At 69.0% G+C, this 226586-nt stretch carries 207 protein-coding genes, 1 tRNA gene and 2 riboswitches (2 of these 210 running past the window's edge); of the genes, 139 read left to right on the top strand and 69 right to left on the bottom strand.

Features of this window, described 5'->3' with window-relative positions; translation table 11 throughout:
• The 5 genes from AC3ENX_RS04610 to AC3ENX_RS04590 form a co-directional block, all read right to left on the bottom strand.
• Positions 1–929 carry the 5' portion of a sulfate adenylyltransferase subunit 1 gene (locus AC3ENX_RS04610; protein WP_434810683.1) on the bottom strand. The gene continues 424 nt to the left of window position 1, outside the view, so the window shows 929 of its 1353 coding nt (coding positions 1–929); the start codon lies at positions 927–929; the stop codon falls past the left edge of the window.
• Positions 929–1855: a sulfate adenylyltransferase subunit CysD gene (gene cysD, locus AC3ENX_RS04605; RefSeq protein ID WP_434810682.1), complete on the bottom strand. Its 927-nt coding sequence runs from the start codon at positions 1853–1855 to the stop codon at positions 929–931. The genes AC3ENX_RS04610 and cysD overlap by 1 nt, the downstream gene beginning before the upstream one ends.
• Complete coding sequence (locus AC3ENX_RS04600; RefSeq protein ID WP_434810681.1) at positions 1852–2595, bottom strand: phosphoadenylyl-sulfate reductase; 744 nt, start codon at positions 2593–2595, stop codon at positions 1852–1854. The genes cysD and AC3ENX_RS04600 overlap by 4 nt, the downstream gene beginning before the upstream one ends.
• Positions 2592–4307 carry a nitrite/sulfite reductase gene (locus AC3ENX_RS04595; protein ID WP_434810680.1) on the bottom strand — a complete coding sequence of 572 codons (1716 nt, stop codon included), beginning with the start codon at positions 4305–4307 and terminating at the stop codon, positions 2592–2594. The genes AC3ENX_RS04600 and AC3ENX_RS04595 overlap by 4 nt, the downstream gene beginning before the upstream one ends.
• Positions 4308–4524: 217 nt before the next feature.
• Entirely contained in the window at positions 4525–5220 is a 696-nt protein-coding gene (locus tag AC3ENX_RS04590; RefSeq protein ID WP_434810679.1) for a sirohydrochlorin chelatase, read from the bottom strand.
• Positions 5221–5352: 132 nt separating this feature from the next.
• Here AC3ENX_RS04590 and AC3ENX_RS04585 point away from each other — a divergent pair, with 132 nt between their 5' ends.
• Both AC3ENX_RS04585 and AC3ENX_RS04580 read left to right on the top strand, forming a co-directional pair.
• On the top strand, positions 5353–6114 hold the full coding sequence (locus AC3ENX_RS04585; protein ID WP_434810678.1) for an ABC transporter ATP-binding protein: 762 nt from the start codon (positions 5353–5355) through the stop codon (positions 6112–6114).
• Positions 6111–7562, top strand: coding sequence for an ABC transporter permease (locus tag AC3ENX_RS04580; RefSeq protein WP_434810677.1), 1452 nt, complete (start codon positions 6111–6113; stop codon positions 7560–7562). Before AC3ENX_RS04585 ends, AC3ENX_RS04580 begins: the two co-directional genes overlap by 4 nt.
• 23 nt (positions 7563–7585) lie before the next feature.
• Here AC3ENX_RS04580 and AC3ENX_RS04575 read toward each other — a convergent pair whose 3' ends face one another.
• Together AC3ENX_RS04575 and AC3ENX_RS04570 are read right to left on the bottom strand one after the other, a co-directional pair.
• On the bottom strand, positions 7586–8074 hold the full coding sequence (locus AC3ENX_RS04575) for a GNAT family N-acetyltransferase (RefSeq protein WP_434810676.1): 489 nt from the start codon (positions 8072–8074) through the stop codon (positions 7586–7588).
• Positions 8071–8568, bottom strand: coding sequence for a hypothetical protein (locus AC3ENX_RS04570; protein ID WP_434810675.1), 498 nt, complete (start codon positions 8566–8568; stop codon positions 8071–8073). The genes AC3ENX_RS04575 and AC3ENX_RS04570 overlap by 4 nt, the downstream gene beginning before the upstream one ends.
• A gap of 55 nt (positions 8569–8623) precedes the next feature.
• Between AC3ENX_RS04570 and AC3ENX_RS04565 the strand changes: the two genes are divergently transcribed.
• A complete protein-coding gene (locus tag AC3ENX_RS04565; protein WP_434810674.1) occupies positions 8624–9259 on the top strand; it encodes a 2-phosphosulfolactate phosphatase in 636 nt (211 codons plus the stop codon).
• 106 nt (positions 9260–9365) lie between these two features.
• Here AC3ENX_RS04565 and AC3ENX_RS04560 read toward each other — a convergent pair whose 3' ends face one another.
• From AC3ENX_RS04560 to AC3ENX_RS04550, 3 genes are all read right to left on the bottom strand, one after another.
• Entirely contained in the window at positions 9366–9854 is a 489-nt protein-coding gene (locus AC3ENX_RS04560; protein WP_434810673.1) for a SprT-like domain-containing protein, read from the bottom strand.
• Positions 9855–9883: 29 nt separating this feature from the next.
• Positions 9884–10411 (bottom strand): hypothetical protein, encoded by a 528-nt coding sequence (locus AC3ENX_RS04555; protein WP_434810672.1) that lies wholly within the window; start codon positions 10409–10411, stop codon positions 9884–9886.
• An 88-nt stretch (positions 10412–10499) separates the two neighbouring features.
• Positions 10500–11363 carry a spermidine synthase gene (locus tag AC3ENX_RS04550; RefSeq protein ID WP_434810671.1) on the bottom strand — a complete coding sequence of 288 codons (864 nt, stop codon included), beginning with the start codon at positions 11361–11363 and terminating at the stop codon, positions 10500–10502.
• Positions 11364–11514: 151 nt separating this feature from the next.
• On the opposite strand from AC3ENX_RS04550, the gene AC3ENX_RS04545 reads away from it, so the two are divergent.
• The 3 genes from AC3ENX_RS04545 (at position 11515) to AC3ENX_RS04535 (ending at position 15233) form a co-directional block, all read left to right on the top strand.
• Positions 11515–13188, top strand: coding sequence for an ABC transporter substrate-binding protein (locus AC3ENX_RS04545; RefSeq protein ID WP_434810670.1), 1674 nt, complete (start codon positions 11515–11517; stop codon positions 13186–13188).
• Between the two features lie 84 nt (positions 13189–13272).
• Positions 13273–14277 (top strand): ABC transporter permease, encoded by a 1005-nt coding sequence (locus AC3ENX_RS04540; protein ID WP_434810813.1) that lies wholly within the window; start codon positions 13273–13275, stop codon positions 14275–14277.
• Positions 14274–15233: an ABC transporter permease gene (locus tag AC3ENX_RS04535; RefSeq protein WP_434810669.1), complete on the top strand. Its 960-nt coding sequence runs from the start codon at positions 14274–14276 to the stop codon at positions 15231–15233. Before AC3ENX_RS04540 ends, AC3ENX_RS04535 begins: the two co-directional genes overlap by 4 nt.
• A gap of 15 nt (positions 15234–15248) precedes the next feature.
• Here the strand turns inward: AC3ENX_RS04535 and AC3ENX_RS04530 are convergent, their stop codons facing one another.
• Entirely contained in the window at positions 15249–16913 is a 1665-nt protein-coding gene (locus AC3ENX_RS04530; protein ID WP_434810668.1) for an ABC transporter ATP-binding protein, read from the bottom strand.
• Positions 16914–17007: 94 nt separating this feature from the next.
• Here AC3ENX_RS04530 and AC3ENX_RS04525 point away from each other — a divergent pair, with 94 nt between their 5' ends.
• The 5 genes from AC3ENX_RS04525 (at position 17008) to AC3ENX_RS04505 (ending at position 27811) form a co-directional block, all read left to right on the top strand.
• Complete coding sequence (locus AC3ENX_RS04525; protein WP_434810667.1) at positions 17008–17763, top strand: LamB/YcsF family protein; 756 nt, start codon at positions 17008–17010, stop codon at positions 17761–17763.
• Positions 17757–19382, top strand: coding sequence for a 5-oxoprolinase subunit B/C family protein (locus AC3ENX_RS04520; protein ID WP_434810666.1), 1626 nt, complete (start codon positions 17757–17759; stop codon positions 19380–19382). The genes AC3ENX_RS04525 and AC3ENX_RS04520 overlap by 7 nt, the downstream gene beginning before the upstream one ends.
• Before the next feature lie 255 nt (positions 19383–19637).
• Entirely contained in the window at positions 19638–23138 is a 3501-nt protein-coding gene (gene rpoB / locus AC3ENX_RS04515) for a DNA-directed RNA polymerase subunit beta (protein WP_434810665.1), read from the top strand.
• A 48-nt stretch (positions 23139–23186) separates the two neighbouring features.
• Entirely contained in the window at positions 23187–27062 is a 3876-nt protein-coding gene (gene rpoC, locus AC3ENX_RS04510) for a DNA-directed RNA polymerase subunit beta' (RefSeq protein ID WP_434810664.1), read from the top strand.
• A 116-nt stretch (positions 27063–27178) separates the two neighbouring features.
• Positions 27179–27811 (top strand): hypothetical protein, encoded by a 633-nt coding sequence (locus AC3ENX_RS04505; protein WP_434810663.1) that lies wholly within the window; start codon positions 27179–27181, stop codon positions 27809–27811.
• Between the two features lie 3 nt (positions 27812–27814).
• Here AC3ENX_RS04505 and AC3ENX_RS04500 read toward each other — a convergent pair whose 3' ends face one another.
• Entirely contained in the window at positions 27815–28417 is a 603-nt protein-coding gene (locus AC3ENX_RS04500) for a hypothetical protein (protein ID WP_434810662.1), read from the bottom strand.
• A gap of 135 nt (positions 28418–28552) precedes the next feature.
• Here AC3ENX_RS04500 and AC3ENX_RS04495 point away from each other — a divergent pair, with 135 nt between their 5' ends.
• From AC3ENX_RS04495 to AC3ENX_RS04425, 15 genes are all read left to right on the top strand, one after another.
• On the top strand, positions 28553–29623 hold the full coding sequence (locus AC3ENX_RS04495) for an ABC transporter (protein WP_434810661.1): 1071 nt from the start codon (positions 28553–28555) through the stop codon (positions 29621–29623).
• Positions 29623–30102, top strand: a complete 480-nt coding sequence (locus AC3ENX_RS04490) for a DUF6121 family protein (protein ID WP_434810660.1) — start codon at positions 29623–29625, stop codon at positions 30100–30102. Before AC3ENX_RS04495 ends, AC3ENX_RS04490 begins: the two co-directional genes overlap by 1 nt.
• A 47-nt stretch (positions 30103–30149) precedes the next feature.
• Positions 30150–30815, top strand: a complete 666-nt coding sequence (locus tag AC3ENX_RS04485; RefSeq protein WP_434810659.1) for a spermidine/putrescine ABC transporter substrate-binding protein — start codon at positions 30150–30152, stop codon at positions 30813–30815.
• Positions 30816–30927: 112 nt separating this feature from the next.
• The gene (locus AC3ENX_RS04480) at positions 30928–32058 is read left to right on the top strand and encodes a serine/threonine-protein kinase (RefSeq protein WP_434810658.1); all 1131 of its coding nucleotides are present in this window, start codon (positions 30928–30930) and stop codon (positions 32056–32058) included.
• Positions 32058–37997, top strand: a complete 5940-nt coding sequence (locus AC3ENX_RS04475) for an Ig-like domain-containing protein (protein ID WP_434810657.1) — start codon at positions 32058–32060, stop codon at positions 37995–37997. The genes AC3ENX_RS04480 and AC3ENX_RS04475 overlap by 1 nt, the downstream gene beginning before the upstream one ends.
• Positions 37998–38015: 18 nt before the next feature.
• Complete coding sequence (locus AC3ENX_RS04470) at positions 38016–38981, top strand: AAA family ATPase (protein WP_434810656.1); 966 nt, start codon at positions 38016–38018, stop codon at positions 38979–38981.
• Between the two features lie 17 nt (positions 38982–38998).
• On the top strand, positions 38999–40330 hold the full coding sequence (locus AC3ENX_RS04465) for a DUF58 domain-containing protein (RefSeq protein WP_434810655.1): 1332 nt from the start codon (positions 38999–39001) through the stop codon (positions 40328–40330).
• On the top strand, positions 40327–42756 hold the full coding sequence (locus AC3ENX_RS04460) for a transglutaminase domain-containing protein (protein WP_434810654.1): 2430 nt from the start codon (positions 40327–40329) through the stop codon (positions 42754–42756). Before AC3ENX_RS04465 ends, AC3ENX_RS04460 begins: the two co-directional genes overlap by 4 nt.
• A gap of 1 nt (position 42757) precedes the next feature.
• Positions 42758–44215 carry a DUF5684 domain-containing protein gene (locus AC3ENX_RS04455; protein WP_434810653.1) on the top strand — a complete coding sequence of 486 codons (1458 nt, stop codon included), beginning with the start codon at positions 42758–42760 and terminating at the stop codon, positions 44213–44215.
• A gap of 281 nt (positions 44216–44496) precedes the next feature.
• Entirely contained in the window at positions 44497–44865 is a 369-nt protein-coding gene (rpsL, locus tag AC3ENX_RS04450; RefSeq protein ID WP_018171438.1) for a 30S ribosomal protein S12, read from the top strand.
• Positions 44866–44870: 5 nt separating this feature from the next.
• Complete coding sequence (gene rpsG, locus AC3ENX_RS04445) at positions 44871–45341, top strand: 30S ribosomal protein S7 (RefSeq protein WP_434810652.1); 471 nt, start codon at positions 44871–44873, stop codon at positions 45339–45341.
• Positions 45342–45416: 75 nt separating this feature from the next.
• A complete protein-coding gene (fusA, locus tag AC3ENX_RS04440) occupies positions 45417–47531 on the top strand; it encodes an elongation factor G (RefSeq protein WP_434810651.1) in 2115 nt (704 codons plus the stop codon).
• 150 nt (positions 47532–47681) lie between these two features.
• Positions 47682–48872, top strand: coding sequence for an elongation factor Tu (gene tuf / locus AC3ENX_RS04435; RefSeq protein ID WP_434810650.1), 1191 nt, complete (start codon positions 47682–47684; stop codon positions 48870–48872).
• Positions 48873–49063: 191 nt separating this feature from the next.
• A complete protein-coding gene (locus tag AC3ENX_RS04430; RefSeq protein ID WP_434810812.1) occupies positions 49064–51277 on the top strand; it encodes a glycosyltransferase family 2 protein in 2214 nt (737 codons plus the stop codon).
• 11 nt (positions 51278–51288) lie between these two features.
• The gene (locus AC3ENX_RS04425; RefSeq protein ID WP_434810649.1) at positions 51289–52851 is read left to right on the top strand and encodes a chitinase; all 1563 of its coding nucleotides are present in this window, start codon (positions 51289–51291) and stop codon (positions 52849–52851) included.
• Positions 52852–52866: 15 nt separating this feature from the next.
• Here AC3ENX_RS04425 and AC3ENX_RS04420 read toward each other — a convergent pair whose 3' ends face one another.
• A complete protein-coding gene (locus tag AC3ENX_RS04420) occupies positions 52867–55239 on the bottom strand; it encodes a putative bifunctional diguanylate cyclase/phosphodiesterase (protein ID WP_434810648.1) in 2373 nt (790 codons plus the stop codon).
• A 108-nt stretch (positions 55240–55347) separates the two neighbouring features.
• Here AC3ENX_RS04420 and AC3ENX_RS04415 point away from each other — a divergent pair, with 108 nt between their 5' ends.
• The 27 genes from AC3ENX_RS04415 to AC3ENX_RS04285 all read left to right on the top strand — a co-directional run bounded on the left by AC3ENX_RS04415 (position 55348) and on the right by AC3ENX_RS04285 (position 70854).
• Positions 55348–55842 carry a VanZ family protein gene (locus AC3ENX_RS04415; RefSeq protein WP_434810647.1) on the top strand — a complete coding sequence of 165 codons (495 nt, stop codon included), beginning with the start codon at positions 55348–55350 and terminating at the stop codon, positions 55840–55842.
• Positions 55843–55923: 81 nt separating this feature from the next.
• The gene (locus AC3ENX_RS04410; protein WP_434810646.1) at positions 55924–56139 is read left to right on the top strand and encodes an Rv0909 family putative TA system antitoxin; all 216 of its coding nucleotides are present in this window, start codon (positions 55924–55926) and stop codon (positions 56137–56139) included.
• A 311-nt stretch (positions 56140–56450) separates the two neighbouring features.
• Positions 56451–57401 carry a hypothetical protein gene (locus AC3ENX_RS04405; protein ID WP_434810645.1) on the top strand — a complete coding sequence of 317 codons (951 nt, stop codon included), beginning with the start codon at positions 56451–56453 and terminating at the stop codon, positions 57399–57401.
• A 421-nt stretch (positions 57402–57822) separates the two neighbouring features.
• Complete coding sequence (gene rpsJ, locus AC3ENX_RS04400) at positions 57823–58131, top strand: 30S ribosomal protein S10 (protein WP_030147986.1); 309 nt, start codon at positions 57823–57825, stop codon at positions 58129–58131.
• An 11-nt stretch (positions 58132–58142) separates the two neighbouring features.
• Positions 58143–58802 carry a 50S ribosomal protein L3 gene (gene rplC / locus AC3ENX_RS04395; RefSeq protein WP_434810644.1) on the top strand — a complete coding sequence of 220 codons (660 nt, stop codon included), beginning with the start codon at positions 58143–58145 and terminating at the stop codon, positions 58800–58802.
• A 2-nt stretch (positions 58803–58804) separates the two neighbouring features.
• The gene (gene rplD, locus AC3ENX_RS04390) at positions 58805–59467 is read left to right on the top strand and encodes a 50S ribosomal protein L4 (RefSeq protein WP_434810643.1); all 663 of its coding nucleotides are present in this window, start codon (positions 58805–58807) and stop codon (positions 59465–59467) included.
• Positions 59464–59763, top strand: coding sequence for a 50S ribosomal protein L23 (gene rplW, locus AC3ENX_RS04385; RefSeq protein ID WP_434810642.1), 300 nt, complete (start codon positions 59464–59466; stop codon positions 59761–59763). Before rplD ends, rplW begins: the two co-directional genes overlap by 4 nt.
• A gap of 25 nt (positions 59764–59788) precedes the next feature.
• The gene (gene rplB, locus AC3ENX_RS04380) at positions 59789–60628 is read left to right on the top strand and encodes a 50S ribosomal protein L2 (RefSeq protein ID WP_434810641.1); all 840 of its coding nucleotides are present in this window, start codon (positions 59789–59791) and stop codon (positions 60626–60628) included.
• Between the two features lie 12 nt (positions 60629–60640).
• Entirely contained in the window at positions 60641–60922 is a 282-nt protein-coding gene (gene rpsS / locus AC3ENX_RS04375) for a 30S ribosomal protein S19 (RefSeq protein WP_434810640.1), read from the top strand.
• 37 nt (positions 60923–60959) lie between these two features.
• A complete protein-coding gene (rplV, locus tag AC3ENX_RS04370; RefSeq protein ID WP_434810639.1) occupies positions 60960–61358 on the top strand; it encodes a 50S ribosomal protein L22 in 399 nt (132 codons plus the stop codon).
• Entirely contained in the window at positions 61358–62113 is a 756-nt protein-coding gene (gene rpsC / locus AC3ENX_RS04365) for a 30S ribosomal protein S3 (protein ID WP_434810638.1), read from the top strand. Before rplV ends, rpsC begins: the two co-directional genes overlap by 1 nt.
• The gene (gene rplP / locus AC3ENX_RS04360; RefSeq protein ID WP_067354305.1) at positions 62113–62532 is read left to right on the top strand and encodes a 50S ribosomal protein L16; all 420 of its coding nucleotides are present in this window, start codon (positions 62113–62115) and stop codon (positions 62530–62532) included. Before rpsC ends, rplP begins: the two co-directional genes overlap by 1 nt.
• Entirely contained in the window at positions 62532–62846 is a 315-nt protein-coding gene (rpmC, locus tag AC3ENX_RS04355; RefSeq protein WP_434810637.1) for a 50S ribosomal protein L29, read from the top strand. The genes rplP and rpmC overlap by 1 nt, the downstream gene beginning before the upstream one ends.
• Positions 62846–63193: a 30S ribosomal protein S17 gene (gene rpsQ / locus AC3ENX_RS04350; protein WP_434810636.1), complete on the top strand. Its 348-nt coding sequence runs from the start codon at positions 62846–62848 to the stop codon at positions 63191–63193. Before rpmC ends, rpsQ begins: the two co-directional genes overlap by 1 nt.
• A 36-nt stretch (positions 63194–63229) precedes the next feature.
• Positions 63230–63598, top strand: a complete 369-nt coding sequence (gene rplN / locus AC3ENX_RS04345) for a 50S ribosomal protein L14 (protein WP_191172194.1) — start codon at positions 63230–63232, stop codon at positions 63596–63598.
• Between the two features lie 2 nt (positions 63599–63600).
• Positions 63601–63960: a 50S ribosomal protein L24 gene (rplX, locus tag AC3ENX_RS04340; RefSeq protein WP_434810635.1), complete on the top strand. Its 360-nt coding sequence runs from the start codon at positions 63601–63603 to the stop codon at positions 63958–63960.
• A gap of 2 nt (positions 63961–63962) precedes the next feature.
• Positions 63963–64547 (top strand): 50S ribosomal protein L5, encoded by a 585-nt coding sequence (gene rplE, locus AC3ENX_RS04335; RefSeq protein WP_434810634.1) that lies wholly within the window; start codon positions 63963–63965, stop codon positions 64545–64547.
• Between the two features lie 73 nt (positions 64548–64620).
• Complete coding sequence (gene rpsH, locus AC3ENX_RS04330; RefSeq protein ID WP_434810633.1) at positions 64621–65019, top strand: 30S ribosomal protein S8; 399 nt, start codon at positions 64621–64623, stop codon at positions 65017–65019.
• A 6-nt stretch (positions 65020–65025) separates the two neighbouring features.
• Positions 65026–65562 (top strand): 50S ribosomal protein L6, encoded by a 537-nt coding sequence (gene rplF, locus AC3ENX_RS04325; RefSeq protein WP_434810632.1) that lies wholly within the window; start codon positions 65026–65028, stop codon positions 65560–65562.
• 2 nt (positions 65563–65564) lie between these two features.
• Positions 65565–65924: a 50S ribosomal protein L18 gene (gene rplR / locus AC3ENX_RS04320; RefSeq protein WP_434810631.1), complete on the top strand. Its 360-nt coding sequence runs from the start codon at positions 65565–65567 to the stop codon at positions 65922–65924.
• Positions 65921–66625 carry a 30S ribosomal protein S5 gene (gene rpsE, locus AC3ENX_RS04315; RefSeq protein WP_434810630.1) on the top strand — a complete coding sequence of 235 codons (705 nt, stop codon included), beginning with the start codon at positions 65921–65923 and terminating at the stop codon, positions 66623–66625. Before rplR ends, rpsE begins: the two co-directional genes overlap by 4 nt.
• Positions 66625–66810, top strand: a complete 186-nt coding sequence (rpmD, locus tag AC3ENX_RS04310; protein WP_144807117.1) for a 50S ribosomal protein L30 — start codon at positions 66625–66627, stop codon at positions 66808–66810. The genes rpsE and rpmD overlap by 1 nt, the downstream gene beginning before the upstream one ends.
• Positions 66810–67310: a 50S ribosomal protein L15 gene (rplO, locus tag AC3ENX_RS04305; RefSeq protein ID WP_434810629.1), complete on the top strand. Its 501-nt coding sequence runs from the start codon at positions 66810–66812 to the stop codon at positions 67308–67310. The genes rpmD and rplO overlap by 1 nt, the downstream gene beginning before the upstream one ends.
• A gap of 100 nt (positions 67311–67410) precedes the next feature.
• Positions 67411–68736: a preprotein translocase subunit SecY gene (secY, locus tag AC3ENX_RS04300; RefSeq protein WP_434810628.1), complete on the top strand. Its 1326-nt coding sequence runs from the start codon at positions 67411–67413 to the stop codon at positions 68734–68736.
• Positions 68736–69323 carry an adenylate kinase gene (locus AC3ENX_RS04295; protein WP_434810627.1) on the top strand — a complete coding sequence of 196 codons (588 nt, stop codon included), beginning with the start codon at positions 68736–68738 and terminating at the stop codon, positions 69321–69323. Before secY ends, AC3ENX_RS04295 begins: the two co-directional genes overlap by 1 nt.
• 1 nt (position 69324) lies before the next feature.
• On the top strand, positions 69325–70158 hold the full coding sequence (gene map / locus AC3ENX_RS04290) for a type I methionyl aminopeptidase (RefSeq protein ID WP_434810626.1): 834 nt from the start codon (positions 69325–69327) through the stop codon (positions 70156–70158).
• Positions 70159–70170: 12 nt separating this feature from the next.
• Positions 70171–70854: a DsbA family protein gene (locus tag AC3ENX_RS04285; protein WP_434810625.1), complete on the top strand. Its 684-nt coding sequence runs from the start codon at positions 70171–70173 to the stop codon at positions 70852–70854.
• An 84-nt stretch (positions 70855–70938) separates the two neighbouring features.
• Here the strand turns inward: AC3ENX_RS04285 and AC3ENX_RS04280 are convergent, their stop codons facing one another.
• Positions 70939–71886, bottom strand: a complete 948-nt coding sequence (locus tag AC3ENX_RS04280) for a hypothetical protein (RefSeq protein ID WP_434810624.1) — start codon at positions 71884–71886, stop codon at positions 70939–70941.
• A gap of 330 nt (positions 71887–72216) precedes the next feature.
• On the opposite strand from AC3ENX_RS04280, the gene infA reads away from it, so the two are divergent.
• The 13 genes from infA to glmM all read left to right on the top strand — a co-directional run bounded on the left by infA (position 72217) and on the right by glmM (position 81412).
• Positions 72217–72438 (top strand): translation initiation factor IF-1, encoded by a 222-nt coding sequence (gene infA / locus AC3ENX_RS04275; RefSeq protein ID WP_005050493.1) that lies wholly within the window; start codon positions 72217–72219, stop codon positions 72436–72438.
• A gap of 68 nt (positions 72439–72506) precedes the next feature.
• Complete coding sequence (rpmJ, locus tag AC3ENX_RS04270; protein ID WP_005050492.1) at positions 72507–72623, top strand: 50S ribosomal protein L36; 117 nt, start codon at positions 72507–72509, stop codon at positions 72621–72623.
• A gap of 147 nt (positions 72624–72770) precedes the next feature.
• Positions 72771–73145, top strand: coding sequence for a 30S ribosomal protein S13 (gene rpsM, locus AC3ENX_RS04265; RefSeq protein ID WP_179432956.1), 375 nt, complete (start codon positions 72771–72773; stop codon positions 73143–73145).
• 31 nt (positions 73146–73176) lie between these two features.
• Entirely contained in the window at positions 73177–73575 is a 399-nt protein-coding gene (gene rpsK, locus AC3ENX_RS04260) for a 30S ribosomal protein S11 (RefSeq protein WP_056117708.1), read from the top strand.
• 126 nt (positions 73576–73701) lie between these two features.
• A complete protein-coding gene (locus AC3ENX_RS04255) occupies positions 73702–74697 on the top strand; it encodes a DNA-directed RNA polymerase subunit alpha (protein WP_434810623.1) in 996 nt (331 codons plus the stop codon).
• Between the two features lie 36 nt (positions 74698–74733).
• A complete protein-coding gene (rplQ, locus tag AC3ENX_RS04250; RefSeq protein ID WP_434810622.1) occupies positions 74734–75270 on the top strand; it encodes a 50S ribosomal protein L17 in 537 nt (178 codons plus the stop codon).
• Positions 75271–75370: 100 nt separating this feature from the next.
• Positions 75371–76411 carry a GNAT family N-acetyltransferase gene (locus AC3ENX_RS04245; protein WP_434810621.1) on the top strand — a complete coding sequence of 347 codons (1041 nt, stop codon included), beginning with the start codon at positions 75371–75373 and terminating at the stop codon, positions 76409–76411.
• Positions 76412–76433: 22 nt separating this feature from the next.
• Positions 76434–77321, top strand: a complete 888-nt coding sequence (locus tag AC3ENX_RS04240) for a carbohydrate kinase family protein (protein ID WP_434810620.1) — start codon at positions 76434–76436, stop codon at positions 77319–77321.
• Positions 77322–77341: 20 nt separating this feature from the next.
• Positions 77342–78178 carry a tRNA pseudouridine synthase A gene (locus AC3ENX_RS04235; protein WP_434810619.1) on the top strand — a complete coding sequence of 279 codons (837 nt, stop codon included), beginning with the start codon at positions 77342–77344 and terminating at the stop codon, positions 78176–78178.
• A gap of 61 nt (positions 78179–78239) precedes the next feature.
• Positions 78240–78911 carry an endonuclease/exonuclease/phosphatase family protein gene (locus AC3ENX_RS04230; protein WP_434810618.1) on the top strand — a complete coding sequence of 224 codons (672 nt, stop codon included), beginning with the start codon at positions 78240–78242 and terminating at the stop codon, positions 78909–78911.
• Between the two features lie 183 nt (positions 78912–79094).
• A complete protein-coding gene (gene rplM / locus AC3ENX_RS04225; protein WP_434810617.1) occupies positions 79095–79541 on the top strand; it encodes a 50S ribosomal protein L13 in 447 nt (148 codons plus the stop codon).
• Positions 79542–79572: 31 nt separating this feature from the next.
• Positions 79573–80061: a 30S ribosomal protein S9 gene (gene rpsI, locus AC3ENX_RS04220; RefSeq protein WP_434810616.1), complete on the top strand. Its 489-nt coding sequence runs from the start codon at positions 79573–79575 to the stop codon at positions 80059–80061.
• Between the two features lie 7 nt (positions 80062–80068).
• Positions 80069–81412 carry a phosphoglucosamine mutase gene (gene glmM, locus AC3ENX_RS04215; protein WP_434810615.1) on the top strand — a complete coding sequence of 448 codons (1344 nt, stop codon included), beginning with the start codon at positions 80069–80071 and terminating at the stop codon, positions 81410–81412.
• 4 nt (positions 81413–81416) lie between these two features.
• Here the strand turns inward: glmM and AC3ENX_RS04210 are convergent, their stop codons facing one another.
• Positions 81417–82826, bottom strand: coding sequence for a cell wall-binding repeat-containing protein (locus tag AC3ENX_RS04210; protein WP_434810614.1), 1410 nt, complete (start codon positions 82824–82826; stop codon positions 81417–81419).
• Positions 82827–83088: 262 nt separating this feature from the next.
• Here AC3ENX_RS04210 and AC3ENX_RS04205 point away from each other — a divergent pair, with 262 nt between their 5' ends.
• Positions 83089–84150, top strand: coding sequence for a hypothetical protein (locus AC3ENX_RS04205; protein ID WP_434810613.1), 1062 nt, complete (start codon positions 83089–83091; stop codon positions 84148–84150).
• Positions 84147–85022, top strand: coding sequence for a hypothetical protein (locus AC3ENX_RS04200; protein ID WP_434810612.1), 876 nt, complete (start codon positions 84147–84149; stop codon positions 85020–85022). Before AC3ENX_RS04205 ends, AC3ENX_RS04200 begins: the two co-directional genes overlap by 4 nt.
• A 32-nt stretch (positions 85023–85054) precedes the next feature.
• On the opposite strand, the gene AC3ENX_RS04195 is transcribed toward AC3ENX_RS04200, so the two are convergent.
• On the bottom strand, positions 85055–85999 hold the full coding sequence (locus AC3ENX_RS04195) for a Ppx/GppA family phosphatase (RefSeq protein ID WP_434810611.1): 945 nt from the start codon (positions 85997–85999) through the stop codon (positions 85055–85057).
• A gap of 54 nt (positions 86000–86053) precedes the next feature.
• Here AC3ENX_RS04195 and coaA point away from each other — a divergent pair, with 54 nt between their 5' ends.
• The 17 genes from coaA (at position 86054) to AC3ENX_RS04110 (ending at position 102838) form a co-directional block, all read left to right on the top strand.
• Positions 86054–87001, top strand: a complete 948-nt coding sequence (coaA, locus tag AC3ENX_RS04190) for a type I pantothenate kinase (protein WP_434810610.1) — start codon at positions 86054–86056, stop codon at positions 86999–87001.
• Between the two features lie 37 nt (positions 87002–87038).
• Positions 87039–87908, top strand: a complete 870-nt coding sequence (gene rfbA / locus AC3ENX_RS04185) for a glucose-1-phosphate thymidylyltransferase RfbA (protein ID WP_434810609.1) — start codon at positions 87039–87041, stop codon at positions 87906–87908.
• Positions 87908–88906: a dTDP-glucose 4,6-dehydratase gene (rfbB, locus tag AC3ENX_RS04180; RefSeq protein ID WP_434810608.1), complete on the top strand. Its 999-nt coding sequence runs from the start codon at positions 87908–87910 to the stop codon at positions 88904–88906. The genes rfbA and rfbB overlap by 1 nt, the downstream gene beginning before the upstream one ends.
• A gap of 7 nt (positions 88907–88913) precedes the next feature.
• Positions 88914–90320: a sugar nucleotide-binding protein gene (locus AC3ENX_RS04175; protein WP_434810607.1), complete on the top strand. Its 1407-nt coding sequence runs from the start codon at positions 88914–88916 to the stop codon at positions 90318–90320.
• A gap of 91 nt (positions 90321–90411) precedes the next feature.
• The gene (locus AC3ENX_RS04170) at positions 90412–92232 is read left to right on the top strand and encodes a DUF4012 domain-containing protein (protein WP_434810606.1); all 1821 of its coding nucleotides are present in this window, start codon (positions 90412–90414) and stop codon (positions 92230–92232) included.
• 1 nt (position 92233) lies between these two features.
• Complete coding sequence (locus AC3ENX_RS04165) at positions 92234–93277, top strand: LCP family protein (RefSeq protein ID WP_434810605.1); 1044 nt, start codon at positions 92234–92236, stop codon at positions 93275–93277.
• 63 nt (positions 93278–93340) lie between these two features.
• Positions 93341–95191, top strand: a complete 1851-nt coding sequence (gene glmS, locus AC3ENX_RS04160) for a glutamine--fructose-6-phosphate transaminase (isomerizing) (RefSeq protein WP_434810604.1) — start codon at positions 93341–93343, stop codon at positions 95189–95191.
• A 20-nt stretch (positions 95192–95211) separates the two neighbouring features.
• Positions 95212–95571 carry a holo-ACP synthase gene (locus AC3ENX_RS04155; protein ID WP_434810603.1) on the top strand — a complete coding sequence of 120 codons (360 nt, stop codon included), beginning with the start codon at positions 95212–95214 and terminating at the stop codon, positions 95569–95571.
• A complete protein-coding gene (alr, locus tag AC3ENX_RS04150) occupies positions 95568–96704 on the top strand; it encodes an alanine racemase (protein ID WP_434810602.1) in 1137 nt (378 codons plus the stop codon). The genes AC3ENX_RS04155 and alr overlap by 4 nt, the downstream gene beginning before the upstream one ends.
• Positions 96701–97204, top strand: coding sequence for a tRNA (adenosine(37)-N6)-threonylcarbamoyltransferase complex ATPase subunit type 1 TsaE (tsaE, locus tag AC3ENX_RS04145; protein WP_434810601.1), 504 nt, complete (start codon positions 96701–96703; stop codon positions 97202–97204). Before alr ends, tsaE begins: the two co-directional genes overlap by 4 nt.
• A gap of 55 nt (positions 97205–97259) precedes the next feature.
• On the top strand, positions 97260–97937 hold the full coding sequence (locus tag AC3ENX_RS04140; protein WP_434810600.1) for a response regulator transcription factor: 678 nt from the start codon (positions 97260–97262) through the stop codon (positions 97935–97937).
• A complete protein-coding gene (locus tag AC3ENX_RS04135; protein ID WP_434810599.1) occupies positions 97930–99252 on the top strand; it encodes a sensor histidine kinase in 1323 nt (440 codons plus the stop codon). The genes AC3ENX_RS04140 and AC3ENX_RS04135 overlap by 8 nt, the downstream gene beginning before the upstream one ends.
• Before the next feature lie 56 nt (positions 99253–99308).
• Positions 99309–100052 carry a hypothetical protein gene (locus AC3ENX_RS04130; RefSeq protein WP_434810598.1) on the top strand — a complete coding sequence of 248 codons (744 nt, stop codon included), beginning with the start codon at positions 99309–99311 and terminating at the stop codon, positions 100050–100052.
• 119 nt (positions 100053–100171) lie between these two features.
• A complete protein-coding gene (tsaB, locus tag AC3ENX_RS04125) occupies positions 100172–100840 on the top strand; it encodes a tRNA (adenosine(37)-N6)-threonylcarbamoyltransferase complex dimerization subunit type 1 TsaB (protein ID WP_434810597.1) in 669 nt (222 codons plus the stop codon).
• Positions 100837–101334, top strand: a complete 498-nt coding sequence (gene rimI, locus AC3ENX_RS04120; protein ID WP_434810596.1) for a ribosomal protein S18-alanine N-acetyltransferase — start codon at positions 100837–100839, stop codon at positions 101332–101334. Before tsaB ends, rimI begins: the two co-directional genes overlap by 4 nt.
• Positions 101334–102395 carry a tRNA (adenosine(37)-N6)-threonylcarbamoyltransferase complex transferase subunit TsaD gene (gene tsaD, locus AC3ENX_RS04115; RefSeq protein ID WP_434810595.1) on the top strand — a complete coding sequence of 354 codons (1062 nt, stop codon included), beginning with the start codon at positions 101334–101336 and terminating at the stop codon, positions 102393–102395. The genes rimI and tsaD overlap by 1 nt, the downstream gene beginning before the upstream one ends.
• Positions 102392–102838, top strand: coding sequence for a hypothetical protein (locus AC3ENX_RS04110; RefSeq protein ID WP_434810594.1), 447 nt, complete (start codon positions 102392–102394; stop codon positions 102836–102838). Before tsaD ends, AC3ENX_RS04110 begins: the two co-directional genes overlap by 4 nt.
• A gap of 21 nt (positions 102839–102859) precedes the next feature.
• Here AC3ENX_RS04110 and AC3ENX_RS04105 read toward each other — a convergent pair whose 3' ends face one another.
• Positions 102860–104047 (bottom strand): class I SAM-dependent methyltransferase, encoded by a 1188-nt coding sequence (locus tag AC3ENX_RS04105; RefSeq protein WP_434810593.1) that lies wholly within the window; start codon positions 104045–104047, stop codon positions 102860–102862.
• Positions 104048–104208: 161 nt separating this feature from the next.
• Between AC3ENX_RS04105 and groES the strand changes: the two genes are divergently transcribed.
• From groES to AC3ENX_RS04090, 3 genes are all read left to right on the top strand, one after another.
• Positions 104209–104505, top strand: a complete 297-nt coding sequence (gene groES, locus AC3ENX_RS04100) for a co-chaperone GroES (RefSeq protein WP_434810592.1) — start codon at positions 104209–104211, stop codon at positions 104503–104505.
• Positions 104506–104661: 156 nt separating this feature from the next.
• Positions 104662–105591, top strand: a complete 930-nt coding sequence (gene rarD, locus AC3ENX_RS04095; RefSeq protein WP_434810591.1) for an EamA family transporter RarD — start codon at positions 104662–104664, stop codon at positions 105589–105591.
• 145 nt (positions 105592–105736) lie between these two features.
• Entirely contained in the window at positions 105737–107089 is a 1353-nt protein-coding gene (locus AC3ENX_RS04090; protein ID WP_434810590.1) for an ABC transporter substrate-binding protein, read from the top strand.
• A 186-nt stretch (positions 107090–107275) separates the two neighbouring features.
• On the opposite strand, the gene AC3ENX_RS04085 is transcribed toward AC3ENX_RS04090, so the two are convergent.
• The 5 genes from AC3ENX_RS04085 to AC3ENX_RS04065 all read right to left on the bottom strand — a co-directional run bounded on the left by AC3ENX_RS04085 (position 107276) and on the right by AC3ENX_RS04065 (position 112522).
• Positions 107276–108229 (bottom strand): hypothetical protein, encoded by a 954-nt coding sequence (locus AC3ENX_RS04085; RefSeq protein ID WP_434810589.1) that lies wholly within the window; start codon positions 108227–108229, stop codon positions 107276–107278.
• Between the two features lie 261 nt (positions 108230–108490).
• Entirely contained in the window at positions 108491–109222 is a 732-nt protein-coding gene (locus AC3ENX_RS04080) for an ABC transporter ATP-binding protein (protein WP_434810588.1), read from the bottom strand.
• Entirely contained in the window at positions 109219–110220 is a 1002-nt protein-coding gene (locus tag AC3ENX_RS04075; RefSeq protein WP_434810587.1) for an ABC transporter ATP-binding protein, read from the bottom strand. The genes AC3ENX_RS04080 and AC3ENX_RS04075 overlap by 4 nt, the downstream gene beginning before the upstream one ends.
• Complete coding sequence (locus AC3ENX_RS04070; protein WP_434810586.1) at positions 110210–111193, bottom strand: branched-chain amino acid ABC transporter permease; 984 nt, start codon at positions 111191–111193, stop codon at positions 110210–110212. The genes AC3ENX_RS04075 and AC3ENX_RS04070 overlap by 11 nt, the downstream gene beginning before the upstream one ends.
• A 6-nt stretch (positions 111194–111199) precedes the next feature.
• Complete coding sequence (locus AC3ENX_RS04065) at positions 111200–112522, bottom strand: branched-chain amino acid ABC transporter permease (RefSeq protein WP_434810585.1); 1323 nt, start codon at positions 112520–112522, stop codon at positions 111200–111202.
• A 192-nt stretch (positions 112523–112714) separates the two neighbouring features.
• Here AC3ENX_RS04065 and guaB point away from each other — a divergent pair, with 192 nt between their 5' ends.
• Positions 112715–114217 (top strand): IMP dehydrogenase, encoded by a 1503-nt coding sequence (gene guaB, locus AC3ENX_RS04060; RefSeq protein ID WP_434810584.1) that lies wholly within the window; start codon positions 112715–112717, stop codon positions 114215–114217.
• A 92-nt stretch (positions 114218–114309) separates the two neighbouring features.
• Here guaB and AC3ENX_RS04055 read toward each other — a convergent pair whose 3' ends face one another.
• Complete coding sequence (locus AC3ENX_RS04055) at positions 114310–114999, bottom strand: endonuclease domain-containing protein (protein WP_434810583.1); 690 nt, start codon at positions 114997–114999, stop codon at positions 114310–114312.
• A 225-nt stretch (positions 115000–115224) separates the two neighbouring features.
• On the opposite strand from AC3ENX_RS04055, the gene AC3ENX_RS04050 reads away from it, so the two are divergent.
• From AC3ENX_RS04050 to guaA, 4 genes are read left to right on the top strand one after another with little or no spacing between them, the layout of a single operon-like run.
• Positions 115225–116346, top strand: a complete 1122-nt coding sequence (locus AC3ENX_RS04050; RefSeq protein ID WP_434810811.1) for a GuaB3 family IMP dehydrogenase-related protein — start codon at positions 115225–115227, stop codon at positions 116344–116346.
• On the top strand, positions 116343–117176 hold the full coding sequence (locus tag AC3ENX_RS04045) for an SURF1 family protein (protein ID WP_434810582.1): 834 nt from the start codon (positions 116343–116345) through the stop codon (positions 117174–117176). Before AC3ENX_RS04050 ends, AC3ENX_RS04045 begins: the two co-directional genes overlap by 4 nt.
• A gap of 10 nt (positions 117177–117186) precedes the next feature.
• Entirely contained in the window at positions 117187–117732 is a 546-nt protein-coding gene (locus tag AC3ENX_RS04040; protein WP_434810581.1) for a DUF3817 domain-containing protein, read from the top strand.
• Positions 117729–119309, top strand: coding sequence for a glutamine-hydrolyzing GMP synthase (gene guaA / locus AC3ENX_RS04035; RefSeq protein ID WP_434810580.1), 1581 nt, complete (start codon positions 117729–117731; stop codon positions 119307–119309). Before AC3ENX_RS04040 ends, guaA begins: the two co-directional genes overlap by 4 nt.
• Positions 119310–119375: 66 nt before the next feature.
• Here the strand turns inward: guaA and AC3ENX_RS04030 are convergent, their stop codons facing one another.
• Complete coding sequence (locus AC3ENX_RS04030) at positions 119376–120287, bottom strand: Bax inhibitor-1/YccA family protein (protein ID WP_434810579.1); 912 nt, start codon at positions 120285–120287, stop codon at positions 119376–119378.
• Positions 120288–120437: 150 nt separating this feature from the next.
• On the opposite strand from AC3ENX_RS04030, the gene AC3ENX_RS04025 reads away from it, so the two are divergent.
• From AC3ENX_RS04025 to AC3ENX_RS04005, 5 genes are all read left to right on the top strand, one after another.
• On the top strand, positions 120438–121448 hold the full coding sequence (locus AC3ENX_RS04025) for a glycerophosphodiester phosphodiesterase family protein (protein WP_434810578.1): 1011 nt from the start codon (positions 120438–120440) through the stop codon (positions 121446–121448).
• Positions 121449–121620: 172 nt separating this feature from the next.
• Positions 121621–123222, top strand: a complete 1602-nt coding sequence (locus AC3ENX_RS04020) for an MFS transporter (protein WP_434810577.1) — start codon at positions 121621–121623, stop codon at positions 123220–123222.
• Positions 123223–123314: 92 nt separating this feature from the next.
• The gene (locus AC3ENX_RS04015) at positions 123315–124247 is read left to right on the top strand and encodes an ABC transporter ATP-binding protein (RefSeq protein ID WP_434810576.1); all 933 of its coding nucleotides are present in this window, start codon (positions 123315–123317) and stop codon (positions 124245–124247) included.
• Positions 124244–125329 carry an ABC transporter permease gene (locus AC3ENX_RS04010; RefSeq protein ID WP_434810575.1) on the top strand — a complete coding sequence of 362 codons (1086 nt, stop codon included), beginning with the start codon at positions 124244–124246 and terminating at the stop codon, positions 125327–125329. The genes AC3ENX_RS04015 and AC3ENX_RS04010 overlap by 4 nt, the downstream gene beginning before the upstream one ends.
• 157 nt (positions 125330–125486) lie before the next feature.
• Positions 125487–128609, top strand: coding sequence for a S8 family serine peptidase (locus AC3ENX_RS04005; protein ID WP_434810574.1), 3123 nt, complete (start codon positions 125487–125489; stop codon positions 128607–128609).
• A gap of 176 nt (positions 128610–128785) precedes the next feature.
• Here AC3ENX_RS04005 and AC3ENX_RS04000 read toward each other — a convergent pair whose 3' ends face one another.
• On the bottom strand, positions 128786–129217 hold the full coding sequence (locus tag AC3ENX_RS04000; RefSeq protein ID WP_434810573.1) for a hypothetical protein: 432 nt from the start codon (positions 129215–129217) through the stop codon (positions 128786–128788).
• Between the two features lie 184 nt (positions 129218–129401).
• Here AC3ENX_RS04000 and AC3ENX_RS03995 point away from each other — a divergent pair, with 184 nt between their 5' ends.
• A complete protein-coding gene (locus AC3ENX_RS03995) occupies positions 129402–130493 on the top strand; it encodes a DNA polymerase IV (protein ID WP_434810572.1) in 1092 nt (363 codons plus the stop codon).
• A 25-nt stretch (positions 130494–130518) separates the two neighbouring features.
• On the opposite strand, the gene AC3ENX_RS03990 is transcribed toward AC3ENX_RS03995, so the two are convergent.
• From AC3ENX_RS03990 to AC3ENX_RS03975, 4 genes are all read right to left on the bottom strand, one after another.
• Positions 130519–130746 carry an RNA-binding S4 domain-containing protein gene (locus tag AC3ENX_RS03990; RefSeq protein ID WP_434810571.1) on the bottom strand — a complete coding sequence of 76 codons (228 nt, stop codon included), beginning with the start codon at positions 130744–130746 and terminating at the stop codon, positions 130519–130521.
• 37 nt (positions 130747–130783) lie between these two features.
• Complete coding sequence (locus AC3ENX_RS03985; protein ID WP_434810570.1) at positions 130784–131320, bottom strand: hypothetical protein; 537 nt, start codon at positions 131318–131320, stop codon at positions 130784–130786.
• A gap of 62 nt (positions 131321–131382) precedes the next feature.
• A tRNA-Met gene (locus AC3ENX_RS03980) sits at positions 131383–131455 on the bottom strand.
• A gap of 82 nt (positions 131456–131537) precedes the next feature.
• A complete protein-coding gene (locus AC3ENX_RS03975) occupies positions 131538–132527 on the bottom strand; it encodes a helix-turn-helix transcriptional regulator (protein WP_434810569.1) in 990 nt (329 codons plus the stop codon).
• A 62-nt stretch (positions 132528–132589) separates the two neighbouring features.
• Between AC3ENX_RS03975 and AC3ENX_RS03970 the strand changes: the two genes are divergently transcribed.
• Genes AC3ENX_RS03970 through AC3ENX_RS03960 form a run of 3 tightly spaced genes read left to right on the top strand, consistent with a single transcriptional unit; the run spans position 132590 to position 134933 of the window.
• A complete protein-coding gene (locus AC3ENX_RS03970; RefSeq protein ID WP_434810568.1) occupies positions 132590–133618 on the top strand; it encodes an ATP-binding cassette domain-containing protein in 1029 nt (342 codons plus the stop codon).
• On the top strand, positions 133615–134388 hold the full coding sequence (locus AC3ENX_RS03965) for an ABC transporter permease (RefSeq protein ID WP_434810567.1): 774 nt from the start codon (positions 133615–133617) through the stop codon (positions 134386–134388). Before AC3ENX_RS03970 ends, AC3ENX_RS03965 begins: the two co-directional genes overlap by 4 nt.
• Before the next feature lie 35 nt (positions 134389–134423).
• On the top strand, positions 134424–134933 hold the full coding sequence (locus tag AC3ENX_RS03960) for a DUF1990 domain-containing protein (protein ID WP_434810566.1): 510 nt from the start codon (positions 134424–134426) through the stop codon (positions 134931–134933).
• A 122-nt stretch (positions 134934–135055) separates the two neighbouring features.
• Here AC3ENX_RS03960 and AC3ENX_RS03955 read toward each other — a convergent pair whose 3' ends face one another.
• Positions 135056–136267, bottom strand: a complete 1212-nt coding sequence (locus tag AC3ENX_RS03955; protein ID WP_434810565.1) for an amidohydrolase family protein — start codon at positions 136265–136267, stop codon at positions 135056–135058.
• A 190-nt stretch (positions 136268–136457) separates the two neighbouring features.
• Here AC3ENX_RS03955 and AC3ENX_RS03950 point away from each other — a divergent pair, with 190 nt between their 5' ends.
• Entirely contained in the window at positions 136458–138908 is a 2451-nt protein-coding gene (locus AC3ENX_RS03950; protein ID WP_434810564.1) for an ATP-dependent helicase, read from the top strand.
• 17 nt (positions 138909–138925) lie between these two features.
• Here AC3ENX_RS03950 and AC3ENX_RS03945 read toward each other — a convergent pair whose 3' ends face one another.
• Complete coding sequence (locus AC3ENX_RS03945; protein ID WP_434810563.1) at positions 138926–139270, bottom strand: hypothetical protein; 345 nt, start codon at positions 139268–139270, stop codon at positions 138926–138928.
• A 129-nt stretch (positions 139271–139399) separates the two neighbouring features.
• Here AC3ENX_RS03945 and AC3ENX_RS03940 point away from each other — a divergent pair, with 129 nt between their 5' ends.
• On the top strand, positions 139400–141055 hold the full coding sequence (locus AC3ENX_RS03940) for a sunset domain-containing protein (RefSeq protein ID WP_434810562.1): 1656 nt from the start codon (positions 139400–139402) through the stop codon (positions 141053–141055).
• Between the two features lie 54 nt (positions 141056–141109).
• Here AC3ENX_RS03940 and AC3ENX_RS03935 read toward each other — a convergent pair whose 3' ends face one another.
• A complete protein-coding gene (locus tag AC3ENX_RS03935) occupies positions 141110–141376 on the bottom strand; it encodes a GlsB/YeaQ/YmgE family stress response membrane protein (RefSeq protein WP_434810561.1) in 267 nt (88 codons plus the stop codon).
• A 121-nt stretch (positions 141377–141497) separates the two neighbouring features.
• Between AC3ENX_RS03935 and AC3ENX_RS03930 the strand changes: the two genes are divergently transcribed.
• Positions 141498–142487: an SseB family protein gene (locus AC3ENX_RS03930; protein ID WP_434810560.1), complete on the top strand. Its 990-nt coding sequence runs from the start codon at positions 141498–141500 to the stop codon at positions 142485–142487.
• Positions 142488–142505: 18 nt separating this feature from the next.
• Here the strand turns inward: AC3ENX_RS03930 and AC3ENX_RS03925 are convergent, their stop codons facing one another.
• Positions 142506–143681 carry an AI-2E family transporter gene (locus AC3ENX_RS03925; protein WP_434810559.1) on the bottom strand — a complete coding sequence of 392 codons (1176 nt, stop codon included), beginning with the start codon at positions 143679–143681 and terminating at the stop codon, positions 142506–142508.
• A gap of 292 nt (positions 143682–143973) precedes the next feature.
• Here AC3ENX_RS03925 and AC3ENX_RS03920 point away from each other — a divergent pair, with 292 nt between their 5' ends.
• The 3 genes from AC3ENX_RS03920 to AC3ENX_RS03910 all read left to right on the top strand — a co-directional run bounded on the left by AC3ENX_RS03920 (position 143974) and on the right by AC3ENX_RS03910 (position 145461).
• Positions 143974–144363 (top strand): hypothetical protein, encoded by a 390-nt coding sequence (locus tag AC3ENX_RS03920; protein ID WP_434810558.1) that lies wholly within the window; start codon positions 143974–143976, stop codon positions 144361–144363.
• 25 nt (positions 144364–144388) lie between these two features.
• The gene (locus AC3ENX_RS03915) at positions 144389–144670 is read left to right on the top strand and encodes a substrate-binding domain-containing protein (protein ID WP_434810557.1); all 282 of its coding nucleotides are present in this window, start codon (positions 144389–144391) and stop codon (positions 144668–144670) included.
• Between the two features lie 218 nt (positions 144671–144888).
• Positions 144889–145461 carry a bactofilin family protein gene (locus tag AC3ENX_RS03910; RefSeq protein WP_434810556.1) on the top strand — a complete coding sequence of 191 codons (573 nt, stop codon included), beginning with the start codon at positions 144889–144891 and terminating at the stop codon, positions 145459–145461.
• Between the two features lie 8 nt (positions 145462–145469).
• On the opposite strand, the gene AC3ENX_RS03905 is transcribed toward AC3ENX_RS03910, so the two are convergent.
• Positions 145470–146693 (bottom strand): acyl-CoA dehydrogenase family protein, encoded by a 1224-nt coding sequence (locus AC3ENX_RS03905; protein WP_434810555.1) that lies wholly within the window; start codon positions 146691–146693, stop codon positions 145470–145472.
• A 70-nt stretch (positions 146694–146763) separates the two neighbouring features.
• Positions 146764–147432 (bottom strand): TetR/AcrR family transcriptional regulator, encoded by a 669-nt coding sequence (locus AC3ENX_RS03900; protein WP_434810554.1) that lies wholly within the window; start codon positions 147430–147432, stop codon positions 146764–146766.
• A gap of 180 nt (positions 147433–147612) precedes the next feature.
• On the opposite strand from AC3ENX_RS03900, the gene sucC reads away from it, so the two are divergent.
• Positions 147613–148779: an ADP-forming succinate--CoA ligase subunit beta gene (gene sucC, locus AC3ENX_RS03895; RefSeq protein WP_434810553.1), complete on the top strand. Its 1167-nt coding sequence runs from the start codon at positions 147613–147615 to the stop codon at positions 148777–148779.
• Positions 148780–148800: 21 nt separating this feature from the next.
• Entirely contained in the window at positions 148801–149703 is a 903-nt protein-coding gene (gene sucD / locus AC3ENX_RS03890) for a succinate--CoA ligase subunit alpha (RefSeq protein ID WP_434810552.1), read from the top strand.
• Positions 149704–149767: 64 nt separating this feature from the next.
• On the opposite strand, the gene AC3ENX_RS03885 is transcribed toward sucD, so the two are convergent.
• Entirely contained in the window at positions 149768–151183 is a 1416-nt protein-coding gene (locus AC3ENX_RS03885; protein ID WP_434810551.1) for an NCS2 family permease, read from the bottom strand.
• A 98-nt stretch (positions 151184–151281) separates the two neighbouring features.
• On the opposite strand from AC3ENX_RS03885, the gene AC3ENX_RS03880 reads away from it, so the two are divergent.
• The 7 genes from AC3ENX_RS03880 (at position 151282) to AC3ENX_RS03850 (ending at position 161420) form a co-directional block, all read left to right on the top strand.
• Positions 151282–152790: a cell division protein PerM gene (locus AC3ENX_RS03880; protein WP_434810550.1), complete on the top strand. Its 1509-nt coding sequence runs from the start codon at positions 151282–151284 to the stop codon at positions 152788–152790.
• Positions 152791–152799: 9 nt separating this feature from the next.
• On the top strand, positions 152800–153390 hold the full coding sequence (gene purN / locus AC3ENX_RS03875) for a phosphoribosylglycinamide formyltransferase (RefSeq protein WP_434810549.1): 591 nt from the start codon (positions 152800–152802) through the stop codon (positions 153388–153390).
• A gap of 45 nt (positions 153391–153435) precedes the next feature.
• On the top strand, positions 153436–155043 hold the full coding sequence (gene purH / locus AC3ENX_RS03870; RefSeq protein ID WP_434810548.1) for a bifunctional phosphoribosylaminoimidazolecarboxamide formyltransferase/IMP cyclohydrolase: 1608 nt from the start codon (positions 153436–153438) through the stop codon (positions 155041–155043).
• A 394-nt stretch (positions 155044–155437) separates the two neighbouring features.
• The gene (locus AC3ENX_RS03865) at positions 155438–156922 is read left to right on the top strand and encodes an AlkA N-terminal domain-containing protein (protein WP_434810547.1); all 1485 of its coding nucleotides are present in this window, start codon (positions 155438–155440) and stop codon (positions 156920–156922) included.
• The gene (locus tag AC3ENX_RS03860) at positions 156919–157404 is read left to right on the top strand and encodes a methylated-DNA--[protein]-cysteine S-methyltransferase (RefSeq protein ID WP_434810546.1); all 486 of its coding nucleotides are present in this window, start codon (positions 156919–156921) and stop codon (positions 157402–157404) included. Before AC3ENX_RS03865 ends, AC3ENX_RS03860 begins: the two co-directional genes overlap by 4 nt.
• A gap of 378 nt (positions 157405–157782) precedes the next feature.
• The gene (locus AC3ENX_RS03855) at positions 157783–159606 is read left to right on the top strand and encodes an ABC transporter ATP-binding protein (protein ID WP_434810545.1); all 1824 of its coding nucleotides are present in this window, start codon (positions 157783–157785) and stop codon (positions 159604–159606) included.
• Positions 159603–161420, top strand: coding sequence for an ABC transporter ATP-binding protein (locus AC3ENX_RS03850; protein WP_434810544.1), 1818 nt, complete (start codon positions 159603–159605; stop codon positions 161418–161420). Before AC3ENX_RS03855 ends, AC3ENX_RS03850 begins: the two co-directional genes overlap by 4 nt.
• Positions 161421–161557: 137 nt before the next feature.
• Here the strand turns inward: AC3ENX_RS03850 and AC3ENX_RS03845 are convergent, their stop codons facing one another.
• Both AC3ENX_RS03845 and AC3ENX_RS03840 read right to left on the bottom strand, forming a co-directional pair.
• Positions 161558–162394: a DUF559 domain-containing protein gene (locus tag AC3ENX_RS03845; protein WP_434810543.1), complete on the bottom strand. Its 837-nt coding sequence runs from the start codon at positions 162392–162394 to the stop codon at positions 161558–161560.
• 243 nt (positions 162395–162637) lie between these two features.
• Positions 162638–163090, bottom strand: a complete 453-nt coding sequence (locus tag AC3ENX_RS03840; protein ID WP_434810542.1) for a GNAT family N-acetyltransferase — start codon at positions 163088–163090, stop codon at positions 162638–162640.
• A gap of 129 nt (positions 163091–163219) precedes the next feature.
• Between AC3ENX_RS03840 and AC3ENX_RS03835 the strand changes: the two genes are divergently transcribed.
• Positions 163220–165436, top strand: coding sequence for an NADP-dependent isocitrate dehydrogenase (locus tag AC3ENX_RS03835; RefSeq protein ID WP_434810541.1), 2217 nt, complete (start codon positions 163220–163222; stop codon positions 165434–165436).
• A 469-nt stretch (positions 165437–165905) separates the two neighbouring features.
• On the opposite strand, the gene AC3ENX_RS03830 is transcribed toward AC3ENX_RS03835, so the two are convergent.
• Positions 165906–168032 carry an alpha-galactosidase gene (locus AC3ENX_RS03830; RefSeq protein WP_434810540.1) on the bottom strand — a complete coding sequence of 709 codons (2127 nt, stop codon included), beginning with the start codon at positions 168030–168032 and terminating at the stop codon, positions 165906–165908.
• Positions 168029–169045, bottom strand: coding sequence for a LacI family DNA-binding transcriptional regulator (locus tag AC3ENX_RS03825; protein WP_434810539.1), 1017 nt, complete (start codon positions 169043–169045; stop codon positions 168029–168031). Before AC3ENX_RS03825 ends, AC3ENX_RS03830 begins: the two co-directional genes overlap by 4 nt.
• A gap of 271 nt (positions 169046–169316) precedes the next feature.
• Between AC3ENX_RS03825 and AC3ENX_RS03820 the strand changes: the two genes are divergently transcribed.
• The 7 genes from AC3ENX_RS03820 to AC3ENX_RS03790 all read left to right on the top strand — a co-directional run bounded on the left by AC3ENX_RS03820 (position 169317) and on the right by AC3ENX_RS03790 (position 178007).
• Positions 169317–170639 (top strand): ABC transporter substrate-binding protein, encoded by a 1323-nt coding sequence (locus AC3ENX_RS03820; RefSeq protein ID WP_434810538.1) that lies wholly within the window; start codon positions 169317–169319, stop codon positions 170637–170639.
• Between the two features lie 112 nt (positions 170640–170751).
• Positions 170752–171732, top strand: coding sequence for a carbohydrate ABC transporter permease (locus AC3ENX_RS03815; protein WP_434810537.1), 981 nt, complete (start codon positions 170752–170754; stop codon positions 171730–171732).
• Positions 171729–172547: a carbohydrate ABC transporter permease gene (locus AC3ENX_RS03810; protein ID WP_434810536.1), complete on the top strand. Its 819-nt coding sequence runs from the start codon at positions 171729–171731 to the stop codon at positions 172545–172547. Before AC3ENX_RS03815 ends, AC3ENX_RS03810 begins: the two co-directional genes overlap by 4 nt.
• Positions 172544–175018, top strand: a complete 2475-nt coding sequence (locus AC3ENX_RS03805; protein WP_434810535.1) for a glycoside hydrolase family 2 protein — start codon at positions 172544–172546, stop codon at positions 175016–175018. Before AC3ENX_RS03810 ends, AC3ENX_RS03805 begins: the two co-directional genes overlap by 4 nt.
• Positions 175015–175968: a glycoside hydrolase family 113 gene (locus tag AC3ENX_RS03800; RefSeq protein ID WP_434810534.1), complete on the top strand. Its 954-nt coding sequence runs from the start codon at positions 175015–175017 to the stop codon at positions 175966–175968. The genes AC3ENX_RS03805 and AC3ENX_RS03800 overlap by 4 nt, the downstream gene beginning before the upstream one ends.
• Entirely contained in the window at positions 175965–176894 is a 930-nt protein-coding gene (locus AC3ENX_RS03795) for an N-acetylglucosamine kinase (RefSeq protein ID WP_434810533.1), read from the top strand. The genes AC3ENX_RS03800 and AC3ENX_RS03795 overlap by 4 nt, the downstream gene beginning before the upstream one ends.
• 93 nt (positions 176895–176987) lie before the next feature.
• A complete protein-coding gene (locus AC3ENX_RS03790; RefSeq protein WP_434810532.1) occupies positions 176988–178007 on the top strand; it encodes a LacI family DNA-binding transcriptional regulator in 1020 nt (339 codons plus the stop codon).
• A 1-nt stretch (position 178008) separates the two neighbouring features.
• On the opposite strand, the gene AC3ENX_RS03785 is transcribed toward AC3ENX_RS03790, so the two are convergent.
• Both AC3ENX_RS03785 and AC3ENX_RS03780 read right to left on the bottom strand, forming a co-directional pair.
• Positions 178009–178977: an acetylxylan esterase gene (locus AC3ENX_RS03785; protein WP_434810531.1), complete on the bottom strand. Its 969-nt coding sequence runs from the start codon at positions 178975–178977 to the stop codon at positions 178009–178011.
• Between the two features lie 54 nt (positions 178978–179031).
• A complete protein-coding gene (locus AC3ENX_RS03780; RefSeq protein WP_434810530.1) occupies positions 179032–180396 on the bottom strand; it encodes a L,D-transpeptidase family protein in 1365 nt (454 codons plus the stop codon).
• 274 nt (positions 180397–180670) lie between these two features.
• Between AC3ENX_RS03780 and AC3ENX_RS03775 the strand changes: the two genes are divergently transcribed.
• Complete coding sequence (locus tag AC3ENX_RS03775; protein WP_434810529.1) at positions 180671–181963, top strand: extracellular solute-binding protein; 1293 nt, start codon at positions 180671–180673, stop codon at positions 181961–181963.
• 6 nt (positions 181964–181969) lie between these two features.
• On the opposite strand, the gene AC3ENX_RS03770 is transcribed toward AC3ENX_RS03775, so the two are convergent.
• From AC3ENX_RS03770 to nagA, 3 genes are read right to left on the bottom strand one after another with little or no spacing between them, the layout of a single operon-like run.
• The gene (locus AC3ENX_RS03770) at positions 181970–183337 is read right to left on the bottom strand and encodes an FAD-binding oxidoreductase (RefSeq protein ID WP_434810528.1); all 1368 of its coding nucleotides are present in this window, start codon (positions 183335–183337) and stop codon (positions 181970–181972) included.
• Entirely contained in the window at positions 183334–183747 is a 414-nt protein-coding gene (locus AC3ENX_RS03765) for a YrdB family protein (protein WP_434810527.1), read from the bottom strand. The genes AC3ENX_RS03770 and AC3ENX_RS03765 overlap by 4 nt, the downstream gene beginning before the upstream one ends.
• A gap of 46 nt (positions 183748–183793) precedes the next feature.
• Positions 183794–184930, bottom strand: a complete 1137-nt coding sequence (nagA, locus tag AC3ENX_RS03760) for an N-acetylglucosamine-6-phosphate deacetylase (protein ID WP_434810526.1) — start codon at positions 184928–184930, stop codon at positions 183794–183796.
• A 117-nt stretch (positions 184931–185047) separates the two neighbouring features.
• A riboswitch (ZMP/ZTP riboswitch) is annotated at positions 185048–185131 on the top strand.
• Between the two features lie 57 nt (positions 185132–185188).
• Between nagA and glyA the strand changes: the two genes are divergently transcribed.
• Together glyA and AC3ENX_RS03750 are read left to right on the top strand one after the other, a co-directional pair.
• A complete protein-coding gene (glyA, locus tag AC3ENX_RS03755) occupies positions 185189–186463 on the top strand; it encodes a serine hydroxymethyltransferase (protein WP_434810525.1) in 1275 nt (424 codons plus the stop codon).
• 111 nt (positions 186464–186574) lie between these two features.
• Entirely contained in the window at positions 186575–187462 is an 888-nt protein-coding gene (locus tag AC3ENX_RS03750) for a bifunctional methylenetetrahydrofolate dehydrogenase/methenyltetrahydrofolate cyclohydrolase (RefSeq protein WP_434810524.1), read from the top strand.
• Between the two features lie 13 nt (positions 187463–187475).
• Here AC3ENX_RS03750 and AC3ENX_RS03745 read toward each other — a convergent pair whose 3' ends face one another.
• The 13 genes from AC3ENX_RS03745 to AC3ENX_RS03685 all read right to left on the bottom strand — a co-directional run bounded on the left by AC3ENX_RS03745 (position 187476) and on the right by AC3ENX_RS03685 (position 199260).
• Complete coding sequence (locus tag AC3ENX_RS03745) at positions 187476–188147, bottom strand: NAD(P)H-dependent oxidoreductase (protein WP_434810523.1); 672 nt, start codon at positions 188145–188147, stop codon at positions 187476–187478.
• On the bottom strand, positions 188144–188590 hold the full coding sequence (locus AC3ENX_RS03740) for a MarR family winged helix-turn-helix transcriptional regulator (RefSeq protein ID WP_434810522.1): 447 nt from the start codon (positions 188588–188590) through the stop codon (positions 188144–188146). The genes AC3ENX_RS03745 and AC3ENX_RS03740 overlap by 4 nt, the downstream gene beginning before the upstream one ends.
• A 54-nt stretch (positions 188591–188644) precedes the next feature.
• Positions 188645–189379, bottom strand: coding sequence for an amino acid ABC transporter ATP-binding protein (locus AC3ENX_RS03735; protein WP_434810521.1), 735 nt, complete (start codon positions 189377–189379; stop codon positions 188645–188647).
• Positions 189376–190230, bottom strand: coding sequence for an amino acid ABC transporter permease (locus AC3ENX_RS03730; RefSeq protein ID WP_434810520.1), 855 nt, complete (start codon positions 190228–190230; stop codon positions 189376–189378). The genes AC3ENX_RS03735 and AC3ENX_RS03730 overlap by 4 nt, the downstream gene beginning before the upstream one ends.
• Positions 190231–190249: 19 nt before the next feature.
• Positions 190250–191116, bottom strand: coding sequence for an ABC transporter substrate-binding protein (locus AC3ENX_RS03725; protein ID WP_434810519.1), 867 nt, complete (start codon positions 191114–191116; stop codon positions 190250–190252).
• A 118-nt stretch (positions 191117–191234) separates the two neighbouring features.
• The gene (locus AC3ENX_RS03720; RefSeq protein ID WP_434810518.1) at positions 191235–191783 is read right to left on the bottom strand and encodes a hypothetical protein; all 549 of its coding nucleotides are present in this window, start codon (positions 191781–191783) and stop codon (positions 191235–191237) included.
• 135 nt (positions 191784–191918) lie between these two features.
• Positions 191919–192716 (bottom strand): transglutaminase-like domain-containing protein, encoded by a 798-nt coding sequence (locus AC3ENX_RS03715; RefSeq protein ID WP_434810517.1) that lies wholly within the window; start codon positions 192714–192716, stop codon positions 191919–191921.
• Between the two features lie 60 nt (positions 192717–192776).
• On the bottom strand, positions 192777–193574 hold the full coding sequence (locus AC3ENX_RS03710) for an HpcH/HpaI aldolase family protein (protein WP_434810516.1): 798 nt from the start codon (positions 193572–193574) through the stop codon (positions 192777–192779).
• Complete coding sequence (locus AC3ENX_RS03705; RefSeq protein WP_434810515.1) at positions 193559–194344, bottom strand: fumarylacetoacetate hydrolase family protein; 786 nt, start codon at positions 194342–194344, stop codon at positions 193559–193561. The genes AC3ENX_RS03710 and AC3ENX_RS03705 overlap by 16 nt, the downstream gene beginning before the upstream one ends.
• A 2-nt stretch (positions 194345–194346) precedes the next feature.
• Positions 194347–195510 (bottom strand): 3,4-dihydroxyphenylacetate 2,3-dioxygenase, encoded by a 1164-nt coding sequence (hpaD, locus tag AC3ENX_RS03700; RefSeq protein WP_434810514.1) that lies wholly within the window; start codon positions 195508–195510, stop codon positions 194347–194349.
• Positions 195511–195539: 29 nt separating this feature from the next.
• Positions 195540–197060 (bottom strand): 5-carboxymethyl-2-hydroxymuconate semialdehyde dehydrogenase, encoded by a 1521-nt coding sequence (gene hpaE / locus AC3ENX_RS03695; RefSeq protein WP_434810513.1) that lies wholly within the window; start codon positions 197058–197060, stop codon positions 195540–195542.
• Positions 197057–197755, bottom strand: coding sequence for a GntR family transcriptional regulator (locus AC3ENX_RS03690; RefSeq protein WP_434810512.1), 699 nt, complete (start codon positions 197753–197755; stop codon positions 197057–197059). Before AC3ENX_RS03690 ends, hpaE begins: the two co-directional genes overlap by 4 nt.
• Positions 197752–199260, bottom strand: a complete 1509-nt coding sequence (locus tag AC3ENX_RS03685) for a fumarylacetoacetate hydrolase family protein (protein WP_434810511.1) — start codon at positions 199258–199260, stop codon at positions 197752–197754. The genes AC3ENX_RS03690 and AC3ENX_RS03685 overlap by 4 nt, the downstream gene beginning before the upstream one ends.
• 111 nt (positions 199261–199371) lie before the next feature.
• Here AC3ENX_RS03685 and AC3ENX_RS03680 point away from each other — a divergent pair, with 111 nt between their 5' ends.
• Together AC3ENX_RS03680 and AC3ENX_RS03675 are read left to right on the top strand one after the other, a co-directional pair.
• A complete protein-coding gene (locus tag AC3ENX_RS03680) occupies positions 199372–200763 on the top strand; it encodes an MFS transporter (RefSeq protein WP_434810510.1) in 1392 nt (463 codons plus the stop codon).
• A 21-nt stretch (positions 200764–200784) separates the two neighbouring features.
• Complete coding sequence (locus tag AC3ENX_RS03675; protein ID WP_434810509.1) at positions 200785–202680, top strand: FAD-dependent monooxygenase; 1896 nt, start codon at positions 200785–200787, stop codon at positions 202678–202680.
• A 41-nt stretch (positions 202681–202721) separates the two neighbouring features.
• Here AC3ENX_RS03675 and AC3ENX_RS03670 read toward each other — a convergent pair whose 3' ends face one another.
• Entirely contained in the window at positions 202722–204371 is a 1650-nt protein-coding gene (locus AC3ENX_RS03670) for a thiamine pyrophosphate-binding protein (protein ID WP_434810508.1), read from the bottom strand.
• 319 nt (positions 204372–204690) lie between these two features.
• On the opposite strand from AC3ENX_RS03670, the gene AC3ENX_RS03665 reads away from it, so the two are divergent.
• The 4 genes from AC3ENX_RS03665 to AC3ENX_RS03650 all read left to right on the top strand — a co-directional run bounded on the left by AC3ENX_RS03665 (position 204691) and on the right by AC3ENX_RS03650 (position 209619).
• On the top strand, positions 204691–206070 hold the full coding sequence (locus AC3ENX_RS03665) for an HNH endonuclease signature motif containing protein (RefSeq protein WP_434810507.1): 1380 nt from the start codon (positions 204691–204693) through the stop codon (positions 206068–206070).
• 298 nt (positions 206071–206368) lie between these two features.
• Positions 206369–207838 (top strand): NAD-dependent succinate-semialdehyde dehydrogenase, encoded by a 1470-nt coding sequence (locus AC3ENX_RS03660; protein WP_434810506.1) that lies wholly within the window; start codon positions 206369–206371, stop codon positions 207836–207838.
• A 71-nt stretch (positions 207839–207909) separates the two neighbouring features.
• Positions 207910–208038, top strand: a complete 129-nt coding sequence (locus AC3ENX_RS03655; protein WP_434810505.1) for a hypothetical protein — start codon at positions 207910–207912, stop codon at positions 208036–208038.
• A gap of 129 nt (positions 208039–208167) precedes the next feature.
• Positions 208168–209619, top strand: coding sequence for a glyceraldehyde-3-phosphate dehydrogenase (locus AC3ENX_RS03650; protein WP_434810504.1), 1452 nt, complete (start codon positions 208168–208170; stop codon positions 209617–209619).
• Here AC3ENX_RS03650 and AC3ENX_RS03645 read toward each other — a convergent pair whose 3' ends face one another.
• On the bottom strand, positions 209620–211059 hold the full coding sequence (locus AC3ENX_RS03645; RefSeq protein ID WP_434810503.1) for a helix-turn-helix domain-containing protein: 1440 nt from the start codon (positions 211057–211059) through the stop codon (positions 209620–209622). It lies immediately after the preceding gene.
• Between the two features lie 111 nt (positions 211060–211170).
• Between AC3ENX_RS03645 and AC3ENX_RS03640 the strand changes: the two genes are divergently transcribed.
• Complete coding sequence (locus AC3ENX_RS03640; RefSeq protein WP_434810502.1) at positions 211171–213063, top strand: phosphoenolpyruvate carboxykinase (GTP); 1893 nt, start codon at positions 211171–211173, stop codon at positions 213061–213063.
• A gap of 124 nt (positions 213064–213187) precedes the next feature.
• Here AC3ENX_RS03640 and AC3ENX_RS03635 read toward each other — a convergent pair whose 3' ends face one another.
• Positions 213188–215071, bottom strand: coding sequence for an ABC transporter ATP-binding protein (locus tag AC3ENX_RS03635; protein WP_434810501.1), 1884 nt, complete (start codon positions 215069–215071; stop codon positions 213188–213190).
• A gap of 199 nt (positions 215072–215270) precedes the next feature.
• Here AC3ENX_RS03635 and AC3ENX_RS03630 point away from each other — a divergent pair, with 199 nt between their 5' ends.
• The 3 genes from AC3ENX_RS03630 to AC3ENX_RS03620 are packed head-to-tail and all read left to right on the top strand — an operon-like array spanning position 215271 to position 217884.
• Positions 215271–216212 carry an ABC transporter ATP-binding protein gene (locus AC3ENX_RS03630; protein WP_434810500.1) on the top strand — a complete coding sequence of 314 codons (942 nt, stop codon included), beginning with the start codon at positions 215271–215273 and terminating at the stop codon, positions 216210–216212.
• Entirely contained in the window at positions 216209–217066 is an 858-nt protein-coding gene (locus AC3ENX_RS03625) for an ABC transporter permease (RefSeq protein ID WP_434810499.1), read from the top strand. The genes AC3ENX_RS03630 and AC3ENX_RS03625 overlap by 4 nt, the downstream gene beginning before the upstream one ends.
• On the top strand, positions 217063–217884 hold the full coding sequence (locus tag AC3ENX_RS03620) for an ABC transporter permease (protein WP_434810498.1): 822 nt from the start codon (positions 217063–217065) through the stop codon (positions 217882–217884). Before AC3ENX_RS03625 ends, AC3ENX_RS03620 begins: the two co-directional genes overlap by 4 nt.
• A gap of 7 nt (positions 217885–217891) precedes the next feature.
• Here the strand turns inward: AC3ENX_RS03620 and AC3ENX_RS03615 are convergent, their stop codons facing one another.
• From AC3ENX_RS03615 to AC3ENX_RS03580, 8 genes are all read right to left on the bottom strand, one after another.
• A complete protein-coding gene (locus AC3ENX_RS03615) occupies positions 217892–218248 on the bottom strand; it encodes a Fe-S protein (RefSeq protein ID WP_434810497.1) in 357 nt (118 codons plus the stop codon).
• A gap of 64 nt (positions 218249–218312) precedes the next feature.
• Complete coding sequence (locus AC3ENX_RS03610; protein WP_434810496.1) at positions 218313–219332, bottom strand: serine hydrolase domain-containing protein; 1020 nt, start codon at positions 219330–219332, stop codon at positions 218313–218315.
• A 68-nt stretch (positions 219333–219400) separates the two neighbouring features.
• Positions 219401–221371, bottom strand: coding sequence for a TPM domain-containing protein (locus tag AC3ENX_RS03605; RefSeq protein WP_434810495.1), 1971 nt, complete (start codon positions 221369–221371; stop codon positions 219401–219403).
• Between the two features lie 23 nt (positions 221372–221394).
• Entirely contained in the window at positions 221395–221868 is a 474-nt protein-coding gene (ribH, locus tag AC3ENX_RS03600) for a 6,7-dimethyl-8-ribityllumazine synthase (RefSeq protein WP_434810494.1), read from the bottom strand.
• Positions 221865–223139: a GTP cyclohydrolase II gene (gene ribA, locus AC3ENX_RS03595; protein WP_434810493.1), complete on the bottom strand. Its 1275-nt coding sequence runs from the start codon at positions 223137–223139 to the stop codon at positions 221865–221867. The genes ribH and ribA overlap by 4 nt, the downstream gene beginning before the upstream one ends.
• Positions 223136–223768 carry a riboflavin synthase gene (locus tag AC3ENX_RS03590; RefSeq protein WP_434810492.1) on the bottom strand — a complete coding sequence of 211 codons (633 nt, stop codon included), beginning with the start codon at positions 223766–223768 and terminating at the stop codon, positions 223136–223138. The genes ribA and AC3ENX_RS03590 overlap by 4 nt, the downstream gene beginning before the upstream one ends.
• Positions 223768–224826: a bifunctional diaminohydroxyphosphoribosylaminopyrimidine deaminase/5-amino-6-(5-phosphoribosylamino)uracil reductase RibD gene (ribD, locus tag AC3ENX_RS03585; RefSeq protein WP_434810491.1), complete on the bottom strand. Its 1059-nt coding sequence runs from the start codon at positions 224824–224826 to the stop codon at positions 223768–223770. The genes AC3ENX_RS03590 and ribD overlap by 1 nt, the downstream gene beginning before the upstream one ends.
• 69 nt (positions 224827–224895) lie before the next feature.
• A riboswitch (FMN riboswitch) is annotated at positions 224896–225040 on the bottom strand.
• A 95-nt stretch (positions 225041–225135) separates the two neighbouring features.
• Positions 225136–226086 carry a sugar-binding transcriptional regulator gene (locus tag AC3ENX_RS03580; RefSeq protein ID WP_434810490.1) on the bottom strand — a complete coding sequence of 317 codons (951 nt, stop codon included), beginning with the start codon at positions 226084–226086 and terminating at the stop codon, positions 225136–225138.
• A gap of 147 nt (positions 226087–226233) precedes the next feature.
• Between AC3ENX_RS03580 and AC3ENX_RS03575 the strand changes: the two genes are divergently transcribed.
• On the top strand, positions 226234–226586 hold the 5' end (the start) of the coding sequence (locus AC3ENX_RS03575; protein WP_434810489.1) for a glycerol-3-phosphate dehydrogenase/oxidase. It continues 1378 nt past the right edge of the window; the window shows 353 of its 1731 coding nt (coding positions 1–353); the start codon lies at positions 226234–226236; the stop codon falls past the right edge of the window.

The raw sequence follows: 226586 nt of genomic DNA, 5'->3' as shown, positions 1-226586 counted from the left end.
CCGGCCGACCGGATGCCGGTGACGGTCGATTCGATGCCCGCCGGCAGCACCGTGACGCGATCGCCGACGCGCACCGAGCCGGAGGCGATGCGACCGGCGAGTGCGCGGTAGTCGCGCAGCTGCTCCGCCGCGACGGCATCGGCCGCGATGTCGGGGGCGAGACCGCCCTGTGGGCGCAGCACGAGCTGCACGGGCAGGCGGAGCGGTTCGGTGGTGCGGTCGAGATCGTCGGCGGCAGGCAGCGTCTCAAGCAGCTCGAGCAGTGCCGGGCCGTCGTACCAGGGTGTGTGCTCGGACGGGCCCACGATGTTGTCGCCTTCGAGCGCCGAGACCGGCAGCACGTGCAGGTCGGTGATCTCCAGGCCCGCCGCAACCCGACGCGCGTCGGCGGCGACCTGCTCGAACGTCTCCTGCGAGTAGCCGGTCAGGTCGATCTTGTTGACCGCGATGATGACGTGCGGTGCGCGCAGCAGGGCGACGACGGCGAGGTGGCGCACCGTCTGCTCGACGATGCCCTTGCGGGCGTCGACGAGCACGACGACCGCGTCGGCGGTGGTCGCGCCGGTCACCATGTTGCGGGTGTACTGCACGTGCCCGGGGCAGTCGGCGAGGATGAACGAACGCGCGCCGGTTGTGAAGTATCGGTACGCGACGTCGATCGTGATGCCCTGCTCGCGCTCGGCCCGCAGCCCGTCGGTGAGCAGCGCGAAGTCGAACGCGCCGTGCGCGAACCCGCGTTCGACCGACGTGCGCTGCACCTGCTCGAGCTGGTCGGCGAGGATCGCCTTCGAGTCGTGCAGCAGCCGCCCGACGAGCGTCGACTTGCCGTCGTCGACCGAGCCGGCCGTCGCGAAGCGGAACAGCGTGGAGTGCTGCTCGGCGGGCGCCGCGGCATCGGCGGGTGCTGTGAGGTCGGTGGCGGTGGTCATCAGAAGTACCCGTCCTTCTTGCGGTCTTCCATCGCCGCCTCGCTGAGGCGGTCGTCGGCGCGCGTGGCGCCGCGTTCGGTCAGGGTCGACACGGCGACCTCGGCGACGATGTCCGACACGGATGCCGCGGGTGAGTCCACCGCGCCGGTGCAGCTCATGTCGCCGACCGTGCGATAGCGCACCGTGCGCGTGACGACCTGTTCGTCCTCGCGGGGCGGTGAGAACGGGCCGACGGGGCGCCACATGCCGTCGCGTTCGTAGACCTCGCGTTCGTGCGCGAAGTACAGCGGCGGCAGGGCGATGTTCTCGCGCTCGATGTAGCGCCAAATGTCGAGCTCGGTCCAGTTCGAGATCGGGAACGCCCGCACGTGCTGACCGGGCGTGTGGCGGCCGTTGTACAGGCTCCACAGCTCGGGGCGCTGGTTGCGCGGGTCCCACTGCCCGAACTCGTCGCGCAGCGAGATGATGCGCTCCTTGGCGCGCGCCTTGTCCTCGTCACGGCGCGCGCCGCCGAAGACCGCATCGTGGCGGCCGGCGGCGATCGCATCGAGCAGCGGCACGGTCTGCAGTGGGTTGCGCGTGCCGTCGGTGCGCTCGTGCAGGCGGCCGTCGTCGATGTAGTCCTGCACGCTGGCCACTTCGAGGCGGATGCCGAGGCGCGCGACGGTCTCGTCGCGGAACGCGATGACCTCGGGAAAGTTGTGCCCGGTGTCGACGTGCAGCACCGGGAAGGGCACCTTGCCGGGTGCGAACGCCTTCGTCGCCAGATGCAGCACGACGACAGAGTCTTTGCCGCCCGAGAACAGCAGGACGGGTCGCTCGAACTCCGCGACGACCTCGCGGATGATGTGGATGGCTTCGGCCTCGAGCAGGTCGAGTGTGTCGAGCGTGGCGCTCGTGGCGCGTGTATCGAGAACAGTTGTCATGCGTGCAACCCGCATTCCGTCTTCGAGGATCCGGCCCAGCGGCCCGATCGGGGGTCTTCGCCGGGGGCGACCGGCCTGGTGCACGGCTCGCAGCCGATGGAGGGGTAACCGAAGTCGAGCAGCAGGTTGACAGGCGCCTTGTGCTCGGCGGCGTAGCCCATCAGCTGATCGAAGCTCCACGCCGCGACCGGATTCACCTTCACGAGCCCGTTGCGCTCGTCGTAGGTCACCAGCGGGGTGTTGATGCGGGTGGGTGCCTCTTCGCGGCGCACGCCCGTGAACCAGACTTCATAGCCACCGAGGGCGTCGTGCAGCGGTTCGACCTTGCGGCGTGCGCAGCACAGGCCCGGATCGCGCTCGAACAGCTTCTCGCCGAACTCGGCGTCCTGCTCGGCGACGGTCTGCTCGGGAGTGATGTCGACGACGCGTACGTCGAGCACACGCTGCACCTCGTCGCGCGTGATGCGCGTCTCGGCGAAGTGGTACCCGGTCTCGAGGAACAGCACGTCCACCCCGGGCAGCTGCTCGGCCACGAGGTGGGGAAGGGCGGCATCCGCCATGGAGCAGGCGACGGCAGCCGCTTCGACGGCGAAGTTCTCTGCCACCCAGCGCACGACCTCGGCAGCTGAGGCTTCGTGGTCGGTCAGGCTGCCGAGGGCGATGTTGGCCTCGTCGGCGAGGGCGCGCAGCTCGTCAGGACTGCGGCGGGTGGTGGCGCGGGGAGCGAGCGAAACGGTCATTGCAGCGCCTCCTCGTCGGCACGGTGTGCCCACTGTGCGAACGTCTCGTCGGCGGCGCGGTCGTCGAGGAACCGCTTGACGACGCGATCCACGTAGTCGGCGATGCCGTCGGCGGCGACCTTCAGCCCGCGCACCGTGCGACCCAGGCCAGGATCGTCGCGGTCCTGCGAGGCGAGCCCGCCACCGAGGTGCACCTGGTAGCCGGGCACCTGTTCACCGTCGATCGTGACGAGCTGCCCCTTCAAACCGATGTCTGCGGTCTGGATGCGGGCACACGAGTTCGGGCAGCCGTTCACGTGCAGGGCGATCGGATGCGGCAGGTCGTACCCGGCGAGGCGCTCCTCGAGTTCGAGCACCGCGGCGGTCGCGTACGCCTTCGTCTCGACGATCGCGAGCTTGCAGAACTCGATGCCGGTGCACGCGATCGTGCCGCGGCGGATGAGGCTGGGCCGAGCCTGCAGGCCGAGCTCGTCGAGGCCCGCGACGAGGGACTCGACCTGGTCTTCGGGCACGTCGAGCACGACGAGCTTCTGGTGCGGGGTGAGGCGCAGGCGCGACGAGCCGTGCGCCTCGATGAGGTCGGCGAGCTTGGCGAGCGTGGGGCCCGAAACGCGGCCGACGATGGGGGTCGCGCCGATGTAGAAGCGGCCGTCCTTCTGGCGGTGCACGCCGACGTGGTCGCCCGCCGTGAGCGGTGCGGGGGCGGCCGGGCCGTCGGGCAGCTCATAGCCGAGGTACTCGTCCTGCAGCACCTGCCGGAACTTCTCCGCGCCCCACTCGGCCAGCAGGAACTTCAGCCGCGCGCGGTTGCGCAGGCGTCGGAACCCGTAGTCGCGGAAGATCTGCGCGACGCCGTGCCAGGCATCCGCCACCTGGTCGGGGCGCACGAATACGCCGAGGCGCTCGGCGAGGCGGGGTGCGACCGACAGGCCGCCGCCGACCCACAGGTCGTAGCCGATGCCGAGTTCGGGGTGGTCGACGGCGACGAAGGCGACGTCGTTGATCTCGTGCACGACGTCCTGGCTGGGGTGGCCCGTCAGGGCCGACTTGAACTTGCGGGGCAGGTTCGCGAGCGACTCGTCGCCGATGAACCGGCTCGTGATCTCGTCGATCTGCGGGGTCGGGTCGATGAGCTCATCGGCCGCGATGCCGGCGACGGGGGAGCCGAGCACGACGCGGGGCACGTCGCCGCATGCCTCGGTGGTCTGCAGGCCGACGGCCTCGAGGCGACGCCAGATCTCGGGCACGTCCTCGACACGGATCCAGTGCAGCTGGATGTTCTGCCGGTCGGTGAGATCGGCGGTGTCACGCCCGAACTCGGTCGAGATGCCGGCGATGACGCGCAACTGCTCGGTGCTCAGCTGCCCGCCGTCGATACGCACGCGCAGCATGAAGTACTCGTCTTCGAGCTCGTGCGGTTCGAGGGTTGCGGTGCGGCCGCCGTCGATGCCGGGCTTGCGCTGCGTGTACAGCCCCCACCAGCGGAACCGGCCGTGCAGGTCGGTCGGGTCGATCGAGGCGAAGCCGCCCTCGGCGTAGATGTTCTCGATGCGCTCGCGCACCGACAGGCCGCCGTCCTGCTGCTTCCACTCCTCGTTCGCGTTGAGCGGCGCCGTGCCGTCGATCTTCCACTGCCCGTTGGGCTTGGAAGATGCTCGCGGCGGGCGCGCGGCAACGCGCGCTGGGCGCGTCTCGGCATTGCTCAAAGTCACGGAGGCCTCCGTTCGGTCCTCCGCGATGTTATGTGTCTCATTCAGAAATGTCATATTTGCGGTTACCGACTGTGACGCGCGAAGTTGCCCTTCACGCGTCCGCGCCTGCGCAACATTCAGTCTCTGCGGATACCGCACTGATCCCAGCTCGCAGAATCACGGGGGTCTGCTCCGAGGGTGCGGCCGACGAGACTGAATGTTGAACGGCGACGGGCCGTCACCGGGTGCGAACGGCGGCGCGGTAACGGTCGATGACGATGTCGACCAGCGCAGCGGGCACGGGAATGCCGGCGTCCGGGTCGCCCAGCAGCGGGGCGCTCGCCGCGAGCGGGGTCGCGCGAGCGGCGGCGCGGTCGGCGAAGAAGCCGGGCGCGAGCAGGTAGGTCGCCACGACGGTGCCGGGGGATGCCGTGGCCACGGAATCTTCGAGCTTCGGCGTCGCGGCGCTCAGGAACGCGACCGACACCGGCAGACCCAGTCGGGTGGAGAGGTGCTCGCCGACGGTGCGGCAGTCGGCGTTGGCCCGCTCGTCGCTCGAACCGGCGGCGACGAGGATGACGCCCGCGGCCGCAAGATCCGCCCTTTCGCGCAGACGGGCTGCGAGCACATCGGCCAGGCGTTCGTCGGGGCCGAGCGCGCCCGCGACCACCGCATCCGCGCGGTCCGCGGTCGCCTCGGCCAGATCGACGTGCACGTGATACCCCGCCGACAGCAGCAGCGGCACCACCACGACCGGCCCGTCGATCGCCGCCAGTGCCGTCGGCACATCGGGCTGCTCGACGTCGACATGCGCCGCGCGCACCATCACGTCGGGCAGTCGCTCGGCGACCGCCTTGACGAGCGACGCGACAGCCCGCTGCCCGGCGGCATCGGCGGTGCCGTGTGAGACGGCGAGCAGTGCGGGTGCGGACATACCACCCATTGTGCCGTCGCTCGGCGCCCGCCCGGTCATGCCGCAGGTGGCACGGCACATCATCCGCTCGATGTAGCGCAAGCCATCCGCAGGCCGACGCGGGCGACACGCCCCGATTCGTAGCGTCGAGGCATGGAAATCACTTCTACCGAGCTGGGCCTCGCCGCGCGCGTCCAGCAGCTGACCAAGACCTACGGCGCCGGCGAAGGCGCAGTGCGTGCACTCGACGGCGTGACCGTCGGCATCCGCCGAGGCGAGTTCACCGCCATCATGGGCCCGTCGGGCTCGGGCAAGTCCACGCTCATGCACATCATGGCCGGACTCGACGCGCCGACCGCGGGCCGCGTGTGGATCGGGGATGCCGAGATCACCGGCATCACCGACACCGAGCTCACGATTCTGCGCCGCCGCCGCGTCGGCTTCGTGTTTCAGGCGTTCAACCTCGTCCCGACCCTCGACGCGATCGGCAACATCATGCTGCCGTTCGATCTCGACGGGCGCCGCCCGACGGCGATGGAGCGCTCGCGCATCGACGGACTCGTCGAATCGCTCGGGCTGACGGGCAGGCTTCGTCACCGCCCGCACCAACTGTCGGGCGGCCAGCAGCAGCGCGTCGCGATCGCGCGGGCGCTCGCGACCGGCCCCGATCTCGTCTTCGCCGACGAGCCCACCGGCAACCTCGACAGCCGCACGAGTCGTGAAGTGTTGGCGCTGTTGGCCACCGCGAGCCGCGAGCACGGGCAGTCGATCGCGATGGTGACGCATGACCCGGTTGCCGCCTCGTATGCCGACCGTGTCGTCTTTCTCGGCGACGGCCGCATCGTCGCCGACAAGCCGAAGCAGACCGCCGAGCAGGTCTCGGAACACATGCTGGCATCCGAGGTGGCGGCATGACCGCCGTCGCCGCGGCGCCGGTGACGCCGCGCCGCAGCCTCGACCTCGCCTGGCTGCGCGAACGCGGCATGGGTGCCACGGTGCTCGTCTCGGCGATCTCGGCCGCGTTCGGTGTGCTGCTGGTCAGTGTCACCGGCTTCCTCGGTGCGATGCTGCTGGCAGACCCCTACTTCGGCGGCAGCGGTACGGTCGCCGTCGTCGTCGGCATCCTCAGCGTGCTGCTGGTGGGCGTCGCGGTCTACGTCGCGAGCATCGTCACCGCCAACACGTTCTCGACGATCGTCGCCGGCCGTACCCGGCGCATCGCCCTCATGCGGCTGATCGGGGCGTCGGCACGGTCGCAGCGCGGTGAGATCGCGCGGCAGGGGCTCGTGGTCGGTGTGATCGGCGCGTTCGTCGGGCTTGTCGCCGGCGTGCTCGCCGCGTGGATGCTGCTGCTGTGGGCGCCCGCGGCCCTCGACGTCACCGTCGAGTATTCGGTGCTGCAGCCCGCGATCGCGCTGCCGGCGGTCATCGTCGCGCTCACCACGTGGGCCGCAGCCTGGGCCGGGTCTCGGCGCGTGCTGACGGTCACGCCGCTCGAAGCGCTCACGGGCGCGGCCGACCGGTCGATGCGCGACGTCGCGCAGGCGCGCGGGCGCCACGTCGGCGTGATCGTGCTGTTCGTGATCGGCGTCGTGCTGCTCGCCCTCGGTGTGCTCGCCGGCCTGGTCAGCCCGCTCGGCGTGATCATCGCGTTCTTCGGCGGGTTGAGCTCGTTCACGGGCCTCGCGCTGGGGGCGCCGCTGATCATGCCGCCGATCCTGCGACTGACGGGCCGCGTGTTCGGAGGGTCGGCGACCGCGAAACTCGCCGCCGAGAATGCTCTGCGGTACCCGGAGCGCTCCAGCCGGATGGCGATCGGCGTCGTCATGGGGGTGACGCTCGTGACGATGTTCGCGGTCGCGAACGAGTCGGTGAAGCTGCTCATGACGGCATCCGCGGGCGGTGAGTTGGCGCCTGAGGTGGGGCGAGTGCTCGACACGTTCGCGGCCGTCATGATGGGGCTCGTCGCCGTCTCCGCCGTCATCGCGGGTGTGGGGCTGGTGAACCTCCTCACAATCGGCATCGTGCAGCGGCGCCGCGAACTCGGTCTGCTGCGCTCGCTGGGGCTCACGTCGGGGCAGATCCGCCGCATGGTGCTGCTCGAGGCCACGCACGTCACGGTCACGGCTTTGCTGTTCGGGTTGCTGCTCGGCATCGCCTACGGCTGGATCGCCGCGCAGTCCCTGCTCGGTTCGGTGCGGATACCGCCGGCGTGGTCGTCACCGACGTTCGTCGCCCCCGGCATCCCGTGGATCCCGGTCGCCATCGTCATCGCGGCGACGGCGATCCTGACCCTCGTCGCCGCCGTCGTGCCCACCCGACTCGCGACCCGCGTCGCGCCCGTCGAGGCACTCACCGAGTGAGGGGCCCTGACCCAGGCGAAGGCTCAGCCGCGCACGAGCCGCACCTCGCGGATCGCTTCACCCCAGGCGTCGTCGTCCTTCACGGCGCCGTCCGGGGTGAAGCCGTGCTTGGCGTAGAAGGCCTGTGCGCGCGGGTTGTCGGCGAGCACCCAGAGGGATGCCGGACCCTCGCCGATCGCGGCGCGCAGCAGGGCTTCACCAGCACCGGTGCCGTGGTGCGATGCGAGCACATTGATCGCGTAGAGCTGGGTCATCGCGGCCGGCGGATCGTCGAGGGATGCGCCGGCCGAAGCGAAGCCGACGATCACGCCGTCGGCTTCGGCGACCCACAGGACGCCGCGCCGTTCGGTTAGCACGCGATCCCACAGTGCCCGGCGGCTCTCGACGGTCATGCCGTCGAGGATCGACTGCGGCATCCGCCCGGTGTACGCCTCGTGCCACACGGCGACGTGCACCTCGGCGATGCGTGGCGCATCGCCGGGGACGGCTTCGCGCACGGTCGCGGCGCTCACGCGGCGTCTTCGGGGTCGTGCGCCCAGGTGGGTGCGAGCGCACGCAGGCGCGCACCGCGCCACTGCCACGTCGTCCAGAGCACGGGCCACAGCGGCAGCGCGGCGGGGCCACCGATCACGAGCCGGTCGCGCCACAGCGTGCGCGACGGGTCGCCGGGCGCTGGTGAGACCGCCATCTGGTGGTCCCAGACGTCGAGCGCCGCGAGCGGGCCGGTGAGCGGGATGCCGCTGTCACGCATGATCCGCACGTTGCCGTGGCGGTCTTCGGTGTACCGGTCGGTCGCGTGGATGAGCTGGTCGCCGAGGGGGATGCCAGCCATACGCAGCCGCACGGGCACGTCGGCACCGTGGTCGATCGTGGGCGGCAGCGCACCCATCATCGGCTCGAGCTGCACGAGCGGACCGTACAGTTCTGCGATGGCCCGCGGCGAGTGCAGCGCGCGCCATGCGGCGTGCGGGTCGCAGTCCAGAACCAGCTTCAACAGGATGCGCATGTCCACCAGTCTGCCGGGCGCGACGCGTGCCCCCAAGCGCGCTTAGGCTGAGCGGATGCCGCTCTTCGACCAGTCCCGCTATCAGGTGCGCTTCGACTGGGGTCGTGAAGGGCTCGAGCGCCTTGCGCCGGCAGAGGTCGTGATCGTCGTCGACGTCTTGCGCTTCTCGTCGACGGTCGCAGCGCGTGTCGCGGCGGGCGAGCCGGTCGCGCTGGATGCCGACGCCCACGCCGTCTCGATCAACGGCGCCGCGCTCGCCGAGGCGGCATCCGCTCAGGCGACCGTGTTGCTCGGCGGGCTCTGCAACCCGGCGGCGGTCGCGCGGGCGGTGCTGACGGAGCAGCAGCGACGCGGGGCGCGCACGAGCATCACGGTGCTCGCGGCGGGTGAGCTCGCCGGGCGCGACCCCGATGCGGCATTGCGCTTCGCCGTCGAAGACCTGCTCGGGGCCGGCGCGGTCATCGACGCACTCGGCGCGCTCGGCATCGACCACACCTCGCCCGAGGCCGCTGCGGCATGCGAGGCGTTCCGAGGACTTCGCGGCGCCGCGCGACACCTGCTGACCGCGAGCGGGTCGGGCCAGGAACTGGTCGAGCGCGATCGTCGCGACGACGTGCTCGCCGCAGCCGCGGTCGACTCGATCGCGGTCGCCCCGGTGCTGCGCGGCGGGATGTTCGTCGCGTACGGCTGAGGCGTTTCGTCTCGCTCCGCTCGCTCAACGACCGGGTCCCGCGCAATCCCGGTCGTTGAGCGAGGGAGCGCAGCGACCGAGACGAAACGTCAACGGCCAGGCCGCGTCAGCGCGGGGTCATGGCGGCGCGGCGCACGGCGGCGCTGATCTCGCGCCGCTCCCACGTGAACAGGAATCTCGCGTCGAACGCCGCCGAGCAGCGCGCGCACGAGGTCTGTCGGGTGGCGCGCCGGTGCCGGTATGCCACGTGCCCGGCGGGACACGTCCCCACCCACGGGGCGAGCTCGGTCGCGGTCTCACCGTGATGCGTCGTGCCGCCGGTGTACCCGAGATCGCGTGCGATCCGCTTCCAGTGCGCGCCGTGCCCGGCATCCGACCCGGCGATGGCATGCGCGATCTCGTGCAGGATCGTCTGCCGGTTCGTCTCGTCGTCGTAGCGCGCCGACAGATAGCGGGAGAGCGTGATGCGCTTTCGCGTGTAGTCGCACGCCCCGGCGCGACGCTTCGCGTTGTCGAACGCGAACGTCCACGACGGGTCGAGATGCGACGCCATGAGTGCCTCCGCGGCGAAGCGGACGGCGTGCAGATCGGTCATACGGCGAAGCTAGAACAAACGTCCGACACTCAGCTGGCGACCGACGCCGATGATCGGCGACGATCGACCGCGTCGATCGCGAGCAGCAGTGATTCCAGCTGCTCCTCGGGCGCCCCCGCCTCCTGGCGCAGGAACAGGGCGCGCTTGAAGTCGGCGCGGGCCGCAGCGATGCTGCCGGCGTCGTAGTGCACCTTGCCGCGGTGCTGGTGGGCGAACGCCGACAGCGCCGTCCAGTCCTGGCCATCGGCCTCTTCCGTGCAGCGGTTGAGTTCGTGGATCGCGGCCGGGTAGGCGCCGCGGTACTGCAGCACGGTCGCGTGCAGCACGCGGGCGCGCAGCAGATCCTTGCGGGTGCCGGCCATGCGGGCGTGGCGGACGACCTGCTCGGAGAGCACGAGGGCGTCATCGAGGCGGTCGAGCACCTTCAACAACCACACGCGCTCGAGCATGGCGGGAAGACTCCGCTGGTCGCCGATCTCGTCGAGGCGCTCCTTGCAGGCGCCGGCGTCGACGAGTTCGCGCAGCGTTTCGGGGTCGTATCCCTTGATGAAGCTCACGTTGCTGTCCTCCGTCCGCGCGCGATGCGCAACCAGTGTCACCCGCGTCCCCGGGATCGCGCCGAGGGCACGCCGCGTGGCTCGGCTTTCACCGCTCGAACATCGACGCCTTCGGTGCGGGCGAGTCGGTGGCGTCACCGTCGGTCGCGGGCCTGGCGCCTCGCGCGAACGCCGTGACCTCGTCGCCCTGCGCGACCTTCGCCGGGTGCGGGCCGGCCGCCATCAGTCGCGGCAGCCATGCCGTCGGCAGCGGGGCTGCGGATGCCGCGATCACCAGGTTGCCGAATCGACGGCCCTTCAGGGTCTGCACCTCGGCGAGCACGATGACCTCGGGCAGCACTTCTCGCACCGTCGCGACCTGACGCCGCGCGAAGGCGAGCCCCGCGCCGTCGGCCACGTTCACCAGCAGAACGCCGTCCGGCGCGAGCAGCCCCGCCAGGACCCGGTAGTACTCGACGGTGGTCAGGTGCGCGGGGGTCTGCGCGCCGGCGAACACGTCGGAGACGATGAGGTCCGCCGCGCCGTGGAGCCCTGCGGGCAGCCGCGACGCGACGTCTCTGGCATCCCCGATCCGCACCCGGATCTGCGCGCCCCGCGGCAGCGGCAGCTGCGCGCGCACGAGGTCGACGATCGGCTGCTCGAGTTCGACGACCTGCTGCCGTGAGCCGGGACGGGTGTGCGCGATGTATCGGGGGAGGGTGAGCGCGCCGCCGCCGAGGTGGATCGCCGTGATCGCCTCGCCCGCCATCCCGACCTGGTCGACGACCGCAGCCATTCGCCCGACGTATTCGAAGTGCAGGTGCGTCGGGTCGTCGAGGTCGACATGCGACTGCGGGGTGCCGTCGACGTCGAGCTCCCACCCGCCGGCGAACCGGCTCGGCACGACACGCGCGATCGAGCCGTCCGACAATCGTGCCGCCGGCCCCGGTTCGTCCACGTGCGCCCGCGCCATGCCTCAACCGTAGCCGCGGCAGCCGAAACACGATCGAGACCTCCCGGTCATGGTTTATGAGCGTTCACCCAGGTACGGTCGGAGGATCCCCGGAGGGCGCGCCATCCCTGCGCCCGGAACGCCGGGCTCTCACAACGGAAGGTGCACAGCAATGCTCCCCACAACGAGAAAGCGCGTGCTGGCAGGCATCGCGGCGGTGGTCCTCGGCGGACTCACCCTCAGCGCCTGCGCCAGCCAGCGCGGTGGCGATGACGAGACGACGGCGCCGAGCGACGTCGACGGCACGTTCGTCTTCGCCGCATCGAGCGACCCGGCCAGCCTCGACCCCGCCTTCGCGCAGGACGGCGAGACGTTCCGCGTCTCCCGGCAGATCTTCGAGGGCCTCGTCGGCACCGTGCCCGGCACGGCCGACCCGGCACCGCTGCTGGCCGAGGAATGGACGTCGTCCGACGACGCGCTCTCCCACACCTTCACGCTGAAGGAGGGCGTCACCTTCCACGACGGCACCCCGTTCAACGCCGAAGCGGTCTGCGCCAACTTCGAGCGTTGGTACAACTGGGAGGGCCTGGCCGCCAGCGAGGCGCTCGGCTACTACTACTACAAGCTGTTCCGCGGCTACGCCTCCAGCCCCGAAGCCGCCGTCTACAAGTCGTGCACGCCCGACGGCGACTACTCGGTGACGATCGACCTGAACCAGCCGTTCGCCGGCTTCATCCCGGCCCTGTCGCTGCCGGCGTTCGCCATGCAGAGCCCGACCGCGATGACCGAGTTCAACGCGGACGAGGTCGGCGGCACCGCCGAGGCCCCCGTGCTGTCGGAGTACGCGACCGGAAACCCGTCGGGCACCGGCCCCTACAAGTTCGAGGACTGGGCACCGGGCGAGCAGCTCACCCTGACCGCCAACGAGGAGTACTGGGGCGACACCGGCCAGATCGACGAGATCATCTTCCGCGTCATCGGTGACCCGACCGCGCGTCGTCAGGCGCTCGAGTCCGGTGCGATCGACGGCTACGACCTGGTCGGGCCCGCCGACACCGCCGTGCTCGAGGAGGACGGCTTCACGATGGTGTCGCGTCCGCCGTTCACGATCCTGTACCTCGCCTTCAACCAGGCGATCGAAGAGCTGCAGGACCCGAAGGTGCGCCAGGCGCTCTCACACGCGATCGACAAGGACGCGCTCATCTCGCAGGTGCTCCCGGAGGGCACCCAGAAGGCGACGCAGTTCATGCCCGACTCGGTCAACGGCTGGAACCCCGACGTCACCACGTACGAGTACGACCCCGAGATGGCCAAGACCCTCCTCGCCGAGGCCGGCTACGACGAGTCGAACCCGCTCACGCTGACCTTCAACTACCCGGTCGACGTGTCGCGTCCGTACATGCCGGACCCAGAGCAGATCTTCACCGTGCTCTCGGCCCAGCTGAACGAGGTCGGTGTCGTCACCAACCCCGAGACGGATGCCTGGAACCCCGACTACCTCGAGCAGATCACCGCGACCGCCGACCACGGCATCCACCTGCTGGGTTGGACGGGTGACTACAACGACACCGACAACTTCGTGGGTGTGTTCTTCGGACAGCAGTCCTCGGAGTGGGGCTTCAACGACCCCGAGCTGTTCGCAGCACTGTCGGAGGCGCGCGGCATCGCCGACCTCGACGAGCAGACCGCGAAGTACATGGAGATCAACGAGATGGTCGCCCAGCTCATCCCGGGCGTCCCGCTGGCCCACCCCGCTCCGACCCTGGCGTTCTCGCCTCGCGTCGACAGCTACCCGGCCAGCCCGGTCAACGACGAGGTGTTCAGCGAGATCGTCCTGAACGAGTAACACCGGCACCCGCCGTCCACACGGTGCGGGGTGGGGCTCGTCCCCACCCCGCACCGCTCACCCGTCGACACCGGAGAACCCGTTTTGCTGCGAACCATCGGCAAGAGGCTTCTGCTTCTGATCCCGACGCTCCTGGGCCTGAGCATCCTGCTGTTCCTGTGGGTGCGCGCCCTGCCGGGCGGCCCCGCCGTCGCCCTGCTGGGCGAGAAGGCCACCCCCGAAGCCATCGCTCGTGTCAACGAGCTGTACGGTTTCAACCGACCCCTCATCGAGCAGTACTTCACCTGGATGGGCCGATTGCTCTCGGGCGACTTCGGCAACAGCATCCAGACCGGCCGGCCCGTGCTCGAAGAGTTCTTGCGCCGCTTCCCCGCGACGATCGAGCTGAGCCTCGCGGCCCTCATCTTCGCCGTCGGCGTCGGCGTGCCGCTCGGCTACTGGGCCGCGCGCCGCCACGGCAAATTCACCGACCACGCCTCGGTCGTCCTCAGCCTCATCGGCATCACGATCCCGGTGTTCTTCCTGGCGTTCATCCTCAAGTACATCTTCGCCGTCGAGCTCGGCTGGCTGCCGTCCGACGGCAGGCAGGATGCCAGGATCGACGCCACCCACTACACGAACTTCTACGTACTCGACGGCCTCATCACGGGAGAGTTCGACGCCGCGTGGGACGCCGTGCTCCACCTGCTGCTGCCGGCGCTGGCGCTCGGCACGATTCCGCTCGCGATCATCGTGCGCATCACCCGGGCCTCGGTGCTCGAGGTGCAGAACGCCGACTATGTGCGCACCGGCAAGGCGAAGGGCATTTCGCGCGGCACGCTGCGCAGCCGCTTCATCCTGCGCAATGCCATGCTGCCGGTCGTCACGACGATCGGCCTGCAGACGGGGCTCCTGCTGTCGGGTGCGATCCTCACCGAGACGGTGTTCGCCTTCCCCGGCATCGGCTCGTTCCTGGCCCGCGCGATCTTCTCGCGTGACTTCCCCGTGTTGCAGGGTTTCATCATCTTCATCGCGATCACGTACGCGCTGATCAACCTGATCGTCGACGTGTCGTACAGCATCATCGACCCGAGAGTGAGGGTCTCATGAGTTCCGGCATCCTTCCTCCCGCCCCCGGCGGCGGGCCCGCGGGCGACGCAGCGGTCGCCGACCACGAGGTGCTCGACGTCCAGGTCAAGGGCGGTTTCTGGCGTGACGTGTTCCGCCGCCTCCGCCGCAACCCGACGGCATGGATCGGTGCGGCCATCGTGCTGCTGTTCCTGCTGGTGGCGCTGCTGGCACCCGTCCTCGCGCCCTACAGCGAGATGGAACTCCCCGGTCGTAGCTTCATCACCCCGACGCACATTCCCGGGCCGGGCGAACTGGCGCAGTTCCCGCTGGGGCTGGACCGCTTCGGCGGCGACGTGCTCTCGAAGCTCATCTGGGGCGCGCAGGCCTCGCTGCAGATCGGCGTCATCTCGACGGCCCTGGGTCTGCTCGGCGGCATGCTCATCGGTCTGCTCGCCGGCATGTTCGGCGGCTGGGTCGACAGTGTGCTGATGCGCCTCGTCGACATCCTGCTGTCGGTGCCGAACCTGCTGCTGGCGGTGTCGATCGCCGCGATCCTCGGTCAGTCGCAGTGGGCGGTCATGATCGCGATCGGTGCGTCGCAGGTGCCGATCTTCGCGCGCCTGCTGCGCGCCTCGATGTTGCAGCAGCGCTCGGCCGACTACGTGCTGTCGGCGCAGACGCTGGGTCTCGGGCGCGGCACGATCACGATGAGCCATGTGCTGCCGAACTCGATCGGCCCCGTCATCGTGCAGGGAACGCTGTCGCTCGCGACCGCGGTCATCGACGCCGCCGCACTGTCGTTCCTGGGCCTCGGCGGCGGACGCCCCGAGACGGCCGAGTGGGGCCGCATGCTCACCTACGCGCAGGCAGAACTGTCGATCGCACCGTGGCTGGCGTTCCTGCCCGGCATCGCGATCGCCGTGACCGCCCTCGGCTTCACGCTGCTCGGCGAGGCGCTGCGCGAGGCGATGGACCCCCGCACCCGCGCCCGCTGAGACACCCCGCGCGGGTCAGACGGCGATGTCGAGTTCGTTGCCGGGGATGGATGCCAGCAGCTTGCGCGTGTACGGATCACGCGGGTTCGTGAAGATCTCCTCGCTGGATGCCGCCTCCACGAGCGCGCCGTCCTTCATGACGCACACGTAGTCCGAGATGAGTCGGACGACCGCGAGGTCGTGGGAGATGAACAGGTAGCTCAGGCCGTACTCGCTCTGCAGGTCGCGCAGCAGCGTCAGGATCTGGTCTTGCACGAGCACGTCGAGGGCCGAGACCGGCTCGTCGCACACGATCAGCTCGGGCTGCAGGGCGAGTGCGCGGGCGATCGCGACGCGCTGTCGCTGCCCGCCCGACAGCTCCGACGGGTACCGGCGCAACATCGAGTGGGGGAGCGCGACGTCGTCGAGCAGCTTCCGCACCCGCGCGGCACGGTCCTTCGAGCTGCCGCGCTTGTAGAAGTCGAGCGGCTCCGACACGATCCGCTCGATCGTGAACATCGGGTTCAGCGATGAGTACGGGTCCTGGAAGATCGGCTGCACCTTCTGGCGGAAGTCGCGCAGGTCACGTCCCTTGAGGGCCGCGACATCCTGGCCTTCGTACCGGATGGCGCCCTCGGTGGGCTCGATGACCTTCAGCAGCATGCGGGCCGTCGTCGTCTTGCCCGACCCGGATTCGCCCACGATCGCGACCGTCTCGCCGCGGGGGATCGCGAAGGAGACGTCCTTGACGGCGGCGAAGTCCTCCTTGCTGCCGCGCACCTTGTAGAGCTTGGTGAGCGATTCGACTTCCACGATGTTGTCGACGGGCTTCGCCTCTGCGGCCGTCTCCGCGGCGGGGCGGAAGGCTTCGGGCCGCAGCCGAGCGGCGGCGACAGACGGGGCGGCCTTCACGAGCGACTGGGTGTAGGGGTGCTGCGGGTCTTCGAGGATCTGGCGTGCCGGGCCCTGCTCGACGATCCGGCCGCGGTGCATGACGACGACGCGGGCGGCGCGGTCGGCGGCGAGCCCCAGGTCGTGTGTGATGAGCAGCACCGAGGTGCCGAGATCGTCGGTCATGCGGCCGAGCTGGTCGAGAATCGTCTTCTGCACCGTCACGTCGAGCGCGCTCGTCGGCTCGTCGGCGATCAGCAGGCGCGGGTTGCAGGCCAGTCCGATCGCGATGAGGGCGCGCTGGCGCATGCCTCCCGAGAACTCGTGCGGGTACTGCTTCGCGCGCTCTTCGGCGTTCGGCAGGCCCGCCGCGGCGAGGGTCTCGACGACCTTGCGGTCGACGTCCTTGCTCGTCGCGAGGCCGTGGGCCAGCAGCGTCTCGGCGACCTGCGTGCCGATCTTCGAGACCGGGTTGAGGTTCGACATGGGGTCCTGCGGCACGAGTCCGATCGAGCCGCCCCGGATGCGGCGCATCTGGCTCTCGGGGGCGCCGACGAGCTCACGGCCCTCGAGCTGGATGCTGCCGCGCACGACCTTGCCGTTTCCGGGCAGCAGTCCGATGACGGCCATCGCCGTGGTCGACTTGCCCGAGCCGGACTCGCCGACGATCGCGACCGTCTCGCCCGCGCCGATCTCGAGATCGACGCCCTCGACGGCGTGGACGGGGCCGTCGATCGTCTGGAAGTCGACCGCCATGTCGCGGACGGTCAGCAGCGGGGTCGACCCCGCGGGGCGTGTCTCGAGCGGCATCCCCCCATCCTGCCCCCACGCGCCCCGATGTGCACCCGCCTGCGCGCCCCAGTTACTCACTCGTAACGCACGGGGTCACGAGTACCGTTGACGCATGAGCGCCATCGACCTCAACGCCGACCTCGGCGAGACCGTCGACGGCGTGCCGACGGCCGACGACGAGGCCATGTTCGAAGTGATCTCGAGCGCGTCGGTCGCGTGCGGCGGGCACGCCGGTGACGTCGACGCGATGCGCGAGGCCGTCGCGCGCGCGGCTCGACACAGCGTCGCCGTCGGTGCGCACCCGTCCTTCGTCGACCGCGCCGGGTTCGGGCGCACGGCGCTCGCCGTGGCACCCGAAATGCTGCGCACCCAGGTGCGTGGGCAGCTCGACGCGCTCGTGTCGGCAGGCGCCGACGTGCGCTACGTCAAGCCGCACGGCGCGCTCTACCACGTCGTCACCGTCGACCAGGAGGCCGCGGATGCCGTCGCGACGGCTGTCGCCGAGTTCGCCGCGGTGCTCGGTCGCCCGCTGCCGATCCTGGGCCTCGACGGTGCGATCGCCCGCGCCGCGAACACCCGCGGGCTGCCGTTCGTGCGCGAGGCGTTCCTCGATCGCGCCTACCTGCCCTCGGGCGGACTGGTGCCCCGGTCCGAGCCGGGCGCGATGCTGCACGACATCGACCGGATCGCCGAACGGGCGGTGCGTCTCGCGACCGCGGGAACGGTCGTGGCCGTCGACGGGTCGATCATCGACACGGATGCCGTCTCGCTGTGCGTCCACGGCGACACGCCCGGCTCGGTGGCGATCGCCCGGGCCGTGCGCACCGCGCTCGATGCGGCGGGCGTCGCGGTGCGGGCCCCGTGGTGACGGGCGCCGACGTGCGGGTGCTGCCGTTCGGGACCCGGGCGCTGCTGGTCGAAACGGACGGGCTCGACGACGTCCTCGCGCTCGCCGCGCGACTTCGCGGCTCGGCGCTCGCCGGGGTCGTCGACCTGGTGCCGGCGGCGCGAACCGTGCTCGTCCACGTCGACACCGCGGTGCTCCCGATCGCCGCGGCACGCGCGTGGATCGAGAAGACCGTCGACGGCGCCCCGCTCGACACGTCGGCATCCACTCCTGCCGTCGAACTGCCGGTCGTCTACGACGGCGCCGACCTCGACGAGACCGCACGGCTGCTCGGCGCGACGCGCGAGGCCCTCGTGGCCGCGCACACCGCCGCCGCGTGGACGGTCGCTTTCACGGGCTTCGCGCCCGGGTTCGGATACCTCGTGAGCGAGGAGTGGCCCTTCGACGTGCCGCGCCTGACGTCGCCGCGGACCCGCGTGCCTGCCGGCTCGGTCGGCCTCGCCGGTGCGTTCTCCGGCGCCTACCCCCGCGCGACGCCCGGCGGATGGCGGCTGATCGGCCGCACCGATGCGCCGCTGTTCGATCCCTCAGCCGACCGCCCCGCGCTGCTCCGGCCCGGCGACCGCGTGCAGTTCCGCGCCGCCCGGGCCACGGCATCCACCGCATCCGGCGTGCACAACCGCGGGGATTCCGGCGAACACGCCGGGGTCGAGGCCGGTTCGGTCGGCGTGTCGGGCGCGATCCCCGCGGGTGTGCACGGGAGTGCGGATGCCGTGGCCGCCGCGTTCGTGGTGATCGAGCCGGGCTTGCGTGCGACGGTGCAGGATCAGGGGCGGGCCGGTCACGCGGCCGAGGGCGTGGCGCGGTCGGGCGCCGCCGACCGTGCAGCCCTTCGCACGGCGCTGCGACTGCTGGGCACTGCCGAAGGCGCAGCCGGCATCGAGATCACGATGGGCGGATTCCGTGCCAGGGCGCTGCGTGACCTGTGGGTCGCGGTCTGCGGCGCGTGGGGCCCCCTCACGATCGACAATCGCCCGGTGGACCCGTACGCGGCGCACGCGTGGCCGGCCGGCACCGAGTTGCATGCCGACTGGTTCACCCACGGTGCCCGCGGCTACCTGGCGATCAGGGGCGGGGTCGACGCGCCCCGCACGATCGGCTCCCGCTCGACCGACACGCTCGCCGGCCTCGGTCCAGAGCCGCTGCGCGCCGGCGAGGTCGTCCGCGTCGCCGACGCGACGCTCGCGCCCATTCCGCCCGACGATGTTCACCCGTGGAGCCCGGTGGCGCCGGACGTCGTCGAGATCGCGCTGGCACCCGGCCCCCGCGCCGACTGGTTCGCCGACACCGCCGCGGGGCTGTACGAGACGGCATGGACGGTCACGCCGGCCGCCGACCGCGTCGGCATCCGCCTCGACGGCCCGCCGCTCGTGCGGGTGCGCGAGGGCGAACTGCCCAGCGAGGGCATGCTGCCGGGGGCGGTGCAGGTGCCGCCGGACGGGATGCCGGTGCTCTTCGGCCCGGACGCGCCCGTCACCGGCGGCTACCCCGTCGTCGCCGTCGTCGCCGAACCCGACGCGCTCGGACAGCTGCGCCCGGGGGACCGGGTACGGTTCCGCCATGCGCGACCGCCCGGCTGACCCCGGAATCCCGGCGCCGCGGGCGCGGTTATACCGCAGGTCGAAGGTCGGGTCAAGGATGCCGCTGGACATGGCGCGCCGAAACTCCTATAGTGAGTAGTTGCGCTCCCTTTCCCCATGCCTTCATATGGTGGTCGGCATGTGTCCTGCGCGCCCCCGCTGAACAAGCGGCGCGCGTCGTGCAGGCGGATTCGGGAGCACTCCACCTGACGACAAGGAACACCGGCCCTGCCCGGGCCCACGGAGGTTATCCCCTTGGCTGCTGCGCGTAACGCAACCACTTCCACCACCACCCCCAAGAACGGCCGCGGCGCATCGCGTCTGTCGTTCGCGAAGATCTCCGACACGCTGACGGTCCCCGACCTGCTGGCGCTGCAGACGGAGTCCTTCGACTGGCTCGTCGGCAACGAGGCCTGGAAGGCGCGCGTCGCCGAGGCTGAGGCCGCCGGTCGCACCGACGTGCCGTCGGTGAGCGGACTCGAGGAGATCTTCGAGGAGATCTCGCCCATCGAGGACCTCGCCGAGACGATGCAGCTCTCGTTCACGAACCCCTACCTCGAGCCCGAGAAGTACTCGATCGAGGAGTGCAAGGAGCGCGGCAAGACCTACGCCGCCCCGCTGTACGTCGAAGCCGAGTTCATGAACCACCTCACGGGTGAGATCAAGACCCAGACGGTCTTCATGGGCGACTTCCCGCTGCAGACCAGCCGCGGAACGTTCATCATCAACGGCACCGAGCGAGTCGTCGTCTCGCAGCTCGTGCGTTCGCCCGGTGTCTACTTCGACAAGACCCCCGACAAGACGAGCGACAAGGACATCGTCTCGGCGCGCGTCATCCCGAGCCGTGGTGCATGGCTCGAGTTCGAGATCGACAAGCGCGACCAGGTCGGCGTGCGCATCGACCGCAAGCGCAAGCAGTCGGTCACCGTGTTCCTCAAGGCCCTCGGCCTCACGAGCGAAGACATCCTGAACGAGTTCGCCGGCTTCGAGTCGATCGAAGAGACCCTCAGCAAGGACACGATCCTCACCAAGGAGGACGCGCTCCGCGACATCTACCGCAAGCTCCGTCCGGGTGAGCAGGTCGCCGCAGAGGCCGCCCGCGCGCTGCTCGACAACTTCTACTTCAACCCGAAGCGCTACGACCTGGCCAAGGTGGGTCGCTACAAGATCAACCAGAAGCTGGGCCTCGAGGCCGCCCTCAGCGACTCGGTGCTGACCGTCGACGACATCGTCGCGACCATCAAGTACCTCGTCCGCCTGCACCGCGGCGACGTCACCTTCGAAGGTGTGCGCAGCGGCAAGCAGGTCGAGATCCGTCTCGACGTCGACGACATCGACAACTTCGGCAACCGTCGCATCCGCGCCGTCGGCGAGCTCATCCAGAACCAGGTCCGCACCGGTCTGTCGCGCATGGAGCGCGTCGTCCGCGAGCGCATGACCACGCAGGACATCGAGGCGATCACGCCGCAGACCCTGATCAACGTGCGCCCCGTCGTCGCCGCGATCAAGGAGTTCTTCGGAACCTCGCAGCTGTCGCAGTTCATGGACCAGAACAACCCGCTCGCGGGCCTGACCCACAAGCGTCGCCTCTCGGCGCTCGGCCCCGGTGGTCTGTCGCGTGAGCGCGCAGGTGTCGAGGTCCGTGACGTCCACCCGTCGCACTACGGCCGCATGTGCCCGATCGAGACGCCGGAAGGCCCGAACATCGGTCTGATCGGCTCGCTCGCATCCTTCGCACGCATCAACGCGTTCGGTTTCATCGAGACGCCGTACCGTCGCGTCACCGGCGGCAAGGTCAGCAACGACATCGACTACCTGACCGCCGCCGAGGAGAACGACTACATCGTCGCCCAGGCCGGTGTCGAGCTGAAGGCCGACGGATCGTTCGCCCAGGACCGCGTGCTCGCACGTCGCGGCAAGGGCGGCGAGGTCGACCTGTTCCCCGCCGATGAGATCGGCTACATGGACGTCTCGCCCCGTCAGATGGTCTCGGTCGGCACCTCGCTGATCCCGTTCCTCGAGCACGACGACGCCAACCGCGCCCTCATGGGTGCGAACATGCAGCGCCAGGCCGTGCCGCTCCTCGAGAGCGACTCGCCGCTGGTCGGCACCGGTATGGAGGGCTACGCGGCCATCGACGCCGGTGACGTCATCACCGCCGACAAGCCCGGTGTCGTCGCATCCGTCTCGGCCGACGTCGTCACGCTGCAGCTCGACGAGGGCGGCACGAAGGACTACTTCCTGCGCAAGTTCGACCGCTCCAACCAGGGCAACTCGTACAACCAGCGTGTCGTGGTCTCGGCCGGCGACCGTGTCGAGGTCGGCGAGGTCATCGCCGACGGCCCCGCCACCGAAGACGGCGAGCTCGCCATCGGCAAGAACCTGCTCGTCGCCTTCATGACGTGGGAGGGTCACAACTTCGAGGACGCCATCATCCTCAGCCAGGAGCTCGTGAAGAACGACACCCTCTCCTCGATCCACATCGAGGAGTACGAGGTCGACGCGCGCGACACCAAGCTCGGCAAGGAGGAGATCACCCGTGACCTCCCCAACGTCAGCCCCGAGCTGCTGAAGGACCTCGACGAGCGCGGCATCGTCCGCATCGGCGCCGAGGTCCGCCCCGGTGACATCCTCGTCGGCAAGGTCACGCCCAAGGGTGAGACCGAGCTGTCGGCCGAGGAGCGTCTGCTCCGCGCGATCTTCAACGAGAAGAGCCGCGAGGTCCGTGACACCTCCCTGAAGGTGCCCCACGGTGAGCAGGGCACGGTCATCGCCGTCAAGGAGTTCAACGCCGAAGAGGGCGACGACGAGCTCGGCTCGGGCGTCAACCGCCGCGTCGTGGTCTACATCGCCCAGAAGCGCAAGATCACCGAGGGCGACAAGCTTGCCGGCCGTCACGGCAACAAGGGCGTCATCGCGAAGATCCTGCCGGTCGAGGACATGCCGTTCCTCGCCGACGGAACCCCCGTCGACGTCGTGCTGAACCCGCTCGGCATCCCCGGCCGCATGAACTTCGGCCAGGTGCTCGAGACCCACCTCGGATGGATCGCGAAGCAGGGCTGGAAGGTCGAGGGCAACCCCGAGTGGGCCGCCGCGCTTCCCGAGTCCGCCCGTGAGGCAGCGCCCGGCACGAAGGTCGCCACCCCGGTGTTCGACGGTGCCCGTGAGGAGGAGATCGTCGGTCTGCTCGACTCGACGCTCCCCAACCGCGACGGCGAGCGCCTGATCGGCGGCAGCGGCAAGACGACGCTGTTCGACGGTCGCACCGGCGAGCCGTTCCCGGCTCCGATCTCGGTCGGCTACATGTACATCCTGAAGCTGCACCACCTCGTGGACGACAAGATCCACGCCCGCAGCACCGGCCCCTACTCGATGATCACCCAGCAGCCGCTCGGTGGAAAGGCGCAGTTCGGCGGCCAGCGCTTCGGTGAGATGGAGGTGTGGGCGCTCGAGGCCTACGGTGCCGCGTACGCGCTGCAGGAGCTCCTGACGATCAAGTCCGACGACATCGTGGGGCGCGTCAAGGTCTACGAGGCGATCGTCAAGGGCGAGAACATCTCCGAGCCCGGCATCCCTGAGTCCTTCAAGGTGCTCATGAAGGAGATGCAGTCGCTCTGCCTGAACGTCGAGGTCCTCGGCGCCGACGGCACGGCTGTGAACCTCCGTGACACCGACGACGAGGCCTTCCGCGCGGCGGAAGAGCTCGGCATCAACATCTCCACCCGGTTCGAGTCGTCGTCGATCGACGAGATCTGATCCGACCCGATTACCGACGACTGAATCTTTTTCGACACAGGAGAACTCGTGCTCGACGCAACAACTTTCGATGAGCTTCGCATCGGTCTCGCCACCGCCGACGACATCCGTCGCTGGTCCTTCGGTGAGGTCAAGAAGCCTGAAACCATCAACTACCGCACGCTGAAGCCGGAGAAGGACGGCCTCTTCGGCGAGCAGATCTTCGGCCCCTCCCGCGACTGGGAGTGCGCCTGTGGCAAGTACAAGCGTGTCCGCTTCAAGGGCATCGTCTGTGAGCGCTGCGGAGTCGAGGTCACCAAGAGCTCGGTCCGCCGTGAGCGCATGGGCCACATCGAGCTCGCCGCGCCCGTCACCCACATCTGGTACTTCAAGGGCGTGCCCTCGCGCCTCGGGTACCTGCTCGACATGGCGCCGAAGGACCTCGAGAAGGTCATCTACTTCGCCGCCTACATGGTGATCTCGGTTGACGAGGATGCTCGTCACCGTGACCTCCCGACGCACGAGAACAACCTGCGCCTGGAGATCAAGAACCTCGCCGACCGTCGCGACTCGCGTGTCGCCGACCGCCTCGCCAAGCTGGAGGAGGAGCTCGCCGCACTCGAGGCGGAGGGCGCCAAGGCCGACCAGAAGAAGAAGGTCAAGGACGCCGCCGAGAAGGAGATGGCGCAGGTCCGCAAGGGCGCCGACGAGCAGATCGCGAAGCTCGAGCGCATGTGGGAGGAGTTCCGCACGCTCGAGGTCGGTCAGCTCAAGCAGGAGGACGACGTCTTCCACGAGCTGCAGGACCGCTTCGGCCAGTACTTCGAGGCCCACATGGGCGCCGAGGGCATCAAGCGCCGCCTCGAGTCCTTCGACCTGGCCGCTGAGGCCGAGTCGCTGCACCTGCAGATCGCCGAGGGCAAGGGTCAGCGCAAGATCCGCGCGATCAAGCGCCTCAAGGTCGTGAACTCGTTCCTCGCGACGGGCATGAGCCCGGCCGCGATGGTGCTCGACGTCGTCCCGGTCATCCCGCCGGAGCTGCGTCCGATGGTCCAGCTCGACGGTGGCCGCTTCGCCACCAGCGACCTGAACGACCTGTACCGTCGCGTGATCAACCGCAACAACCGTCTTCGTCGTCTGATCGACCTCGGTGCCCCCGAGATCATCGTCAACAACGAGAAGCGCATGCTGCAGGAGGCCGTCGACGCGCTGTTCGACAACGGCCGCCGCGGCCGCCCCGTCACCGGTACCGGCAACCGTGCCCTGAAGTCCCTGAGCGACATGCTCAAGGGCAAGCAGGGTCGCTTCCGCCAGAACCTGCTCGGCAAGCGCGTGGACTACTCGGGCCGTTCGGTCATCATCGTGGGTCCCCAGCTCAAGCTCCACCAGTGTGGTCTGCCCAAGCAGATGGCCCTCGAGCTGTTCAAGCCGTTCGTCATCAAGCGCCTGATCGACCTCGGTCACAGCCAGAACATCAAGGCCGCCAAGCGTGCCGTCGAGCGCACCCGTCCCGAGGTCTGGGACGTGCTCGAGGAGATCATCCGCGAGCGCCCCGTGCTGCTCAACCGTGCACCCACGCTGCACCGCCTCGGCATCCAGGCCTTCGAGCCGCAGCTCGTCGAGGGCAAGGCCATTCAGCTGCACCCGCTCGTGTGTGCCGCCTTCAACGCGGACTTCGACGGTGACCAGATGGCCGTGCACCTGCCGCTGTCGGTCGAGGCGCAGGCCGAGGCCCGCATCCTCATGCTGGCGTCGAACAACATCCTGAAGCCGTCGGACGGCCGCCCGGTGACCCTGCCCTCGCAGGACATGATCATCGGTCTGCACCACCTGACCACGGTCAAGGAAGGCGCCCTCGGTGAGGGCCGCGTGTTCGGCTCGGTCGGCGAGGCGATCCTGGCCAAGGACGAGGGCACCCTCGACCTGCAGGCCAAGGTCCGCATCCGCGTGCCCGGCCTCACGTTCCTCGAGGGCGAAGCGCCCGAGGGCTACGAGCGCCACGGCCTGCTGGACGCATCGCTGGGTCAGGCGATCTTCAACGACACGCTCCCCAAGGGCTACCCGTTCGTGCGGGGCCAGGCCGACAAGGGCAAGCTGTCGCAGATCGTCAACAAGCTCGCCGAGGAGTACCCGAAGACCGAGGTCGCGGCATCCCTCGACCGGATCAAGGACGCCGGCTTCTACTGGGCCACCCGTTCGGGTGTGACCGTCGCCCTCAGCGACGTGCTGACGCCTCCCACCAAGAAGGAGATCGTCGCCGGCTACGAGAAGAAGGCGGCCAAGGTCCAGGGCCAGTTCGAGAAGGGTCTCACCACCGACGCCGAGCGTCGTCAGGAGCTCATCAAGATCTGGACCGAGGCGACCGACGAGATCCAGAAGGCCATGCGGGACAACTTCCCCGAGGACAACACCATCAACCGCATGGTGAGCTCGGGTGCCCGTGGTAACTGGCTGCAGATCCGAAACATCGCCGGTATGCGTGGTCTGGTGAACAACCCCAAGGGTGAGATCATCCCCCGTCCGATCATCTCGTCGTACCGCGAGGGTCTGTCGGTGGCCGAGTACTTCATCGCGACCCACGGTGCCCGTAAGGGTCTGGCCGACACGGCCCTCCGTACCGCCGACTCGGGCTACCTGACGCGTCGTCTGGTCGACGTGTCGCAGGACGTCATCATCCGTGAAGACGACTGTGGCACCTCGAAGGGCCTCGAGTTCGTCATCGCGGCGCCCGGCGCCGATGGTCAGCTCGTCCGCGACGCGAATGTCGAGAACTCGGTGTTCGCCCGCACGCTGGCCGCTGACGTGGTCGACCCGAAGGGCGACGTGCTCGCCGCTGCCGGTGAGGACGTCGGCGACGTGCTCATCGACAAGCTCGTCGAGGGCGGCGTCGAGACCATCAAGGTGCGCTCGGTGCTCACGTGTGACTCGGCCGTCGGCGTCTGCGCGAAGTGCTACGGCCGTTCGCTCGCGACCGGCAAGCTCGTCGACATCGGTGAGGCCGTCGGCATCATCGCGGCCCAGTCGATCGGTGAGCCCGGTACCCAGCTGACGATGCGTACCTTCCACACCGGTGGTACCGCTGGTGCAGACGACATCACGCAGGGTCTGCCCCGTGTGCAGGAGCTGTTCGAGGCGCGTACCCCCAAGGGTGCGTCCCCGATCGCCGAGGCCGACGGTGTCATCAAGATCGACGAGACCGACAAGGCCAAGAAGGTCATCCTGACGCCCGACAACGGCGACGAGCCCGTCGTCTACCCGGTGCTCAAGCGCGCCACGCTCCTCGTCGAGGACGGTCAGCGCGTCGTCGTCGGCCAGCCGCTGCAGGTCGGCACGCTCGACCCCAAGGAGGTCATGCGCGTGCAGGGTGCCCGCGAGGTGCAGAAGTACCTCGTCGGCGGCGTGCAGGGCGTGTACCGCTCGCAGGGTGTGCCGATCCACGACAAGCACATCGAGGTCATCGTGCGCCAGATGCTGCGCAAGGTCACCGTCGTCGACCACGGCGAGACCGAGCTGCTGCCGGGTGAGCTGGTGGACTTCAAGCGCTACCAGGAGCTCAACCGCAAGGCCGTCTCCGAGGGCAAGCGCCCCGCTTCGGGTCGTCCCGAGCTGATGGGTATCACCAAGGCGTCGCTCGCGACCGAGTCGTGGCTGTCGGCCGCGTCGTTCCAGGAGACCACCCGCGTCCTGACGCAGGCGGCCATGGAGGGCAAGAGCGACCCGCTGGTGGGCCTGAAGGAGAACGTGATCATCGGAAAGCTGATCCCGGCGGGCACCGGTCTGAACAAGTACCGGAACGTCACCGTGGAGGCGACCGAAGAGGCCAAGAGCGAGCGGTACCCCAACCGCATCTTCGCCTCGGACGGCGCGTACAGCGACGCCGACCTGAGCTACGTCGACTTCGACAGCTTCACGACCGACGACTTCACCCCGGGCACCTATAACTGACCCGAGGCAGTCTGATGAAGGCCCCCGGTATCCGACAGGATGCCGGGGGCCTTCTCCGTTGGCAGCGCGGCGGCGCGCGTTCGTCGCCGCGGGGTCTCTTCACGTAGCGTGGAGGCATGGCACGGACTGGGGGACGCAGCGCGGTGTTCGCGTGGATCGTGGGGTCGCTGTGCGCCGCCGTCGTCATCACGCTGGCGGTGTTGACGCTGCCGCTGCTGCCGATCGGCGCGACCTGGTTCGGCGGCGAAGCGACACCCGAAGCGTCCGACGCGCCCGCCCGCGAAGCGGTGCCGGGTGAGCCCCGTGAATGCCAGGATCTTTACGGTGACGCGCTGTGGGCGGCGCTGCGCTGGACGCCTTCTGCCGAACTGGAGGTGTCGCGGGACGCGCCGGCGACCGCTGCCACGGGCGTCGTCGACACGCTGACACCCGACGTCCGCTTCACGTGCGCGTGGACGTCGGAGCGTGGAGAGATCTCCACGACCTACGCCGACGTTCCGGCGGACGCCCCGTCGGTCATCCGCGCCGTGCTGCCCGAGGAGGGCTTCACGTGCGACAAGGTGGCCGACCGCATCCGCTGCACGCGGACGACGACCGAGGGCGAGGGTGACGAAGCGATCCAGACTGTCGAGACCATCGAGGCGGGCGACGGGCGATGGCTCTCGAGCGTGCAGCACGGCTGGCATCCACAGGCGTACGCAGGACGCACCGCCGATCGCGTGTGGGCGGTCAGCCTCGCTGCCGAGTGAGGCTCAGGGCCACAGCTTCGACACGATCGACGCCGTGAACCCCTGCGGCGCGAGTGCCGTGTACTGCGTGTCGATGATGACGCCGTCGCGGAAGAACAGCGTGCGCCCCTCGGTGACCTCGATGGCGTGATCGGTGTTGGTCCACTGCTTCTCGCATCGCACCCCACCGTCTGGTTCATAGCACTTGAAGCCTTCGTCGACCTGCAGCAGGTACAGGGCGTCGCTGGCCTCGCGCTCGGGGGCATACCCGATCACGACGACGAGTTTGGTGACGGTCGCGGCGGGATCGGCCCAGACGCACACGCGCGTGCTGTCTTCGCGGATGCCGCCGCCCATGCCCGGCGCGTTCAGCGGGATGCCCTCGAGTTCGGCGCGCATCTCGTCGGTGAGCAACCCGTCGCAGTCGGCGGGGAGCGCTGTGGTCGACGCGGTTGCGCCGGTGGGGAACGGCGCGATCTCGGGGCCCACCGGTGTGGCGGATGCCGATGGCGCGGCGGCGGCGGGGGTGTCGGTGGGTGCGGGTGCCGCTTCGGGCGCGCAACCGACGAACGCGATCGCCGCGAGGGGGAACGCCAACGCGGCGGGCAGAAACGGTCGCCGGATCATGCCCTCAACGATACGTCCCACCATCTCGTGTTCCCGTCACCTGCCGACACGTCGGCACGCCTCACGGGTGGCGGGCACTGCCGGCGGTAACCTCGCACTGCGGTGGCGTGCGCCCCGCGTGAGGAGCATCCCGCCATGAGCGACCCCAAGTACGGCGAGCCGGTCGACGAGACCCCCGACACGTCCGCTTCCCAGGGCGTCGACGACGTGGTCGGCAGCGCCAACGAAAGCCTGGCCGACGCCGAGGCCGCGTCGAACGACGCCGTGAGTTCCCCAGAGCCGGCCGCGTCCGACGTCGAGGCGCCCGCCGAGCAGGCTGAGGCCGCTCCGGCTGCGCAGCCCGCCGAATCGGCAGCCGACAAGGCCGCCGCTGCAGACGCATGGGATGCCGAATTCTCGTCGCACGGTGACGGTGCTGCACCCGCGGCGCCCGTGACCGACACGGCCGCGCCCGCCGAGCCCGCGACGGGTGCTGCTGTCGCCGGAGGCGCGGCTGCGGCGTACTCCGCTCGCGACACCGAAACGTCCCGCGAGCCCGAGGCCTACCGCGCGCCCGAGGCGTACCGCGAGCCGGTCACGACGTCCTACGCCGACACGTCCCGTGAGACGGCGGCCGAGCCTGTTGTGCCGGCGACCCCGCAGCCGATCTTCGTGCAGGCTCCCGAAGCACCGCGGGTGCGTGGCAACCGCGGTGCCGCCGGCGCCATCGGCCTGCTGGCCGCGGTCGTCTTCGCACTGCTCTACCTCGCAGCGGCCCTCGGCCTGCGCGCCGCCGTCGGTGAGGTCACGGGCGAGAACTTCGGCACCGAGGCGCTCGGTGCGCTCACGTCGTGGTGGTTCTGGGTGCCGGTCGCGGTGTTCTTCATCGGCTTCTGGCTGCTCGGCGCGATCATCAACCGCGGACGCTGGGGACACTGGGTCGTCTTCGGTCTGTTCGTCGGTGTCGCGGCGTACGGCGGTCACCTGCTCGGTCAGCTCTTCGAGGCGCAGTTCTGGACGCTCACCGCGAGCGCCGGTGCTGAACTCGTCGGCGAGCAGCTGCTCGCGCCGCTCGCGATCGTGGCGTTCGTCATCGGCCGCGAGATCACGATCTGGTTCGGCGCGTGGGTCTCGTCGCGCGGCAAGCGTGTGACCGAGCTCAACAACGAGGCGCAGCGCGAGTACGAGCGCACCCTCGAGGCGGGGCCGCAGCTGCACCGTCAGTGATGTCCGATCCCGGCGGAGGTGTCGCGCCACCGGTTGCGGCGGCGCTGTCGACCGCCGGGTTCGCAGCCCTTGCGATCGCGGGTCTCGGGGTGACGAGCGTCCTGCTCGACGTCGAGGTGATCGCGGTGCCGGGGCTCGGGAACGTGCCCGGCGCCGCCGCGATGGTCTGCTCGATCGGCGGCGTCGGTGCCGTGCTGGCCACGGTGCTGCGCCGACCGCGACCGTCGTACGCCGCAGCGGGCACGACGGCGGTGGTCGCGTTGCTCGCCTACCTCGTGGGTCTGGTGCTGGGCGCGATCGTCACCGGCGTCGATCCCGCGCGCGCGGGATCGGCGGCGGGCACGTTCGCGCTGTCATGGTTCGCCCTCGTACTGGTGGGTGCGGCGCTTGTCGCCGGGTGGGGCGCCGTCGCACTCGTGCGAACGGGCGCCGACCGGCCGCGCTGGCCGTGGGAGCACACCGACCCGGGCGACGAGTAGTCCGCAAATCCCTGCGCATCCGGGTGCGACAGGGGACAATGGATGCCGTGGAGCGCTCGGTCGAGACCCAGGTGAGCCAGGCTGTTGACGCCTGGCTCCGCTGGCTTCCGCGCTGGCAGCCGGCGACCCACAAGGGCCGGGTCGCTCCGTGTCGTCGCTGTTTCGGGTCGCCGGTGCTGTCGGCGGCGGGGCTCGGCGCCGACGTGCCCCATGGTGTGCAGCACGGATTGTCCACCCGCATCAAGACGATCGTCGATCATGCTGTCGCCGACTACACGGCCCGCAATCTGCCGATGCTGCAAGCCGAGCTGGACCAGCAGTCCGCACGCAACCACGCCCGCAGCTATCGCCCGACCGAAGGGCTCGAGCCCGAGTTCGAGGGCCTGCCGATGGACCCGGATCCGGTGCCGGGGGCACCCTTCCTGTTCACGATCTCGGGCATGGCCGACGCCGCCGACGCCGATGTGCCCGCGCTCCCGCCGCTCAGCGACGAGGCCAAGGCGGCACTGCGACAGGAAGTCGCGCTGGCCGACGACTACGCGAACATGGTGGGGCGCGAGGTCTGCGCCATCTTGCTGCATCATCGGCTGCGTATCCAGGCGGCGATCTCGCAGTACGTCGAACCCCAGATCAGCGCACTGCTCGACGAGCTGACGCGCTCGCTGGATGCGCCGTTCGACCCGAACGCAGACCCGGGCCTTCCAGAGCTCTGACGGCGTCGCGCTTGTTAGCATTGCCGGGTTATGCACCGGATGCCGATCGGGCGACCCGGTGTCGGATCTGTCGTCACGATGCCCGCGGTGACGACTTTCGGTTGGGGGTGCGATGACTCGGAGACTTCCGTCGTCGGCGCCCGTGCTGCCCGGCCTCGCCTACGTCCGTCCGCTCGGTTCCGGCGGCTTCGCCGACGTCTTCCTCTACCAGCAGGACATGCCCAGGCGTCAGGTCGCGGTCAAGGTGCTGCCCGCAGATGAGCGCGACCCCGAGCTGCTGCGCATGTTCAACGCCGAGGCCGATGTGCTGGCCCACCTGTCGGCCCACCCGTCGATCGTCACCGTCTATCAGGCCGGCATCTCCGCCGACGGGCGGCCGTACATCGTCATGGAGTACTGCCCGGGTTCGCTGGCGCAGCGGTATCGCATCGAGCGGCTGCCGGTCGAAGAGGTGATGGCGACGGCGGTGCAGTTGGCCGGTGCGCTCGAGTCCGCCCACCGTGCCGGTCTCATCCATCGCGACATCAAGCCCAGCAACATCCTGGTGACCACGTTCGGTTCGTCGGTGCTCGCCGACTTCGGCATCTCGGCATCCCTGTTGCGCCAGCCCGCTGACGAGCTGCTGGCGATGTCGGTGCCGTGGAGTGCGCCCGAGGTCGTCGGTGAGCACACGAGCGGCACGGTGGCCAGCGAGGTGTGGAGTCTCGGCGCGACGGTGTACTCGCTGTTGGCCGGTCATAGCCCCTTCGAGCGGCGTGAGAAGGGGCAGAACAGCCGGGACCAGCTGCGTCGCCGCATCTCGCGAGCAACCTTCGTGCCGGTGCCCCGCGCCGATGTGCCCGACGGGCTGCAACAGGTGCTGGCCACCGCCATGGCGCGCGAGCCCGAGGCCCGCTACGCGTCGACGCGTGAATTCGGTGAGGCCGTGCGCGAGGTGCAGCGCGGGTTGGGGCTCGCCCCGACGGCGCTGGAGGTGCCGGCCGCGGAGTGGATGCCGGAGCGGATCGATCTCGACGACGCGAGCGCGCGAGGTCCGGTGCGCAGTCGCCTGCCGCAGGAGGGGCGTCGTCGCGCGGCCTCCGGCATCGACGAGATCACGCATCGCCGCCGCGATGAGGACACCGACATCTCGGGGGCAGACGAATCGCGAGCCCCGGTGTGGCCGTGGGTGCTCGCGGCGGTGGCGGCGCTGGTCGTCGTCGCATCGACGATCGCGATCGTCGTCGTCGTCGGGGCCGGCTGATGCGACGCGGCACGCTCATCGGGTTCGGCGCCGTCGCGGCGGTGATCCTGACGATCGTGGGCGTGAGCGTCGTGTGGCCGGGCCTCGACGCGCAGGACACACCGCCGACGGATGCGTCGGTGTGGGTGCTGCAGGCCGACGGGCTGCGCTACGGCCGGGTGAACACCGCCGTCGGTGAGCTCGACACGGTGCGCACGGTCGCCAACCCGTCGCGCATCGCCGAGTCGGCTGAGGGCGCGTACATGTTCACCGACAGCGACAGCAAGATGATCCGCATCGACGAGTCGCTGCCGGCCGACCTCGATGTGCAGGGACTCGAAGATGCGACGGCGGCGCCGAGCGGCGTGCGTGAAACGGTGACGGCGGGCGATTTCGTGGCGTACCGCACCGATGCCGGTGCCGTGTATGTCGGGCGGCTGTCGACGGGGTCGACCTCGCAGCTCGACCCGTACGACACCCGCGACGACGAGGATGCCGTGCAGTACAGCTCGGCCGCGATCGCAGTGGACGAGCGTGGCGTCCTGTTCAGCTATTCGAGCGCCGACGACGTCGTGCTGACCTACGACATCGCGTCGTCCTCGCTGCGCGACGAAGACGAGTTCGCCGCCGACATCGACGATCCCCAGCTGTCGGCGGCGGGTGATGACTGGGTCATCGTCGACGCCGCGGCGGGCACGTTCTGGACGGCGGGTGGCAGCGCAGCCCCCGTCGGCGCCGGGTCGACACTCACGCTGGCGCGACCTGACGCGTATGCGGATGCGGTGTACGCAGCCGACGAATCGGGGCTGGTGGAGCTTCCCGTCGACGGTTCGCCCGCACGTTCGCTGTTCGGTGACGGTTCGACGGTGCAGGGCACGCCGGCGCGGCCGGTGACGCGCGACGGCGTCGTGTACGGTGCCTGGCTCGCCGAGGGGACCGGCGGTGGCACCCTGTGGCGTTCCGACGCCGGACCGGCAGAACTGTCGTACGGGGGATTGGGGCTGCCCTCGCAACGGCGTCCCGTGTTCGCGTCCTCGGGCGACGCGCTCGTGGTCAACGACTCCCGCTCGGGATGGGTGTGGCTGGTGGAGGGCGCGCGCCTGCTGCCGTCGACCCAGGACTGGACGCTCGACGAACGCATCGAGAGCGAGTCCACGCCGAGCGACCAGGAGCAGTCGGTCGTCATCGAGCCCAAACCGCCCGTCGCCGTCGACGATGCGTTCGGGGTCCGTCCCGGGGCGCTCGTCGCGCTGCCGCTGCTGCTGAACGACCACGACCCCAACGAAGACGTGCTGAGCATCGACGCGGCGTCTGTCACCGGCCTCGACCCGGCCTTCGGCACGCTCACCACGACCGACGACCAGCAGCGTCTCGCCGTACGCGTCTCGCCCGACGCATCGGGCGCCGCCTCGTTCAGCTACCGGGTGACCGACGGCACCTCCCACGACGGGTTGCTGTCCGAGGAGGCGACCGTCACGCTCACCGTCGCCGCCGACTCCGACAACTCCGCACCGGTGTGGTGCGTCGATGACTGCCGCCAGGAGTGGCCGGTGCCGACCGTCGCGCGCGGCGGGACGGTCACTGTGCCGGTGCTCTCGGACTGGGTCGACCCCGAGGGTGACCCGTTGTTCCTGCTGTCGGCTGACGGGGCGGGCTCCGGCAGTGTCGCCGCGACGCCGTCGGGGAGCGTCGTGTATCAGCACACCGACGACGGCTCGGGCGGCGAAGAGACGGTCCGCATCCGCGTCACGGTGTCGGATGCGCGCGGCGCGACCGCCACCCGCCCGCTTGAGATCCGCGTCGTCGCAGACCCCGAACCGCGGATCCGGTCCTTCGCCATCGTCGACACCGTCGGCTCTCGGGTCACCGTCGACGTCGCCCCGCACGTGACCGGCACCGCGGGCGACACGACCGTGACCGACGCGCGTGTGCTCGACGACGCGACCGCGACCGCGACCGTGGTCGGCGGCACGACCCAGTTCGACTTCTCCGCGACCGAGCCGGGCGTGTATCGCGTGGCCGTGACCGTGTCGGTCGCCGGGCGCGAGGCCACCGGAACAGCACGCATCACCCTGCTGCCCGAAGACGCACCCGCACAGTTGGCGACTGCGCCGGTCGTCGCATTCGTGCGCCCGCAGGCAGACGCGACCGTCGACGTGTTCGCCGCCGTCTCCAATCCGACGCGCCGCGTGCTGCTGTTGAGCGATGTGACCGCGACCCCGGCGCCGGGCGCGTCACTGTCGGTGGATGCCGTCGCGCAGACGCAGCTGCGGGTCTCGGGCACCACGGCCGACGGTGAGACGGGACTGCTCGGCACCGTCAGCTACCGCGTCAGCGACGGCACGAACGATGACGGATCGTCGGTCGAGGGTCAGGCGGCCGTCTACCTGCTGCCGCCCGCGCCAGAAGTCGCGCCCATCGCCGTCGACGACACCGTCGTGGTGCGTGCCGGCAGCCAGGTCGACATCCCCATCCTCCGCAACGACATCTCGCCGGCGGGCGCGCTGCCGCGGATCGCGCCCGAGAGCATCGTCTCGTCGGCCGCTTCGGCACTCGCGTTCGCGTCCGGTGACGTGCTGCGGTACCTTGCCCCGCAGACGGCGGGACAGTACACCGTCGAGTACGCCGTCTTCACCCCCGGTTCGCCGTCGCTCATCGACACCGCAACCGTGCGGATCCGGGTGCAGTCCGACGACGCCAACCGGGCACCGGTGCCGGCCGCGGTGTCGGGCCGGGTGCTGAGCGGTCTGACGACCACGATCCCGTTCGACGGCTTCGGTGTCGACCCCGACGGCGACGCGGTACGCCTCGACGCGATCGTCACCCAGCCCGATGTCGGCTCGGCATCCATCTCGGCCGACGGCACGTCGATCGTCTACGCGAGTGTGCCGGGCGACCGGGGCCAGCACGAGTTCCGTTTCCGTGTCGTCGACGCCCACGGCGCTGAGGGCGAGGGCGTCGCACGGGTGGGGGTCCTCAGCGGCGACGCCAACCCGAGCCCGGTCACCTACACCGACTACGTCCACGTGCAGGCCGGTGTCGACAACGTGATCAGAGTCAGTCCGCTGGCCAACGACCTCGACCCCATGCAGGGTGCGCTGACGCTTAACGGTGTCATCCCTGATGTGCCCGCGACGGATCTCGACGGCTCGCCCAGCGACGAGTTCGAACGGCTCAGCGACCGCATCTCGGTGATCGAGGACGGCACGGTCACGATCGCCGCCGGAACCGAGCCCGGCACGATGTCGTTCCTCTACGACGTCACATCGTCGTCGCAGAACACGGCGCGCGGACTCATCGTCGTCAAGGTGGTCCGCGAGCGGGTGCCCGAGTACCCGGTCGTGACAGACACCGTGCTGACGGTGGAGGATCGTGACGATTTCGCGACCGGAGTCGACGTGCTCACCGGCAAGGTGACCTGGGCGGGCGGCGAGCTGCCCGATCTCGAACTCGGCGTCTGGGGCGACCCCGATGGCGTCGCGGCGAGCGGTCGGCGCCTCAGCGGCGAACTGACCGACAGCACCCGCATCATCCCCTTCTCGGTCACCGGCGTCGTGGGCGACGACGAACTGACCACCTACGCGTTCCTGCGCGTGCCTGCCGCCGCAGAGCTCTCGCTCGCGCTACGTCGGGGGCTGGCGCCGATCGCGGTCGACGAGGGCGACGTGGTCACGTTCGACATGGCCGACCTCGTCGCCGTGCCCGACGACGAGGTGCTCGAAGTCGGCGGCGCCGTCGAGGCCTCCGGTGCGCGCGCTGCGGGCGCCTGCGAGGCGACCAGCGGCACCAAGGTGCGCTACACGGCAGGATCGGGCGCGCCGTGGACCGATGCCTGCCTGGTGCCGGTGCGGCTCGCCGGGCAGCGCGCGTGGACGGTCCTGTCGGTCCCGATCACCGTCGACGCCGAAGAGCCCCAACCCGTCCTCACCCCCGCCGCGCTCACGGTCGCGCCGGGCCAGTCGCGTACGTACGACCTCGCCGACATGACGAGCTGGCAGGGGCCTGAGGACTGGGACGCGCTGCGCTACCGCATCGACGACCAGACGTCTGCGTTCGACGTCGAACTCGACGGTGCGGCGCTCGCGCTCACGGTCGCCGACGATGCCGTGCCCGGCGCGGTCGAGACGGTCGTCGTCGAGATCACCAGTCACGACGGCGTCGCGCCCGCGCGCATCACGCTGCGCGTCGGTGCCGCGCCGTCGACCCTGCCGCGCGGCGGGTCGATCACGCGTCAGTGCAGCCAGGCGGACGGCGGCTCCTGCACGATCGACGTCGTCGGCATCGCCGGCGAAGTCAATCCGCTGCCGGGCACGCCGCTGACAGCCGTGGGCGTGCGCGCCTCTGGGTCGTGCACCGGCGTGACGTTCGAGCTCGCCTCATCGACGCAGGTGCGGGCGAGGTGGACCGAGGACGCGCCGGGCTCGACCTGCACCGCGACCGTCACGCTGCGCGATGCGCAGGGACGTCAGACCGCCGCCGATCGGGGCGCGAGTGTCACCCTCGATCTGCAGGGCTTCCCGGTGGCTCCCGCGAGCGTGACGCAGACGGCCTACGGCGACGGCACGCTCGTGCTCCGCGTCGATCCGGGCGCCGCCCGCCAGGCGTACCCGGCGGTCACGGGGTACGAAGTGCGCCTCGACGGTCGCCGCGTCGCATCGTGCACGGCGCAGGGGGTGTGCCCCGAGATCGCGGCGCCGAACGGCGAACAGCGGGTCTACGAGGCCGTTGCCGTCAACCCGGTCGGCGCTTCACGCGGCGCTGTCCGCACCACCGCCTGGGCGTACGACCCGCCCAGGCCGCCGTCGGCGATCTCGTCGCGGCCCGTCGTCACGTCCGGTGACGGCGGCATCGTGGCGTTGAGCATCACGGGGGTGGATGCCGCGGCCACCGGTGCTCTCGAGATCGCGAGTGCGTCCGGTGAGACGCTCGTCGTCGCGGTCGGTGAGAACCAGACGCAGGTCGCCGTGCCGTCGTATCGGGTGGGCAGCAATACCGCGACCGACGTGACGGTGACGCCGCGGTCGCGGTTCGCCGTCCCGCCCGTCGGTTCGGACGCGCCGGTGATCGAGTCGATCACGGCGCCCGCGAACGGCATCGGGCGCCCGCTCGATGTGACGCTCACGCTGACCGCCGAGTATGCGGGCAACGGGCGAAGCGACGTGACGGCGGTCGCGTCGGCCCGTTCCGGTGGCGACGGATCGCAACTGCGCTTCGGCATCGTCCGCGATGGTGAGACGTGCACGGCCGACAGTGAGAACCGCACGGCCGTGTTCCGCGATCTCCCCGACGGACGCCAGTACGCCTTCGTGGTGTGCGTGGAGTCGCGGTTCGACGGTGCGGGCTACGGGCGCTCGACGGCGCGCGCTGAGGTGCGCGCCGTGCAGAGCAGCGAAGCGCCGACGGGCTACCGGTTCGTCGTCGGTCCGACGGCGCATGTCGAGGGGCAACGGGCGAACTGGACCATCGACCAGACGCCCACCTCCGCCGAGAATCCGCCGTTCGACAACGTCGCCGTCTTCAGCGGCTACCCCACGGGAACCTTCGACGAGGACCCCGGCATCCGGGTGCGGTACGAGCACACCGCCGGCTGGTGGGTGTCGGAGTGGGGCGCCGTCACGCCCGCAGCGGGGAGCGCACCGTTCCAGGTGCAGGCGCAGTGGTCGGTCGATTCCTGCACCGGCGGCACGAGGCTCGTTCCTCGAGGGTCGTCGACCCGCGGCATCGCGAACGTGACATTCAACGCGGACGAACTCGTCTACTACGACGCCGACGGTGCCGTGCTCGACCCCGGGCCCGACCCCTGGATCGTTCCGCTGCTGGCGGTGCGGGCCAGCGGCATCGGCGTCACGGCCGACTGGTCTGCACGCGATTGGTCGCTCCAACCCGCGACCTCGACCTTCTCGACGACGTGTACGCCCGTGCTCCCCGAGCCGGAGCCCGAACCCGAGCCTGAGCCGTGAACCTGTGAGGATGACAGCATGACCATCACCGAAGAGCAGGCGACCTGGTTCGCCCAGACGTTCGGCCAGCTCGCCGACAACATCGAGCGCGCCGTGCTCGGCAAGCGGCACGTCGTCGAACTCGTGCTCACGGCGATGCTCAGCGAAGGCCACGTGCTGCTCGAAGACGTGCCTGGCACCGGCAAGACCTCACTCGCGCGAGCCGTCGCGCAGTCGGTGCAGGGAACGACCAGTCGCATCCAGTTCACCCCCGACCTGCTGCCGGGAGACATCACCGGCGTCACGGTCTACGACCAGCAGACCGGACGGTTCGAGTTCCACGAGGGGCCGGTCTTCGCCACCATCGTCCTCGCCGACGAGATCAACCGCGCCTCACCGAAGACGCAGTCGGCGCTGCTGGAGGTGATGGAGGAGCACCGGGTCACGATCGACGGCGTGAGCCACGACGTCGGGCGTCCGTTCCTGGTGCTGGCGACCCAGAATCCGGTCGAACAGGCCGGCACCTACCGACTGCCCGAAGCGCAGCTCGACCGCTTCCTCATGCGGGCGTCGCTCGGGTACCCCGATCACGCCGCCACCGTCCGCATCCTCGACGGCGCCGCCGTCGCCACCGAAGAACTGTCACCTGTCGTAACCACGTCCGCACTCGTGGGCATGGCAGAACTCGCCGGCGAGGTGTACGTCGACGCGCTCGTGCTCGACTACATCGCGCGCATCGTCGACGCGACCCGTTCGGCCGACGAAGTGCGGCTCGGCGTCAGCATCCGCGGTGCACTGGCGCTCACACGCGCAACCCGCACGTCTGCTGCGGCGGCCGGACGCACCTACGCCACACCCGACGACGTGAAGCGCCTGGCCGTCCCGGTGCTGGCGCACCGTCTCATCCTGCACCCCGAGGCGGAGTTCGACGGGGTCAGCGCGGATGCCGTGATCGGGCAGGTGCTGCTCGATGTCGCACCGCCCACGAGGCGCGATCCGGCGTGACGCTCGGCGAGACCCGGGTGACCCGCACCTCCGCGACGACGGCGAACGATCGCACGGAGGTCACGGTCGCGCGCGGACGCTCGCTCGTCGGTGCCGCCGTGTGGATCACGCGGGCGTGGCGCGCACTGCGGAGGGGTGTGCGGGCGGTCGTCCGCGCCGGAGGCCGCACGATCCGCCCCGCCGGGCTGCTCGTGCTCCTGACCGCATCGATCGGGCTGATCGTGGGTCTCGCCCTCGGGTGGATGGAGTGGATTGCGGCCGGAGCGGTGGCCGTCGTGCTGCTGCTGATGAGCGTGCCGTTCCTGTTCGGTGCGCGGTCCTACGACGTCGACCTCACGCTCTCGCACGAGCGGATCGTGGCGGGCTCCTCGGTCGAAGGCGGCATCATCGTCCGCAACACGGGCCGCCGCGCGACCCTTCCCGGCCGCATCGACGTGCCGGTGGGCGAGGGGCTCGTCGAGTTCGGTGTGCCCCTGCTGCGCGCCGGTCACGACACGATGCGCGCCCTCGACATCCCGCCCCAGCCGCGCGGCATCCTTCGCGTCGGTCCCGCCGTGACGGTGCGAAGCGACCCGCTGGGGCTCATGCACCGGGAGCATGCGTTCGACGACGTCCACGACCTGTACGTGCATCCGCGCACGGTCTCGCTGCCGTCGACGAGTTCGGGACTGATCCGTGACCTCGACGGCAGTCCGACGCGTCGCCTCGTCGACGCCGACATGTCGTTCCACGCCATCCGGGAGTACGTCGCGGGCGATGCGCGTCGCCAGATCCATTGGAAGTCCACCGCCAAGACCGGTCGGCTCATGGTGCGGCAGTACGAAGAGTCGCGCCGCTCCCGGATGGCCGTCGTGATGGGGCTCGCCGAACGGGAGTACGCGTCGGCCGACGAGTTCGAGCTGGCGGTGAGCTGCGCGGCCTCGCTGTCCGTGCGGGCGGTCACCGACGCGCGCGACCTGGACGTCGTGGTGGGCGCCGAGGTGCCCCGCGTCGTGCGCGGCCGGCTCCGAGCCATCCGGCACATCCCCGCGGGGGGACCGCGGCCCCTGCTCGACGGGTTCAGCGGGGTGGACCGGCTGCATGACACGATGTCGCTGCGCGATGTGTGCCGGCTCGCCGCCGAGGCCAACGAGCGCCTGTCGATCGCGATCATCGTGACCGGATCGACGCTCGGGCTCAATGCCCTGCGGCAAGCTGCCCTCGCCTTCCCGGCCGACACCGCGGTCATCGCCGTCACGTGCGATGAGCGTGCGCACCCGCGGTCGGGGCCTGCCGGCACGCTCACGGTGCTCACCGTCGGCACCCTCGACGATCTCGCGGGCCTCATGCTGCGGGGGGCGACCTCGTGAGGGCCACGACTGCACGCATCGTCTCGGGCGCACTGTTCGCGTTCGTGACCGCGGTGTTGGCGGCGATCGCGGCATGGCCGATCTACCGATCCGGGGCGTTCCTCACACTCGTGGCCGTCGCGTCCGCCGTCGCCGCGCTCATCGCCGCGGTCGTGACCTGGCGGCGCTGGAGCGGGTGGGCGGCAGCGGGACTGCTGGCGGCGGCGGTGTTCGTCCTCGGCGTGCCGCTCGCAGTGCCTGGGCGCGTCGGCGGGGCCGCCGAACTGCTCCGCGGGCTCGGCGATCTGGCTGCCGGGTTCGTGCTCGGATGGAAGGACCTGCTCACGGTCGACCTGCCGGTGGGCTCGTACCGAAACCTCCTCGTGCCGGCGCTCGCCGTCTTCCTCGTCGGCACCTGTGTCGTGCTGCTGCTCGCCTGGCGCGCCGACCGGCTCGCATACGGCGCCGTGCCGCCGGCGCTCGCGATGGTGTGGTTCGGGCTGCTGTTCGGCCGTGCGTCGGTGAGCAGTCCCTGGGTGTGGGGGCCGATCCGCGTACCGGCGCCGGTCGAGACGGCGGTCGGCATCGGCGCCCTCCTGGCGGGCGTGCTGTGGCTGTCGTGGCGCGCACGCGATCGCCGTCGCCGCGCCCTCGAACGCGCCGCCGAGTCGAGCGGCGTCCGGCTGCGTCGGCGCATCGGCCGTGGCGACACCCGTCGCGTCGCCCTCGGCGTCGGCATGCTCGCCGTCGCCGCGGTCGGCGTCGCAGCCGTCGTGCCTGCCGCCGCCGAGCCGGTCGAGCGCACGGTGCTGCGCGGTTCGGTCGGGCCCGAGGTGCAGCTGTCCGAAGCGGTGAGCCCCTTGACCTCCTATCGGACGCTGTTCGCCGACGATGTCTACGCGACGGTGCTGTTCACCGTGACCGGGGCGTCCGTGCCGGAACGTGTGCGGCTCGCCGTGCTCGATGACTACGACGGCGCCGAGTACCGCACCGGTGTGAGCGGGTCGTCCAGTCGCTTCGTCCGCGTTCCCGCTGAGACGGCCGCCGACCCGGGCGTCTCCGTCGACGCATTCGTGGGCATCGGGATGTTCTCCGACATCTGGATGCCGGTGGCCGGCGACCTCGCTGCGGTGGACTTCGAGGGCATCCGCGCCGCGACGCTCGCGGACGGCTTCTATTACAGCGACGACCTGGATGCCGCCGTCCAGACGCAGCGGTGGAACCCGGGCGACCGCTACCGTCTGCGCGCGACGGCCGCAGAGGTGCCGGCGCTCACCGACATCGAAGCGCCCGGATCCGCCACCGGCGACGTCGAGCCGCCGCCGGCGCTGGTCCGCTGGGTCGAGGAGCACCGGGAGGGCGACGGCGGCGCGGCCCTGGCATCCCTCGTCGACCTGCTGCGCGAACGCGGCTACCTCAGCCACGGGCTCGCAGACACCGAGACGCGGTGGCGCGCCGACTTGCCCGGGTACGATTTCGCCGCGAGCGCTGCAGGCCACTCGCTCGCCCGCATCGACGCCATGTTCCAGGCGCTGCTCGAACGCGAAGCCGACCCGCGGGCGCTCGAAGCGGGCAACTTCGTGGCGGCGGTCGGCGACGATGAGCAGTTCGCGGTCGCCGTGAGCCTCATCGCGCAGCAGCTCGGGTTTCCGTCGCGGGTCGTCGTCGGCGCACGCGTCGGGGAGCACCCCGACGGACTGTCGGCGTGCGATGCGGGAGGCTGCCGGGCGGGCGACATCAGCGCGTGGGTCGAGGTGCGCGGCGCCATGGGCGACTGGGTGCCGGTCGACGTCACGCCGCAGCACGAGGTCGTGCCGAGCCTCGAGGTCGCCCAGCAGCGCGACCCCGAAGTGCCGACGCAGGTCGATCCCGACACGATCGAAGAGGTCACCCCGCCCAAGCCGTCGCAGGAGGACACCGTGCGCGACGACGACACCCCTGTCGGGGCGGATCTGGGCTGGCTGTGGGCGGCGTTGCGCATCGTCGGTGTGAGTGTCGGCGGTATCTTCCTCGTGCTCGCGCCGTTCCTCGCGATCCTCGTGGGCAAGGCGCTGCGCCGCCGACGGCGCAGGCGGGCCGCCGCCGCAGCCGCGCGGATCAGCGGCGGCTGGGACGAGTTCGTCGACGCTGCCGTCGATTCGGGCAGCGCCTCTCCGGGGGCGCGGACGCGTGTCGAGTTCGCAGCCGACCACGGTTCTGCGGGCGCGGCGGGCTTGGCCGCGACGGCGGATGTCGCCACGTTCTCAGGTCGCCCGATGACGCCCGACGAGGCCGACGAGTTCTGGCGCATCGTCGAGCGCGAACGCCGCGGCATGTCGAGCGGGCTCTGGCATCGGCTGCGCGCGGCCGTATCGTTGAGATCGTTCGTCCGCACCTCGCGCGCAGCGCGACCCGGACGACGAAACACCGAGAGGGGGAGTCGCGGCCGCGTCGACCGCGACACGTGAGATGAATCCGACCGTCGATGAATCGCCGGTGGCGCTCCTGCTGCTGCTGTCGCTGCTGATCACCGTCGCCCTTTACGTCTGGACCGCGCTCGCGCTGTCGGCCATGTTCCGCAAGATGGGGGAGCAGCCGTGGAAGGGCTGGGTGCCCGTCCTGAACATCGCGACCGTGCTGCGCTGGGGCGGCTTCTCGCCGTGGCTCGTGCTGCTGCTGCTCGTGCCCGGCGCCGGCGGCCTGGTCGTCTACGTCCTGCTGGTGGTCGCCGCGCATCGCCTCGGCCCCGGGTTCGGGTACGGCACGGGCATGACCGTGGTCGCTGCCGTGCTGTTCCCGGTGTGGGCGACGATCCTCGGGTTCGGGCCCTCACGATGGCTGGGTGCACGCCCGGCGACGGCGCTTCCCGCCAACGGCGTCGCCCGACGGGCATCGACCGAAGCACCGACAGCGGCCGCGGCAGACCTTCCCGCGGAGTCACCGCCGGCACCATCGTCGCAGGATGCCGTCGGCGACCCGTTCGCCGCATTCGCACCCCCGTCCGCTGCCGCCGAGCCTGCAGCGCCGTCGGCGCCGCAGACGGCCCCGAACCCAATCGCGCACGAAACCGACGCGGCGGTGCCCGCCGGCTCGGCGTCCTGGGCACCGCCTGCCCCACCGAGCCCGTCCGAGACCGCTGTCGCACCGGAGGTCGCGCCCGCCCCCGAACCGACCGGCGACGACGCGTGGCCGTCCGTGCCGGACGAGGTGTCGGCTGTCGCACCGGCACCGTTCCCGCCGAGTTCCGCCGCCGCACCGGCATCCCGTCATGTCGCGCCGCCCGTCGAGGCCGGTGACCCGCTGGTCTCGTTCGTTCCCGGCCGCCGGACCTCGATGTCGAACCGCAACGAAGAGGTGTCGGTGACGCGCGTGCCGCCGCGCCCGGCTGCACCGGTCTCCGACGAGCAGTCTGCGACCAGCGATGCCGATGCCTTCCCCGAGATGTCCGGTGAGGTCTCTGCCGTCGTCGGCTCGCCGGCGGCCGGTTCGCCCCGATCGGCGCGCGCCTCGGTGGCCGCGCAGCAGCGTGATCGTGAGCCGACCGCCGATGAGGACGACGACGCGGAGATGACCGTCATCGCCCGCCGGCGTCGCCCGGCATGGCGGTTGATGCCCGCGCAGGGCTCGCCCATCCCGCTCACCGCCGACGTCGTCATCCTGGGGCGGCGCCCCGGTTCGGATGCCGGGTTCCCGCGCGCACAACTCGTGCCGCTCGACGACCACACGCGCACCGTCTCCAAGACGCACGCGCGCCTCGAACACCGCGGCGACGGCTGGTGGATCACCGATCTGCATTCGACGAACGGCGTGCTGCTGCCGACGTATCTCGGCAGCGAGGTCGAGGCGGAACCCGGCACCGCCGTGCCTGCGGGGGACAGGTTCCTCCTCGGCGACGCCGAGTTCCGGCTCGCCCGCACCGACGACTGACGGGTGCCCTGCGGCCGCCGTTTGACCGGCTCGTCGCGTCCACGTATCATTGACCGGGTGTGCGCCCTCGCGCGCCCTGCGTCGTGCCCAGCACGGTGCAGGCAGCGAGACGCCACATCACAGGGAACGACCTGCGAACAGGTCCACCCCCACGGCATATCCACCACGAAACGCACAGAGCACTCGCCCTGCGCAGGTGGATCTGTGGTGAAACCACGAACGCTGTCACCGTGCAGCATCCGCAGGAGCCGGCAGGCCCCGCGGAACAACAAGGAGAGAACGTGCCAACCATTCAGCAGTTGGTTCGCAAGGGCCGGTCGCCCAAGGTCAGCAAGACCAAGGCGCCCGCCCTGAAGGCGAACCCGCAGCAGGCGGGGGTCTGCACCCGCGTCTACACGACCACGCCCAAGAAGCCGAACTCGGCGATGCGCAAGGTCGCCCGTGTCAAGCTCCGCAACGGCACCGAGGTCACCGCCTACATCCCCGGCGAGGGCCACAACCTGCAGGAGCACTCGCTCGTGCTGGTCCGCGGTGGTCGTGTGAAGGACCTCCCGGGTGTTCGTTACAAGATCGTTCGCGGCGCCCTGGACACACAGGCCGTCAAGAACCGCAAGCAGGCCCGTAGCCGCTACGGCGCCAAGAAGGGCTGAGTCAGATGCCTCGCAAGGGACCCGCACCCCGCCGCGTCGTCGTCAACGACCCGGTCTACGGTGCTCCGATCGTCACCCAGCTGGTGAACAAGATCCTCGTCGACGGCAAGAAGTCGCTCGCCGAATCGATCGTCTACGGCGCCCTCAAGGGTGTCGAGGCCAAGAACGGCCAGGACGCCGTCGCGACGCTCAAGAAGGCGCTCGACAACGTCCGCCCCACCCTCGAGGTCAAGAGCCGCCGCGTCGGTGGCTCCACCTACCAGGTTCCCGTCGAGGTCAAGCCGCACCGTGCGAACACGCTCGCGCTGCGCTGGCTCGTCAGCTACGCGAAGGGTCGTCGTGAGAAGACGATGACCGAGCGTCTGCAGAACGAGATCCTCGACGCATCGAACGGCCTGGGTGCCGCGGTCAAGCGCCGTGAAGACACCCACAAGATGGCCGAGTCGAACCGCGCCTTCGCGCACTACCGCTGGTAATCAGCGCATTGGTGGCCGGTCGAACCCGGCCGGCCACCCCCGCGACTTTTCCCCACCACACGTAAGGACACCCCTGTGGCACAAGAAGTGCTCACCGACCTCAAGAAGGTCCGCAACATCGGCATCATGGCGCACATCGATGCCGGCAAGACGACGACGACCGAGCGCATCCTGTTCTACACGGGCGTCAACCACAAGATCGGCGAGACCCACGACGGCGCTGCGACCACCGACTGGATGGAGCAGGAGCAGGAGCGTGGCATCACCATCACCTCCGCCGCGGTGACGTGTTTCTGGGAGAAGAACCAGATCAACATCATCGACACGCCCGGTCACGTCGACTTCACCGTCGAGGTGGAGCGTTCGCTCCGCGTGCTCGACGGCGCGGTCGCCGTGTTCGACGGCAAGGAGGGCGTCGAGCCCCAGTCCGAGACCGTGTGGCGTCAGGCCGACAAGTACGACGTGCCCCGCATCTGCTTCGTCAACAAGATGGACAAGCTGGGCGCCGACTTCTACTTCACGGTCGACACCATCATCAACCGCCTGAAGGCCAAGCCCCTCGTGCTGCAGCTGCCGATCGGCGCCGAGAACGACTTCGTCGGCGTCATCGACCTTGTCTACATGCGCGCACTGGTGTGGCCCGGCGACGCCAAGGGTGATGTCACCATGGGCGCCAAGTACGAGATCCAGGAGATCCCGGCCGACCTCGCCGACAAGGCCGCCGAGTACCGCGAGAAGCTGCTCGAGACCGTCGCCGAGTCCGACGAGGCGCTGCTTGAGAAGTACTTCGGCGGCGAGGAGCTGACCCCGGAAGAGATCAAGGGCGCCATCCGCAAGATGACGATCGCCGGCGAGCTCTACCCGGTGCTCTGCGGCTCGGCGTTCAAGAACCGCGGTGTGCAGCCGATGCTCGACGCGGTCGTGGACTACCTGCCCTCGCCCCTGGACGTGCCCGCCATCGAGGCGCACGACCCCAAGGACGAAGAGATCATCATCGAGCGTCACGCCGACCGCGACGAGCCGTTCTCGGCGCTCGCGTTCAAGATCGTGGCGCACCCCTTCTTCGGTCGTCTGACCTACATCCGCGTGTACTCGGGTCACCTCGACTCGGGCGCGCAGGTCAGCAACGCGACAAAGCAGAAGAAGGAGCGCATCGGAAAGATCTTCCAGATGCACGCCAACAAGGAGAACCCGGTCGAGTCGGTCACCGCCGGTCACATCTACGCCGTCATCGGCCTGAAGGACACCACGACCGGTGACACCCTCGCCGACCCGGCCAACCCGGTCGTCCTCGAGTCGATGACGTTCCCCGAGCCGGTCATCGAGGTCGCCATCGAGCCCAAGACCAAGGCCGACCAGGAGAAGCTGGGTGTCGCCATCCAGCGCCTGGCCGAAGAGGACCCGACCTTCCGCGTCGAGCAGAACGTCGAGACCGGCCAGACCGTCATCAAGGGCATGGGCGAGCTGCACCTCGACATCCTCGTCGACCGCATGAAGCGCGAGTTCAAGGTCGAGGCGAACGTCGGCAAGCCGCAGGTGGCGTACCGCGAGACGATCAAGAAGACCGTCGAGCGTCACGACTACACCCACAAGAAGCAGACCGGTGGTTCGGGTCAGTTCGCGAAGATCCAGTTCGCGATCGAGCCCCTCGAGGTCACGGCCGACAAGACGTACGAGTTCGAGAACAAGGTCACCGGTGGCCGCATCCCGCGCGAGTACATCGAGCCCACCAACCAGGGCTTCCAGGACGCCATGCAGGTCGGCGTGCTCGCCGGCTACCCCATGGTGGGCGTCAAGGCGACCCTCATCGACGGCGCTTCGCACGACGTCGACTCGTCCGAAATGGCGTTCAAGATCGCCGGTTCGATGGGCTTCAAGGAGGCCATCCGCAAGGCGAACCCCGTCATCCTCGAGCCGCTCATGGCCGTCGAGGTGCGTACGCCCGAGGAGTACATGGGCGACGTCATCGGCGACCTGAACTCGCGTCGTGGCCAGATCCAGTCGATGGAGGACGCCCAGGGCGTCAAGGTCGTCCGTGCGCTCGTGCCGCTGTCCGAAATGTTCGGCTACATCGGCGACCTGCGCTCGAAGACCTCGGGTCGCGCCGTCTACTCGATGGAGTTCGACTCGTACGCCGAGGTCCCGCGGGCCGTCGCCGACGAGATCGTCCAGAAGACCAAGGGCGAGTAACACCGCCCTCCCGGGGAGTCGCTGCGATGCGTCGCCGAGACTCCCCGGGACATCCACAACTTCATACACATAGACTAGAAACATCCCCGTAGACGACCGGTCGCAATCCAGTGCCCGGAACCTCTACACGACCGTCCTGAGGAGGACCCAGTGGCCAAGGCCAAGTTCGAGCGGACCAAGCCGCACGTCAACATCGGAACGATCGGTCACGTCGACCACGGCAAGACCACGCTCACCGCTGCCATCTCCAAGGTGCTCGCCGACAAGTTCCCGTCGGCCACCAACGTGCAGCGCGACTTCGCGTCGATCGACTCGGCGCCCGAAGAGCGTCAGCGTGGTATCACGATCAACATCTCGCACGTCGAGTACGAGACCCCGAAGCGCCACTACGCGCACGTCGACGCCCCCGGTCACGCCGACTACATCAAGAACATGATCACCGGTGCCGCTCAGATGGACGGCGCGATCCTCGTGGTCGCCGCCACCGACGGCCCGATGGCACAGACCCGTGAGCACGTTCTGCTCGCCAAGCAGGTCGGCGTTCCCTACCTGCTCGTCGCGCTGAACAAGGCCGACATGGTCGACGACGAGGAGATCCTGGAGCTCGTCGAGCTCGAGGTCTCCGAGCTGCTCGCCTCGCAGGGCTTCGACGAGGCTGCACCCGTCGTGCGCGTCTCGGGCCTGAAGGCGCTCGAGGGCGACGAGAAGTGGGTTCAGTCGATCGTCGACCTCATGGACGCCGTCGACGAGTCCATCCCGGACCCGGTGCGCGACAAGGACAAGCCGTTCCTCATGCCGATCGAGGACGTCTTCACGATCACCGGTCGTGGAACCGTCGTCACCGGCCGCGCCGAGCGTGGCACCCTGGCCATCAACTCGGACGTCGAGATCGTCGGCATCCGTCCCACCCAGAAGACCACTGTCACGGGTATCGAGATGTTCCACAAGCAGCTCGACGAGGCCTGGGCCGGCGAGAACTGTGGTCTGCTCCTCCGCGGCACCAAGCGTGACGACGTCGAGCGTGGCCAGGTCGTCGTGAAGCCGGGCTCGGTGACCCCTCACACCAACTTCGAGGGCACCGCATACATCCTGTCCAAGGACGAGGGTGGCCGTCACAACCCCTTCTACACGAACTACCGCCCGCAGTTCTACTTCCGTACCACCGACGTCACCGGCGTCATCTCGCTGCCCGAGGGCACCGAGATGGTCATGCCCGGCGACACCACCGACATGACCGTTGAGCTGATCCAGCCCATCGCCATGGAGGAGGGCCTCGGCTTCGCGATCCGTGAGGGTGGCCGCACCGTCGGTGCCGGCACCGTCACCAAGATCCTGAAGTAAGTCTTCGGACCTTCTCGGCGACCCCCCGGGCTCAGGCTCGGGGGGTCGCCGTGTATCGACCGCCGCCGTCGATGCACGAGCACTGAGGCGGCTTGTACCAGCGTGTCGGGGGAGAACACCAGGTGGCGAAGAAGGAACGTCGGCCGCGTCGGCAATGGGGCTCGGAGCGCATCACCGCGCCGTTGGCGATCATGCACTCGCGCCCCAGCGGTCGCAAACTGGTGCTGGGCAGGCTCGCCATTGTCGTGACGGTTCTCGCGTGGCTCATGTACGTCATCACCACGGTGGTGCGAGAGTTCGTCGAGAATGACACCCAGACCCTGCGGTTCGTGCTCGAAGCGGTCAGCTACCTGTTGGTGGTCACCTTCCTGAGCTTCTCGGCGCTCATGTACCTGGTCGCGCGCCAGGGTGCGCTCTACCGCTACCGCGACCACGTGCGTGCGCCGCGCGGCATTCTCGACCAGCACTTCGCCGACGGGTACGACAAGGCCGTCACGGTGCTCATTCCGTCGTACCGTGAAGAGCCCGAGGTCATCGCCAAGACCGTGTGGTCGGCTGCGCTGCAGGAGTTCCCGCAGAAGCGCGTGATCGTGTTGATCGACGACCCGCCGGCCCCCGCCGACGACGAGAACATCGCGCTCCTGCAGTCAGCTAGAGATCTCCCGGCCGTTGTCGCGGCCGCGCTCGAAGGTCCCCGCGCTCGCTTCAGCGCAGCTCGACAGCAGCTGCAGGACGGCCTCGCAGCGGCCGAAACCGTCACTGGCGATCTCGTCACGCTCGTTTCGGACGAGTATCTGCACGCGGCGGAATGGCTCGAGGCGAAGGCGGAGGCGCATCGCATCGCCGACCACATGGACGCGTTCTTCGCCGACCGTGTGCTCATCGGCCTCGCCAGCGACTTGCGCCTCACGCGCTTGGCGCTCGACGCGGCCGTCGAGCAAGGCGGAGCGCCGAGCGCGGAGCGCCTCGTGCAGCTCGCCGATCGCCTCGTCTGGATCTTCACTGCCGAGATCTCGTCGTTCGAGCGGAAGACGTTCGCATCACTGTCGCACGAAGCCAACAAGGCGATGAACCTCAACTCGTACATCGGGCTGATGGGGCGTCGGTGGAAGGTGGAGGATGCCGCGGATGAGCGCATCCTCGTCCCCGCCGCCGACGATGAGCATGCTGACCTCGACGTGCCGTACACCGAGTACCTGCTGACCCTCGACGCCGACTCCATGCTGCTGCGCGACTACTGCATCCGCTTGGTGCACTTCCTCGAGCAGCCCGGCAACGAACGCGTCGCGGTGACCCAGACCCCGTATTCCGCGTACCGCGGTGCGCCGAGTCGCATCGAGCGCGTCGCGGGTGCGACGACCGACATCCAGCACACCCTGCACCAGGGCATGACGTACTACAACGCGACGTTCTGGGTGGGCGCGAACGCCGTCATCCGCCGCGTGGCGCTCGACGACATCGTCGAACGGCAGACGGTCGGCGGGTTCGAGATCGACACGTACATTCAGGACCGTACGGTCATTGAAGACACCGAGTCGAGCATCGACCTCGGCACGCACGGCTGGACGCTCGTGAACTATCCGGAGCGGTTGAGCTATTCGGCGACTCCGCCCGACTTCGGTTCGCTCGTGGTGCAGCGGCGCCGGTGGGCCAACGGTGGCCTGCTCATCATGGCGAAGTTCTCGCGTCAGCTGCGTGAACGTCGCTACCGTCGTGAACGGATCCTCGCCCGCGAGGTTCTGCTGCGTGTGAACTACATGGCCTCGATCGCGTGGGCGAGCCTCGGGCTCATCTTCCTCCTGGCGTACCCGTACGACAGTCGTCTGCTCAGCCCGTGGGTCGTCGTTGCGGCCCTCCCGTACTTCCTCTGCATGGCGAGCGACCTCGCCGAGAGCGGGCATCGTCGCACCGACGTCTTCCGGATCTACGGCTTCAACCTGGTGCTGCTCGCAGTGAATGTCGCGGGTGTCGTCAAGTCCGTCCAGCAGGCGCTCACCAACGAGAAGATTCCGTTCGTACGCACCCCGAAGGTGCAGAACCGCACCGCGGCCCCCGGGCTCTACGTCTTCGTGCCGTTCGTCATCGTCGCGTTCTCGATCCTGACGCTGGTGCGGGACATCAACGCGCAGAACTGGGGCAACGCTGCGTTCGCCGCTTTCAACGCCCTGCTGTGCGGGTGGGCGATCGTGGCCTACATCGGCCTGCGAGCGTCGATCGTCGACATGACGCTCGGCGTTGTCGGGTGGCTGTTCGTTCCGGTGAAGCCGAAACGTGCCACGCACGGCACCGTCGAACGCAAGCCGAAGCCCGTCGACTGGTCATCGATCCTGTACCACGGAGACCGCCGCCTCGGTCGCGACATCACACGCAAGAGCGACCTTCGCCGTCGCGTGAGCCCGAGATAAGGAACACGAACGTGTCGAAGAGATTCCCCGGTCGCCGGCTCTCCTGGGTGCGGCTCACCGTGCTCGCCCTCGTGGTGGGTGGCCTGGGCTATGCGGGTTACTCGAGTGTGCGCGCGTTGCAGGACGATTGGGTCGCGGAGGAGAGCACGCCATGGTTCTCTGCCTACGTCGATGCCACGGCGACGCCGTCGTATGAGTTCGAGGTGCAGACAGGCGATGACCAGAAGACGGTGACGCTTTCGTTCATCGTGGCTGCGAGTCCCACGACGTGCGAGCCGACCTGGGGTACGCACTACACGCTTGATGAGGCTGCGGCCGATCTTGACCTCGACCGCCGCATCGCCCGCCATGTTCGTGGCGGGGGCGAGGCGATCGTGTCCTTCGGTGGGCTGTTCAATGCCGAACTGGCACTTGCCTGCGATTCGGTCGACGAGCTCGCCGACCAGTACCGAGCCATCATCGACCGATACGACTTGACGACGATCGACCTCGATATCGAGGGCGATGCGCTTGCTGATACCGTCTCGCGTGAGCGCCGAGCCGATGCGATCGCGCAACTGCAGGACGAGCAGCGGGATGCGGGCCGGCAGCCGGTCGCGGTGTGGCTGACGCTTCCGGTGGCGCATGACGGGCTGACCGGCGACGGTGTCAGCCTCGTCCAGGAGATGCTCGACGCAGGGGTCGCTTTGGCCGGCGTCAACGTCATGACGATGAACTTCACCGGGGATGACGCGGCGGCCGACCCCGGCGCCGTCGCCATCACGGCGCTGGAGGGCACGCATCGTCAACTTCGGGCGATCTATGCCGACCGGGACCAGCCGATGGGTGCCGCGACGGCGTGGCGCATGGTGGGTGCGACCCCGATGATCGGCCAGAACGACGTCACGGCCGAGGTCTTCGGGCTCGACGACGCCGCCGCGCTCAACGCATTCGCCATCGAGAAGGGCCTCGGTCGCATGTCGATGTGGTCGGCCAACCGCGACCAGACGTGCGCCGAGGCGTATCCGGACTGGCAGATCGTCTCCGACGCGTGCAGCGGCATCCAGCAGAACGGGCAGCGCTTCGGCGAGGTGCTCGCGGCCGGATTCGAGGGCAGCCCCGCGCAGGCGGCCGACGCGCCGTCTCCGACCCCCGATGCGACGAGCATCGACGATCTCGTCGACGATCCCGAGACGAGCCCGTACCCCATCTGGGACGAGAACGCGTCGTACCCGGCCGACACCCGCGTCGTCTGGCGACGGAGCGTGTACGTCGCGAAGTGGTGGAGCAGCGGCGATCAGCCCGACAACCCCGCGCTGAGCACCGCCGAGAACCCGTGGCGACTGATCGGCCCGGTGCTCGACGGTGAGACGCCGATCCCCGAGGTGCGACTGCCCGAGGACTTCTACCCGGTGTGGAAGGAAGAGACCGTCTACACGCGCGCCGAACGGATCATGCTCGACGGTGTCGCCTACGAGGCGCGCTGGTGGACGCAGGGCGACAACCCGGCCGCCGGCGAGCAGGATCCGGGCAATTCGCCCTGGCGTCGCCTGACGTCCGAAGAGATCGAGAAGCTTCTGACGGCTGAAGACTGACCTGCAGGGGCGTGGTCACGTCGCGTCGTCGTCGAGGTAGGCCGTGAGGCCGTGCGCTTCGAGCCGCGCCATCATCTCGGCGACGGGGATGCCGCGGCCGAAGCGGTAGCCCTGCATGTAGCGAACGCCGACCTTGACGAGGTCGTCGTACTCCTGCTGCGTCTCGACGCCTTCGACGACCATCTGCACGCGCAGGTTGCGGGTCAGCAGTGCCAGCGAGCGCATGACGAGCTGCGACTTGCGGGTGCGCAGACTCAGGGTCAGAGCGCGGTCGACCTTCAGCACATCGAACGGGTACTGCACGACCGACAGCAGGGTCGATGCTGCCTGGCCGAAATCGTCGAGCGCGATCGGAATGCTGCCTTCGCGTCGCAGGTCTTCGAGCATCGCGATGGTGTCCTCCGAGCTGCGCTGCAACGACGTCTCACTGAGTTCGAGGGTCACGGTCACACTCTCGGTGTCGCGTGCGTGCGAGACGGCGGTGGCGAAGTCGACGTCGGTGATCTGCTCGACGTCGACATTCACGTGCACGTCGGTCAGGCTCGGCGCGATCGTCTGGAACCGCTGCATGTCGGTGATCGCGGTGTCGACGACATGTCTGCTGAGCTCGGTGAGCAGGCCGAGGCGGCGCGCTTCGTGGACGAGGATGCCGGCGGGGACGCCGCGTAGGGCCGCATCGCTCGGTCGGATCAGTGCCTCCATCGCGATGATCGTGTTCTCCACCCGATCGACGATGGGCTGGTAGACGAGCGTGAGTCGGCGGTGCCGCACGGCGTCGGCGATGGCCTCCACGAGTTCGGCCGGATCGCCGCCTCCGCGCGTGACGGCGATCGGCATGGTGGCGTCGCTCACGGGTTCCACATCGCGGCCCCGCGCGGCGTACATCCGTGCGTCGGCGGCTTCGACGAGGGCGGTCGCGTCCGGCGTCCCGGGCGCGGCGACCGCGAGTCCTCGCGACATGCTGAGGCCGATGATCGTCTGCCCCAGCACGATCGGCGCGCTCACCTCGGTGAGCAGTCGTTCGGTGCGGCGATCTGCGTCGAGATCGTCGGTGACGCCGGTGAGGATGACGACGAATTCGTCGCCGCCGACGCGGGCCACGATGTCGTCCGCCCCGGCGTGGGCACGCAGTCGTGTCGCGACGAGTTGCAGCACGGCGTTGCCGACCTCGTGACCGTGGGCGTCATTCACATCCTTGAAGTTGTCGACATCGAGGTACACGACGGCGAAGCGGGTGCCGGGGTGCGTGGAGGGGAGTTCGTCGAGCGCGATCCGGAATGCCCGGTAATTCGGCAACCCGGTGAGGTCGTCGGTGAAGGCTTCGCGCGCGAGTCGCGCCTGCTCGGTGCGGGTGTTCGCCATCGTCTCGGCGATGTGCGCGATGGCTTCGAGCACACGACGGTCTTTGACGACGAACGGTCCCTGCGTCGACCCGCGCCGAGCGACGAGGTTGCCCTCCGGCAGTTTCGCGGCGATCTCGTTCTCGGCGACCTCGCCGTCACCGCGCACCTCGATGCTCTCGCGGGGGAGGGTTCGCTGCGCGAAGTGGCGCGCGTGCTCCTCGACGCTCGAAGACGGCGACCACGGAAGGGCGAGTGCGGCATCGAGCATGCCGGTCAGGCGTGTCGTCGCGGTGCGCAGTTCGAGCAGCATCCCGATGCCGAAGGTGACGACGCCCAGCACGGCAAACGCAGCGACGCCGCCGGGGTCGTTCTCGGACTGCGGGTTGGTCGTGTTGACGAAGCGCGCGATCGACAACCCGAGATACAGCGCGCCCGCGACCACGACGCTGACGACGGCCACGCGCCCCCACAGCACCGAACCGAAGATCGCACGTGGCGTCATCCGGGTGGCGACGGCAAGACGCAGCATCGAGGTTGCGATACGCGTCGCGATGAAGGCAACCACCGTCGCCGGCGCCGCGAGGGCGATGTGGACGCCGGCGGCGTCGAGCGGGATCCACACCGCGAGCGCGACGATTCCGGCCACGATCAGATAGCCGGCGAACTCAAAGGTGTGACGAAGACCGCGGGTTCGCACGATCGCGCCGACGAGGAAGCCCGCGGCCCACAGGGTGAGGGCGGCGACGGGGGGCAGGGTGTCGGCCGCGACGACCAGCAGCGCCGGTGCGATCCCCATCGTCAGCAGGGTGTCGACGCGCGAGACGGTCACCATGAGCGCGCAGGACCCGATGACCGCGATCAGGAGCACGAGCGCCCACAGCCAGCTGTACGGAAAGCCTCCGACCATGAAGCCGACGATGATCGCGGCGGCCGTCACGACCATCCAGCCGATGTCGAACAAGCGCCCCACCCGCGATGTCAGTCTGCGCTCAACCGCGGGGGCGGAGGCGACGCCGCTGGTGGGCGAGAGCATCTCGGGAGGCATGAGTCAACGGTAGGGCCCGCGGGGTCCGTCGTGGGGTGTGGAGCGCCCGTCGGGGGTCGTGTCGCGCGCGCCGGTGCCTCTGTGGGCAGCGTGCGTATCATCGGAACGATGTCTCGCGATTCGCTGCCGCGCACCAGCGGTGCTCGCCATGCCGTCGCGACAGCGCTCGGGGTCGGCTACGGGGTCGTGCTCGCGTTCATCGTGTTCTGGCCGAGCCCGGTCGACCGTCCGATCGCGGCGATGCTCCAGCGAGTCATCGCGGAACTCCACGAGCGCGGCGTTCCGCAGTTCGTCGACTACGCCCTCATCGAATTCTCCGCCAACGTACTGCTGTTCTTCCCGGTGGGGGTCTTCTTCGGCCTGGCCGTGCCGATCCGATGGTGGGTGCTCGCGCTCGCCGCCGGGCCCATGCTGTCGGCGATCGTCGAACTCGCCCAGGCCCGCTTGCTCGCCGAGCGTTACGCGACCGTCTCCGACGTCGTCGCCAACTCGATCGGCGCCACGATCGGTGTGCTCCTGGTGCTCGCGCTGCGGGCTGCCGTCGCCCAGCGCGATCAGCAGGTGATCGCGCGGCACGAGGCGCTGGCGGCCGCCCGAGCCTGACGGCAGACCCTTGCCAACCCCCGGTCAGACGGCAAGACTGTTCGGCACGGCGCACCGCCGCATCCGTGAAGGGAACATCACATGGGTATCGACGACATCGTCAACCAGGGCAAGGCATTCCTCGACCAGAACAAGGACAAGATCGAGGAGACCCTGAAGTCCGACCAGGCCGAAGACGTCAGCGACAACGTGCTCGACGCAGCCGCCGACTTCGTGAAGAAGATCGCGCCGGACTCGGTCGACGAGCAGATCGACGGCGTGCGCGACAACATCGACAGCAAGATCGGCAACGAGTAGTCCGAACCCGTCCGGAAGGGGGTGGATGCCACGGCATCCACCCCCTTCCCCTTCCTTCGCGAGCTTGCCGCTTCCTTCGCGAGCTTGCCGCTTCCTTCGCGAGCTTGCCGCTTCCTTCGCGAGCTTGCCCCTTTGCCCGCGAGTTTGTCCCGTCTTTCGCGAGCTTGCCGGCAAGGTCGTCAGCGAACCGGCCAGGTCGTGAGCGAACCGGCAAGGTCGGCGGCGTCTGCACAATCGTGCGAGGCTGCGGGTTGTTCACAGTTCGAGGACGTGTAGCGAGGGGGCACGTGGGTGTGCGCGACTGTGTTGGGATGACCCCGCTGCACACCGACCCGCGACTCGTTCTCCAGAAGAACCTCCATGCGTTCGCGGCGCTCGATCGGCGCGACCTCACGAAGGTCGGGCGCGGGGCGTTCGTGCGGACCGCTCAGTGGGATGACATCTTTCGCGACGATCGGCTGCGCATCGTCGCATCAGACGTGTGGCGCCGCGTCGATCGTTCGAATGGCGCATTCGCGATGCGAACGGCGCTGGCCATCCACGGACTGCCAGTGTTCGGCGGGCGGGATGATCGCGTCGACCTGATCGTTCCGGGAGCGAATCCGCGGCACGGGTCTTCCCAAGCACGCCGGCACCATTGCGCACTTCCGGAGTTCGACGTGTCCGTCATCGACGGCATGCGAGTCACGAGTATCGAGCGCACGCTGTATGACGTGATTCGGCTCGAATCGATCGAGGCGGCTGTCATCGCCTTGGATGCCGCGTTCCACCGTGCTGCGTGGGACGACCAGACCAACACCTACGACCGAGCCCTGGATGCCGCGCTCCGCGACGGGATCCATCGGCGCATCGTCGCCGGTTCCGGAGCCCGTGGCATCCGGCAGGCGCGCATAGTGCTCGACTTCGCCGACGGGCGCGCGGCATCCCCGGGTGAAAGCCTCCTGCGCCTGCGCACGTGGCAGGTCGGCATCGACGGTGCCGAGCCGCAGTTCCGGGTGGAGTTGGGGGCGGGCCGCTACGCGCTGCTCGATCTCGCGTTCAGTTCGCGGCGGATCTGGTTCGAGTTCGACGGTGACGTCAAGCTGACCGATCCGGCCATGCTGCGCGGCAGGACGGCCGCCGATGTGCTCGCAGAGCAGGCGGCGCGGCGGGATGCCGTCGCGCGCGTCCTCCAGTGGACCCCGTACCAGTACGGCTGGAACGATGTGCTGACACTCGACGCCTACGCAGCCGCCCTGCGAGCGCGCGGCATCCGGCCCTGAAGCGCCCGCGCGCCGAGCTTGCCGGCAAGCTCGCGCACGAACCGGCAAGCTCGCGCACGAACCGGCAAGCTCGCGCACGAACCGGCAAGCTCGCGATGCGGGCCGGGCGACGCTGGGGGAGTGCTGTGCGGGACACGCCCGGGTTTGCGACACGCCCGGGCGCCACGTAGACTAGTCAGGTTCCACATTCCTGCGCGCATGCGCGGGATCACTGCCAGGGCAGTGCATAGGCCGGCGAAAGCCCAGAGCCTAGGCCGCGGGCAGCAGAACAGCGAATCCGACACCACACCTGGAAACAGGTTCCGCACGCGTGCGGACGGTCGGACTGACATCAGAACAGCGGTGCGCAAGTGCCCGGCACAGAATCCTGTGCCATGCGCGTCCAATGCCCGTGAGGTAAGACGCAGAAAGAGAGTGAGCAATGGCGGGACAGAAGATCCGCATTCGCCTGAAGTCGTATGACCACGAGGTCATCGACTCTTCAGCGCGCAAGATCGTCGACACGGTCACCCGTGCCGGTGCGACGGTCGTGGGCCCCGTGCCCCTTCCGACCGAGAAGAACGTCGTGTGCGTCATCCGGTCGCCCCACAAGTACAAGGACAGCCGCGAGCACTTCGAGATGCGCACCCACAAGCGTCTGATCGACATCGTCGACCCGACGCCCAAGGCCGTCGACTCGCTGATGCGCCTTGACCTGCCGGCCGACGTCAACATCGAGATCAAGCTCTGAGGACGACGACCATGGCACACATCAACGAAAAGGTTTCCAAGGGCCTGCTCGGCACCAAGCTGGGCATGACCCAGGTGTGGGACGAGAACGGCAAGCTCGTTCCCGTCACCGTCATCGAGGTTGCACCCAACGTGGTCACCCAGGTCCGCACCCCCGAGAAGGACGGCTACAACGCCGTCCAGATCGCGGCCGGTCAGATCGACCCCCGCAAGGTGAACAAGCCCCTCACGGCCCACTTCGAGGCCGCCGGTGTCACCCCCCGTCGCCACCTCACCGAGGTGCGCACGGCCGACGCTGCTGACTACTCACTCGGTCAGGAGCTCACGGTCGACGGCACGTTCGAGGCCGGCCAGCTGGTCGACGTCGTCGGCACCAGCAAGGGCAAGGGCACCGCGGGTGTCATGAAGCGCCACAACTTCAAGGGCGTCTCGGCATCGCACGGTGCACACCGCAACCACCGCAAGCCCGGTTCGATCGGTGCATCGTCGACCCCGAGCCGCGTCTTCAAGGGCATGCGCATGGCCGGCCGTATGGGTGGCGAGCGCGTGACCGTCCTCAACCTCACGGTGCACGCCGTCGACGCCGAGAAGGGTCTGCTGCTCGTCAAGGGCGCCGTCCCCGGTGCGCGCGGCCGCCTCGTTTACGTCCGCAACGCAGTGAAGGGTGCCTGATCATGGCTGACTCGACTCTCGCGCTCGACGTCCTGAAGGCCGACGGCAAGAAGGCCGGCTCCGTGGAGCTGCCCGCCGCGATCTTCGACGTCAAGACGAACATCCCCCTCATCCACCAGGTCGTCGTCGCGCAGCTCGCGGCGGCTCGCCAGGGCACCCACTCGACCAAGCGTCGCGGTGAGGTCTCGGGCGCCGGCCGCAAGCCCTTCAAGCAGAAGGGCACGGGTAACGCCCGTCAGGGTTCGATCCGCGCGCCGCACATGACCGGTGGTGGCATCGTGCACGGCCCGAAGCCGCGCAACTACTCGCAGCGCACCCCCAAGAAGATGGTCGCGGCCGCCCTCCTGGGCGCCCTCAGCGACCGCGCTCGCGGTGGCCGCCTGCACATCGTCGACAGCTTCGGCATCGAGGGCGCGCCCTCGACCAAGGCCGCCGCTGCGGTGCTGTCGTCGCTGGCCCCCACGAAGAACGTCCTGGTGGTCATCACCCGTGACGACGAGCTCAGCGTCAAGAGCGTCCGCAACCTCGCGTACGTCCACGTGCTGACCTTCGACCAGCTCAACGCCTACGACGTGCTCGTCTCCGACGACATCGTCTTCACCAAGGCCGCCTACGACGCGTTCGTCGCGCACAAGGCCGGCGCCACTGAGGAGGTCTCGGCATGACCGCCGTCAACAAGGACCCGCGCGACATCATCCTGAAGCCGGTCGTCTCCGAGAAGAGCTACGGGCTCATCGACGAGGGCAAGTACACCTTCCTGGTGGACCCCCGCGCTTCGAAGACCGAGATCAAGCTCGCCATCGAGAAGATCTTCGACGTCAAGGTCGCAGCGGTCAACACGCTCAACCGCCCGGGCAAGGCCCGCCGCACCCGTTTCGGCATCGGCAAGCGCAAGGACACCAAGCGCGCCATCGTCACGCTGAAGTCGGGCACCATCGACATCTTCACGGCCGTCGGCTGACAGCTGGGATAGAGGACAAGCAAACATGGCTATTCGCAAGTACAAGCCCACGACCCCGGGTCGCCGCGGTTCGTCGGTGGCCGACTTCGCCGAGATCACCCGATCGACGCCCGAGAAGTCGCTCCTCCGCCCGCTGTCGAAGACCGGTGGTCGCAACAACCAGGGCCGTATCACGACCCGTCACATCGGTGGTGGCCACAAGCGCCAGTACCGCGTGATCGACTTCCGTCGCAACGACAAGGACGGCATCAACGCCAAGGTCGCTCACATCGAGTACGACCCCAACCGCACCGCGCGCATCGCGCTGCTGCACTACGTGGACGGCACCAAGCGCTACATCCTGGCGCCGAACAAGCTGAAGCAGGGCGACATCGTCGAGTCGGGTGCCGGCGCCGACATCAAGCCCGGCAACAACCTGCCGCTGCGCAACATCCCCACCGGTACCGTCATCCACGCCATCGAGCTCCGCCCCGGTGGCGGCGCGAAGATGGCCCGCTCGGCCGGCGTCAGCGTGCGTCTGGTCGCGAAGGACGGTCCCTACGCCCAGCTGCGTCTGCCCTCGGGCGAAATCCGCAACGTCGACGCGCGCTGCCGCGCGACGATCGGCGAGGTCGGCAACGCCGAGCAGTCGAACATCAACTGGGGCAAGGCCGGCCGCAAGCGTTGGAAGGGCGTCCGCCCGACCGTCCGCGGTGTCGCGATGAACCCCGTCGACCACCCGCACGGTGGTGGTGAGGGCAAGACCTCCGGTGGTCGTCACCCTGTCACTCCTTGGGGCCAGGCTGAGGGTCGTACCCGCCACCCCAACAAGGAAAGCGACAAGTACATCGTTCGCCGTCGCACCGTCGGCAAGAAGCGGAAGTAGGAGTAGAGGAAGATGCCTCGCAGCCTGAAGAAGGGCCCCTTCGTCGACGAGCACCTGCTTGCCAAGGTCGTCTCGCAGAACGAAGCCGGTACCAAGAACGTCATCAAGACCTGGTCGCGCCGCTCGATGATCATCCCGGCCATGCTGGGTCACACGATCGCCGTGCACGACGGACGCAAGCACATCCCCGTGTTCGTGTCCGAGACCATGGTCGGCCACAAGCTGGGCGAGTTCGCGCCCACCCGCACCTTCCGCGGCCACGAGAAGGACGACAAGAAGGGTCGCCGCCGCTGACGCGGGGGCGTTCCAGAGAGGACAGAGGAGGAGAGACATGGTGGAATCCATCGCACGCGTGAAGCACATCCGCGTGACCCCTCAGAAGGCTCGTCGTGTCGTCGCGCTCATCAAGGGCAAGCAGGCTCAGGAGGCTCTCGCCATCCTGAAGTTCGCGCCCCAGGGTGCCAGCGAGCCGATCTACAAGCTCGTCGCATCCGCGGTCGCCAACGCCCGCGTGAAGGCAGACAAGGACGGCGAGTTCCTGGACGAGCAGGACCTGTACGTGCGCAACGCGTACGTGGACGAGGGCACGACGCTCAAGCGTTTCCAGCCCCGCGCCCAGGGTCGTGCCTTCCAGATCAAGAAGCGCACGAGCCACATCACGGTCGAGCTGGCTACCCCCGCGGTCGCCGACGCCTCGGCCGACACCACGACCAAGAAGGCGAGCAAGTAATGGGACAGAAGGTCAACCCCTACGGCTTCCGCCTCGGCATCACCACGGACCACGTGTCGCGTTGGTTCTCGGACTCCACCAAGCCCGGGCAGCGTTACGCCGACTACGTGGCCGAGGACGTCAAGATCCGCCAGCTGCTGCAGACGCAGCTCGACCGTGCCGGCGTGTCCGGCATCGAGATCGAGCGCACCCGTGACCGCGTCCGCGTCGACATCCACACCGCCCGTCCGGGCATCGTGATCGGTCGTCGTGGCGCCGAGGCCGAGCGCATCCGCGCCGACCTCGAGAAGCTCACCGGCAAGCAGATCCAGCTGAACATCCTCGAGGTCAAGAACCCCGAGGCCGACGCCCAGCTCGTCGCGCAGGGCATCGCCGAGCAGCTCTCCGCACGTGTGGCCTTCCGCCGCGCGATGCGCAAGGGTCTGCAGGGTGCGCAGCGCGCCGGTGCCAAGGGCATCCGCATCCAGGTCTCCGGCCGTCTCGGCGGCGCCGAGATGAGCCGCTCGGAGTTCTACCGCGAGGGTCGTGTGCCCCTGCACACGCTGCGCGCGAACATCGACTACGGCTTCTACGAGGCCAAGACCACCTTCGGCCGCATCGGCGTGAAGGTCTGGATTTACAAGGGCGACCTGACCAACAAGGAGCTCGCTCGCGAGCAGGCCAACGCCCCCAAGTCGCGCGGTCGTGACGACCGCGGTGACCGTCGTCGCGGCCCCCGCAACGAGGCCCCCGTCGCAGAAGGAGCGTCTGCCTGATGCTTATTCCCCGCAAGGTCAAGTACCGCAAGCAGCACCACCCGAAGCGCGATGGCCAGGCCACCGGTGGCACCAAGGTGTCGTTCGGTGAGTTCGGCATCCAGGCCCTGACCCCCGCTTACGTGACCAACCGTCAGATCGAGTCCGCTCGTATCGCGATGACCCGTCACATCAAGCGTGGTGGAAAGGTGTGGATCAACATCTACCCCGACCGTCCGCTCACGAAGAAGCCGGCCGAAACCCGCATGGGTTCCGGTAAGGGTTCGCCCGAGTGGTGGGTCGCCAACGTCAAGCCGGGTCGCGTCCTTTTCGAGGTCGCCGGTGTCAACGAGCAGCTCGCTCGTGAAGCACTGACCCGTGCAATCCACAAGCTGCCCCTGAAGGCACGCATCATCAAGCGCGAGGAGGGCGACGCGTAATGGCCGTCGGAACCAAGACGCTCGCCACGAGCGAGCTGGACACGTTCGAGGACCAGCGCCTCGTCGAGGAGCTGCGCAAGGCCAAGGAAGAGCTGTTCAACCTGCGCTTCCAGTCGGCCACCGGCCAGCTCGAGAGCCACGGCCGCATCCGTGCGGTCAAGCGCGACATCGCGCGGCTCTACACCGTGATCCGCGAGCGCGAGCTGGGCATCCGTGCCACGCCCGCGCCCGTCGAGACCGCGACGAAGGCGAAGAAGACGAAGGCCAAGAAGGCGGATGCCGCCGACGAGGCCGCGAAGGAAGAGGCCGAGTGATGGCTGAGACCAAGAAGAAGGCGGCCGAGAAGGTCGTCGAGCCGACCGTCGAGGCCGGCCACGAGCACGCCGAGCACGACGTGCGTGACCCGGAGGCCCGCGGTTACCGCAAGGCCCGCCGTGGCTACGTCGTCAGCGACAAGATGGACAAGACCATCGTCGTCGAGGTCGAGGACCGCGTGAAGCACCCGCTCTACGGCAAGGTCATCCGCCGCACCTCGAAGGTCAAGGCGCACGACGAGGCGAACACCGCCGGCATCGGCGACCTCGTCCTCATCAACGAGACCCGTCCGCTCAGCGCCACCAAGCGCTGGCGTCTGGTCGAGATCCTCGAGAAGGCCAAGTAAGCCGTCGAGGCTCACTTGGAACCCAAGGAGTAAGAAGTGATTCAGACTGAGTCCCGCCTCAAGGTCGCCGACAACACCGGCGCCAAGGAGCTGCTCACGATCCGTGTGCTGGGCGGCTCCAACCGCCGGTACGCCGGACTGGGCGACATCATCGTGGCGACCGTCAAGGACGCGATCCCGGGCGGCAACGTCAAGAAGGGCGACGTGGTCAAGGCCGTCGTCGTCCGCACCGTGAAGCAGACCCGTCGTCCCGACGGTTCGTACATCAAGTTCGACGAGAACGCCGCCGTCATCCTGAAGAACGACGGGGAGCCCCGCGGCACCCGCATCTTCGGCCCGGTCGGTCGTGAACTTCGTGACAAGAAGTTCATGAAGATCGTCTCGCTCGCCCCGGAGGTCATCTGATCATGGCGAAGATCAAGAAGGGCGACCTGGTTCAGGTCATCTCGGGCGCCAAGCCCGAGCGCGGCGGCGACCGCGGCAAGCAGGGCAAGGTCCTCGAGATCCTTGTCGAGCAGAACCGCGTCATCGTCGAGGGCGTGAACTACGTCACCAAGCACAACCGCGTGGGCCAGTCCCAGCGCGGCACCAAGACGGGCGGCATCGAGACGATGGAAGCCCCGATCCACATCTCCAACGTCGCCCTCGTCGACCCCGAGACCAAGAAGCCGACCCGCGTCGGTCACAAGGTCGAGGAGAAGACGAAGGACGGCGTGAAGCGCACCGTCCGCGTGCGCTACGCGAAGAAGAGCGGCAAGGACCTCTGAACATGAGCACCACCACTGCCGCGGCGGCTGGCAAGATCCAGCCCCGCCTGAAGCAGAAGTACCAGGGCGAGATCAAGAAGGCGCTGCAGGACGAGTTCGGCTACGAGAACGTCATGCAGATCCCCGGGATCGTCAAGGTCGTCGTCAACACCGGTGTCGGTGAGGCCGCGCGTGACAGCAAGGTCATCGACGGCGCCATCGCCGACCTGACCGCGATCACCGGTCAGAAGCCGCTCGTCACCAAGGCTCGCAAGTCGATCGCGCAGTTCAAGCTGCGCGAGGGCCAGGCCATCGGCGCACACGTCACCCTCCGCGGTGACCGCGCGTGGGAGTTCCTGGACCGGCTCGTGAACCTCGCGCTGCCCCGCATCCGCGACTTCCGCGGTCTGTCGCCCAAGCAGTTCGACGGCCACGGCAACTACACGTTCGGTCTGCAGGAGCAGTCGGTCTTCCACGAGATCAACCAGGACAAGATCGATCGCGTCCGCGGTTTCGACATCACGATCGTCACCACCGCCAAGAACGACGAAGAGGGTCGGTCGCTGCTGCGCCAGCTCGGCTTCCCGTTCAAGGCAGTCGACGCCTGAACCGGCGTCACCTCACGAAGGTCGGATGTCGTGTAACGGCATCCGAAACCGCTGAACAAAGGAATCACACGAAATGACAATGACAGACCCGGTCGCTGACATGCTGACCCGTCTGCGCAACGCGAACTCGGCGCACCACGACTCCGTGTCGCTGCCGAGCTCCAAGCTCAAGACCAACATCGCCGAGATCCTCCAGCAGGAGGGCTACATCGCAGGTTGGGAGGTCTCCGACGCACGTGTCGGCCAGACCCTCACCCTGACGCTGAAGTACGGCCCGAACCGCGAGCGGTCGATCGCCGGCATCAAGCGCGTCTCGAAGCCCGGCCTCCGCGTCTACGCGAAGTCCAACGAGCTGCCCACCGTCCTCGGTGGCCTCGGCGTCGCGATCCTGTCCACCTCCTCCGGTCTGCTCACCGACCGCCAGGCCGACCAGAAGGGCGTGGGTGGGGAAGTCCTCGCCTACGTGTGGTGATCTGACATGTCGCGTATCGGACGTCTTCCCATCGACATCCCCGCCGGCGTGACCGTTTCGGTCGCCGGCCAGGACGTCACCGTCAAGGGCCCGAAGGGCGAGCTCACGCTCACCGTCGCCAAGCCCATCGAGGCCAAGGTCGAGGAGAACCAGGTCGTGGTCTCCCGTCCCGACGACGAGCGTGAGTCGCGCTCGCTGCACGGACTGACCCGTACCCTCATCAACAACAACATCATCGGCGTCACCCAGGGCTACACCAAGGGCCTCGAAGTCGTCGGCACCGGCTACCGTGTGCAGCAGAAGGGCACCTCGGTCGAGTTCGCCCTCGGCTTCTCGCACCCGGTCCTGGTCGAGGCGCCGGCCGGCATCACGCTGACCGTCGAGGGCAACAACAAGCTCACGGTCTCGGGCATCGACAAGCAGGCCGTCGGTGAGGCCGCCGCCAACATCCGCAAGATCCGCAAGCCCGAGCCGTACAAGGGCAAGGGTGTGCGTTACGCGGGCGAGGTCGTCCGCCGCAAGGCCGGAAAGGCTGGTAAGTAATCATGGCTGTGAAGTCGAAGTCCGACGCCCGCGCGCGTCGTCACGCCCGTCTTCGCAAGAAGATCGTGGGCACCGAGGTGCGCCCGCGCCTCGTCGTGACCCGGTCCGCCCGCCACGTCTTCGTGCAGCTGGTCGACGACAGCAAGGGCCACACGGTCGCTTCCGCGTCGACGCTCGAGGAAGGCCTGCGCGGCTTCGAGGGTGACAAGACCGCCAAGGCCCGCAAGGTCGGCGAGCTCGTCGCCGAGCGTGCCAAGGCCGCCGGCGTCTCGGACGTCGTGTTCGACCGCGGTGGCAACCGCTACGCGGGTCGAGTCGCTGCGATCGCCGACGGCGCTCGCGAGGGAGGTCTGAACCTGTGACCGAGAACAAGGAGAACGAAGTGACCGAGCAGGCAGCGGACACCGCTCCCGCCCAGGATGCCGCCGGCCAGAACGCCGCGGGCACCGAGCGCGAGGCTCGTGAGCCCCGTCGTGGTGGCCGTGAGCGCCGGGACAACCGCGGTGACCGCGGTGGCCGCGACCGCAACGAGAGCCAGTTCCTCGAGCGCGTCGTCACCATCAACCGCGTCTCGAAGGTCGTCAAGGGTGGCCGCCGCTTCAGCTTCACGGCGCTCGTCGTCGTCGGTGACGGCAACGGCCTCGTGGGTGTCGGCTACGGCAAGGCCCGCGAAGTGCCCCTCGCCATCTCGAAGGGTGTCGAAGAGGCCAAGCGCAGCTTCTTCCGTGTGCCGCGCGCCGGTTCCACCATCCCGCACCCCGTGCAGGGTGAGGCCGCCGCTGGTGTCGTGCTGCTGCGTCCGGCCGCTGCCGGTACCGGTGTCATCGCCGGTGGTCCGGTCCGCGCCGTGCTCGAGTGCGCCGGCATCCACGACGTGCTGTCGAAGTCGCTGGGTTCGTCGAACACGATCAACATCGTGCACGCGACCGTGGAGGCGCTGAAGCAGCTCGAGGAGCCCCGTGCGGTCGCCGCGCGCCGTGGCCTGGACTTCGACCAGGTCGCGCCGGCCCGTCTGATCCGTGCCGAGGCCGAGGCTGCCAAGGCGCAGAAGGTAGGTGCCTGATGGCCGCCCGTCTGAAGGTGACCCAGGTCAAGTCCAAGGTGAGCGAGAAGCAGAACCAGCGTGACACGCTGCGTTCGCTCGGTCTCAAGCGGATCGGCGACTCGGTCGTCCGTCCCGACGACTCGCAGACGCGCGGGTATGTCAAGACCGTCGCGCACCTCGTGAAGGTTGAGGAGATCGACTGATGGCTGAGAAGAAGAAGGCCACCGAGAAGGCTGCTCCGAAGAAGGATGCCGAGACCACGCGTCCAGGCGTGCTGAAGGTGCACCACCTGCGTCCGGTTCCCGGCGCGCACACCGCCAAGACCCGTGTCGGTCGTGGTGAGGGCTCGAAGGGCAAGACCGCGGGCCGTGGTACCAAGGGCACGAAGGCCCGTTACCAGGTCCGCCAGGGCTTCGAGGGTGGCCAGATGCCGCTCCACATGCGTACGCCGAAGCTGCGCGGGTTCAAGAACCCGTTCCGCGTCGAGTACCAGGTGGTCAACCTCGACAAGCTGGCTGAGCTGTACCCCAAGGGTGGAGACGTCACCGTGGCCGACCTGGTCGCCAAGGGTGCCGTCCGCAAGAACGAGAAGGTCAAGGTGCTCGGCACCGGCGACATCTCGGTCGCACTCACCGTTTCGGTCGACAAGGTCTCGGGTTCCGCCGAGCAGAAGATCGTCGCGGCTGGCGGCAGCATCAAGTAATTCCACGGCAGGGGCCGGAGGCGAGCCTCCGGCCCCTGTTGCCGTACGCTGGGAGGCGGCGTCTCCCGAGGCGTCGGCCATCCCTCTGGAGGAAACAGTCTTGTTCAGCGCTATCGCGCGGGTCTTCCGCACACCGGATCTCCGGCGGAAGATCGGCTTCACCCTGGCGATCATCGTCCTGTATCGCTTCGGCGCGCACATCCCTGCACCGTTCGTGAACTTCCCGAACGTGACGTCGTGTCTCGACCAGTCGGGCAGTGCCGAGGGCCTGCTTTCGCTGGTGAACCTGTTCTCGGGCGGCGCGCTCCTCCAGCTCTCCATCTTCGCGCTGGGCGTCATGCCCTACATCACCGCGACGATCATCGTGCAGCTGCTGCGCGTGGTCATCCCGCACTTCGAGTCGCTGTACAAGGAGGGGCAGGCCGGCCAGGCCAAGCTCACCCAGTACACCCGTTACCTGACGATCGCGCTCGCGCTGCTGCAGTCGACGACGCTCGTGACGGTCGCCCGCTCCGGCCAGCTGTTCGGCATCACCGGCATCCCCGAGTGCGAGTCGGTGCTGACGAACGACGCCTGGTGGGCCCAGCTGCTCATGATCATCACGATGACCGCCGGTACCGGCCTCATCATGTGGTTCGCCGAGCTGGTCACCGAGCGCGGTGTCGGCAACGGCATGTCGCTGCTCATCTTCACCTCGATCGCGGCGACCTTCCCGTCGGCGCTGTGGGCGATCCAGCAGACCAACGGCTTCGAGGTCTTCCTCCTCGTGCTCGCGATCGGCATCGCGGTCGTCGCCCTCGTCGTGTTCGTCGAGCAGTCGCAGCGCCGCGTGCCCGTGCAGTACGCCAAGCGCATGGTCGGCAGGCGCACGCTCGGCGGCACGAACACGTACATCCCCATCAAGGTGAACATGGCCGGCGTCGTGCCCGTCATCTTCGCATCGTCGCTGCTGTACATCCCCGCCCTCATCGCCCAGTTCAACCAGACGCCCGACGCCGACGGCAACGTGCCCGGCTGGGTCGCCTGGATCCAGGCGAACTTCACCACCGGTGACCACCCGCTGTACATGCTGGTGTACTTCCTGCTGATCATCGGGTTCACCTACTTCTACGTCGCGATCACGTTCAACCCGGTCGAGGTCGCCGACAACATGAAGAAGTACGGCGGCTTCATCCCCGGCATCCGCGCCGGTCGTCCCACCGCCGAGTACCTCGACTACGTGCTCACCCGCATCACGCTGCCGGGCTCGATCTACCTCGGTCTCATTGCACTGCTGCCCCTCATCGCGCTGGCGACGGTCGGCGCCAACCAGAACTTCCCGTTCGGTGGCGCGTCGATCCTCATCATCGTCGGCGTCGGGCTCGAGACCGTGAAGCAGATCGACGCCCAGCTCCAGCAGCGACACTACGAAGGGCTCCTCCGCTGATGACCGCTCCCCGTCTTCTCATCGTCGGCCCGCAAGGCTCGGGCAAGGGCACGCAGGGCGTGCGCATCGCCGAGGCACTCGGCATCCCGGTCGTCTCCACCGGCGATGTGTTCCGCGCGAACGTGAAGGACGGGACCGAGCTCGGGCTCAAGGTCAAGGCGATCATCGACGCCGGCGACCTGGTTCCCGACGAGCTGACGAGCGCGATCGTGCGCGACCGCCTGGAGCAGGATGACGCCGCCGGCGGCTTCCTCCTCGACGGCTACCCCCGCAACCTCGGCCAGGTCGGAGACCTCGACGCGTTCCTCGCATCCCGCGGCGAAGCGCTCACGGGGGTCATCGAGCTGTCGGTGCCCCGCGACGAGTCGATCCAGCGTCTGGCGCTGCGCGCGACCGAGCAGGGTCGCGCCGATGACACCGAAGAGGCGATCGCCAAGCGTCTGTCGATCTACGAGTCCGAGACGGCCCCGATCCTCGACGTGTACCGCGAACGCGGCGTCGTCGACGAGATCGACGGCGTCGGCTCGCTCGATGCGATCACCGAGCGCATCACCGCCGCCCTCGCAGCGCGCGGCATCTCGGCCTGACGTGGTCTTCCGACGCTCGATTTACAAGACGCCCGCCCAGCTTCGGGCGATGGTGGAGCCGGGGCTCATCACGGCGGCCGCGCTCGACGCGGTGCGGGCGATCATCGCCCCGGGAGTGACGACCGGTGAGCTGGATGCCGCCGCGCACGACGTCATCGTCTCGCGCGGGGCAGAGTCCAACTTCCAACTCGTGCGCGGTTACCGCCACACGACGTGCATCTCGGTGAACGAACAGGTCGTCCACGGCATCCCGGGGTCGCTCCGGCTCGAGGCCGGCGACATCGTGTCGGTGGACTGCGGCGCGCAGTTCAAGGGGTGGAACGGCGACTCCGCCATGACCGTCGTCGTTCCCGACGCGACGCGACCCGAGGTGGTCGCTGCACGCGAGCGCTTGTCGGAGGTGACGAGGGGCTCGTTGTGGGCCGGCATCGCAGCACTCGCATCGGCGTCCCGTGTCGGAGAGGTCGGCGACGCCGTCCAGTCCCACATCGAGTCGTCGGGCGAGGGCTACGGCATCCTCCGCGATTATGTCGGCCATGGCATCGGTCGCAAGATGCACGAGGGTCCCACGGTCTTCAACTACCGCGTCGCCGACCTCGGACCTGACGTGCGCCCCGGGCTGTGCCTCGCGATCGAGCCGATGATCACCGCGGGATCCGAAGCCACCTTCGTCGAGGACGACGAGTGGACGGTCTCGACCGTGGACGGACGCGACGGGTGCCATTGGGAGCACAGCGTCGCCGTGCACGAGAACGGCATCTGGGTGCTGACGGCACCCGACGGAGGAGCCGCAGACCTTGCGCCGTTCGGCGTGACGCCTGTGGCGATCGACTGAGGAGGCGGGCCGATGGCAGCGGCACAGGGCAGGACGAACTGGTTCGCGATCTGGACGAGCGTCGCGGTCGTGGCGGTGATCGCGGTGCTCGTGGTCGTCGTCGCCATGATGAACAACAATGCGACCGATCCGGGCACGCCGCCGACGGGCGCCGGCATCGTCCAGGAGACCGGCGCGATCGTGGTCGGCGACGGCGAGCAGACCCTCGACACCTACCTCGACTTCATGTGCCCGATCTGCGGACAGTTCGAGGAGGCGTACGGCGAAGAGATCCTCGCGCTTGTCGAGGACGGCACGATCACCCTCAACATCCACCCCATCTCGATCCTCGACCGCTTCTCGCAGAACACCGAGTATTCGACGCGTGCGGCGAACGCGATGTATTGCGTCGCCGAAGCTGATGCCGATGCCGCTTACCCCTTCATGCAGGCGCTGTTCGCCGACCAGCCCTCCGAAGGCACGACGGGACTGACCGACGAGCAGCTGCTCGAGATCGCGGGGGATGCCGGGGTCACCGGCATCGACGCCTGCGTGACCGACCGCGAGTACGGCGACTACGTCACTGCGATGACGAAAGAGACCCCGGTGCAGCCGGGCGCGTCCGGCATCGGCACGCCGACGCTTGCTGTCAACGGCGAGGTCATCGCCAACAGCTCCATTCCCGCCGTCGGCGAGTTCGCGACGCTCTTCGACTGACGCGCCCCCGCGCTGACCACGCGAGAAATCACTGTTGTCGCGAGGCGTCCCTGCCCCCGTGGTTTCTCGCGCAGAAGTGGTTTCTCAGGTGCGGGCCCGCGGATTCCGCGTGAGTGTCGCGGCGAGTGCGGGCGAGCCCGGGTAGCGCTGGGGGATGCCAGACGAGACCAACGCGCGGCACATCGGGGTCACTCGGCACGAGTCGCCGTAGTCCCACCGCGCGAAGCGAGGGTGATGCCGGCGCAGGCGATCCTCTCTGCGCTTCTCGTTGCGGAGGTGGCGTTCCGCGGCAGCCGGATCGGAGAGGTCGTACTTGCCCCAGCCGTCCGATTCCCCGATGCCGCCCACCGACGGGAATTCGAAGTCGACTCGATCGACGAAGCCCTCGTACGTGAAGACGACCTGCAGCTCGGGTCGCTCGAAACCACCCACTTCCATGCCCGCGCGACTGATGCTCTCACCCGGTGACTCGGCGAGGCGGTCTGCGCGCGGCAGGACCCAGCCCACACGCGCGCGGCCGCGTACCGTCAGCTGCTCGGCTGCACGATCGATCAGATCGCTCGCGTCGGCACCGGTGCGGAGGGCGGCATCCGCTACCGCGAGTCCGAAGCCGAGCGGCAACGCGCGGACCAGGTCGAGGGTGGTGTCGGAGAGCGACGTCGCACGGATGCCGCCGAGGTTGGTGATGTCGCGGCCGTCCGCCGCGGTGTGCACGCACACATCGCCGAAGCGTCGCGATGCGGTACGGTCCGGGTCGAACACGTGGATGTCGCGGGTCTCGCTGAAGCAGGGCAGCCCGTGTGCCACGGCGGCGGACTCGTGCGAGAGCACGGCATCCGGATGCCGCCGCAGGAACGCCGCAACCCGCACTTCGTACCGCTGCCACGGTGCCAGCGCCCGCCAAGCGGCGGCGTCCACGTAGACGCCGCTGCGGACACGATGAAATCGCGAAGACGACACGGCGATGCCAGCCAGTCGTGCGTCAGCCGCAGTCACGAGCGCCAGCGGGGTGGGGAGTGCGAGAAGCGTCATTGCCCCAGCATCCGCCACGCCCTCACCGCGCGTCCGGCATGCACCCCGATCTGTGGACCCCGCTCCCACCGGCACCCTTGTGGAGGAGGCGATGCCCCGTCCGCAAGAAACCACTTCCGCGGCGACAAACCCTCGGTGCGGTGGTGTCTGGGCGCAGCATTGGTTTCTCGGGGCGCGGCGGCAGGCGGGCAGCCACCGCGGCGACGGCGAGTTGCCGGGTCGGCGGATACCACGTACACTGGATCTTTGGTGCGTTGCGCCTGTTTCGGCGTGTCACCACACATCCCATTCACCGCAGACCGACCGGTCTGCACAAGCGTCAGCGAGGCTATGGCTAAGAAAGACGGTGTCATCGAGATCGAGGGCGTCGTGTCCGAGGCGCTGCCCAACGCGATGTTCCGCGTTGAGCTCACTAACGGACACAAGGTTCTCGCAACGATTTCCGGAAAGATGCGGCAGAACTACATTCGCATCATCCCCGAAGACCGTGTCGTCGTGGAGCTCTCGCCCTACGACCTGACGCGCGGTCGCATCGTCTACCGCTACCGCTAGACCGGTCGAGAAGTAACGCCCCATCCGGATCGCAATCCGGATGCCGGCGAAGACAGCGAAAGAACATCATGAAGGTCAACCCCTCCGTCAAGCCCATCTGCGACCACTGCAAGGTCATCCGTCGTCACGGTCGCGTCATGGTCATCTGCAAGTCGAACCCGCGTCACAAGCAGCGCCAGGGCTGATCGGATGCCGCGCTCGACGCGGCCCGCAGCACACAACTGAATACTCACAACGGCAGGATCAGAACTGATCACCGGTCAGGGACACCTCGGGCGGAGGCCCGGGCACCGATCCTGCTCCACACCTCCACTCACTCCTAGGAGAACCGCATGGCACGTCTTGCCGGCGTCGACATCCCGCGCGACAAGCGCGTGGTGATCGCACTCACGTACATCTACGGCATCGGCCGTACCCGTTCGGTCGAGATCCTCAAGGCCACCGAGATCGACGAGTCGATCCGCGTCAAGGACCTCACCGACGACCAGCTCATCGCACTCCGCGACCACATCGAGGGCACCTACAAGGTGGAGGGTGACCTCCGTCGAGAGGTCGCCGCCGACATCCGCCGCAAGGTCGAGATCGGTTCCTACGAGGGCCTGCGCCACCGCCGCGGCCTCCCGGTGCGCGGTCAGCGCACCAAGACCAACGCGCGCACCCGCAAGGGCCCGAAGCGCACCGTCGCCGGCAAGAAGAAGGCGCGCTAAGCGCCGGCCCCAGGTTTAGGAGAAGAACGAAATGGCACAGGCCAAGACCGCTGCGCGCAAGCCGCGCCGCAAGGAGAAGAAGAACATCGCGCTGGGCCAGGCCCACATCAAGTCGACGTTCAACAACACGATCGTCTCGATCACCGACCCGTCGGGCGCCGTCATCAGCTGGGCCTCCTCGGGTGGCGTCGGCTTCAAGGGCTCGCGCAAGTCGACCCCCTACGCCGCCGGCATGGCCGCCGAGTCCGCTGCGCGCCAGGCGCAGGAGCACGGCGTCAAGAAGGTCGACGTCTTCGTGAAGGGTCCCGGCTCGGGCCGCGAGACCGCGATCCGTTCGCTGCAGGCCGCCGGCCTCGAGGTGGGCTCCATCCAGGACGTCACCCCGCAGGCACACAACGGCTGCCGCCCCCCGAAGCGCCGCCGCGTCTGATATCACTTCCTTCGCGGATGCCGGAGCCCCCGCACGAGCGGGCGCTTCGGCATCCCACGAGCAAAACTCAACACCTCACCAACTGCACGTGTCATATAGCGGGCACGTGATTGAAAGGAACACATAGTGCTCATTGCACAGCGTCCCACCCTGACCGAGGAGAAGATCGGCGAGTTCCGCAGCCGCTTCGTCATCGAGCCGCTCGAGCCCGGCTTCGGTTACACGATCGGCAACGCGCTGCGCCGCAGCCTGCTCTCCTCGATCCCCGGCGCCGCCGTCACCAGCATCCGCATCGACGGCGTGCTGCACGAGTTCAGCACGATCCCCGGTGTCAAGGAAGATGTCACCGAGATCATCCTGAACATCAAGCAGCTGGTCGTCTCGAGCGAGCGCGACGAGCCCATCACGGCGTACCTGCGCAAGACGGGTGCCGGTGAGGTGACCGCAGCCGACATCTCGGCTCCCGCCGGTGTCGAGGTGCACAACCCCGAGCTGGTCATCGCGACCCTCAACGACAGCGCGCAGTTCGAACTCGAACTGACCATCGAGCGTGGCCGTGGCTACGTGTCGGCGACCCAGAACCGCAACGAGTACGCCGAGGCCGGCCAGATCCCGGTCGACTCGATCTACTCGCCGGTCACCAAGGTCAGCTACCGCGTCGACGCCACCCGTGCCGGTGAGCGCACCGACTTCGACAAGCTCGTCCTCGACGTCGAGTCGAAGGCATCCATGGACCCGCGCGACGCCGTCGCATCGGCTGGCCGCACCCTCACCGAGCTGTTCGGTCTCGCTCGCGAGCTGAACGTCGAGGCCGAGGGCATCGAGATCGGCCCCGCGCCGGTCGCCGAGGTGCTCACCAACGAGCTGTCGATGCCGATCGAGGACCTCGACCTGTCGGTCCGCTCGTACAACTGCCTCAAGCGCGAGGGCATCAACACCGTCTCCGAGCTGGTCGCTCTGTCCGAGACGCAGCTGATGAACATCCGCAACTTCGGTCAGAAGTCGGTCGACGAGGTTCGCGACAAGCTCGTCTCGCTCGGCCTGTCGCTGAAGGATTCGGTGCCCGGCTTCGACGGCGCCCACTTCTACGGCGGCTACGAAGACGAGTCGTCGTCCATCTGATCCGCTGATCGACTTTCCCACCTGGAGTAACTGAGAATGCCCAAGCCCACGAAGGGTCCCCGCCTCGGAGGCGGCCCCGCACACGAGCGTCTGCTGCTGGCGAACCTTGCCGCTGCGCTGTTCACCCACAAGTCGATCACGACGACCGAGACCAAGGCCAAGCGCCTTCGTCCGCTCGCCGAGCGCCTCATCACCTTCGCCAAGCGCGGCGACCTGCACGCCCGTCGCCGGGTGCTGTCGGTCATCGGTGACAAGGAAGTCGTGCACGTCCTGTTCACCGAGATCGCTCCGCTGGTCGCCGAGCGTGAGGGCGGCTACACCCGCATCACGAAGGTCGGCAACCGCAAGGGCGACAACGCCCCCATGGCCGTCATCGAGCTCGTCCTCGAGCCGGTGAAGCCGAAGGCGAAGTCGGCCAAGAAGGCCGCCGCTCCGGTCGCCGAGGAGGCTCCGGTCGAAGAGGCTCCCGCCGAGGAGACCCCTGCTGAAGAAGCTCCCGCCGAGGAGACCCCGGCTGAGGACGCTTCGACGGAGGAGGCCGCTGAGGCCCCCGCCGAGGAGAAGTCCGAGTAAGGATCTCACTGCGAACAGGCCCGCATCCCCTGGGGATGCGGGCCTGTTCGCATGTGGCCATCCGGATGCGTGGGCCGATCCACGCCGGTACTGTGAGGTGGTGACTCAAGACGCCCTCTCCGCCCGTCTCGGATCCGTTCCCGCGCCGCAGGTGCCCTCGCACCCGGACGTGGCCACCTGGCGGCCCGCGACCGCGGCCGACATCGACGCGATCCACACGTTGATGGGCGCTGCCGACCCCGTCGACCACCCGACGTGGACGACGCCGCGCGAAGACATCGCCGATCTGTTCGACCTTGCCGAGATGGACCCGGCGCGAGACATGCTGCTCGCCGAGGACGCGGACGGCACCCTGCTCGCGTACGGTGAGGTGCTCCTGCACCCGAGCCGCGAGGGCGGCGAGCTGACTGTCTACCTCAGCGGAACGGTGCACCCGGCGCACCGTCGGCGCGGCATCGGCGCACGACTCCTCGCGTGGCAGCACGCACGGGGGCTGGAACGACTCGCCGAGGGCGCAGCGCACCTCGAAGACGGTGGCGTCTCGGGCGAGATGAAGATCTACGCTGAAGAACGCAACGCCGGGCAGCGCGCCCTCGCCGAGGCGGCCGGGTACCAGGTGGAGCGATGGTTCACCAGCATGGTGCGCGATCTCGCCGACGCCCCCGGCATCCCCACGGTGCCGGACGGCCTCGAGGTCGTGGCGTACACGCACGACCGCGATCTCGATGCGCTCGAAGCCCGCAACGACGCGTTCCGCGATCACTGGGGGAGCCGGCCGACCGAACCGCAGCGATGGATGCAGTTTGTCGGGGGTGAGTTCTTCCGAGCCGACCTTTCACGGCTGGTGCTCGACGGCGGGCGGATCGTCGCGTTCTGCCTCGCATCGGTCAACGAGGACGACTGGGAGACGCTCGGCGCGAGCAACTCCTACATCGACCTCATCGGTGTCGTGCGGTCGCACCGTCGTCGTGGACTCGCCCCTCTGGTGATCGCGAACACCCTCGACGCGATCCGTGCCGCGGGCTTGCAGAAGGCCGTGCTCGACGTCGACACCGCGAGTCCTACCGGTGCGAACGCCCTCTATGAGGGATTGGGATTCGCCGCCACCGAGCGTTCGATCGCGCTCGTCATGCATGTGTGACCTGGACGACGAAGGAGTCATCATGAAGACGCAGGTGCTCGTGATCGGGGAGGCGCTGATCGACATCGTCGACGGCCCGGGCGGCGTGACCGAGTTCGTCGGCGGGAGCCCGGCAAACGTCGCCGTCGGCCTGGCGCGTCAGGGGCTTCGCACTCAGCTGTACACGCGGATCGGCACCGACCAGCGCGGCATCCGCATCGCAGAGCAGGTCGCGGCATCCGGCGTCGGCATCGTGTCGGCGTCGTGGACCGGTGCGCCGACCTCGACGGCTCGTGCGCGATTGCAGCCCGATGGTTCCGCGGCGTACGATTTCGACCTCGACTGGGCGATCGAGGCCCCCGAGTGCGATGCCGACGCGGTGCACTCGGGCTCGATCGCGTTGTTCCTCGACCCGGGCGGCGATGTCGCGCTCACCGCGCTCGAACAAGCCGCGCACGAGGGCCGTCTCGTGACCGTGGATCCGAACATCCGCCCGGCCCTCGTCGGCGACCGAGAGGTGGCCCTCCGCCGCTTCTGGCGTGCTGCGGCGGCCGCAGATCTGCTCAAACTCAGTGACGAGGATGCCGCCTGGCTGTTCCCCGGGCGCATCCCCGAAGAGGTGCTGCCGGATCTCGCGGGGCGCGGCCCCCGCATCGTGGTGATGACGCAGGGTGGCGAAGGCGCGATGGCCTACGGCCCTGGTGGCCTCGTGAACGTGCCGGCGTGGCCCGTGCATGTGACCGACACGATCGGTGCAGGAGATGCCTACATGGCGAGTCTCATCGCGAGTGCCCTCGACGACGCCGAGTTGTTCGAGCAGGAGGCGGCACTCGAGCGCGCGATGCGCAGAGCTGCGGTCGCCGCGGGCATCACCGTCTCGCGCGCCGGCGCCAATCCACCCACGCGCGCGCAGATCGACGCGCTGCTGTGACCGAGGATGAGGCTGACAGGGTGCGCCTCCGGATCGACCTCGCCTACGACGGCACGGGCTTTCGCGGATGGGCGCGCCAGCCCGGCCTGCGCACGGTCCAGGGCACGCTCGAAGCGGCCGTCGCACGGCTGCTCGGCGGTGATCCGCAGCTGGTCGTCGCCGGGCGCACGGATGCCGGTGTGCACGCGTCAGGGCAGGTCGCCCACCTCGATCTCGACGAGGGACAGCTCGCGCGGCTCGCGAAAGCCCGCAATCCCGTGCCGAGCGCCCTCGCGCCGCGCCTGAACGGTGTGCTGGGGCAGTACCCCGACCTCGCGGTGCACGCGGTCGACACCGCGCCCGAGGGATTCGACGCCCGCTTCTCGGCGGTCTGGCGGCGCTATCGTTACCGCATCGCAGATCGGCTCACCGGGTACGACCCGCTCGAGCGCGCTCGCACGACGAGTGTGAACGCATCGCTCGATGTGGGGGCGATGGATGCCGCGGCGCGCGGATTGCGCGGCCTGCACGATTTCGCGGCGTACTGCAAGCCGCGCGAGGGAGCGACGACGATTCGCACCCTGCTCGAGTTCGACTGGCACCGCGATGCCGACGGTGTCGTCATTGCGAACGTGAAGGCCGACGCGTTCTGCCACAGCATGGTCCGCGCGCTCGTGGGTGGGTGTGTCGCGGTCGGCGACGGAAAGCTCGACCCCGACGACCTGGTCGACATCCGCAATGCGCTGGCGCGGACCAACGAGATCAAGGTGCTCGCCGCGCGTGGACTCACGCTCACCGAGGTCGGCTACCCGGCGGATGCGCAGCTCGCGCTCCGGGCGGAGCAGACGCGGGCGCGTCGCTCGATGGATGCGGACTGACCGCGTGCCGCAGCGCAACCCCCAGCGCATCCATCGGCTGCGGGCATAGGCTGGGCCGGACATGAAGGTCATCTCTTACAACCTGCGCAAGCACCGCGCCGTCGGTGAGCTGGAGGCGCTGGTCGACCAGCACGCGGCCGACGTGCTCTGCCTGCAAGAGGCCGACACGCGCGACATCCCGCACGAGATCTCCGGGCTGCGGCTCGCTGAGGCGACCAGCCGCAACCGGCTCGGCCTCGCCGTCTACTACCGTGAGAACCTCTTCGCGGCGCGCGAGGTGCGCTCGCTCGCCCTCAAGAAGTCGCTCCACGACCGCGTGCTCAAGCCGGCGGAGGAGCGACTGCTCGCGGTGCGCCTGCACGACATCGACCACAACCGCGACCTGATCGTTGCGAGCTTCCATGCGGCACCGCTGACGGCCCGCAATTCACTGCGCCGCAAGCAGATTCACGCCGCACTCGCCGAGATGGAGACGCTGGGTGACAACCTGCCGATCCTGATGGTGGGGGACTACAACTACCCGGTCTTCAAGGAGCACCTCGGTCAGATCGTGCGAGAGGCCGGCTACGAACTGAACCTCTCCGACGCTCGCACGTACACGCGGTACAAGTTCTTCAAGGGCCACTACGATTTCGCGACGTCGGTGGGGTTCCATATCGTCGAGGTGACCACCCTCCCGCAAGGATCAAGCGATCATCTGCCGATCCTGGTGACGGCCGACCCCGTGCTCTAGCGCCGATCGGTTTTGTGGTTCAGAAGTCCATCGCGTAGACTCTCCCTTTGGTGTCTGGCTGTTGCTGGCCGGCACCGCGAACGTGAGCCCTCCATCGGCGTCTTCCTGATCTTCCCGATCGCGGAAGCACCCCGGAGCGGGATTCACGAACCTCTCCGTTCGAACACAGAAAGCAGCACTACCGTGACGCGCACTTTCACCCCCAAGGCTGGCGAAGTCCAGCGCGAGTGGCTGGTCATCGACGCGACCGATGTCGTCCTCGGACGGCTCGCCTCGCACGCGGCGGCCCTCCTCCGCGGCAAGCACAAGGCCACCTTCGCCAACCATGTCGACACCGGTGACTTCGTCATCATCGTCAACGCCGAGAAGGTCGCCCTGACCGGCCAGAAGCTCCAGAAGAAGATGGCGTACCGCCACTCCGGCTACCCGGGTGGCCTCAAGGCCGTCTCCTACGAGGAGCTGCTCGAGAAGAACCCCGTCCGCGCGGTCGAGAAGGCTGTCCGCGGCATGCTCCCCAAGAACTCGCTGGGCCGCCAGCAGCTCTCGAAGCTGAAGGTCTACGCCGGTGCCGAGCACCCGCACGCCGCGCAGCAGCCCGCCCCGTACACCTTCGACCAGGTCGCCCAGTAAGCGCCGCCGAGAGACGTAAAGGAAACATCTGATGGCGAAGATCGCTGACTCCCTCGACCAGACCCCCGAGAACTACTCGACCGAGACCCCCGCATCCGAGGCCACCGCGACCACCCCGCGTCCGGTCCTCTCAGTTCCCGGTGCTGCCGTCGGCCGCCGCAAGCAGGCCATCGCCCGCGTGCGCCTGGTCCCCGGTTCGGGCTCGTTCACGGTGAACGGCCGCACCCTCGAGGACTACTTCCCGAACAAGCTGCACCAGCAGCTCATCAACGACCCGTTCACGGTGCTCGACCTTGCAGGCTCGTACGACGTCGTCGCACGTATCTCCGGTGGCGGCCCGTCGGGCCAGGCCGGTGCGCTGCGCCTCGGCATCGCTCGCGCGCTCAACGAGATCGACGCCGAGCACAACCGCCCGACCCTGAAGAAGGCCGGCTTCCTCTCGCGCGATGCGCGTGTGAAGGAGCGCAAGAAGGCCGGTCTCAAGAAGGCCCGCAAGGCTCCTCAGTACTCGAAGCGCTGATCCACCGATGGCGCTGTTCGGGACGGACGGTGTGCGGGGGCTGGCGAACGGCCCCCTCACCGCGGATCTCGCGCTCACCCTGGCCCAGGCGACTGCTGTCGTCCTGGGCCAGGGGCGTATCGCGGAGGCTCGGAAGGCCGCAGGCAAGCGCCTGACGGCGGTTGTCGCGCGCGACCCGCGGATCTCGGGGGAGTTCCTCACCGCGGCTGTCGCGGCGGGGCTCGCATCGTCGGGCGTCGACGTGCTGGATGCCGGTGTCATCCCGACTCCGGCAGCGGCGTATCTCGTGGCGGACATCGACGCCGATTTCGGTGTCATGATCTCGGCGTCGCACAACCCGGCGCCCGACAACGGCATCAAGATCTTCGCGCGCGGCGGTGTCAAGCTGCCCGACGCAGTCGAGGCCCGCATCGAGGAAGCGATGGCTGGGCCCAAGCTGCAGCCGACCGGGGGCGAGGTGGGCCGTGTCCGCCGTTTCGCCGACGCTGAGGACCGCTACGTCGTGCATCTGCTGGCCTCACTGCCGCATCGGCTCAACGGCCTGCACGTCGTGCTCGACTGCGCGAACGGTGCGGCATCCGGCGTCTCGCCCGAGACGTTCCGTGACGCGGGCGCCAAAGTCACCGTGATCGGAGCCGACCCTGACGGCTTGAACATCAACGACGGGGTCGGGTCGACGCATCTCGACAGGCTCGCTGCAGAAGTCGTGCGCACCGGTGCCGATGTCGGCATCGCGCATGACGGCGACGCCGACCGGTGCCTTGCGGTCGATGCCGACGGCCGGATCATCGACGGCGACCAGATCATGGCCATTCTCGCCGTCGCGATGAAGACCCGCGGGGTGCTGGCGCACGACACGCTCGTCGCGACCGTCATGAGCAACCTCGGCCTGCACCGGGCCATGGCGGATCACGGGATCTCGGTCGAGCAGACCGGCGTGGGTGACCGCTACGTCCTCGAGCGCATGAACGAGGGACGATTCGGGCTCGGAGGAGAGCAGAGCGGCCATGTGATCATGCGCGAGTTCGCGACGACCGGCGACGGTCTGCTCACTGGCCTGCACCTCTGCGCCGAGATGGCCCGTCAGGGCAAGACGCTCGCCGAGCTCGCATCCGTCATGACCGTCTTCCCGCAGGTGCTCGTCAATGTGAAGGGCGTCGAACGCTCGCGCGCGACCGACGACGACGTCACCGCGGCTGTCGCCGTCGCTGAGGTGGAACTCGGCGACACCGGCCGGGTGCTGTTGCGCCCGTCCGGCACCGAGCCGATGGTGCGAGTGATGGTCGAAGCCGCCGACTCGGAGACCGCGCAGGCGATCGCTGACCGGCTCGCGGACGTCGTCCGCGGCTGAGCGCTCAACCGGTCGCGTAGCGCAGCAGCTGCGCGCGCACGGATTCACTGATCGACGCGGAACCACCGAGGATCACGACCTTCTTCGGATCCAGACGCGACAGCGCGACTGCCGTGGCGGTCGGGATGCTCGAGCCCGACGTCAACAGCACGGGCACGCTTGACGTGCCCGCCACCGCGGCGCCCGCGAGCGCATCGGGGAATGTGTTGCCGTTGGCGACGTAGACGGTCGTCGTCGACGTCGGGAAGGTGTCTGCGACCTTCGCTGCGGTCGCGTACCGGTCGGCGCCTGCCTGTCGGGTGACCGACCCGCCCGTGTACGAGCGCAGCGACCCGAGCACGGCGTCGCTGATCGCGCTGGTACCGCCGAGGACCACGATCGACTTGGGTTTGAGTGTCGTGAGCGCCTTCGCCGTCGGGTCGGGGATCCCGGCGCGGGTCGCCAGCAGCACGGGAGCATTGCGGGTGCCCGCGGCCGCAGCACCCGCCAAGGCGTCGGGGAACGTGGACCCGGCCGCGACGTACGCGACCGAGATCCCCGGCGCGAACGTGTTCGCGACGAGCGCCGACGTCTCATAGCGGTCGGCGCCGGCGATCCGCTTGACGGGCCCTGTGGTGTAGCGGGATGCGGCGGCGACCACCGCGTCGGCGACCGCGGCCGTGCCGCCGAGCACGACGATCGACTTGGGCTGCAGGCGGGCGAGTTCCTTCGCCGTGGCGGCCGGCAGCGCGTCCGCTTCGGTCAGCAGCACCGGTGCGTTGCGCGTGCCCGCCGCAGCGGCGCCGGCCAGCGCATCGGGGAAGGCGGTGCCATTGGCCAGGTAGACGACCCCCACGCCTGCGGCGAAGCGCGACGCAGACACGGCGGCGGCGGTCTGATAGCGGTCGGAGCCCCAGAGCCGTGGCGCGTCGCCGAAGACCGAGCTCGGATACGCCGCGAACACCTGCGTGTAGTACGGTCGACCGCTGCTGGAGCACGCGACGCCGACGCCCATGCTGGTGTACGAGCTGTTGAGGATGTTCTTTCGGTGTCCCGGGCTGCCCATCCAGCCGTCCATGACGGCGGTCATCCGGTGGCCCGCGGCGACGTTCTCGCCTGCAGCGCGCCACCCGGACGGGATCTGCGACGAGCACGACGGGTTGTGTGACATGTCGTTCGCAGCGGCCTGCTTCTTCGACCAGGCGAGCGCCACCGCGTTGATGTCGGTGTGCAGTGCGACCGGCGCCGCGCCGGCGCTTCGTCGCTCGGCGTTGGCCTCGGCGAGCAGTCGCTTCTGCAGCTCGGTCTGTGCCGTCGCGGAGCATTCCGCGGCGGCGGCCGCTGCCGGGGCAGCGGTAACGGGGAAGGCAGTGGACAGAGCACCTACGACGACGGCGAGCAGCAGTACGGCGCAGGCGTGGGGGCGCCTGTTCATTGGGGGTCCTGACGTCCGGGGGAGGCGGAGGGCTACCCCTGCTTAGCACAGACGCCGCGGAATTGGAACGTTTTGTGTCGTTCGGAACCTGCCGAGCGCGCTTGACGCGATGTCTTGACGCCGCACCGACACGGCTGGCTAGCATGGCGGGAGCAGGGGATCTGTGACCGGTGTGAATGGGGTTGAGGGCGATGTCGTGGAGGGTACGAGGTCGGACGCAGCGCGGGTGGGGCGGCGCGAGCGGGGGCAGACGGTGAGCGTGGTGAGCGGGATGTCGCCCGCAGCGCGACGGCTGCGCAAGCGGGGGTTCCTCGTCTGGGGCATCGTCGTGCTCGTCGTCTGGGCGATCTGCTCGTGGACGTTCGCGTCGCTGTTCGGTCAGGGTGGGGTGTCCTTCGAGCAGGCCTTCATCAGCGGTCAAGCGCTCGTCGGATGGATCTTTCTGCTCCTCGGGGTGGTCCTCCTGGCCATCGGCGTGTTCGGTGAGATCCGGGCGCGACGCTTCAACGCGCGCGACAAGGCACTGGCCGAAGCCCTGCACCGCCGACTCGTCGAGTTCGTGCAGCTGCCGCGGGCCGTCATGTACACCGACGAGCAGGCAGCGGGCATCAGCGGTGCGCGCCTCATCGAGATCGAGCGCCACTTCGACCAGCAGACGCAGGGCGCGATCACCGGAACCCTCGAACTGCGGCTGCGCATGTTCGCGACGAGCTTCGGAACCACGACCGGACGGACCTACGGCGACACCCGATACGGGTACGACCGCGCATGGTCGAACAGCACAACCCGCAGCACCACGGCATCCACGACCTCCGGGACGATCCAGGGCGGCGGCGACCTGAACCTCTCGCTGTCCCAGACGACGCGGGACAACCTCATGGGCGACGCCCTGTTCGCGGTGTTCGAGGTGGCGGGGGAGGACACCTTCCGCGTCGTGTCGATGTCGACGCCCGCTGCGCGCGAGTGGATGGCGGACCTGATCCGTGGTGTCGCCGCCGACTACGGCGGCGACCAGACGCATTCCGGCGGCGTCATCGGCGCATGGGTGCCGAACCTCGTGCAGCAGTTCGGTCCCGAAGACGTGTCGTACGCGACCGACCGGCTGAAGGCCATCGCGGCGCGACCGTTCGACGAGCGCGTACCGGTCGACGTGCAGGGTGCGCCCGTCGCCCGCAACGCGATGATCGCCGTCACGATGGGCATCGGCGGCGCGCGCCTCGAACTGCTTCCCATCGCCTTTCCGAACCGCTTCGGCGAGGCCATCGGGGCCGCAGACACGGCAGTGCTCGCCGCCCCGGCCGCGATGCCGCAGGTGTCCGCGTGAACGCCCGCCGTGCGTGGCCGGCCGTGACGGCGGCATCCGCGAGCCTGGCGCTCCTACTGGCAGGGTGCGGCACGGGAAGCGGCGTGACCGCGACCGATCCGCCCGACGAGCCAGCGCCGGCTACCACCGGGCCGCAGACGCCCGCGACACCCGACCTCGATTTCGCCGCTGCCGTGGCGGATGCCGAGTGGTCGTTCGCTCCCGACGGACTCGGCACGCCGATGCGGATCACGATGGCCGACGGCACCGGCGTGGACGACCTGTCACGCACCTACACGATCGGTGCCCCGGTGATCGGCGAGGCGGATGGTGACGGCATCCCGGATGCCGCGATCACCATCACGCAGGCGGACGGCAACGCGGTCACCGAACTCTGGTACATCTGGCTGGGCGGTGACGACGGTACGGCGACGCAGGTCGAGTACCCCATCGCGCGCACCACGCGATGCGGCGACGCTACTCACTCGGTCACCGCCGTCGACGGTGGCTTCGAGATCGACCTGACCCTGCGCATCCCCAGCAGCGACGATGGTCGCTCCTGCGCGGACGGCGGCACGGGTACGCTCGTGCGCACTGTCGGCGTGCAGGCGTTCGATGGCGCGCCGTACCCGGTGCAGACGGCGCCGATCCCGGCGTGGGGCGGTGTCTGTCCGGCATCCACCTGGCTCGACGGCATCGCGGACACGGGCATCGAAGGCCGGGCTGCACCGCCGGCATCCGCCGACCTCGTGATCGACCCGGCAGCCGAGATCGGTGTGTTCGAGCTTCCGCCGGCACCGCTCGTCACGGCCGACGGCGCCCGATTCTTCGGATTCATCTCGGACCCGGCATCGGATGCCGTGGTCAAGATGCACTGCGCGTTCGCCGGCTGATCGGCGCACCGCCGCGTAATGGTCGACCGGTGTCAGCCGTTCGACTCGTTCCACGCGAGCGACTCGATGTAGCGCAGCAGCACGCCCTCGCGCAGTGCCCACGGCGAGATCTCGAGTTCGTCGACATCCATGATCGTCATGGCGGTGTGGAGGACGACGGCACCCGCGACGATCTGGAAGGTGCGATCGGCGGTGATGCCCGGAAGCTCCTGCCTGGCCGAGGCAGGGATGCGAGCCAGTCGTGGGATCCACGAGCCGAGCGCGCCGCGCGGCAGCAGCATCCGCTGATTGCCGCTCCAGCCCGGTACGGGGTACCCCGCGAGCTTCGCGAGGGAGCGGATCGCCTTGGACGAACCCACAACGTGATCGGGCCGGGGTTGGTCGCGCATGAGGGCGGCGACGGGTGCGAGCGTCTCGCGGGAATGTGCGCGCAGCACCTCCACGGCCTCTTCGCCGGGCGGATCCTCGCCGAGGAACTCGATCGTCATGCGCCCCGCACCGAGCGGCACCGACGCGGCGACATCCGGCAGCTCATCGCTGCCCGCCGCGAGCTCAAGCGAACCGCCGCCGATGTCGAACAGCATGATCTGCCCGGCCGACCACCCGAACCAGCGTCGCACCGCGAGGAAGGTGAAGCGCGCCTCCGCTTCACCGCCGAGCACCTGCAACTCCTGCCCGAGGGCGGCTTCGATGCGAGCGATCACCGCTTCGCCGTTGGCGGCTTCACGCACCGCACTGGTGGCTGTCGCGAGCAGCTCTGCGACGTTCTCCTTCTCTGCGACGGCACGGGCCTCGGCGACCGCTGCGACGAGCGCTTCGACGCCCGCCTCCGCGATTGATCCGTCCGGTTCGAGATAGCGCATGAGTCGCAGGACGGTGCGATTGCTCGTGGTCGCGAGTGGCCGTCCTCCCGGGCGGACATCGGCGACGAGCAGATGGACGGTGTTCGAGCCGATGTCGAGGACTCCCAGGCGCACGAACTCACCGTAGCGGGTGCGGGTGGGGGCGACAGAACGAATAGAGTGGGCGCGATGTCCACCGACGAGACGATGACGACCGTCGACTCGCGCTACCGCGAGATCGACCGCAGCGAGTGGGCGCGACTCGCGCCGGGAGTGCCGAATCCGCTGACCGAGAACGAGGTCGTGCAGTTGCGCGGTATCGGCGACCGGCTCGACCTGGCCGAGGTGCGCGAGGTGTATGTGCCGCTCAGTCGACTGCTTAGCACGTACGCGGAGCACACGAAGCGACTCGGGGCCGAGACGGCCGACTTCCTCGGCGAACCCGATTCGACGACGCCGTTCGTTGTCGCGGTGGCGGGTTCGGTCGCCGTCGGGAAGTCGACCGTTGCGCGCCTGCTGCGCGAATTGATGTCGCGCTGGCCGGGCACGCCGCGCGTCGAGCTCGTCACGACGGATGGCTTCCTCTACCCCAACGCTGAGCTCGAGCGTCGCGGCATCATGCACCGCAAGGGCTTTCCCGAGTCGTACGATCGGCGCGAGCTGGTCAGGTTCCTCACCGACGTCAAGTCGGGCGCGTCAGAAGTGCGCGCACCCTTCTATTCGCATGTGCGCTACGACATCATGCCCGACGCGCAGGTCACGATCCGCAGACCCGACGTGGTGATCGTCGAAGGCCTCAACGTGCTCGCGCCGCCTCCCACGCCGAACGACGTCGCCGTCAGCGACCTGTTCGACTTCTCGATCTACGTCGATGCAGATGTCGCCCATATCGAGAAGTGGTTCGTCAACCGCTTCCTCGCGCTTCGGCAGGCCGCCTTCAGCAACCCGAACTCGTACTTCAAGGTGTACGCCGATCTTTCGGACGAGGATGCCGTGGCCAAGGCGCTCGGCTTCTGGAATGACATCAACCTCCCCAACCTGCGGGAGAACGTCGAACCGACCCGACACCGGGCGAACCTCGTGCTGCGGAAGGCGCCGGATCACACCGTCGAGACCGTGCTGCTGCGCAAGCTTTGAGCAGGACAGGCAGGCGAGGTCTGCCAGGATGAATGCCATGAAGGGCATCATCCTCGCCGGCGGTTCCGGCACGCGGCTCCACCCGATCACCCTCGGTGTGTCGAAGCAGCTCATCCCGGTCTACGACAAGCCCATGGTCTACTACCCGCTGTCGACGCTGATGCTCGCCGGTATCGACGACATCCTGGTGATCACCACACCGCACGACGGCCCGTTCTTCGAGCGACTGCTCGGCGACGGGTCGCAGTTCGGCATCCGTCTCACCTACGCCCGACAGCCTTCGCCCGACGGGCTCGCGCAGGCCTTCACCCTCGGTGCTGACTTCATCGCTGACGACAAGGTTGCCCTCGTCCTCGGAGACAACCTGCTGTACGGGCCGAGCATGGGCCGCCAGCTCAAGCGATACACCGACGTCGACGGCGGGGCGATCTTCGCGTACTGGGTGGGGGAGCCCGAGGCGTACGGTGTCGTCGAATTCGATGCCGACGGCAAGGCGATCTCGCTCGAAGAGAAGCCGGCCGTGCCGAAGTCGAACTACGCCGTGCCCGGGCTCTACTTCTATGACAACGACGTCGTCGAGATCGCCCACGCGCTGCAACCGTCGCCGCGCGGCGAGTACGAGATCACCGACGTCAACCGGGCCTACCTCGAGCGCGGCACGCTGCAGGTCGAGGTGCTTCCGCGTGGCACCGCCTGGCTCGACACCGGAACGTTCGACCAGATGACGGATGCCGCCGAATACGTGCGCACGATGCAGCGACGCACGGGCCTGTCGATCGGGGTCCCGGAAGAGGTTGCGTGGCGTCAGGGCTTCCTCACCGATGACGAACTGCGCACGCGCGCCGAGAAGCTCGTGAAGTCGGGCTACGGAACCTACCTGCTGAATGTCCTGGAAAGGGGCCGTTGATGTCGAGACTGCTTGTGACCGGGGGTGCTGGGTTCATCGGATCGAATTTCGTGCACCACGTGCTCACCAACACCGATCACCACGTGACGGTGCTCGACAAGCTCACGTATGCGGGCAACCGTGCATCGCTCGCCGGATTGCCGGAGGATCGCTTTCGCCTGGTCGAGGGCGACATCGCCGACGCCGCGCTGGTCGACGAACTGTTCGCGGATGCCGATGCGGTCGTGCACTACGCTGCCGAGTCACACAACGACAACTCGCTGCACGATCCGCGGCCGTTCCTCGACACGAACATCATCGGCACCTACACGCTGCTCGAGGCGGCCCGCACGCACGAGACGCGCCTGCACCACATCTCGACCGACGAGGTGTACGGCGACCTCGAGCTCGACGATCCTGCGCGGTTCACCGAAGAGACCCCGTACAACCCCTCATCGCCGTATTCGTCGACGAAGGCCGGGTCCGACCTGCTCGTGCGGGCATGGGTGCGGTCGTTCGGCGTCCAGGCGACCATCTCGAACTGCTCGAACAACTACGGCCCGTATCAGCACGTCGAGAAGTTCATTCCGCGCCAGATCACGAACGTGATCCGCGGCATCCGCCCCAAGCTCTACGGCAAGGGCGAGAACGTGCGTGACTGGATCCACGCCGACGACCACTCGTCGGCGGTCCTGACGATCCTCGACAAGGGCGAGATCGGCGAGACGTACCTGATCGGTGCCGACGGTGAGAAGGACAACAAGTCGGTGGTGGAACTGATCCTCACCCAGATGGGGCAGCCGGCCGACGCCTACGACCACGTCACCGACCGCGCCGGCCACGACCTGCGCTACGCGATCGACTCCACCAAACTCCGCACGGAGCTCGGCTGGGAGCCGCGCTACCGAGACTTCGAGGCCGGGCTCGCTGCGACCGTCGACTGGTACCGCGAGAACGAGCAGTGGTGGGCGCCCGCGAAGGACGGGGTCGAGGCCTTCTACGCCTCGAAGGGGCAGTGACACCGCAATGACCGATTTCGGCAAGGCGCTCGCGCCGGTCCCGACTCCGATCGAGGGGCTCGTCGTCTACGACCTGCCCGTGCATGGCGACAGTCGCGGCTGGTTCAAGGAGAACTGGCAGCGCGAGAAGATGCTCGCGCTCGGACTGCCCGACTTCGGCCCGGTGCAGAACAACATCTCGTTCAACGATGCGGTCGGCACCACCCGCGGCATCCACGCCGAGCCATGGGACAAATGGGTCTCAGTCGCCACCGGTCGCATCTTCGGTGCATGGGTCGACCTGCGCGAGGGACCCGGGTTCGGCACCGTGTTCACGACCGAGATCGACCCGTCGAAGGCGATCTTCGTGCCGCGCGGCGTCGGCAACTCGTACCAGACCCTCGCACCCGACACCGCGTACACGTACCTCGTCAACGACCACTGGTCGCCCGACGCCGCGTACTCGTTCCTGAATCTCGCCGACGAGACGGCGGCCATCGAATGGCCGATTCCGCTGAGCGACGTCGAGATCTCGGCCAAAGACCTCGCCCATCCCCGGCTTGCGGACGTCACGCCGATTCCGCCCCGTCGCGTGCTCGTGGTCGGCGCGGGCGGGCAGCTCGGCACCGCGTTGCGGGCCGAGTACGCCGACGCTCCCTGGGTCGAGTTCGCCACGCGTGCCGACCTCGACCTCACGGGGGATCTCGCGGGCGCGCGTCGATGGCGCGACTACGGGGCGATCATCAACGCCGGCGCGTACACGGCCGTCGATCTGGCCGAGACGGATGCCGGCCGTGCCGACGCATGGGCGGCGAACGTCACCGGTGTCGCCGCGCTCGCCCGGATCGCTGCGGAGCACGGTGTGACACTCGTGCACGTATCGAGTGACTACGTATTTGACGGCACCGCGACCGAGCCGTACCGTGAGGATGCCCCGCTCGCGCCGCTGGGTGTCTACGGGCAGACCAAGGCCGCGGGCGATGCGATCGTCGGCACCACGCCGCGCCACTACATCGTGCGCACGTCCTGGGTGATCGGCGAGGGCAAGAACTTCGTCCAAACGATGGCGTCCCTGGCGGAACGCGGCGTCGATCCGTCGGTCGTCTCGGATCAGATCGGACGACTCACCTTCACCGACGACCTCGCGCGCGGCATCCGGCATCTGCTCGAGACCCGCTCACCTTTCGGCGTCTACAACCTGACCGGGGGTGGCACACCCCAGTCGTGGGCTGACCTCGCCCGTACGGTGTTCGAGTTGACAGGGCATGATCCCGATCGCGTCGTGCCCGTCACAACGGCCGAGTACTTCGACGGCGCAGCGGGACCGGTCGCGCCACGTCCGGCGTGGTCGGTGCTCGATTTGGCGAAGATCGAGGCGACCGGGTTCGAGGTGCGCGACGCGGCGGAATCGTTGCGCGAGTATCTCGAAGCGTGATGTCGCGGGCGCCTGGGCGAGCCCAAGCGTCCAGGTCTGCGTCGGTCGGTGTCCAGGTTGCCTTCGCGCAAGGACAGTAGGATCGCTCGCGATGTCTGCACCTGCTTCGCGCCGTGACGCCCGCACGCCTTCTCCCGACGCTTCGCCACGCAGCCGCAAGCGGTGGCCTTGGATCGTCGGCGGCGCCGTCGTGCTCGTGGTCGCGGGTGTTGGTGTCGCAGGCAAGCTCGTGTACGACCGGGCGATGGCGGTGCAAGATGAGCTCGTCGTGGCCCAGCAGCTCATGCCGGGTGCGAAGGCGCAGATCGAGGCACTGGAGCTGGATGCGGCGACCGCGACGCTCGCAGACGTGTCGACCCACACCTCCGCGGCGGTGGAGCTGACCGACGATCCGCTCTGGCGTCTCGCGGGGATCCTGCCGTGGATCGGGGCCTCGGTGACGGCCGCCACCGAGTTGACCGCGATCACGGATGATGCGGTTCGAGCTGCCGAGCCACTCATCGACGTTGCGCCCTCGCTTACGCCGGAGAACCTCAAGCCCGTCGATGGCGCCTTCCCCCTCGATGCCGTCGCCGCCGCGGTGGATGCCGTCTCGAGCGCGGCCGACGACTTCGGTGCGCTCAGGGAGCGGATCGCGATGGTCGACACGGACGGCGCTGCCGGGCAGCTCGTCTCTGCCCGCGAGCAGCTGGCGGCGCAGATCGGTGAGGTCTCGAGCGCGCTGGACACTGCAGACACCGTGCTGCCCATCCTCCCCTCGCTACTCGGCGGGGAGGGTGAGAAGCGCTATCTGCTCGTCTTCCAGAACAATGCCGAAGCGCTCGGACTCGGCGGAAGCTCTGCCTCGCAGACACTCGTCCGCGCCGACGAAGGGCGCATCGAGATCGTCGATCAGGGATCCAGTCAGACGTACGAAGAGGAGCTGGTCGACGTCGACCTGCCGGAGTCCGCGTTCGCGCTGTATGGCAATCGGTATGCCAGCGCCATGAACCTCACGCCGTCGCGGCCCGACTGGCCGAGCGATGCGCAGATCATGCGCGCGTTCTGGCAGCGGGATGTCGACGACGCGCCGATCCACGGGGTGGCGTCGATCGACCCGCTTGCGCTGGCTCGCATGCTCGAAGCGACCGGCCCCGTTTCGATCGAAGGCGTCGAGCTCAACAGTGAGAACGCCGTCGATCTGCTGCTGCACGAGGTGTACGGCTGGTTCCCGGCCAATCAGGTGGGGGATGGGACGGACGCGTTCTTCGCCGCGTCGGCATCCGCGATCTTCGACAAGCTCAGCAGCGGAGACTTCGACATGGCAACCATGATCACCGCCGTCGGCGAGAGCATCGACACCGGCAGCATCATGTACTGGACCGACGATGAGCAGGTGCAGGGTGTGCTCGACGAGTCCGGGTCTCGGGTGACCGGCGTGCTTCCCACCGACAATGACACCACCACGACCGTCGGCGTGTACTTCCGAGACGTGTCCGCCTCGAAGATCGACTACTTCGCCGACACGACCGTCGATGTCTCCGCCTCGTGTGCCGACGGTGAAATGACGATGAAGGTAACGGCATCGTTCCGCCTCGACCTCACGCTCGAAGAATCGACCTCATTGCCATCGTACGTTCGCAGCGGCTCATGGAAGGGCACCAAGTACCGAACGCAGGTGTTCATGTACGCCCCGCCGGGCTTCGAGATCGCCGAGACGAGCGTCGAAGGCGACTCGGTCCGAGAGTTCCGAACCGGCAACGTCGACCTCGGTCGCGCCGTTTCGCCGTTCACGTCGACGCACGTGCCTGGCGACACGTTCACAGTGACGACCGTGTTCACCGGTGCCGCTACCGGTACCCCGGTCGAGCTGCGGACGACCCCGATGATCCGGCCCACCGTCACGACGGTGAATGACGCCTGCGGAGGCTGACATGGCACGACTCGGCGACACTGAACTCGATGCGCTCGCGACCGCGGAACCTTCCGTACGTCGTCGTCGCCGTTGGCCCTGGGTGGTCGTCGGTGTCGTCGTTCTGGCACTGGTCGCCGCAGCAGGTGTTGCGCTCGTCTACCTCTTCAGCCTCAACCAGACCTACACCGACAACGTCACGATGCTCGACGAATCGGAGAGCTTTCCCGACGTGTCGGTGCGACCGGACCCCGTCGACGAAGCGCACGCCGAGGCGCGGAACATCCTCCTCCTCGGCTCCGACATCCGGGGCGATGTCGGTGACGATCTCGATGACATCCGCGGGCAACGGTCCGACACGATCATGGTCGTGCACATTCCCGCTGACAACGAGGGTGTGCAGGTGATGTCGATCATGCGCGACAACTGGGTGCCGATTCCCGGGCACGGCGAGGCGAAGATCAACGCCGCGCTCTCGTACGGCGGTGTGCCGCTGACGGTACAGACGATCGAAGACATCATCGATGTGCGCATCGATCACGTGGCGATCGTCGACTTCGAGGGGTTCGCAGGTCTGACGGATGCGCTCGGCGGGGTCGAGGTCAACAACGCGGTGCCGTTCACTCGGAGCGGGGTCACCTACCCGGAGGGGCACATCACCCTTGACGGCGAGTCGGCGCTCGGATTCGTGCGCGAGCGGTATTCGTTCGTCGACGGCGACTATCAGCGTGTGCGCAATCAGCAGGCCTACCTCAGGGGGCTCATCCGAGGGGTGCTCAGTCGAGATACGCTGACCGACCCCGGCAAGATCAGCGACATGGTCGGCGCGATCTCGCCGTACCTCACCGTCGACTCCGGTCTCGATGGGCCCACGATCGTCGACCTCGGGCTGCGGCTGCGTGACCTTCGTACCGAAGACATCGACTTCTTCACCTCACCGACGCTGGGTACCGGCACGTCGGCCGACGGCCAGTCGATCGTCAGACCGGATTGGGACGCCCTCGCGCAGGTGGCTGAGGCATTCCGTTCCGATACGGTCGACGAATACGCCGCAGACGCCCAGTGACATCCGGACGGCGCGGTCACGCGCACAGCTCCGACTCGCGCGCGCGCCCATAGGATTGTGCGCATGTGTGGAATCGTCGGATACGTGGGCCCGCGTGACAGCCAGGCCATCCTCCTGTCAGGCCTCGCCCGCCTCGAGTACCGCGGCTACGATTCGGCCGGCATCGCCGTCATCGACGGCGACGGCGACCTGAACCTGCGCAAGCGCGCCGGCAAGCTGCAGGTGCTGCGCGACGACCTCGTGGCGCACCCCATGAACGACGGCACGACCGGCATCGGGCACACCCGCTGGGCGACGCACGGAGGTCCGACCGACGCGAACGCACACCCGCATCTTGCCGATGACGACAAGCTCGCCGTCATCCACAACGGCATCATCGAGAACTTCGCCGAGTTGAAGGACGAGCTGCTGGCACAGGGATTCACGTTCCGCAGCGAGACCGACACCGAAGTGGCCGCGGTGCTGCTGGGTCGCGAGTACGGTGTCACGGGCGATCTCGTCACGGCGTTCCGCAATGTCGCCTCGCGTCTCGAGGGCGCCTTCACGCTGCTCGCGATGCACCGCGACGAGCCGGGTCTCGTTGTCGGCGCCCGCCGCAACTCGCCGCTCGTGATCGGACTGGGCGAGGGCGAGAACTTCCTCGGCTCCGACGTCGCGGCCTTCGTGGAGCACACCCGCAACGCGCTCGCGATCGGCCAGGACGAGATCGTCGCGATCACGCCCGCAGGTGTCGAGGTCACCGACTTCTCGGGCGCGAGTGTCGAGGTCGAGCCGTTCGAAGTGGTGTGGGACGCTGCAGCGGCAGAGAAGGGCGGCTGGCCGTCGTTCATGGCCAAGGAGGTCTCTGAAGAGCCCGAGGCCGTCGCCAACACGCTGCGCGGCCGGCTCAAGGATGACGCCGTCGAGATTCCCGAGCTGCACGGTCTCGACGAGTTGTTCGCCGGCATCAACCGCATCATCGTGATCGCCTGCGGCACCGCCGCGTATGCCGGCATGGTCGGCAAGTATGCGCTCGAGGAGTGGACGCGGCTGCCCGTCGACGTCGAACTCGCCCACGAGTTCCGCTACCGCAACCCGGTGATCGGCCCGCAGACGCTCGTCGTCTCGATCAGCCAGTCGGGCGAGACCATGGACACGCTGATGGCCGTCAAGTACGCGCGTGAGCACGGCGCGAAGACGCTGTCGATCTGCAATACGCAGGGCGCGACGATCCCGCGCGAGTCGGATGCCATCGTCTACACGCACGCCGGCCCTGAGGTCGCGGTCGCGTCGACCAAGGCGTTCGTCGCCCAGATCACCGCGCTGTACCTGCTCGCGTTGCACGTCGGCCGCATCCGCGGTGAGCTGTCGGCGGCCGAGCAGGCGGTGAACGTGCGTGAGCTCGAGGCGGTGCCCGAGAAGATCTCGCGCATCCTCGAGGCCGAGCAGCAGCACATCGAGCAGTTCGCCGGCTGGATGGCCGACACCAGATCGGTGCTGTTCCTGGGGCGCCACGTGGGCTACCCGATCGCGCTCGAGGGGGCGCTCAAGCTCAAGGAGATCAGCTACATCCATGCCGAGGGCTTCGCCGCCGGCGAGCTCAAGCACGGCCCGATCGCGCTGATCGAGCCCGGCCAGCCCGTGTTCGTCATCGTGCCGTCACCGCGGCACTCGGCCGAGCTGCAGAAGAAGGTCGTCTCCAACATCCAAGAGATCCGTGCCCGCGGTGCCCGCGTGATCGTGATCGCCGAAGAGGGCGATGCCGCCGTGCTTCCCTTCGCGGACGAGGTGCTGCGGATCCCGCTGGCGGACGCGCTGTTCGAACCGCTGCTGGCGGTCGTGCCGCTGCACATCTTCGCCATGGGCCTCGCGAACGCGAAGGGGCTCGACGTCGATCAGCCGCGCAACCTCGCGAAGTCGGTCACGGTCGAGTGATCCTTGACTAGGCTGGCGGGATGATCGTCGGAATCGGCATCGACCTCGTCGACATCCCCCGATTCGAGCGTTCCCTCACCCGCACGCCCCGCCTGCTCGATCGACTCTTCTCGCCCGCCGAGCGAACGCTCAAGCCGCGGTCGCTCGCCGCTCGCTACGCTGCGAAGGAAGCGCTCATCAAGGCGCTCGGCGGCTCTGACGGAGTGCACTGGGGTGAGATCGAGATCGCGTCGGAACCGTCCGGCAAGCCGGTCTTCTCGCTCTCCGGTTCAACCGCCGAGGTCGTCGCAGAACGGGGCATCACCGCCGTGCACCTCTCGCTCTCGCACGATGCGGGTCTCGCCACCGCGTATGTCGTCGCCGAGGCGGCGGGCGCATGAGCACGCTGGCGCGCGGTGCCTTGAAAGACGGTGACATGCGCGAGGCTGTCATCGACACGACGGCTATCGCCGACAACGTGCAACATCTGCGGCGGTTGACGAATGCCGAGGTCATCGCGGTCGTCAAGGCAGACGGCTACGGGCACGGGGCGGTGCGGTCGGCGCGCGCCGCGCTCGCCGGCGGTGCGTCGCGACTCGGTGTCGCCGACATCGGCGAGGCGCTCGCCCTGCGCGCGGCGGGCATCGACGCGCCCGTCGTGGCATGGCTGCATGCGCCCGGTTCGACGTTCCTCGACGCGGCCGCCGCCCGCGTCGAGGTCGGCATCTCGAGCCTCCAGCAGCTTCGTGCGGCGGCGGCAGCGGCTGACTCGCAGCCGGTGGGCGTGCACCTGAAGGTCGAGACCGGGCTCGGTCGCAACGGCATCCCGCCCGCGGCCTACGGCGACGTCTTCGCCGAGACGGCCCGCCTCGAGCGCGAGGGGCGCATAGAACTGGTGGGGCTGTTCAGCCATCTCTCCAACACGAGCGAAGCCGACGACCGTGCGGCCCTCGCGCGGTTCCGGGTCGCATCAGAAGCCGCCGCCGCGCAAGGGCTCCGTCCTCGACTGCGGCATATCGCGGCATCCCACGCGGCGATCGACCTGCCAGAGGCTCGTCTCGACGCCGTGCGTCTCGGCATCTCGATCTACGGTCTGTCGCCGTTCGCCGACCGAACGTCGGCCGACCTCGGCCTTCGCCCGGCGATGACATTGCGTGCCTCCGTTGCAGCCGTGCGCCGCGCCCCGGCCGGGCAGGGGGTCTCGTACGGCTACCTGCACCGCGCACCCCGTGAGACGACGCTCGCGCTCGTGCCGCTGGGCTACGCCGACGGTGTGCCGCGGAATGCGTCGCAGGGCGGTGCCGTACGCATCGGCGATGAGGTGTTCCCCGTCGCTGGGCGCATCGCGATGGACCAGTTCGTCGTCGATGTCGGTGACCATCCGGTGGCGGTGGGCGACACGGCCGTGCTGTTCGGAGACCCCGCAACCGGCGCACCGCCAGTCGAGGCATGGGCGGCGTCCGCCGACACGATCAACTACGAGATCGTCACGCGCATCGGCCCGCGCGTGCCCCGCGTCGAGGTGCACGGATGACCGGACTCGACGGATTCATCGGGCAGCGCGAGATCGCATCCCCCGCCGACATGGAAGCGCTCGGGCGCTCGCTCGGCGAAGCCCTGGCTGCCGGGGACCTCGTCGTGCTGACCGGTCCGCTCGGCGCCGGCAAGACCACCCTCACCCGTGGGATCGCGGCGGGACTCGGGGTGCGCGGCCCCGTGCAGAGCCCCACGTTCGTCATCGCGCGGACGCATCCCTCGCTCGTGGGCGGGCCGGTGCTGCTGCACGTCGACGCGTATCGGCTGGGCGCTGCTGCAGAGCTCGACGACCTCGACCTCGATCTCGACCATTCGGTCACGATCGTCGAGTGGGGTCGCGGCATGGTCGACGGCCTCGCGGACTCGTGGTGGGAGATCGAACTCGATCGTGAGTGGAGTGGCGTGGGTATCGACACCGCGTGCGGCACGGGCAGTCGCGCCGCCCGCGAGATGGAAGACAACGCGCCGCGACTGGTCACCGTCACCCGCCGCCCCTGAGCCGGCATCGGCACGATTCAGCGCGGAGTCAGCCTGGAACGGGCAGACTCGACGCATGCGCGTGCTGCTGGTCGACGACGAGGTGCGCCTCGCAGACGGCATCCGGCGCGGCCTCGAGGCCGAGGGGATGACGGTCGACGTCGCCCACAATGGCACTGACGGACTCTGGCGCGCACGTGAACAGGACTACGACGTCGTCGTCCTCGACGTCATGATGCCCGGTATGAGCGGTTACCGCGTCTGCCAGGCGATGCGTGCCGAGGGGATCTGGACGCCCGTGCTGTTCCTCACCGCGAAAGACGGTGAGTGGGACGAGGTCGAAGGGTTCGACACCGGCGGCGACGACTGGCTGACGAAGCCGTTCTCCTATCCTGTGCTGGTCGCGCGTCTGCGGTCGCTCGTGCGACGCGGTGCCCGCGAGCGACCGGCGGTGCTGGCGGCCGGCGATCTCGTGCTCGACCCGGCCGCCCGCACGGTGCACCGCGGCGATGCCGAGGTCGAACTGACCGCCCGCGAGTTCGCGGTGCTCGACTTCTTGCTGCGCCGACGCGGCGAAGTCGTCACCAAGCTCGAAGTGCTCGACAACGTGTGGGACGACACGTACGACGGCGACCCGAACATCGTCGAGGTCTACATCGGCCGACTCCGGCGAAAGCTCGACCGCCCGTTCGGGCGCGACGGCATCCAGACCCTGCGCGGAGCGGGCTACCGGATGGCGGCCGACGGTGGTTGACGCGCGGCGCGGCGGCCTACGCATTCGCACCCGCGTCACCGCGATCGCGACGCTCGTCGTCGCACTCGCGCTCACCCTGGGCGCGGTGTGGATGGTCGCGCTGCTGTCGCAGAACCTCAACGCGGGGGTTGCGACGCGGCTCGAATCGGAGTCGGCGAGCATCGCCGAAGGGCTCGACGGCGGTCTCGTGCCGGCGGCGTGGATCGCCGAACGCGACGACGACACGCTCATCGCGTGGCGCCCCGCGAGCGAGTCGACCGTCGTCGTCAACGCCGACGACGCCCTCGCCCTGCCCGCGCCACCCGGCGCGGATCCGGTGCGCACCGTGATCGACGGTGACGCGTACCTCGTCGTGGCCGAGACGCTCGAGACGGGGCAGTTGCTGCTCGGTGCGCCGCTGCGCGACGTCGAGGCGGCGGTCGCCGAAACGGCGACGCTGCTCGCCATCGGGGTGCCCATCGCGGTCATCGTCATCGGCGTCGTGGTGTGGCTCGTCGCCGCGCGTGCACTCGCGCCGGTCGAGCGCATCCGCCGACAGGTCGACGAGATCGATGCCGACGCGCTCGATCGGCGCGTGCCGACCCGCGGCAACGGGGACGAGATCGACCTGCTGGCAGCGACGATGAACCGGATGCTGGCGCGTGTCGAATCCGGATACGACGCGCAGCAGCGCTTCGTCGGCGACGCATCGCACGAACTGCGCTCCCCGCTCGCGACGATGCGCCAGTTCGCCGAACTCGCCCGCGCCCATCCCGATGTCGCCCCGCCGGGCGAGCTCGCCGACGTCGTCATCGACGAGGGCGAGCGGATGCAGGAGATCCTCGAAGGGCTGCTGCTGCTGGCGCGCCTCGACGAAGGCGCGGTCCGGAGTGCAGGCGTCGTCGATCTTGACGATCTCGCCTTGGCTGCGGCGGCGGGCGTGCGCGACCGCGGGGTCGACGTCGACGCCACGGCGGTGGGTGCCGTTCAAGTCGCGGGCGATGCGCGCCTGCTGCGCCGGGCCGTGCAGAACCTCGTCGACAACGCGGGCCGCCACGCGCGCACGCGGATCGCGATCGGTGTGCGGGCGGTCGGGCAGACCGCGCTGCTGTGGGTCGACGACGACGGGGGAGGCATCGCGGCATCCGAACGGGATCGCGTGTTCGACCGCTTCGTGCGGCTCGACGAGGCGCGTTCGCGCGATGCCGGCGGCAGTGGCCTCGGGCTTGCGATCGTGCGAGAAGTCGCGCGAGCCCACGGTGGACGCGTCCGGGTCGACGAGGCCCCGCTGGGCGGCGCCCGGTTCGTGATCGAGCTGCCGCTCGCCGCTGCCTGAATGCGCGTTCAGGACGGTTCAGATTCGGTTCAGCACCCGAGCGAGACAGTGGAGACATGAACAACGACGAGACCCCCACCACCCCCATCGGCGGGGCACCCGAGCCGACCCCTGGCGCCGAGCCGGCCCCGCAGACCGCCGCAGCGCCCCGTCGATCCATTGCCCGTCCACTGCTGATCGGCGCGGCCGCCGGTGTCGGCGTGCTGCTCGTGGGCGGCATTGCCGGCGCGGCAACGGGTGCTTTCGGCGGCCCGGGCCTGTTCCAGACCGTCCCTGCGGCTGTCAGTTCGACGCAGGCCCCGACGACGGATGCCACCGAACCGACCGCGACTGCAGACGACGACCGCGACGCCGCCGAAGAACGCGAGCGCGAGGAGGCCGAGCGTCGCGCGATGATCGAATCCGGCGGCGACGCGACGGCGCTGGTCGACGCGATCGACCGTGCCGTGGCCGCAGCCGACGGCACGGGTGCGAGCTCCGTCGAAGTCGAGAGCGACGGCTGGAAGGTCGATGTCATCCTCGCCGACGGCAGCGAGGTCGATGTGCGCGTCGGCGCCGACGGCGCAACGACCGTGCGCGCCGACCACCGTGACGACGACGCCGACCCCGCGCTGGACACCGCCCGCATCGCCGAGATCGCCGCTGCCGCGATCACCGCAGCCGGCGGCACCGGCAGTGTCACCTCGATCGAGACCGACCGCGACGACAGCCACGCCTTCTCGGTGTCGGTGTTCACCGGTGCCACAGACGACGTCGACGTCGACCTGACAGAGACCCTCGAAGTCGTCGAGATCGACTGACCCCGTCCCACTCCATCTCGGGTGTCCACGACACGCGGTTGCGCCCCGGTGCGCATCGGCGAGTCGTGGACGCTCGATGTTGGGACGACACCCGGCTGGGCGCGGATACCCTGGATGCTGTGATCCTCGGCATCGACACCTCCCTCGGCACGGCGGTCGCCGTCGTCGACGGTGACGGTGTCGTGTTCGCCGATCGCGCGAGCGAGAACCCCCTCGGCCACGCTGAAGTGATCGGTGACCTGCTCGCCGCAGCCCTCGGCGATGCCGCACACGGGCCGCTCGGCGCGACCGCTCCCGCCGCACGCGTCGAGCTCACCCACGTCGCCGCGGGCATGGGTCCAGGGCCCTTCACGGGGCTGCGGGTCGGCATCGCGGCCGCCCGCGCGTTCGCGACCGGACGCGGCATCCCCGTCGTACCGGTGCCGAGCCACGATGCGGCAGCCCTCGGCATCCTGCTCGCCGACCCGTTCGCCGACCCCGAGCGCTTCGCCGTCGTCACCGACGCGCGACGCCGCGAGTTCGCCTACACGATTTACGACGGCATCGACGATGACGGCCTGCCGATCCGCGTCGCCGGCGCTGCACTCACCCCGCGCGACGACATCGACGCCGTCCTGGCCACCGCCGGCGCCGTCCGTCGCGACGTCACCGCCATCTCGGCCGCGATGGTCGCGCTCGTCGCGGCGCGCGCTGTGGCTGCCGGCCGTGAGATCGCGGCCGCCGAACCCCTGTACCTGCGCGCGCCAGACGTGACGATGCCGAAGGGCCCCAAGAAGGTGGGTGCATGACGCTGCGCACCGCGACCCCCGACGATCTCGACGCCATCATGGCGCTCGAGCGTTCGTCGTTTCCCACCGATGCGTGGAGCGAGGCGATGATGGCGGCCGAGCTCGTCTCGCCGCACGGCCGATATCTCGTCGACGAAGAGGCGGGGTTCCTTGTCGGCTACGGCGGGGTTCGTGCGGTCGAACGCGCAGACGACGCCGACATCCAGACGATCGCGCTCGCGGAGCAGGTGCGTGGCCGCGGTCGTGGCCGCACGCTGCTGCGGGCGCTGTTGGCGTTCGCGCGCGAACGCGGCGCCCGCGAGACGTTTCTCGAAGTGCGCGCCGACAATCCCGTCGCCCAGGCCCTGTACGTCTCCGAGGGCTTCGTCGAGATCGCGCGGCGCCCCCGGTACTACCAACCCGACGATGTCGACGCGATCATCATGCAGCTCGACCTCGTCGGCTGGGCCGCCGCGCACGCCGCCGACGAGGTCGACAAGGCCGGGTGGTGCTGATGAACACGCATGAGCCGCTCGTGCTCGGCATCGAGACCAGCTGCGACGAGACTGGCATCGGCATCGTCCGCGGCCGCACACTGCTCAGCAACACGATCGCGAGTTCGATGGACGAGCATGCCCGCTACGGCGGCGTGATCCCCGAGATCGCCGCGCGGGCCCACCTCGAGGCGCTGCAGCCGGCGATCGAGGCGGCCGTCACCGAGGCAGGCATCACCCTCGGCGACCTGGATGCCGTGGCCGTCACGAGCGGGCCGGGCCTCGCGGGGGCGCTCATGGTCGGCGTCGGCGCCGCGAAGGCGCTCGCCGTCTCGCTCGACAAGCCGTTGTACGCGGTCAACCACCTCGTCGGCCACATCGCGGCCGATCTGCTCACCGGGGATGCCGTGGAGTACCCGACGGTGGCGCTGCTGGTCAGCGGCGGCCACACGTCCTTGCTGCTGGTGCGCGGCCTCGTGAGCGACGTCGAACTGCTCGGCGAGACGATGGACGATGCCGCGGGAGAGGCGTTCGACAAGATCGCGCGCATCCTCGGTCTGCCCTACCCGGGAGGCCCCGAGATCGACCGGGCGGCGGCGAGCGGAGATCCGGATGCCATCCGCTTCCCGCGCGGGATGTCCCGTGCATCCGATATGGCCGAGCACCGGTACGACTTCTCGTTCTCCGGACTCAAGACCGCCGTCGCGCGGTGGGTCGAGCAGCGCGAGGCGGCGGGCGAGCCAGTCTCGGTGCCAGACGTCGCCGCGTCGTTCCGTGAGGCCGTCGTGGACGTGCTGGTGACGAAGGCGCTCGACGCGTGCGCCCGCCACGACGTGCCGCGACTGCTCCTGGGTGGTGGGGTCATCGCGAACAAGCGACTGCGCGATGTCGCGCTCGAGCGTGCAGCGGCGGTCGGCGTGGAGGTGCGCATCCCCCCGCTGTCGCTGTGCACCGACAATGGAGCGATGATCGCAGCCCTGGCATCCGAGCTCATCATGAGCGGTCGGCAGGCATCCACGCTGGCGTTCGGGGCTGATTCGACGCTGCCGGTCACCGAGATCCAGGTGGCGGTGACGGCATGACCGACCCGCGTCCGGCAGAGGAGATCGCACCCGCCGACCCGATCGCACCGCCCGCTGAGGCGGCACCCGCTGACGCGGCGCCCGGCGACACCGCGCTGCCGGGCGCGCACCGCGGCGGCTTCTCACGCGAGTTCACGGCGCCGACCGACATCGTCGTGCCGCAGCACGCCGAGGTGCAGTGGGCCCCTCAGCCGGCCGCACCGCTGCCGCGATCGGCGGGCTGGGCGCTCATGTTCGCGATTCTCGGGCTCGCCGTGTCGTTCATCGTCGGCTGGGGCTTCTTGATCGGTCTGCTCGGCGTCGTCCTGTCGGTCGTCGCACTGCGCCGCCCCTGGGAGTCGCGCGGCGTCGCGATCTGGGCGATGTGCCTGAGCCTGCTCTCACTGCTCTACAGCGCCGGATGGCTCTGGTGGGCGGCGTCGCAGGGCGACCTGTTCTCCTGAGTCATCGAGGCGCCTGAGTCGTCAGACCCGATCGGCGAGGATGGCGACCCGCCTTGCACCGTCGCGCGTGAGGATGAGGGTGGCCTCGTCCGTACCGCGCAGTCGCAGCTTGCGGCGGAACGTCGCCGGGTCGACGTCGACGCCGCGCTTCTTGATCTCGATCGTGCCGACGTCGTGCGAGGCGAGTGCGCCGTTGATGGTCGGCAGCTTCAGCGGCATCACCTCGCGCACGCGGAACGTCTGCACCAAGGGGCTGGTCAGTGCGGCATCCGATGTGAGGTAGGCCGTGCCGCCCGCGATCATCCCGGCCTCGAGCGTCCGCGCGACGTCGCCGATGAGCCTCGCCCGGATGACAGCTCCGTCCGGCTCGTGCACGAAGGCGCCGAGTGCGCGCACCGGAACATCCTCTGCGTCGGCGGATGCCGTCACCTCGTGCGCCGTGCCGCCTCGGATCACGAGGGCTGACCGGGCGACGTCGGGCCGCGCGAGCACGCCCGACCACACCACGAGTTCGATCGTCGATCCGTCGACGCTGATCCACTGCGCCTCGGTGCGGGGCGGAATGCGGTCGCGGTCGAACGCGGGCCCGAGCTTGATGCCTGCGGGTACTCGCGCTGCGAGGTCGAAGACCCACTCCAGTGGCGGCGACCACTCGTCGGCGGCGAGGCGCCGGGTCTCGCCGTGCCCGGCGGCGCGGCGCGCCGGGTCGAGCCACACCGCGTCGACACCGGCGAGATCCGTGTCCTGCGCGGTGCCATGCTGCACGGTGACGCTCTCGCCGAACGGCGCCAGGTTGTATGCCGCGAGGGCAGCGGTCACCTCGTCAGCGTCGACCGCGAGCACATCGAGCCCGAGGCCCGCGAGTCCCATCGCGTCGCCGCCGATGCCGCAGCCGAGATCTGCGACCTTCCGCATGCCGGCATCCCGGAACCGCACCGCGTGGCGCGCGGCGACCTCGAGTCGCGTCGCCTGCTCCAGTCCCGCGCGGGTGAACAGCATCCGCGCCGCGAACGGACCGAACTTCGATGCCGCGCGCGTCCGCAGGCGTGCTTGCGTCACGACGGCGGACACGAGGTCGGGGGAGTGGCCGTCGCGTCGCAGCCGGCTCACGATGGCGGCGACGTCGGCGGTCTGTTCGACGGGGCCCACCTCGTCGACCAGGCGCAGCCCCTCGGCTGTGAGCAGGGCGGCGAGCTCGCGGGAGTCCATCCGGCCAGCCTACGGCGCACGTGACATCGTCTGGCACTCGCGTTGCACGAGTGCCAGCGGCGCTCTAGACTTGCGTTAGCACTCTCGGGGTGAGAGTGCTGACAGTCTCTCGAAGACTCCACACGCCAACAGGCAGAGCAACTGCAAGAAAGAGGTAGACCGTGTCGGTTTCCATCAAGCCGCTCGAGGACCGCATCGTCATCAAGCAGGTCGAGGCCGAGCAGACCACCGCGAGTGGCCTGGTCATCCCCGACACCGCGAAGGAGAAGCCCCAGGAGGGCGAGGTCGTCGCGGTCGGCCCCGGTCGCATCGACGACAACGGCAACCGCGTTCCGCTCGACGTCGCCGTCGGCGACCGCGTGATCTACAGCAAGTACGGCGGCACCGAGGTGAAGTTCGGCGGTGACGAGTTCCTCGTCCTGTCGGCTCGCGACGTGCTGGCCGTCGTCGTCCGCTGAGACGACTGACGCTCCCGAAGGACCCGGATGCCACGGCATCCGGGTCCTTCGTCGTTCCGGCAGCCGCGTTCGCCTGGCAGGATTCCGGCGGCGTTCGACCGGATGCCGACGCTGCGACGGTCACCTCGATGTCACGACCGTCCTAGGCTGAGACTCATGACACCGGCAGATCCCGCACGCGAGCAGGCGCTCGGCGGCGCGTTCGCGTTCACGGCGTACGTGCTGTGGGGCTTCATGCCGCTGTACTTCCTGACGCTCGACCCCACCGGTCCGTGGGAGGTCGTGGCGTGGCGGGTGCTGCTCTCGCTCGTCTTCTGCGCACTGCTGCTGACCGTCACCCGGTCCTGGCCGATGCTCATCGCCATCCTGCGCAACCGACGGCTCGTGCTGTGGACGCTCGCCGCGGGCGGCCTCATCTACGTCAACTGGCAGGTGTTCCTCATCGGAACCCTCACCGGCCACGTCATCGAAACGAGCCTCGGCTACTTCATCAATCCGATCGTCACCGTGCTGTTGGGCGTGCTCGTGCTGCGCGAGCGGATGCGGGTGACCCAGTGGGTCGCGATCGGCATCGCCGCGCTCGCGGTGCTCGTCATCATCATCGGGTACGGCAACGTGCCGTGGATCGCGCTCACCCTGGCCGCCAGCTTCGGCATCTATGGACTCGTCAAGAAGCAGATCGGCCCGTCGGTCGACGCCATCAGCGGGCTGACGCTCGAGTCGCTCTGGCTCGCGCCGATCGCCGGGGTGCAGTTGGCTGTCGTCGCGGCGACCACAGGCATCACGATGGGGCAGGCGGGTCCCGGGCACGCGACGCTCCTGCTGCTGGCCGGGGCCATCACCGCCGTGCCGCTGCTGTTCTTCGCCGCCGGCACCCGCCGCGCGCCGCTCACGCTCATCGGCATCCTGCAGTTCATCGCCCCGATCATGCAGTTCGTCACCGGCGCGTGGATCCTCGGTGAGCCCATGCCGCTGGAGCGATGGATCGGATTCGGGCTCGTCTGGGTCGCGCTCGTCGTGCTCACGATCGACTCGCTGCGGGCCGCGCGCCGCAACCGCACGGCGCCGGTCGGCCCCGTCGTCTGAACCGAACGCGCCTCGCGAGGTAACGATTCGGTCGCGTTACAGACCGTTAACACATCGCAACATTGGCGGCGCCTGTGCGCAAGTAGGTTGGACGCAATCGGCGCGGCGCCCGAGCAATGCCGCGTCACCGACAGCAAGGAGCACAATGAGCGTTCTGACACGTTCACGCGCTGCGAAGGTCCTGGGCGGCATCGCCCTGATCGGCGCCAGCGCCCTCGTCCTCGCCGGGTGTAGTGGTGGCACCACGACCGGCGACCCGACCGACGAGCCGGACGCCTCGTCGTTCGACTTCCCGGTCGACTGCGACGCGGCCGCGCCCGCCGAGTACGTGCCGGAGTACACCTCGACCTCCGAGGGCCCCGGCACCGACCTCACCTACAAGATCGGCACTGCCCTGCCAGTGACCGGCAACCTGGCCTTCCTCGGCCCGCCCGAGATCGCCGGCACCGAGTTCGCCGCCGCCGAGGTCAACGCCGCCGACAAGGGCGTGCAGATCGACCTCCTCCAGGGCGACTCCGGTGACACCGACAACAAGGCGTATGAGACCGAGATCCCGCGTCTGCTGGGTGACGGAGCGACCGCCATCATCGGCGCCGCGTCTTCGGGAACCTCGCTGCAGTTCATCGACCAGGTGATCGCGGCCAACGCCATCCAGTTCTCGCCGGCGAACACCTCTGCCGCCTTCACGGGCTACGAGGACAAGGGCCTCTACTGGCGCACGGCTCCGTCCGACGTCCTGCAGGGCGAGGTCCTCGGCAACCTCATCGCCGGTGACGGTGCTGAGACGCTGGGCATGATCATCCTGAACGACTCGTACGGCACCGGCCTCGCGTGCTTCACCAAGGCGGCCTTCGAGGCAGCCGGTGGTGAGGTCGTCGCGGCCTCGATGTACAACACGGGTGACACGAACTTCTCGTCGCAGATCGAGGACGTCCTGGCCGCAAGCCCCGACGCCATCGCGCTGATCACGTTCGAAGAGGTCAAGACGATGGTTCCCGAGCTGGTCGCCAGCTACGACGCCAGCAAGCTGTACTTCGTCGACGGCAACCTCGCCAACTTCGGCGACGAGTTCGAGGCGGGAACGCTGGCGGGCGCCAAGGGCACCTACCCGTCTGTCGACCCGGCCCAGACCGAGGCCTTCCGCACCGACCTGCAGGCGTTCGTCGCCGAGCAGGGCGACCCGGAGCTGAAGGAGTTCACCTACGGTCCGGAGTCCTACGACTCGGTCATCCTGCTCGCGCTCGCCGCGCTGCAGGCAGGCTCGACCGCAGGCCCCGATGTCGCCGCGAACCTCAAGTCGGTCTCCGGTGGTGACGGCGGCACCAAGTGCACGACGTACGCCGAGTGCGCCGACCTGATCATCGCCGGTGAGGTCGCCGACTACGACGGCGTCTCTGGCCCGATCACGTTCAACGACGTGGGCGACCCGACGGAGGCCACCATCGGTGTCTTCCAGTACGGTGACGACAACAACTACAGCTGGCTGAACGCGGGCTGACCCGCATCCGCTCGTGAGGGGCCCCGGTCTTCGGACCGGGGCCCCTTCGCGTGCGTCCCTGCGTCGCACGCTCGGGCTTCACGAGTCGCTCGTTGCCCCTTCGACTGCGTTCACCTGGCGCTCGTTGTGGCATCGACGCGCGAAACACGCAACACGCGCCAGGCGAAGTGCCTGGATGCCGGGTGTTCAGGTCAGGGGCGCCCAGCCGCGGCGCGTGAGGACGGCGCGCACAAGCGCCGGGGCGGCCGGTACGCGCGCACGGATGTGCGCGGATGTCAGTCGGATGACCTCCCACCCGAGCGCGACGTAGGCGGCGTGCTTCTCGATGTCGCGGGCCCACTGCCGGCGGTCGGTTCGATGGTGATCGCCCTCGACCTCGACGAGCACGCCATAGCGCTCGTATGCGGCATCCGCGACACCGATGAGTCGCCCGTTCACCGCGCGGACTTCGAGTTGCAGGGTCGGGTGCGGCAAACCAGCTCGTGTCGTGAGCAGTCGGAAGTCGGTCTCCAGCGGCGACATCGCCCCGACGCGGATGAGCTCCAACGCATCGAGCAGTCGCCCGCGCGACCGCCGTCGCGGCGCGAGCGCGGCGGCTCGCAGCTGGTCGGGTGTCGCCAACCGGCGTTCCGGACGCAGTCGGGCCCGCTCGTCGCGCGGGATGACGACGAGATGATCACCCAGCCGGACGAGGTCGTCGGTGGAGAGCGACTCGGCGAGCATGGCCCAGGTCGACGCCGGGCTCGCGCACGGCAAGCCCATGAACGACCCTGCGCTGATCAGGCTGGGGACCATCTGGTGCCCGGCGACGCCGGCCGCGCGCGGCGCGCGATGCGGTGCGAACACGCCCACCTCGAGTGCGGTGCCATGCCGAATCGGCCCGCCCATCAGCACCGCGGCGGTGCGACCGCAGAAGACGGCCTCGGACGGCATGACTGCGGCATACGCCTTCGCGAGCCGGATCACATGTGCGCGGCTGCCAACCGGGTCGGCGATGGGCCGTGCGAGGCGTGTTCCGCGGAAGGGCGCGGCGAGGTCGCGGGCCCGCAGTCGGTCGCGGGTGACGCCCAGGTCGAGCGCCTCGCGGCACGAGAAGCTCTCGCCAAGGTGTTCCGGAAGCTCGCTGGGACGTGCAGGCATCCCTCCACCATGCTCCCGCGATCTCCGCCCGCAGGCGCGCTCGACGCCATCTGTGGACGGTGCGTGGTCTGCCGAGGTTGGGGAGAAGGCGACGCGTGAGCGTTCGCCTGGCGCTTGTGGGGGCATCCATGCAGACACACCGCCACACGCGCCAGGCGAACGCGTCACAGTCAACCAGCCGCGCCCGGCGAAGTGGATGCCGCGGCGCGAACGCCGAAGGCCCCCGCGCAGTCGCGGGGGCCTTCGGGGAAGCGCGGCGGGTCAGGTGCCGAGCGTTCCCAGGTACAAGCCGATCACGTTCGGGTCGTTCAGCAGTTCGCGACCGGTGCCCGTGTAGGCGTCGCGGCCCTGATCGAGCACGTAGCCGCGGTCGCAGATCTGCAGGCAGCGGCGTGCGTTCTGCTCGACCATGATGGTCGTCACGCCCGCCTTGTTGATCTCCGAGACCCGCAGGAACGCTTCGTCCTGCCGCGACGGGGAGAGGCCGGCCGACGGCTCGTCGAGCAGCAGCACGTGCGGATCCATCATCAGCGCGCGGCCCATGGCGACCATCTGCCGCTCACCGCCGGACAGTGACCCTGCCCGCTGCTGCAGGCGCTTGGCGAGGTCGGGGAAGATCGACGTGATGAAGTCGACGCGCTCCTCGTACGCCTTCGGGCGCTGGTAGGCGCCCATCTGCAGGTTCTCGGCGATCGTCAGGCTCGGGAAGACGTTGTTGGTCTGCGGCACGAACCCGACGCCCTTGGCGACGAGCTTGTTGGCCTTCAGGCCCGTGATGTTCTCGCCGTTGAGCGTGACGCTGCCCTCGCGCACCTTCACCTGGCCGAAGATCGCCTTGAGCATGGTCGACTTGCCGGCGCCGTTCGGACCGATGATGCCGATCAGCTCGCCCTTGGCGGCGGTGAGGTTCGCGCCGTTGAGGATGTTGACGCCGGGCAGGTAGCCGGCGACGACATTGTTCAGTTCGACGACGTTTCCGGTGGACTCGCTCACTTGTCGTCCTCCGACTTCTGCGCAGCGTCGGATGCCGCGGCATCCGCTTCGTCGCCGATGGCCTCGTCGATCGCCTCGGTCTCTTTGACCAGTTCGATCGCTTCGGTGCTCAACTCGCCCTCCTGGCGACCGGTGACGACGCCGAGGTCGACATCCTGGTGGGCGCCGAGGTACGCATCGATGACGGCCTGCTCTCTCATGACGGTGTCGGGCGGGCCCTCAGCGACGACCTTGCCCTCGGCCATCACGACGACCCAGTCGGCGATATGGCGGACCATGTGCATGTCGTGCTCGACGAACAGCACCGTCATCCCCAGATCCTTCAGGTCGAGGATGTGGTCGAGCAGTGACTGCGTCAGCGCCGGGTTGACGCCGGCCATCGGTTCGTCGAGCATGACCAGCGTCGGGTCGCTCATGAGGGCGCGGGCCATTTCGAGGAGCTTGCGCTGCCCGCCCGAGAGCGATGCGGCGAAGTCCTTCTCCTTGGCGTCGAGCTTGAACCGCTTGAGCAGGTCGCGCGCCTTCGCCTCGTTCTCCGCCTCCTGCTTGCGCCACAGGAACGGCAGGATGCTGGAGAAGATGTGCTCGCCGGTCTGCTTGGTCGCGCCGAGCTTCATGTTCTCGAGCACGGTGAGCAGTCCCAGCGACTTCGTCAGCTGGAAGGTGCGGACCTGTCCCATGCGTGCCGTCTTGTACGCGGGGATGCCGGAGAGGTTCTTGCCGTCGAACGCCCACGATCCCTCGTTCGGCTTGTCGAAGCCGGTGAGCAGATTGAACAGCGTCGTCTTGCCGGCACCGTTCGGGCCGATGAGGGCTGTGATGGCGCCACGGGGGATCTCGAGGTGGTCGACGTCGACGGCGGTCAGACCGCCGAAGATGCGCTTGACACCGTCGGCGACGATGATCGGGTCGACCTTCTCGACACCGGGGCGGGCTTCGCCCTTGTGCAGGCCGGTGGTCTTCGGGCGGGGGGCGGGGGGTGCAACGTCAGCGGACAAAGGTCAGCTCCTTCTTGCTACCGAGGATGCCCTGCGGGCGGAAGATCACGAGCAGCATGAGCGCGAGACCCACCAGCACGAACACCAGCTGCTGCGCCTGCTCGCTGGTGAGGAACGGCAGCCAGCCGATCTCGACGAGCGCGGGCAGCAGGTTCGACAGGAATGCGCGGACGACCCAGAACAGGATCGCACCGAGCACTGGTCCGAAGATGGTCGCGGCGCCGCCCAGCAGCAGGGCGGTCCACACGAAGAACGTCTGCGACGTCACATAGACGTTCGGGTTCACGTTCGTGCCCATCGCGGTGATGATGCCGCCCGCGGCGATGATGACACCGCCGACGATGAGGGCCTGCATCTTGAAGGCGAACACGTTCTTGCCGAGCGAGCGCACGGCGTCTTCGTCTTCACGGATGCCGCGGATGACGCGTCCCCACGGGCTGCGCATCAGCATCCACACCAGCAGCACCGCCAGGGCGACCGTGATGAGTCCGATAATGATGACCCACCATTGGTTGGCGCTGTAGGTCCACGGACCAAACCCGTAGCGTCCCGGCGGGATGGGGTTGTTCGCCCCACGGAAGCCCGTGTGGTAGTTGAACAGGCCGTCGGCCGAGCCGGTGTAGGTGCGCCACGTCGAGGTGAGGAACAGCAGTCGCAGCACCTCGGCCGCGGCGATCGTCACGATCGCGAGGTAGTCGCCGCGCAGTCGCAGCGTCGGGATGCCCATCACGAGCGCGAAGGCGACCGCGGCGAGCAGACCAATGAGCGCGGCGAGCCACCACGACAGGTTGAACGTGAGGATCGAGATCGCGAACCCGTAGGCGCCGATGGCCATGAATCCGGCGACACCCATGTTCAGCAGGCCCGCGAACCCGAAGTGCACCGAGAGGCCGATCGCGGCGAGCGCGTAGCCGATCGTCGCGGGCGCCAGCATCTGGCCGAGCGTGTTGGAGAGGATTTGAAGGAAGTTCATCGTTACCTACCCGATTCGCTCTCGGCGTCCGAGGATGCCCTGCGGACGGAACAGAAGAATGACGATCAGCACGACGAGGGCACCGACGTACTTCAGATCCGACGGGATCCAGAGGGTGGAGACCTCGACGAGCAGGCCGACGATCAGCGAGCCGATGAGCGCGCCGAACGCGGTGCCGAGGCCGCCGAGCGTGACGGCGGCGAAGATCAGCAACAGGATGCTGGTTCCCATGTCCCACTTGATGCCGGGGCGGAAGTACGCCCACAGCACGCCCGAGAGGCCGGCCAGCGCGGTCGCGACGATCCAGACGACCCGTACGACGCCGTCGACGTCGATACCGCTCGCAGCGGCCAGCGACGGGTTGTCGGAGACTGCGCGCGTGGCACGACCGATGCGCGTGCGCATGAGCCACCAGGCGAACACGCCGATCACGACGAGCGAGAGTCCCATGCTGATGAGGTCGGTGACGCTCAGGCGAATGGGGCCGAGGCCCGGGATGATGGCCGCTGCCGCACCGGGAAGCTGCTGGGTGCGGCCGCCGATGCCCATCTGGAACATGTAGCGCAACGCGAGCGAGAGACCGATCGAGACGATCATGAGCTGCACGGTGCCGAGCCCTTTTCGTCGCAAGGGGCGCCAGAGTCCGGCATCCATTCCCCATCCGAACGCGGCGCTGACGAGCACGGCGAGGGGGATCGCGATCCAGATCGACAGGTCGAGCCCGACTGAGAAGACCAACGCGGCGAGCGCGCCGAAGGTCACCATCTCGCCGTGGGCGAAGTTGGAGATGCCGGTCGTGCCGTAGACGAGCGACAGGCCGATGGCGGCCAGCGCGAGCATGAGGCCGAAGTTCAGGCCGTTGACGGCTCGCGAGATGAGCTGATCGAAGAAGCTCGTCGTCGCTCGTTCGGCGGCGGTCAGCGTGAAGTTCCGCGTGACGGTGCTGGTGTTGCCGAAGGTGACCTCGACCGACGACTCGAATCCGTCGGGCACTTCGACGTCTGCGGGCAGGGAGCCCTCGTCGAGCACCAGCGTGTAGGTGTCCTCCTTGTTGGGCACCCCGACGCGGAAGGAACCGTTGTCTTCGGTGGTCGTCTCATTCTCGAACCCGGGGCCCGTGACGGTGATCGTGACGTCTGCGACGCCCTCACCGCCCGTACGGACGTTTCCTTGGATCGTGAACGGCAGGTCTTCGGTTTCGCCGCCCGTGTCAGCCGCCGCGGGTGTCGCGAGACCGAACAGCAGGGCGATGGCGAACAGCCCGCTGATGATGGCCGCGAGCGTGCGCCGGTTTCGACTGTCAGCGGGCGATGTTCGGGTGATCGCCACTGGCACCTCCTTGTATGGAATGCGGTCAGTGCCGTGACTAGGGGTGGCCTCGGCGACACCCGACCGTACCCAGCGATTGTTGCCTGAGTGTTTCCTGATCGCAACCTCGTTGTAGGCGTTGTGATGCAACGGGAATGTGCGGTGCCCGTGGCGCCTTAGAATTGAGACACCCCGACTCACGCAGGAGAACGCATGGAGTACAACGACCCGTTCGGTTTCGTCGGACTGACCTACGACGACGTCCTGCTCCTTCCCGGGCACACGGATGTCATCCCGTCTGAAGCCGATACCTCGTCGCGGGTCACCCGCCGCATCACGGTGGCGACACCGCTGCTGTCGGCGGCCATGGACACCGTCACCGAGTCGCGCTTGGCGATCGCGATCGCGCGCGAGGGCGGCATCGGCATCATCCACCGCAATCTGTCGATCGCCGACCAGGCCGCGATGGTCGACCGCGTCAAGCGCAGCGAGTCGGGCATGATCACCGACCCCATCACGACGACGCCCGACGCGACGATCGAAGAGGTCGACGCGCTGTGCGGTCAGTACCGCATCTCGGGGCTGCCGGTCGTCGACGAAGAGGGTCGCCTCGTCGGCATCGTGACCAACCGCGACATGCGGTTCGTGTCGGGCTTCGAGCGTCAGAGCACCAAGGTGCGCGACGTCATGACGAGCGAAGGTCTGGTGACCGGCAAGGTCGGCATCGGCGCCAACGAGGTCATCGCGCTGTTCGCGCAGCACCGCGTCGAGAAGCTGCCGCTGCTCGATGACGACGGCAAGCTCGCGGGCCTGATCACCATCAAGGACTTCGACAAGAGCGAGAAGTACCCGCTCGCCACCAAGGACGACCAGGGTCGCCTGCGCGTCGGCGCCGCCATCGGCTTCTTCGGTGACGCGTGGGAGCGCGCCGAGGCGCTGCGCGACGCGGGTGTCGATGTCATCGTCGTCGACACCGCCAACGGCCAGTCCGCAGGCGTCATCGACATGGTTCGGCGCATCAAGGCCGACGAGTCGTTCGCCCACATCGACGTCATCGGCGGCAACGTCGCGACGCGCGAGGGCGCGCAGGCGCTCATCGATGCGGGTGTGGATGCCGTGAAGGTCGGCGTCGGACCGGGCTCCATCTGCACGACCCGTGTCGTCGCGGGCGTGGGTGTGCCGCAGATCACCGCGATCTACGAGGCATCGCTCGCAGCGCGAGAGGCCGGCATCCCGATCATCGCCGACGGCGGTCTGCAGTACTCGGGGGACATCGCGAAGGCGCTCGTCGCAGGCGCGGACTCGGTCATGCTCGGCTCGCTGCTGGCCGGCACCGACGAGTCGCCGGGAGAGGTCGTCTTCCAGGGCGGCAAGCAGTTCAAGCTGTACCGCGGCATGGGATCGCTGGGCGCCCTGCAGACCCGCGGCAAGAAGACGTCCTACTCCAAGGACCGCTACTTCCAGGCGGACGTCCCCACCGACGACAAACTCATCCCAGAGGGGATCGAGGGGCAGGTCGCCTACCGCGGCCCGGTCTCGGCGGTCGCGTACCAGCTGGTCGGCGGTCTGCGTCAGTCGATGTTCTATGTCGGCGCCCGCACGATCGAGGAGCTGAAGTCGCGCGGCAAGTTCGTGCGCATCACCTCCGCCGGCCTCAAGGAATCGCACCCCCACGACGTGCAGATCATCGTCGAGGCCCCCAACTACAAGAAGTAGGCCGCGCGTTCGGGAGGAGAACCACGCACGGGAGGGCCTCCCGTCACGGTTTGCCCTCCCGAACGCCGAACTCCTCCCGTATGCGCGACCGATCAGTCGCGTGCGAGGTGCAACCCCTGGGAAACCGCGCCGGCGATGAGGCGCTGCACGGTCGCCCAGTCGTCGACGATTTGGGCGTAGGTGACGCGGATGACGTGATAGCCGCGCAGCATCAGCAGGGCGTCATGCTCGATGTCGGCTGCCCGCTGGGCTCCGACGTGGTGTCCACCGTCGATCTGCACGACCAGTCGCTCCCCGATCAGCAGGTCGACGGGGCGCCCGAGAATCCAGGCCTGCTGCAGCATCGGCAGTTTGAGCCACCGCAGCCGCGTCGGGAACAGGGTCTCGAGCCCCGAATCCGCGAATGGTCGGGCTTCGGCGCACAGACGACGCGCGGCGGGCGGAAGGTCGAGGCGGAGCAATACGCCCCGGTCGACGAGTCCGCTGCGCATGGCGGATTCCCACACCGCCAGTGCCGCCTCGTGAGGCTGGCAACGAGCCACGGTGACCAGGACGTTCTCGATCGGGTCGACGAGGTCATCGGGATGCCGGGGAATCGTCGGCGCATGCCAATGGATCACGGCATCTGCCGAGACATGGCCCGCGTGTGCGGCTGCCGCGACATGTGGCCGCTCATCCCGCAGCACCCAGAGACCGAGCCGGCGGGCCTGTGTGACGCAGGTGAGGATGACGCCGGTCCTCGCGGCAGCGACCAGGAACGGATCTGCATCGACTGTCGCCACCCAACCGCGACGGACGCGATGGAGGCTGCCGGCCGCAACGGCTCGATCGATCCGGTGCCTGCTCACTCCGGCATCCAGAGCGTCTGCACGCGGGCGACGCCACCGCGGTCTCTCACCGCGCCGGTGGGGTCCGAGTGCGCCGACGTCATGGCAAGAGTGTCGCGCCGCCGCGCACGCGCCGCCGGGGGCGGGCTGAACCCGGGACGGTAGGCTGGGCGGGTGAGCATGGACATCGAGCTCGGACGCGCCAAGCGCGCCCGCCGGGCATACGCGTTCGACGACATCGCGGTGGTGCCCTCGCGGCGCACCCGCAACCCCGAGGACGTCTCCACGGCGTGGTCGATCGATGCGTTCGGCTTCGAGATTCCGGTGCTCGGTGCGCCGATGGACTCGGTCATGAGCCCGCAGACCGCGATCATGCTCGGGCAACTCGGCGGTCTCGGCGTGCTCGACCTCGAGGGTGTCTGGACCCGCTACGAGGACCCCGAGCCGCTGCTGGCCGAAATCGCCGCATTGCCGGATGCCGAGGCCACGCGCCGCATGCAGGAGCTCTACGCCGAGCCGATCAAGCCCGAGCTCGTGCGCGAACGGCTCGCCGAGATCCGAGCCGGCGGCGTGACCGTCGCCGCAGCCCTCACGCCGCAGCGCACCCAGCAGCTGTACGAGACGGTGGTCGCGGCCGGTGTCGACCTGTTCGTGATCCGCGGCACGACAGTCTCCGCCGAGCACGTCTCGAGCGTCGATGAACCCCTCAACCTCAAGAAGTTCATCTACGACCTCGATGTGCCGGTCATCGTCGGCGGTGCATCGACGTACACGGCAGCCCTGCACCTCATGCGCACGGGCGCGGCGGGTGTGCTGGTCGGGTTCGGCGGGGGCGCGGCATCGACGACGCGCGCGACCCTCGGCATCCACGCCCCCATGGCCACCGCGATCGCCGACGTCGCGGGTGCCCGCCGCGACTACCTCGACGAGTCCGGCGGCCGCTACGTGCACGTCATCGCCGACGGTGGCGTCGGGACCTCGGGCGACATCGTCAAGGCGCTTGCGATGGGCGCCGACGCGCTCATGCTGGGCGTCGCGTTGGCGCGGGCGACGGACGCACCGGGCCGCGGGTTCCACTGGGGCTCTGAGGCAACGCATCCCAAGCTTCCGCGCGGACGTCGCGTCGAGGTCGGCACGGTCGCCCCCCTGGAGGAGATCCTGTACGGGCCGGCGCCCGTCGCCGACGGGACCGCGAACCTCATGGGCGCACTGCGCAAGTCGATGGCGACGACCGGGTACTCCGACCTGAAGGAGTTCCAGCGCGTCGAGGTCGTCGTCGCCCCGTATCAGTCCGCTCGATGACCTCAGCCGGCTCGATGGGCACCGCGCCGCTCGCCTTTCCGCCCACGCTGCGTGAGGTCATGCTGCGGCCGTGGTGGCTCGGGATGCTGGCGGTCGCGCTCATCGTGGCGGCGGTGTTCGCGTGGCTCGGCCAATGGCAGCTCGGCAACGCGATCGATACCGATCCGCCGCCGCCCGGCGCGACGGAGCAGGTGCGGCCGCTCGCCGAGGTCGTCGGCCCGGGGGAGTACCTGTCGGAGCCGCTCGTGGGCCAGCGCGTGGAGGTCGAGGGTGCGTTCGTCGCCGATGACTTCCTCGTCGTCTCGTCGCGCTACAACGACGGTGTCGAGGGCTTCTGGGTGACCGGGCAGCTGCGGCTCGCCGACACCGAGACGCCGACCTCGATCGCGGTCGCCGTGGGCTGGGCGCGCGATCGCGCCTCGGCGGACGAATCCGCCGAGGCGCTGAACGCCGCCGGCATGGGGGGCACCTTCACCGGCCGCATCATCTCGGACGAAGGCCCTTCCCTGCCCCGGGCGGGCGACGCGATCACCGAGATGACGCGCATGTCGCCGGCCGCCCTCCTCGGCCAGTGGCATGACATCGAAGGTCTTGACGTGTACCGTCCTTACCTCGTGTTGGAGGGCGGGATGCCGCTGCTCGACGAGATCGTCGCCGACCCGCCCGAGGAGGGGTCGAACGTCAACTGGCTGAACATTTTCTATGCCGTCGAGTGGGCGATCTTCGCCGGGTTCGCTTTTTACATGTGGTACCGCTTGGCCAAGGACGCCTGGGAGAAAGAGGTCGAGGCCCTCGAGGGGGCGACTGGGGCCACCCCGCCCGGCGACTAGACTGGTGGCCATGCCCGCCCAGCCCAAACTCGCCTCGTTTCCGGCGATCCGCTCGGCGCTGAAGTTCTATCAGGTCGCCTCGATCATCACGGGTATCGGCCTGCTTCTGCTGCTGGCCGAGATGATCCTCAAGTACACGCCGATCCACGTCGAACTGTTCGCGGGTGGTTCGGGGGGCTTCCTCTGGTTCGCGCCGGTCATCGTGCCCGCCGACTGCCAGTGGTATTCGATGTTCTTCCCCGGCGGGATGGGCTGCGACATGGTGTCGGCCGGGGATGGCATCAACATCTCGCTCGCGATCCTCGTCGTGCACGGCTGGTTCTACGTCGTGTACCTGTTCGCCTGCTTCCGCGTGTGGAGCCTCATGCGCTGGGGTTTTCCGCGGTTCATCATGCTGGCCCTCGGCGGCGTCGTGCCGTTCCTGTCGTTCATCATGGAGCTGCGCGTCGCCCGCGAAGTGCGCGCCTACCTCGACCGCCGCGAGGGTGAAGAGCTGCACACCCGCGCCGAGCATTCGTCCCTGACCCAAGCGATCCCCACGGAGAACAAACGGTGACTTCCCCGACCGAGACCGCGCAGCGGCCCGTCCTCGTCGTCGACTTCGGCGCCCAGTACGCCCAGTTGATCGCACGCCGCGTGCGCGAGGCCGGCGTCTACAGCGAGATCATCCCGCACACCGCTACGGCCGCCGAGGTCGCCGACCGCAACCCCGTCGGCATCATCCTGTCCGGCGGGCCGTCGTCGGTCTACGAGGAGGGCGCCCCTTCGCTCGACCCCGGTGTGCTGCAGCTCGGCGTGCCCACGCTCGGCATCTGCTACGGCTTCCAGGTGATGGCCCAGCAGCTCGGTGGCGTCGTCTCGAACACGGGCCTGCGCGAGTACGGTGCGACGGATGCCTCCGTCGTCCACGGCGGCGTGCTCCTCGGTGGTCAGCCGGTCGAGCAGAACGTGTGGATGAGTCACGGCGACCAGGTTTCCGAGGCGCCCCCTGGGTTCGAGGTGCTCGCCCGCACCGCCGCCACCCCGGTGGCCGCGTTCGGTGACGACGCCCGCACCTTCTACGGCGTGCAGTGGCACCCCGAGGTCAAGCACTCCGACCACGGCCAGCGCATCATCGAGAACTTCCTCCACAAGGCGGCCGGCCTTCCCGCCGACTGGAACAGCGGCAACGTCATCGCCGAGCAGGTCGAGAAGATCCGCGCGCAGGTCGGCTCCGGCCGCGTGCTGTCGGCCCTGTCGGGCGGCGTCGACTCGGCCGTGTCGACAGCGCTCGTGCACGAGGCGGTCGGCGACCAGCTCGTCGCGGTCTTCATCGACCACGGGCTGCTGCGCAAGGGTGAGCGCGAGCAGGTCGAGCAGGACTACGTGGCATCCACGGGTGTGCGTCTGATCACGGTCGATGCGCGCGAGACGTTCCTGAACGCCCTCGCCGGCGTCAGCGACCCCGAAGAGAAGCGCAAGATCATCGGCCGCGAGTTCATCCGCGCATTCGAGCAGGTGCAGGCGGACCTCATCGCCGAGGCCGCAGCCGAGGGCGACCCGATCCGCTTCCTCGTGCAGGGCACGCTGTACCCCGACGTCGTCGAATCCGGCGGTGGCACCGGCACCGCCAACATCAAGAGCCACCACAACGTGGGCGGCCTGCCCGAAGACCTGCAGTTCGAGCTCGTCGAGCCGCTGCGCACCCTGTTCAAGGACGAGGTGCGCGCGATCGGTCGCGAGCTGGGTCTGCCCGAGGTCATCGTCGGCAGGCAGCCCTTTCCGGGCCCCGGCCTCGGCATCCGGATCGTGGGTGAGGTCACCGCTGACCGTCTCGCGATTCTGCAGGATGCCGACGCCATCGCCCGCGAAGAGCTGACCAAGGCGGGGCTCGACGGCGAGATCTGGCAGTGCCCGGTCGTGCTGCTCGCCGATGTCCGCTCCGTCGGTGTGCAGGGCGACGGTCGCACGTACGGGCACCCGATCGTGCTGCGTCCCGTGTCTTCTGAAGACGCCATGACCGCCGATTGGACGCGCCTGCCGTACGACGTGCTGTCGAAGATCAGCAACCGCATCACCAACGAGGTGCGCGAGGTCAACCGGGTCGTGCTCGACGTGACGAGCAAGCCCCCGGGGACCATCGAGTGGGAGTGATCCCCACCCCGCATATGAAGAAGGCCGCCCGGCGAACCGGGCGGCCTTCTTCATGAGCAGTGAAGGTCAGTCGCTGCCGCGCAGGATCGCAATCATGCGCAGGATCTCGACGTAGAGCCAGACGACCGTGACCATGATGCCGAACCCACCGACCCAGCCGAACTCACGGGGAGCGCCGTTGCGCACACCCTGCTGGATCTGGTCGAAGTCGAGTACCAGCGAGTAGGCGGCCATGATGACCACGAGGATGCCGATGACAAGGCCGAGCGGGATGCCGGCGATCTCGGCACTGTGCATGCCGAACATCATGTTGCTCGGCAGCACATTGGTCCACATGAGGACCACGTTCAGCAGCGAGAACACCAGGTAGCCGACCATCGCGATCATGAAGATCTTGGTGGCGCGCTTGCTGGCACGGATCTTGCCGCTCGCGAAGAGTGCCAGGGTGACACCGACGACGGAGAGGGTCGCCAGCGTGGCCTGCATGACGATGCCCGACCAGATGAACTCGAAGAAGGCCGAGATGCCACCGACGAACAGGCCCTCGAACGCGGCATAGGCGAAGATGAGCGCGGGGCGCACCTTCTTGCGCGACGTGAAGGTGACGACCATCGCGAGAACGAAGCCGCCGAGGGCACCGATGATCCACGGCGCCATGGTGGGAGTGGGGTTGTCGGCGGTGACCGGTGACAGCGTCCACACCCATCCGACGACGGCGGTCACCAGCAGTACGGCGAACAGCGAAAGCGTCTTCAGGACGGTGTCTTCGACGGTCATGCGACCGGTCTGGATCGCGTTCGCCGGGGGAGCGGCGAACATGCCCTCCATCTGGGCGTTCGCGGCCGCGTCTGCGGCCTGGTGCGACGCAGCGCTGAACTGCGTCTGTGCACCCGCCTGCTGCTGCGCAGGCGGCGGGGTCAGGCCCGGGCGCTGCTCTTGGAACGCCGGGCTGTTGAATGCGAAGTTTCCGGAGGCCATGTCAGTCTCAACTCCAAGTAGGTCGCCGCGCGGATGCTGCGGAACTCCAGGCTATCGGACGGCGTGTCGTCACCGGCGCTTTCGTGCTGTGAGAGCCCTTCGAACGCCGTACGCCCGGCGCGAACACCCGCGGCGGGTAGCGTGGATGCCATGCCTCGGCGATCCCCTCTGGTCATCGGCCACCGCGGTGCCCCCGGCTACCGCCCCGAGCACTCCCGCTCGTCGTACGAGCTCGCGCTGCAGCTCGGCGTCGACGCGGTCGAACCCGACATCGTCTTCACCCGCGACGGGGTGGCGGTCGTGCGGCACGAGAACGAGATCTCGACGACGACCGACGTCGCCGACCATCCGCGGTTCGCCGACCGGCGCACGACGAAGACGATCGACGGTGCCGAGCACACCGGGTGGTTCACCGAGGACTTCACGTGGGAAGAGCTCTCGACGCTGCGGTGCCGTGAACGCCTGCCGCACCTGCGACCGACGAGCGCCACCTTCGACGGTGAACAGCGGGTGCTGCGGCTGCGCGATGTGCTCGACATCGTGCGCGACGGGTCGCTCGAGCACGGGCGCGAGATCGGCGTCGTGCTCGAGATCAAGCACGCCACCTACTTCGGCTCCCTGGGGTTCGACCTGCCCGCGCTCATCGCCGCCGAACTCGCGGATGCCGGATGGGCGGACGGCAAACTGCCCCTCACGATCGAGGCGTTCGAGTCGACGGTGCTCACGCAGCTGCGCGCCCTCGGCATCCCCGGTCGCTACATCTATCTGCTGGAAGCGGCGGGGCGGCCGTTCGACCTCATCACGTCGCTCGGTCGGGACGCCCCGACCTACAAGCAGACGGTGTCGCCGGCCGGGCTCGACCGGCTGGCCGGCGCGATCGACGGCATCAGCGTCGACAAGCGCATGATCCTCGCCCCTGACCGGTTGGGGCGCACGGCCGGTTCGTCGCCGGTCGTCGCCGACGCCCACGCCCGCGGCCTCAAGGTGTTCACGTGGACGTGCCGCCCCGAGAACGCGTTCCTGATCGCGCAGTTCCGTCACGGTCGCGACCGCGCCGCGTTCGGCGACTACGAGTCGGAGTGGCAGATCATCGCCGACTCGGGTGTCGATGGGGTCTTCGTCGACCACCCCGATCTGGGTGTCGCGTTCTTCCGAGCGTGAGTGACCGGGCGCCCAGGCCGCGTCGAGGTCCGCGACGGTAGACTGGGTACTCGGCGCGCACCCGCGCCGAGAGCGTGCATCTACCTGACACGGCCGACGACGGCCGGTGAGTTCAAGGCGGCACAGACATGCACCGGCATCCCGGTGCAGACATGTTCCGAGGAGCACCACCATGACCCGCGCCACGCGCACGCCCGGCTTCGGCCGCAGCATCGGCTTCGACTACTTCGCGATCGCGATCGGTGCGAGGCTCCCCTTCGCGATGATGGTCGTCGGTGTGCTCACGATGGTCGTCGACGCACGCGAGTCGCTCGCGCTCGGCGGGCTCACGTCGGCGGTCGTGGGTCTGGCGACCATGGTCACCGGGCCCCTGCTCGGCATGGCGGCGGATCGGTACGGCCAGCGGACCGTCCTCCTCGTCGCCGGCATCGCGAATGCGATGGGCCTCGTCGCGATCGTGCTCGTCGCCTACAGCCAGGCCTCCGACGCCTCGGTGCTGGCGGCGGCCGCGTTCACCGGTGCGACGGCGCCGCAAGTGTCGGCGATGTCGCGCACCCGCATGGATGCCGCCGTCACGCGACGTGGCGGAACCCCGCGCCTTCGCGAAGCGGTGATGGGCTACGAGTCGGCCGTCGACGAGGTCGTCTTCGTGTTCGGCCCCGCCGTGGTCGGGTTGCTTGCCGTCGCCCTGTCTCCGGCAGCCGCCGTGCTCTCGGCCGCGGGCCTGACCGCGGTGTTCGTCGTGCTGTTCGCGCTGCACCGCACCGCACGCACAGCCACGCCGGTCGAGGGCCGCGCTGCGTCCGCGCCGATCGGTGCGCTCGCCACGGGCGGCATCGTCACGGTCGCGCTCGGCGCCCTCGCGATGGGGCTGTTCTTCGGCACCGCGCTCACCGCGCTCACCGCGTTCACCGAAGCGCGCGGCGCAGCAGACCAGACCGGCCTCATCTACGGCGCGATGGGTGTCGGATCGGCCGTCCTCGCGCTCAGCGTCGGGCTGTTCCCTGCCCGCTTCACGCTGCGCGCGAGGTGGTTCGTCTTCTCGCTCGTGCTGCTCGGAGGCACCGTGTGCGCGGCGCTCGCCGAGTCGCCCCTGCAGATCACCCTCGCACTGCTCATCGCCGGCTGCGGCATCGGCCCGACGCTCGCGACCGTCTACACGCTCGCGGCCCAGCGGGCACCGTTCGGGCGCACGGCGACGGTCATGACGATGCTCGGATCCGGGGTCATCGTCGGCCAGGCGCTCGCCTCCGCAGCCGTCGGCGCGCTCGCCGAATCGGCCGCCGCGCCGGTCGTGCCCTGGACCCCGGTCATCTCGGCGACGATCCTGGTCATCCTCGCCCTCGCCGACCGGATGACCCGTACGGTGGATGCCATGCCCGAACACCTCATCACCATCAGCGCGGTCGTCTTCCGCGACGCCCACGGCGCCGTGCTCACGGTGCGCAAGCGCGGCACGTCGCGGTTCATGCTGCCGGGCGGCAAGCCCGAGATCGGCGAGACCGCCGCAGAAGCTGCCGTGCGCGAGGTGCGTGAAGAGCTGGGCGTGGACGTCTCGCTCGATGCGCTGGACGAGGTCGGTGTGTTCCACGCTCCGGCGGCGAACGAGGACGGGCACGTCGTCGAGGCGACCGTGTTCAGCTGCGACGCCCTCGTGTTCGCCGAGCCGGCCGCCGAGATCGAAGAGCTGCGTTGGCTCGACACCGACGCCGCACTGCCCGACGATCTCGCGCCGCTGCTCGAGCACCGCGTGCTGCCGGTGCTCGCGCACTGACTCCCGGCATCCGCACGCGAAGCGTTTCTGCGTCGTTCACGTCGGAGGCGGCGTCGCCCCCATAGTCTGAAGCCAGACGCGAAGGGGAGCGGATGAGCGCAGGGGGCATCGTCGCCGAAGGAGTTCGGCGATCGTTCGGAAGCGTGCACGCGGTGCGCGACGTGAGCTTTCGCGCCGAAGCGGGGCGGGTGACGGGACTGGTCGGCCCCAACGGGTCGGGCAAGACGACGCTGCTGCTGATGCTGGCGAGTCTGCTCGCACCGGATGCCGGGAGCATCCGCGTCGACGGTGTCGACCCCGTGCAGGATCCGGCCGCCGCCCGTGCGCGGCTCGGATGGATGCCGGATGCACTGGGCGCGTGGCCGAGCCTGACGGCACGCGAGACCCTCGTCTACACGGGGCAGCTGTACTCCATGAAGCGCGGGCAGGCGCTCGATCGCGCCGGGGAACTGCTCGACGAGGTCGGGCTCGGGCGACTGGCGGACGAGCCGGCCCGAGTGTTCTCGCGCGGGCAGAAGCAGCGACTGGGGCTCGCGCGCGCCCTCATGCACGATCCGCATGTACTGCTGCTCGACGAGCCCGCCTCGGGGCTGGACCCGCAAGCACGCGTCGACCTGCGCGTGCTGCTGCGCCGGCTCGCGGGTGAGGGGCGCACCGTGCTGCTGTCGAGTCACGTCCTTTCAGAACTCGAAGAAGTCGTCGACGACGCGGTGTTCCTGCGTGAAGGTGCGACGGTGAGCGCCGACCGCGTCGCCGCCGCCGCGCAGCGTGAACGCACCTGGCGTGTGCGTCTGGCAGGGCTCGACCCGCGCGACGCCGCAGTGCCGGTCGCGACGGCACTCGGGCGCGATGTCGTCGAGATTCTCATCGACCGGCGCGATCTGCTGGTCGGGTTCGCGTCCGACGCCGACGCGGCAGCCGGGCTCGCCGCGATCGTCGCGGCGGGCATACCGGTCGCCGAGTTCTCTGCGGCGACGGGGATGCTCGAGCATACGTTCCTCGACCTCGAAGGCGGTGCCTCGTGAACGCCGCACGACTGTGGACGCTCGTGCGTCTCGAACTGCACCAGCGCGTGCGATCGGTCGCCTGGTACGTGCTGCTCGGCGTGTTCGGGCTGCTGCTGATCGGGGCCACCTTCCTGTCGTTCATGGCGTTCGGCGGGGAGGAGCGGTGGGGGCCGGGGGTCTATTCGACCGTCGTGTACATCACGCTGCTCCTGGTGCTGCTCGTCTCACCGACCCTGTCGGGAAACAGCATCAACGGCGACCGCGACGCCGCGACGCTGGCATCCGTCCAGGTGACGCTGGCCACGACAGCCGAGATCCTCTTCGGCAAGTTCATCGCGGCATGGATCACGGGGCTCGCGTTCGTCGTCGTGGCGGCGCCGTTCCTCGCGATCTCGGCGACGAGTGGAGACGTGCACCCGGCGACCGCGCTCGTCTCCCTCCTCGTGCTGATCGTCGAGGCAGGCATCGTCGCAGCCATCGGGGTGGCGCTGTCGGGCATCATGTCGCGCCCGCTGTTCTCTGTGGCGACGACCTACCTGGTGGTGGCGGCGCTCGCCGTCGGGACGGCGATCGCGTTCGGTCTCGTCGGCTCGGCGGTCACGAGCGAGGTGACGGTGACGACCCGTGACTACGTCTCCGACACGCAGGGTGAGCCGCAGTGCGTCGACGACGAGGGGCCGTGCTGGGAGGATCCCGAGCGCATGGTGTGCGGCGAGCCCACGACGTACACCTACCGCGTCGGCCGCTACGACACGGTCTGGTGGCTGCTGTCGGCGAACCCGTTCGTGATCCTGACCGACGCGACCCCGGTGCAGTTCGATCGAGACGGCAACGTCAACGACCTGTTCGGCCAGTTCAAGGTCGGCATCCGCTACGCCCAGATGCCGCCCGATCTGGAGGAGTCGTGGGATGCCTGCGCGCCGTACGCGGAGCAGCCCGAGGATTATCAGACGCCGGAAGAACTGCTCGCAGGGACGATTCCGAGCTGGTTCGTCGGTCTCGGCCTGCAGATCGTGCTCGCGGTCGGGCTGATGTGGGGTGCGTGGGCCCGCACCCGTACGCCGGCACGCGCGCTGCCGCAGGGCACCCGCATCGCCTGAGGCGGGACGGCGGGCAGAACCTGGGAGAGTGCTGAATGAGGATGTTCTCATCCCAGTGAATGCCTCTTCACAGACTCTCAGCGGATGCATAGCCTCCCAAGAAGGGGTCGCTGATCCGGCTGGCCCCGTGCCCAGCACCGGAAAGGTGGTTTCTGTCGTGCAACGACGAATCCTGGCAGCGGTCGGCGTCATCGCGCTCTCGCTCCCCGCATCCGCGGCATACGCCGCGACCGAATCGGACGACGTGTCGTCGCGGTTCGCAACCTCGGAGTCGAGCGGCGCGCTCGACTCTTCGTTCACACCATCGGCGGTGGGCGCTGACGGCAAGGTCACCGTCATCGTCGAGATGGAGGGCGACCCCGTCGCCGTCGTCGAGGCCGAGAAGGGCCGCGACCTCACCAAGAGCGAGCAATCGACTGTTCGAGGCGACCTGAAGAAGGCGCAAGAGGCGGTCGCCGACGCCATCGAAGACACCGGTGGTGAGGTGCAGGCGCAGATGCAGTCCGCCTACAACGGCATCCAGGCGACGGTCCCCGCCGCCGAACTCGACACCGTGGCAGACCAGCCCGGCGTCGTCGCGATCCACCCCGTCCGCACCTACAGCCGCGACAACGCCGTCTCGGTGCCGTTCCTCGGTGCGCCGCAGGTGTGGGAAGACACCGGCTACACGGGTGAAGGCGTCAAGGTCGCCATCCTCGACACCGGCATCGACTACACCCACGCCACGTTCGGCGGCCCCGGCACCGTCGAGTCGTACGAAGCCGCGTTCGCCGCCTCGACCGAACCCGCTGACCCCGCCCTTTACGGCCCGGGTGCGCCGCGCATCAAGGGCGGCATCGACCTCGTCGGCGACGACTACAACGCCGACCCCGGCAGCGACACCTATCAGCCGGTGCCGCACCCCGACGAAAACCCGCTGGACTGCCAGGGACACGGCTCGCACGTGGCGGGCACGGCCGGCGGTGGCGGCGTGCTCGCCGACGGTTCGGCGTTCGCCGGCCCGTACGACTCCACGACCGCCGACAACGACTTCATGGTGGGGCCGGGTGTCGCACCCGAGGCCGACCTCTACGCCGTCCGCGTCTTCGGCTGCGACGGTTCGACCGACGTCGTCGTCCCGGCCATCGACTGGGCCGTCGCCAACGGCATGGACGTCATCAATATGTCGCTCGGTTCGTCCTTCGGCCGCGGTGACGACCCGGATGCCGTCGCCGCCACCAACGCGGTCGGTGCAGGCGTCGTCGTCGTCGCCTCTGCAGGCAACTCGGGACACAACCCGTACCTGACCGGTTCGCCCGGCACGGGTGACGGCGTGATCGCCGTCTCGGCCGTCGACAGCACCGAGTCCTTCCCCGGTGCCGCGATCTCGATCGCCGGTCAGACCGTCGAGGCGATCAACGCGAACGGCGCCGACCTCGAGGGGCTCGGCGAGCTCACCGTGGTGCGCCTGGCCGATGACCCCGCCACCGCCGAGAACGAAGCCCTCGGCTGCTCGGTCGAGGCCTACACGAAGGCCGGCATCGTCCAAGGCGGCAACCAGATCGCCGTCTCTTCGCGAGGCACGTGTGCACGCGTCGCGCGCGGCGTCTTCGCCGAGCAGGCCGGTGCTGCCGCGTCGCTCATGGTGAACACGACAGACGATCTGCCGCCGTACGAGGGCGTCATCACCGAGAACCCCGACACGGGCGAGGAGTTCCTCGTCACGATCCCGTTCCTCGGTGTGCGCTCGTCCAGCGGGCCGCTGTTCACGACGGGAGAGACCGTCACCATCAGCGCGCAGGAGATCATGAACCCCGGCTTCCGCGGGTACGCCTCCTTCACCTCGTCGGGCCCCCGCAGCGGTGACAGCGCCATCAGCCCCGATGTGGCCGCCCCCGGCGTCTCCATCTCGTCGGCCGGCGTGGGCACGGGCAACGGTCCGTCGATCAGCTCGGGTACCTCGATGGCCGCGCCTCACGTCGCGGGCGTTGCCGCACTGTCTGTGCAGGCGCACCCGGACTGGTCGGCACCGCAGGTGTCGGCGGCGATCGTCTCGACTGCCGACCCGGGCAAGGTCGCAGGGCAGGACCTCGTCGTCGGCGGCGTCGGCCTCGTCGACACGGCGCAGGCCGTGAACACGCAGGTCACCGCGACCGGTGACGCGTTCCGCACCGAGAGTGGCTGGGCACGCGAAGCGGCGCTCAGCTTCGGCTTCCAGGAGTCGTGGCTCGGGTTCGGTGGCGTCAAGACCGTCACCGTCCGCAACGACGGCGACCGCTCGGTGACCTTCAAGGTGTCGACGACGCCGAACGAGCAGTCGGAGAAGGCGCGCGTGAGCGTGAGCCGCAAGTCGATCACGGTTCGCCCGGGATCGACGGCGAAGTTCATCGTCACGGTCGCCGCGGCCGCCAAGGACGTGCCGACCTCGATCGCCGGTGACGACCAGTTCTCGTTCTACGAGATCTCGGGTGACGTCGTGCTGACCTCGTCCGACACCGAACTGCGTGTGCCGTACCTGCTGGTGCCGCGCTCGAACAGCAAGGTGACCGCATCCGCGTCGGGTTCGAAGCTCGTCAAGGGCGGCACCGCCAAGGACGGGACGCAGTCCATCAAGCTGCGCAACCTCCTGGGTGCGCTCGACGCAGACGCCGACGTGTACACGTGGGGCCTGTCCGACAAGAAGGACGCACCGAAGTCGCTCGCCGACAACGGGTACGACGTCCGGGCCGCCGGTGTGCAGTCGTTCGCCGACGGTGAGGACCACCTGCTGGTCTTCGCCATCAACACGCACAAGCGCTGGTCGAACGCCGCCGGCAACGAGTACGACGTCATCCTCGACACGGATCGCGACGGAACCCCGGACTACGCGGTGTTCTCGTACGACTCGGGCGCGGTGCGCGCGGGCTCTGCGAACGGCCTGGCCGAGACCTTCGTCGTCGACCTCGCGACCGGCGGACTGTCGGCCAGCGGGTTCCTGACGCAGGCACCGACCGACAGCAGCACCCTGCTGATGCCGGTGTACGCCAGCGACCTGGGCGTCGACGGCACGTTCGACTACACGGTGCAGACCTTCGGCCTGTCCGGTGGCGAGGACGCGGTCGAGGCGTGGGCGTCGTACGACCCGGCGAACCCGGCCATCACCAACGGCCAGTACACGACGGTTCCGAAGCGCGGCAGCGCATCGGTCGACGTCGAGGTGAACGGTGCCGCGTACGCCGACCAGAAGCCGCTCGGCAGCATGGTCGTCGTGTACGACAACAAGTCGGGCAGCGATGAGGCGCTGCTCGTCAAGCTGAAGTAGTTCCTCCCCAGCTGAGGGGCGGCGCCGGAAGGCGTCGCCCCTCAGTCCGTTCCGGGGGCCGTTTGGGCGTCGCTTTCGGCGTCGCGGATTCGGAGATCGTCGCCGGATTCGGATGCGGCGACCCGCGGCATCCGAATCTGTTCACATTGTCCGAATCCGGTGCGCGTGGTGGAGCGTCACCGGCGGCAGAGCTTGGGCTCGTCGCCCGTGTCGAAACGGTAGTCGTAGGTGGTGCCGTCGGCGGTGACGACGACGCGCATGCCGTCGACGAGCACCTGCGCGTACGACTGGCCGGGCGAGCCGCAGCCCAGCGACGTGTCGTTGAACGTGACGGCCTCAGAGGTCACCACGGTCGGTGTCGCCGTCACGCCGCGGTTCGCGAGGTCGGCGATGATGGCATCCCACTTCGCGGTGGGAACCTCGGTGGGCACGCCGGTCGGGGCTCCCGGTGTCGCGATCGGTCCGGGCGTCGTCGTCTGGAACGGTGGGCGGGTGCTCGCGGTCGGTGACGGCGTGCGGTCGGCGCCCGGCTGGTTGGATGCCGTCGCACAGCCGGTCAGGATCGTGGCGGTTCCCGCCAGCACCACGGTCAACAGCAGGCGCTTCATCGTGTGCCCCCTTCGTCGGCCTCAGCCTATGCCCGGTCTCTGCGAATGCGGCGTGAGTGTCAGAGGGGTAGTGCGGGTACCGGTCACGAGCGGCCCTTGACTCGTGCTGGAATCGCGGACTCGCGTGTGGGCGGTGGATGCCGCGAGGGTAGGCGCCGCCGCTGACGCGCGGCACACTGGTGGCATGAGCGAGGCGGCGCAGGGCACCGGCATCCCGTGGGTGCTGCATGTCGACCTCGATCAGTTCATCGCGGCGGTCGAGGTGCTGCGGCGGCCCGAGCTGGCGGGGCTGCCCGTCATCGTCGGCGGGCGGGGCGACCCGACCGAGCGCGCTGTCGTGTCGACCGCGTCGTACGAGGCGCGGGCGTTCGGGGTCGGGTCAGGCATGCCGCTGCGGATCGCGGCGCGCAAGGTGCCGGATGCCGTCATCTTGCCGGTCGACGCACCCGCCTACACCGAGGCGTCGGAGGAGGTCATGGCGACCCTGCGCGCGCAGCCGGGCGCGGTCGTGCAGGTGCTCGGCTGGGACGAGGCGTTCGTCGGCGTGGCGACGGATGACCCGGATGCCGTGGCCCGCAGCATCCAGGCAGACGTGCTCGAACGCACCGGACTGCACTGCAGCGTCGGCATCGGCGACACGCTCGTGCGCGCCAAGAACGCGACCGACTTCGGTAAGCCGCAGGGCATGTTCCGCCTGACCGCAGACACCTGGCTCGAGGTGATGGGCGACAAGCCCACGCGAGCGCTGTGGGGCGTCGGGCCGAAGGTGTCGAAGCGGCTGGAAGGGCTCGGCATCCGCACCGTCGCCGAACTCGCAGTCGCTGACGAGGTGGTGTTGCAGGGGGAGTTCGGGCCGAAGATGGGGCCGTGGTACCGGCAGCTCGGGCGCGGCGACGGCAGCGCGACGGTCGACGACACCCCCTGGGTTGCGCGCGGGCACGGTCGCGAGACGACCTTCCAGCGGGACATCGTCGACCCGGCCGACATCGAGCGGGCCGCGCGCGAGCTCGCGGCGCAGGTGCTGGACGACGTTGCGAAGGAGGGGCGCCCCGTCGTCGGAGTGGGGCTGAAGATCCGCTACGCGCCGTTCATCACGAAGACGCTCGTGCACAAGATCGCGACGACCTCAGACCATGAGGTGGTGGTGGCCGAGATCCTGCGCCTGGTGGCGCGGATCGAACCGGGCCGTCCGCTGCGGCTGCTGGGCGTGCGCGCCGAGATGGCGATGCCGGACGACGCGCGCGACGGGCACACGCCTACCCGCAGCGGGTGGTGACGGCGGATGCCGCGGTCGGCGCGACTCAGGGGCTGACGCGCACCTGGTTGCCGTCGAAGCCGACGACATCCCCGTGCTGCAGCTGCCGGCCACGGCGGCGATCCACCTCACCGTTGACCGTGACGAGCCCGTCGATGATGACTTCCTTCACGTCGCCGCCGGAGTCGAGCAGGCCCGCGAACTTCAGGAACTGTCCGAGGCGGATCATGTCGCTCCCGATGGAGACGTCTTCGATCGGGTTGGGGGAGGGCATGAGGGAAGCGTAGTCCGTCGGCGTTACGCGAGACTCTTCACTCGTCGCAACTCTCGCCGCGCGCAGGGAAGTTCATGGACTGAGTGCCGCGCGCCACCTTCTCGTGCCCATCGACCTCGTAGACCAGCTCGATGGCGTCGAATCCGCCGGCGCGCTCGCTCGTGCGTTCAACGGCGAGGGCGACGAACCAGGTCTCGCCGCCGTCGTTCTCGATCACCGTGCCGGCGAGGGGAACCCGGGCATCCCACGCCTCGTCGCCCTCGCTCACGTTGATCGTCCCGACGCCGAGATGCGTGCCGTCGTCCCGTAGCACAGCTCGCGACGCGGCTTGCTCGACGACTCGTACGCCGTCAGCGCCGACCAGGCCGGCACGGACCAGGGTGGCACTCTCCACGCCGTCGCTGAAACTGATCGGCTCGCCCTGCGTGACCGGTTCCGTGAAGTCACCGACGCAGATCTCGACGGAGCCGTCGGTGGAGCCGAGGATGAGCGCGTCATCGGGTGGCCCGCATGCCGCGAGCATCCCGACGAAAGCCGTGAACGTGACAACCATCGCGACCCGCATGCGCACCATGACGCGAGACTAAGGGATCCCTGTGCGACCGTCCGTCACACACGCCTCGGATGCCTCTTCAGACGCGACGGCGGGAGTCGAACCCGCAACGCACCAGGGTATGAACCTGTGCCCGGGGCCGCCCGGATCGCCGCGATGACCCCACGCTAACCCGATGCCGCGACATCGGGGCTGTGTATGACCTGAGGTTCCTGAATGTGTCCCGCCGTGACGCCGGTCACGCCGCGCGGGGCGGCGGCGGGGGAGCGTCGAGCGCGTCGAGCATCCGGGCGATGCATTCGCGCAGTGCACCGCGGCCGGGCTCGGCGAGGTCGGTAGTGTAGCCGACGCCCTCGGGGATGTACGTCATGCCGTACATCGTTTCGCGCCAGTCCGCGCCGCCGACCGGCCAGCGGGTGTGCGCGGCATCCTCTTCGGTCGCGCCCTGACCCCACTGCCCGAACCACTCCCGCATCTGCTCGATCGGCAGGTCCATGACGATGTCGGCCTCGACCGGCTGCCGCGCCCACGACCTCGCGATGAGGATGAACTCTTCGACTTCTTCGGCGGTGAGTGGGCGTGGTTCGAACAGCACACGGGTGTGCTCGACGGCATCCAGTCGGTCGACGCGGAACGTGCGCCAGTCGCCTCGTTCGAGGTCCCAGCACAGCAGGTACCAGTGGCGGTCGGCGGGCGCGAGCGCGTGTGGCTCGACGCGACGGCGGGTGACCTCACCCGACGCGGCCGTGTAGGTGAAGCGCACCCGCTCGTGGTCGCGGCAGGCGAGGGCCAACTCGCCCAGCACCTCGCTCGACACCGGTGCACCCGACACGATGCCCGCCGGCTGCACGGCATCCGCCAGCGCCGACACGCGCCGACGCAGCGGACCGGGCAGCACCTGCTCGAGCTTCGCCAGCGCAGTGAGCGTTGTCTCGGCGCCCGCGACGAGGCGGTGGGATGCCGCGACCCGCAGCCCGATCGCGATCGCCACGGCCTCCTCATCGGTGAGCAGCAGCGGTGGGATCGCGCTGCCCGCCTCCAGTCGGTACCCGCCGAGCGCGCCCGGCACCGACTCGATGCGGTAGCCGAGCTCGCGCAGCCGCTCGATGTCGCGCCGCACGGTGCGCTCGGTGACGCCGAGGCGGTCGGCCAGCTCGGTGCCGGGCCAGTGCCGGTGCGTCTGCAAAAGGTTCAGCAGGGCGAGGGCTCGGGTGGTCGTATCGGACATGTCCCAAGATTCCCACGAATTGCGGACAGTATCTGTCCTGGTTGGCGAGAATCATGGCATCCATGACCGAACCGATCATCGAAGCGCAGGCACTGACCAAGCACTTCACCGTCAAAAAGCAGACCGTCGAGGCTGTCACCGACCTCACGTTCCGCGTCGAGCCGGGGGAGCTCGTCGCGTTCCTCGGGCCCAACGGCGCCGGCAAATCCACGAGCCTGCGCATGCTCACCACCCTCATCCCACCCACCAGCGGCACGGCGCAGGTCGTCGGCCACGACATCCTCCGCGACCCCGCCAGCGTGCGCGCCCGCATCGGCTACGTCGGGCAGCTCACCAGTGGCAGCTTCTCGCAGCGGGTGCGCGACGAGCTGATCAGCCAGGGCGCGTTCTACGGCATGGCGAAGGATGCCGCCCGCACCCGTGCCGACGAACTCATCGACTCGCTCGACCTCGCCTCGTTCGCAACGCGCAGCGTGCAGCAGCTCTCGGGCGGGCAGAAGCGCCGCCTCGACATCGCCCTCGGGCTCATGCACGCGCCGCCGCTGCTGTTCCTCGACGAGCCGTCGACGGGCCTCGACCCGCAGAGCCGCGCGAACCTGTGGGACCACATCCTGCAGCTGCGCACCGACCACGGCACGACGGTGTTCCTCACCACCCACTACCTCGAAGAGGCCGACCGCTACGCCGAGCGGGTCATGGTGATGGACAAGGGCCGCGTGATCGCCGACGACACCGCCACCCGCCTGAAGGCCGAGCTCGCCGGCGATGTGGTGACCCTCGGGTTCGCATCCGCAGACGACGCGGCGCGGGCAGTCGAGGTCGTGCAGGCGCTGACCGACCGCGAGGTGCGCCGCGAAGGGGCGGATGCCGTGGGCGTCACCGCCCCCGACGGCGACCGCCTGCTGCCGGACGCCGTGCTGGCGCTGTCGGCGGCCGGCATCCGGGTGCGGTCTGCATCGGGTGTGCCGCCCACCCTTGACGACGTGTTCCTGGCGCTCACCGGCCGCACGCTCCGCGAAGCGGGGCAGGAGCAGCCCGCATCCGAGGCCGAAACCGAATCCACCCCCGCAGCGATGGGAGCCCAGCGATGACCACCACGACCCCCGTGCGCCCGAACCTCGGACGCGATACCTGGAACGTGCTCACCCGCGAGCTGAAGCCGGTCGTGCGCGACCCCTTCACGCTCATCTTCAGCCTCGTGCAGCCGCTCGTGTTCCTCGGGCTGTTCGCGCCGCTGCTGGTCGGCCAGTCCGACGACCCGGCCGCGACCCTGCAGTGGTTCGTGCCCGGCGTGCTGGCGATGATCGTGCTGTTCGGCACCGGCGCGGTCGGCTCCAACCTGCAGTACGAGATGATGACCGGCTCGCACGAGCGCACCCTCGTCGCGCCGCTGTCGCGGGCGTCACTGCTGATCGGCCGGGCACTCAAGGAGATCGCGCCGATCGTCGTGCAGGCCCTCATTATCGTCGGAATCGCGCTGCCGTTCGGGTTCCGCGCCAACCCGGTCGGGCTCGTGCTGGGCCTCGCGCTGCTGGCCGTGTTCGGCATCGGCCTCGGGTCGCTGTCGTACGCGCTCGCGCTGCAGACGAAAGACCGGGAGTGGCTGTTCTGGGGCGTGCAGCAGACCCTCATCTTCCCGCTGATGATCCTCTCCGGCATGCTGCTGCCGCTATCCGAAGGCCCCGGCTGGATGCGAGTCGCCGCCACCGTCAACCCGCTCACCTGGGTCGTCGAGGCCGAACGGGCCCTGCTCGCCGGTGACCTCGGGGCGATCGAGGTGCTGTGGGGCTGGATCGCGGCCCTGGTGCTGGCCGCGATCGGGTTGTTCGTCGGCATCCGGGCCATGCGGCGCAGCAGCTGACGCCGAATGCTGCGCCGGGATGGCAGGATCGGGCCATGGTCCACGGTTCGGAGCGCTCGATGACGTGGGTCGGTGAGACGGAGTGGACCGAACGCCCGGGCGAATACCGGGCCTGGGAGCAGACCGTGCGGGTGGGTGCCGGTGACGCGTACTGGGTCGCGGCGCGGCTCGCCCTTCTGCGGTGGGGTGTGAAGACTCGCAGTGGCTTCACCGTGGAGCCCGACGCGCCCGTCGCTGTCGGGGTGCGGCCGGTGATCATCGCCCGGCCGCTCGGGCTCGCGATCCACGAACCCGTCGAGGTCGTCGAGGTCGTCGACACCGAGCGTCGCGTCGGATTCGCGTACCGCACCCTGCCCGGGCATCCGGTCTCGGGTGAGGAGGCCTTCATCCTCACCCGCGACGGCGATGGTGTGCACCTGACAATCCGCTCCCTCACCCGCCCCGGCGACCGGCTCGGCTGGCGGCTCGCATTCCCGGCGCTGCTCGTCGCGCAGCGTCTGACGCGCCGCCGATACCTGCGCGCGCTCCTGCCGGATCGGCTGTGATGCCCGGCGGGCGAGCCGAACGCCGTGCGTAACTCCTCAAGAATCGACTTGATCGGGTCGAATTCCGCCCCCTGAGGCCGCTCGTCGCCGAAAACTCAGGAGTTACGCGCGGCGCGGGAAGCTCACACCCCGACGAGCGCCAACCCGTCGGCGACGACGCGGCCGTCGTGGATGACGGTGCGGTCCGCGCCCCGGTCCATGACCGCGCTCACGGGGGTCTCGCCGTCGACGAGCAGCAGATCGGCGCGGTCGCCGACCGAAACGCCGGGGCGCTCGCCGACAGCAGCGACCCGAGGGGATGCCGGTGACATGATGCTCGCGCCGCCCATCGTGCCGACCGCGAGGGCAAGCTCGATGAGGTCGTCGCGGCGGTAGCCGTTGACGAACGCGAGCTGCCACGTGCGGTCGAGCATGTCGCAGTTGCCGTACGGGCTCCAGTAATCGCGCTGGCCGTCCTCGCCGAGCCCGACGCGCACGCCCGCCTCGATGAGCTGCACCAGGGAGAGGTGGTTGCTGGTCGACGGCGCGACGGTCGCCATCGAGATGTCGAGTTCGGCGAACGCGTCGATCAGCCGACGACTCGTCGCCTCGCCGACCGCGCCGAGGTCGTAGGCGTGCGACAGGTTGACCTTGCCCTGCATGCCGAGGGCGCGGGTGCGTTCGATCACCAGTTCGGTGCTGAACACGCCCAGCTCGCCCGGCTCATGCAGGTGGATGTCGACCTCCACCTGGTAGCGCTCGGCGAGGTCGAACACGATGTCGAGGTGCTTCGCGGGGTCGCGGTCGAGCATCGAAGGATCGATGCCGCCCATCACATCCGACCCCTGCTTCAGTGACTCCTCGAGCAGCTCGACCGTGCCCGCCTCGCGCAGAATGCCGGCCTGCGGAAACGTGATGATCTGCACCTCTGCCTGCCCCGCGAACCGCTCCTTCGCAGCCATGACCGAGTCGAACTTGTCGAGCTTGCAGTCCACGTCGACCTGCGCGAAGGAGCGCACTCGGGTCGTGCCGTGCGCGATCATCCGCTCCAGCGTCGTCGCGACGACCTCAGCGTGTGGGATGTCGGTGTTCCGCCAGTTCGCCCGGTCGTTGAGCATCATCCCCCACACGCCCGGCGCGCCGGTGTGCTCGCGGAACGGCAGCCCGATGCGCGACGAGTCCAGGTGCACGTGCACGTCGCTGAACGACGGCAGCAGCAGGCGTCCGCGGCCTTCGACATCGGCATCCGTCGGCGGGGATGCCGCATCGTGCGGTCGGATCGCGACGATGCGGTCGCCCTCGATCTCGACGTCAGCGGCGGCCGCGCCCCACGGGCGTGTATTGGCGATCAGCATGCATCCATTCTGTGCCCCGGTGGTACCTCGTCAGCGGCGCACTGCGGCCCGCCGCATCTCCGCAGATCTGCACCAAGTCCGCATCCAATCGCGTTCTGGATGCGGACTTCGCGACAGACTGCGGAGTCGGTGCACGGGTGAGGTGCTCACGGACGTGGCTGTCGGGGGCGGCGCCTAGAATCGATGGGTCATGAGCGACCCCATCAAGCCTGTCATCGTCGGTCGTTCCGGCGCGCCCGAATCCGGACCGCGCGCCGACGACGAGCTGTTGGCGGGGCTCAACCCGCAGCAGCGCGACGCGGTCACGTACCGCGGGCAGGCCCTGCTCATCGTCGCCGGCGCGGGGTCGGGCAAGACGAGCGTGCTCACCCGGCGCATCGCGTCGCTGCTGCGGAGCCGCGAAGCGTGGCCGAGCCAGATCCTCGCCATCACGTTCACGAACAAGGCCGCCGGTGAGATGCGCGAGCGCGTGCACCAGCTCATCGGTGACGCTGCGCAGGGCATGTGGATCTCTACCTTCCACTCGGCGTGCGTGCGCATTCTGCGGCGTGAGGCACAGCAGTTCGGGTTCACGAAGAGCTTCACGATCTATGACTCCGGCGACTCGCGCGCGCTCATCAAGCGGCTCGTCAAAGAGCACGAGGCCGACGCATTCGGGCTGACTCCGGCATCCGTGCAGGGTCGCATTTCGAAGCTGAAGAACGAACTGATGGATGCCGAGGGCTTCGCGCGGCAGGCCAACATGAGCGACCCCGCCGAGCGGCTGTTCGCCGAGATCTTCGGTGACTACCAACGCAACCTGCAGAAGGCGAACGCGTTCGACTTCGACGACCTCATCGCGCAGACGGTGTTCCTGTTCCGGGCGTTCCCGCATGTCGCCGACACGTACCGTCGCCGGTTCCGCCATGTGCTCGTCGACGAGTACCAGGACACCAACCACGCCCAGTACTCGCTCATCCACGAACTCACCCGGCCGGTCAGCGGCGACGGGGGCGATGCGTTCGAGTCGAACGGGATGATGATCTTCGACGCGCCGGCGGAGCAGCAGCCGGGCGCATCGCTCACGGTCGTCGGTGATTCCGACCAGTCGATCTACGCATTCCGCGGTGCCGACATCCGCAACATCACCGAATTCGAGCGCGATTTTCCCGGCGCGAAGGTGGTGCTGCTGGAGCAGAACTACCGTTCGACGCAGAACATCCTGTCGGCCGCGAACGCCGTCATCGGCAACAACTTCGACCGCAAGGACAAGAAGCTGTGGACCGACGTCGGCGCGGGCGATCCGATCGTCGGCTTCACCGGGTACTCGCAACACGATGAGGCCCAGTTCGTCGCCGACGAGGTGGAGGCGATCCGGCGCACGGGCGTGCCGTACTCCGAGATGGCTGTGTTCTACCGCACCAACTCGCAGTCCCGCGCGCTGGAGGAAATCTTCATCCGCTCGGCCGTCCCGTACAAGATCATGGGCGGCACGAAGTTCTACGAGCGTGCCGAGATCAAGGACGCCCTGGCCTACCTGATCGCCGTCGCGAACCCCGCCGATGAGATGGCGGTGCGTCGCATTCTGAACAAGCCGCGTCGCGGCATCGGTGACGTCACCGAGACGGCCATCGCCCGGTATGCCGCCGAAGAGGGCATCAGTTTCCGCGATGCCCTCGCCAACGCGTCGGCGCTGGGGGTCGGTCCGAAGATCCAGAAGGCGATCGCCGAATTGGATGCCGTGCTCGCTGAGGCATCCGAGATCCTGCTGCCGTCCTCGGGTGAGGTCGCCCCGCCCACGTCGGTGACCGAGGGACTCACGGTGCTGCTGAACAAGAGCGGCTACCTCGACGCGCTGCGACGCAGCAAAGACCCGCAAGACGAGGCGCGCGTGGAGAACGTCGACGAACTCGTCGCTGTCACCCGCGAGTTCGCGCGCAACAACCCGGACGGCACGATCCTCGACTTCCTCACCGAGGTCTCGCTCGTCTCCGATGCCGACGACCTCGACGACGCCGCCGGATCGGTCTCGCTCATGACGATGCACACCGCGAAGGGCCTCGAATACGACGCCGTGTTCGTCACCGGTGTCGAAGAAGACCTCATCCCGCACCGCATCTCGGCGGGGGAGCCGGGTGGTCCGCAGGAGGAGCGACGCCTGTTCTACGTCGCGCTCACCCGTGCCCGCAAGAAGCTGCACCTGTCCCTCGCGATGACCCGCGCGCAGTTCGGCGAGGTGTCGGTGGCGATGCCGAGCCGGTTCCTGCAGGAGATTCCGCAAGACCTGATCGACTGGCGGCAGTCGCCCGGCGACGTGAATTCCCGCGGCGGCATGCAGTCGCGGGCCCTGAACGCCCGTCGCCCGGGGGGCGGCTTCAGCGGGGGTGGCGGCAAGCGGTACGGCGACGATCTCGTGCCGCTGCCGCGCCGCGACAAGCCGGCGGGGTCGATCGAGAAGTTCGCCAATCGCATCCCTGCGAAGGTCCGTGACAACGGCGACATGGAACTCGCGCCCGGCGACCGCATCCGCCACGACGACTTCGGTGAAGGCCGGGTCGATGCCGTCACGGGTGAGGGCGCGAAGCGCGTCGCGCACGTGCGTTTCGACAAGGTCGGCGCCAAGAAGCTGCTCATCAAGATCGCGCCCATCACCAAGCTCTGAACCGCGAGCAGATTGTTCTAGGTTCGCGAGCCGAGAGGGCTGGGTACGACCGGGGCGGCGCGGTCGCCACGCTCCATGTCAGCAGGCCGAGCATCGTCGGCAGCGCCGGGGTCGGCAACACGCTCGAGGGACAAGCGGATCGTTGTCGTCGTGGCGGGCAGTCGCGCCGATGAAGACGTCATCCGTGCGGCCACTTCGGCGACACCCAAGGTGGCGACGAAGGGGACGGTCACCGTCTCCGGCACACCGCGAGTGGGGAACACGTTGACGGCGCGCCCGAGCGGATGGGCGATCTCGGTGATCGTTCGTGCCAAGAAGCCGGAGTACGCGACGGTCTCGGCGCGCAGTGCCGGCTTCACCATCCGCTGACGCACCTCGTCGCCTTCTTACGTGATCGCCTCTCGCCGAAAGCGTGAGAATGCTTTAATGTGAGTTCATCGTGCGGGCGCGTGCCAGAGGGGGATGCCGCCGCCGTGCCCCCGAGGAGAATCATGCTCGCTGTCCGCGCAGGGTCGATCACCCTGTCAACTCTCGTTGCCGCGACACTGGTCGTCACCGGCGCACCGATCGCGGCCTCGGCGGCCGAGACCACCGGGAGCATCACCGGAACCGCCAGTGGTGGATACGTGCCGGATGGCGCCGCTATCGCGACTGCCTACCAACTTGTCGGTGAGGAATGGCTTCGCCAGGGTGAAGCCGTCGTGGCGGCGAACGGCGCGTACAAGATCGACGGCCTCGAGCTCGGCTCCTATCGTGTCGCGGTCACCGACCTTCCGGAATTCAACGGCACCGACGGTGACATCGAATACTTCGGTTGGCGTGAGTGGTGGGACGACGCAATGACGATCGATGCCGCCGACAGCGTCGAGCTCTCCAGCGTCGACCCGAACGCCGTCGGCATCGACATCGACCTCGACACCGTCGAGGGGGAGTACTCATGGCCGACGATCGATGGCACGCCCAAGGTCGGCGGTGTGCTCACGGCGACCCCCGGCGCCTGGCCGATCGGCACGCCAATCGAGTACGCCTGGTTCGCCGACAGCACCTACCTTGCCGACGCGACGGGCGCCACCCTCGAGGTGAGCGGCGACCTGGTCGGATCGCGTATCAGCGTCATCGTGTCGGGCGAGAAGACGCCCGGTGTCTGGGAGGCCAAGGACTCCGCCGCGACCGATGCCGTCGCGCGGGGAACGCTCACCGGCGCGACGCCGAAGATCAAGGGCGTTCTCGCGGCGGGATCCACGATCAAAGTGTCGAAGGGCACGTGGACGGCGGGTACGAGCTTCCGCTATCAGTGGTACGCGGACGGTAAGAAGATCTCCGGCGCGACGTCGAGCAGCTTCAAGCTTCCCTCGACGCTCGTCGGCACGAAGATCACGGTGAACGTGGCCGGATCGAAGACCGGCTACGCGAGCCTCGTGAAGAAGTCGGCGGTGACTTCTCGGGTCGCGAAGGCGCCGACGCCGACGATCTCTGGGAGCGCCAAGATCGGGTCGAAGCTCTCTGCTCGCGCCGGCACATGGACCACCGGGACGCGACTCGGCTACCAGTGGTATGCCAATGGCGTCGCGATCTCTGGCGCGACCAAGTCCACGTTCACGGTGACCCGCGCCGAGCGCGGCAAGGCCATCACCGTGCGCGTTCGCGGCGCGAAGTCCGGATACGCGACGGTCGCGAAGATGTCCGAGGCGACGCGCAAGGTGCCGGTGACGTCGGCCCCGAAGATCTCTGGATCGGCCACCGTGGGCCAGCGACTCACCGTCAAGCCGGGCACCTGGAGCACCAAGACCGCGTTCACCTATCAGTGGTACGTGGGTGGGAAGGCGATCAAGAACGCGACCGGCGCCACCTTCAAGCTGAAGAGCACGTATGCGGGCAAGACGATCACCGTCAAGGTCACGGGCCGCAAGAGCGGTTACACGACCGTGTCGCGAACGTCGAGTGCAACTCGGTCGGTGAGGTACCCGTCTCGCACGGGGCCGACCTCGCTCGGCAGTTGCCCGTCGTGGGCCCCCATCAAGGGGAACGCGGACTCAGGCATATATCATCTGCCGAGCGGGCGCTACTACGACGCGACGAATCCCGAGGAGTGCTTCCGCACAGAGACCGCCGCACGCGCGGCAGGCTATCGGGCTTCGAAGGTCTGACGCACGAACGACGATGCCCGCCCCATTCCGGGGCGGGCATCGTCGTGGCAGCGGTCAGCGGGTCTTCTTGCGACCCGTCAGCAGCCCGTAGATCAGCAGCACGATCAGTGAGCCGCCGATGGCGAGCGCCCACGTTTGCAGCGAGAAGAACTCCTCGAGCGGGGCGTTGAACAGGATGCTGCCGAGCCAACCGCCCAGCAGCGCGCCCACCACGCCCAGCAGCAGGGTGACGAACCAGCCGCCCCCTTGCTTTCCGGGGAGGATGAGCTTTGCGATCGCTCCGGCCAGCAGACCGAGGAGCAGGAATCCGAAGAATCCCATGGTCGTTCCCTTCTGTCGTCTTCGACACGGCGGTCGCCGGTGCCTGCATCCTGCACCCGCACGACCGTTTCGCGTCGGAGGCGCGACGGTGAAGCATCCACCCGCTGGGTAGGCTCGACCCATGGCCCTGTTCAAGCGCGGCAAGCGCGAGACCCCGACCGACGCGCCCGCAGACGAGCAGCAGGTCGCCGCATCCGACGCGTCCGAGGCAGCGGCTGACGAGGTCGTCGTGTCCGAGCCGGTGCCCGAGGTCGGCATCTCGTTCTCGACGTTCGGCAAGGCAGCGGCCCCGCCGTCGCTCAGCCGTCCCGCCCCGCAGGCACCCGCCTCGCGCCCGACCGCGGGCCTTCCCGACAACGGTCTGCTGCGCGCCGCGCTCGCCGGTCTTCCCGAGAAGCCGCAGAACACCGATGTCATGAACATCATGCGTCAGGCTCTGCAAGGCCAGCTCTACCTGCGCGTGCGCGGCAACGCGAAGCAGCTCATCGCCGACGGACAAGAGCTCACCCTCGCGGTGACGGCCATCGAAGACAAGCGCTTCTTGCTCGCGTTCAGCGGCGGCGCGGCGCTGCAAGACAGCATCCGTGCAGACGGCGACACGTCGACCAGTGCCGTCGGTCAGCCCGCCATGAACGTGTTCCGCAACGTGCTCGCCGGTCCCTACGCCGGCATGATCATCGATCCGGCGTCGCCGCAGGCACGCATCGTGCTGCCCGCGCCGCTCATCGAGAAGTCGGTTGAAGAAGCAGACCCGGCGTTCACGATCAAGACCCTGCTCGCGACCCCGCGCACCGACGCGACGACCGAGAAGGTCGCCGAAGCGCTCGCGACGGTCAAGCTGTGGGTGGCCGCCGGCCCCGCCGACGACGAAGGACGCTTCGGGCTCGCCGAGTCGCGCTCACCCTCGGGGGAGCGGCGGCTCGAAGTGTTCTCGCATCCGCTCGAGGTGATCGCGCTCGGGCGCGGCGACCGTCCTGTCCCACTGACCGGTGCCCAGCTGGCGTCGGCCCTGCGCGGTGACGACGGCATCAACGGTGTCGTCGTCGACCCCGCCGGCCCGTGGATCGCGCTCGATCGCGAACAGCTCGGCCCTGTGCTCTCCCTCGCCTGACAGGCGGGGATGCCGAGATCAGCCCTCCGCGGCGATCTCGGTCGCGCGATTCTTCGGCCGCGCCCAGCGCGCGGGGGTGCGCGGCCCGTCCCACACCTTGATGACACCCCACGCGACGGCGGTGATCGGCACCGAGATGATCGCGCCGACGATGCCGCCGAGCACGGTGCCCACCGTCAACGCGATGAGGATGACGAACGCGTGCAGCTTCATCGACTGCCCCATGAGGAACGGCTGCAGCAGGTTCCCCTCGAGCTGCTGCACGAGGACGATCACCCCGACCACGATGAGCGCGACGACCCAGCCGTTCGTCACCAGTGCGACGAGGGCCGCCAGGGCACCGGCGACGGTGGCGCCGACGATGGGCACGAACGCGCCGACGAAGACGAGCACCGCGAGCGGTACGGCCAGCGGCACCTGGAGGATGAGCAGGCCGATCAGGATGCCGATGGCATCCACCGCGGCAATCGATGCGGTGCCGCGCACGTAGTTGCCGAACGTGGTCACCACGGTGTCACCGACGCGCGCCGCGCGGCGGTAGGCGGCACCCTCGAAGGGGCGCAGCAGGAACTCCCACATGCGCGGGCCGTCCTTCAGGAAGAAGAACAGGGTGACGATCATGAGGATGAGCCCCGTGAGGAACGTCGCGACCGCGCTGACCCCCGCCAGCGCGCCTGAGCCGAACTGTGCGCTCGTGACGAAGTCGGTCGCCGCCGCGATCCACTCGTCGATCTGCTCCTGATCGATCGAGACGGGCAGCGTCGCGATCCACGCCATCAGGCCGTTGAAGCCGTCCTGCGCCTTCGATGACAGGTCGTCCCACTGGTCGCGCACCTGCCACGTGATGAGCCAGCCGATGAGTCCCAGCACCGTGAGGGCGGCGAGCAGGCACACGAGCGTCGCGGGCAGTGGTGCGAATCCGTGGCGACGCAACCAGCCCATGAGCGGCGCGAATGCACACGCGATGATGAGGGCGAGGATCAGTGGAATCGTGACGACGGTCACCTCGCGCACACCGAGCACGACCACCGCGGCGACCGCGAGCACGATGATCAGCTGCAGCGACCTCGTGGCGAGCACGCCCATTCCGTCCGACCACAGACTCCACGGTTTGCCCGGGGCATGCACCGGCAGTGAGCCGGGCCCGGTCGTGTCGAGCTTGACGATCTTGGGGCGCGAGCCGAAGAGTCCCATGTGCTGACGGTACCCCGGCGGCCGTGTGGATCCGGTCAGCCCGTCGGCGAGGTGGTCGGTGGGAAGTGCACGCGGTGATGTGCGGTTCTGTGCGATTCGATTGTCGGCGCGCGATGCCACGGGCAGGGTCGGATGACCCCCACCCCGCATTCAAGGAGGAATCGCATGTCCAATCCGATGCGCGCGAAAGCGGCAGCGGTCGGTGTCGCGGCCCTGGTGATCGCCCCACTGGTGACCGCCTCGCCCGCCAGCGCCGCCGATCTCGCCGGTGCGCGGCACTACCTGAGCGACCTTGACCTGGACGTCGCCGGCCGACGCAACGGCCGGACCGGTCGAACTGCGTGCCACCGGCACTGCGCTGTTCGATGTCGAGGGGACCGGTTCGACAGCCGCCTCGGTCGTCGCGCTCTCGCAGCAGAAGTACTTCGTCGACTGCTCGGCGACAGGCGCCGGCGACGGCACTCAGGACGCTCCGTACACCTCGACCGCACAGGTCAATGAGCACGGCGCCTTCCTGCCCGGCGAGTCGATCCTCTTCCGTGCCGGCATCGAGTGCGTGGGTGCACTCATCCCTGACGGCAGCGGTGTGATCGGCCACCCGCCGGGGCTGGACGCGCGAGCTCCCCAATCCACCGTTCGGTACCGACGATTCGCGCCGTGCGCTGGAGGCGCTTCTCGATGACTGTCTTCGCGACGGAACGCGCGCCGTGCTCGTGCACACCGACGCGGATGCAGTGCTGCTCGTCGACCTCGCGCTCGATCGGGGGCTGAGGGTGCCGCAGGATCTAGCGATCGTCGCGTACGACGATGAGATCGCGTCGCTCGCTCGGATCCCGCTGACAGCGATCGCGCCGCCGAAGCTCGATCTCGGTGAGACTGCGGTGCGCATGGCGTTGGCTCGGCTGCGACGCGATCGCGAGGATCGGTCCGGGCTTGCGCGAGCGACGTTGCTAACGACGCTCGTCGATCGCGCCTCGTCGCACACCTGAGGTCGGCTCGATCGGGCGAGTCGGCGGCGCGCTCGAGGGCCGAAATAAGACACGACTCACGGCGCGCTCATGGGCGGCTCATTGGACTGGGATGAGGTGGTTGCAGCGCGGGGAGCGACTCGGCGCTACGACGAGAGGACACTCACATGAACAGGAACATCTCGGCACGCCTGGTGGCCATCGGAACCGCGGCTGGACTCCTTCTCGTGGCAACGCCTATGACCGCACACGCAGACGAGATCGTTCGCAACGGCTCCTACACCGTGCGGGCGGGCCAGACCATCGACGGTGACCTGCTCGTTCGCGGTGGCACCGTCACCATCTCCGGCACGGTCAAGGGCAACGTTCGGCAATCGGGGGCTGGGACCGTCCGAATCACTGGTTCGGGCCTGGTGGAGGGGAACGTTAAAGAGACAGGCAGCGGAACCGTGCTCGTCGAAGCCGGGGGCGAGATCAAGGGCAACCTGATCGAGCGTCACACCGGCGACGTGCGTGTGTACGGCACGATTGCGGGCAACATCGCCGAGCGCGAAAGCGGGGATCTCCGTGTCGGCGGGGTTGTCGAAGGAAACATCAGTGAGACCAGCAGCGGACGGGTTGTGCTCGGTGGTCGCGCTGTCGTGGACGGCAACGTGTACGAATCGGGCGACGACGGACTCATCCTCGGCAGTCGGACCCACGTCGACGGCGACGTCACAGAGACCGGCTCCGGTAACCTGCTTCGCTATCGCGGTTCGTCTGTCGAAGGAGACGTGAAGGAGCGAGACGCTGGACGGGTCATCGTGCGCTGACGCCCGGATCAGGCGAACGCGCTCATCCCGGTGATGTCGCGGCCGATGAGCAGCGCCTGCACGCTCTCGGTGCCCTCGTAGGTGTGGATCGCTTCGATGTCGGCCATGTGCTGCATGACGCCGTTCTCGAGCAGAATGCCGTTGCCGCCGAGCAGGTCGCGGGCCGAGGCAGCGATGCGACGGGCGGCACGGGTGTTGTGGAACTTCGCCAGCGATGCCTGAGTTGGCCGCAGTCCGCCGGATGCCTCGAGGTCGGCAAGGTGGCGGCAGTACAGCTGCATGGCGGTGAGTTCTTCGAGCATCTGGGCGAGGCGTTCCTGGATCATCTGGAACTTCGCAAGCGGCTTGCCGAACTGTATGCGCTGCTGGGAATACTGCAACGCGGCCTCGTAGCAGGCGGTCGCGTGTCCGAGTGCCGACCAGGCGACACCCGAGCGGGTCGAGTACAGCACGGTCGACGCGTCTTTGAAGGAGCGGGTGCCGGGGAGGACGGCATCAAGCGGTACGCGCACATCGTCGAGGGTGATGTGGGCCTGGTAGATGCCGCGAAGTGAGGCCTTGCCGGTGATGACGGTGCCGGTGTAGCCGGGTGTCGTCTGCTCGACGAGGAAGCACCGGACGGCGCCGTGGTGCGCATCGGACTCGTCGTCGACCCGTGCCCACACGAACGTGATGCCGCCCGAGGCGCCGTTGCCGATCCACTTCTTCGCGCCGCGGATGACCCAGGTGTCGCCGTCGCGTCGGGCGACGGTTTCGAGCGAGACCGAGTCCGAGCCGTGGTCGGGCTCGGTCAGCGCGAACGAGGCGAGCACCTCTGCGCGCGCGACGGGCCGCAGCCATCGCGCCTGCTGCTCGGACGACCCGAACAGCGCGAGGGTGCGCAGCGCGAGTCCGCCCTGCACGGCGATCACGGTGCCGAGCGATCCGTCGCCGCGCGAGACCTCCATGTTCACGAGGCCCGCCGCCAGCGGTGAGAAGTGCGTCAGGTCGGGGTGCTCGATGCCGTCGTTGAGCAGGTCGAGTTCACCCAGTCGGGTGGCGACCTCGAGCGGGTAGGTCGCGGTGTCCCATGCCTCGACCATGCGGTCGCCGATCTCGTCGACGTACGCCTTCGCGCGGTCCCACACGTCGCGATCGGCCGGGTCGATGTCGGCGAACACGGCGTAGTAGTCGGTGCCGAGACGGCCGGTGACGTCGTACGAGGGCACGGCCTCGCCGGGGAAGGTGCTCATGCCCGACAGGGTACTCCTGCGGCATCCAGTACCGCCAGTCGCGGGACGCAGTCCCACTGAGGCGGCGTTGTCAGGACAGCTGCGAGCCCAGGCGGCGCGCCACTTCGGCAGCCGGCATGCGCCGGGGGAAGACTGCGACCACGACGTCGTCATCGGCGGGCGGCGTGCCGTCGGGGTGCACGCCGACGCGATGCATGAGGGCGTCGTGTGCATCGCTGAGCACCGAAGACGGCACCTTCTTCGTGCCGCGCAGCAGCCGGCGCAGCACGTGGTTGTGCACCGCCGTGACGGATGCCGCGAACGACACCGCCTCGATCGGATCGAGCTCGGGCAGTTCGCGCCGCAGGTACTCGTCGAAGAGGCGCTCGTACTGGAACACCGTCACGATCTCGCGGTCGCGGAGCGCGGGCACCTGACGCACGACACCGTAGCGACGGCGGGCGAGTTCGGGGTCGGCCGCGAAGTGGCGGAACACCTGCAGCGATGCTTCGCACACGGCCGCCCACGGATTCTCGTGCGGCTGCGACAAGAACTCGCGCAGCTGTTCGAGCAGCACGGCATGGTCGGTGAAGACGACATCGTCTTTGCCGCCGAACTGTCGGAAGAAGGTGGAGCGCGAAACGCCTGCAGCCTGGGCGATCTGTTCGACGGAGGTGGCCTCGAACCCCTGCGTCGCGAACAGGTCGAGTGCCGCGGCGACGACCGTGTTGCGGGCGCGGGTCTCGGGGACGTCGTTCATGGTGGTGAAATCCTAGCCACCCGCACCGCACACGTGCGCTCGCGCGCGACCGGATCGCGCACCCCCTCCGTCCGGCGGGGCCGGTCAGCGAAGGGTAGTAGGCTTGACGACTGGCCGATATCTCGATATCGAGACGTTTTTCGGCACCCAACCCCACCGCCGCCCAGCGAAGGATTGCACGTGGATCTCTACGAATACCAGGCACGAGACCTATTCGAGAAGTACGGGGTGCCGGTGCTCGCCGGCATCATCGCCGACACCCCCGAGGAGGCGAAGGCGGCTGCCGAGAAGATCGGCGGTGTCGTCGTCGTCAAGGCTCAGGTCAAGACCGGAGGCCGCGGCAAGGCCGGCGGCGTCAAGGTCGCGAAGACCCCCGACGAGGCGTACGCCGCAGCCGAGGCCATTCTCGGCCTCGACATCAAGGGTCACGTCGTCAAGCGCGTCATGGTCGCGCAGGGTGCCGACATCGCCGAGGAGTTCTACTTCTCGGTGCTGCTCGACCGCGCCAACCGCTCCTACCTGAGCCTGTGCTCGGTCGAGGGCGGCATGGAGATCGAGCAACTCGCGGTCGAGAAGCCGGAGGCGCTCGCCCGCGTCGAGGTCGACCCGCTGACCGGCATCGACAAGGACAAGGCCGTCGCGATCGCGCAGGCCGCGAACTTCCCGGCAGACCTGGTTGACAAGGTCGCCGACGTGTTCGTCAAGCTCTACGACGTCTACAAGGGTGAGGACGCGACCCTCGTCGAGGTGAACCCGCTCGTCCGCACCGGCGCCGGCGACATCATCGCCCTCGACGGCAAGGTCTCGCTCGACGAGAACGCCAGCGAGGTTCGCCACCCCGAGCACGAAGAGCTCGAAGACAAGGCAGCCGCTGACCCGCTCGAAGCCAAGGCCAAGGAGTCGGGCCTGAACTACGTCAAGCTCGACGGCCAGGTCGGCATCATCGGCAACGGCGCGGGTCTGGTCATGTCGACCCTCGACGTCGTCGCCTACGCCGGCGAGAACCACGGCGGCGTCAAGCCCGCCAACTTCCTCGACATCGGTGGCGGTGCGAACGCCCAGGTCATGGCATCCGGGCTCGACGTCATCCTCGGCGACGAGCAGGTCAAGAGCGTGTTCGTCAACGTGTTCGGCGGCATCACCTCGTGCGTGGCCGTCGCCGAAGGCATCGTGAAGGCCCTCGAGATCCTGGGCGACCACGCCACCAAGCCACTCGTCGTGCGTCTGGACGGCAACCAGGTCGAGGAGGGCCGCGCCATCCTCGCCGAGGCGAACCACCCGCTGGTCACCCTCGCCGCCGGTATGGACGAGGGCGCCGACAAGGCCGCCGAGCTGGCGAACGCCTGAGACGAAAGAGGAACCAGAGAAATGTCGATCTACCTCAACAACGACTCCAAGGTCATCGTCCAGGGCATCACCGGCGGTGAAGGCACCAAGCACACCGCCCTCATGCTGAAGGCGGGCACCAACATCGTCGGCGGCGTGAACGCCCGCAAGGCCGGCACCACGGTCACCCACGAGAAGCCGCACGAGGGCGAGGTCGAACTCCCCGTGTTCGGCACCGTCGCCGAGGCCATCGAGAAGGTCGGCGCCAACGTGTCGGTCGCGTTCGTGCCGCCGAAGTTCGCGAAGGACGCCATGATCGAGGCCATCGACGCCGAGATCCCGCTGCTGGTCGTCATCACCGAGGGCATCCCCGTCGGCGACAGCGCCGAGGCGTGGGCGTACGCGAAGGCCAAGGGCAACAAGACCCGCATCATCGGTCCGAACTGCCCCGGCATCATCACCCCCGGTGAGGCGCTCGCGGGCATCACGCCCGCCAACATCACCGGCAAGGGACCGATCGGCCTCGTGTCGAAGTCGGGCACCCTGACCTACCAGATGATGTTCGAGCTGAAGGACATCGGCTTCTCGACCGCCATCGGCATCGGCGGCGACCCGGTCATCGGCACGACGCACATCGACGCGCTCGAGGCGTTCGAGGCCGACCCCGACACCAAGGCGATCGTCATGATCGGCGAGATCGGCGGCGACGCCGAGGAACGTGCGGCCGAGTACATCAAGGCGAACGTCACCAAGCCGGTCGTCGGCTACGTCGCGGGCTTCACCGCTCCCGAGGGCAAGACCATGGGCCACGCCGGCGCCATCGTGTCGGGCTCGGCCGGCACCGCGCAGGCGAAGAAGGAAGCGCTCGAGGCCGCCGGTGTCAAGGTCGGCAAGACGCCGTCCGAGACCGCTGCCCTGATGCGCGAGATCATCGAGTCGCTCTGAGTTGACACAGCGAAGGGGCCGGATGCCATGGCATCCGGCCCCTTCTGCGTTCCCCGTCGCGGGGTCAGACCCCGAACAGGGCCGAGATCGGTCCGCGGGCGAAGAACAGCACGAAGCCGGCCGCGACGATCCACAGCAGCGGGTGGACGGTCTTCGCTTTGCCCGACAGTGCGTTCACGACGACCCAACTGACGAAGCCCGCGCCGATGCCGTTGGCGATCGAGTACGTCATCGGCATGACCGTGACGGTGAGGAACACCGGCAGCAGCACGCGGAAGTCGGCGAAGTCGATGTGCTTGATCTGCGACAGCATCATCGCGCCCACGAGCACGAGCGCCGCGGCGGCGATCGCGCCGGGCACGAGTGAGGTGAGCGGCGTGAAGAACATCGCCAGCAGGAACAGCACGCCGGTCACGACAGTGGCAAGACCTGTGCGGGCGCCTTCGCCGATGCCCGAGCCCGATTCGACGAAGACGGTCGCCGACGACGATGAGGTGCCACCGCCGACGACGGCGCCGATGCCCTCGACGATCAGCGCCGACTTGATGCGGGGGAAGTCGCCCTTCTCATCGGCGAGGCCGGCCTCTTTCGCGAGGCCCGTCATGGTGCCCATGGCGTCGAAGAAGTTCGAGAACACGAGGGTGAACACGAACATGACGAGGGCGACGACCGTGACCTTGCCGAGGTCGAACCCGAAGCTGATCTGACCGATGAGGCTCAGGTCGGGCAGGCTCACGAGGGCGCCGGTGAAGCCGAAGCTGAAGTTGCCGGGCCAGAAGATGTTCGCGAGCGCCGACAGCAGGGTGCCGGCCACGAGTGCGATGAGGATGGCGCCCTTGGTGCGTGTCGCGATCAGCACGCCGCCGATGAGCAGTGTGATGACGAACATGAGCGTCGGCAGGGTCGAGACCGACCCTCCCGCGCCGAGGTCGACCGGGGGAGAGGGGTTGCCGGTGGCGCTGACGAAACCGGCGTTGACGAAGCCGATGAATGCGATGAACAAGCCGATGCCGACGGTGATCGCGATCTTGAGCTCGACGGGGACGGCGTCGAAGATCATCTTCCGCAGTCCGGTCGCGGCCAGCAGCACGATGATCAGACCGTTGATGACGACCAGCGCCATCGCTTCGGGCCACGTGACCGAGCCGACGATCGTGAACGCGACGAATGCGTTGATGCCGAGGCCTGCCGCGAAGGCGAAGGGCAGACGCGTCACGAGGGCGAACAGGATCGTCATGACGCCCGCCGTCAGCGCAGTCGCCGCGGCCACCGCCGAACCCGACAGGACGTTGCCGTCGACATCGGGCGTGGAGAGGATCAGCGGATTCAGGATGATGATGTACGCCATCGTCACGAAGGTGACGAGACCGCCGCGCACCTCTGTGCCGATGGTCGATCCGCGTTCGGTGATCTCGAAGAATCGGTCGAGGGCGCCCGGCGCCCGCTCGTTGGTCAGCCGGGGGGCCGAAGTGTTGCTCATGAGTTGACCGTACCGCGCACGAAGAGGCTGGCTGTTCACCGTGCTGTGGGAGTGGGATGCGGGGGCTCGTGCGCCCGGTGGGTAGGGTCGTTACGCCCATGAATCGCCTGCTCGTCGCCCTGCTCGCCGCCTTCGACGCGGTCGTCGCCGTCACCGTCGGAATCGCCGCCGTCCTCGCCCCGCTCACCGTCCTGTGGGTGTTCGGTTTCGGCGCGTCCGCCGACTGGGGCGCGCTGTGGCCCGCGGCCGTGCAGGTGTGGCAGGTGGGGCACTTCGTGCCGCTGTACATCGACCTCCCCGCCGAGTACCTCGCGGCGACCGGCATCCCCGAAGAGGCGGCCGCGTTCACCATCTCGCTCGCACCCCTCGCGTTCGCGGGATTCACCGCGATCTTCGCGGCCCGCTCGGGTGCCCGTGCCGTGCGAGCCGGGGCTTGGCCGGTCGGGCTCGCCGGTGGCGCGGTCGCGATGCTCATGCTCTCGGTCGTCCTGTGGGTGTCGTCGTCGACGGCCGCGGCCGGCACGGTCGACGCGGCAGCAGCGATCGCCTTTCCGGTGCTCGTCTTCGTGCTCCCGGCGGCGACCGGCGCGTTCGTTGTGGCGTGGCGTGAGGGCGACGACAAGGGCATCGTCGACGCGCTGCACGACCGCGTGGATGCCGTCGAGCCGTGGCGCGACGCCCCGGCTGCTGTGGGGCGCGGGCTGGGCATCGCCGTCGCGGGCTACGTGGGCATCGGCGCGCTCATCGTCGGCGTCGGGATGATCGTGCGAGGCGGTGACGTGATCGCTCTGTTCGAATCGGCGAACGTCGATGCCGTCGGCGCGATCACCCTCACGATCGCGCAACTCGCCTACATCCCGACCCTCGTGCTGTGGGGCGCTTCGTTCGCGGCCGGTCCCGGCTTCGCGATCGGCACCGGCACCGCCGTCTCGCCCGCCGGCACGAGCTTGGGGGTGATCCCCGGCATCCCGATTCTCGGAGCGGTCCCTGAGTCGACGTCATCGTGGATGCTGCTGCTCGCGCTGCTCGTGATCGGCGTCGGTGTTGTCGCGGGATGGACGGCTCGCAACCGGATGCTGCCCGAGCCCGGCCACGTCGAGCCGGTCGCCCCGCGCGTCGCGGTGCTCGCGGGACTGGTCGTGCTGGCGGCGGCAGCGGCTGCTCTGCTGGCTGCGCTCGCCGCGGGCTCGTTCGGCCCCGGCAGGCTCGCCGAGATCGGACCGCAGTCCGGCCCGGTCGCCCTCGCGGTCGGCGTCGAGATCGCGATCGGTGCCGGCATCGCGCTGCTGGCGCCGGCGACACGCACCGAGACCGCTCGCGGCGGTCAGCACGTCGAACCGCGGATCCGCCGCGAACGCAGCGTCGCCGCGCCGTGGATCGACCACGCCCCGCACGACGCGCCCGACACCGCGCCGAGCGAGGGAACGGTGGAGCCGCCGACCGCGGAACCGGCCGCACCGCCCGCTTCTGCCCACACACCGGCCGACGCATCCGCCGACGAAACCGACACCCAGCCGATCGACGACTGGCTGCACCGCGACGACCACCGAGACGACCACGGCGACGACGATGTCACGGGCGACAAGGGGCCGCGCGCGCCTCGGTAGACTGTGCGGGTGCTCACGGTCGCCGTTCTCATCTCGGGTACCGGCTCGAACCTTCGGGCCCTCCTCGATGCGGCCAGCGCACCCGATTTTCCGGCCCGCATCGTCGCAGTCGGCGCCGACCGCCAGGCTGACGGGTTCGAGCACGCCGAAGAATTCGGCATCCCCACCTTTCTCGTTCCCTACAGCCGATTCGGCTCGCGTGAGGAATGGGGCGCAGAGCTCGATGAGCAGCTGCGCGTCTGGAACCCCGACCTCGTCGTGCTGAGCGGGCTCATGCGGTTGCTGCCCGCCGGTCTCGTCGAGGCCTGGGCCCCCCGCATCATCAACACGCACCCCGCGTACCTGCCCGAGTTCCCTGGCGCGCACGGCGTCCGCGACGCGCTGGCGGCCGGCGTCACCGAGACCGGCGCGAGCGTCATCGTCGTCGACACCGGCGTCGACACCGGCCCGATCCTCGCCCAGGAGCGCATCCCCGTGCAGCCCGGTGACACCGAGCACACCCTCCACGACCGCGTCAAGCCCGTCGAACGCCGCCTGCTGATCGATGTGGTGCACCGCATCGCCACGGGCGAGCTCGACCTCGACAACCTCGCCCACTGAGCGCCGCCCGACGGCGTGACACCGATCAGCACCAGGAGCATCCGCATGGCCGGCCCCGTCATCGACCCGTCCCTCTACCGCCCCCGTGACGTCGTCCCCATCCGCCGGGCACTCGTTTCGGTGAGCGACAAGACAGACCTGCTGGCCCTCGCCGAAGCGCTCGCCGCGGCCGGCGTCGAAATCGTCTCCACCGGTGGATCGGCCACGCTGCTGCGCGAAGCCGGCCACGCCGTCACCGACGTGGCGACGGTGACGGGCTTTCCCGAGTCGCTCGGCGGTCGCGTGAAGACGCTGCACCCGAGCGTCCACGCGGGCCTGCTGGCCGACCTGCGCCTCGAAGACCACGAACGCCAGCTCGGTGAGCTCGGCATCCAGCCCTTCGAGCTGGTCGTCGTGAACCTCTACCCCTTCGTCGAGACCGTCGCCTCTGGCGCGACCGGCGACGCCGTCGTCGAGCAGATCGACATCGGCGGCCCCGCCATGGTGCGCGCCTCGGCGAAGAACTACGCCAACGTCGCGATCGCCGTCTCGCCCACCTCGTACCCCGCCATCATCGAGGCGCTGCGTGCGGGCGGGACGACACTCGCCCAGCGCAAGGAGCTCGCCGCTCGCGCGTTCGCGCACACGGCGCAGTACGACCGCGCCGTTTCGACCTGGTTCGCCGAAGAAGCGATCCCCGACGAGGGTGACCTGCCCCAGCACCTGACCGTCCGCGCAGAGCGCCTCGCCGTGCTGCGCTACGGCGAGAATTCGCACCAGCGCGCCGCAATCTACACCCGCGTGGGTGGCCGCGGCATCGCCCAGGCCACGCAGCTGCAGGGCAAGGAGATGTCGTTCAACAACTACGTCGACGCCGATGCCGCGTTGCGTGCCGCGTTCGACATGATCAAGCCGGCCGTTGCCATCATCAAGCACGCCAACCCGTGCGGCATCGCCGTGGCGGCGCCGCAGGCCCTCGACCCGATCGCGTCGGCGCACCTGCGTGCGCACGAGTGCGACCCGGTGTCGGCGTTCGGCGGCGTGATCGCAGCCAACCGCACCGTCACGCTGAAGATGGCCGAGAACCTGCGCGACATCTTCACCGAGGTCATCGTCGCCCCCGACTACGAGCCCGAGGCGCTCGAGGTCTTCAAGCTGAAGAAGAACCTCCGCGTCCTCAAGCTTCCGGCCGACTGGGAGCAGGAGCGCCTCGACGTGCGCCTGGTGTCGGGGGGACTCCTGCTGCAGGACGCCGACCGCTTCCCGCACGAGATCGAGTCCCTCGTCGACGGCTGGGACCTCGTCACCGGTGAGATGCCCGCTGACAGCGAGAAGTCGAACCTCGCGTTCGCCTGGAAGGCGTGCCGTGCGGTCAAGTCGAACGGCATCGTGCTGGCCCAGGCGTCGGCCACCGTCGGCATCGGCATGGGCCAGGTCAACCGCGTCGACTCATGCCGTCTCGCGGTCGAGCGAGCCGGTGACCGCGTGGCCGGATCGGTCGCGGCATCCGATGCGTTCTTCCCGTTCGCCGACGGCCCGCAGATCCTCATCGACGCCGGCATCAAGACGATCATCCAGCCCGGTGGGTCGGTGCGTGACCAGGAGGTCATCGACGCCGCCCGCGCCGCGAACGTGACGATGTTCTTCACGGGGGAGCGTCACTTCTTCCACTGACGCCGCCGGGCGCGGTCGCCTGCCCCTGCGCCTGCCCCTGCGCACCGGATTCGGAGATTGCTCGCAGATTCGGACCGGATGCCGGTTTCGCATCCGAATCCGGCGACATTGTCCGAATCTGTGACCTGGGGGTTGCGAAGTCGTTGCGCGGGTCGACACCGGGCACCGGCACGGTGATGTCGCGGTCGAGCATGCTGGCTGGCGGAGAACCCGTTGCGCACCTGCGCCTGGAGCAACGGGGTGAGCGTGGCGTCCGTCATGGTGCCCACGCCAGTCGCGTCGCGCGGTGTCCGCGAGACTCTCGGTCGCGCGGAAATCGGTCGTCGGCATCGAGGGTCACTGCCATGTCCGATTTCCGCCAGTCGGTGTCGGTGTGGCGTGTCAGAGTAGTGACATGCCCCACACGCTGACCTTCGATGAGCGATACCGTGCGATCGATGCGCGCGACGCCCGCTTCGACGGGCAGTTCGTCACCGCCGTGCACTCGACGGGCATCTACTGCCGGCCCAGCTGCCCGGCCCGCACGCCCAAACCCGCCAACGTCAGCTTCTATCCGACGAGCGCCGCCGCCCACGAGGCCGGATTCCGCGCCTGCAAGCGGTGCCTCCCCGAGGCCGCCCCGGGCTCACCCGATTGGGACGTGCGCTCCGACGTCGCAGGTCGTGCGATGCGGTTGATCGCCGAAGGCGTCGTCGAGCGCGAGGGCGTGTCGGGGCTCGCCTCGCGGCTGGGGTACTCCCCACGGCACCTCACGCGCCTGCTCGCCGCGGAGCTCGGTGCAGGTCCGCTCGCCCTCGCCAGGGCGCAGCGTGCGCACACGGCACGGATGCTGCTCGTCGGCACCGATCTGCCCGCGGCCGACGTCGCGTTCTCGGCGGGCTTCGCGAGCATCCGTCAGTTCAACGAGACGGTGCGCGAGGTATTCGGGCTCACGCCGCTCGAATTGCGTTCGCGGCGCCGGGCGAGCGACGGTGCTGCCGTGGGCGGCATCGACCTCGCGCTGCCGCTTCGCGGGCCCATCGACACGGCGGGCCTGTTCGACTGGATGCGAGCCCGCGCGATCGACTGCGTCGAGGTGGCAGGTGCAGAGGACTATGCTCGCGCCATCGCCCTCCCGGGCGGCTCGGCCTGGTTCCGTGTGCGGCGAGAAGGCGACCGGCTCCGCCTGCAGGCGCGACTGCAGCGACTGAGCGATCTGCCCGTGCTCGTCGCTCGCGCGCGGCGACTGTTCGATCTCGACGCCGACCCGTCCGCGATCGACACCGCCCTCTCCGAACACCCCGAACTCGCACCGCTCGTGGCACGCGTCCCCGGCATCCGCGTGCCCGGTGCCGCCGACCCGCACGAGATGCTCATCCGTGCGATGGTCGGCCAACAGATCACCGTCGTCGCAGCCCGCACGGCGCTCACCGCGCTCACCGCAGCGCTCGGCGAGACGGTCGAGACGCACGAGGGCACGCACAGGCTGTTCCCCACCATGGCCGCGATCGCCGAGCATGGGGCGGGTGTCCTTCGGGGCCCGCAGGCCCGCATCCGCGCGATCGTCGGGGCGGCAGCCGCCCTGGCGTCGGGGGAGCTCACACTCACCTCGGGCGACGACAACGCGGCCCAGCGCGAAGCACTGCTCGCGATGCCCGGCATCGGACCGTGGACGGCCGACTACGTGCGGATGCGGGTGACGGGCGACCCAGACGTCTTCCTGCCCGGCGATGTCGCCGTCCGCGCCGGTGGAGCGGCCGCGGGCCTGCCGGGGGAGGCCCGCGCCCTCGACGCTTGGGCGCGCCGCACATCGCCCTGGCGCAGCTCCCTCACTGCCCACCTGTGGCGCAACGTGCCGCCGAAGAACACCGCGAAGCCTCTGAACAGGAGCCAGACATGACCGCCATCATCCAGACCATCGACACCGCCGACGGCGCCTTCACCCTGCTCGTCGACGACCGCCAGCGCGTGCTCGCCTCGGGGTGGACCGCAGACCACGACGCGATCCTCGGCCGCCTCGCCGCGCCGCCCGTCGATGTGCGGATCGGCGACACCGACGCGGCCGACGCCGTCCACGCCTATTACGGCGGCGACGTCGCCGCGATCGACGACGTCGCCGTCGCGCAGCGCGGCACCGAACTGCAACTGGCAGGCTGGGCTGCGCTGCGTCGCATCACCCCGGGGGAGCCCCTCAGTTACACAGAGTTCGCCGCAGCACTCGGCAAGCCCAGCGCCGTGCGGGCCGCGGCATCCATCTGCGCCCGCAACGCACCCGCCCTGTTCGTACCGTGCCACCGCGTGCTGCGCGGCGACGGCAGCCTCGGCGGATTCGCGTGGGGCACCGCCGTCAAGCGGTCGCTGCTTGACCGCGAGGCCGCCTGAGACCACTCGAACGTTGCAAGCCCCGAATCCATCGGATCCGGGGCTTGCGACGTTTCAAGCTCTCGGCATAGGCTGGAGGGCTGTCGCGTCGCTCAAGTGACCTCCGACCGCACATCGCGCCCGAGAGGGCCCCGTACCGAGGAGGAACCATGTACCAGCTCATCGTCATCGACACGAAGCCGGCCGCCCTCTTCGTCGCGGGAGTCTCTGCTTCGCCGGCCGCGACGCGCCAGGGTTGAACCCGACGTCATTCCCGGCGGCATAGACCCGCCACCGTCAGCGTTACCCCCGGCAGGGCTCCGTCCTGCGGCGCCACCGTGCGCCCTCTCGAACATCGCCGTCCAACCGACGCACCCGCCATCGTCCCCACAAAGGCTCATGACCACTTCTGACACCTCCCGGTCGTCCCTCTCGACATTCCGCGCACTCGCGCGGCTCTACCCCTTTGCCAAGAACGTGCTCCCGCGGCTTGCGCTCGGCGCCGCGAGTGCGCTCGCAGCGAGCCTGCTCGCCCTCAGCATCCCGCTCGTCCTCGAAGAGGTCGTGCGCAGCATCGATCTCGAATCCGGCGACCGTGGCGCGCTCTTTTGGGGCGCGGCCGCGATCCTCGTGCTCGGGCTGCTCGAAGCGCTCATGGTGTGGGCACGCCGCTGGTTCGTGCTCGCCCCCGCCACGAAGGTCGAATACGACATCCGCACGAGCTTCTACGAGAAGCTGCAGCGCCTGCCGGTCGCGTTCCACGACCGTTGGCAGTCGGGTCAGCTGCTCAGCCGCATGATGCAGGACATCAGCATGATGCGCCGCTGGATGGCGTTCGGCCTCGTGCTGCTGGTCGTCAACGTCCTCACGATCGCGGTCGGCGCGGTGCTGCTGTTCCGCTGGCACTGGCTGCTCGGCACGACATTCATCGTCGTGTGCGCGCCGCTGTGGTACGCGGGCTACCGCTTCGAGAAGCGGTACGGGACGCTCGCCCGTCAGAGTCAGGACCAGGCCGGCGACCTCGCGACGGCGGTCGAGGAGTCGGTGCACGGCATCCGTGTGCTCAAGGCCTTCGGCCGCGGCAAGCACGCCCTCGTCAAGTTCACCCGCCAGGCCGAGACGCTGCGCGAGACCGAACTCAGCAAGGCGCGCTCGGTCGGTCTCATCTGGTTCTGGCTCGTGCTGCTGCCCGACATCGCGTTCGCGCTGTGCCTGGGCGTCGGCATCGCGCTGATCCTGAACGGACAGCTCGACGCGGCCGAACTCGTCGCGTTCTTCGCCATGGCCACTGTGCTGCGTTGGCCCATGGAATCGATCGGCTTCCTGTTCTCGTTCCTGCTCGACGCGCGCACCGCGACCGACCGCATCTTCGAGGTGTTCGACGAGCACAACACGATCGACGACCCCGAGTCCCCGGTGACGCCCGGCAGCAGCCGCGGCGCGCTCGCGTTCGAGGGTGTGCACTTCCGCTACCAGGATGCCGCGACCACCGAGCGCGACCTGCTCGACGGCATCGACCTGGTGCTCGAGCCGGGCGAGACGATGGCGCTGGTCGGCCTGACTGGTTCGGGCAAGACGACGCTCACGACCCTTCCGGCGCGCCTGTACGACGTGACCGAGGGGCGGGTGACGCTCGACGGCGTCGACGTGCGAGACCTGACGCTGCACGAACTGCGCACCCGCGTGGGCATGGCGTTCGAAGACGCGACCCTGTTCTCGCAGACCGTGCGCGACAACGTGCTGCTGGGCCGTGAAGACCTCGAACCGGGGTCGCCCGAGGCCGAGACCGTGCTGCGCGAGGCGCTCGCCGTCGCGCAGGCGCAGTTCGTCGACGACCTGCCGCAGGGCGTCGACACGGTGATCGGCGAAGAGGGCCTGTCGCTTTCGGGCGGACAGCGTCAGCGGTTGGCGCTCGCCCGTGCCGTCGCCGCACGTCCCTCGGTGCTCGTGCTCGACGACCCGCTGTCGGCGCTCGACGTCGACACCGAGAAGCTCGTCGAAGATGCGCTGCGCGAGGTGCTGCATGAGACGACAGCGCTCGTCGTCGCGCACCGGCCCTCGACCGTGACCCTCGCCGACCGCGTGGCACTGCTCGAGGCGGGACGCATCACGGCGGTCGGCACGCACAGCGACCTGCTGCGCACCAGCCAGCACTACCGTCACGTCATCTCGAGCCTTGAAGACGAACAAGCCCGCATGCGGGAGAGGGAGGTGAACCTGTGAGCACCACGACCGTTTCGGGTACCAGCGGTGAAGACCGCTCCGACTACACGCGCGACGAATCGCGTGCCATCCGGCAGCGTTCGCTGCGACTGCTGGGTTCACTCGCCCGCCCACTGAAGGCCCAGCTCGTGCTGGCCGCCGCCGTGCTCGTCGTCTCAACCGCGCTGCGCGTGGCAGGCCCCGCCCTGATCGCCTACGGCATCAACGAGGCGCTGCCCCGCATCCTCGACCATGCCGTCTGGATGCCGACGATCGGCGTCGTCGTGGTCTACCTCGTCGCCGGTGTCGGCGGTGCGGCGCTGATCGGCTGGTACGCGGTGGTCGCCGCGCGCCTCACGCAGGCGATCATGCTCGATCTGCGCAAGCGCATCTTCGTGCACACGCAGCGGCTCAGCCTCGAGTTCCACGAGTCGTACACGTCGGGCCGCATCATCTCGCGCCAGACGAGCGACCTCGACTCGATCCGCGAGCTGCTCGACGGCGGCCTCAACGAACTCGTTTCGGGCGTGCTGTACGGCGGATTCACGCTCATCGCGCTGATCCTGCTCGACTGGCAGTCGGGCGTCATCCTCGCCGTCATGGGCATTCCCGTGTTCCTGCTGATGCGCTGGTTCTTCATCAGCTCGCAGAAGGTCTACCGCGAGTCGCGTGTCATCAGCGCGCAGGTGATCGTCAAGTTCGTCGAGACGATGACCGGCATCCGCGCCGTCAAGGCGTTCCGCAAGGAACCGCGCAACGACGACGAGTTCGGCGAGCTGTCGGCGCAGTACCGCGAGGTCAACATGCGCTCGATCCGCCTGTTCGGCACGTTCGAACCGGCGCTCATGGCGGTGGCCGCGGTCACGGTCGCGCTCGTGCTGCTGTGGGGCGGGCTGCGGTTCGTCGACGGGATCCTGGGGCTCGGCACACTGCTGGCCGGTGTGCTGTACGTGCGCAACTTCTTCTCGCCGCTGCAGGAGGTCGCGTTCTTCCTGAACTCGTACCAGTCTGCGACCGCGGCGCTCGAGAAGGTGTCGGGCGTGCTCGAGGAGCAGCCGACCGTGCCCGACCCCGACCAGCCCGTCGACCTGTGGACCTCGCGCGGGCACGTCTCGTTCGACGACGTCACGTTCGGCTACTCGGACGACCGCGTCATCCTGCCCGACTTCTCGCTCGACATCCCGGCCGGCCAGACGATCGCGCTGGTGGGTACCACGGGTGCAGGCAAGTCGACGCTCGCCAAGCTCGTGTCGAGGTTCTACGACCCGACGCGGGGACGGGTGACCCTCGACGGTGTCGACCTGCGTTCGCTGCACCCGAAGGATCTGCGCCGCGCGATCGTCATGGTCACGCAGGAGGCGTACCTGTTCAGCGGGACCGTCGCCGACAACATCGCGCTCGGCAAGCCCGACGCGACGCTCGACGAGATCAAGATCGCGGCGCGCGCGGTGGGAGCCGATGCCTTCATCGAGCGCCTGCCCGACGGGTACGCGACCGACGTGAACAAGCGCGGCGGCCGCGTCTCGGCGGGCCAGCGGCAGCTGATCTCGTTCGCGCGGGCGTTCCTCGCCGACCCTGCGGTGCTGATCCTCGATGAGGCCACGGCATCCCTCGACATCCCGAGTGAGCGACAGATCCAGGACGCCCTGCAGACGCTGCTGGCCGACCGCACCGCGATCATCATCGCCCACCGGCTGTCGACGGTCGCGATCGCCGACCGCGTGCTCGTCATGGAGCACGGCCGCATCATCGAGGACGACACCCCCGAGGTGCTCATCGCCGGCACCGGCAAGTTCGCGCAGCTGCACAGTGCTTGGAGGGAGTCCCTCGTCTGACGACTCGGGGACCCCGGGCGTGGCGGGAGTCCCTCGTCTGAGGCCGCCGTCGCAGATTCGGAGAATGTCACCGGATTCGGATCGGGACGCGTGCTCGATCCGAATCCGGTGACGGAGTCCGAATCCGATGACACAGGTCACGCGGCGAGGTGCGCGCCCTGCGCGAGCGCGCGCTGGAGTGCGCGCTCGACCGCGGGCCAGCGGTGCATCACCTCGACGTACGAGAAGCGCAGCACCGTGTAGCCGCGGGCGGTGAGCTCGCGGTCGTGCGCGAGGTCTCGGGTGCGATCTGCGGATGACGAGTGGTGCGCGAACCCGTCGAGCTGCACGACGAGGCGGTCGCCGATCAGCACGTCGACCGGGTGCCCCGCGAGCCACACCTGTTGCTCCAGGGCGAGTCCCCAGCCGCGGATGCGTCCGACGAAGCGCGTCTCGAGCCCACTGTCCGACAGGCCCGTCACCTCCATCGACAGGCGGGATGCCGCTGCACTGCGCCACTGCACCCGCCGCAGATCTGCGGCCGTTCGCTGCTCGGCGCGGATCGCCGCCTCCCACAGCACGAGCGCAGCCTCGTGCGGCACGCAGTCCGCAATGTGCTCCAGTGCGTCGTCGACCGATTCGGTCAGCACATGCCTCCCGACCGCGACGAGCGGACGCGACCAATGGACGACGGCATCCGCAGCGGGGGCTTCGGCGTTCGGTCCGACGTGCAGGTGGAGCCGAGTGTCGACGTCATCCGGCATCCACCAGCCGCGCTGGCGCGCGAACGAGACGCACGCGACTCTGCCGCTCGCCTCGGCGGCGCGACGCAGGTCGATCGGCGCGTGCTCGGTCGCGAGCCAGTAGCGGCGTACGCGTTCGATCTCTCCGCGAGTGACCGCGGCGCGCAGTGCGCGTGCTGAGACGCCGGCATCGAGCACGAGATCGCGGTGCACGATGCCACCGTGCCGGTCGACGAGATGGCGGATGTCCATGCCCGGAATCTTCACCCGCTGGACGTGCCGGGGAGAGACAGTGCACCGGCATCCGTGGACAAGTCGCGCGAGTCAGCCGCAGTGGAGGAGGCGGTGACGCGTGCCGCGGCGTCACCAGATTCGGATCACGTCACCGGATTCGGCTGCACCGGCCGGAATGCTCCGAATCCGACGTCATTCTCCGAATCTGCGACCCGACAGCGGCAGCGAGAAGGCGGCGCAGCACGCGAGGGGATGCCGGGACTACAGGCGGATCTGGGCGACGACCTCGCCGTATTCGGTCTCGTCGACCGGGGTGAAGCCGACGCGCTCGAAGAAGGCCTCGGGGCCGCCTTCGCCGGCTTCGTAGATGACGTTGAGGTGGTCCATGCCGCGGCGACGGGCCTCCTCGAGCAACTGCTCGACGGCGAAGCGGCCGACACCGCGGCCCTGATCGTCGGCATCGACGTTGATGCGCCACAGCACGGAACGGAAATGCTCCTGCGGGGCGTCGAGATCGAAGTTCGCGCTCACGAATCCGACGACCTGATCGCCGTCGAGGACGACGCGCTGCCACGAGGTCGCGGGGTTCACGACGGCCGCGGCGACCGCGTAGCTGGCCGGTGCGAGGAACTGCTCCTGGCCGGGCTTGAGCGACATCGTGTTCACGGCCACGATCGTCGAGGCCGACAGTTCCACCAGTCGCAGCTCAGTCATGCACCCAGGCTACCGGGCGCCGGCGCGACTGGCACCTGTCGGTCGCGATCCCGAATCGGCCCACGGCGAGGCGCACGGTAGTTTTGTATGCGGAGAAGTACGTCCCCGCGAACGGAGAAGCGACGACCGATGTCCGAGTCGACCATCATCTACACCTACACCGACGAGGCCCCGGCGCTCGCCACCGCCTCGTTCCTGCCGATCATCCAGGCCTACGCGGGCCAGGCGGGCATCGAGGTCGAGACGCGCGACATCTCGCTGGCCGGCCGCGTGCTGGCCACGTTCCCGCAGCGGCTGACCGACGACCAGCAGGTCGGCGACGCGCTGGCAGAGCTCGGCGGCCTGGCCACGCTGCCCGAGGCGAACATCATCAAGCTGCCGAACATCTCGGCATCGATCCCGCAGCTGAAGGCCGCGATCGCGGAGCTGCAGGCGCAGGGCTTCGACGTGCCCGACTACCCGGATGAGCCCGCTTCGATCGAAGAGAAGGACATCCGCGCCCGCTACGACCGCATCAAGGGTTCGGCGGTCAACCCGGTGCTGCGCGAGGGCAACAGCGACCGACGCGCCCCGCTGTCGGTCAAGAACTACGCGCGCAAGCACCCGCACCGCAACAAGCCGTTCCCCGAGGGCTCGAAGACCCGTGTCGCGACGATGGGTCAGGACGACTTCCGTTCGAACGAGAAGAGCTGGGTCGCCGCCCACGACGACGTCCTCACGGTCCGTCACACCGCGACCGACGGCACGGTCACGGTGCTCAAGGACAACCTCAAGGTGCTGCCGCGCGAGATCATCGACGCGACATTCCTCTCCGCCGCGGCGCTCGACGCCTTCCTGGCTGAGACGCTCGAGCAGGCGAAGGCCGACGACGTGCTGTACTCGGTGCACCTGAAGGCCACGATGATGAAGGTCAGCGACCCGATCATCTTCGGCCATGTCGTCAAGGCGTTCTTCGCCGACATCTTCGCCCGCTACGGCGACGCGCTCGCCGAGGCGGGCCTCACCCCGAACAACGGTCTCGGCTCGATCCTCAGCGGACTGGGCGAGGTCGCGAACGGCGACGAGATCGCCGCCGCGTTCGACGCTGCGCTGCAGGCCGGTCCGCGCCTGTCGTACGTCAACTCCGACAAGGGCATCACCAACCTGCACGTGCCGTCGGACGTCATCGTGGATGCCTCGATGCCCGCGCTCGTGCGCAACGGCGGCAAGCTGTGGGGCGTCGACGGCGGCGAAGACGACACGATCGCCGTCATCCCCGACTCGTCGTATGCCGGCGTCTACCAGGCCGTCATCGACGACGTGATCGCCAACGGCCCGCTCGACCCCACCACGATCGGCACCGTGCCGAACGTCGGCCTCATGGCGCAGGCCGCCGAGGAGTACGGAAGCCACGACAAGACGTTCGAGATCGCGTCGGCCGGTACCGTGCAGATCGTCGACGGTGAGGGCGAAGTGCTCATCGAGCACGAGGTGCAGGCCGGCGACATCTGGCGTGCCACGCAGACCAAGCACATCGCGGTCATCGACTGGGTGAAGCTGGCCGTCGGCCGCGCCCGCGCGACCGGATCGCCGGCCGTGTTCTGGCTCGACGTGAACCGCTCGCACGACGCGCAGCTGATCGCGAAGGTGCACCAGGCACTCGCGCTGCTCGACACGACCGGTGTGCAGATCAGCATCCTGGCTCCCGCCGAAGCGACCCGTTACACGCTCGCCCGCATGCGTCATGGCCTCGACACGATCTCGGTGACCGGCAACGTGCTGCGTGACTACCTGACCGACCTGTTCCCGATCCTCGAGGTCGGCACGTCGGCCAAGATGCTCTCGATCGTGCCGCTGCTGGCCGGCGGCGGACTGTTCGAGACGGGCGCCGGCGGCTCGGCGCCCAAGCACGTGCAGCAGCTGCTCGAAGAGAACTATCTGCGCTGGGACTCGCTGGGCGAGTTCTTCGCCCTCGCGGCATCGTTCGAGCACCTCGCCGAGCGCGAGGGCAACGGCAAGGCGCAGATCCTCGCCGACACGCTGGATGCCGCGACCGGCACGTTCCTCGAAGAGGACAAGTCGCCCGGCCGCAAGCTCGGCACGATCGACAACCGCGGCAGCCACTACTACCTCGCGCTGTACTGGGCGCAGGAGCTGGCGAAGCAGACGACCGACACCGACCTCGCTGCAGCGTTCGCGCCGGTGGCAGACGCCCTCGCCGCGGGCGAGGAGGCCATCGTCGCCGAGCTCAACGCGGTGCAGGGTCAGGCGACCGACGTGGGCGGCTACTACCACCCCGACCTCGAGAAGGTCACCGCCGTCATGCGTCCCAGCGCCACGCTGAACGCCATCATCGACGGGATCTGAGCTACCCCGCCGAGCCCACCCCCGGCCACCGTCGTCGCCGAACCCACACCCCATAGGGTCGAGCCCACCCGCATACAGCAGGCGAACGGAGTTGGCTCATCAGGATTGGTGCTCGTTGGAGCAACGCCGCGCGTCGCGGTCGCATTGAACGCGACCGCACGCCCCGCAACTCAGCCAGCTTGACCCCCCCCAGGGGGGGCATATTATCGCGAGCAGACTATTGGGAAATCGAACGGGGCTCACATAATCCCAACTGGTTGGACGCGAAGTCGAAGCGCGATCATCGTTTCGGGAACGCTTATCTCGGGTCTAGTCATGGTCCCCGGAATTGCGAATGCTAGCGGGTCATCAACGGTAGAAGACGAAGGCCCTAAAGCCATTCTGGCGGAGATCGGGGCGTGAGGAACGAACTGGTGACAGGTTCGTCTGGAAAGGGCGAGGTCTCGACGGCGCAGATGCAGTCTCGGCGTCAGGCGACGGCGGTCGCGTGCAGCACGAAGGCCTGCAGCGGCCACAGAGTGGGCAGCTGGATGCCGACGGAGGTCAGCACGCTGCCGGGGAGGGTGACCTCGCCTGCGGTGAACCACGGCGGCAGCACCCAGCCGGCTGCGGGGCGGCCGATCTCGTCGCGCAGGCGCACCCGGTAGGTGCGGTCGGGGTCGAGGCCGGTCAGCACGAGCCGCTCGGCGCGGGCGTCTTCGAGGCCGGCGACGGTCGCGACGATGTAGACCGCGGCATCCGCACCGACGAATCCGGTCACGCGCCAGGCGGGGTCGCGCAGCGGCGGGTGCACCACGGTGCCCGTGTGCAGGACGGGTCGCAGCTCCTTGTAGAGCGCCGCGAAGCGGGTGATCGTCGCGGTCTCCTCGTCGTTGCACGAGAGGATGTCCCATTCGAGCCCCGCCGAGCCCATGAGGCTCGTCGCGATGCGGTACGACAGGTCGGTCACGCGCCCCGAGCTGTGCGAACGCGTCGGGCCGACGTGCGCGCCGACGAGCTCCGGGGGCAGCAGCAGGCCGGTCCACCGCTGGATGTCCTGACGCTCGACCGGGTCGTTCGAGTCGCTGCCCCACACCCGGTCGCAGACGGCCATGATGCCGAGGTCGGTGCGGGCACCGCCGCTCGAGCACGACTCGATCTCCAGGCCAGGATGCCGGGACTTCAGCTCTGCGATGAGGCGGTAGACGGCGAGGGTGTGCGCGTGCACGCCCGGTCGCCCGTCGTGCACGGCCTCGACGAGATCGCGGTTGTGGTCCCACTTGATGTAGTCGATGCCGATGTCACCGACGAGGGCGTCCATTCGCTCCAGCACGTGCGCGTATGCGCCGGGGTTCGCGAGGTCGAACACGAACTGGGTACGCCACGACAGCGCGGGGTCGTGTGCGAGGTGCCGCGGGTCGTGCAACAGCCAGTCGGGGTGGGCGCCTGCGAGGTCGGAGCGCAGGCTGATCATCTCGGGCTCGAACCACAGCCCGAACTGCATGCCGAGTCCGTGCACGCGATCGGCGAGGGGGCGGAGGCCGTCGGGCCAGACGGTCGTATCGACATCCCAGTCGCCGAGGCTCGTCGTGTCGTCGCGGCGACCGGTGAACCAGCCGTCGTCGAGCACGAATCGCTCGACGCCCACCTCCGACGCCCGCACCGCGAGCCGGTCGAGCTGGGCGGGATCGTGGTCGAAGTACACCGCCTCCCACGTGTTGAGGGTGAACGGGCGGGGAGAGGTCGGATGCTGCGGTCGCGCGCGCAGCCACGTGTGCACCTGCGCGGCGATGCCGTCGAGTCCGGTGTCGGCGTAGGCGAAGAGCACCGGGGGAGCGGCGTAGGTCTCGCCGGTCGCGAGCACCAGTTCGCCGGGTCGCAGCATCTCGCCGGCGCCGATGAGCGGCAGGCTGTCGGTGACGCGGTCGGTGCGGTAGGTGGTGTCGGCCGACCAGGCGACGTGCGTCGCCCACACGCGTCCGGTGTGCCACTGCGGGGCGCCTTCGGACACGGCGACGAACATCGGCGCGTCATGCCCGGGGCGTCCGCGGCGGGACTGCCGGGCGACGGCGCCGGTGGGCAGTTCGGTCGTCACGGCGCGCTTCTCCCGCGACCAGCGACCATCGAGCGTCGTCGCGTGGGTGACCGACGGTGAGACCGGCAGTGTCGCTTCGACCCAGTCGACTTCGAGCGGGTCGTCGCCGTCGTTGACGAGGGTGTGCGCGACCTGCACGAGCCCGCCGGGTGCGATCTCGATACGGCTGCGCAGTGTGGCGCGGCCCTCGGTGTCGACGGCATCCACCGTCAGCGAGGTGGCGTCAGCGGTGAGGGTGCCACGGTGCCATCGGGTGCGCAGCTGCCGGCCGTCGCGACGCAGTTGCAGGCCGGGGCGGCCCGCCCAGCCGTCGGCTTCGGCGGGGAGCAGCGTGAGCTGCCAGGCGGCGTCGAGGGTCGCCGGCGCACTCTGCCGGTCGAGCGCGTCGGCCGTCGTCTCGAGTGCGGCGGCATCGGGAGACCCGAGGGAGGGGCCCCAGTGCAGCACGCGCGGCAGGTCGTCGCGTCTGGCATCGACGAGCAGTGAGATGCCGTCACGGTGCAGGTGGAGGAGGTCGGTCATGCGCGTCCTTTCGGGGGGCGTTCGCCGGTACCGCGTTCGATGATCCACGTCGGCAGCACGAGCTGCCGGGTGAATCCGGTGGGGTCTCCGATGCGTTCGAGGGCCACCTGTGCGGCGCGGCGGCCCATTTCGAGCGGGTCGTAGCTGATGACGGAGACGCCGATGACGTCGGCGGTGTCGAAATCGTCGAAGCCGATGATGGCGGTGCGCTCGTCTGCTGCTTCGCGCAGCGCGCGCAGTGCACCGATGGTCATGCGGTTGTTGCCGCAGATCACGGCCGTGGGTGCGTCGGGGGCGGCGAGCAGGTCGCGCACGACGGCTGCGGGCTTCGCGTCGCGGTCATCGAGCAGGCGCTCCCATGCCGACGTGTCGGCGATGCCTGCTTCGGTCATCGCGGCGCGGTAGCCGGCGATGCGCTCGGCCTGTGAGGAGATGGATGCCGGATTGCACACGTACGCGATGCGGCGATGTCCGAGGGTGAGGAGTCGCTTCGTGGCGTCGTAGGCGCCGGAGCGGTTGTCGAGCACGACGGAGTCGGCGACGAGATTGCGGGCCGGTCGGTCGACCGCAACGACCGGTGTGCCGAGCTGCCGTTCGCCCTCGAGGTAGCCCTGGTCGTCGGAGACGGGGATGATGATGAGCGCGCTGATCCGTTGACCGAGGAGGGCGTCGGCGACCCGCTCTTCACCTTCGACGGTGTCGTCGGTTGTTGCCAGCACGAGTCCGTACCCGCGGGCGGCGAGTTCGCGCTCGATGCCGGATGCGACCTTGTAGTAGAACGGGTTGCCCAGTTCGCCGACGATGAGGCCGACCGTGTTCGTGCCGCCGCCCCGGCGCAGCCCCCGGGCGAGCGTGTTGGGGCGGAATCGCAGCCGCTTGGCGGACGCGAGGACGCGCTCGACCGTCTCGGGGCCGACCAGATCGCGCTGGTTGAACACCCGCGACACGGTCTTGGGGCTCACTCCCGCGAGTGCCGCAACGTCGGCCAATGTCGCCCGCTGCTGAACGCTCAATCCCTGCTCCTCACTGCGTTGTGATGCTCGATGTCCGCGGGATGACCACGAAGGACATCGAGCGGACATCTGCTCTGGTTCTGACGGCCGCGCTGGGGCCCAATCCCGGGATATCTCGGGATATCAGGAGCCGTCGTGAGAGACAGCATAGGACAGATCTGACTAAAGCGCTTTACAATTCCGCATGTCCTGTCCTACGCTGTCATCCAACCCCCGGCGGCGAGGGACTCGAACCGCAACGACGGGGTCACACATACAAGGGAGTAATCACATGGCATCACGCAAGGCGGTCATCGGCCTTGTCGCTATCGCCGCGGCAACGACCATGGCGCTGGCGTCCTGCTCAGGCGGCACCTCGCCCGAGGCTGACGACGACGGCACCGTGTCCGGCGACATCACGTTCCTCACCAACCGCACCGACCTCGAGACGGACGGCACCTGGGACGAGTACGTCGCGGAGTTCCAGAAGGAGTTCCCCGAGGTCAACGTCAAGATCGAAGGCATCACGAACTACGCCGACGACGTCAAGACCCGCATGAGCACGCCGAACGGCTACGGCGACGTGCTGCTCATCCCGAACGTGCCCTCTGACCAGTTCGCCGACTTCTTCGAGCCCCTCGGTTCGGTGGACGAGCTGGCGGACACGTACCGCTTCCAGGCCCCGGCGAGCTTCGACGGTACCCAGTACGGCATCGCGCTCGGCGGCAACGCCAACGGCGTGCTGTACAACAAGGCGGTCTTCGAAGAGGCCGGCATCACCGAACTGCCGACCACGCACGACGAGTTCCTCGACGCGCTGCAGGCCATCGCCGACAACACCGACGCCACGCCGTACTACACCAACTACAAGGACGGCTGGCCGCTGGGTGGCCAGTGGTCATCGAACATCGGGGCGGTCACCGGCAACGCGGCCGCGCAGAACGAGATGGCCCATGACGAGTCGCCGTGGACCGAGGGCAGCGACATCTACGCGATCGACTCGCTGCTGTTCGACATCGTCTCGGAGGGCCTGAGTGAGGCCGACCCGCTCACCACGAACTGGGAGCAGTCGAAGAACGACTTCGCGACCGGCAAGATCGGCACCATGGTGCTCGGTTCGTGGGCGATCTCGCAGTTCGCCGCCGCGGCAGAGGCCGCCGGTGAGTCGGCTGACAACGTGGGCTTCATGGCCTTCCCGGCCACCGCTGAGGACGGCAAGCAGTACGCCACCATCGGCGGCGACTACAACCTCGCCATCAACAAGAACTCGTCGAACAAGGAAGCCGCCCGCGCGTGGCTGAACTGGCTCGTCGAGGACTCGGGCTTCACCGAGTCGCAGGGCATGATCTCGGCAATCAAGGCTGCTGACCTGCCCGCGAACCTCAGCTCGCTGTCCGAGGGTGGTGTTGAGCTGATCGAGTCCGAGCCGGCCGTCGCCGGTGAGGAGGCGCTGTTCAACAACGTCGCCGACAAGTCTCAGGTCGACATCTGGGGCAACATCTACCGTCAGAAGCTCGTCGACACCGCGCGCGGTCAGGCCGACGGCGACAAGGAGTCCTTCTTCTCGTCGCTGAACGACGCCTGGGGCGCGGCCGTGAGCGAGCTCGCAGGCTGACATCCCCCGCCTGTGCGGCGGCGGCGCCCCCCGGACCGCCGCCGCACGGCACCCAGCCACGCGCTTCCGCTCGTGGCACCCCGGCCCAGCCGGAACACAGAGGAGAACCACCATGTCCGTCACCGCGGGATCCGTTTCGAGCGGCACCCCAGGCGCCCTTCCCGGGGCAGCCGCGCAGGCGACCACGCGCCGCAGCCGCCGACGCGGCTCGGCGGGCCCGGCCGGCCGCAGCCTGTTCGCCACGCTCACGCCGTACCTGTTCATCGCCGCCGCCTTCGGTCTGCTCCTGCTGCTGACCTACCTGCCGGCCGCCAACATGATCTGGTACAGCCTCAACAACTGGACCGGATTCGGCGCCGTCGACGACTTCGTCGGGCTCGACAACTACATCGAAGTCTTCACGAACCCCGACATCTTCTCGGTGTTCTTCGTGAGCCTCTACTACTTCATCGGCTCGTTCGTGCAGATGGCGATCGCCCTCTACTTCGCGACGCTGCTCAGCTTCAACACCCGGTTCTCGAACTTCTTCCGCGGCGTCATCTTCTTCCCGTACCTGATCAACGGTGTCGCCATCGGGTTCGTCTTCCTCTATCTCTTCCAGCCCGGTGGAACGCTCGACACCGTGCTCGGCTGGTTCGGCATGGCCGAGACACCGCAGTGGATCGGTGACGCCTCGATCGCGAACTACTCGCTGGCTGCGACGTCGGTCTGGCGCTACACGGGCCTCAACTTCGTCCTGTTCCTCGGTGCGATCCAGTCGATCCCGTCCGAGCTCTACGAAGCCGCAGAGCTCGACGGTGCGACCCGCTGGCAGCAGTTCCGCCACATCATCTTCCCCGGCATCCGCCGCATCATCGGCCTCTCGTTCATCCTCGCCGTCGCCGGCAGCCTGTCCGTGTTCGAAGTGCCCTACATCATGACCACCGGCGCAAACGGCACCGCGACGTTCGTGATCCAGACCCTGCAGACCGCCTTCAACTTCCGGCAGGTGGGGTTGGCCTCAGCCATGGCCGTCGTCCTGCTCGCGATCGTGCTGGTCGTCACCTGGATCCAGCGCAAGGTGTTCCCCGACGAGAAGGTGGACCTGTCGTGAACCGCACACTCGGAAACGTCCTGAAGTACGCGTCCCTCATCGGAGCGGCGCTGGTCGTCCTGCTGCCGCTGTCGGTCGTGCTCTTCGCGAGCTTCAAGACCAAGGAGGAGTACGCCAACTCCGGTCCGCTCGACCCGCCCCAGAACTGGCTCAACTTCGCGAACTTCATTGAAGCCGCGCAGAAGAGTGACATGGTCGGCGGCTTCATCAACACCACGATCATCCTCGTGATCTCGCTGACCGGAACGATCCTGATCGGCACGATGGCCGCCTACGCCATCGACCGGTTCAACTTCCGCGGCAAGAAGCTCATCATGGTGATGTTCCTCATCGCCACGCTGATCCCCAGCGTCACCAGCCAGGTCGCCACCTTCCAGCTCATCAGCGGTCTCGGGCTCTACAACACGAAGGCTGCCCTCGTGCTGCTGTTCATGGGCACCGACATCATCGCCATCTACATCTTCATTCAGTTCATGCAGTCGATCCCGGTCTCGCTCGACGAGGCCGCCATGATCGACGGTGCCAACCGCTGGACGATCTACTGGCGAGTGGTGCTGCCGCTGCTCAAGCCCGCCATCGCGACCGTCGTCATCATCAAGGGAATCGCCATCTACAACGAGTTCTACCTCCCCTCGCTCTACCTGCAGTCCGAGAACCTCATCTCGACCGCGCTCTACCGGTTCAAGGGACCGTTCGGCGCGCAGTGGGAGCTCATCACCGCTGCGACGATCCTCGTCATCGTGCCGACCGTCATCGCCTTCCTGTTCCTGCAGCGCTGGATCTACAAGGGCCTCGTGGCTGGAGCGGTCAAGTGAGCGCCCCCGCCATCGCACCCCTCGCCGTGCGCAGCCGCGACCTGCACACCGGGTGGAGCGTCCGCGCAGCGGGCGGCCCCACCCAGATCGAGCAGACCGTGCCGGCCACCGTGCCGGGCGTCGTGCACCTCGACCTGCTGGCCGCAGGCCTCATCCCCGACCCGTACCTCGACGACAACGAGTCGGCGCTGGCATGGATCGGGCTCGTCGACTGGACGTATGAGACGTCGTTCGAGATCACCGAGGCCGACCGCGCCGAGCGGATGCAGCTCGTCTTCGACGGCATCGACACCGTCGCGACCGTCCTCCTCGACGGCTCGCCGATCGCCGAGGTCGCCAACCAGCACCGCTCGTACCGCATCGACGCAGCCGACGCGCTCACCGTAGGGGCGCACACCCTCACGGTCGCGTTCCGCAGCCCCGTGCGGCACGCGAACGCGCAGAGCCTCGAACTCGGCACCCGGCCGCGTCCGTACCCGCTGCCCTACGACGCCATCCGCAAGTCGGCGTGCAGCTTCGGCTGGGACTGGGGCATCGCGACCTTCACGAGCGGGCTGTGGCGTGGTGTGCGCCTCGAGTCCTGGAACACGGCACGACTCGCAGACGTGCGTGTCGTCGCGATGCCCACCGGTGACGGCGGCCGGGTCACGGCATCCGTCACTGTCGAGCGCATCACGGATGCCGAGCTCACGCTCGTGCTGGACGTCGCAGGCACCTCCGCCGAAGTGACGCTTCCGGCAGGTGCCACGACCGCCGAGGCGACCGTCGAACTCGAGGCCGTCGACCGCTGGTGGCCCGCGGGGCACGGCGCGCAGCCGCTGTACGACGTCGCCGTTCGCCTGGACGCGGCATCCGCAACCGTAGATGAGGCCACCCGCCGCGTCGGCTTCCGCACCGTGCGGTGGAACACCGAGCCCGATGCGGCCGGCACCCCCTTCCAGCTCGAGGTCAACGACCGCCCCGTGTTCGTGAAGGGCGTCAACTGGATTCCCGACGACGCGTTCCCGACACGTGTCGACGCCGCCCGCTACCGTCACCGTCTGCAGCAGGCGAAGGATGCCAACCTCAACCTCATCCGCGTGTGGGGCGGCGGCATCTACGAGTCCGAGGACTTCTACGACGCGTGCGACGAGCTCGGCCTGCTCACCTGGCAGGACTTCCTCTTCGCCTGCGCCGCGTACTCCGAAGACGAGCCGCTGCGCGGCGAGATCGAAGCCGAAGCGCGCGAGAACATCGCCCGCCTCGGTCACCGTGCCTCCCTCGTGCTGCTCACCGGCAACAACGAGAACCTGTGGGGCTACGAGGACTGGGGCTGGAAGAAGGTGCTCGACGGCAAGTCGTGGGGCGCGTACTACTACTACGAGCTGTTCCCCGCGCTCGTGGGCGAGATCGCACCGCACGTGCCGTACGCGCCCGGCAGCCCGTTCAGCCCGGGCGAGGGCCGGCACCCCAACGAGGTCGACCACGGCACGATGCACCTGTGGGAGCAGTGGAACCGACTCGACTGGCCGACCTACCGCGACCAGAAGCCGCGCTTCGTCGCCGAGTTCGGTTGGCAGGGCCCGCCGACCTGGACGACCCTCACCGGCTCGATCAGCGACGACCCGCTCACGCCCGAATCGCCGGGCATGGTCGTGCACCAGAAGGCGATCGACGGCAACTCCAAGCTCACCAGCGGTCTCGTCGGGCACTACCGCGTGCCCGAGGTGATGGAGGACTGGCACTGGGCCATGCAGCTCAACCAGGCGAACGCCGTCACGTGTGCACTCGACTGGTTCCGCGGCCACGCGCCGCACACCTCGGGCGCCGTCGTCTGGCAGATCAACGACTGCTGGCCGGTCACGTCGTGGGCTGCGATCGACGGGGAGGGGCGCGAGAAGCCGCTCCTGCACGCGATCCGCAACGCCTTCGCGCCGCGCACCGTCACCGTGCTGCCCAGTGGCGACGATGGCTCGGCGGATGCCCTGTTCGCCGCGGTCGGCAACGACACCGACGAAGCATGGAGCGGTGAGCTCGTCGCTCGCCGCGTCGCCTACGACGGCACCGAACTCGAGCGCACCACGGTCGATCTGACCGTCGCCGCGCGCGAGACGGTGCGCGTGCCGCTGACACTCGCACAGCCCGACCAAGCGGGCTCCGAACTGGTCGTCGTCGACGCGATCGATGTGCGCGGCTTCTGGTTCCACGGCGAACCGCGCGATTCGGCGCTGGCCGACCCTGCGCTGTCCGCCGAGGTCGTCGCTGTCGGCGACGGGTTCGACGTGCAGGTCACGGCAGGCGCCGTCGTGCGCGACCTCACGTTGCTGGTCGACAAGATCGCACCGACGGCGGTCGTCGACGGCGGGCTGATCACGCTGCTCCCTGGTGAGCAGCACGTGTTCCGGGTCACCGGGCTCTCATCGCTGACCGCTGAGCAGGTGCTGGCATCCGGCGTGGCGCGCTCGGGCAACGACCTGGTGGTGACGGCATGAACGGTGTGGCCGGCGGACCCGTCTGCGGCATGACGTGGGGGTGGGTCGGCACCCGCGGTGAGTGGGCGACACCCGCCGCCGCGGACTCGATGCGCCTCATGTCCGAGCACGCGGTGTCGTGGACGGCGATCGCCTACTCGGCGCTGCAGGCCACCGCGTTCTCGACCGAGATCGGGTTCCGCGACGAGCCGACCGTGACCGACGACGAGATCGTGTGGGCGATCCGCGAGGCGAAGGCGCTCGGCATGAAGGTCTGCCTCAAGCCGGTCGTGAACGTCGAAGACGGCACCTGGCGCGCCTTCATCGGCTTCTTCGACTGGGACGTGCCCGGCGAGCCGAGCTGGACGCAGTGGTTCGCGTCGTACACCGAGTTCATCCTGCACGCCGCCCGCATCGCGGAGGCGGAGGGCTGCGAGATGCTCTGCATCGGCTGCGAGATGGTGCGCGCCGACGGTCAGGAGGCGCACTGGCGTGCCCTGATCTCGAAGGTGCGCGAGGTCTACTCGGGGCTCATCACCTACAACTGCGACAAGTATCAGGAGGACCGCGTCACCTGGTGGGACGCGGTCGATGTCATCTCGTCGAGCGGGTACTACCCGGTTCACACGTGGGATGCGCAGCTGGACCGCATCGCCCCGGTGGTCGAGGCATCGGGCAAGCCGTTCTTCTTCATGGAGGCCGGCTGCCCCTCGCGCGAGGGCTCGGCCCAGCTTCCGAACGACTGGAATCTCGTCGGCGACCCGTCCGGCCAGGAGCAGCTCACGTACTACCGCGAGATGTTCCGCGCCGTCCGCGCCCGCGACTGGGTCGACGGACTGATGCTGTGGGACTGGCCGGCGAACCTCTATGCACGTGAGGATGCCGCGGGCAACGACGACTATTGCCCCTACGGCAAGCCGGCCGCGCCCTACCTGATCGAGCAGTACACGCAGTGGCAGGCTCGCGCATGACCGCGTCGCTCGCCGTCGATGCCGGCCAGACCGGCACGAAGATCCGTCTCACGCGCACCGGCGGTGCGCCGGTCGAGCTCACCTACCCTGGGGTGCGCACCCACGAGCCGCTCATGCCGCAGCTCGCGTCGGTCGCCCATGCCCTCCATGGCGACATCGATCAGCGATTCGACGTCATCTCGGTCGGCGTCTCGGGGCTCACCTCGGCCGACGCCGATGCCGCCACCCTGCTGCGGCTGACGGCGGGCCTCGGGGCCCGTCGCGTGCTGCTCACACACGACTCGGTGACGAGCTTTCTCGGTTCGCTCGGCGACGCGCGTGGCGCCGTCGTCGCGGCCGGCACCGGCGTGGTCACCCTCGCGGTCGGCGCGCGTCGCGTCGCGCGGATCGATGGGTGGGGCAACATCATGGGCGACGCCGGAAGCGCGTACTGGATCGGACGCGAAGCGCTCGACGCCGCGATGCGCGCCTACGACGGCCGCATCTCGCCGACGGCACTGACCGGCGTGGTGAAGGAGCAGTGGCCCGACATCGAGCAGGCGTACATCGCGCTGCAGTCCGACCCCGAGCGGGTGCGGATCGTGGCGTCGTTCGCCGCGGCGGTGACCGAACTCGCCGCCACCGACGCCGCCGCCGCGCAGATCAGCCTGCGGGCCGCACGCGAACTGGCGCTGTCGGTGAGCACGGGGTTGTCGCGTGTCACCGACCCGGAGGACTCCCGTGAGGGCCGTGTCGTCGGCATGGTCGGCGGCGTGTTCCGCTCGCCCGTCATCCGCTCGCGGTTCGAAGAGCTCATGGGGGAGTCGTGGCCCGAGGTCGAGATCCGCGTGCCGCAGGGCACGGGCCTCGACGGCGCCGCCACACTGCCCGAACTGGAGGACGCGCACCCGCTGCACGCGCAGATCGCGGTCGCCGACGCCCACTGATTCACAGACAGCGGATGCCGGGCGTTCCGCCTGACGCGCGGCATCCGCACCCGATCGACCGCCGGTTCCGAGTGGCGGATATACGCTGAACGGGTGAGTTCACGCCGCGTCACCATCAGCGACATCGCCGCACGGGCGGGGGTCTCGATCGGCGCCGTGTCGTTCGCGCTCAACGGCCGCAAGGGCGTCTCGGAGCAGACGCGCAAGCGCGTGCTCCAGGTGGCCGACGAGCTGGGCTGGGCGCCGGCGAGCGCCGCGCGCTCGCTCGCGGGTGCGAGCAACGACACGTTCGGCATGGTGCTCTCTCGCGACCCCCACAACCTGGGCGTCGAGTCGTTCTACATGCAGTTTCTCGCGGGCCTCGAATCCGAGCTCTCGCGCCGTTCGTACGGTCTGCTGCTGCAGGTGGTGCCCTCTCGCGAGCGCGAACTGGCGACGATCGAGAAGTGGCGCCGGTCGCGCCAGGTCGACGGTGTCATGCTCGTCGATCTGACCCTCGACGACCCGCGCGTGGCGCTGGCGGGCGAACCCGGCGCCCTGCCGACCGTCGTGGTCGGCGACCCGAGTGTCGCCGACGGTCTCACGTGCGTGTGGACCGACGATGCGGCATCCATGCGAGAAGCCGTCGGTCACCTCGCCGGCCTCGGCCACCGGCGCATCGCGCACGTGTCGGGTCTGGCGCTGCTCGCGCACACGCACATCCGCAATGAGGCGTTCCTCGCCGAAATGACCGCGCGCGGGCTGCGGGCCGATGTGCTGCGCACCGACTACACGATGCCCGAAGGTGCACGCGTGACCCGCGAAGCCCTCGGCAGCGGCGACGATGCGCCCACCGCGTTCATCTACGACAACGACATCATGGCCGTCGCGGGACTGAACGTCGCGCTCGAGATGGGCAGGCGTGTGCCCGAAGACCTCTCGATCATCGCGTGGGACGACTCCGTGCTGTGCGACCACACGCTGCCGCGCCTGACGGCGCTCAGCCATGACGTCGTCGCCTTCGGCGCGCACGCCGCCCGCCGACTGTTCGACGTCATCGACGGCGCGGATGCCGGTGCATTCCTCGACTCCACCCCGTCGCTGCGGGTGCGGGGCTCGACCGCCCCGATCTGAGTCAGACGCGCGCGCCGAGGAACGCTGTCTGCGCGAGCCACTGGTAGGACTGGCCACCCTCGTGCTCGTTGTGGGCGTACACCTCGATCGCCTTGTCAGCGCCCCCGAACGCGTTGAAGGCCGCGTACACGGTCGACGGCGGACAGATCGGATCCATGAGGGCCACAGAGAACAGGCCGGCCGCTGTCGCGCGACGTGCGAGGTTCACGCCGTCGAAGTACGACAGCGTCTCGAAGACACGCTCCTCAGCGCCCCGGTGCACCGACAGGTAGCGCACGACCTCCTGGTACGGGTCGCGGTCGGTGAGTCCGACAGCGCGCTCGAAGTGGCACAGGAACGGCACATCCGGCATCGCGGCGATCAAACCCTCAGAGAGCCCCGCTGCGGCGATCGCGATGCCGCCGCCCTGGCTGCCGCCGGTCACAGCGACTCTGGAAGCGTCGACGGCATCCAGCGATCGCACCGCATCGACGGCCAGGGCGGCATCGGTGTACACCCGCCGGTAGTAGTAGTCGGCGGGATCGTCGATGCCCCGTGTCATGAACCCGGATGCTGATGCCCCCGTACCGTGCGGGTCGGGTGTCTCGCCGCCTGAGCCCCACATCGACCCTTGGCCGCGTGTGTCCATGAACAGGTGCGCATAGCCGGAGGACGACCAGCCGATGCGTTCGACGGGGAGGCCGCGGCCGCCGCCGTAACCGTTGTACTCGACGACCGCCGGTAGCGGACCGTCGACGCCGCGGGGGAGCGTGAGCCACGCCTTGACCGGGTCGCCCGCGAAACCTGAGAACGTCACATCGAAGACGTCGAGCGTCGTGAACGGTGCGTCGATGCGGGTGATCACCGGTGCGTCGGCGGCGGCGCGGGACGTTGCGAGCGTATCGGTCCAGAACGCGTCGAAATCGCCCGGTTCGCGAACCTGTGGTGCGTACGTTGTGAGTTCGGCGGGGGACAGGTCGAAGCGCGGCATGCACCGAGCCTAGTCGCCGCGTCCACTGGGACTAAAGCGTTCTAGAACGGTGAGTCAGTCGTGGATCCACACGTCGGTGCCTTCGGGGGCCCAACCGTAGATCTGCTCGGCGCGCCACTCTGGCATGCCGACGCATCCCGCGCTCATCCGATTGCCCCAATTGCTGTGCCAGTACACGCCGTGGAAGGCCTGATCGCCGTTGAAGTACATCGCCCAGCGCACATCCTCCTGGATGTACTTCTTGCCGGAGTCCGCCGCCGTACCGGTCATGTCCTGGATCGGGGTCTTCCAGCCGATGTTGTAGCGCCCGTACACGGTGTCGGCACCGTATCGCCCGGTGGAGACGAGCCAGCTGTCGATGACCGCCCCGTTCTCCTTGAGGTACAGACGCTGCTCGCTGATGTCGACCTCGAGCAGTCGGGCGACCTCGGTCGTGGTGTGCGGGCTCACCTCCACCGGCAGTGCGTATGCGGCGTCGCCGCCGCCGGTGAGCTGCGTCGCAAACGCGGCGGCAACGCCGGCGGTCGCGCCGAGGACACGGCCGTCCTGCCCCTCGAGGTTGGTGCGCAGTACGGTGCCCGCGGCGTTGACGATGACGTTCGCGTTCTTCGGGTCCTGGTTGACCTTCTCGGGCAGCGTGTCGACGACCTTCTGGATCTCCGCCTCGTCGGCGGCGATCGTGAAATCGCCCTCGTCGTCGGTGTCGATCGTGAACCAGGTCGCGGCGCGCTCGGCCGAGATCGGCACCGTGCGCTCGTCGTCGACGTAAAAGCCGATGGTCTTGAGCAGACTGTTCAGGTGGTCGGCGGTCGCCTGCGCCTTCTCGGTCGTCGTGGGGGAGGCGACGGGCGCCAGCGTGACCTCGATGGTCGTCGCGGACTCGCCGGCTGCGAACGCATCCTGCAGTGCAGCCGCAACAGCGTCGACGTCGATGCCCGCACCGTCGACGGCCTCGGTGACGCCGTAGGTCTTGCCCTCGAATGCGACGGTCGCGGGCGTCGGCGCCGTGTAGGTGTCGGGCGCGGCCGTGCGAAGGGCGGCCGTGGCGACTTCGGGATCGACTGTGACCTCAACGGCCGACGACTCACCGAACCACGACGTCAGGTTCCACATAGGGTTCTCATCGAACGCGGCCGCAGCGAGGGCTTCCGCGTCGACGGTCGCGCCCAGTTCCGCACCGGTGACGGTGGGGCCGCCTTCGCCGAGGGTGATTTCGGTCTGCGCGAGACGGTTCTCGATGGCCTCCGTCGCGGCGCCGGGCGTCAAGAAGCCGATCGGCACGCCTGCGACGGCGGTGCCGGGTGCGATGAGCACGAGTGAGGCCGCGACGGCACCGGCGACGAGGACGGCCGCGGGGATGCCGATGCCCAGCGCGAGGCGCTTCTTCGAGGCGGGGCGCGGCTCGGTGGGAGCCCACATGACCTTCGAAGGTTCAGATGCAGACGACTCGGCTGCATTCCCTGACTGCTTCGCGACCACATCGGTCACTGACACCACCCCCACCCGGTCTCTGTGCTCCATCCATGGTAGAGGAGCGCAACCGTGCGAATGCCGAGAAATGGACTCGATCCGGCTACGATCCTGCCGCCTGCATGTAACAGTCTTACAAACACCCCTCGTGAAGTGGGGCGAATGGTTGCGTCGGCCGGATGGGTGCGTCCCCTGGGGAACCAAGAAGAACAAAGGATCCACCATGAACAAGAAGCTGGGAGCGTTCGCGCTGCTCGGCGCATCGGCTGTCGTGTTCGCGGGTTGTTCGACCGGGGGCAACGCTGCCCCGGAAAAGACCGACGCGGCAACCGGTGAGCTCACGGTCTGGCTGGTCGGATCCGACACCCCCGACACCGCCCGTGACTACCTCAAGGAGACCTTCGAAGCCGCGAACGAGGGCTGGGCCCTCACGATCGAAGAGAAGACCTGGGACGACACCGACAACACCTACACGGCAGCCCTTTCGTCCAACGACGCACCCGACGTCGTCGAGTTCCGCAACACGCAGGCCATCGGCTTCGCAGACGCCGGTCTGCTGCTCGACCTCACCGACATCAAGGAAGAACTCGGTGGCGACGACCTGCTGAGTGGCCTGGTCGACGCCGGCACCCTCGACGGGTCCTTCTACGCGGCGCCATACTACGCAAGCGGCCGTGTCATCTTCTACACTCCGCAGGTCGTCGGCGACACCCTGCCGACGACCCTCGAGGAGTACGTCGCGAAGGGCAAGGAGCTCAAGTCCGACACCGTCTCGGGCATCTTCGCCCCGGGCAAGGACTGGTACAACGCGCTTCCCTACGTGTGGGCAGGCGGCGGCGAGATCGCCGTGCAGGACGGCGAGACCTGGGATGCGCAGCTCTCCAGCGCCGAGTCCGTCAAGGGCCTCGAGATGCTGCAGGACGTGTACGAGAACGCCTCCGTCGCGCCCGTCGACGGCAACGAGCGCCTCGGCAACATCGCGTTCTGCGCCGGCGAGGTCGGTTTCCTCTCCAGCCCCGCATGGGCCGAGGGCAACCTGACCGGTGCATGGCCGTGGGGCGACGAGGCCGCCGGCGAAGAGGTCTCGAAGGGCTGCCCCGACACCTACGCCAAGGACCTGAACGCCTTCGCACTGCCCGGCGCGAGCGCCGGCGAGACGGCTCCGATCTTGGCGGGCGGCTCGACCATCGCCATCCCCTTCAAGAGCGACTCGCAGGGCAAGGCCAAGGCAGCGATGAAGATCATGCTCTCCGAGGGGTACCAGAAGCTGATGGCCGCGCAGGGTCTGGTCCCCGCGACCGTCTCGGCCGCCGAGTTCCTGCCCGACACCCCGTCGGCTCAGGCGCAGGCGGCGGCACTGGCCAACTCGAAGGGCACCCCGGCCAGCCCCAACTGGGGTGAGGTCGAGAAGGCCCAGCTGATCCCGGACGCGCTCGTGAAGATCGCGCAGGGCGGCGACGTCACCGAGATCGCGACCGAGTTGGACGCCGCGATCGAGGCCATCCTCAACGGCTGATCCCGTTCAGTGTGTGAAGACCTTGCCGGGATTGAGGATGCCGGTCGGGTCGAACACCCGCGTGATCTCGCGCTGCAGGCGCCACTGGTCATCGCCGAGTTCGTCAGCGAGCCAGCGGCGCTTCAGCACGCCGATGCCGTGTTCGCCCGTGAGGGTGCCGCCGAGGCGCAGCGCGGACCGGAACAGGTCATCGGCTGCGTGCCACACCTCTTCGGGCACGTCGGGGCCGTCGAAGACGAAGTTCGGGTGCAGGTTGCCGTCGCCGGCGTGACAGACCGTGGGGATCGGCAGGCCGTGCTCGCGTTCGACGCGCGCGATCTCGTCGAACATCGCCGGCAGCATGCTGCGCGGCACCGAGACGTCTTCGATGAGCGTCGTGCCGAGCGTCTCCATCGCCGGGTGCATGGAGCGTCGGATCGCGAGCAGCCGCTCGCCCTCGGCTTGGTCGGCGGCCAGTCGCACGAGCCCGCCCGCCGCGGCGAGGGTCGCGGCGATCGACTCAGCCTCGGCATCCGCTGCGGGACCGTCGGTCTGCACGGTCAGTTGGGCTTCGCCCGGCGTCGGCGCGGGGAGTTCGAGCAATGCGTGGACGGCGGCGAGGGATGCGGCATCCATCAGCTCCATGATCGCCGGCTGCACGCCCGACGCGGTGACGGCGGCGGAGGCGACGGCTGCTGCGCGCACGTCTGGGAACGTGGCCGTGAGCGTGCGCGCATGGCCCGGCACGCGTCGGCGCAGCTTGAGGGTGGCGCCGACGATGACGCCGAGGGTGCCTTCGGATCCGATCATGAGCGACGTCAGATCGAGCCCCGTGACTCCCTTGACGCTGCGGTGCCCGAACCGCACCAGCGTGCCGTCGGCGAGCACGACGTCGACGCCGAGGACCGCATCGCGCACGACGCCGTACTTCGCGCACAGCAGACCGCCCGCGCCGGTGGCGATGTTGCCGCCCACCGTCGAGATCGCGCGGCTGGCGGGATCGGGTGCCCACCACAGCCCGTCTGCCGCCAGGACGTTGTTGAGGTCGGCGTTGATGATGCCGGGTTCGACGACGGCGAGCAGATCATCGGGCCGCACCTCGAGGATGCGGTCCATGCCGCGCACCGACAGTGCGATCTCGCCCGCCCCGGCGTTGGCGCCGCCGGCGAGGCCCGTACCGGCGCCGCGCGTGACGACAGGTGTGCCGGTGCGGTGGGCGATGCGCATCGTGTGCTGCACGTCGTCGATGGAGCGCGCGTGCACGACCGCCAGCGGAGCGCCCGCCGCCGCATGGCCCGACTTGTCGGCGCGCGCGGCGTCGAGGGTCGCCGGCGTGGTGTCGACGCGGTCGCTCAGCGCCTCGCGCAGGAGGGTGAGGATCGCGTCGTCGCTCATGCGGTGAGGCGGCGTCGACCGGCGATGAGGCCGACCGTGACGGCGACGACGGCGAACGCGATGCCGATCCATGCCTGACCGGCCGACCACCACACGATCGTGGCGGCGGCGTAGACGAGCAGTTCGACGAGGGCCCGCACGAAGGGGTGCACGGGAATGACCGCGCGCGGCGAGACGAACAGCGCCCAGACGAGGATCGCGACGATGGGCGCGCCGATGCCGACGACGATGTTCCACGGGAACGGCCACGCCGTGAAGCCCCAGACGGCGAACGTGAAGAACGCGAACAGTTCGCACAGGAAGGCGAGCAGGTCGACCGCGGTCAGCGCAGGCCGGGTTCCGGCCGGCTGCGCGTCTGCGGGGAGCGGTTCGGCAGGTTTCGCGGGGGAGACGTGGGGCAGATCTGCCATGTCTTCCAGTCTACGGCTCACTCCGCAGGCAGCAGACGGACCGCCGTCAGACGCGCGCGCCGTCCACCCACACGGTACGCACGGCGAGGCGTCCGTCGAGCAGCACGGCATCGGCCGCGCGGCCCACGGCGAGCGAACCGAACCGGTCCTCGACACCGATCGCGCGCGAGGGTACCGCGGTCACGGCGGCGACGGCATCGGGCAGTGGCACGCCGATCTCGACGATGCGACGCAATGCGGCATCCTGCGTGAGCGTCGACCCGGCGATCGCACCGCTGTCGGCGAGCCGGGCCGTGCCATCGGCGACCGTGACGGCGAGCCCGCCGAGCGTATACGCCCCGTCTGCCGCGCCGGCGGCGGCCATCGCATCGGTGACCAGTGCGATGCGGCCGGGCGCGCCCGCGAAGGCGAGCGTCATGACATCGGGGTGCACGTGCACGCCGTCGGCGATGAGTTCGAGGGTCACGCGGGCATCCGACATCGCCGCGACGACCGGTCCCGGCGCCCGGTGATGGATGCCGGGCATCGCGTTGAACGCATGGGTCAGCAGCGTCGCGCCGGCGTCGAACGCGGCACGGGCTTGCGCTGCCGTCGCTGCGGTGTGACCGACCGCGACGGCGGTGCCCGCCGCGACCAATCGGCCGATGGCATCCATCGCGCCGTCGCGTTCGGGTGCGAGCGTGACCTGCCGGATCGTGCCGCGGCCGGCGTCGAGCAGGCGCGAGATCGCATCGGCGTCCGGCGCCCGCAGCAGCGCTTCGGTGTGCGCACCCCTGAAGGCCGGCTCGAGGAACGGGCCCTCCAGGTGGCTGCCGAGAATCGTGTGGTCGCGTTCGGCGAGGTCGGCGATCAGCGCAACGCGTTCGCTGAGGTGCTCGATCGAGGCCGTCACGAGCGAGATCACCGAACGGGTCGTGCCGTGGGTGCGATGCAGGTCGCGAGCGACGGCGATCGCGTCCGCGCCATCGTCGAACGCCGCGCCCCCGCCTCCGTGCGTGTGGATGTCGATGAACCCCGGCGTCAGCACGAGACCGGCGCCGTCGACCACGGCATCCGCGCGGTTCGTGCGCCATCCGTCACCCATGCCGCGAGCCGCGACGACACCGCCGTCGAACGCGATCCACGCGTCGTCGTGCTCGGCGCCGTCGTCGACGAGGCGGACGGAATGGATGAGTGTCGTCATTCGGTCGCCCAGTCCACCACGGGCAGCGCGGTGAACGCAATGCCGCTCCGCCGCCACAGCGGGCCGGGTGTGGCGGGCTCGATCGACCGGTGAGAGCGGCGGTCGATCCGGTATGCTCGAACCCGTCGCGACTGGCGTTGAGGTGGGCCACCACCGGGGAGCGACCGACACGGCATTCGACCGCACGCCTGGGTCGGGTTCGAGACGCCGCCGCGCGCGACGGCACCTGCATCCTCAAACCCGTCGTCAGGAGAGAACGTGACCGATCCCCACTTCAACGCCCCGCTGTCCGAGGTCGACCCCGAGATCGCCGAGGTGCTCGAGCGCGAGCTGAACCGCCAGCGCACCTTCCTCGAGATGATCGCGTCCGAGAACTTCGTACCCGTCTCGGTGCTGCAGTCGCAGGGCTCGGTGCTCACCAACAAGTACGCCGAGGGCTACCCCGGCCGTCGCTACTACGGCGGCTGCGAAGAGGTCGACGTCGCCGAAGAGCTCGCGATCGCCCGCGCCAAGGACCTGTTCGGCGCCGAGTTCGCCAACGTCCAGCCCCACTCCGGCGCCTCGGCCAATGCTGCCGTGCTGCACGCGATCGCCCGCCCCGGCGACACGCTGCTCGGTCTCTCGCTCGACCACGGCGGCCACCTCACCCACGGCATGAAGATCAACTTCTCGGGCCGTCTCTACAACATCGTCGCGTACGGCGTGAACCCCGAGACGAGCGTCATCGACATGGACGAGGTGCGCAGCCTCGCCATCGAGCACAAGCCGAAGGTCATCATCGCCGGCTGGTCGGCCTACCCCCGCCAGCTCGACTTCGCCGCGTTCCGTGCCATCGCCGACGAGGTCGGTGCGTTGCTGTGGGTCGACATGGCACACTTCGCCGGGCTCGTCGCCGCGGGCCTGCACCCCTCGCCCGTGCCGCACGCCCACGTCGTGAGCTCGACCGTGCACAAGACGATCGGCGGCCCGCGCTCGGGCTTCATCCTCACCAACGATGCCGACATCGCGAAGGGGATCAACACGGCCGTCTTCCCGGGTCAGCAGGGCGGCCCGCTCATGCACGTGATCGCCGCGAAGGCGACCGCCTTCAAGCTCGCCGGCACGCCGGAGTTCAAGGAGCGTCAGGAGCGCGTCGTGCGCGGTGCGGCGATTCTCGCTGAGCGCCTCGCACAGCCCGACGTCGCCGGCGCCGGCATCGCGGTGCGCTCCGGCGGCACCGACGTGCACCTCGTGCTCGTCGACCTGCGCGACGCCGAGATCGACGGCAAGCAGGCCGAAGACCTGCTGCACGAGATCCACATCACCGTCAACCGCAACGCCGTGCCCAATGACCCGCGCCCGCCGATGGTCACCTCGGGCCTGCGCATCGGCACGCCCGCGCTCGCGACCCGCGGGTTCGGCGACGCCGAATTCACCGAGGTCGCCGACGTCATCGCGCTCGCGCTGCAGCCCGGTGCTGACCTTGACGCACTGCGTGCCCGCGTCGACGCCCTGGCATCCGCCTTCCCGCTGTACCCCGACCTGCAGCAGTAACCCGCGACTGGACCGCGAGAGAACATCAGGCCGCCGAGGCGACGGGTTTCACCCGATCTCTCGGCGCGCAGGTGTTCTCTCGCGGGATTCGGCTCAGAGAGAAGGAACGACATGACGGCTCAGAAGCTCGACGGCGTCGCGACCGCGGCGGCCATCAAGGACGAACTGCGGGTTCGCGTGGCCGCGCTCGCCGAGCGGGGGATCGTTCCCGGGCTCGGCACGCTGCTGGTCGGCGACGACCCGGCATCCCGCTCGTACGTCACGGGCAAGCACCGCGACTGCGCCGAGGTCGGTGTCGCGTCGATCTCGGTCGAGCTGCCCGCGACTGCGACGCAGGACGAGATCGCGGATGCCGTGCGCGGCATGAACGCCGACCCCGCCGTGACCGGGTTCATCGTGCAGCTGCCGCTGCCGAAGGGCGTCGACGAGAACGCGATCCTCGAACTCGTCGACCCCGCGAAGGATGCCGACGGCCTGCACCCGACGAACCTCGGCCGCCTCGTGCTGGGCGTCGACCCGCGCACCGCAGTCGCGGCGCCCCTGCCGTGCACGCCCGCGGGCATCATCGAGCTGCTGACGCGCCACGGGGTCGAGATCGCCGGCAAGCACGTGACCGTGATCGGGCGCGGCATCACAGTGGGCCGCCCGCTCGGGCTGCTGCTGACCCGCAAGGGTACCGATGCCACGGTCACCCTGACCCACTCCCGAACGCCCGATCTCGCCGCCGAGGTGTCGCGCGCGGACATCGTCGTCGCAGCCGTCGGCCAGCCGCACCTCGTGCAGGCCGAGTGGATCAAGCCCGGTGCCGCCGTGCTCGACGTCGGTGTGACCCGCGTCGGCACGACCGAGTCGGGCAAGGCGAAGCTCGCCGGCGACGTCGACCCCGCCGTCGCAGAGGTCGCCGGGTGGCTGTCGCCGAACCCCGGCGGCGTCGGTCCGATGACCCGCGCCCTGCTGGTCGCGAACGTCGTCGAGACTGCCGAGCGTCTCGCCGGCTGAGCGCCGGGCCCGCTCAGCGTGCGCCGACGGCGGCGGTGTCGGGGGTTGAGGTGGATGCCGGCGGTGCAGTGCGCGCCGGCCGGGCCCCGTCGCGGGCGCCGAGGCGCGCGAGCTGGTCGATCCAGTCGCGCCGGCGGCGCTCGTCGCCGAGGCGGATCGGGCTCAGCCGCGTGATGCCGAGGGTGCGGACGCCGCAGTATCGGAAGGTCGCGCGAGTGAGTGCGGCTTCGGCTGCGCCGCGGTAGACGAGGCGGTTCCACCAGCGCGGCGAGTCCATCGTCATGACCATGCGTCCGGTGCGGCCGGTGAGCAGCCGCTCGGAGATGGCACTGCCCTCGCGGTAGCGGAATGCCGCTCCCGAGAGGAACACACGGTCGATGAACGCCTTCAGTGCGGCGGGCGCGGTTCCCCACCACTGCGGATGGAAGACCGCGATGTGTTCGGCCCACCGCACGTCATCGAGGTAACGGGCGACATCGGGGTCGAGCGCCCGGTCGGCTTCGCTGCGCGGTGCACGCAGCTGATCGCGACTGCGCGGGTGGTCGGGGATCGGGTCCGTTGCCAGGTCGATCACCCGCACGTCGGCACCGGCGCCGGTCGCGGCGGTCGCGTAGGCGTGGGCGAGCGCGTGGTTGTAGGTGTCGGGCAGCGGTGTGCCGATGATGACGAGGATGCGAGTGTTCATGTGCGTTGGCCCTTTTCGATCACGATGTCGGTGAGTGCCGACAGCTGGTTGTTGAGTGTCGTCGGCGAGACCGCGCCGGGCGCGGCGGTCACGCGCGGGTCGGCGAGCATCGCTGCGAAGTGCGCCTCGAGCTCGCCGCCCGCGTCGCGGACGAGCGCGATCGTCTGCTCGGACGGCGCGAGGATGATCTGCCGGCCCTGACCTGGGGATGCTGAGATCCAGCCGTCGCTGATCAGGTGGGGGAGGCGCTTGCTGACGGCCGCCTTCGTGATGCGCAGGCAGCGAGCGAGACCCGTGATGTCGATCGGCGCCTTCTCGACGAGCACGGCGAGCGTCTCGAAGAGATTGAACGAGATGCCGTGGTGGCGCTGCAGGTAGTCGTCGGCGTAGAGGTCGAGCTCGGCGACGAGTTCGTGGAGCGTGACGGTGATGCGGTCGGCCATGCCATGAGTAAACCAGTTGACTCGCCGTGAGTCAACAGGTTGACTTGCGCAGTGTCAGCCGGTGAAGCGGGAGAGGAAGGCGCGGGTGCGAGCCTCGCGCGGTGCGCCGAAGACCTCGGCAGGCGTGCCCTGCTCGACGATGACGCCCTGATCGAGGAACACCACACGGTCGGCGACGTCACGTGCGAAGGCCATTTCGTGCGTGGCCATCAGGATCGTGCGGCCGTCGTCGGCGAGCTGACGGACGAGTTCGAGCACCTCGCCGACGAGTTCGGGGTCGAGCGCCGAGGTGATCTCGTCGAGCAGCAGCACTTCGGGGTCGGTCGCGAGCGCCCGCACGATCGCGGCGCGCTGCTGCTGCCCGCCGGAGAGGCGATCGGGGTGGGCCTTGGCGAAGTCGGCGAGTCCGATGCGGTCGAGCAGCTCGAGCGCGCGGGCCTCGGCATCCTGCTTCGACCGCTTGTGCACGACCCGCGACGCGAGGGTGACGTTGGCGAGCACCGACAGGTGCGGAAAGAGGTTGTAGCTCTGGAACACGGCCCCGAACCGTGCCCGCACCCGGTTCGCGTCGATTCGCGGGTCGGAGATGTCCTCGTCGCCGAGCCAGATCTGTCCGTCGTCGATTGGCTCCAGCAGCCCGAGACAACGCAGCAGCGTCGATTTGCCCGACCCGCTTGCGCCGATGAGCGCGACGACCTCGTGCGCGTCGAGCGCGACATCCACCCCGCGCAGCACGGCGTTGTCGCCGAACGACTTCCACAGCCCCTCGGCCCGCAGCACGGCACTCACACGATCGCCCCCGTCTGCTCGCGTGCCCGAAGTCGCGCCGTGTACCAGTCGGTGAGGCGGATCGTCGGGATCGCCAGCAGCACGAACAGCACCGCCGCCACGACGTACGGCGTGAAGTTGTAGGTGAGCGACGTGACCGACCGGGCACCCGCGATCGCGTCGATCGCGCCCAGGATCGAGATGAGTCCGACATCCTTCTGCATCGAGATGAAGTCGTTCATGAGCGGCGGGGTCATCTTGCGCAGCGCCTGCGGCAGGATGACGCGCCGCAGCGTCTGCACGTAGCCGAGTCCGAGCGCGCGGGCGGCGAGCCATTGCGACGGGTGCACCGCCTCGATGCCGGCGCGGATCACCTCGGCCACGTACGACGAGTAGGTGAGGGTGACGGCGATGACGCCCAGCAGCACTTCGGGGATGCGGGTGTTCGTCACCGTCGGCAGCCCGAAGCCGACCAGGTACAGCACGATGATGAACGGGATGCCGCGGAACAGGTCGGTGTACCCGGCGGCGAGCACCCGCAGCGGAAAGAACACCGGCCCGCGCAGTGTGCGCAGCAGCGCGACGGCGAGCGCCACGGCGGCGACCGTGAACACCGAGATGCCGAGCACCTGCAGGTTGATGAGGAACCCGTCCCACACCTTCGGCAGCGCCTGCAGTGCGACGTCGAGGTCGAAGAAGGTCTGCTGGACCTTCGCCCACCCCTCGGTGTTGATCACCGTCACCCACACGATCGCCGCGAAGGCGAGGGTGGATGCCACGGCGATGAGCACCGAGCGGCGTTCGCGCCCACGTCGGAAGCGCCTGCGGTCGAGCTCGAGCGCGCTGGGTTCGCGCGCGATGTCGGTGGTCACCCCTGGAACGCTAGCGCGGTCACTCGAGCAGGGTCACGCCCTGGCCCGATCCGAGCCATTCCTCGGTGATGGCATCGAGCGTGCCGTCCTCGCGCAACTCGTCGACGGCGGCGGTGACGGCGTCGGTGAGGGGGGAGTCCTTGGCCAGCAGCAGACCCCACTCGTCGGGGACGCCGGCGGCGGGCAGTTCGCCCACGATGAACGAGTCCTCGATGTAGACGCCCGTCGCATAGTAGGCGGTGGGGAGGTCGAGCACGATCGCGTCGATCTGGTTCGCCTGGAGGGCTGCGACGGCATCCTCGTTGCTCGCGTACAGCTTGGGGGTCACGTTCGGCGCGATCGCCTCGGCGAGCGTCGTGGCACTGGTCGAGCCGGTCATGGCGCCCAGCGTCAGATCCTTCAGTTCGGCGATCGAGTCGGCGCCGTCGGCGGCGCTGCCCTTGATCGCGACGACCGCCTGGCTCGACGCGTAGTACGGCGACGAGAAGTCGACGGCCTGCTCCCGCTCTTCGGTGATCGTGTACTGCTGGATGTTGAAGTCGAACGACTTCGGCCCAGGCGCGATCGCGGATTCGAAGCTCGTGCGCACCCACTCGACGTCGTCGGCGGCGAAGCCGAGCTTGTCGGCGACGGCGTAGGCGACGGCGGCTTCGAAGCCCTCTCCCGAGCTCGGGTCGTCGTCGATCACGTACGGGTAGTACGCGGTCTCACCCGTGGCGATCGTGAGCTTGCCCTCGGTGACGAGGCCTTCGAGTGCGGGCGCCGCGGCCTCACCGGGCGTCGGCGTGGTGTCCTCGGCGGGCGTCGAGGTGGCGCAGCCGGCGAGCAGCAGGGCGGTGGTCGCCGCCGCGGCGACAAGGGCGGTACGCAGGACGATGCGCGACATGTGGGCCTCCGGAATCCTGGCGCGGACCGGTGCGGTGCGACGCGCCGCATCCATCCTCTCGCGTCCTGACGTCACTGGGGCGCCGCGAGCGACGCTTTGTTACACCCTCGTCATGCGCTCAGCCGCCGAGCTCGTCGAGCATGCGGCGCTGTTCGGCGGTGAGGCCGTCGTTGAGCTCGGCGCGCCCCTCCCGCGCTGCGGCGGAGGGGGCGGTCGCAGCCGGCGTGCTCTTGCGTCCGCGGATGCCGGCTTCGGCGCGGTCGTACAGCGAACCCGCCTCGGTCTCGACGCGGCCGACGACCTTGGCGTAGACGAGCCAGCCGATCGAGATGATCACCGGTGGCAGGATGTACGCCCAGAACCAGCTGCCGCCCGCGTTCACCGGGGTGAGCCAAAGCGTGAGCAGCCACACTGCGAAGGCGACCGCGAGGGCGACGACGAGCTGGACGAGCCATTCTCCGACCTTCGTACGGCGACGGTCGGTGCGCGCGAACGCCGTGAACATGCGCTTGATGAGCGGCGTCACGAACAGCTCGATGAGCGTCAGCACGAGTGCGGCGACGACGGCGGCCCACCCGACGCGCGCCGGCGTGAGCAGCCCGATCAGCAGCAGCACGACGACGTTGAACACGTACAGCGACACGAACCGGACGATCCACGACTTCATGCCACAACTGTGCCACGTCGCGCCGCCCTGCGGCAGGGCCCGAGCGGGGTCAGCCGAGGACGACGAAGAAGCCGAGCGCGGCGGATGCCGCCGACAGCACCGTCAGCACTTGCGTGGCCGCACTGAGTCGACGTGTCAGCTGATGGTGACGAGTTCGTCCAGATCATCGGTGGGCAGCTCGTCGGCGACGGCGGTGACCTCCATGTCGATCAACTCGCACCGGCCGGAGATGACGTTCAGGAACGCGGTGTCTGCGGCATCCCGACCGGTCGCGATGCGCACCAGGCTCTGCCGGGGCGCAAGGGCAGTGGCATCGACGACGCACCAGCGGCCGTCGACCCAGGCCTCCGCGACGGCGTGGAAATCCATGGGATCCAGTCCGGGTGCGTAGACGGAGACCAGCCGCGCCGGCACGCCGCAGGCGCGCAGCAGCGCGACGCACAGGTGCGCGTAGTCCCGGCAGACGCCCTTACGCGCCAGCAGGGTCTCCACCGCACCGTCGGTGGGCAGCGACGAGCCGGGCACATACGTCAAGCGGGTGCCGACCCAGGACGATACGGCGAGCAGCAGTTCGCGTGCGGGCTCGAGGTCGCCGAACGCCGAGAAGGCCGTCGCGGCGAGTCGGTCGGACTCGGCGTAGCGGCTGGGACGGGTGGCGACCAGCAGATCGGTCGGAGTGGTGATCTGCGGCGAGCCCGGGCTCGAAACGGAAGCGTCGTAGACGACCTCGAGTGTTCCGGCCGTGGGCTGAACGCGGTGCAGCCGGCCGCCGTGTGCATCGGGCAGCTCCCGCACTGCGACCGGCTGCCCGTCGACGGTCGCGGTGATCCGCTCCGAGCCGGGGTCGTAGGCATCCGCCACGGCGATGGCGAACACGAGATCGGCGGGCTCGCTGATCGACAGGGTGATGCGGCTGTGCACGTCGCGCTTCATGTCCCTAGGTTCGCACGGCGTCCGAGCATCATTCGCGGGGTTGTTCGTGCGGCGGGCTCGTCAGTACGATGCGCGGGTGCTGTTGTCGGATGCGGGGATCCAGCGGGCGGCGAGCGCCTCTGAGGCGCGGGCCAGCATCGCGACGTCGGCGCCGACCAGCAGGAAGGATGCGCCGGCCTCGACGTACGCGTCGGCGGCTGCAGGATCGAAGGCGTTGACCCCGGCGGGCGTGCCGGCGGCGCGGATGCCGTCGAACGCGCGGCGCACGGCGGCCACGACATCAGGATGCGTCTGCTGTCCGATCAGCCCCATGGACGCTGCGAGGTCGCTCGGGCCGACGAAGACGCCGTCGACACCGTCGACCGCCGCGATGGCTTCGGCGTTGTCGACGCCCTGGGCGGTTTCGACCTGCACGAAGACCGACACGTAGGCGTCCGTGTTCGTGAGGTAGTCGTCGACGCGGTTCCACCGGGCCGAGCGGGCCAGCGCCGAGCCGACACCGCGCACGCCGCGCGGCGGGTACCGCACTGCCCGTATGACGGCTTCTGCCTCTTCGGCGGTGGAGATCATCGGCACGAGGATGTTCTGCGCGCCGAGGTCGAGCACCTGCTTGATCGTCGCGACGTCGCCGACCGGCACCCGCACGACGGGTGTGGTGTCGTACGCCGCGATCGCCTGCAGCTGCGCGAGCACCGTCTGCAGGTCGAGGGGGGAGTGCTCCATGTCGATGAGCATCCAGTCCATGCCGGCGCCGGCGAGGATCTCGGCCGCCAGCGGTGACCCGGAGCACGTCCACAGCCCTGCCAGGGGGCGGTCGGCGGCGGAGAGACGATCGCGGAAGGTCAGACGAAGCGGCATGTGATGGTTCCCATCGGTCCGTAGTCGCAGTGGACGGTGTCGCCGCGCTGCACCCACATGGGTCGCGTGAACGAGCCGGCGAGGATGATCTCGCCCGCCTCGAGTCTTGCACCGTGCTGGTGGAACTTGTTCGCCAGCCACGCCACGCCGGTGGCGGGATTGCCGAGTACGCCGGCCGCCACGCCGGTCTCCTCGATCTCCCCGTTGCGGCTGAGCACGCCCGGCACCCACGGCAGGTCGACCTCGTCGACGCGCTTGCGGGTGGCGCCGAGCACCATGCCCCCGTAGGCCGCGTTGTCGCTGATCGTGTCGACGATCGTGCGACCCTCCATCTCGATGTGGGAGTTGAGGATCTCCAGCGCCGGCACCACGTAGTCGGTCGCGGCCAGGGCGTCCGCCAACGTGCAGTCGGGGCCCTCGAGCGGTGTCTTCAGCACGAAGGCGAGTTCGACCTCGATGCGCACATTCGAGAACAGGTCGACGGGGATCTCCGCCCCGTCCTGCCAGACGGTGTCGTCGAACATGACGCCGTAGTCGGGTTCGGCGATGCCGGTCGCCTGCTGCATCGCCTTCGAGGTGAGCCCGATTTTACGGCCGACGAGGGTGCGGCCGGACTCGATCATGCGGTCGCGCCACACCCCCTGGATCGCATACGAGTCCTCGACGGTCGCCTCGGGGTAGCGCGCCGTGATGCGCGGGATGATCCCGTGCGTGCGGTCGGCCTCGGCGAGTTCCGCCGCGATCGTGTCGATGGTTTGCGGGTCGAGCATGATCAGAGCTGGTTGCCGAGCTTGTACTCGCCCTGCTTCCACTCCGGCATCGCCTCCGTGTCGTCGGGGCGGGTGTAGCTGAAGCCGTCGGCGCCGATCGTGACCGCCATCTCCGACGAGTCGGTGCGGGCGATGACCGGCTGCGGGTTGCCGTCGAGGTCGAGCACGAGGCTGCCGTCGGTGTACCAGCTGGGCACGACGGGGTTGCCCCACCAGTCGCGGCGCTGGTTGTCGTGCACGTCCCACGTGACGACGGGGTTGTCGGGGTCGCCGGTGTAGTAGTCCTGCGTGTACACCTCGACGCGGTGCCCGTCGGGGTCGCGCAGGTACAGGTAGAACGCGTTGGAGACGCCGTGGCGGCCCGGCCCGCGCTCGATCGCGTCGGAGCGGCGCAGGGCGCCGAGCTTGTCGCAGATCGCGAGGATGTTGTGCTTCTCGTGCGTCGCGAAGCACACGTGGTGCATGCGCGGGCCGTCGCCGCCGGTCATGGCGGTGTCGTGCACGGTGGGCTTGCGCCGCATCCATGCCGCGTAGACAGTGCCTTCTTCGTCCTGGATGTCTTCGGTGACGCGGAAGCCGAGGTCCTGCATGTACTTGACGGCGCGCGGCACATCGGGGGTGATCTGGTTGAAGTGATCCAGCCGCACCAGCTCGCCGGGGATGTGCACGTCGTAGCGCCACGACATCCGCTCCACGTGCTCGGTCTGGTGGAAGAACTCGTACGGAAAGCCGAGCGGGTCCTCGACGCGCACCGAGTCGCCGATGCCCTTCGTGAATCCCTCGGGGCGGCGTTCGACGCGGCATCCGAGTTCGGTGAAGAACGCGACCGCAGTGTCGAGGTCTTCGGGCGTGCGCACGCGGTACGAAAACGCTGCGACGGCCGCGACCGGCCCCTTGCGCAGCACGAGGTTGTGGTGGATGAACTCCTCGGTGGACCGCAGGTAGATCGCCTCGTCGTCCTCCGACGTCACATACAGCCCGAGGATGTCGACGTAGAACTGACGGGATGCCGCCAGATCGGTGACGATCAGCTCCATGTAGGCGCACCGCAGGATGTCGGGGGCCGGGCTCGTCGGGGTGGGGAAGGCGTTCGCCGCCTCGATGGGGGCCTCCTGGCTCACGTAGAACCCGGAGGAAGTGAGGGTCATGCCGTCGCGGTGTGTCATGTCAGCGTCCTTGCTCGTCGTCTCGCGGGTCAGTTCTTGCCGAAGGTGGGGTTGTGGACCTTGCCGAGCGTGATGTGCACGGCCTGCTGGTCGGTGTAGAAGTCGATCGAGCGGTAGCCGCCCTCGTGGCCGAGGCCGGACGCCTTCACGCCGCCGAACGGGGTGCGGAGGTCCCGCACGTTGTTCGAGTTGAGCCAGACCATGCCGGCATCGATCGACTGCGCGAAGTTGTGGGCGCGCTTGAGGTCGTTGGTCCACACGTAGGCGGCGAGGCCGTAGTTCGTGTTGTTGGCGAGGGCCAGTGCCTCCTCGTCGGTGTCGAACGGGGTGATCGCGACGACCGGACCGAAGATCTCCTCCTGGAAGATGCGGGCATCCGGCGACACGTCGGCGAACACGGTGGGTGCGACGAAGTTGCCGAACGCGAAGCCCTCGGGCTGGCCGCCGCCGGCGACGAGGCGGCCCTCGCCCTTGCCGATCTCGACGTAGCTCATGACCTTCGCGAAGTGCTCGGGGTGCACGAGCGCGCCGACTTCGGTGTCGGGGTCGTGCGGGTAGCCGACCTTCACCCGCTGGGCCTGCGCGGCATAGCGCTCCACGAACTCGTCGTAGATGTCGCGCTGCACGAGGATGCGGCTGCCGGCGGTGCAGCGTTCGCCGTTGAGCGAGAAGACACCGAAGATGGTCGCGTCGATCGCGGCATCCAGGTCGGCGTCGGCGAAGACGATCGCCGGGCTCTTGCCGCCGAGTTCCATCGACAGGCCCTTGAGGTACGGCGCGGCGTTGCCGAAGATGATCTGCCCGGTGCGGCTCTCGCCGGTGAACGAGATCAGCGGCACATCGGGGTGCTTCACGAGCGCGTCGCCGGCGTCTTCACCGAGGCCGTTCACGAGGTTGAACACGCCCTGGGGCAGGCCCGCCTCTTCGAAGATGCCGGCCCACAGCGACGCGGACAGCGGCGTGAACTCGGCGGGCTTGAGCACGACGGTGTTGCCGGTCGCGAGCGCCGGGCCGAGCTTCCAGGACTCGAGCATGAAGGGCGTGTTCCAGGGCGTGATGAGTCCTGCGACGCCGATCGGCTTGCGGTTGACGTAGTTGATCTGACGGCCGGGCACCTTGAAGGTGTCGTCGGCCTGCGCGACGATCAGGTCGGCGAAGAACCGGAAGTTCTCGGCCGCGCGGCGGGCCTGGCCGAGGGCCTGCGTGATCGGCAGACCGGAGTCGAACGACTCGAGCTCGGCCAGCCGTGCGTCGCGGGACTCGACGATGTCTGCGATCCGGTGCAGCACGCGCGAGCGCTCGCGCGGCAGCATCCGCGGCCACGGGCCCTCGTCGAACGCGCGCTTGGCGGCGGCGACGGCCCGCTCGATGTCGGCCTTCTTGCCGGCGGCGGCGGTGACGTACACCTCGTTGGTGACCGGCTCGAGCACGTCGAACGTGTCGCCATCGAGCGAGTCGACGAACGCGCCATCGATGTAGTGCTGGATGCGCTCGGGCAGGTCGGCCGGCACGTGACGCTGATCGAGTGCCGGGGCGGTGGTGTCGGTCATGATGCCTCCGAGTCGGTGTCGGTGTCGGTGTCGTGGGTGTCGGGGTGCCGCGCGGCAAGGAACGCGTCCAGCGTGCGCATGCGGTGGGTACGGGTGAGCAGCTCGATCTCGACCGGGTCCGCGCCGTCGCGGATGAGGTCGAGGATCTGATCGTGCTCCTCCACCGAGTGCTGCGGGCGCCCGGGGATCAGGGAGAACGACGTATCGCGCAGGCCGGCCAGCCGCGACCACGCACGGTCGACGAGGTCGAGGATGTGCGGATTCGGGCACGGCGCGAACAGGATGCTGTGGAACTGCTGGTTCAGCTGGGTGTACGCGTGCGCGTCGAAATGGTCGAGCAGTCGGTGCATCCGCTCGTTGACCTTCGTGGCGCGCGCCAGGTCGTCTGCGGTGACGTGCGGCGCGGCGAGGCCGGTCGCGTACCCCTCGAGCAGGCCGAGGGTCTGCATCGTGTAGATGTACTGGTCTTCGTCGACGACGGATACCCGGGCGCCCACGTTCTTCTCGAACGTGACGAGATGCTCGGCTTCGAGGCGGCGGATGGCTTCGCGCACCGGCACGACGCTCATCTGCAGTTCGTCGGCGATCGAACCCAGCACGAGGCGGTAGCCGGGGCTGAACTCGTGGCGTGCGATACGCTCGCGGATCCAGTCGTACGCGACCTGCGACTTGCTGCCGATCAGGGTGTCGCTCATGCGCCGGCTCCCGTCTCCTGCTCGTAGCGTGCGCGCCAGTCGGCGTTCATCGGGAACAGGCCGTCCACCGGGTGGCCTTCCGCGACGCGTGCCGCGATCCACGCGTCCTCGTCCTCCTGGGCGAGCGCCGCGTCGACCACTTCTTCGACGAGGGTGGGCGGGATGACGATGACGCCGTCTGCGTCACCGACGATCACGTCGCCGGGCTGCACGGTCGTTCCGCCGCACGCGATCGTGATGTCGTGGTCCCACGGCACGTGCTTGCGGCCGAGGACTGCGGGGTGGGCGCCCGACGTGTACACGGGGATGCCGACGGCCGTGACGGCATCGGCGTCTCGCACGCCGCCGTCGGTCACGATGCCGGCCGCGCCGTTCGCGTGTGCGCGGATCGCGAGGATGTCGCCGAGGGTGCCCGAGCCGGACTCGCCGCGCGCCTCGATGACGATGACTTCGCCATCGCCGACGGCGTCGAAGGCGCGCTTCTGCGCGTTGTAGCCGCCGCCGTGGGAGCGGAACAGGTCTTCGCGGTTGGGGACGAACCGGAGGGTCTTGGCGGTGCCGATGAGCTTGGCATCCGGATGCAGCGGTCGGACGCCGTCGATCGTGACGTTGTCGATGCCGCGCTTGCGCAGCTGGGCCGACAGTCCCGCGACAGGCACGCGCTCCAGCTTCTCGCGCAGCGCGGGGGAGAGGCTCCCGGTCGTTGAGCGAGCGGAGCGAGACGAAACGTCATCGACGGGAGGCGCCGACCCCCAGGCCTCGGCGCGCTGCGTGTCGTCGACGGTGGGGAGGGATCCGATGGACGCGTCGAACGCGGCATCCGCGCCCTCGACGACGGTGGTGACCAGGCGTCCGCTGGTGGCGCCGGTGGCGGGGTCGTCGACTTCGACGGTCACGACATCGCCGGGCACGATGACCGAGGAGCCGGCCGGTGTTCCGGTCAGGATGATGTCGCCGCGCTCGAGGGTGAAGTGCTGGGAGAGGTCGGCGACGAACTGTGCGAGCGGGAAGATGAGCCCGGCCGCGGTGTCGTCCTGCACGAGCTCCTCGCCGACCCACGTGCGCACGCGCAGCCCTGCCGGGTCGACGGTGCGGGCATCGATCAGCTGTGGGCCGATCGGGGTGAAGCCGTCACCGCCCTTGGAGCGGACGTTCGAGCCTTTGTCGTTCGCGCGCAGGTCGTAGAGCCCGAGGTCGTTGGCTGCGGTCACCCACCCGACGTGATCCCACGCCTGTGCGAGCGGGATGCGGCGGCCGGCGGTGCCGATCACCAGTGCGATCTCGCCCTCGAAGGCGAGCAGTTCGGTGCCGGCCGGGCGCTCGACGGTGCCGCCGGAGGCAGCGACCGAGCTCGATGCTTTGAAGAAGTAGGAAGGCGCAGCGGGGCGACGGCCGCGCTGGTCGGCGCGCGATTCGTAGCTGAGGTGGACGGCGACGATTTTTCCGGGCCGGCAGGGGAGCGCGGCGAAACGCGGGTCCGTCGTGGTGTCGTTCTCGGTGGTCATGAGCTCCCTCGCTCTTGCGGTGTATTCGAAATCGTATATGATCGTGTCTCAACGGGCAAGACCGAATCGCCTTCCCGGACAACGACGTCATCTCGACACAGGAGTCGCCCCATGAGCGCACAATCCCCATCCGCCATCCCCGACGGGTTCACGCCCACCGGCACGATCGCATCACCCACCGACCGCCGCCGCGTCGTGTTCGCGACCGTCGTCGGCACCACCGTCGAGTGGTACGACTTCTTCATCTACGCGTTCGCCGCGGGCCTGGTGTTCGGCCAGCTGTTCTTCGCCCCCGCGGGTGACGGGTTCGCGCAGATTCTCTCGTTCTTCACGGTCGGCATCAGCTTCCTGTTCCGTCCGCTCGGTGCGTTCCTGGCGGGCCACTTCGGCGACAAGTACGGCCGCCGGGTCGTGCTCATGCTCACCCTCGTCCTCATGGGGGTGGCGACCACGCTCGTGGGCCTGCTCCCCACCTACGCGATGATCGGCTTGGCCGCCCCCATCCTGCTCATCCTGCTGCGCATCATGCAGGGCATCTCGGCCGGCGGAGAGTGGGGCGGCGCGGTCCTCATGGCCGTCGAGCACGCCCCGAAAAACAAGCGCAGCCTCTACGGCGCGTCGCCGCAGATCGGCGTGCCGCTGGGTCTGCTGCTGGCCTCGGGTGTCATGGCGCTGGTGAACCTGCCCGGTGAGGCCTGGTTCCTCGAGTGGGGCTGGCGCATCCCGTTCCTGCTGTCGGTCGTGCTGATTCTGGTCGGGTACTACGTCCGTCGCCGCGTCGAGGAGAGCCCGGTGTTCGCCGAACTCGCCGAGCGGCGCGAGCAGACCCGGATGCCGATCGTCGAGTTGTTCCGCAAGCACGCCCTGCTGGTGCTGATCGCCGCGCTCGTGTTCGCCGGTAACAACGCCGTGGGATACATGACCACCGGCGGGTTCGTGCAGCGCTACGCGACCGACCCGGCCGGGCCCGTCGGGCTGCCCAACGCCGAGGTGCTCGGTGCGGTCACCGTCTCGGGTGTCTCGTGGCTGGTCTTCACCTGGATCGCGGGGTGGACCGGTGACAAGATCGGACGCCGCAACACCTACCTCATCGGCTGGGTGCTGCAGCTGGTCGGCGTCTTCCTCCTGTTCCCGCTGGTGAACACCGGCGACATCGGGATGCTGACCCTCGGACTCGTGATCCTCACCGCCGGGCTCGGCTTCACCTACGGGCCACAGGCGGCCCTGTACACCGAGCTGTTCCCCGCATCGATCCGGTTCTCGGGCGTCTCGATCTCCTACGCGATCGGCGCGATCCTCGGCGGTGCCTTCGCCCCCACCATCGCGCAGGCGCTCGTGCAGCAGACCGGATCGACCGACGCCGTCACCTGGTACCTCGCGGGCATGACCGCGCTGGGACTGATCGCGACACTCCTCCTGAAGGACCGCAGCGGCATCCCGCTGGGCCCCGACCACGAGGCCGAGCAGGCGAAGAGCCCCATCTACGGGCTCGCGAAGGCTTGATTCGGGAAGGGATCGACGACGATGCAGTTCCACCACCACGGCTACGTCTCCCGTGACCCGCGGGTGCTCCCCGCCGCAGCCGGGGGGATCGACCGTCCGAATGACCTGCCCGACGAGATCGACGTGCTCATCGTCGGTTCGGGCCCGGCCGGCATGCTGCTGGCCGCGCAGATGTCGCAGTATCCGACGGTCACCACGCGGCTCATCGAGAAGCGCGCCGGCCGGCTCGAACTGGGTCAGGCCGACGGCATCCAGCCGCGCAGCGTCGAGACGTTCCAGGCGTTCGGGTTCGCCGAACGGATCGTCGCCGAGGCCTACAACATCGGGTGGATGAACTTCTGGGGCGCCGATCCTGACGACCCGACCCGGATCGTGCGGACCTCGCGCACGGCCGACTATGCCTACGACATCAGCGAGTTCCCGCACCTGATCGTGAACCAGGCGCGGGTGCTGGACTACTTCGCCGAAGCGGCGGCGCACGGGCCGGGTCGCATCGTCCCCGACTACGGCGTCGAGTTCGTCGGCCTCACGGTGCACGAGCATGGCGAGTACCCCGTCGAGGTGCAGGTGCGGTACACGGCAGGCGAGCGCTCTGGGCAGGAGCGCACCGTACGGGCGAAATACGTCGCCGGGTGCGACGGTGCGCGCAGCGGGGTTCGTGCGGCGATCGGCAGGGTGCACGTCGGCGATGTGTCGCAGCACGCCTGGGGCGTCATGGACGTCATGGTCGACACCGACTTCCCCGACTGGCGCATCAAGTGCGCGATCAATGCCGAGGCGGGCAACATCCTCCACATCCCGCGCGAGGGCGGATACCTCAGCCGGGTCTACGTCGACCTGGGTGAGGTCGCCGCCGACGACGGCCACCGGGTGCGGCAGACGCCGATCGAGGAGATCATCCGCAAGGCGAACGAGATCCTGCATCCGTACTCCCTCGACGTCAAGGAGGTCGCCTGGCACAGCGTGTACGAGGTCGGCCACCGCGTCACCGACGGATTCGACGACGTGGATGCCGGAACGGACCGCGACCCGCGGGTGTTCCTTACCGGCGATGCCTGCCACACGCACAGTGCGAAGGCCGGCCAGGGCATGAATGTGTCGATGCAGGACGGCTTCAACCTCGGCTGGAAGCTCGGATCGGTGCTCACCGGCCGCAGCCCGGCATCGCTGCTGGCGACCTACGGGGCAGAGCGCCGACCCGTCGCGCAGCAGCTCATCGACTTCGACCGTGAGTGGTCCTCGCTCATGGCCCGCAAGCCGGAGGAGATCAGCGCCGAGCAGGACCTTGCGACGTATTACCTCGCCACCGCGGAGTTCCCCTCGGGGTTCATGACGCAGTACGGTCCGTCGCCAATCGTCGGGGATGCCACGCACCAAGACCTCGCGTCGGGCTTCCCGCTGGGCAAGCGGTTCAAGAGCTCGCCGGTGACTTTCGTCGCCGACGGCAACGCCGTTCAGCTCGGCCACCACGCCCGCGCCGACGGTCGCTGGCGCGTCTACGCCTTCGCCGACGCGCCACGTGCGGGTGAGGCCTCGGTACTGGCGGACTGGGCGGAATGGATGCAGCACGGCGAGGACTCGCCGCTGCGGCGCCACACCCCGGCATCCGGTGACATCGACGCGGTCCTCGACGTCAAGGTCGTCTACCAGCAGGCCTACGACGACGTCGACTACATGGCTGTGCCGGAGATCTTCCGCCCCCACACCGGGCCGTTGGGGCTCATGGACTGGGAGAAGGTGTTCGCCGCCGGCCCTGCCCGCTGGAACGAGAGTGACATCTTCACCGAGCGCGGCATCTCGCGCGACGGCGCGGTGGTCGTGGTGCGCCCAGATCAGTACGTCGCCGGGATCTTCCCGCTGAGCGCGACGGCCGAGCTGGCCGGGTTCTTCGCCGGCGTTCTGCTGCCGGCACGCTGACGCGTTTCGTCTCGGGATCTCGATTCATCCGCCGCTGTGCGTCAGGAGTTCACGCGGATGATCTCCTGCTGGTACGGGGCGATCACGCTGGTCGAGATGCGGCAGTCCAGCAGCAGAAAGCGGCGCTCGGATGCCGGGCGCTGTGCCCAGGCGGCGAGGGCGTCGAGGTCGGCGAGGGTGCGCACGACGACGCCCTCGGCGCCGACCGAGCGGGCGAGCCCGGCGAAGTCGACCTCGGGGATGAGCATCGGCTCGGGAGCGAGACCCTTCAGTCCGTAGAGATTCACCTCGGCGCCGTACGCACGGTCGTTCCACACCACCGCGATGCCCCGGCCGCCGGCCACCCGGACCGCGGACTCCAGATCGGCGAGGGCCATGAGGCCGCCGCCGTCGCCGGTCGTGAGCACCACCGTCGACTCGGGCTGCGCGAGCGCCGCGCCCGGTACCGACGGGAAGCCGAGCCCGATCGACTGGTACGCGGTGCCGATCATCATCATGCGCTCCGGCGACGCCACGGGCCAGTACATGTTCGCCCAGCCGATGAAATGCCCGCCGTCCGAGACCACGACGCGGTCCTCGGGCAGCAGGTCGCCGATGCGCTGCGCGACCGAACGCGGGTCCAGGCGACCATCGGATGCCAGCTCGTCGCCGTTCTCACGCGCCCGCAGCGGCGCGATGTCGACACGCTCGCGCCAGCCGCTCGGCGTCGCTCCCAGGGCTGCCAGGTCGTCGACCAGCGCGGCCGCCACCAGTGACGCATCCCCGCGCAGATACCCGCCGACGTGCGGGTGGGTCGCGGCCGGCGCCACATCGACTTGCACGACCCGGGTGCCGGGCGCGAACAGGTCGCCGAAGCGCATCGTGAACTGGTTCAGTGACGCACCGAACACGACGGCGACGTCGGCGGTGCGGATGAGCTCCATCGCGCCCTCGGCCCCGAACCCGCCGGTCACGCCCAGGTCGAACTCGTCGCGGGGGAACAAGCCCCGTCCGAGCGCGGTGGTCGCGGTGATCGCGCCGGTCGCATCGGCGAGGCGGCCCAGGGCCTCGCCCGCGTCGGCGCGCCATGCACCGCGTCCGGCGAGCAGGAACGGGCGCTGTGCCGACGCCAGCGCCTGCGCCAACTCGGCCACGGCGGCGCGCGCGAACGGCGTCGGAGCCAGCGGTGCAGGCAGTCGCGGCGCGGGTGCGGACGGCACCGGTCCCGCTTCGAGGGCGGCCACGTCATAGGGGATCGCGAGCACCGTCGGCACCCGGTACGACAGCGCGTGCTCGATCGCGATGACGGTGGTCGCGGCGGCATCCGCTCGGCCCACCGTGTAGGTGCGGGCGCCGACTGCGGCCGCCAGGGCGATCTGGTCGACATCCCACGGCCGGGGGCCCGAGGTGGGTTCGTCGCCGACCACGAGCACGAGCGGCACGTGGGCCTGTACCGCCTCCGCGAGGGCGGTCAAGGTGTTGGTGAATCCGGCCCCGTAGGTGGCCGTCGCAGCCGCCAGCCCGCCGCCCGCGCGGTGGTAGGCGTCGGCGGCGACGACGCCACCGGCTTCGTGGCGGACGGCCGTGAACGCGGCATCCGTTTCGCGCTCGATCGCATCGAGGAAGTAGGCGTTGCCGTTTCCCATCACCCCGAAGACGTGGTCGAGGTGCAGGGCGAGGGTCTGGGCGACGTGGGAAGAGACGGTGGGCATGGCGAAGCTCCTTCGAGACAGGACGGATGGATGCCGTATGTGTCTCGCGCCGCCGCACCGATGCGGCGTGGCTGTGTGCCCCTTTTCCGAGCACCGGCCGCGATGCGACGCCGCCGGACACCTCGAGGATACCGGTTGGTCGGGTGTGTGCGCCCGGTGTTCGGGGTCCGAGCGAGCGCAGCGCGGCGAAACGCGCCGGCGGCGCCGCGGCGGAGCCGCACATTCCCGGTGATCGAGTGCCGTGGCGCAGCCGCGGTGTATCGAGATCCGTTGTGGATAGCGTGGCGTGAGTGTCGGAGGTCCGTGACATGATTCGAACATGTCTTCGAACGGGGTGATCGGGTTCAGCGACGGGGAGACCGCCGTCCTGGCCGAGATCGTCGCGGAGATCGAGAAGACCCAGGCGATCCTGACCGAGGTGCTGTCCCGGCAGACCCGGGCGCTGGCCGCTGCCGGTGACCTGGCGCGGAAGCAGGCTGCGGGGTCGTCGCAGCGGGTGCGGGATCATGACATGGCGCTCCGGGGCATCGCGGCGGAGGTGGCCGGGGTGTTGCGGGTGACGGACCGGACCGTGCAAGCCAGGATCGGGCAGGCCCTCGACCTGGTCGAGCAGTTCCCGGTCACGATGACCGCATGGGAGACCGGGACGATCACGCAGGGGCATGTGCGGGTGATCACCGAGACCGGGTCTGTGATCCCGGCCGGGGAACGGGAACCGTTCGAGACCCACGCCGTGCAACGCGCTGTCGAGGAGACCCCTGGGCGGATCCGCGATGAGCTCCGGCTGCTCGCAGAACGCCTCCATCCCCGCACCCTGCAAGAGCGACATGTCGACGCACGGGAGACCCGGCGGGTGTGTGTCACCCCGATCGGTGACGGCATGTCGGAAGTCACTTCGATCGTCCCGTCGGCGCTGGCCGATGGGATCTACGACCGCCTCACCCAGCAAGCCCGCGCGGTGAAGGACGCCGCGAAGCGCCCGACGCTGAACGTGTTCGCCGTCGAACCCGGCGCGGCTGATGCGGAGGCGCCGGAACCGGTCGAGCCGGACACGCGGACGATGGACCAGCTCCGTGCGGACGTGTTCGCCGACCTGCTGCTCACCGGCGCACCCGCGGCGGATCCGACCCGCACCGACGACGGGCCCGGGGTGCTGGGTGCGCTCCGCGGCAGAGTGCAGATCCTGGTCCCCGCGCTCACCCTCCTCGGCGACGACCGGGCACCCGCCGACCTCGTCGGACACGCACCCATCGACCCCGCCACCGCCCGCGAACTCGCCACCGTGATCGAAGGGCCGTGGGAACGGGTCATCACCCACCCCGTCACCGGGGCCGTGCTCCACTGTGACACCTACCACCGGACCGCGGCGATCGACCGGCACCTCCGCGCCCGTGACCGGCACTGCCGGTTCCCCGGGTGCCGGCAGCCCGCCGTCCGCTGCGAACAGGATCACACCATCGACCACGCCCACGACGGGCCCACCGAGGTCTGCAACCTCGAGCACTTGTGTCAACGACACCACAGCATGAAGCAGTTCACGGCCTGGAAAGTCCGACAACACGGCGGAGGGATCCTGGAATGGACCAGCCCCCTTGGCAGGGTCTACATCGACCGGCCACCCGTCCTCGGCGTCCACTTCACACCCGACACCAGCGACCCACCCGGGCCACGGTCACCCGACGATCCACCGCCCTTCTGACTCGCCACGGGTGTTGCCGGTGTCGCCGTACGGCACGACCATCTCGGGCACGCTCGCCCGCGACAGCACGGAGCGCACGCCGAAGGTCACATCGTGCAGGACGAGCCCTCGCGGGCGTTGAAGTCCACGCGCATCGACCAGCCCTCCCAGTCGACACGCGAGCCGTCGATGGCGAGCATCGGCACGCGCACCGTCTCGCCGAGGATGCGGACCGCGTGACGGCAGAGCGTGGATCATATACGATTCGAGAAGACCCCGGTGTGACAGCCGGCGGCACCGATGACGACGAGGGAGTCCCATGAGCGAGAATCGCGAATCCGACCTGCTGGCGGCCGTGCCCGACGGCCTGTTCATCGGCGGGCAGTGGCGTGCGGCATCCGACGGCGCGACCCTCGGCGTCGACGACCCCTCGACGGGCAGCGAGATCAAGCGCATCGCCAGCGCGACTGTCGCAGACGGCGTCGCCGCACTCGATGCCGCAGCTGCCGCGCAGGACGACTGGGCCGCCACACCCGTGCGGCAGCGCGCCGACATCCTGCGCCGCGCATTCGACCTCCTGCAGCAGCGCAAAGAAGACATCGCCCTGCTGATGACCATCGAGATGGGCAAGCCCCTCGCAGAAGCGCGCGGCGAGGTCGCATACGGTGGCGAGTTCCTGCGCTGGTTCAGCGAAGAAGCCGCCCATGTGCAGGGTCGCTACGGGGCCAACCCCGAAGGCACCGGTCGCATGATCGTGACCCACCACCCCGTCGGGCCGTGCTTCCTCATCACCCCGTGGAACTTCCCGCTCGCGATGGCGACGCGCAAGATCGCACCGGCGCTCGCCGCAGGCTGCACCGTCGTCGTCAAGCCCGCCGCGCTGACACCGCTCACGACGCTCTTCTTCGCCAAGATCCTTGAAGACGCAGGTGTTCCGGCCGGTGTCGTCAACGTCGTGACGACCGCGTCGTCGGGGCCGCTGTCGGATGCGATCATCGCCGACCCGCGGCTTCGCAAGCTCTCGTTCACCGGCTCCACCCCGGTCGGCCAGCAGTTGCTGCAGAAGGCGGCGCAGGGCGTGCTGCGCACTTCGATGGAGCTCGGCGGCAACGCCCCGTTCGTCGTGTTCGACGACGCCGACCTCGACAAAGCCGTCGACGGTGCGATCGCGGCGAAGTTCCGCAACATCGGCCAGGCCTGCACCGCCGCGAACCGCTTCATCGTGCACCGTTCGGTGGCGGACGAGTTCGCGCGCCGCGTCACCGAGCGGGTCGAGGCGTTCCGCACCGGCCGCGGCACGGAAGAAGGCGTGACGATCGGTCCGCTCATCGACAACCGCGCGGTCACGAAGGCCGACCAACTCGTGCAGGATGCCGTGGGCCGCGGCGCCACGCTGCGCACCGGCGGGTCTGCGATTGACGGCGACGGATCGTTCTATCAGGCCACCGTCCTCTCGGACGTGCAGGCCGGCAGCGAGATCCTCCGCGAGGAGATCTTCGGCCCGGTGCTCGCGATCGTGCCATTCGACGATGAGGCCGACGCGGTGCGTCTCGCCAACGACACCGAGTACGGGCTCGTGTCCTACGTCTACACCGAGAACCTGGCCCGTGGGCAGCGCATGATCGAGCGACTGCAGACGGGGATGATGGGGCTCAACGTCGGCGTCGTCTCGAACGCGGCGGCGCCGTTCGGCGGCTGGAAGATGTCGGGCCTCGGCCGTGAGGGCGGCGCCGAGGGCATCCACGAGTACCTGCAGACGAAGTACACGCTGACGCCGAACCCGTTCTGACCCTGTCGGAGGCCTGCCCCACATGCCCGTCCTGCGCGGCGGCTCGTCGCAGACGGCGAGATCGTCGGCACATGGTCGCACTCCTCGGCGGTCGGGCGTCCCACTTGTCGCCCGTCCCCGAGGTCTTCGCAGGCACCGCAGCCGACGAAGATGCCGTCGAGGCGGCGCTGGAGCAATTCCGCCGATTCTTGACATCCTGAAGTCGGGTCTGCGACGCCCGCGCGCGCGTACGCTCGAGGTGTCGCAGGGCGGTGGCAGGCGACGAACACCCCCGAACACAGCACCAACCCGGTGCGCACACCCCGCGCGCCGACGGCGAAGGAGCCGCATTGAGCACGTACGACGAACACCGCGCCGCCTGGGTCGCCCGGGAGCAGCTCGCCGAGCGCATGATCCCGCACATCGGCGCCCTCTACCGCGATCGCGGGGTGGTCACCTCGTTGCACGGGCACCGGCTCATCAATCTGTCGGTCACCGGCATCATCGAGGCGCACGAGCGGGTTGCGCAGCTCGGCCACGCCGCCGTGCCGCTCGAAGACACGCTGCGCGTCCTCGAGGGGCTGCGCGCCGTCGCGCCGGGGCCGGCGTCGATCGACGTGGCCCGCATCATCGCCGACCAGCGCGAGGACGACGACCTCGAGGCTCGGCTTCGGGTCGAGCTTGCGGGCGTCCTCGACGGCGACGCGAACCGGGGCGAGGGCGTCGACGTCGTGCTCTACGGGTTCGGGCGCATCGGCCGGCTGCTCGCCCGCATCCTCATCGGGCACGGCACCGCGGGTCGCGGCCTGCGTCTGCGCGCGATCGTCGTGCGCTCCGGTGGTGCAAACGACCTGATGAAGCGGGCGAGCCTGCTGCTGCGCGATTCGGTGCACGGCCGCTTCGCGGGCACGGTCGACATCGACGAAGACGCGAAGCAGATCATCGCGAACGGCACCCGCATCCAGGTCATCCACGCAGACGACCCCGCCGCGATCGACTACACCGCCTACGGCATCCGCGACGCGATCGTCGTCGACAACACCGGGCGCTGGCGTGACGAAGCCGGCCTGTCGCAGCATCTGCGCTCGACCGGCGTGCGACGCGTGCTGCTGACGGCCCCCGGCAAGAGTCCGCTCAAGAACATCGTGCACGGCATCAACCACGACACGATCACCGACGATGACCGCATCCTCTCGGCGGCCTCGTGCACGACCAACGCGATCACACCGGTGCTCGCAGCGATCGACGAGGCGTACGGCATCGTGCGCGGGCACGTCGAGACGGTGCACTCGTTCACCAACGATCAGAACCTCATCGATAACTTCCACAAGGGCGACCGTCGCGGCCGCTCCGCCGTGCTCAACATGGTCATCACCGAGACGGGCGCCGCCAAGGCCGTCGCCAAGGCGCTGCCGCAACTCGAGGGAAAGCTCACGGGCAGTGCGATCCGCGTGCCCACACCCGACGTCTCGCTCGCGGTGCTCCACCTGACCCTGCAGCGTCCGGCGACGAAGGAGCAGGCGAACGACTTCCTGCGTCGGGCGTCCCTGCATTCGAAGCTGCGCCAGCAGATCGATTACGTCGAGTCGCCCGAGATCGTCTCGACGGACTTCGTCGGCTCGCACCGCGCCGGCATCGTCGACGGGCTCGCGACGATCGCCGAGGGCGACACTCTCATCCTCTACGTCTGGTACGACAACGAGTTCGGCTATTCGATGCAGGTCGTGCGGGTGCTCGAAGCGATGTCGGGCACGCACCCTACGGTCGTGCCGACGCGGCGCGAGGTCACCCTCGAAGGCTGATCACTCGGCGTGTCGGTCGAGGAACGCGTAGACCTCGCCGTCGTCGACGCCGGGGAACGCGCCGGAAGGCAGCGGCGAGAACATCTGCATGTGCACGCGTGCGCTCGGCCACGCCTTGCCCTCCCAGCGGGCCGTCATCTCGGCGTCGGGGCGGCGGCAGCACGAACGGTCGGGGCAGGTCGAGGTCGCCCGCTTGCCGGTCTCGCGGCCCCGGAACCAACGCGCATCGTCGAAGGGCACACCGACGGTGATCGAGAACTCTCCGTCTGAGGTGCTGCCGGTCTGGCTCGAGCACCAGAACGTGCCGGCGGGGGTGTCGGTGTACTGGTAGTGCTCGGTCGTGCGGTTCTGCTGGCTGAACGCGGATCGCGCCGCGAATCGGCGGCAGACGATCTGCCCCTCGACCGAACCGGTGACGTCCATCGGCAGCGGCAGTTCGTCGTTCTCGTACACACGATTGATCGCGCCCGAGCCGTCGACGCGCAAGAAGTGCAGCGGGATGTCGAGGTGCTCGGTGATGAGGTTCGTCATCCGCATGCCGGCTGCTTCGTGGGTCACGCCGAACGCATCGCGGAAGTCCTCTACGGCGAGGTTGCGATCCTTCTTGGCCTGCGAGAGGAACCCCACCGAAGCGGTCTCGGGCATGAGGCAGCAGGCGGCGAAGTAGTTGATCTCGAGGCGCTGCTGCAAGAAGTCGGCGTAGTCGGTCGGGGGTGTGTGGTCGAGCAGCCGGTGGGCCATCGCCTGCAGCGCCATCGAACGCAGACCGTGACCGCCGGGGATGGATGCCGGTGGCAGGTAGATGCGGCCGTTCTCGAGGTCGGTGACCGAGCGCGTCGAATGCGGCAGGTCGGAGACGTAGATGAGCTCGAAACCGAGCTTTTCGGCCATGATGCTGACGGTGCGGTGGGTAAGCGCGCCGGTGGTGTGGCCAGCGGCGCGCAACTGCTGTTCGGCGAGCTTCTCGATCTCGGGCAGGTAGTTGTTGTGGGCGCGCATGCGCAGTCGCAACTCCGTGTTGGCGCGTCGCGCCTCTTCGGGTGTCGCGATCGCCTCGCGTTCGCGGCGCTGCAGTTCGCGGTGCAACCCGAGGATCGATTCGATCGTGTCGTCTGCCATCGTCTTGCCGACCTTGACCGCGGGGATGCCGAGACGCTGGAAGACCTGGCTCGACTGTGCGCGTTCGAGTTCGAGCTCGAGGGCCGCGCGGCGGTTCGGGGGCTCGGTCGACAGCAGGTCGGTGACGTCGGTGCCGGTCGCGCCCGCGATCGCTTGCAGGAGCGAGAGCTTGGGTTCGCGCTTGCCGTTCTCGATGAGGCTGAGCTGGCTGCCGGCGACGCCGACGAGCGCCCCGAGCTCATCGAGCGTGTAGCCCCGACCCACCCGGTGGTGGCGGATGCGGTGACCGAGTGTCGAGAGTTCGAGGGCGGAGGGGCTCATTCCTTGAGCATATCGAAAGAAACCGACTTCTTATGGCGCCTGAGCTCGATAAGAGTCATTGCAGGGGCCGCAAAGTGGAAACACGACCGCAGCCGATGAAGGAGACCTGACATGGCCCTCGCCGACATCTTCACCCGACCCAACCCCGTTGCCGGTGCCGGTGCATCCACCCCGCGTGGCTTCGGCGCACGCCCGGCCGTCGACGGCGACGAGCTGCGCGCCCTGATCGACTGGGTCGACGAGATCGCCGCGCTCACCAAGCCCGACCGCATCCACTGGGTCGACGGTTCGCGCGCCGAGAATGATGCGCTGCTGCGCGAGATGGTCGACGAGGGCAAGCTCATCAAGCTCAACCCCGAGTGGCGTCCCGGTTCGTACCTGGCGCGTTCGCACCCGAGCGATGTCGCCCGCACCGAGGGGCGCACTTTCATCGCGTCCGAGCGCGAAGAAGACGCCGGCCCCACCAACAACTGGATCGCGCCCGACGAGATCCGCGGCACCATCACCCCGCTGTTCGACGGATCGATGCGCGGTCGCACGATGTACGTCGTCCCCTTCTCGATGGGCGCCGTCGGCGGCCCCCTCTCGCACATCGGTGTGCAGGTCACCGACAGCGCGTACGCCGTGGCATCCATCGGCATCATGACCCGCGTCGGCACGGCCGTGCTCGAAGAGATCGCGGCAGGCAAGCCGTGGGTGAAGACGGTCCACTCGGTCGGCGCCCCGCTTGAGCCCGGTCAGGCCGACGAGGCGTGGCCGTGCAACGACGAGAAGTACATCGTGCACTTTCCCGAGACGCTCGAAGTGTGGTCGTTCGGTTCGGGCTACGGCGGCAACGCGATCCTCGCCAAGAAGTGCTTCGCACTGCGCATCGCGTCGGTCATCGGTCGCGACGAGGGGTGGCTGGCCGAGCACATGCTGCTCATCCGCGTCATCGACCCGAAGGGCAAGGCCTACCACGTGGCCGCAGCGTTCCCGTCGGCCTGCGGCAAGACGAACCTCGCGATGCTGCGCCCCACCATCCCCGGATGGAAGGTCGAGACCCTCGGTGACGACATCGCGTGGCTGCGTCCCGGTGAAGACGGACGCCTGTGGGCGATCAACCCCGAGGCCGGCTTCTTCGGCGTCGCGCCGGGCACCGGCGAGTCGACCAATGTGACCGCGGTCGAGACCCTGTGGGGCAACACGATCTTCACGAACGTCGCACTGCGCCCCGACGGCGACGTGTGGTGGGAGGGGCTCACCGACGAGGCACCCGCCGAGCTCACCGACTGGCAGGGCAACGCCTGGACCCCCGACTCGGGTCGCCCGGCTGCCCACCCCAACTCGCGCTTCACGGTCAGCGCCGGGCAGTGCCCGCAGATCGCCGACGACTGGGATGCGCCCGAGGGGGTGCCGCTGGATGCCATCCTCTTCGGTGGCCGCCGCGCCACCAACGTGCCGCTCGTCGTCGAGGCCACCGACTGGACCCACGGCGTCTTCATCGGCTCGAACATCTCGTCTGAGAAGACGGCAGCGCAGGAGGGCACTGTCGGCGAGCTGCGCCGTGACCCCTTCGCGATGCTCCCGTTCTGCGGCTACAACATGGCCGACTACTTCGGCCACTGGCTCAAGGTCGGCCAGAAGCTGCGCTTCGACCGGGCTCCCCGCGTCTTCCAGGTGAACTGGTTCCGCAAGGGCGCCGACGGTCGGTTCCTGTGGCCCGGGTTCGGTGACAACTCGCGCGTCATCGACTGGATCATCCGTCGCATCGACGGTGAGGTCGGCGCCGTCGACAGCCCGATCGGTCGTCTGCCGAAGCTCGAAGACCTCAACCTCGACGGCATCGAGGTGCCGGCGTCGGATCTCGACGAGCTCTTCGCCGTCGACCCCGCCCTGTGGTTGAGCGAGGCCGACCTCACCGAGGAGTTCTACCGCACCTTCGAGGGCAAGGTGCCCGCACCGCTGTACGCAGAGCTCGCCGCGCTGCGCTACCGCCTGAAGCTGGCCCAGCCCGCCGCCTGACCCGCTTCGCTCGCTCAACGACCACCGATCCGGTCGTTGAGCGAGCGAGCGAGCAGAGCGACCCGATCCGGTCGTTGAGCGCGGAGCGGAGCGACGAGACGAAACGCTGCCTGCACCGGCCGGGTCACACCAGCAGCTGGCGGACGGCGAGGTCGCGGTACAGCGGCACGCTCGCGACGAGTTCGTCGTGCGTTCCCTGGCCGACAACACGCCCCTTGTCGAGCACGATGATCAGGTCGCTGTCGACGACGGTCGACAGGCGGTGCGCGATCACGACGAGCGTGCGGCCGGTCGCGACGGCGTCGATCGCCTCGCGCATGCGCTGCTCGTTGAGCCCGTCGAGTGACGATGTCGACTCGTCGAGCAGCAGGATCGGGGGAGCGGCCAACAGCGCGCGAGCGATCGCGAGGCGCTGGCGTTCGCCGCCCGAGAGCATGACGCCCGCTTCGCCGACGGGTGCCCGCAGGCCGAGGTCGCTGCGTTCGAGCACGTCGCCGAGGTTGACGGCGCGCAGCACGCGTTCGCAGTCCTCGTCGCTCGCGGTGGGCGACGCGAGGCGCAGGTTGTCGGCGATCGTGCCCGCGAGGGTCGGGGCGTCCTGCTCGACGTAGCCGAGCTGGGCGCGCAGGGCGAGGCGGTCGAGGGCTCGCGCGTCGGTGCCACCGACGAGCACGGCGCCGGCGGTCGGGTCGTAGAACCGCTCGATGAGGGCGAGGGTCGTCGACTTGCCGGCGCCCGACGGTCCGACCAGTGCGACACGGGCCCCGCGCGGCACACGGAACGAGACGCCGCGGAGCACGGCCGCTTCGGTCTCGGCATCCATGCCCTCGGGCAGTGTCGCGTGCGCGTCGGTGAGGGCGTGGCGTGCCGCGCTCGCCGCCGTGCGCCGCGCGTCGACGACGGCCTGTGGGTACGAGAACTGCACATCGACGAACTCGATCGCTGCGGCCTCGGTTGCATCGCCGGCGGGGACGGATGCCGCGAGCTCGACGTCACGGTCGGTCTCGGTCGGCAGATCGAGCACCTCTTGGATGCGGCCGAGCGCGCCGAGGGCCTGGCTCACCGAGGTGATCGCCCCGAAGAACGAGCCGAGCGGCTGGATGAGGAAGAACAGGAACATCACGAAGGTCACAAGGCTCGCGATCGTGATGGCACCCGACGCGACGCGGAACCCACCGACGCCCAGCACCACGAGCAGCGACACCTGCAGTGCGATGCCGGCGACCGGCACGACGAACGCCGAGGCCTTCGCGACCTTGACGCCGGCGTCGTAGGCGTCGTGCGCGGTCGCGGCGATCGCCTCCTGCTCGCGCTGGGCGGCGCCGGAGGCCCGGATGGTGCGGATCGACCCGATCGCGCGCTCGACGCCGCTGGCGAGGTCGCCGACTTTCTCCTGCTGGGTCGCGGTGGCGGTGCGAATGCGGGTGCTGAGAGCCCCGACGACGGCCACCGACGCGCCGACGACGACGAGGATCAGCGTGAGCAGCAGCGGATCGATGAGGGCCATCGCGACGATCGCGCCGACGAAAATGAGCACGTTGCCGATCGAATCGGCCAGGCCCTGCGTGAGCACGGCGTACAGCAGCGTCGTGTCAGTGCCCACGCGTGAGACGAGGTCGCCGGTGCGGCGCGCGTCGTACTCCTGCACCGGCAGGTGCAACAGGCGGGCGATGAGGCGGCGCCGGCTCGAATAGACGACGGCGGTGCCGGTGCGCTGCAGCAGGTAGTGCTGGTAGCCGCCGATGAGCGAGGATGCCACGACGAGTGCGACGAGGATCCACACCAGCGCGCCGAGCGCGATGTCGCGCTGCACGCGGTCGATGAGTTCGCCCACCAGCAGCGGCTGCGCGAGGGTCGCGACGGCTTCGAGCACCGACAGGATCGCGACCACGATCAGCACGCCCTTGTGTTCGAACACGAACGGCAGCAGCTGGCGCAGGCTCGCGCGGGGCCCGTCGTCCTTCGTCGGGCGGCGGAACGGCGAGCGGCGGCGGGTGTCGGATGACATGGTGGCGTCCTGGTGTCGAGACGGGTGAAGCGGCGGCGACGGTGCCCCCTCTATCTTCTCCCGTCTGAACCGAACGCGGCCGCACCGGCCGCCGACTCCGGCATCCGCCTCGGCGCGGGCGAACTCCGCCCGGTGCTCGCGCAGTCGTCACCGCGCGTGGGCAGCGGATGGTGTCGCACGGCACGGATAGGCTGGCGCGGTGCCAGAACCAGTGATCGCAGCGCGCGACCTCCGCAAGACCTACAAGGTGAAGGGCAAGCCCGACTTCGTCGCTGTCGACGGCTTGTCGTTCGAGGTCGCTCCGGGGGAGTCGTTCGGCCTGCTCGGTCCCAACGGCGCGGGCAAGTCCACGACGATGAAGATGATCGGCGCCGTATCCACGCCCACGGCCGGCGACCTGCAGATCCTGGGGCTCGACCCCGATCAGTACGGGCCCGAGATCCGTTCGCGCCTGGGCGTCGTGCCGCAGCAGGACAACCTCGACGGCGAGCTGAACGCGCGCGAGAACCTCTTCATCTACGGCCGGTACTTCGGGCTGCCGACCGCCGAATGCCACCGTAAGGCCGACGAGCTGCTCGCGTTCGCCCAGCTCGAGGAGAAGGCCAAGAACAAGGTCGACCAGCTCTCCGGCGGCATGAAGCGGCGTCTCACGATCGCCCGCGGCCTCATCAACGACCCGCGCATCCTGCTGCTCGACGAGCCGACCACGGGGCTGGACCCACAGGCGCGCCACGTGCTGTGGGACCGACTGTTCCGTCTCAAGGAACGCGGCACGACCCTCGTGCTGACCACGCACTATATGGATGAGGCCGAGCAGCTGTGCGACCGGCTGATCGTCGTCGACAAGGGCCGCATCATGGCCGAGGGCACGCCCGCCTCCCTCATCCGCGAGCACTCCAGCCGCGAAGTGCTCGAGGTGCGCTTCGGCTCCGACCGCAACGACCAGGCGGCGGCGCAGCTGCAGGGCATCGGCGACCGGATCGAAGTGCTGCCCGACCGCATCCTCGTCTACGCGCGCGACGGCGAGGCAGCCCTCGAACAGGTGACCGCGGCGGGGCTGCACCCGCTCACGAGCCTCGTGCGCCGCTCCAGCCTGGAAGACGTCTTCCTGCGCCTGACGGGACGGTCGCTGATCGAATGAGTGAGACCGCGACCACCCATCCCTCGCTCGACGAGCTGCGTGCCGAAGCGATCGAGTGGGCACGCAAGCCGCGCAGCCGCGGCAGCTGGTATGTCACCGAGCACATGGTGCGCGCCATGCGCGCCTACGGCTGGACGATCGTCGTCGGCGCCCTCGGGCAGCCGATCATGTACCTGCTGGGCCTCGCGGTCGGCCTCGCGGCGCTCATCGACGCACCCATCGTCGCCCACGGCGTCGAGGTCGACTATCTCACCTTCGTCGCCCCGGCGCTGCTCGTGACCGCGGCGATCGCCGTGGCCAGCGAGGAGATGACCTACCCGGTGATGGCCGGGTTCAAGTGGCGCCGCTATTTCTACGGCTTCAACGCCTCGCCGCTGTCGAGCCCGCAGATCGCCAACGGCGTCATCCTCGGCGCCACCGCTCGCATGCTGGTCGCTATCGGCGCCTACTACCTGTTCATCTGGATCTTCGGCGCCGTCGACGATCCGGCGACGGGCTGGCTGTCGATCCTCGCGGGGCTCGGCGCCGGTGTCGCCTTCGGTATTCCGCTGATGGCATACGCCGGCTCGATCGAAGACGACAAGGGGCAGTTCGCCCTCGTGCAGCGGTTCCTGTTCATGCCGATGTTCCTGTTCTCGGGCACGTTCTACCCGCTCGAGACGCTGCCCGTGTGGCTGCAGTGGATCGGCTGGGTCTCGCCGTTGTGGCATGGCGCTGAACTCGGCCGCGTGGCCACCTACGGCACCGACGTCGCCCCGGTGATGATGGGCGTGCACATCGCCTACCTCGTCGTGCTGTCGCTCGTCGGCTACCTCTGGGGACGCCGCGTGTTCATCGAGAGGCTCGCGAAATGACCGCCGTCACCGAGGCGCCGACCACCCGTCGCGGCGGCGTGCGCGCCCTGTGGGCGGGCAACCCGTGGGCCGTCGTGCAGCGCGGGCTCATCGCGGCGCGCTCCTCAAGCTGGATCGTCGTGCTGTCGGGGTTCTTCGAGCCGGTGTTCTACCTGGCATCCATGGGGATCGGCCTGGGTGCACTCGTCGGCGATGTGCAGACCTCGCAGGGCGTCGACGTGCCGTACGCCGCCTACATCGCCCCGGCGCTGCTTGCCGTCTCGGCGATGAACGGGGCCGTCTACGACTCCACCTGGAACGTCTTCTTCAAGCTCAACTACGGCAAGCTCTACGAGGGGATGCTGTCGACCTCGCTCGGGCCGCTCGATGTCGCCCTCGGCGAGATCCTGTACGCCCTGCTGCGCGGCCTCTTGTACGCGACCGGGTTCATGATCATCATGCAGGTGCTCGGCCTCAACCTCGCGCCGACCGCGATCCTCGCCATCCCGGCGGTGCTGTTGATCGCCTTCGGGTTCGCGAGCGTCGGTATGGCCATCACGAGCTACATGAAGACCTTTCAGCACATGGACTGGATCAACTTCGTGCTGCTGCCGATGTTCCTGTTCTCGGCGACGTTCTACCCGATCACCGTCTACCCCGAGGCGATCCAGTGGATCGTGCAGGCGCTCCCGCTGTGGCACGGCGTCGAGCTCGTCCGGGGCCTCACGACCGGCGTGCTCGAGATCGGCATGCTCTGGCACGTGCTGTACTACGTCGTCATGATCGCCGTGGGGCTCGTGTTCACGACGAAGCGGCTACGCGCCCTCTTCTTGGACTGACGCCGAGTCAGCGCCAGAGGACGGCGATGCCCGCGTTCACGAGCGTGAGTGCGCCGACCGACCAGAACAGTGCGGGGGCGATCGAGGCGCCGCGCTTCTGGCGCGCCGTGCCGATGCCGAGGATCGCTCCGATGACGAGCAGGACGACGAGCTTCACGGCGATCTTCGTGTAGTCGAACTCGCGGTCGCCCATGCCCCACGGGGCGGCAAGTGCGAGCCCGGCGACGGCGGCGATCGTCATGCCGAGGCTCTGCAGACGGGTGAACTTCCGGCTGCCGCCGAAGGCCTCCACGGCCCACGCGCCGAACAGCACCGCGAAGCCGATGAGGTGGACGAGCAGAACGACAAGACGCAGGGTTTCCATGCAGCAAGGCTACCTTATGTCTGACTGAAGGTTGAAGCGGCGCCGCGGGGCATTGCCGCGCGGCTCACTGGCGCAGCTCGGCAGCCACCCACTCCTCCATGACGCCGATCACCGGCCATGCGCCCTCGGAGCTGTTGCCCAGTACGGTCGCGGTGGTCGCAGCCGCCGGGATGTGGGTCGAGCGCATCGACACGCCGGCGTCGTAGCCCTCCATGAACGCCGCCGCCCCAGTCGCATGCAGCCAGACGCCGAGACCGAACCGCGCATCCTCCTCGGGCACCTCGAATCGGGGAAGCAGCATCTGCTCGACCGTGGCGGGAGCAACGATCTTCCCGGCGAAGAAGGCGCGCCAGAACCGGTGCAGGTCCGACGCGGTCGCGAACGCACCCCCGTCGCCGTTCCCGAGTGCGGGCAGGTGCAACGTGTTCGCGCGGTCGCCGTGATCGTAGACGTAGCCCACGGCGGCACCCGCAGGCAACTCGTCGAGTCGAAGGAACCCGGTGTGCTCCAACCCGGCAGGGTCGAGCACCAGGCGGCGGACGGAGTCGTGGTGCGCTTCGCCGGTGACTCGTTCGAGCACCACCGCGAGCACCATGTACCCGCCGTTGCAGTACGTGAACCCGTCGCCGGGCGTGGCTCGCTGCGGAAAGCCGTCTAGCACTGGCAGGAAGGCGTGCGCGGTGGTCAGCGTGTGGACGGGTACCGGGAGGATGTAGTCGTCGACGTCCCAGTCGGCCTCCTCGTCGAGGTAGTCGCCGATCCCTGACGTGTGCGTGAGCAGGTGCTCGATCGTCACCGCGTCGTCGATCAGGGGAAGGTCGTCGCCGAGGATGTCACGGACGCGTTGCGCCGGCAGCAGATGCCCCTCTTCGACGAGTCGCATGACGGCGAGCGCGGTGAACATCTTGTTGCCGCTGGCCAGGCCGAATTGCATGTCGGGGGTGATCGGCACCTGCAGGGCGCGGTGGGCGAATCCGTAGGTCTTCTCGAACACCCGCTCGTCGCCGACGTCGATGGTGACCACGCCGGAGAAGGGGCGCTCGGATGCCGCTGCGTCGACGGCGGCCTCATCGAGTGTGTTCATGGTCGGGACTTTACGATGTTCATAGTTCCGTGTCACCGCTGATCAGGAGTCGCGCAACAGGAACGCGTTCAGAACCGGCGCCCGCCCGACCGCCGCGAACTGCTGCGCGACCCGCCCGACCGGCGTGACGAACTCGATGACCGTGACGACGATCTGCGCGACGAGCTCGACGACCGACTGCGAGACGAACTGCTCCACCCGCTGCGCGACGCCCGCGACGAACCCGACGACCCGGACGAGAACCCGAAGATGCCGCCCAGGAATGCGCCGTCGTCGCCGTCGTGCTGCGCCGGCAGCGGGTCGTCGCGTGCGACGTCGTCCCGCGCCGCCGTGAGCGCGCGGGACGCTTCGTCCGAGGCCTGCTGCAGCGAGACGAACGCGCTCGACAGGTCGGACATCGCCGCGGAGGCGACCGCGGATGCCAGCAGCGCATTGGCGCGCGCGAGCATCGTGCGCGCGCGGGAGCCGATGACGCCGCGTCGCGTGTCGATGTACAGCGCTGCGCGCTTGACCTCCGCCTGGGCAGACTCGCGCACCCGGTCGTACTGTGCGTGCGCGCGATCGAGCAGGCGCGCGGCGCCCACGACGTCTGCGACGACGGCGCCGAGGGCGGCATCCGCCGTTTCGACGGCGACGACGCCCGCATCGGGGGATGCGACGCGTGCCTCAGCGATCGCACGTTCCGCCGCCGTCGCCGCGTCGCGGACGCGCGCTGCGTGCCCGGCGTCGTCGAGGACGAGCGCCCGCGCATCGCTGATGTCGGACTCGGCATCGGCGATCGCAGCGGTGCGACGCGCATCGGCGGCGATGAGGGTCTCTGCGAGCGATCGGATGCCGGTCGTGAGCGTCTCGAGCTGTCCGAGTGCCTGCTGGGCGCTGCGCACAGAGACGGCCGCGATGCCGCTTCGCCCCTCGGCAAGCGCCGCGTCGGCGCGGTCGAGCTCGACGAGTGCGAACGACCGCAGCCGCCCCGCCTGCTCCGCCGAGCCCTCGACCGACGCGACGGCGGCATCGCCGAAGCGCCGCTGCAGGTCCGCGCGCACCTGCGTGACAGCCTCGACCTCGGCGGCGGCGCGCTGGGCGTGCTCGCGCAGCGGCCCGCGCAGTTCGGGCGCCTGACGTTCGAGGTCGCGCAGTGCGTCGAACGCGGCGTCCTGCTCGTCGAGGAGGGCGTCGGCCTCGGTGCACCGGGCGATGATCGCGTCGAGCAGTTCTCGACGCCGCGTGGGTGAGAGCGTGTCGTCCTGCACATCGCGCTGCGTTGCGAACGCTTCGGCGACGAGCCGCCGCGCGCGTTCGAGTGCTTCGCGGAAGGGCGCGGCTGCGGCATCGCCGAACTGGGCTGCAGCGAACCCCACTTCTTGGTCGCCCGTGCGGATCGCGTCGTCGATGTCGACGAGCATGCCGTCGGCGCGTTCGTCGAGGGCGTCGAGTTCTTCTTCGAGTTCGCGTGCACGCTTCACACGTGCAACGCGCTGCGAGAGCCAGCGGATGCCGAAGATCCCCGCGATGATGCCGACCGTCCCGCCGCCGATGATCAGCAGCCAGGGCGGGCCCGGCTGCTGTGCCTCGTCGAGCGCCGCCGCGAAGTCGACGACACCGGCCGCCCACTCGCCGTTGCGCAATCGCGGGATGAGCGAGTCCGACATGACATCGTCGATGCGGTCGTTCGAGAGTGCGAAGTCGACGTCGACCGAGTACGCGACGTTGCGGTCGTCAACGGCGATCGCCAGCAGCATGTCGTCCGTGCCCAACTCGCTCTCGAACGCGGTCTCGTCCGCCCACGACGGGCCGCTCGAGGGGTCGTCGAAGTCATCGACGATCGCGACGTACAAGCCGGTTCCGGTCGAGCTCGACAGGTCGTCGATCGCGCGTTCGATGTCGGCGACCTCGGCCGCCGAGAGGACGCCCGCCTCGTCGATGACCTGCTCACCATCGAGGTCGAGCGGGGGTGCCGCCACGGCGGGCGCGGCGGATGCCAACGCGAAACCGGCCGCGAGGACAACGGTCGTCAAGAAGCGGGTCGCAGGAGCTCGCATGCCAGCGAGCCTAGCGAGGCGGCTCAGGCGCGCAGGTCGCGCAGCAGGAGTGCGGTTCGCAGCGCGGCGTCGGCCGCCTCGGCCCCCTTGTCCTCCTTCGAGCCCTCGAGCCCTGCACGGTCGAGCCCCTGCCGCTCGTCGTCGAGGGTGAGCACGCCGAACCCGACCGGCTTGCCCGTGTCGATCGCGACGCGGGTGAGGCCGTCGGTCGCGGCAGCCGACACGTACTCGAAGTGCGGCGTGCCGCCGCGGATGATGACGCCGAGTGCGACGGTCGCGTCGGCACCGGCATCCAGCGCGGCCTTGCAGGCCACGGGCAGTTCGAACGAGCCCGGCACCCGCACGAGACGCCAGGTCGCACCGGCGGCCTCGAGGGTGCGGGTCGCCCCCGCGATCAGCCCGTCGGTGATGACGTCGTGCCACTGGCCGGCGACGACCACGACGTTCAGGCCCTGTGCGTCGATCTGTTCGGTGCGGGGTGCGCCGTGTCCGCTCATGCGTTGTTCTCCTTGGTCGAAGCCAGTGCGCTCTCGAGTTCGTCGGCGCCGATGATGTGGCCCATGCGGTCACGCTTGGTGGCCAGGTACTGGTGGTTGTTGGGGCCGACGCCGACCAGCAGCGGCACCTGCTCGACGACGTCGAGACCGAGGCCGCGCAGCTGGTCGACCTTGTCGGTGTTGTTGGTGAGCAGACGCACCTTGTCGATGCCGAGGTCGGCGAGGATGCCGGCTGCCGCGGCGTAGTCGCGGGCATCTGCGGGCAGACCCAGCGCGAGGTTCGCGTCGACCGTGTCGAGGCCGCGCTCCTGCAGGCTGTAGGCGCGCAGCTTGTTGATGAGGCCGATGCCGCGTCCCTCGTGGCCGCGCATGTAGATGACGACACCGCCGTCACGGTCGATGGCGTCGAGGGCTGCGTCGAGCTGCGGTCCGCACTCGCACTTCTGTGAGCCGAACGCTTCGCCGGTGAGGCACTCCGAGTGCACACGCACGAGCGCGGTCGCATCGGTCAGCTCGCCCGAGACGACGGCGATGTGGTCGGTGCCCGTGACGCGGTCCTTGTACGCGAGGAAGCGGAACGTGCCGTGCGCCGTGGGCACCTTCGCCTCCGCGCGCAGGCTCACGCGGCGACGGTGGGCGGATGCCGGGGCGACCGGCTGCGGGTCGATCGCGTCGAGGTGGGCGATCAGCTGCTCGATGGTGATGACGGGGATGCCGTCGGCGGCGCCGAGTTCCTGCAGCCCCGGCAGGCGCATCATCGAGCCGTCTTCGGCGACGACCTCGCCGATCACGGCGACCGGCTCGAGCCCGGCGAGCTTCATGAGTTCGACCGACGCCTCAGTGTGTCCGCCGCGTTCGCGCACGCCGCCGTCGACGGCCCGCAGCGGCAGGATGTGCCCGGGGCGGATGAGGCTCGCGGGCGTCGAGGTGGGGTCGGCGAGCACGTTGAGGGTGCGGGCGCGGTCCGACGCGCTGATGCCCGTCGTCACGCCCTCGGCGGCGTCGACGCTGACGGTGTACGCGGTGCCGCGTGCGTCTTCGTTGACCTCGACCATGGGCGGCAGGTCGAGGTTGTCCGCCCAATCGGTGGGCATCGGGGCGCACAGGAACCCGCTGGAGTGGCGCACCGTCCAGGCGATCCACTCGGGTGTCGCGAGCTGCGCCGACAGCACGACGTCGCCTTCGTTTTCACGGTCTTCGTTGTCGGCGACGATGACGGGGCGGCCCTCGCGCAGTGCGTCGAGCGCTTCTTCAATGGTGGAAAGGCTCATCGGGAGCCTCCTTCGGGGGTGTTCGGGGTGAATTCGAGCAGGCGTCGCACGTGGCGCGCCAGGATGTCGGTCTCGAGGTTGACGGTGTCGCCGACCGTGCGCTCGCCGAGCGTCGTCGCGGCGAGGGTTTCGGGGATGAGCGAGACTTCGAACCAGGCCGGGACGGCCGCCGCGGGGCTGGCCGCGCTGACGGTCAGCGATACGCCGTCGAGGGCGATCGAACCCTTGTCGACGACCAGCGGTGCGAGGTCCTGCGGCACCGAGACGCGCAGCACACGCCACTGCGCACCGGGGCGCACGTCGAGCACGTCGCCGGTGCCGTCGATGTGGCCCTGCACGATGTGGCCGCCCAGGCGGGCGTGCGCCGTCATCGCCCGCTCGACGTTGACCGTCGAACCCGGGGCGATCGTGGCGTGCGTCGACATGTCGAGGGTCTGCTTCATGACGTCGGCGGTGAACCAGTCGTCGCCCTGATCGACGACGGTCAGGCAGACGCCGGAGATCGAGATGGAGTCGCCGTGCGCGGCATCCGAGACCGCCTTCGGTGCGCGCACGGTCAGGCGCACCCCGTCGCCGGACGGCTCGACAGCCGTCACGGTGCCGATCTCTTCGACCAGTCCGGTGAACATCAGGGGGTCTCCTCTTCGTCCGAGCGGGCTTCTTCGTCTGAGGGGGCCTTCGGGTGGGCCACGATGAGCAGGTCGTCGCCGAGGCGCTCGACGGCGGAGATGTCGAGTCGGTGCTGCGCGTCGATCGTCGCAACGCCGAGGTCGCCGAGTGCGAGGCGCTCGCCCCCGATGAGCGTGGGGGCGAGGTAGACGAGCAGGTCGTCGACGAGCCCGGCGGCGACGAAGGCCGACGCGATGGTCGGCCCGCCCTCGACGAACACGCGGTGGATGCCGAGCGCGCGCAGCTGCGGCAGCACGTCGGTTTCGAGGTCGCCGGCCAACCGGGCGAACGGCAGCGGGTGGCGGCGGATGGCAGCGCCGGCGGGCACGTCGCGCTCACCGAGCACGATGGGCTGCGGCTGGTGCGCGAACAGGGAGCCGTCGGGGCGGCGGGCGGTGAGTGCCGGGTCATCGGCGAGGACGGTGCCGGTGCCCACCACGATCGCGTCGGCGTTCGCGCGGCGCTCGTGCACGTCGGCCCGGGCTGCGGGCCCGGTGATCCATTGGCTCGTGCCGTCGGCTGCGGCGGCGCGCCCGTCGAGGGACTGGGCCCATTTGACGGTGATGTGCGGTCGCCCGAGGCGCTGCACGGTCAACCATGACGCGAGCAGGTCGGTCGCCTCATCTGCGAGCACCCCCGCGTCGACGTCGACACCCGCGTCACGCAGCCGGGTAGCGCCGCCGTGCGAGAGCGCACCGGGGTCGTCGATGGCATAGACGACACGGGCGACGCCGGCGTCGATGAGCGCCTGCGCGCAGGGGCCGGTGCGGCCGGTGTGGTTACAGGGCTCCAGCGTCACGACTGCGGTCGCGCCGCGAGCGGCGCCGGGCGCCAGCTGAGACAGGGCGTCGACCTCGGCGTGCGCGGTGCCGGCGCCGCGATGCCAGCCCTCGGCCAGCACGTCGCCGGCGGGGGAGAGGATGACGGCGCCCACCTGCGGGTTCACGCCCCGCGGACCGTTGTGCGCGATCTCGAGGGCGCGCCGCATCGCGGTCTGCTCCGCCGCTGTCGCGCTCATCCGTTGTTCCTGTCGTCAGGCTCCGGGTGCGCAAGGCGTCGCTGGGCGGCTCCGCCACAGCAGATACCGCCCGTGCTTCCTCCCATCCGGACTCGCGACTCGCGTCGCATCACCGTCGGTCCCGGATTTCCACCGGGTCAACCCGAGGCCTTTCGGCTGTGGGCTCGCGGACTGTCACCGCCGGTTCGGATTCTCACCGACCCCGGAGCACGTTGATGCTCTCGAGTGTACTCAACAGCACCGACGCACTGGCATTCCCATGACCGCGCATGACCTGCCGGCGGCGTGCCCCGCCGTGGTGGTGGGTGGTCATTGCAGCAGCATCCGCGCCGCGGACTCCTCGATGACGAGATCGGTCACCAGTCGCGCCGCCAACGCGCCGCGAAGTGCAGGCACTTTCGAACCGCTCGAGACGACGCAGATCCGTCGCGACGCGGCGCGCAGCGTGTCGAACGACGGTCCGCTCGAGCGATTGTTCAACGGAATGTCCTGTGTCGACCCGTCCGCACGGAAAAACACCGTCGCGCAGTCTCCGACGACACCCTGCGCCGCGAGCTCAGCGAGGTCGCGGCGCGAGAGGTAGCCGCCCGCGTAGACGTGCGACGGCACCTCCGCCTGGGGAGAGCCGAGACCGAACACCAACAGGTCGGCGCGGGCCTGCACGTCGAGGACGCTCCGCACCGCCCGTTCGCTCCACATGGCGCGCTTGGTCAGCGGGTCGTCGAACAGTGCCGGTACCGGGAACAGGTCGACGGCTGCGCCGAATGCATGCGCGAACCCGTGGAGGATGCCGGATGAGTACGGGACCCCCGAGGTCGCCTCGTTCGCGGCGCCGTTGAGCTGGACCACGCGCGCGCCGTGCAGCGGCTTCTGCGGCAGGTGTCGCGACAGCGCCGACAGCGTCGCGCCCCAGGCGACGCCGATGACGGTGTTGCTGTCGGCATGTAGTGCGACCAGTCGTGCAGCGCTGCGTGCGGTGCGGTCGAGTCGTTCGGCCGCGCTCATGCGATCCGGGGCGGGGACGATGTGCACCCGCACGCCGTGGGTGTGTGCGATCCGACCGGCGATCTGATCCCGGTCCTCCTGGGGCGAATGGACGGTGATCTCGACGAGTCCGCTCGAACGGGCGAACGCGAGCAGTCGCGAGACCGAGGATCGCGAGATCCGCATCTCGGCGGCGATCTCCGCCATGCCGGTGCCTTGGATGTAGTAGAGCTGTGCTGCTCGAAGGGCCTCGGTCGTCTTGTCCACCGTACGCATCCGTTCATGTCGATGTGGTGGGATCGGCGTGTGCGACGCATGATCCGGGTCGATTCTCGACCAATCCTGCACATATGTGCAACCAGCTTGCTCATTCGTGCGTTCCCGCGCGATGTTGGTCAGACGTTCCAAGGAAGGACCTCGACGATGGTGACCAAGCGACAGGACGCAGAGCGTCCCCAGGTCGGCGCGCTGCGATCGAACCCGCACGCAGATGTGCTCGTGATCGGTGGCGGTATCAACGGCATCGCGACTTTCAGGGATCTCGCGCTCCAGGGGATCGACGTCGCGCTCGTCGAGCGCGGCGACTTCGTCTCCGGCGCCTCTTCGGCATCGAGCCACATGGTCCACGGCGGTGTCCGCTATCTCGAGAACGGCGAATTCCGTCTCGTGCAGGAAGCGGTCACCGAACGCAACCGGCTGCTGCGCACCGCACCGCACTACGTGAAGCCCCTCGAGACAACGATCCCGATCTTCAAGACCTTCTCCGGGATTCTGAC

The sequence above is a fragment of the Microbacterium sp. bgisy189 genome (assembly GCF_057707225.1).
This window is presented reverse-complemented; position numbering and strand designations above follow the sequence as displayed.

What these genes read in the sequence shown, in the direction of transcription:
- AC3ENX_RS03605 (WP_434810495.1), bottom strand. Translation starts at nt 221,371, where the DNA reads ATGCGAGCTCCTGCGACCCGCTTCTTGACGACCGTTGTCCTCGCGGCC.
- AC3ENX_RS04020 (WP_434810577.1), top strand. Translation starts at nt 121,621, where the DNA reads ATGACCCGCGCCACGCGCACGCCCGGCTTCGGCCGCAGCATCGGCTTC.
- AC3ENX_RS03945 (WP_434810563.1), bottom strand. Translation starts at nt 139,270, where the DNA reads ATGGTGAAGCCGGCACTGCGCGCCGAGACCGTCGCGTACTCCGGCTTC.
- AC3ENX_RS03795 (WP_434810533.1), top strand. Translation starts at nt 175,965, where the DNA reads ATGACCGCGTCGCTCGCCGTCGATGCCGGCCAGACCGGCACGAAGATC.
- AC3ENX_RS04105 (WP_434810593.1), bottom strand. Translation starts at nt 104,047, where the DNA reads ATGGACTCCCGCGAGCTCGCCGCCCTGCTCACAGCCGAGGGGCTGCGC.
- rimI (WP_434810596.1), top strand. Translation starts at nt 100,837, where the DNA reads ATGACGCTGCGCACCGCGACCCCCGACGATCTCGACGCCATCATGGCG.
- infA (WP_005050493.1), top strand. Translation starts at nt 72,217, where the DNA reads ATGGCTAAGAAAGACGGTGTCATCGAGATCGAGGGCGTCGTGTCCGAG.
- AC3ENX_RS03800 (WP_434810534.1), top strand. Translation starts at nt 175,015, where the DNA reads ATGAACGGTGTGGCCGGCGGACCCGTCTGCGGCATGACGTGGGGGTGG.
- AC3ENX_RS04175 (WP_434810607.1), top strand. Translation starts at nt 88,914, where the DNA reads ATGACCGATTTCGGCAAGGCGCTCGCGCCGGTCCCGACTCCGATCGAG.
- AC3ENX_RS03820 (WP_434810538.1), top strand. Translation starts at nt 169,317, where the DNA reads ATGGCATCACGCAAGGCGGTCATCGGCCTTGTCGCTATCGCCGCGGCA.
- rpsS (WP_434810640.1), top strand. Translation starts at nt 60,641, where the DNA reads ATGCCTCGCAGCCTGAAGAAGGGCCCCTTCGTCGACGAGCACCTGCTT.
- AC3ENX_RS04015 (WP_434810576.1), top strand. Translation starts at nt 123,315, where the DNA reads ATGAGCGCAGGGGGCATCGTCGCCGAAGGAGTTCGGCGATCGTTCGGA.
- AC3ENX_RS04085 (WP_434810589.1), bottom strand. Translation starts at nt 108,229, where the DNA reads ATGCCTGCACGTCCCAGCGAGCTTCCGGAACACCTTGGCGAGAGCTTC.
- nagA (WP_434810526.1), bottom strand. Translation starts at nt 184,930, where the DNA reads ATGACGACACTCATCCATTCCGTCCGCCTCGTCGACGACGGCGCCGAG.
- rpsQ (WP_434810636.1), top strand. Translation starts at nt 62,846, where the DNA reads ATGGCTGAGACCAAGAAGAAGGCGGCCGAGAAGGTCGTCGAGCCGACC.
- rplV (WP_434810639.1), top strand. Translation starts at nt 60,960, where the DNA reads ATGGTGGAATCCATCGCACGCGTGAAGCACATCCGCGTGACCCCTCAG.
- rplQ (WP_434810622.1), top strand. Translation starts at nt 74,734, where the DNA reads ATGCCCAAGCCCACGAAGGGTCCCCGCCTCGGAGGCGGCCCCGCACAC.
- AC3ENX_RS04280 (WP_434810624.1), bottom strand. Translation starts at nt 71,886, where the DNA reads ATGACGCTTCTCGCACTCCCCACCCCGCTGGCGCTCGTGACTGCGGCT.
- AC3ENX_RS03975 (WP_434810569.1), bottom strand. Translation starts at nt 132,527, where the DNA reads ATGTCCGATACGACCACCCGAGCCCTCGCCCTGCTGAACCTTTTGCAG.
- AC3ENX_RS04140 (WP_434810600.1), top strand. Translation starts at nt 97,260, where the DNA reads ATGCGCGTGCTGCTGGTCGACGACGAGGTGCGCCTCGCAGACGGCATC.
- AC3ENX_RS03590 (WP_434810492.1), bottom strand. Translation starts at nt 223,768, where the DNA reads ATGTTCACCGGACTGGTCGAAGAGATCGGCACCGTGACGGCTGTCGAG.
- AC3ENX_RS04130 (WP_434810598.1), top strand. Translation starts at nt 99,309, where the DNA reads ATGAACAACGACGAGACCCCCACCACCCCCATCGGCGGGGCACCCGAG.
- AC3ENX_RS04050 (WP_434810811.1), top strand. Translation starts at nt 115,225, where the DNA reads ATGGACATCGAGCTCGGACGCGCCAAGCGCGCCCGCCGGGCATACGCG.
- rplD (WP_434810643.1), top strand. Translation starts at nt 58,805, where the DNA reads ATGGCTGACTCGACTCTCGCGCTCGACGTCCTGAAGGCCGACGGCAAG.
- AC3ENX_RS04475 (WP_434810657.1), top strand. Translation starts at nt 32,058, where the DNA reads ATGCGACGCGGCACGCTCATCGGGTTCGGCGCCGTCGCGGCGGTGATC.
- rplW (WP_434810642.1), top strand. Translation starts at nt 59,464, where the DNA reads ATGACCGCCGTCAACAAGGACCCGCGCGACATCATCCTGAAGCCGGTC.
- AC3ENX_RS03610 (WP_434810496.1), bottom strand. Translation starts at nt 219,332, where the DNA reads ATGAACACACTCGATGAGGCCGCCGTCGACGCAGCGGCATCCGAGCGC.
- AC3ENX_RS03905 (WP_434810555.1), bottom strand. Translation starts at nt 146,693, where the DNA reads ATGAGCACCTTCCCCGGCGAGGCCGTGCCCTCGTACGACGTCACCGGC.
- AC3ENX_RS03830 (WP_434810540.1), bottom strand. Translation starts at nt 168,032, where the DNA reads ATGACCGACCTCCTCCACCTGCACCGTGACGGCATCTCACTGCTCGTC.
- AC3ENX_RS03930 (WP_434810560.1), top strand. Translation starts at nt 141,498, where the DNA reads ATGGCCCTGTTCAAGCGCGGCAAGCGCGAGACCCCGACCGACGCGCCC.
- AC3ENX_RS04565 (WP_434810674.1), top strand. Translation starts at nt 8,624, where the DNA reads ATGCCGCTCTTCGACCAGTCCCGCTATCAGGTGCGCTTCGACTGGGGT.
- AC3ENX_RS03690 (WP_434810512.1), bottom strand. Translation starts at nt 197,755, where the DNA reads ATGAGCGACACCCTGATCGGCAGCAAGTCGCAGGTCGCGTACGACTGG.
- rplE (WP_434810634.1), top strand. Translation starts at nt 63,963, where the DNA reads ATGAGCACCACCACTGCCGCGGCGGCTGGCAAGATCCAGCCCCGCCTG.
- rpsM (WP_179432956.1), top strand. Translation starts at nt 72,771, where the DNA reads ATGGCACGTCTTGCCGGCGTCGACATCCCGCGCGACAAGCGCGTGGTG.
- AC3ENX_RS04535 (WP_434810669.1), top strand. Translation starts at nt 14,274, where the DNA reads ATGAGTTCCGGCATCCTTCCTCCCGCCCCCGGCGGCGGGCCCGCGGGC.
- AC3ENX_RS04025 (WP_434810578.1), top strand. Translation starts at nt 120,438, where the DNA reads ATGCCTCGGCGATCCCCTCTGGTCATCGGCCACCGCGGTGCCCCCGGC.
- AC3ENX_RS03990 (WP_434810571.1), bottom strand. Translation starts at nt 130,746, where the DNA reads ATGCCCTCCCCCAACCCGATCGAAGACGTCTCCATCGGGAGCGACATG.
- AC3ENX_RS03710 (WP_434810516.1), bottom strand. Translation starts at nt 193,574, where the DNA reads ATGCCGCTTCGTCTGACCTTCCGCGATCGTCTCTCCGCCGCCGACCGC.
- AC3ENX_RS03940 (WP_434810562.1), top strand. Translation starts at nt 139,400, where the DNA reads ATGCTCGCTGTCCGCGCAGGGTCGATCACCCTGTCAACTCTCGTTGCC.
- AC3ENX_RS04525 (WP_434810667.1), top strand. Translation starts at nt 17,008, where the DNA reads ATGAGCGCCATCGACCTCAACGCCGACCTCGGCGAGACCGTCGACGGC.
- AC3ENX_RS04410 (WP_434810646.1), top strand. Translation starts at nt 55,924, where the DNA reads ATGGGTATCGACGACATCGTCAACCAGGGCAAGGCATTCCTCGACCAG.
- ribA (WP_434810493.1), bottom strand. Translation starts at nt 223,139, where the DNA reads ATGAGCCTTTCCACCATTGAAGAAGCGCTCGACGCACTGCGCGAGGGC.
- AC3ENX_RS03720 (WP_434810518.1), bottom strand. Translation starts at nt 191,783, where the DNA reads ATGAAGTCGTGGATCGTCCGGTTCGTGTCGCTGTACGTGTTCAACGTC.
- AC3ENX_RS04500 (WP_434810662.1), bottom strand. Translation starts at nt 28,417, where the DNA reads ATGATCCGGCGACCGTTTCTGCCCGCCGCGTTGGCGTTCCCCCTCGCG.
- guaB (WP_434810584.1), top strand. Translation starts at nt 112,715, where the DNA reads ATGGAGTACAACGACCCGTTCGGTTTCGTCGGACTGACCTACGACGAC.
- AC3ENX_RS03665 (WP_434810507.1), top strand. Translation starts at nt 204,691, where the DNA reads ATGTCTTCGAACGGGGTGATCGGGTTCAGCGACGGGGAGACCGCCGTC.
- rpsC (WP_434810638.1), top strand. Translation starts at nt 61,358, where the DNA reads ATGGGACAGAAGGTCAACCCCTACGGCTTCCGCCTCGGCATCACCACG.
- AC3ENX_RS04580 (WP_434810677.1), top strand. Translation starts at nt 6,111, where the DNA reads ATGACCGCCGTCGCCGCGGCGCCGGTGACGCCGCGCCGCAGCCTCGAC.
- AC3ENX_RS04000 (WP_434810573.1), bottom strand. Translation starts at nt 129,217, where the DNA reads ATGAAGCGCCTGCTGTTGACCGTGGTGCTGGCGGGAACCGCCACGATC.
- rpsH (WP_434810633.1), top strand. Translation starts at nt 64,621, where the DNA reads ATGACAATGACAGACCCGGTCGCTGACATGCTGACCCGTCTGCGCAAC.
- AC3ENX_RS04415 (WP_434810647.1), top strand. Translation starts at nt 55,348, where the DNA reads ATGTCTCGCGATTCGCTGCCGCGCACCAGCGGTGCTCGCCATGCCGTC.
- AC3ENX_RS04550 (WP_434810671.1), bottom strand. Translation starts at nt 11,363, where the DNA reads ATGGCGCGGGCGCACGTGGACGAACCGGGGCCGGCGGCACGATTGTCG.
- AC3ENX_RS04285 (WP_434810625.1), top strand. Translation starts at nt 70,171, where the DNA reads ATGGCAGCGGCACAGGGCAGGACGAACTGGTTCGCGATCTGGACGAGC.
- AC3ENX_RS04070 (WP_434810586.1), bottom strand. Translation starts at nt 111,193, where the DNA reads ATGAACTTCCTTCAAATCCTCTCCAACACGCTCGGCCAGATGCTGGCG.
- rpmJ (WP_005050492.1), top strand. Translation starts at nt 72,507, where the DNA reads ATGAAGGTCAACCCCTCCGTCAAGCCCATCTGCGACCACTGCAAGGTC.
- AC3ENX_RS03670 (WP_434810508.1), bottom strand. Translation starts at nt 204,371, where the DNA reads ATGCCCACCGTCTCTTCCCACGTCGCCCAGACCCTCGCCCTGCACCTC.
- rplX (WP_434810635.1), top strand. Translation starts at nt 63,601, where the DNA reads ATGGCGAAGATCAAGAAGGGCGACCTGGTTCAGGTCATCTCGGGCGCC.
- AC3ENX_RS03900 (WP_434810554.1), bottom strand. Translation starts at nt 147,432, where the DNA reads ATGAACGACGTCCCCGAGACCCGCGCCCGCAACACGGTCGTCGCCGCG.
- AC3ENX_RS04110 (WP_434810594.1), top strand. Translation starts at nt 102,392, where the DNA reads ATGACCGACCCGCGTCCGGCAGAGGAGATCGCACCCGCCGACCCGATC.
- AC3ENX_RS04045 (WP_434810582.1), top strand. Translation starts at nt 116,343, where the DNA reads ATGACCTCAGCCGGCTCGATGGGCACCGCGCCGCTCGCCTTTCCGCCC.
- AC3ENX_RS03645 (WP_434810503.1), bottom strand. Translation starts at nt 211,059, where the DNA reads ATGAGCCCCTCCGCCCTCGAACTCTCGACACTCGGTCACCGCATCCGC.
- rplB (WP_434810641.1), top strand. Translation starts at nt 59,789, where the DNA reads ATGGCTATTCGCAAGTACAAGCCCACGACCCCGGGTCGCCGCGGTTCG.
- hpaD (WP_434810514.1), bottom strand. Translation starts at nt 195,510, where the DNA reads ATGACACACCGCGACGGCATGACCCTCACTTCCTCCGGGTTCTACGTG.
- rpsJ (WP_030147986.1), top strand. Translation starts at nt 57,823, where the DNA reads ATGGCGGGACAGAAGATCCGCATTCGCCTGAAGTCGTATGACCACGAG.
- AC3ENX_RS03745 (WP_434810523.1), bottom strand. Translation starts at nt 188,147, where the DNA reads ATGAACACTCGCATCCTCGTCATCATCGGCACACCGCTGCCCGACACC.
- AC3ENX_RS03855 (WP_434810545.1), top strand. Translation starts at nt 157,783, where the DNA reads ATGACCACTTCTGACACCTCCCGGTCGTCCCTCTCGACATTCCGCGCA.
- AC3ENX_RS03960 (WP_434810566.1), top strand. Translation starts at nt 134,424, where the DNA reads ATGGTCCACGGTTCGGAGCGCTCGATGACGTGGGTCGGTGAGACGGAG.
- ribH (WP_434810494.1), bottom strand. Translation starts at nt 221,868, where the DNA reads ATGAGCGGACACGGCGCACCCCGCACCGAACAGATCGACGCACAGGGC.
- AC3ENX_RS04590 (WP_434810679.1), bottom strand. Translation starts at nt 5,220, where the DNA reads ATGTCCGCACCCGCACTGCTCGCCGTCTCACACGGCACCGCCGATGCC.
- AC3ENX_RS04230 (WP_434810618.1), top strand. Translation starts at nt 78,240, where the DNA reads ATGAAGGTCATCTCTTACAACCTGCGCAAGCACCGCGCCGTCGGTGAG.
- AC3ENX_RS04570 (WP_434810675.1), bottom strand. Translation starts at nt 8,568, where the DNA reads ATGCGCATCCTGTTGAAGCTGGTTCTGGACTGCGACCCGCACGCCGCA.
- AC3ENX_RS03970 (WP_434810568.1), top strand. Translation starts at nt 132,590, where the DNA reads ATGACCGAACCGATCATCGAAGCGCAGGCACTGACCAAGCACTTCACC.
- AC3ENX_RS03780 (WP_434810530.1), bottom strand. Translation starts at nt 180,396, where the DNA reads ATGTGGGCTCCCACCGAGCCGCGCCCCGCCTCGAAGAAGCGCCTCGCG.
- tsaD (WP_434810595.1), top strand. Translation starts at nt 101,334, where the DNA reads ATGAACACGCATGAGCCGCTCGTGCTCGGCATCGAGACCAGCTGCGAC.
- AC3ENX_RS03770 (WP_434810528.1), bottom strand. Translation starts at nt 183,337, where the DNA reads ATGAGCGACGACGCGATCCTCACCCTCCTGCGCGAGGCGCTGAGCGAC.
- rplO (WP_434810629.1), top strand. Translation starts at nt 66,810, where the DNA reads ATGGCTGAGAAGAAGAAGGCCACCGAGAAGGCTGCTCCGAAGAAGGAT.
- ribD (WP_434810491.1), bottom strand. Translation starts at nt 224,826, where the DNA reads ATGAGCGCGACAGCGGCGGAGCAGACCGCGATGCGGCGCGCCCTCGAG.
- AC3ENX_RS03640 (WP_434810502.1), top strand. Translation starts at nt 211,171, where the DNA reads ATGGCCCTCGCCGACATCTTCACCCGACCCAACCCCGTTGCCGGTGCC.
- AC3ENX_RS04560 (WP_434810673.1), bottom strand. Translation starts at nt 9,854, where the DNA reads ATGACCGATCTGCACGCCGTCCGCTTCGCCGCGGAGGCACTCATGGCG.
- AC3ENX_RS04210 (WP_434810614.1), bottom strand. Translation starts at nt 82,826, where the DNA reads ATGAACAGGCGCCCCCACGCCTGCGCCGTACTGCTGCTCGCCGTCGTC.
- AC3ENX_RS03635 (WP_434810501.1), bottom strand. Translation starts at nt 215,071, where the DNA reads ATGTCATCCGACACCCGCCGCCGCTCGCCGTTCCGCCGCCCGACGAAG.
- AC3ENX_RS03715 (WP_434810517.1), bottom strand. Translation starts at nt 192,716, where the DNA reads ATGAAGCGCGACGTGCACAGCCGCATCACCCTGTCGATCAGCGAGCCC.
- rplR (WP_434810631.1), top strand. Translation starts at nt 65,565, where the DNA reads ATGGCTGTGAAGTCGAAGTCCGACGCCCGCGCGCGTCGTCACGCCCGT.
- AC3ENX_RS03955 (WP_434810565.1), bottom strand. Translation starts at nt 136,267, where the DNA reads ATGCTGATCGCCAATACACGCCCGTGGGGCGCGGCCGCCGCTGACGTC.
- AC3ENX_RS04530 (WP_434810668.1), bottom strand. Translation starts at nt 16,913, where the DNA reads ATGCCGCTCGAGACACGCCCCGCGGGGTCGACCCCGCTGCTGACCGTC.
- AC3ENX_RS03785 (WP_434810531.1), bottom strand. Translation starts at nt 178,977, where the DNA reads ATGCCGCGCTTCGACCTGTCCCCCGCCGAACTCACAACGTACGCACCA.
- rpsI (WP_434810616.1), top strand. Translation starts at nt 79,573, where the DNA reads ATGGCGAAGATCGCTGACTCCCTCGACCAGACCCCCGAGAACTACTCG.
- AC3ENX_RS03985 (WP_434810570.1), bottom strand. Translation starts at nt 131,320, where the DNA reads ATGGTGCGCATGCGGGTCGCGATGGTTGTCACGTTCACGGCTTTCGTC.
- AC3ENX_RS04240 (WP_434810620.1), top strand. Translation starts at nt 76,434, where the DNA reads ATGAAGACGCAGGTGCTCGTGATCGGGGAGGCGCTGATCGACATCGTC.
- AC3ENX_RS03845 (WP_434810543.1), bottom strand. Translation starts at nt 162,394, where the DNA reads ATGGACATCCGCCATCTCGTCGACCGGCACGGTGGCATCGTGCACCGC.
- AC3ENX_RS04165 (WP_434810605.1), top strand. Translation starts at nt 92,234, where the DNA reads ATGGCACGACTCGGCGACACTGAACTCGATGCGCTCGCGACCGCGGAA.
- hpaE (WP_434810513.1), bottom strand. Translation starts at nt 197,060, where the DNA reads ATGACCGACACCACCGCCCCGGCACTCGATCAGCGTCACGTGCCGGCC.
- AC3ENX_RS04295 (WP_434810627.1), top strand. Translation starts at nt 68,736, where the DNA reads ATGACCGCTCCCCGTCTTCTCATCGTCGGCCCGCAAGGCTCGGGCAAG.
- AC3ENX_RS04430 (WP_434810812.1), top strand. Translation starts at nt 49,064, where the DNA reads ATGCACTCGCGCCCCAGCGGTCGCAAACTGGTGCTGGGCAGGCTCGCC.
- AC3ENX_RS03620 (WP_434810498.1), top strand. Translation starts at nt 217,063, where the DNA reads ATGACCGCCGTCACCGAGGCGCCGACCACCCGTCGCGGCGGCGTGCGC.
- AC3ENX_RS04420 (WP_434810648.1), bottom strand. Translation starts at nt 55,239, where the DNA reads ATGCCTCCCGAGATGCTCTCGCCCACCAGCGGCGTCGCCTCCGCCCCC.
- AC3ENX_RS03995 (WP_434810572.1), top strand. Translation starts at nt 129,402, where the DNA reads ATGAGCGAGGCGGCGCAGGGCACCGGCATCCCGTGGGTGCTGCATGTC.
- cysD (WP_434810682.1), bottom strand. Translation starts at nt 1,855, where the DNA reads ATGACAACTGTTCTCGATACACGCGCCACGAGCGCCACGCTCGACACA.
- AC3ENX_RS03815 (WP_434810537.1), top strand. Translation starts at nt 170,752, where the DNA reads ATGTCCGTCACCGCGGGATCCGTTTCGAGCGGCACCCCAGGCGCCCTT.
- AC3ENX_RS04585 (WP_434810678.1), top strand. Translation starts at nt 5,353, where the DNA reads ATGGAAATCACTTCTACCGAGCTGGGCCTCGCCGCGCGCGTCCAGCAG.
- AC3ENX_RS04090 (WP_434810590.1), top strand. Translation starts at nt 105,737, where the DNA reads ATGAGCGTTCTGACACGTTCACGCGCTGCGAAGGTCCTGGGCGGCATC.
- AC3ENX_RS04495 (WP_434810661.1), top strand. Translation starts at nt 28,553, where the DNA reads ATGAGCGACCCCAAGTACGGCGAGCCGGTCGACGAGACCCCCGACACG.
- AC3ENX_RS04480 (WP_434810658.1), top strand. Translation starts at nt 30,928, where the DNA reads ATGACTCGGAGACTTCCGTCGTCGGCGCCCGTGCTGCCCGGCCTCGCC.
- AC3ENX_RS03865 (WP_434810547.1), top strand. Translation starts at nt 155,438, where the DNA reads ATGCCCCACACGCTGACCTTCGATGAGCGATACCGTGCGATCGATGCG.
- rplP (WP_067354305.1), top strand. Translation starts at nt 62,113, where the DNA reads ATGCTTATTCCCCGCAAGGTCAAGTACCGCAAGCAGCACCACCCGAAG.
- AC3ENX_RS04040 (WP_434810581.1), top strand. Translation starts at nt 117,187, where the DNA reads ATGCCCGCCCAGCCCAAACTCGCCTCGTTTCCGGCGATCCGCTCGGCG.
- AC3ENX_RS03625 (WP_434810499.1), top strand. Translation starts at nt 216,209, where the DNA reads ATGAGTGAGACCGCGACCACCCATCCCTCGCTCGACGAGCTGCGTGCC.
- AC3ENX_RS03655 (WP_434810505.1), top strand. Translation starts at nt 207,910, where the DNA reads ATGGTCGCACTCCTCGGCGGTCGGGCGTCCCACTTGTCGCCCGTCCCC.
- AC3ENX_RS04405 (WP_434810645.1), top strand. Translation starts at nt 56,451, where the DNA reads ATGACCCCGCTGCACACCGACCCGCGACTCGTTCTCCAGAAGAACCTC.
- AC3ENX_RS03740 (WP_434810522.1), bottom strand. Translation starts at nt 188,590, where the DNA reads ATGGCCGACCGCATCACCGTCACGCTCCACGAACTCGTCGCCGAGCTC.
- AC3ENX_RS03675 (WP_434810509.1), top strand. Translation starts at nt 200,785, where the DNA reads ATGCAGTTCCACCACCACGGCTACGTCTCCCGTGACCCGCGGGTGCTC.
- AC3ENX_RS03580 (WP_434810490.1), bottom strand. Translation starts at nt 226,086, where the DNA reads ATGCGTACGGTGGACAAGACGACCGAGGCCCTTCGAGCAGCACAGCTC.
- AC3ENX_RS03925 (WP_434810559.1), bottom strand. Translation starts at nt 143,681, where the DNA reads ATGGGACTCTTCGGCTCGCGCCCCAAGATCGTCAAGCTCGACACGACC.
- AC3ENX_RS04505 (WP_434810663.1), top strand. Translation starts at nt 27,179, where the DNA reads ATGGCACGGACTGGGGGACGCAGCGCGGTGTTCGCGTGGATCGTGGGG.
- rarD (WP_434810591.1), top strand. Translation starts at nt 104,662, where the DNA reads ATGACACCGGCAGATCCCGCACGCGAGCAGGCGCTCGGCGGCGCGTTC.
- AC3ENX_RS03885 (WP_434810551.1), bottom strand. Translation starts at nt 151,183, where the DNA reads ATGAGCAACACTTCGGCCCCCCGGCTGACCAACGAGCGGGCGCCGGGC.
- rpsK (WP_056117708.1), top strand. Translation starts at nt 73,177, where the DNA reads ATGGCACAGGCCAAGACCGCTGCGCGCAAGCCGCGCCGCAAGGAGAAG.
- AC3ENX_RS03965 (WP_434810567.1), top strand. Translation starts at nt 133,615, where the DNA reads ATGACCACCACGACCCCCGTGCGCCCGAACCTCGGACGCGATACCTGG.
- AC3ENX_RS04170 (WP_434810606.1), top strand. Translation starts at nt 90,412, where the DNA reads ATGTCTGCACCTGCTTCGCGCCGTGACGCCCGCACGCCTTCTCCCGAC.
- sucD (WP_434810552.1), top strand. Translation starts at nt 148,801, where the DNA reads ATGTCGATCTACCTCAACAACGACTCCAAGGTCATCGTCCAGGGCATC.
- AC3ENX_RS03680 (WP_434810510.1), top strand. Translation starts at nt 199,372, where the DNA reads ATGAGCGCACAATCCCCATCCGCCATCCCCGACGGGTTCACGCCCACC.
- AC3ENX_RS03860 (WP_434810546.1), top strand. Translation starts at nt 156,919, where the DNA reads ATGACCGCCATCATCCAGACCATCGACACCGCCGACGGCGCCTTCACC.
- AC3ENX_RS04455 (WP_434810653.1), top strand. Translation starts at nt 42,758, where the DNA reads ATGAATCCGACCGTCGATGAATCGCCGGTGGCGCTCCTGCTGCTGCTG.
- AC3ENX_RS04155 (WP_434810603.1), top strand. Translation starts at nt 95,212, where the DNA reads ATGATCGTCGGAATCGGCATCGACCTCGTCGACATCCCCCGATTCGAG.
- AC3ENX_RS04490 (WP_434810660.1), top strand. Translation starts at nt 29,623, where the DNA reads ATGTCCGATCCCGGCGGAGGTGTCGCGCCACCGGTTGCGGCGGCGCTG.
- AC3ENX_RS03840 (WP_434810542.1), bottom strand. Translation starts at nt 163,090, where the DNA reads ATGACTGAGCTGCGACTGGTGGAACTGTCGGCCTCGACGATCGTGGCC.
- glmS (WP_434810604.1), top strand. Translation starts at nt 93,341, where the DNA reads ATGTGTGGAATCGTCGGATACGTGGGCCCGCGTGACAGCCAGGCCATC.
- AC3ENX_RS03660 (WP_434810506.1), top strand. Translation starts at nt 206,369, where the DNA reads ATGAGCGAGAATCGCGAATCCGACCTGCTGGCGGCCGTGCCCGACGGC.
- glmM (WP_434810615.1), top strand. Translation starts at nt 80,069, where the DNA reads ATGGCGCTGTTCGGGACGGACGGTGTGCGGGGGCTGGCGAACGGCCCC.
- tsaE (WP_434810601.1), top strand. Translation starts at nt 96,701, where the DNA reads ATGACCGGACTCGACGGATTCATCGGGCAGCGCGAGATCGCATCCCCC.
- AC3ENX_RS04470 (WP_434810656.1), top strand. Translation starts at nt 38,016, where the DNA reads ATGACCATCACCGAAGAGCAGGCGACCTGGTTCGCCCAGACGTTCGGC.
- AC3ENX_RS03765 (WP_434810527.1), bottom strand. Translation starts at nt 183,747, where the DNA reads ATGGCAGATCTGCCCCACGTCTCCCCCGCGAAACCTGCCGAACCGCTC.
- AC3ENX_RS03775 (WP_434810529.1), top strand. Translation starts at nt 180,671, where the DNA reads ATGAACAAGAAGCTGGGAGCGTTCGCGCTGCTCGGCGCATCGGCTGTC.
- rpmC (WP_434810637.1), top strand. Translation starts at nt 62,532, where the DNA reads ATGGCCGTCGGAACCAAGACGCTCGCCACGAGCGAGCTGGACACGTTC.
- AC3ENX_RS03725 (WP_434810519.1), bottom strand. Translation starts at nt 191,116, where the DNA reads ATGTCGCGCATCGTCCTGCGTACCGCCCTTGTCGCCGCGGCGGCGACC.
- AC3ENX_RS03705 (WP_434810515.1), bottom strand. Translation starts at nt 194,344, where the DNA reads ATGCTCGACCCGCAAACCATCGACACGATCGCGGCGGAACTCGCCGAG.
- AC3ENX_RS03910 (WP_434810556.1), top strand. Translation starts at nt 144,889, where the DNA reads ATGACCGCACACGCAGACGAGATCGTTCGCAACGGCTCCTACACCGTG.
- alr (WP_434810602.1), top strand. Translation starts at nt 95,568, where the DNA reads ATGAGCACGCTGGCGCGCGGTGCCTTGAAAGACGGTGACATGCGCGAG.
- rplC (WP_434810644.1), top strand. Translation starts at nt 58,143, where the DNA reads ATGGCACACATCAACGAAAAGGTTTCCAAGGGCCTGCTCGGCACCAAG.
- AC3ENX_RS03615 (WP_434810497.1), bottom strand. Translation starts at nt 218,248, where the DNA reads ATGGAAACCCTGCGTCTTGTCGTTCTGCTCGTCCACCTCATCGGCTTC.
- AC3ENX_RS04030 (WP_434810579.1), bottom strand. Translation starts at nt 120,287, where the DNA reads ATGGCCTCCGGAAACTTCGCATTCAACAGCCCGGCGTTCCAAGAGCAG.
- AC3ENX_RS03935 (WP_434810561.1), bottom strand. Translation starts at nt 141,376, where the DNA reads ATGGGATTCTTCGGATTCCTGCTCCTCGGTCTGCTGGCCGGAGCGATC.
- AC3ENX_RS03950 (WP_434810564.1), top strand. Translation starts at nt 136,458, where the DNA reads ATGAGCGACCCCATCAAGCCTGTCATCGTCGGTCGTTCCGGCGCGCCC.
- rfbB (WP_434810608.1), top strand. Translation starts at nt 87,908, where the DNA reads ATGTCGAGACTGCTTGTGACCGGGGGTGCTGGGTTCATCGGATCGAAT.
- rfbA (WP_434810609.1), top strand. Translation starts at nt 87,039, where the DNA reads ATGAAGGGCATCATCCTCGCCGGCGGTTCCGGCACGCGGCTCCACCCG.
- AC3ENX_RS03835 (WP_434810541.1), top strand. Translation starts at nt 163,220, where the DNA reads ATGTCCGAGTCGACCATCATCTACACCTACACCGACGAGGCCCCGGCG.
- AC3ENX_RS04545 (WP_434810670.1), top strand. Translation starts at nt 11,515, where the DNA reads ATGCTCCCCACAACGAGAAAGCGCGTGCTGGCAGGCATCGCGGCGGTG.
- rpsG (WP_434810652.1), top strand. Translation starts at nt 44,871, where the DNA reads ATGCCTCGCAAGGGACCCGCACCCCGCCGCGTCGTCGTCAACGACCCG.
- AC3ENX_RS04600 (WP_434810681.1), bottom strand. Translation starts at nt 2,595, where the DNA reads ATGACCGTTTCGCTCGCTCCCCGCGCCACCACCCGCCGCAGTCCTGAC.
- AC3ENX_RS03880 (WP_434810550.1), top strand. Translation starts at nt 151,282, where the DNA reads ATGAATCGCCTGCTCGTCGCCCTGCTCGCCGCCTTCGACGCGGTCGTC.
- AC3ENX_RS03750 (WP_434810524.1), top strand. Translation starts at nt 186,575, where the DNA reads ATGACGGCTCAGAAGCTCGACGGCGTCGCGACCGCGGCGGCCATCAAG.
- purH (WP_434810548.1), top strand. Translation starts at nt 153,436, where the DNA reads ATGGCCGGCCCCGTCATCGACCCGTCCCTCTACCGCCCCCGTGACGTC.
- coaA (WP_434810610.1), top strand. Translation starts at nt 86,054, where the DNA reads ATGTCCACCGACGAGACGATGACGACCGTCGACTCGCGCTACCGCGAG.
- rpmD (WP_144807117.1), top strand. Translation starts at nt 66,625, where the DNA reads ATGGCCGCCCGTCTGAAGGTGACCCAGGTCAAGTCCAAGGTGAGCGAG.
- AC3ENX_RS03685 (WP_434810511.1), bottom strand. Translation starts at nt 199,260, where the DNA reads ATGACCACCGAGAACGACACCACGACGGACCCGCGTTTCGCCGCGCTC.
- rplF (WP_434810632.1), top strand. Translation starts at nt 65,026, where the DNA reads ATGTCGCGTATCGGACGTCTTCCCATCGACATCCCCGCCGGCGTGACC.